Source organism: Ectopseudomonas khazarica, from assembly GCF_004521985.1.
GTDB classification, from domain to species: domain Bacteria; phylum Pseudomonadota; class Gammaproteobacteria; order Pseudomonadales; family Pseudomonadaceae; genus Aquipseudomonas; species Aquipseudomonas khazarica.
This window is the reverse complement of sequence record NZ_SBHZ01000009.1, coordinates 55261-218641: the sequence shown is the minus strand read 5'-3', so window position 1 is coordinate 218641 and position 163381 is coordinate 55261. Positions and strand designations below refer to the sequence as shown.

At 65.1% G+C, this 163381-nt stretch carries 145 protein-coding genes and 3 tRNA genes (1 of these 148 cut by a window edge); 74 read left to right on the top strand and 74 right to left on the bottom strand.

The window, feature by feature from the left end:
* The 5 genes from EPK82_RS14085 to EPK82_RS14065 form a co-directional block, all read right to left on the bottom strand.
* Positions 1–333 (bottom strand): DUF4136 domain-containing protein (locus tag EPK82_RS14085; protein ID WP_134676953.1); only part of this gene is annotated, 333 nt, incomplete at its 3' end.
* Positions 334–354: 21 nt separating this feature from the next.
* Entirely contained in the window at positions 355–936 is a 582-nt protein-coding gene (locus tag EPK82_RS14080) for a DUF4136 domain-containing protein (protein ID WP_134676952.1), read from the bottom strand.
* A gap of 76 nt (positions 937–1012) precedes the next feature.
* A complete protein-coding gene (locus EPK82_RS14075; RefSeq protein WP_134676951.1) occupies positions 1013–1762 on the bottom strand; it encodes a methyltransferase domain-containing protein in 750 nt (249 codons plus the stop codon).
* Positions 1759–2064: a nucleotide pyrophosphohydrolase gene (locus EPK82_RS14070; protein ID WP_037046147.1), complete on the bottom strand. Its 306-nt coding sequence runs from the start codon at positions 2062–2064 to the stop codon at positions 1759–1761. Before EPK82_RS14070 ends, EPK82_RS14075 begins: the two co-directional genes overlap by 4 nt.
* 210 nt (positions 2065–2274) lie before the next feature.
* Positions 2275–3132 carry a MaoC family dehydratase gene (locus EPK82_RS14065; protein ID WP_134676950.1) on the bottom strand — a complete coding sequence of 286 codons (858 nt, stop codon included), beginning with the start codon at positions 3130–3132 and terminating at the stop codon, positions 2275–2277.
* 190 nt (positions 3133–3322) lie between these two features.
* Between EPK82_RS14065 and EPK82_RS14060 the strand changes: the two genes are divergently transcribed.
* On the top strand, positions 3323–4315 hold the full coding sequence (locus EPK82_RS14060) for an AraC family transcriptional regulator (protein ID WP_134676949.1): 993 nt from the start codon (positions 3323–3325) through the stop codon (positions 4313–4315).
* 127 nt (positions 4316–4442) lie between these two features.
* Here the strand turns inward: EPK82_RS14060 and EPK82_RS14055 are convergent, their stop codons facing one another.
* Positions 4443–5798, bottom strand: a complete 1356-nt coding sequence (locus EPK82_RS14055) for a 3-oxoacyl-ACP reductase (RefSeq protein WP_134676948.1) — start codon at positions 5796–5798, stop codon at positions 4443–4445.
* 225 nt (positions 5799–6023) lie between these two features.
* Between EPK82_RS14055 and EPK82_RS14050 the strand changes: the two genes are divergently transcribed.
* On the top strand, positions 6024–7301 hold the full coding sequence (locus tag EPK82_RS14050) for an acetyl-CoA C-acetyltransferase (RefSeq protein ID WP_134676947.1): 1278 nt from the start codon (positions 6024–6026) through the stop codon (positions 7299–7301).
* A gap of 164 nt (positions 7302–7465) precedes the next feature.
* Here the strand turns inward: EPK82_RS14050 and ydiJ are convergent, their stop codons facing one another.
* Entirely contained in the window at positions 7466–10495 is a 3030-nt protein-coding gene (gene ydiJ, locus EPK82_RS14045) for a D-2-hydroxyglutarate dehydrogenase YdiJ (RefSeq protein WP_134676946.1), read from the bottom strand.
* A 142-nt stretch (positions 10496–10637) separates the two neighbouring features.
* Here ydiJ and EPK82_RS14040 point away from each other — a divergent pair, with 142 nt between their 5' ends.
* The 9 genes from EPK82_RS14040 to EPK82_RS14000 all read left to right on the top strand — a co-directional run bounded on the left by EPK82_RS14040 (position 10638) and on the right by EPK82_RS14000 (position 21476).
* Positions 10638–11528 carry a LysR substrate-binding domain-containing protein gene (locus EPK82_RS14040; protein ID WP_134676945.1) on the top strand — a complete coding sequence of 297 codons (891 nt, stop codon included), beginning with the start codon at positions 10638–10640 and terminating at the stop codon, positions 11526–11528.
* A 242-nt stretch (positions 11529–11770) separates the two neighbouring features.
* A complete protein-coding gene (locus tag EPK82_RS14035) occupies positions 11771–13210 on the top strand; it encodes a cytochrome ubiquinol oxidase subunit I (protein ID WP_037046163.1) in 1440 nt (479 codons plus the stop codon).
* 2 nt (positions 13211–13212) lie between these two features.
* Complete coding sequence (gene cydB, locus EPK82_RS14030) at positions 13213–14220, top strand: cytochrome d ubiquinol oxidase subunit II (protein WP_037046165.1); 1008 nt, start codon at positions 13213–13215, stop codon at positions 14218–14220.
* Positions 14221–14297: 77 nt separating this feature from the next.
* Positions 14298–14444, top strand: a complete 147-nt coding sequence (locus EPK82_RS14025) for a DUF2474 domain-containing protein (RefSeq protein WP_037046168.1) — start codon at positions 14298–14300, stop codon at positions 14442–14444.
* Positions 14445–14539: 95 nt separating this feature from the next.
* Complete coding sequence (locus tag EPK82_RS14020) at positions 14540–15043, top strand: RNA polymerase sigma factor (RefSeq protein WP_037046170.1); 504 nt, start codon at positions 14540–14542, stop codon at positions 15041–15043.
* Complete coding sequence (locus EPK82_RS14015) at positions 15040–15957, top strand: FecR family protein (RefSeq protein WP_134676944.1); 918 nt, start codon at positions 15040–15042, stop codon at positions 15955–15957. Before EPK82_RS14020 ends, EPK82_RS14015 begins: the two co-directional genes overlap by 4 nt.
* A 246-nt stretch (positions 15958–16203) precedes the next feature.
* Positions 16204–18615 (top strand): TonB-dependent receptor, encoded by a 2412-nt coding sequence (locus EPK82_RS14010; RefSeq protein ID WP_134676943.1) that lies wholly within the window; start codon positions 16204–16206, stop codon positions 18613–18615.
* Positions 18616–18714: 99 nt separating this feature from the next.
* Positions 18715–20157, top strand: a complete 1443-nt coding sequence (locus EPK82_RS14005; RefSeq protein ID WP_134676942.1) for a TldD/PmbA family protein — start codon at positions 18715–18717, stop codon at positions 20155–20157.
* Positions 20157–21476, top strand: a complete 1320-nt coding sequence (locus tag EPK82_RS14000) for a TldD/PmbA family protein (protein ID WP_134676941.1) — start codon at positions 20157–20159, stop codon at positions 21474–21476. Before EPK82_RS14005 ends, EPK82_RS14000 begins: the two co-directional genes overlap by 1 nt.
* 58 nt (positions 21477–21534) lie before the next feature.
* On the opposite strand, the gene EPK82_RS13995 is transcribed toward EPK82_RS14000, so the two are convergent.
* Entirely contained in the window at positions 21535–22659 is a 1125-nt protein-coding gene (locus tag EPK82_RS13995; RefSeq protein ID WP_134676940.1) for a methyltransferase, read from the bottom strand.
* Positions 22660–22727: 68 nt separating this feature from the next.
* Between EPK82_RS13995 and EPK82_RS13990 the strand changes: the two genes are divergently transcribed.
* A complete protein-coding gene (locus tag EPK82_RS13990) occupies positions 22728–23504 on the top strand; it encodes a ferredoxin--NADP reductase (protein ID WP_134676939.1) in 777 nt (258 codons plus the stop codon).
* On the opposite strand, the gene EPK82_RS13985 is transcribed toward EPK82_RS13990, so the two are convergent.
* Complete coding sequence (locus EPK82_RS13985) at positions 23505–24533, bottom strand: CNNM domain-containing protein (RefSeq protein ID WP_037046186.1); 1029 nt, start codon at positions 24531–24533, stop codon at positions 23505–23507.
* 171 nt (positions 24534–24704) lie between these two features.
* On the opposite strand from EPK82_RS13985, the gene EPK82_RS13980 reads away from it, so the two are divergent.
* Complete coding sequence (locus EPK82_RS13980) at positions 24705–24947, top strand: YdcH family protein (RefSeq protein WP_037046189.1); 243 nt, start codon at positions 24705–24707, stop codon at positions 24945–24947.
* Positions 24948–25026: 79 nt separating this feature from the next.
* The gene (locus EPK82_RS13975; protein WP_134676938.1) at positions 25027–25305 is read left to right on the top strand and encodes a YdcH family protein; all 279 of its coding nucleotides are present in this window, start codon (positions 25027–25029) and stop codon (positions 25303–25305) included.
* Positions 25306–25320: 15 nt separating this feature from the next.
* Here EPK82_RS13975 and EPK82_RS13970 read toward each other — a convergent pair whose 3' ends face one another.
* Positions 25321–25815 carry a GNAT family N-acetyltransferase gene (locus EPK82_RS13970; RefSeq protein WP_134676937.1) on the bottom strand — a complete coding sequence of 165 codons (495 nt, stop codon included), beginning with the start codon at positions 25813–25815 and terminating at the stop codon, positions 25321–25323.
* Positions 25816–25908: 93 nt separating this feature from the next.
* Here EPK82_RS13970 and radA point away from each other — a divergent pair, with 93 nt between their 5' ends.
* Both radA and EPK82_RS24775 read left to right on the top strand, forming a co-directional pair.
* Positions 25909–27267, top strand: coding sequence for a DNA repair protein RadA (radA, locus tag EPK82_RS13965; protein WP_037046196.1), 1359 nt, complete (start codon positions 25909–25911; stop codon positions 27265–27267).
* Between the two features lie 116 nt (positions 27268–27383).
* Complete coding sequence (locus EPK82_RS24775; RefSeq protein ID WP_167494354.1) at positions 27384–27530, top strand: hypothetical protein; 147 nt, start codon at positions 27384–27386, stop codon at positions 27528–27530.
* Between the two features lie 5 nt (positions 27531–27535).
* On the opposite strand, the gene EPK82_RS13960 is transcribed toward EPK82_RS24775, so the two are convergent.
* Positions 27536–27907 (bottom strand): PilZ domain-containing protein, encoded by a 372-nt coding sequence (locus tag EPK82_RS13960; protein WP_037046198.1) that lies wholly within the window; start codon positions 27905–27907, stop codon positions 27536–27538.
* 164 nt (positions 27908–28071) lie between these two features.
* Here EPK82_RS13960 and EPK82_RS13955 point away from each other — a divergent pair, with 164 nt between their 5' ends.
* Complete coding sequence (locus tag EPK82_RS13955) at positions 28072–28578, top strand: DUF3015 domain-containing protein (protein ID WP_037046200.1); 507 nt, start codon at positions 28072–28074, stop codon at positions 28576–28578.
* 69 nt (positions 28579–28647) lie between these two features.
* Here EPK82_RS13955 and glyA read toward each other — a convergent pair whose 3' ends face one another.
* Positions 28648–29901: a serine hydroxymethyltransferase gene (gene glyA, locus EPK82_RS13950; protein ID WP_134676936.1), complete on the bottom strand. Its 1254-nt coding sequence runs from the start codon at positions 29899–29901 to the stop codon at positions 28648–28650.
* Between the two features lie 120 nt (positions 29902–30021).
* Positions 30022–34173, bottom strand: coding sequence for an EAL domain-containing protein (locus tag EPK82_RS13945; protein WP_455708951.1), 4152 nt, complete (start codon positions 34171–34173; stop codon positions 30022–30024).
* A gap of 442 nt (positions 34174–34615) precedes the next feature.
* On the opposite strand from EPK82_RS13945, the gene ettA reads away from it, so the two are divergent.
* A complete protein-coding gene (ettA, locus tag EPK82_RS13940; protein ID WP_047589915.1) occupies positions 34616–36283 on the top strand; it encodes an energy-dependent translational throttle protein EttA in 1668 nt (555 codons plus the stop codon).
* A 90-nt stretch (positions 36284–36373) separates the two neighbouring features.
* On the opposite strand, the gene EPK82_RS13935 is transcribed toward ettA, so the two are convergent.
* Together EPK82_RS13935 and EPK82_RS13930 are read right to left on the bottom strand one after the other, a co-directional pair.
* Positions 36374–36706, bottom strand: a complete 333-nt coding sequence (locus EPK82_RS13935) for a PilZ domain-containing protein (protein WP_037046209.1) — start codon at positions 36704–36706, stop codon at positions 36374–36376.
* A 9-nt stretch (positions 36707–36715) separates the two neighbouring features.
* Positions 36716–39040 carry a DUF1631 domain-containing protein gene (locus EPK82_RS13930; RefSeq protein ID WP_134676934.1) on the bottom strand — a complete coding sequence of 775 codons (2325 nt, stop codon included), beginning with the start codon at positions 39038–39040 and terminating at the stop codon, positions 36716–36718.
* A 207-nt stretch (positions 39041–39247) separates the two neighbouring features.
* On the opposite strand from EPK82_RS13930, the gene EPK82_RS13925 reads away from it, so the two are divergent.
* The 3 genes from EPK82_RS13925 (at position 39248) to EPK82_RS13915 (ending at position 39490) form a co-directional block, all read left to right on the top strand.
* Positions 39248–39323 (top strand) — tRNA-Asn (locus tag EPK82_RS13925).
* A 9-nt stretch (positions 39324–39332) separates the two neighbouring features.
* Positions 39333–39409 (top strand) — tRNA-Pro (locus EPK82_RS13920).
* A 5-nt stretch (positions 39410–39414) separates the two neighbouring features.
* Positions 39415–39490: transfer RNA gene (locus EPK82_RS13915), tRNA-Lys, on the top strand.
* Positions 39491–39684: 194 nt separating this feature from the next.
* Here EPK82_RS13915 and EPK82_RS13910 read toward each other — a convergent pair.
* The 4 genes from EPK82_RS13910 to EPK82_RS13895 form a co-directional block, all read right to left on the bottom strand.
* A complete protein-coding gene (locus EPK82_RS13910) occupies positions 39685–40986 on the bottom strand; it encodes an NAD(P)/FAD-dependent oxidoreductase (RefSeq protein WP_037046213.1) in 1302 nt (433 codons plus the stop codon).
* Between the two features lie 63 nt (positions 40987–41049).
* Positions 41050–41223 carry a DUF3094 domain-containing protein gene (locus tag EPK82_RS13905; RefSeq protein WP_037046215.1) on the bottom strand — a complete coding sequence of 58 codons (174 nt, stop codon included), beginning with the start codon at positions 41221–41223 and terminating at the stop codon, positions 41050–41052.
* Positions 41224–41247: 24 nt separating this feature from the next.
* Positions 41248–41796 carry an MOSC domain-containing protein gene (locus EPK82_RS13900; protein WP_134676933.1) on the bottom strand — a complete coding sequence of 183 codons (549 nt, stop codon included), beginning with the start codon at positions 41794–41796 and terminating at the stop codon, positions 41248–41250.
* A complete protein-coding gene (locus tag EPK82_RS13895) occupies positions 41793–42422 on the bottom strand; it encodes a DUF1780 domain-containing protein (RefSeq protein ID WP_037046220.1) in 630 nt (209 codons plus the stop codon). The genes EPK82_RS13900 and EPK82_RS13895 overlap by 4 nt, the downstream gene beginning before the upstream one ends.
* 119 nt (positions 42423–42541) lie before the next feature.
* Between EPK82_RS13895 and EPK82_RS13890 the strand changes: the two genes are divergently transcribed.
* Both EPK82_RS13890 and EPK82_RS13885 read left to right on the top strand, forming a co-directional pair.
* Positions 42542–43231 (top strand): energy-coupling factor ABC transporter permease, encoded by a 690-nt coding sequence (locus tag EPK82_RS13890; protein WP_134676932.1) that lies wholly within the window; start codon positions 42542–42544, stop codon positions 43229–43231.
* Between the two features lie 104 nt (positions 43232–43335).
* Positions 43336–43551: a hypothetical protein gene (locus tag EPK82_RS13885; RefSeq protein ID WP_134676931.1), complete on the top strand. Its 216-nt coding sequence runs from the start codon at positions 43336–43338 to the stop codon at positions 43549–43551.
* Positions 43552–43605: 54 nt separating this feature from the next.
* On the opposite strand, the gene yacG is transcribed toward EPK82_RS13885, so the two are convergent.
* The 5 genes from yacG to pilB form a co-directional block, all read right to left on the bottom strand.
* Positions 43606–43800 (bottom strand): DNA gyrase inhibitor YacG, encoded by a 195-nt coding sequence (gene yacG, locus EPK82_RS13880; RefSeq protein WP_037046227.1) that lies wholly within the window; start codon positions 43798–43800, stop codon positions 43606–43608.
* Entirely contained in the window at positions 43797–44405 is a 609-nt protein-coding gene (gene coaE / locus EPK82_RS13875) for a dephospho-CoA kinase (RefSeq protein ID WP_134676930.1), read from the bottom strand. The genes yacG and coaE overlap by 4 nt, the downstream gene beginning before the upstream one ends.
* Before the next feature lie 179 nt (positions 44406–44584).
* Positions 44585–45454 (bottom strand): prepilin peptidase, encoded by an 870-nt coding sequence (locus EPK82_RS13870; RefSeq protein ID WP_134676929.1) that lies wholly within the window; start codon positions 45452–45454, stop codon positions 44585–44587.
* Complete coding sequence (locus tag EPK82_RS13865; protein WP_134676928.1) at positions 45455–46672, bottom strand: type II secretion system F family protein; 1218 nt, start codon at positions 46670–46672, stop codon at positions 45455–45457.
* A gap of 2 nt (positions 46673–46674) precedes the next feature.
* Complete coding sequence (gene pilB, locus EPK82_RS13860) at positions 46675–48378, bottom strand: type IV-A pilus assembly ATPase PilB (protein ID WP_134676927.1); 1704 nt, start codon at positions 48376–48378, stop codon at positions 46675–46677.
* A 345-nt stretch (positions 48379–48723) separates the two neighbouring features.
* On the opposite strand from pilB, the gene EPK82_RS13855 reads away from it, so the two are divergent.
* The 4 genes from EPK82_RS13855 (at position 48724) to EPK82_RS13840 (ending at position 53542) form a co-directional block, all read left to right on the top strand.
* Complete coding sequence (locus EPK82_RS13855) at positions 48724–49167, top strand: pilin (RefSeq protein ID WP_134676926.1); 444 nt, start codon at positions 48724–48726, stop codon at positions 49165–49167.
* Between the two features lie 60 nt (positions 49168–49227).
* Positions 49228–51165 (top strand): tetratricopeptide repeat protein, encoded by a 1938-nt coding sequence (locus EPK82_RS13850; RefSeq protein ID WP_208651143.1) that lies wholly within the window; start codon positions 49228–49230, stop codon positions 51163–51165.
* Positions 51162–52013 (top strand): glycosyltransferase family 2 protein, encoded by an 852-nt coding sequence (locus tag EPK82_RS13845; protein ID WP_134676925.1) that lies wholly within the window; start codon positions 51162–51164, stop codon positions 52011–52013. Before EPK82_RS13850 ends, EPK82_RS13845 begins: the two co-directional genes overlap by 4 nt.
* 263 nt (positions 52014–52276) lie before the next feature.
* Complete coding sequence (locus EPK82_RS13840; protein ID WP_134676924.1) at positions 52277–53542, top strand: lipopolysaccharide biosynthesis protein; 1266 nt, start codon at positions 52277–52279, stop codon at positions 53540–53542.
* Here EPK82_RS13840 and EPK82_RS13835 read toward each other — a convergent pair.
* The 7 genes from EPK82_RS13835 to nadC form a co-directional block, all read right to left on the bottom strand.
* Entirely contained in the window at positions 53528–54658 is a 1131-nt protein-coding gene (locus EPK82_RS13835) for a glycosyltransferase family 4 protein (RefSeq protein ID WP_134676923.1), read from the bottom strand. The genes EPK82_RS13840 and EPK82_RS13835 overlap by 15 nt on opposite strands.
* Before the next feature lie 4 nt (positions 54659–54662).
* Positions 54663–55799 (bottom strand): glycosyltransferase, encoded by a 1137-nt coding sequence (locus EPK82_RS13830; protein ID WP_134676922.1) that lies wholly within the window; start codon positions 55797–55799, stop codon positions 54663–54665.
* Positions 55796–56515 (bottom strand): FkbM family methyltransferase, encoded by a 720-nt coding sequence (locus EPK82_RS13825; RefSeq protein WP_167494353.1) that lies wholly within the window; start codon positions 56513–56515, stop codon positions 55796–55798. The genes EPK82_RS13830 and EPK82_RS13825 overlap by 4 nt, the downstream gene beginning before the upstream one ends.
* Positions 56516–56663: 148 nt before the next feature.
* A complete protein-coding gene (locus EPK82_RS13820; protein WP_134676920.1) occupies positions 56664–57464 on the bottom strand; it encodes a class I SAM-dependent methyltransferase in 801 nt (266 codons plus the stop codon).
* Positions 57465–57579: 115 nt separating this feature from the next.
* On the bottom strand, positions 57580–58689 hold the full coding sequence (locus EPK82_RS13815; protein ID WP_167494352.1) for a UDP-N-acetylglucosamine 2-epimerase: 1110 nt from the start codon (positions 58687–58689) through the stop codon (positions 57580–57582).
* A gap of 110 nt (positions 58690–58799) precedes the next feature.
* Positions 58800–60110: a nucleotide sugar dehydrogenase gene (locus EPK82_RS13810; RefSeq protein ID WP_134676918.1), complete on the bottom strand. Its 1311-nt coding sequence runs from the start codon at positions 60108–60110 to the stop codon at positions 58800–58802.
* 198 nt (positions 60111–60308) lie between these two features.
* Entirely contained in the window at positions 60309–61157 is an 849-nt protein-coding gene (gene nadC, locus EPK82_RS13805) for a carboxylating nicotinate-nucleotide diphosphorylase (RefSeq protein WP_134676917.1), read from the bottom strand.
* A gap of 375 nt (positions 61158–61532) precedes the next feature.
* On the opposite strand from nadC, the gene EPK82_RS13800 reads away from it, so the two are divergent.
* The 4 genes from EPK82_RS13800 to EPK82_RS13785 all read left to right on the top strand — a co-directional run bounded on the left by EPK82_RS13800 (position 61533) and on the right by EPK82_RS13785 (position 67759).
* A complete protein-coding gene (locus tag EPK82_RS13800) occupies positions 61533–63839 on the top strand; it encodes a DUF1631 domain-containing protein (protein ID WP_134676916.1) in 2307 nt (768 codons plus the stop codon).
* Between the two features lie 191 nt (positions 63840–64030).
* Positions 64031–64579: a 1,6-anhydro-N-acetylmuramyl-L-alanine amidase AmpD gene (ampD, locus tag EPK82_RS13795; protein WP_134676915.1), complete on the top strand. Its 549-nt coding sequence runs from the start codon at positions 64031–64033 to the stop codon at positions 64577–64579.
* 12 nt (positions 64580–64591) lie between these two features.
* On the top strand, positions 64592–65425 hold the full coding sequence (gene ampE / locus EPK82_RS13790; protein ID WP_047592421.1) for a regulatory signaling modulator protein AmpE: 834 nt from the start codon (positions 64592–64594) through the stop codon (positions 65423–65425).
* Between the two features lie 303 nt (positions 65426–65728).
* A complete protein-coding gene (locus EPK82_RS13785) occupies positions 65729–67759 on the top strand; it encodes a methyl-accepting chemotaxis protein (RefSeq protein WP_037046252.1) in 2031 nt (676 codons plus the stop codon).
* Between the two features lie 48 nt (positions 67760–67807).
* Here EPK82_RS13785 and EPK82_RS13780 read toward each other — a convergent pair whose 3' ends face one another.
* Both EPK82_RS13780 and cra read right to left on the bottom strand, forming a co-directional pair.
* Positions 67808–68587, bottom strand: coding sequence for a TatD family hydrolase (locus EPK82_RS13780; protein ID WP_134676914.1), 780 nt, complete (start codon positions 68585–68587; stop codon positions 67808–67810).
* 79 nt (positions 68588–68666) lie between these two features.
* A complete protein-coding gene (cra, locus tag EPK82_RS13775; protein WP_134676913.1) occupies positions 68667–69653 on the bottom strand; it encodes a catabolite repressor/activator in 987 nt (328 codons plus the stop codon).
* 179 nt (positions 69654–69832) lie between these two features.
* Here cra and ptsP point away from each other — a divergent pair, with 179 nt between their 5' ends.
* The 4 genes from ptsP (at position 69833) to EPK82_RS13755 (ending at position 77676) form a co-directional block, all read left to right on the top strand.
* The gene (ptsP, locus tag EPK82_RS13770; protein WP_134676912.1) at positions 69833–72694 is read left to right on the top strand and encodes a phosphoenolpyruvate--protein phosphotransferase; all 2862 of its coding nucleotides are present in this window, start codon (positions 69833–69835) and stop codon (positions 72692–72694) included.
* Entirely contained in the window at positions 72694–73614 is a 921-nt protein-coding gene (gene pfkB, locus EPK82_RS13765; protein ID WP_134676911.1) for a 1-phosphofructokinase, read from the top strand. Before ptsP ends, pfkB begins: the two co-directional genes overlap by 1 nt.
* A gap of 12 nt (positions 73615–73626) precedes the next feature.
* On the top strand, positions 73627–75354 hold the full coding sequence (locus tag EPK82_RS13760; RefSeq protein ID WP_134676910.1) for a fructose-specific PTS transporter subunit EIIC: 1728 nt from the start codon (positions 73627–73629) through the stop codon (positions 75352–75354).
* 147 nt (positions 75355–75501) lie between these two features.
* On the top strand, positions 75502–77676 hold the full coding sequence (locus EPK82_RS13755) for a hypothetical protein (RefSeq protein ID WP_134676909.1): 2175 nt from the start codon (positions 75502–75504) through the stop codon (positions 77674–77676).
* 144 nt (positions 77677–77820) lie between these two features.
* Here EPK82_RS13755 and cobB read toward each other — a convergent pair whose 3' ends face one another.
* The 3 genes from cobB to EPK82_RS13740 all read right to left on the bottom strand — a co-directional run bounded on the left by cobB (position 77821) and on the right by EPK82_RS13740 (position 82760).
* Entirely contained in the window at positions 77821–78528 is a 708-nt protein-coding gene (cobB, locus tag EPK82_RS13750; RefSeq protein WP_134676908.1) for a Sir2 family NAD+-dependent deacetylase, read from the bottom strand.
* A gap of 154 nt (positions 78529–78682) precedes the next feature.
* Positions 78683–79390: a response regulator gene (locus EPK82_RS13745; protein ID WP_051800504.1), complete on the bottom strand. Its 708-nt coding sequence runs from the start codon at positions 79388–79390 to the stop codon at positions 78683–78685.
* Entirely contained in the window at positions 79365–82760 is a 3396-nt protein-coding gene (locus EPK82_RS13740) for an ATP-binding protein (protein ID WP_134676907.1), read from the bottom strand. The genes EPK82_RS13745 and EPK82_RS13740 overlap by 26 nt, the downstream gene beginning before the upstream one ends.
* Before the next feature lie 354 nt (positions 82761–83114).
* Here EPK82_RS13740 and urtA point away from each other — a divergent pair, with 354 nt between their 5' ends.
* The 9 genes from urtA to EPK82_RS13695 all read left to right on the top strand — a co-directional run bounded on the left by urtA (position 83115) and on the right by EPK82_RS13695 (position 92332).
* Positions 83115–84347 carry an urea ABC transporter substrate-binding protein gene (gene urtA, locus EPK82_RS13735; protein WP_037046273.1) on the top strand — a complete coding sequence of 411 codons (1233 nt, stop codon included), beginning with the start codon at positions 83115–83117 and terminating at the stop codon, positions 84345–84347.
* A gap of 96 nt (positions 84348–84443) precedes the next feature.
* The gene (urtB, locus tag EPK82_RS13730; protein WP_037046275.1) at positions 84444–85361 is read left to right on the top strand and encodes an urea ABC transporter permease subunit UrtB; all 918 of its coding nucleotides are present in this window, start codon (positions 84444–84446) and stop codon (positions 85359–85361) included.
* Between the two features lie 93 nt (positions 85362–85454).
* Entirely contained in the window at positions 85455–86630 is a 1176-nt protein-coding gene (gene urtC / locus EPK82_RS13725; protein ID WP_134676906.1) for an urea ABC transporter permease subunit UrtC, read from the top strand.
* Positions 86627–87388 (top strand): urea ABC transporter ATP-binding protein UrtD, encoded by a 762-nt coding sequence (urtD, locus tag EPK82_RS13720; RefSeq protein WP_037046281.1) that lies wholly within the window; start codon positions 86627–86629, stop codon positions 87386–87388. The genes urtC and urtD overlap by 4 nt, the downstream gene beginning before the upstream one ends.
* Positions 87389–87449: 61 nt before the next feature.
* Positions 87450–88139 (top strand): urea ABC transporter ATP-binding subunit UrtE, encoded by a 690-nt coding sequence (urtE, locus tag EPK82_RS13715; RefSeq protein ID WP_037046284.1) that lies wholly within the window; start codon positions 87450–87452, stop codon positions 88137–88139.
* A gap of 328 nt (positions 88140–88467) precedes the next feature.
* Positions 88468–89697 carry a formamidase gene (gene fmdA, locus EPK82_RS13710; protein ID WP_047589798.1) on the top strand — a complete coding sequence of 410 codons (1230 nt, stop codon included), beginning with the start codon at positions 88468–88470 and terminating at the stop codon, positions 89695–89697.
* A gap of 59 nt (positions 89698–89756) precedes the next feature.
* On the top strand, positions 89757–90104 hold the full coding sequence (locus tag EPK82_RS13705) for an FmdB family zinc ribbon protein (protein ID WP_134676905.1): 348 nt from the start codon (positions 89757–89759) through the stop codon (positions 90102–90104).
* A 94-nt stretch (positions 90105–90198) separates the two neighbouring features.
* Positions 90199–91242, top strand: a complete 1044-nt coding sequence (locus EPK82_RS13700) for an aliphatic amidase (protein WP_037046292.1) — start codon at positions 90199–90201, stop codon at positions 91240–91242.
* 55 nt (positions 91243–91297) lie between these two features.
* On the top strand, positions 91298–92332 hold the full coding sequence (locus EPK82_RS13695) for an AAA family ATPase (RefSeq protein WP_167494351.1): 1035 nt from the start codon (positions 91298–91300) through the stop codon (positions 92330–92332).
* 69 nt (positions 92333–92401) lie between these two features.
* Here EPK82_RS13695 and EPK82_RS13690 read toward each other — a convergent pair whose 3' ends face one another.
* Together EPK82_RS13690 and EPK82_RS13685 are read right to left on the bottom strand one after the other, a co-directional pair.
* Complete coding sequence (locus EPK82_RS13690; RefSeq protein ID WP_134676904.1) at positions 92402–92869, bottom strand: REP-associated tyrosine transposase; 468 nt, start codon at positions 92867–92869, stop codon at positions 92402–92404.
* Positions 92870–93080: 211 nt separating this feature from the next.
* A complete protein-coding gene (locus EPK82_RS13685; RefSeq protein WP_134676903.1) occupies positions 93081–94664 on the bottom strand; it encodes a peptide chain release factor 3 in 1584 nt (527 codons plus the stop codon).
* 236 nt (positions 94665–94900) lie between these two features.
* Between EPK82_RS13685 and EPK82_RS13680 the strand changes: the two genes are divergently transcribed.
* The 6 genes from EPK82_RS13680 to EPK82_RS13655 all read left to right on the top strand — a co-directional run bounded on the left by EPK82_RS13680 (position 94901) and on the right by EPK82_RS13655 (position 104333).
* Entirely contained in the window at positions 94901–97432 is a 2532-nt protein-coding gene (locus EPK82_RS13680; protein WP_134676902.1) for a sulfite reductase flavoprotein subunit alpha, read from the top strand.
* Positions 97433–97890: 458 nt separating this feature from the next.
* A complete protein-coding gene (locus EPK82_RS13675; RefSeq protein WP_037046306.1) occupies positions 97891–99054 on the top strand; it encodes a type III PLP-dependent enzyme in 1164 nt (387 codons plus the stop codon).
* A gap of 127 nt (positions 99055–99181) precedes the next feature.
* Positions 99182–99850 carry a Fe2+-dependent dioxygenase gene (locus EPK82_RS13670; RefSeq protein WP_037046309.1) on the top strand — a complete coding sequence of 223 codons (669 nt, stop codon included), beginning with the start codon at positions 99182–99184 and terminating at the stop codon, positions 99848–99850.
* A 19-nt stretch (positions 99851–99869) separates the two neighbouring features.
* Positions 99870–100982 carry an alpha-hydroxy acid oxidase gene (locus EPK82_RS13665; protein ID WP_134676901.1) on the top strand — a complete coding sequence of 371 codons (1113 nt, stop codon included), beginning with the start codon at positions 99870–99872 and terminating at the stop codon, positions 100980–100982.
* A 249-nt stretch (positions 100983–101231) separates the two neighbouring features.
* Complete coding sequence (locus EPK82_RS13660) at positions 101232–103436, top strand: TonB-dependent receptor (protein ID WP_051800505.1); 2205 nt, start codon at positions 101232–101234, stop codon at positions 103434–103436.
* Positions 103437–103589: 153 nt separating this feature from the next.
* Positions 103590–104333 (top strand): 5-oxoprolinase subunit PxpA, encoded by a 744-nt coding sequence (locus EPK82_RS13655; protein WP_037046316.1) that lies wholly within the window; start codon positions 103590–103592, stop codon positions 104331–104333.
* Here the strand turns inward: EPK82_RS13655 and EPK82_RS13650 are convergent.
* Positions 104315–104617, bottom strand: coding sequence for a DUF2218 domain-containing protein (locus tag EPK82_RS13650; RefSeq protein WP_037046322.1), 303 nt, complete (start codon positions 104615–104617; stop codon positions 104315–104317). The two genes, EPK82_RS13655 and EPK82_RS13650, sit on opposite strands and share 19 nt — an antisense overlap.
* 49 nt (positions 104618–104666) lie before the next feature.
* A complete protein-coding gene (locus EPK82_RS13645) occupies positions 104667–105308 on the bottom strand; it encodes an NAD(P)-dependent oxidoreductase (RefSeq protein WP_037046326.1) in 642 nt (213 codons plus the stop codon).
* Positions 105309–105408: 100 nt separating this feature from the next.
* On the opposite strand from EPK82_RS13645, the gene EPK82_RS13640 reads away from it, so the two are divergent.
* Together EPK82_RS13640 and EPK82_RS13635 are read left to right on the top strand one after the other, a co-directional pair.
* Entirely contained in the window at positions 105409–106296 is an 888-nt protein-coding gene (locus EPK82_RS13640) for a LysR family transcriptional regulator (RefSeq protein ID WP_134676900.1), read from the top strand.
* 72 nt (positions 106297–106368) lie between these two features.
* Positions 106369–107256, top strand: a complete 888-nt coding sequence (locus EPK82_RS13635) for a PA4780 family RIO1-like protein kinase (protein WP_134676899.1) — start codon at positions 106369–106371, stop codon at positions 107254–107256.
* Between the two features lie 141 nt (positions 107257–107397).
* Here EPK82_RS13635 and cueR read toward each other — a convergent pair whose 3' ends face one another.
* The 3 genes from cueR to EPK82_RS13620 all read right to left on the bottom strand — a co-directional run bounded on the left by cueR (position 107398) and on the right by EPK82_RS13620 (position 110646).
* Positions 107398–107823, bottom strand: a complete 426-nt coding sequence (gene cueR, locus EPK82_RS13630; RefSeq protein ID WP_037046334.1) for a Cu(I)-responsive transcriptional regulator — start codon at positions 107821–107823, stop codon at positions 107398–107400.
* Positions 107820–110189, bottom strand: coding sequence for a heavy metal translocating P-type ATPase (locus tag EPK82_RS13625; protein ID WP_134676898.1), 2370 nt, complete (start codon positions 110187–110189; stop codon positions 107820–107822). Before EPK82_RS13625 ends, cueR begins: the two co-directional genes overlap by 4 nt.
* 64 nt (positions 110190–110253) lie before the next feature.
* Positions 110254–110646 carry a hypothetical protein gene (locus EPK82_RS13620; RefSeq protein WP_037047372.1) on the bottom strand — a complete coding sequence of 131 codons (393 nt, stop codon included), beginning with the start codon at positions 110644–110646 and terminating at the stop codon, positions 110254–110256.
* A gap of 114 nt (positions 110647–110760) precedes the next feature.
* On the opposite strand from EPK82_RS13620, the gene EPK82_RS13615 reads away from it, so the two are divergent.
* Positions 110761–110958 (top strand): heavy-metal-associated domain-containing protein, encoded by a 198-nt coding sequence (locus tag EPK82_RS13615; RefSeq protein ID WP_037046338.1) that lies wholly within the window; start codon positions 110761–110763, stop codon positions 110956–110958.
* Between the two features lie 16 nt (positions 110959–110974).
* Here the strand turns inward: EPK82_RS13615 and EPK82_RS13610 are convergent, their stop codons facing one another.
* Positions 110975–111595, bottom strand: coding sequence for a TetR family transcriptional regulator (locus EPK82_RS13610; protein WP_037046340.1), 621 nt, complete (start codon positions 111593–111595; stop codon positions 110975–110977).
* Positions 111596–111799: 204 nt separating this feature from the next.
* Between EPK82_RS13610 and EPK82_RS13605 the strand changes: the two genes are divergently transcribed.
* A complete protein-coding gene (locus EPK82_RS13605; RefSeq protein WP_134676897.1) occupies positions 111800–112969 on the top strand; it encodes a multidrug effflux MFS transporter in 1170 nt (389 codons plus the stop codon).
* 12 nt (positions 112970–112981) lie between these two features.
* Here EPK82_RS13605 and ypfJ read toward each other — a convergent pair whose 3' ends face one another.
* The 3 genes from ypfJ to EPK82_RS13590 all read right to left on the bottom strand — a co-directional run bounded on the left by ypfJ (position 112982) and on the right by EPK82_RS13590 (position 115754).
* On the bottom strand, positions 112982–113842 hold the full coding sequence (gene ypfJ / locus EPK82_RS13600; RefSeq protein WP_047589766.1) for a KPN_02809 family neutral zinc metallopeptidase: 861 nt from the start codon (positions 113840–113842) through the stop codon (positions 112982–112984).
* A 19-nt stretch (positions 113843–113861) separates the two neighbouring features.
* Complete coding sequence (locus EPK82_RS13595) at positions 113862–114302, bottom strand: DUF411 domain-containing protein (RefSeq protein ID WP_134676896.1); 441 nt, start codon at positions 114300–114302, stop codon at positions 113862–113864.
* Positions 114303–114404: 102 nt separating this feature from the next.
* Positions 114405–115754 carry a hypothetical protein gene (locus tag EPK82_RS13590; protein ID WP_134676895.1) on the bottom strand — a complete coding sequence of 450 codons (1350 nt, stop codon included), beginning with the start codon at positions 115752–115754 and terminating at the stop codon, positions 114405–114407.
* 330 nt (positions 115755–116084) lie between these two features.
* Here EPK82_RS13590 and EPK82_RS13585 point away from each other — a divergent pair, with 330 nt between their 5' ends.
* Complete coding sequence (locus EPK82_RS13585; RefSeq protein WP_037046350.1) at positions 116085–116474, top strand: DUF4345 domain-containing protein; 390 nt, start codon at positions 116085–116087, stop codon at positions 116472–116474.
* Between the two features lie 14 nt (positions 116475–116488).
* Here the strand turns inward: EPK82_RS13585 and trmA are convergent, their stop codons facing one another.
* Positions 116489–117577 (bottom strand): tRNA (uridine(54)-C5)-methyltransferase TrmA, encoded by a 1089-nt coding sequence (trmA, locus tag EPK82_RS13580; protein WP_134676894.1) that lies wholly within the window; start codon positions 117575–117577, stop codon positions 116489–116491.
* A gap of 246 nt (positions 117578–117823) precedes the next feature.
* Positions 117824–119116 carry an NCS2 family permease gene (locus tag EPK82_RS13575; protein ID WP_037046356.1) on the bottom strand — a complete coding sequence of 431 codons (1293 nt, stop codon included), beginning with the start codon at positions 119114–119116 and terminating at the stop codon, positions 117824–117826.
* A gap of 199 nt (positions 119117–119315) precedes the next feature.
* Here EPK82_RS13575 and EPK82_RS13570 point away from each other — a divergent pair, with 199 nt between their 5' ends.
* Positions 119316–119867 (top strand): DJ-1 family glyoxalase III, encoded by a 552-nt coding sequence (locus EPK82_RS13570; protein WP_134676893.1) that lies wholly within the window; start codon positions 119316–119318, stop codon positions 119865–119867.
* 49 nt (positions 119868–119916) lie between these two features.
* Here EPK82_RS13570 and ada read toward each other — a convergent pair whose 3' ends face one another.
* On the bottom strand, positions 119917–120945 hold the full coding sequence (gene ada / locus EPK82_RS13565; protein ID WP_134676892.1) for a bifunctional DNA-binding transcriptional regulator/O6-methylguanine-DNA methyltransferase Ada: 1029 nt from the start codon (positions 120943–120945) through the stop codon (positions 119917–119919).
* Between the two features lie 171 nt (positions 120946–121116).
* Between ada and EPK82_RS13560 the strand changes: the two genes are divergently transcribed.
* On the top strand, positions 121117–122289 hold the full coding sequence (locus EPK82_RS13560; RefSeq protein WP_134676891.1) for an HD domain-containing phosphohydrolase: 1173 nt from the start codon (positions 121117–121119) through the stop codon (positions 122287–122289).
* Positions 122290–122295: 6 nt separating this feature from the next.
* Here EPK82_RS13560 and EPK82_RS13555 read toward each other — a convergent pair whose 3' ends face one another.
* The 7 genes from EPK82_RS13555 to EPK82_RS13525 all read right to left on the bottom strand — a co-directional run bounded on the left by EPK82_RS13555 (position 122296) and on the right by EPK82_RS13525 (position 130771).
* The gene (locus EPK82_RS13555) at positions 122296–123267 is read right to left on the bottom strand and encodes a peptide ABC transporter ATP-binding protein (RefSeq protein WP_134676890.1); all 972 of its coding nucleotides are present in this window, start codon (positions 123265–123267) and stop codon (positions 122296–122298) included.
* The gene (locus EPK82_RS13550) at positions 123267–124229 is read right to left on the bottom strand and encodes an ABC transporter ATP-binding protein (RefSeq protein ID WP_037046387.1); all 963 of its coding nucleotides are present in this window, start codon (positions 124227–124229) and stop codon (positions 123267–123269) included. The genes EPK82_RS13555 and EPK82_RS13550 overlap by 1 nt, the downstream gene beginning before the upstream one ends.
* Before the next feature lie 213 nt (positions 124230–124442).
* A complete protein-coding gene (locus EPK82_RS13545) occupies positions 124443–125345 on the bottom strand; it encodes an ABC transporter permease subunit (RefSeq protein ID WP_037046390.1) in 903 nt (300 codons plus the stop codon).
* A 117-nt stretch (positions 125346–125462) separates the two neighbouring features.
* On the bottom strand, positions 125463–126473 hold the full coding sequence (locus EPK82_RS13540) for an ABC transporter permease subunit (protein WP_037046393.1): 1011 nt from the start codon (positions 126471–126473) through the stop codon (positions 125463–125465).
* Between the two features lie 124 nt (positions 126474–126597).
* Positions 126598–128196 (bottom strand): ABC transporter substrate-binding protein, encoded by a 1599-nt coding sequence (locus EPK82_RS13535; protein WP_134676889.1) that lies wholly within the window; start codon positions 128194–128196, stop codon positions 126598–126600.
* A gap of 41 nt (positions 128197–128237) precedes the next feature.
* A complete protein-coding gene (locus EPK82_RS13530) occupies positions 128238–129836 on the bottom strand; it encodes an ABC transporter substrate-binding protein (RefSeq protein WP_134676956.1) in 1599 nt (532 codons plus the stop codon).
* Positions 129837–130057: 221 nt separating this feature from the next.
* Positions 130058–130771, bottom strand: a complete 714-nt coding sequence (locus EPK82_RS13525; protein ID WP_134676888.1) for an SIMPL domain-containing protein — start codon at positions 130769–130771, stop codon at positions 130058–130060.
* Between the two features lie 193 nt (positions 130772–130964).
* Here EPK82_RS13525 and EPK82_RS13520 point away from each other — a divergent pair, with 193 nt between their 5' ends.
* From EPK82_RS13520 to EPK82_RS13510, 3 genes are all read left to right on the top strand, one after another.
* Positions 130965–132218, top strand: a complete 1254-nt coding sequence (locus EPK82_RS13520) for an ATP-binding protein (RefSeq protein ID WP_037046403.1) — start codon at positions 130965–130967, stop codon at positions 132216–132218.
* A 14-nt stretch (positions 132219–132232) separates the two neighbouring features.
* Entirely contained in the window at positions 132233–132793 is a 561-nt protein-coding gene (locus tag EPK82_RS13515) for a response regulator transcription factor (RefSeq protein WP_047587309.1), read from the top strand.
* Positions 132794–132920: 127 nt separating this feature from the next.
* Positions 132921–133862, top strand: coding sequence for an AEC family transporter (locus tag EPK82_RS13510; RefSeq protein ID WP_134676887.1), 942 nt, complete (start codon positions 132921–132923; stop codon positions 133860–133862).
* 43 nt (positions 133863–133905) lie between these two features.
* Here EPK82_RS13510 and EPK82_RS13505 read toward each other — a convergent pair whose 3' ends face one another.
* From EPK82_RS13505 to gatC, 6 genes are all read right to left on the bottom strand, one after another.
* Positions 133906–134289: a carboxymuconolactone decarboxylase family protein gene (locus EPK82_RS13505; RefSeq protein WP_037046408.1), complete on the bottom strand. Its 384-nt coding sequence runs from the start codon at positions 134287–134289 to the stop codon at positions 133906–133908.
* Positions 134290–134291: 2 nt separating this feature from the next.
* The gene (locus EPK82_RS13500) at positions 134292–135386 is read right to left on the bottom strand and encodes a calcium/sodium antiporter (RefSeq protein WP_134676886.1); all 1095 of its coding nucleotides are present in this window, start codon (positions 135384–135386) and stop codon (positions 134292–134294) included.
* 90 nt (positions 135387–135476) lie between these two features.
* The gene (locus EPK82_RS13495; RefSeq protein WP_037046415.1) at positions 135477–135896 is read right to left on the bottom strand and encodes a septal ring lytic transglycosylase RlpA family protein; all 420 of its coding nucleotides are present in this window, start codon (positions 135894–135896) and stop codon (positions 135477–135479) included.
* Positions 135897–135957: 61 nt separating this feature from the next.
* On the bottom strand, positions 135958–137406 hold the full coding sequence (gatB, locus tag EPK82_RS13490) for an Asp-tRNA(Asn)/Glu-tRNA(Gln) amidotransferase subunit GatB (protein WP_134676885.1): 1449 nt from the start codon (positions 137404–137406) through the stop codon (positions 135958–135960).
* 110 nt (positions 137407–137516) lie between these two features.
* Complete coding sequence (gatA, locus tag EPK82_RS13485; protein WP_134676884.1) at positions 137517–138968, bottom strand: Asp-tRNA(Asn)/Glu-tRNA(Gln) amidotransferase subunit GatA; 1452 nt, start codon at positions 138966–138968, stop codon at positions 137517–137519.
* Between the two features lie 13 nt (positions 138969–138981).
* On the bottom strand, positions 138982–139269 hold the full coding sequence (gene gatC / locus EPK82_RS13480; RefSeq protein ID WP_134676883.1) for an Asp-tRNA(Asn)/Glu-tRNA(Gln) amidotransferase subunit GatC: 288 nt from the start codon (positions 139267–139269) through the stop codon (positions 138982–138984).
* Positions 139270–139505: 236 nt separating this feature from the next.
* On the opposite strand from gatC, the gene mreB reads away from it, so the two are divergent.
* The 8 genes from mreB (at position 139506) to tldD (ending at position 150526) form a co-directional block, all read left to right on the top strand.
* Positions 139506–140543: a rod shape-determining protein MreB gene (gene mreB, locus EPK82_RS13475; RefSeq protein ID WP_013714086.1), complete on the top strand. Its 1038-nt coding sequence runs from the start codon at positions 139506–139508 to the stop codon at positions 140541–140543.
* Between the two features lie 188 nt (positions 140544–140731).
* Positions 140732–141658 (top strand): rod shape-determining protein MreC, encoded by a 927-nt coding sequence (gene mreC, locus EPK82_RS13470; protein WP_394346203.1) that lies wholly within the window; start codon positions 140732–140734, stop codon positions 141656–141658.
* Positions 141658–142146, top strand: a complete 489-nt coding sequence (gene mreD / locus EPK82_RS13465; protein WP_037046434.1) for a rod shape-determining protein MreD — start codon at positions 141658–141660, stop codon at positions 142144–142146. The genes mreC and mreD overlap by 1 nt, the downstream gene beginning before the upstream one ends.
* Positions 142147–142195: 49 nt before the next feature.
* Positions 142196–142798 (top strand): Maf family protein, encoded by a 603-nt coding sequence (locus EPK82_RS13460; protein WP_134676881.1) that lies wholly within the window; start codon positions 142196–142198, stop codon positions 142796–142798.
* A gap of 88 nt (positions 142799–142886) precedes the next feature.
* Complete coding sequence (rng, locus tag EPK82_RS13455) at positions 142887–144344, top strand: ribonuclease G (protein ID WP_037046445.1); 1458 nt, start codon at positions 142887–142889, stop codon at positions 144342–144344.
* 17 nt (positions 144345–144361) lie between these two features.
* Entirely contained in the window at positions 144362–148183 is a 3822-nt protein-coding gene (locus EPK82_RS13450) for a YhdP family protein (RefSeq protein WP_134676880.1), read from the top strand.
* A 49-nt stretch (positions 148184–148232) separates the two neighbouring features.
* A complete protein-coding gene (locus EPK82_RS13445) occupies positions 148233–149081 on the top strand; it encodes a carbon-nitrogen hydrolase family protein (protein ID WP_134676879.1) in 849 nt (282 codons plus the stop codon).
* A gap of 2 nt (positions 149082–149083) precedes the next feature.
* The gene (gene tldD / locus EPK82_RS13440) at positions 149084–150526 is read left to right on the top strand and encodes a metalloprotease TldD (protein ID WP_037046460.1); all 1443 of its coding nucleotides are present in this window, start codon (positions 149084–149086) and stop codon (positions 150524–150526) included.
* Between the two features lie 11 nt (positions 150527–150537).
* Here the strand turns inward: tldD and yjgA are convergent, their stop codons facing one another.
* Entirely contained in the window at positions 150538–151056 is a 519-nt protein-coding gene (gene yjgA / locus EPK82_RS13435; protein WP_037046464.1) for a ribosome biogenesis factor YjgA, read from the bottom strand.
* Positions 151057–151187: 131 nt separating this feature from the next.
* On the opposite strand from yjgA, the gene pmbA reads away from it, so the two are divergent.
* The 6 genes from pmbA to EPK82_RS13405 all read left to right on the top strand — a co-directional run bounded on the left by pmbA (position 151188) and on the right by EPK82_RS13405 (position 156449).
* A complete protein-coding gene (gene pmbA / locus EPK82_RS13430) occupies positions 151188–152534 on the top strand; it encodes a metalloprotease PmbA (RefSeq protein WP_134676878.1) in 1347 nt (448 codons plus the stop codon).
* 136 nt (positions 152535–152670) lie between these two features.
* Complete coding sequence (locus EPK82_RS13425) at positions 152671–153063, top strand: hypothetical protein (RefSeq protein WP_037046475.1); 393 nt, start codon at positions 152671–152673, stop codon at positions 153061–153063.
* A gap of 1 nt (position 153064) precedes the next feature.
* Positions 153065–154444, top strand: coding sequence for a class II fumarate hydratase FumC (gene fumC / locus EPK82_RS13420; protein ID WP_134676955.1), 1380 nt, complete (start codon positions 153065–153067; stop codon positions 154442–154444).
* Positions 154445–154473: 29 nt separating this feature from the next.
* A complete protein-coding gene (locus tag EPK82_RS13415; RefSeq protein ID WP_134676877.1) occupies positions 154474–154911 on the top strand; it encodes a tetratricopeptide repeat protein in 438 nt (145 codons plus the stop codon).
* Between the two features lie 12 nt (positions 154912–154923).
* Complete coding sequence (locus tag EPK82_RS13410) at positions 154924–155535, top strand: superoxide dismutase (protein WP_037046481.1); 612 nt, start codon at positions 154924–154926, stop codon at positions 155533–155535.
* A 14-nt stretch (positions 155536–155549) separates the two neighbouring features.
* On the top strand, positions 155550–156449 hold the full coding sequence (locus tag EPK82_RS13405; protein WP_037047383.1) for a ZIP family metal transporter: 900 nt from the start codon (positions 155550–155552) through the stop codon (positions 156447–156449).
* Between the two features lie 32 nt (positions 156450–156481).
* Here EPK82_RS13405 and EPK82_RS13400 read toward each other — a convergent pair whose 3' ends face one another.
* The 10 genes from EPK82_RS13400 to EPK82_RS13355 form a co-directional block, all read right to left on the bottom strand.
* Positions 156482–156754, bottom strand: coding sequence for an HPr family phosphocarrier protein (locus EPK82_RS13400; protein WP_037046487.1), 273 nt, complete (start codon positions 156752–156754; stop codon positions 156482–156484).
* 14 nt (positions 156755–156768) lie between these two features.
* Positions 156769–157626: an RNase adapter RapZ gene (gene rapZ / locus EPK82_RS13395; RefSeq protein ID WP_047586945.1), complete on the bottom strand. Its 858-nt coding sequence runs from the start codon at positions 157624–157626 to the stop codon at positions 156769–156771.
* A gap of 2 nt (positions 157627–157628) precedes the next feature.
* Positions 157629–158093: a PTS IIA-like nitrogen regulatory protein PtsN gene (ptsN, locus tag EPK82_RS13390; RefSeq protein WP_037046493.1), complete on the bottom strand. Its 465-nt coding sequence runs from the start codon at positions 158091–158093 to the stop codon at positions 157629–157631.
* Positions 158094–158105: 12 nt separating this feature from the next.
* Positions 158106–158414 (bottom strand): ribosome hibernation-promoting factor, HPF/YfiA family, encoded by a 309-nt coding sequence (gene hpf, locus EPK82_RS13385; RefSeq protein WP_037046497.1) that lies wholly within the window; start codon positions 158412–158414, stop codon positions 158106–158108.
* A 98-nt stretch (positions 158415–158512) separates the two neighbouring features.
* On the bottom strand, positions 158513–160006 hold the full coding sequence (locus EPK82_RS13380; protein ID WP_037046500.1) for an RNA polymerase factor sigma-54: 1494 nt from the start codon (positions 160004–160006) through the stop codon (positions 158513–158515).
* Positions 160007–160142: 136 nt separating this feature from the next.
* Positions 160143–160868, bottom strand: coding sequence for an LPS export ABC transporter ATP-binding protein (lptB, locus tag EPK82_RS13375; protein WP_037046502.1), 726 nt, complete (start codon positions 160866–160868; stop codon positions 160143–160145).
* Positions 160868–161410: a lipopolysaccharide transport periplasmic protein LptA gene (gene lptA / locus EPK82_RS13370; RefSeq protein ID WP_037046505.1), complete on the bottom strand. Its 543-nt coding sequence runs from the start codon at positions 161408–161410 to the stop codon at positions 160868–160870. Before lptA ends, lptB begins: the two co-directional genes overlap by 1 nt.
* Positions 161397–161963 (bottom strand): LPS export ABC transporter periplasmic protein LptC, encoded by a 567-nt coding sequence (gene lptC / locus EPK82_RS13365; protein ID WP_037046507.1) that lies wholly within the window; start codon positions 161961–161963, stop codon positions 161397–161399. Before lptC ends, lptA begins: the two co-directional genes overlap by 14 nt.
* Positions 161964–161970: 7 nt before the next feature.
* Positions 161971–162492, bottom strand: a complete 522-nt coding sequence (locus tag EPK82_RS13360; RefSeq protein ID WP_037046510.1) for a KdsC family phosphatase — start codon at positions 162490–162492, stop codon at positions 161971–161973.
* Positions 162492–163381, bottom strand: partial view of a KpsF/GutQ family sugar-phosphate isomerase gene (locus EPK82_RS13355; protein ID WP_134676875.1) — the 3' portion only. It continues 85 nt past the right edge of the window; only the last 890 of its 975 coding nucleotides appear in the window; the start codon falls outside the window, past its right edge; the stop codon is at positions 162492–162494. The genes EPK82_RS13360 and EPK82_RS13355 overlap by 1 nt, the downstream gene beginning before the upstream one ends.

Here is a 163381-nt window from a genome sequence, read left to right as displayed (position 1 = left end):
GTACCCGCCCCAGCCGCCCCCGTACTGGGTGGTGATCTGGTCCTGGCGTTCGTCGACGATCAGTACGCTCTGTACCTTCAGGTCGCCCTGGCCGGCGCTGGCCTGGCGCAGGCCTCGCTGCTCGAGCTGGTCGGCGACGGCCTGGCTGATGCGGGCCTCGGTGATGTCGCTCTTGAGGCGCGCGTCATCGGGTTGGTAGAGCAGTTTGGCGTCCTTCCAGCTCCAGCTGCGATAGGCGGAGAAGTCGCGGCCGGGGTCGAAGTCGTGCTCCAGGCTGACGCTGGCGCAGCCGCTCAGCAGCAGGGTGAGAAGCAGGTAGGGCAGGGCGCGCATGATGAGCTCCAGTGCGTTCGATCAATAGGGAGGGTAGCCGTCCAGCGCGGCCCGGATGGCTACGCGCATGGCCTCGGCCTGGGCGCTCTGGTCCTTGCCGGCGATGGCTTCGCCGCTGCCGGACCAGACCACCTGGCGGTCACGCGGGTCGATCAGTTCGATGCGTACCACGGCGACTTTCTGTTCGTAGGTGCGCACGATGGGCACGCTGCCCCAGGCGCCGTAGTGGCGATCCCAGCGGCTGCCGGCACCGTAGTAGCCACCGACATCGTCGTAGTACTGGCGCTGGCGGGTTTCCTGGCTGATGCGGGCGTGCACCAGCAGATCGCCGGGGCCCTGCAGGGCGGGGCGCAGACCGTACTGGTCGAGGCCGGCGCTGACGCTTTCGGCCAGTTGCTCGCCGCCCGGCGCGCGGCCGTCGAGCCAGCTCCAGCTGCGGTAGCGGCCGTAGTCGCGCTGGGCCGCCGGATAGGCGCTGTGGTCGAAGGTGCTGGCCGCACCTGGGGGCGCCGGCGGCATCGGCAGTGATTCGGCCTGGTACGGATTCGGGCTCTGGCAGGCCGCCAGCAGGGGCAGGACGAGTAAGGCTATGGCGGTGCGCATGGTCGTCTCCGTGGTCGCGCGCGGCATCTCCGATGAGGTTCAGGCTACGCCGCCCGGCCTGCTTCGTCCAACGTGCTCAGCGCGGTCGGCAGATCCAGTGCAGGTAGCGGCCCAGGCCGGCGAAGGTGGGGTGGTGACGGTGCGCCAGCTCCATTTCCAGCAGGTCGACCAACTCGGCCTTGGCCTGGAACTCCTGCGGCATGTAGTCGTGGAACACGCGCACGCCGCTACGGCTTTCGACCTGCCAGTGCTGCTCGAGTTGCGTGGCCAGTTCGCGCGGGTCGACAGGGCGTTGCGGGGTCAGGCTCTGGCCTTCACCGGCGAAGCGCTCCTTGCGCAGCTTGCGGAAGTGCCCCTTGAGCAGGTTGCGGTAGATCAGCGCATCCTTGTTGTAGAAGGCCAGCGACAGCCAGCCGTTCTTCTCGGTCAGCTGGTGCAGTACCGGCAGGATGGCGGCCGGTTCGGCCAGCCACTCCAGTACGGCATGGCACAGCACCAGGTCGTAGGGCTGCTGCAGCTGGCCGAGCAGTTCCTGCCAGGGGGCCTGGATGAAGGTGGCGCTCTGTCCTGCCTCGGCGAAGCGCTGGCGCGCGCCGATGAGCATCGGCTCGGCAGGTTCGGCGAGGGTGACGTCATGGCCGCGCTGGGCCAGCCACAGGCTCATGTGGCCGAGCCCGGCGCCAACGTCGAGCACGCGCAGCTTGCGCTCCGGCAAGGCTTCGGCCAGGTCGGCCTGGAGCACGGCCAGGCGGATCGCACCCTTGGCGCCGCCGTAGATCTTCTCGGCGAAGCGGGTGGCGAGTTCATCGAAGTGGCGGTCGCTCATTTGAGGAAGCGCCGTTCGTTGTCGGCGAGCTTGTCGAGCACCGCCTGATTCATGTCGAGGCCCAGCTCGCTGCACAGCTGCAGGAGATAGAGGACCACGTCGGCCACTTCCTGCCCCGCGTGGGCGAGCTGTTCAGGGGGCAGCTGGCGCGACTGTTCTTCGCTCAGCCATTGGAAGATCTCCACCAGTTCGGCCATTTCCACGCTGGCGGCCATGGCCAGGTTCTTCGGGCTCTGGTAGCGACGCCAGTCGTTGTGATCGCGAATGGCGTGCATGCGGGCGGTGAGTTCGGGCAGGTTCATCGGCTGGCTCCTTTCGAGCCGCATAGCTTCGGCGCGAACGCCATGCGCTGCAAGCGGTGCGTGTAGCCCGCATGCAACTCGGGGCCTCGCTTCGGCAGCCTTCCCGGAGCCTGTTCAGGCCAGGCGTCGATGCGCTGTTGCCGGCGATCACGCGTTGCCGCTGATCGTCGGCAAGCCGGCTCCTGTACCAAGCGTGTTTGCCGCCCTGGGTCAGCGTTCCAGCGGCTGCCAGCTCCCGGCCATGTGCGGCGTATCCTGCTCGCCGATCAGGTGGAACTGGCCAGCGGGTGCAGCTGCACTGGCTTGCAGGGCCACGTGGGTGGGCAGCAGGACCGGTTTCTGGAAGCGCACCTCGACTTCGTAGCCGGCCAGCGGCAGGTGCTCCTGCAGCGCTGCCAGGCTGCGCGCCTTGTTCCACAGTCCGTGGGCGATGGCGCGAGGGAAGCCGAACAGCCGCGCGGTGACGGCGAACAGGTGAATCGGGTTGTAGTCGCCGGCCACGCGCGCATAGCGGCGGCCGGTGTCGGCAGGGGCGGACCAGTCGGCCAGTGACGTCAGCTCCAATGGCGTTCGTTCGGCACGCGGTTGCATCTGGCCGTCGAGGCGCAGGGCGCGGCAGAGGATGCGGCTGTCGCCTTCCCAGAGCAGGCCGAGCTGGTCTTCCAGGCGGGTGATCAGGCTGAAGGTGGCGCCCTTGTCATGGGGTTGCAGATCGGCCACCTGCACGCTGACCTGGAACGGCCCCAGCCCACCCAGCGGGCGCAACACGCGGATACGATTCTCCAGGTGCACCAGGCCCAGCAGCGGGAAGGGGAAGCGCCGGTCGGTGAGCAATTGCATCTGCAGGCCGAAGGCGAGCACATGCGGGTACACCGGCGGCAGGTAGGGGCTGTCATCGATGGCGCAGACCTGGCGATAGCGCGCCAGGTGCTGCGTGTCTACTTCCACGCGGCAGCGCAGGCCGAGGTCGGGCAACTGGCGGCCGGTCACCTTGCGCCGCAGGGCTGCGCGCAGGAACAGGCCGGGCAGGGCCGGCGGGGTGTCGAGATCGAGCCAGTCGATGGCCATTGGGCGAACTCCTTGGCGAATGGATGGCAGCAGCTTAACCGCCGCTGACGCGCTGGCATTGGCTGTGCTGCCTGGCGTGCATGCCGGGCAGCCAATCCCTCTGCTGCGCGGTTTGCGCACGGCGGCCCGCTGCCCCTAAGATGGCGCCGTTCACGAATAACGCTCACTAATAAGAAGAACAGCAGGAATCATGCGTGATCTGACCGACGATGTGGCGCTGATGCGCCCGGTAATCGATGCCCTGCGCGCCAGCGGAACCGACCCCGACCGTGTGCTGGTACGGGTTGGCCTGCCCCCTGGCGGACTCCCGGCTGGCCGCTTCCCGCATGCCGCGCAGGCAGCGTTCTGGAAAGCCGCCAGCGAAGAGTGCGGCGAGGCGCATGTGGGATTGTTCCTGGCCGAGCATCTGCCGGCGTTCCATGGCCTGCTCCTGGAATACCTGTTCCTCTCCAGTGAAACCTTCGGCGCCGGTCTGCGCCATGCGCTGCGCTACGTGCGGCTGCTCTCCGATACCCTCAACGCCCATCTTGCCGTCGACGGCGAGATGGCGGTGCTGACCTTCGGTGTCGAAGCCGATACCCCACGACACTTTCCGGAGATGCTCGCAGGCGCGGTGATCCGCCTGTTCGCCGCCTTGACCGAAAACGACTTTCGTCCACGTGAGGTGCGCTTCATGCACGCCGAGGGCGCGCCGGCCGAACGCTACCAGGCGGTCTATGGTTGCCCGGTACGGCTGGGGGCCGAGGACTGCGCGCTGCTGTTCGACGCCGCGGTGCTGGACAAGGCCTCGCGCCACGCCGCCCCGGACCTGCTGCGCATGCACGAGTCCCTGGCGCGGCGGCAGCTGGCCGAGGTGGAGCGCCTGGACCTGGTGCGCCAGGTACGCGAGCTGATCGCCGAGTTGCTGGTCGACGGTGGCGCGACGCTGGAGCAGGTGGCCGGCCGCCTCAACATGCCGGCCCGACGCTTGCGCGAGCGCCTGGCGATGGCCGGCGTGCGCTTCAACGACCTGATCACCGATTACCGCTGCCGACTGGCCAAGGACCTGCTGCTCAAGACCGACGAGCGTATCGAGGTGATCGTCGAGCGCACCGGCTTTTCCGAGCCGAGCACCTTCTACCGTGCGTTCAAGCGCTGGGTGGGGGAGACCCCGGTGGAGTTCCGCAAGCGCGGCAAGGCGTGACGCGGGAAGTGGCCGGCGCTTGAGTGGCGACGGTCGTCCCCAATCCCTGCCTCGCTGCACGCTTCTGTCGTAGTGCACCGAACCCCGGCGCGCTCCTGATTGCAGGCTACGCGCCGGGTCGTTGTGGCTAGGCCCCGAGCAGGCTCTGTCCGCACACCCGCAGCACCTGCGCGGTGACTGCGCCGGAACCGGGCTGGGCGAACCAGGCCACGGCTTCGGCGACATCCTGCGGCAGGCCGCCCTGGCTCATCGAATTCATGCGGCGCCCGGCTTCGCGGATGCCCAGCGGAATGGCGGCGGTCATCTGGGTCTCGATGAAGCCCGGCGCCACTGCGTTGATACTGATGCCTTTCTTGCCCAGTGCCGGCGCCCAGGCCTGGGCGAGGCCGATGACCCCGGCCTTGCTCACGGCGTAGTTGGTCTGGCCCATGTTGCCGGCGATGCCGCTGATCGAGGCGATCAGCACCACGCGGCCGTTGTCATGCAGCTTGTCGGCGTCCAGCAGCGCCTGAGTCAGTACCTGCGGCGCCTTGAGGTTAACGTCGATCACCGAGTTCCAGAATGCATCGTTCATCTTCGCCAGGGTCTTGTCGCGGGTGATGCCGGCATTGTGCACGGCGATATCCAGCCCCTCGGGCAGGGCGTCGATCAGGCGTTGTGGCGCGTCCTCGGCACAGATGTCCAGGGTCACGGCCTGGCCGCCCAGGCGCGCGGCCAGGGCCTGCAGCGCATCGGCCGCCTGCGGGACATCGAGCAGCACGACCTCGGCCCCATCGCGGGCGAGGACCTCGGCGATGGCGGCACCGATGCCGCGTGAGGCGCCGGTGACCAGAGCCTTCTTGCCGGCCAACGGTCGTGTCCAGTCCTTCACCTGTTCAGCGCAGGCGCCCAGGCGCAGCACCTGGCCGGAGACGTAGGCGCTCTTCGGCGACAGGAAGAAGCGCAGCGCGCCTTCCAGTTGCTGGTCGCCGCCCTTGCCGACATAGAGCAGCTGCACGCTGCCGCCACGACGGATTTCCTTGCCCAGCGAGCGGGTGAAGCCTTCCAGCGAGCGTTGCACGCTGGCGGCGATGGGGTCTTTGATCGACTCGGGTGCGCGCCCCAGCACCACCACACGCGGGCTGTTGGCCAGGCCCTTGAAGGTCGGCTGGAAGAAATCACGCAGTTCGATCAGCTGTTCGAAGCGGGTCAGGTGGCTGGCGTCGAACACCAGGGCCTTGAGCCTGGGGCCGTGCTCGGCGGTCCAGCGCGGCAGCTCCAGCTGGCCCTCGCGCGCAGCGAACAACTGGTCGGTGAGCTTGTTGGCGAACGGCAGTACGCTCTTCAGCAGGTCACCCTCGCCCCCGAACAGCAGGGCGCCGTCCACCGGTCTGACTCGGCCGGCCATCCAGCGCTCCAGGCGTACCGGGGCCGGCAGGCCGAGTGCGCCGACCAGGCGACGGCCAGTGGAGGAGTTGGCGAAGGCGAGGTAACGGTCGGACATGAAAGACTCCTGCGGACGAATCGGAAGTGCTGCCACTGTACGCGGCAGTCGGCAAAGCGCAATTGACTCTGTTGCCTCATGTGCCGGCAAGGCGGCCAATGTTCGCAACGGCGCGAGGTTTAGCCTGTGCGGCCAGAAGGCTAAAGTGTAAACCTGACATTCTCCGGGGGCCGGCTGACGCGCAGTCGCTCGTCTCTTCGCTCTCTCGACCAGCAAGGAGTCCTCATGACCCAGTTGCGCCGGGTCGCCATCGTAGGCGGCAACCGTATTCCGTTCGCCCGTTCCAACACCCTCTACGCCCGGGCGAGCAACCAGGAGATGCTGACCAGCGCCCTCGAGGGCTTGGTCGAGCGTTTCAACCTGCACGGCGAGCGCCTCGGCGAAGTGGTCGCCGGCGCGGTGCTCAAGCATTCGCGTGACTTCAACCTGACCCGCGAGTGCGTGCTGGGCTCGCGCCTGGCGCCGGAAACCCCGGCCTACGACCTGCAGCAGGCCTGCGGAACCGGCCTCGAAGCGGCGATTCTGGTGGCCAACAAGATCGCCCTCGGGCAGATCGACTGCGGTATCGCCGGTGGCGTCGACACCACCTCCGATGCCCCCATCGGCGTCAACGAAGGGCTGCGCCAGATTCTGCTGGAGGCCAATCGTGGCAAGAGCACCGGCGACAAGATCAAGAGCCTGCTGAAGATTCGTCCGCGCCACCTCGCGCCGCATATCCCGCGCAATGGCGAGCCGCGTACCGGGCTGTCGATGGGCGAGCACTGCGAGCTGATGGCACAGCGCTGGGCCATCCCCCGTGACGAGCAGGACCAGCTGGCGCTGGCCAGTCACCAGAAGCTGGCGGCGGCCTACGCCGAGGGCTGGCAGGACGATCTGATGACGCCGTTCCTGGGCCTGACCCGCGACCAGAACCTGCGCCCGGACATCAGCGCGGAGAAGCTCGCGACGCTCAAGCCCTGCTTCGAACGCGGTCCGCGTGGCACCCTGACGCCGGCCAACTCCACACCGTTGACCGATGGCGCTTCGGTGGTACTGCTGGCCAGTGAAGAGTGGGCCAAGGCCCGTGGCCTGCCGGTACTCGCTTACCTGCGCGACGGCGAGGCGGCAGCGGTGGATTTCGTCCAGGGCAAGGAGGGGTTGCTGATGGCGCCGGTCTACGCCGTGCCGCGCCTGCTGGCACGCAACGGCTTGACCCTGCAGGACTTCGACTACTACGAGATTCACGAGGCGTTCGCCGCCCAGGTGCTGTGCACGCTCAAGGCCTGGGAGGATGCCGAGTACTGCAAGGAGCGCCTGGGGCTGGAGGCCGCGCTGGGCTCCATCGACCGCAGCAAGATGAACGTCAAGGGCAGTTCGCTCGCCGCCGGACACCCGTTCGCCGCGACGGGCGGGCGCATCGTCGCCAACCTGGCCAAGCTGCTGGCGGCGGCCGGCGAGGGGCGCGGGCTGATCTCCATCTGCGCCGCAGGTGGTCAAGGTGTGACCGCAATCCTCGAACGGTAATCCAATACGGGTGGCCACAAGTCATCGTGGTCACGCGATGTAAGCAACTCCGTGATTCGGGCGGCCCGCGTAGCGCGTGGCCGCCCTTTTTTTCGCCCTGCTACGGCGCTCAGCCCGGTGCGAAGCCTTACAGCCTCGCGGGTGTCTCGCCGCAGCGTGGCGCCCTAGCCGCGCGCGCGATGGTGCTCCAGCAGCGCTTCGATCGGGTGGCGCAGGCGCTGCTGACGCAGGCGCTGGGTCTGGCTGCGGCATGAGTAGCCGGTGGCCAGTGCTTCGCCGGCGTCCTCACGAGCCAGGGCCGGCTCCCAGGACTGGGCGAAGATCGCCCGTGACGTCTCCAGGTTGCGCGCCTCGTGCCCGTAGGTGCCGGACATGCCGCAGCAGCCGGTGGCCTGTGTCGCCAGTTGCAGGCCGGCCTGGCGGAACACCTGGCCCCACAGGGCCGTGGCCGCGGTGGCGTTGGTCTTCTCGGTGCAGTGTGCCAGCAGCCGGTAGCTGCCACTCGGCGCCTCGGCGTCGCTGCTCGGCAGCACCTCGGCCAGCCATTCCTGCGGCAGCAGCACCGGAGGGCAGTCGAGGCCGTCGAGCTTGGCGTATTCCTGGCGGTAGACCAGGGTCATGGCCGGGTCCAGGCCTACCAGCGGAATGCCGAAGTTCGCCAGTGCCTGCAGGCGCCGGGCATTGCGCCGGGCGGTGCGGGCGAAGGCGCCGAGGAAGCCTTGAACGTGCAGCGGCTTGCCGTTGGCCGAGTAGGGCGCCAGCAGCACCCGATAGCCGAGGCGGCTGGCCAGTTCGATAAAGGCGGCGAACACCGGTGTCTCGAAGTAGCGGGTGAAGGCGTCCTGCACCAGGATCAGGCTCCTGGCGCGCAGGCTCTCGTCCAGTTCGGCCAGGCGCTTTGGCGTCGCCGTCTGCACGGCGAAGCGCCGGCAGGTGGCGCGAAAGTCGAAGTCGCTGAGCGTCGGGCTGTCGACCATGCCCAGGCGTTCGGCCAGCAGCGTATTGACCAGGCGCGAGCCCATCGGCGCATTGTACAGCCAGGGCAGGTGGGCCAGCAGCGGCAGGCTGAACTCCAGCGAGCCGATCAGGTAGTCGCGCAGCGGGCGCAGGTAGCGGCGGTGGTAGAGCTCGAGGAAGCGCGAGCGGAACTCCGGCACGTTGACCTTGATCGGGCATTGCCCCGCGCAGGACTTGCACGCCAGGCAGCCGGCCATGGCGTCGTAGACCTCGTGGGAGAAGTCGTCGCCACCCTGGCGGCTGTTGCGCCAGCGCTCGGGCAGCGTGCGCAGGAACTGCAACGGGCCGCTGGCGACCGGGGCCAGCACGTCGACGCCGGCCAGGCCCTGCAGGCGCAGCCATTCGCGGATCAGCGAGGCGCGGCCCTTGGGCGATTGCACGCGCTCACGGGTGGCCTTCCAGGACGGGCACATGGCGTCGTTGGGGTCGAAGTTGTAGCAGGCGCCGTTGCCGTTGCAGTGCACGGCGCTGCCGTAGCTCTGCCACACGCGCTCGTCGATCTGCCGGTCCAGGTCGCCGCGCATCACCACTTCGTCGATCTTCAGCAGGGCTTCGTCACTGCCCAGGGGCGTGGCGATCTTGCCCGGGTTGAGCTGGTTGTGCGGGTCGCAGGCGTGCTTCAGCGCCTGCAGCGACGGGTACAGCTCGCCGAAGAAGGCCGGCGCGTATTCCGAGCGCACCCCCTTGCCGTGCTCGCCCCAGAGCAGCCCGCCATAGCGCTGGGTCAGCTCCGCCACGGCGTCGGAGATCGGTCGTACCATGGCCGCCTGGGCCGGGTCCTTCATGTCCAGTGCCGGGCGCACGTGCAGCACGCCGGCGTCGACGTGGCCGAACATGCCGTAGGCCAGGCCGTGGCCGTCGAGCAGGGCGCGGAACTCGGCGATGAACTCGGCGAGATGCTCCGGCGGCACGGCGGTGTCTTCGACGAACGGCTGCGGGCGCACCTCGCCCTCGACGTTGCCGAGCAGGCCCACCGCGCGCTTGCGCATGGCGTACACGCGGGTCACGGCGGCGCGGCCTGTCGCCAGGGTGTGGCCCAGGCGCTGCACGCTGCTGTCGTGCTGCAGGTGCTGGGCGAAGGCGGCGACGCGGGTGTCGACTTCCTCCGCCTCATCGCCGCTGAATTCCACCAGGTTGATGCCCAGGGTCGGGACGTCCGGATTCTGCGGGAAGTACTCGGCCACGCCATGCCAGACGATGTCCTGCATGGCCAGCAGGAGCACCTTGGAGTCCACCGTTTCGATCGACAGCGGCTGATGTTCGAGCAGCGCGCGGGCATCGCGCAGGGCGTCCATGAAGCTGGCGTAGCGCACGTTGACCAGCACCGAGTAGCGCGGGATCGGCAGTACGTTGAGCTTGGCCTCGACGATCAGCCCCAGCGAGCCTTCGGCGCCACACAGCACGCTGTTGAGGTTGAAGCGTCCGTCGGCCTCGCGCAGGTGCGCCAGGTCGTAGCCGGTCAGGCAGCGGTTGAGCTTGGGAAAGCGCGCCTCGATCAGCTCGGCCTTCTCGCGCTGGATGGCCTCGGCGCAGCGGTACAGCTCGCCGACCCGGTCCTGGCGCGCCAGCTGCTGGGCCAGTTGCTCGTCGTCCAGTGCGGCACTGCGCAGGCGCTCGCCGCCGAGCAGCACGCTGTCGAGTTCGAGCACATGGTCGCGGGTCTTGCCGTAGGTGCAGCTGCCCTGGCCGCTGGCGTCGGTGTTGATCATGCCGCCGATGGTGGCGCGGTTGGAGGTGGACAGCTCCGGGGCGAAGAACAGGCCGTGCGGCTCGAGGGCGGCGTTGAGCTGGTCCTTGACCACGCCGCTCTGCACTCGCACCCAGCGGCCTGCAGGGTCGATCTCGAGAATCCGGTTGAGGTGCCGCGACAGGTCCACCACCACGCCGTCGGTCAACGACTGGCCGTTGGTGCCGGTGCCGCCGCCGCGTGGAGTCAGGCGCACGCTGCGATGGGCCGGTTCGGCGGCGACACGGGCCAGAACCTGCACGTCTTCCGCATCCAGCGGGAACACCGCCGACTGCGGCAGGCGCTGGTAGATCGAGTTGTCGGTGGCCAGTACCGTGCGGCTGGCGTGATCGCGGGCGATCTCGCCGCGGAAGCCGGCGCCGCGCAGGGCGTCGAGAAAGGCCAGGTAGGGGGCCGCCGGTGCGGCGGGCGTGGGGATGCGGGCAATCATGGTCGGTTCTCGGCAGATGGCCGTTCAAACCTTCTGAATGCGAAGGGCTACGGCTCGGTATCGTTATGGATGATGTCGATTTTCCAAGGGCCATGACCGTGCTACAAGGGTATTTTTCGCGATCAATTCATGAGGAATATGAATGAATCATCGGCGCCTGACGCCTTCGATGTCGCTGCTGCTGGCCTTCGAGGCCGCTGCCCGGCACGAGAGCTACACCCGTGCAGCCAGGGAGCTGTCGCTGACGCAGAGTGCGGTCAGTCGTCAGGTGCAGGCGCTGGAGGCGCAGCTGGGCGTGCGCCTGTTTCGCCGCGAGGGGCGCAACATCGTACTGACCGACGTGGGCCGGTTGTACCTGCGTGAACTCGGCGATGCCCTGGCGCAGATCCGCAGCGCCACGCTGCAGGCGGTGGCCTATGGCTCCGGCATGGGCACCTTGCGCCTGGCGCTGTTGCCGACCTTCGGCTCGACCTGGCTGCTGCCCCGGCTGAATCGCTTCTACGCGGCCAACCCTGGTGTGCAGGTGCATGTACATTCGCGCATCCAGGCGGTGGATTTCGCCGACGGCGAGATCGACGCCGCGATCACCGTCGGCAGCGGCGACTGGCCGGAACTGGTGGTGCACCCGCTGCTGGAAGAAACCATGGTGGTGGTCGCCAGCCCCGCGCTGCTGGCGGCGGGCGAGGTGGTCGACGCCGAGACCATCGCCGCGCAGACGCTGCTGCAGGTGGCCAGCCATCCGCCGCTCTGGGCCAGCTGGTTCGCCCGCCATGGCCTGGCGCCGGAGCGCATGCGCAGCGGGCCCAACTTCGAGCTGACCTCGCACCTGTTGCAGGCAGTGCGCAGCGGTATCGGCGTGGGCCTGGTGCCGCAGTTGCTGGTGGAGGACGATGTGCGCCATGGCCATCTGCTGCGCGTCGGCGAAGCGATTCCCAGCCAGCGCACCTACTGCCTGACCTACCCGCCGCGCAACGCGGTGCTGCCCTCGCTCAAGGCGTTCCGCCAGTGGCTGCTCGCCGAACTCGGCCGTTGAGCGCGGCACCTGTGGCGGCCTGTCACGCGGCAAATCACCACAGCGCCAGGTGGCCCATTAGCGGCTAGTCTTTCAACGTGCATTGATCCAGATCAATGCCGCGTTTCGCGCGTCGTCTCCAGCGGCTTGCCGGCCGTTGCTCATTTCATAAGAACAATTCCAGCGCGTTCGACTCCAACACTCGGAGTCTATGGCTCGGCTTTGCGTGCCGGGGCCGAGATAACCCTGAATGAGGATGTAACATGTTCGGCCTAGAGGCGCTCGATCTCGCCCGAATCCAGTTTGCCTTCACCATTTCGTTCCACATCATCTTTCCCGCCATCACCATCGGTCTGGCCAGTTATCTGGCCGTGCTCGAAGGGCTGTGGCTGAAGAGCGGCAACACCGTGTACCGCGACCTCTACCACTTCTGGTCGAAGATCTTTGCGGTCAACTTCGGCATGGGGGTGGTCTCCGGCCTGGTCATGGCCTATCAGTTCGGTACCAACTGGAGCGCCTTCTCCGACTTCGCCGGGGCGGTCACCGGACCGTTGCTGACCTACGAGGTGCTTACCGCGTTCTTCCTCGAGGCGGGCTTCCTCGGCGTCATGCTGTTCGGCTGGAACCGCGTCGGCCCGGGCCTGCACTTCTTCTCCACGGTGATGGTGGCCATCGGCACGCTGATCTCGACCTTCTGGATTCTCGCCTCCAACAGCTGGATGCATACCCCGCAGGGCTTCGAGATCGTCGACGGGCGGGTGATTCCGGTGGACTGGTTCGCCGTGGTGTTCAACCCGTCGTTCCCCTATCGCCTGGCGCACATGGCCACGGCGGCCTTCCTCGCCACCGCCTTCTTCGTCGGTTCGTCGGCGGCCTGGCACCTGCTGCGCGGGCGCGACAACCCGGCGATCCGCAAGATGCTGTCGATGGCGGTATGGATGGCGCTGCTGGTAGCGCCGGTGCAGGCCTTCATCGGCGACCTGCATGGCCTCAACACGCTGAAGTACCAGCCGGCGAAGATCGCCGCCATCGAAGGCCACTGGGAGAACGTCGGTGACGAGCCGACGCCGCTGATTCTCTTCGGCTGGCCGGACATGCAGCGCGAGGAGACGCGCTTCAAGGTGGAGATTCCCGCGCTCGGCAGCCTGATCCTGACCCACAGCCTGGACAAGCAGGTACCGGCGCTCAAGGAGTTCGCCCCGGAGGATCGGGCCAACTCCACCATCGTCTTCTGGACCTTCCGCATCATGGTCGCCATGGGGCTGCTGATGATCCTGGTCGGCCTCTGGGGCACCTGGCTGCGGCGCGGCGGGCGCCTGTTCCAGTCGCGGCCGTTCCTGCACCTGGCGGTGTGGATGGGACCCTCGGGGATCATCGCCATTCTCGCCGGCTGGTACACCACCGAGATCGGCCGCCAGCCGTGGATCATCCATGGCCTGATGCGCACCGCCGATGCTTCGTCCGGGCACAGTGCGGCGCAGATGGGCATCACCCTGGCGCTGTTCGTGCTGGTGTATTTCGTGCTCTTCGGCGCCGGTATCGGCTACATGCTGCGCCTGGTGCGCAAGGGACCGAAGATCGACGAGGGCAAGGACAGCACCGAAGGCGGGCCTGGCCAGCCGCGGACCCCGGCACGGCCGATGTCCGCTGCGGAAGAAGGCCTGGAAGACGGTGAAACCGACAGCTTGCCGGAGAGGAACTGAACATGGGTATCGACCTTCCGCTGATCTGGGCGGTGATCATCGCCTTCGGTGTGATGATGTACGTGGTGATGGATGGCTTCGACCTCGGTATCGGCATCCTCTTCCCCTTCGTCCGTGACGACGGCGAGCGCGACGTGATGATGAACACCGTCGCGCCGGTCTGGGACGGCAACGAGACCTGGCTGGTGCTCGGTGGCGCGGCGCTGTTCGGCGCCTTCCCGCTGGCCTATGCGGTGGTGCTGGATGCGCTCTACCTGCCGCTGATCCTGATGCTGCTGGGGCTGATCTTCCGCGGTGTGGCCTTCGAGTTCCGCTTCAAGGCCAAGGCCGCCAAGCGGCATCTGTGGGACAAGGCCTTTATCGGCGGCTCGCTGACCGCGACCTTCTGCCAGGGCGTGGCGCTGGGCGCCTATATCGACGGTTTCGAAGTGGTCGATCGCACCTTCGCCGGTGGCGCCTTCGACTGGCTGACGCCGTTCTCGGTGTTCTGCGGGCTGGCCCTGATCGCGGCCTACGCGCTGCTCGGCTGCACCTGGCTGATCATGAAGACCGAAGGCCGCCTGCAGCAGCAGATGCACGACATGGCACGACCGCTGGTGCTGGTGTTGCTCGGCGTGACGGCCATCGTCAGCCTGTGGACGCCGTTCGCCCATGCGCCCATCGCCGAACGCTGGTTCAGCCTGCCCAACCTGTTCTGGTTCATGCCGGTACCGGTGCTGGTGCTGCTGTGCACCTGGGCGCTGCTCAAGGCGGTGGCCGACAACGCGCACTATTCGCCGTTCGTGCTCACCCTGGTGCTGATCTTCCTCGGCTACAGCGGCCTGGGCATCAGCCTGTGGCCGAACGTCATTCCACCGTCGATCAGCATCTGGCAGGCCGCTGCACCGCCGCAGAGCCAGGGCTTCATGCTGGTGGGGGCGCTGTTCATCATTCCCTTCATCCTCATGTACACCGCCTGGAGCTACTACGTGTTCCGCGGCAAGGTCACGGTGGATGATGGCTACCACTGAGAATCTGCGCGAAGCCCGCTGCGCTGGCAGCGGGCTCCGGCGGGTGGCACGTTGAATCGGGGGGCGAGAGAGGCGATATGACCGAAGTCGAAGAGAAGAAGCCGCTGTGGCAGCGCCTGGGCTGGCTGGTGCTGATCTGGGCCTGCAGCGTCACTGCCCTCGGCGTGGTGGCCTGGCTGCTGCGCCTGTTCATGAGCGCGGCAGGGCTGGGCACGCCGGGCTGAGAGACAGGCGCCTGCGGTCGGCTCAGCGTCGATACATTTGAAAATCATTTTCATGTGTAATACTTTCCGGTCTTTCCCGGTGCCGAGCCTTCTCCGTGTCCCCGCCTCGCGATCCATCCTCTTCGGAAGAGTTGTTCCGGCGTCACTCCGGGGAGCTGTTGCGCTTCTTCGTTCGCCAGACGCGCTGCAGCGAACTGGCCGCTGATCTGCGCCAGGAAACCTGGCTGCGCCTGCAGGGGCGGCGCGCCGAGGAGATCGGCAACGTGCGCGCCTTTCTCTATCGGGTCGCGCGTAATCTGCTGATCGATCACCATCGCCAGCAACTGGTCCGCCCGCAATGGGCGCCTATCGACGAGACGCTGGAAAGCGACGTGCCCGAGCCTGAGCGGGCGACCGAGGACAGCCGGCGCCTGGCCCGCCTGCAAGGCCTCATGCAGGAGCTACCCGAGCATCTGCGCCAGGCGCTGCTGTGGAATCGCCTCGACGGGCTGACCCAGCGCGAGATCGGTGAGCGTCTCGGCGTCTCGGAAAGCATGGCCGGGCGCTATATCCTCAAGGCTCTCGAGTACTGCCAGGAACGCATGGATGAATCGCCTTGACTGATCAGGATCTGCGGCGCCAGGCTCGTGAGTGGCTGGTGCTGCTCAACTCCGGCAACGCCAGCGAGGCCGAGTGCGCCGCTGCCGAAAGCTGGCGCCGGGCCAGCCCACGGCATGCCGCTGCCCTGGCCGAGGTGGAGCGGCTGTGGGCACTGCTGGGCCAGGTCGAGCGAGCGCCTGCTGTGTCACCGTCTGTGCCGCGCCGCACCCGACGCTGGTCCGTGCCGTTGGCCACGGCGGCCTGTCTGTTGCTGGCGTTCTGGCTGGCCCCGCCTGGCTGGCATGCGGATGTGCGCAGCGCCGCAGGAGAGATCCGCAGCGTGCAGCTCAGCGACGGCTCGCAGCTGCAACTCAACGGCGCCACGGCGCTGGACTGGGATGCCGATGCGGGTGGCCTGCGGCATGTGCGGATGTATCGTGGTCAGGCCGATTTTCACGTCGCCGCCGATGCCCGGCACCCCTTCGTGATCGATGCCGGCCAGGCGCACATCCGTGTGACCGGAACACGCTTCGACGTCAACATGCTCGATGATCAGGTGCTGCTGGCCGTCACCGAAGGCCAGGTGCAGGTTCGCGATGAGCAGGGTCACGAGAGGGCGATGCAGGCCGGTGAACAGATTGCCTGGCAGGCCGGGAGGTTGCAGGTGGTGCAGGCGCTGGATGCTGCCCGCTCGCTGGCCTGGCAACGCGGGCGTCTGGTGTTTCGTGATCGGCCACTGAGCGAGGTGTTCAGCGAGTTGTCGCGGCAGCAGGCGCAGCACGTGCTGTTTCTCGACGACAAGGCACGTGAGCTGAAGGTCACCGGGGTATTCGCCCTGCACGACCCACAGGCGGTGCTGCGTGCCATCGAAACGACCCTGCCGGTGAAGCTGACCCGTTTGCCTGGCGTGCTGCTGGTGTCGTCCGACGACTGATCGAGATCGCCCGCTCGTGATTCAAGCCCCGGCCACGGGGCTGGACCCGATCCCCGGATTTCATCCGGGCTACACACAGGGCGGACAGCGCTTTCTTGTCCACCGTGGTCTCGATGCTGGTGCCTTTGCCCCGGATCTTTTGCAAAAAAATCACGGCACCGGTTCAGGAATGCCTGACAGCTTCGTCTTCTGCTCTTGCAAATGCGACTTCTTCGCATAAAAGACAGCAGCACACAGGATATCCGCATGCGTTCGATTCCCTTCCTCCCGAGCTTGATCGCGCTTTCTCTCGGCTTCGCCACCATCCAGGCCCAGGCCGTGGAACTGGACATTCCAGCCCAGGCGCTGGATTCGGCGCTGACCGATTTTGCCGAGCAGGCCGGCGTGCGCCTGCTCTACGACGCCAGCCTGACCCGCGAGGTGGCGACGAGCGTGGCGCTCAAGGGCGATTACCCGGTCGACGAGGGGCTGCAGCGTCTGCTGCGCGGCAGCGGCCTGAGCTTCAAGGTGGGCGCCGATGGCACCGTCACCCTGGTGCCCGCGGCACACGGCGCGGATGTGCTGGAGCTGGATGCCGCCACGGTCAGTGCGCAGCTCGCTGCGCTTGCTGACTTGCCGAGTACCTACGCCGGTGGTCAGGTGGCGCGTGGCGGCAATCTCGGGCTGCTGGGCAACCAGGACATGCAGGACACGCCATTCGCCTTTGTCAGCTACACCTCCGAGCTGATCGAGGCGCGTCAGGCGCAGACCCTGGCCGACGTGCTGGCCAGCGACCCGGGCGTGCGCCAGTCCTACGGTTTCGGCAACTTCTCCCAGGTCTTCGTCGTGCGTGGCTTCCAGCTGTACAGCGACGACATCGCCTTCAACGGTCTGTACGGCATCCTGCCGCGGCAGATCATCTCCACCGAATCGGTCGAGCGCGTCGAGGTGTTCAAGGGCGCCAACGCCTTCATCAACGGTGTGGCGCCGGGTGGCAGTGGCGTGGGCGGGGCGATCAACGTGGTCTCCAAACGCGCCGAGGACACCCCGACCCGCCGCTTCACCCTGGATTACGCCAACGCCAGCCGCGTCGGCGGGCACCTCGATCTGGGCCGTCGTTTCGGTGAGGACAAGCGCTTCGGTGTGCGCCTGAACCTGGCCCAGCGCGAGGGCGAGAGTGGTATCGATCACGAGCAGTCGCGCTTCAGCCTGGCCACGCTGGGCCTGGATTATCGCGGCGAGCGCCTGCGCCTGGCGGCCGACCTCGGCTATCAGAAGCAGCGCGTCAATCAGGGGCGTTCGGTGGTGTACCTGACCACCACTTCCAACAGCAGCGTCACCAGTACCCTCAACGGCAAGGTGCCGTCCGCACCGGACTCCAGGCACAACTACGCGCAGCCCTGGAGCTGGTCGCAGCTGGAGGACAGCTACGCCATGTTCAGCGCCGAGTACGACCTGTCGCCGTCGTGGACCGCCTACCTGATCGGTGGCGGCAAGTACACGCGGGAGAACGGCGTGTACGCCTCCAACTATGTGTACGGCGCTGATGGCGCCGCGCGTATCGGCCGCCTCTATTCGCCGCTGGACCAGGAAACCCTGAGCCTGGCCACGGGGCTGCGTGGCGAGCTGCTGAGCGGGCCGGTCAGCCACAGGATCAACCTGGCGGCCAACGGCATCTGGCAGGAAAAGCGCAACGCCTTCGAGTCGACCAGTGCGAGCAATCGTGTCACGGGCAATCTGTACGACGGTTCGCCCGTGGCCGTGCCGCCGGCCAATGCGCCATCCGGCGACCTGCATGACCCGGGCACCACCGCCAAGGTGCAGAACAGGAGTCTGGCACTGTCCGATACCCTGGGTTTCCTCGACGATCGTGTGCTGCTGACCCTGGGTCTGCGCCGCCAGAGCATCGGTGCCGATGCCTGGAGCGCAGCCAGTGGTGTGCGCACCTCCAACTATCAGGACAGCATCACCACGCCGGCCTATGGCCTGGTGTTCAAGGCCACCGACTACCTCTCCCTCTATGCCAACCGCGTGGAGTCGCTGCAGCAGGGGCCGACTGCACCCAGTGCGGCGAACAATCGAGGCCAGATGTTCGCGCCTTACCGCTCCAGGCAGACCGAGGCAGGGGCGAAGCTCGACTGGGGCCGCTTCGGCGGCAACCTCAGTGTTTTCCGTATCGAGCAGCCGCAAGGCGTGATCGACGGCAATGGCAACTATGGGGTGGATGCCGAGCAGCGCAACCGTGGCGTCGAGCTGAGCCTGTTCGGTGAGCCCGTGCGTGGCCTGCGTCTGCTTGGCGGCGTGACCTGGACGGAGGCCGAGCTGCGCGGCACGGCAGGTGGCGACAACGATGGCAACCAGGCAGTCGGCGTACCCGAGTTCCAGTTCAATGTCGGTGCCGACTGGGATGTGCCGGGCGTGCCGGGGCTGAGTTTCAATGGCTTGTTGCTGCGCACCGGCGGCCAGTATGTCGACGCTGCCAACGACTACAGCATTCCGGCCTGGACGCGTGTCGACCTGGGCGCACGCTACAAGACCCGGCTGGACGACCGCGCGCTGACGCTCAACGCTGTGGTGGAGAACGTCGCCGACGAGAACTACTGGGCCTCGGCCAATGGCGGCTACCTGACGCAGGGAGCGCCACGGACCTTCAAGGTCTCGGCCACGGTCGATTTCTGAGGCTCGCTTCGCGCCCGCTGCCGGCATGCGCCAGCAGTTGCTCATGGCGGGCGCTTGTTCCCATACTGCCAGCCTCTACCGATTCTTCCGGGAGGCCCGATGTTCGCCCTCAGCGACACCCTGCAACGGCGCTTTGCCGCGCTGAAATCCACGGCTGACTTCTGGGCGCTGCGTCATGTCCAGGAAGGCCGGGAATCCTACTGGGTACGCCGGCGCGTGGCGCAGGCACCGTCATTCTCGCAGGACGGCGGCGCCATGCTCACGGTGCGTATCGCGGGCGTCGAGGCCTATGCGGCGACCAGCGACATCAGCCAGTGCGGCCTGCAGGACGCGCTGGAGCGGGCCGAGGCGATTGCCCGTGCCCTGGCCGGCCAGCACCTGCTGGACGTGCAGGCGCAGCCGGTGCCGCAGGCGTGCGCCGATGACGTCATGCCGGGCTACGCACAGTCGCCGGCGCAACCGGCGCACTGGTTCGACTGGCTGCTCAGCGAGGCAGCGGGCATCCCGCAGGACAGCCGGCTGGTGGACAGCCACCTGGGCCTGGTCTTCACCGATCACCAGCAGATCTACCTCAACAGTGCAGGGGCCTGTCTGCGCCGTGCTCAGCGCTACGTGTTCCCGCAGGTGGGCGTGACCGCCAGCGACGGCAACGACAGCCAGAGCCGCAGCTTCGGCGGCACCCATCTGGCGCGCCAGGGTGGAGCCGAGGTGCTCGGGCAACTGGGGGTGCCCGGCAGCGCGTCGCGTATCGCCGACGAGGCGCTGCAATTGCTGCTGGCACCGAACACGCCCAGCGGTGCGCGCGACCTGTTGCTGCTGCCGGACCAGATGATCCTGCAGATCCATGAATCCATCGGCCATCCGCTGGAACTGGACCGCATCCTCGGCGACGAGCGCAACTTCGCCGGCACCAGCTTCATCCGCCGGGAGGACTTCGGTCACTACCGCTACGGTTCGCCGCTGCTCAATGTCAGCTTCGCTCCGGACGTCCCCGGCGAGCTGGCCAGCTACGGCTTCGATGATGACGGCACGCCCGCCAGGCGCGAGCTGCTGATCCGCGACGGCATTCTCCAGCGCCCCCTCGGCGGCGCGCTGTCGCAGTGGCGCAGTGGTCTGCCGGGCGTCGCCAACAGCCGTGCCTGCAGCTGGAACCGTCCGCCGATCGATCGCATGGCCAATCTCAATCTGGAGCCGGGCGACAAGTGCCTGGACGCGCTGATCGGTGGCATCGAGCAGGGCATCCTGATGAGCAACAACCGCTCCTGGTCCATCGACGACGCGCGCAACAAGTTCCAGTTCGGCTGCGAGTGGGGCCAACTGATCGAGAACGGTGAGCTCAAGGGCGTGGTGAAGAACCCCAACTATCGCGGCATCAGCGCGCAGTTCTGGCGCAACCTGCGGGCGGTGGGCGATGCCAGCACCTTCGAGGTGCTGGGCACACCCTACTGTGGCAAGGGCGAGCCCAATCAGGTGATTCGCGTCGGCCATGCCTCGCCGGCCTGCGTATTCGCTGACATCGATGTGTTCGGAGGGGCGGCCTGATGCGCGCGCGTGAGCATTTCAACGGGCTGCTCGCCTTCCTGCAGGAGCAGCTGGCCGGTGAAGAAGGTTTCACCCTTGGCTACAACGCCGAGGACTCGGCCTTCATTCGTTTCAATCAGGGCCGTGTGCGCCAGGCCGGTACGGTACGCCAGGTGTACGTCACCCTGGCGCTGTACCGGGGCCTGCGCCATGCCGAGAGCAAGCTGGCGCTCAGTGGCGAGCGGGAGGCCGACCTGCCGTTGCTGCAGCAGGCTGTGCAGCAGTTGCGCGCCATCCTGCCGGGCCTGCCTGACGATCCCTATCTGCGCCTGAACCGCGAGGCCTGGCGCAGCGAATCGAGCGACGCGGTCGCGCCGCAGGATGCCGCCGCCATGGCCGTGCAGATCAGCGAGCTGGCGCAGGGTCTGGACCTGGTCGGCTTTCTTGCCGCCGGGCCGCAGTATCAGGGCTTCGCCAGTTCCTGGGGGGCCTTTGGCTGGCACGTGGCAAGCAGCTTCAATCTCGAGTTCAGCCTGTTCCACGGCAACGCGCAGGCGGTGAAAAGCACCTACGCCGGCGAACGCTGGGATGCTGAGGTCTTCGCCGGCAAGCTGCGTGGCGCGCGCCAGCAACTGGCCTACCTCGGGCGACCGCTGCGGGCGCTGGCGCCGGGGGACTATCGCGCCTACCTGAGCCCGGCGGCGCTGGAGGAGCTGTTCGGCCTGTTCTGCTGGGGCTTCGGTGCGCAGGCGCTGGCCTCAGGCGGCAGCCCGCTGCAGCGCCTGTTCAGCGGCAAGGCCGCGCTCAGCCCCTTGTTGAGCATGGATGAGCGTATCGAGGGCGGCCTGGCGCCGGCGTTCACCCGCGAAGGGCCGCGGCAGGCCGTGACGCTGATCCGTGCCGGGCAGCCTGGCGAGCGCCTGGTCAGCTCGCGCAGCGCCGCCGAATACGGCCTGACCGCCAACGGCGCGTGCAGCGGCGAATACCCCTTGTCGCTGCGCGTGCACGGCGGCGAACTGGAGGAAGGCGAGGTACTGGCGCGCCTGGGTAGCGGTCTGTACATCGGCAACCTGTGGTACTGCAACTTCTCCGACCTGCCGGCCGGGCGCCTGACCGGCATGACCCGCTTCGCCACCTTCTGGGTCGAGGACGGCGAGATCCAGGCCCCGGTCAGTACCATGCGCTTCGACGACTCGCTGTTCAGCTTCTTCGGCGAGCATCTGGAGGCGTTGAGCCGAACGCCCGAGCTGCTGCTGCCCGGAGGCACCTACGGCGCCCGCCAGACCGGCTCCATGGCGCTGCCCGGTGCCTTGCTGTCGCGCTTCACCCTGACCTTGTAGAGCTTGCGCGTGCCCCGGATGGTATTCGGGCTACGGAGAGCGTCGGGCTGCGCGGCGCTTACTTGCTGGCCTTGAGCACGACGAACTTCGGCGTGGCCGCGACTTGCTCGACGCCACGGAACAGGCGCTTGAGCTTGGCGTGATAGCCAAGATGACGGTTGCCGACGATCCACAGTTCGCCGCCCGTTACCAGCGCGGCGCGGGCCTGCTGGAACATGCGCCAGGCGAGGAAGTCGCCGACCACCTGCTGCTGATGGAAGGGCGGGTTGCACAGTACCAGGTCCAGCGAGTCGGCCGGCTGCTCGGCCAGGCCGTCGCCCGCACGGATGGTCGCCGGCCGTTCCCCCAGCGCCGCGCGCCAGTTTTCCTGCGCCGATTGCACGGCCATGTACGACTCGTCCACCAGCGTCAGCTCGGCCTGCGGATTGTTCAGGGCATAGGCGATGCCGAGCACGCCGTTGCCGCAACCGAGATCGGCCACCCGGCGCGCATCGACGTGCTGCGGCAGGTGCGGGAGGAACGCCCGGGTGCCGATATCCAGGCCTTCGCGGCAGAACAGGTTGGCGTGGTTGACCAGCTCCAGCGCGGGGGTGTCCAGGCGGTAGCGCGTCGGGTAGGGCGAGCTCGCTGCCCCTTTGTCTGCGACGCTCACCTGCAGCAGGCGCGCCTTCTTCACCGCCAGTGAGGCCTGCACCGGGCCCAGGTATTTCTCCAGCAGATCGCCAGCGGCACGTGGCAGGTGCTTGACCATGGCGCCGGCGACCACCCGCGCGCCGGGGGCCAGCTGACCATGCAGGCGAATCAGCTGTTCCTCGAGCAGGGCCAGGGTCTTGGGCACGCGGATCAGCACCCAGTCGAACGGGCCTTGCGCACTGGCGCTGGCCGGAACGAAGCTCACCGCGTCCGCACTGAGGCCATTGCTGGCGAGGTTCCTGGTCAGGGCGAGAAAGCCCAGGTGCGAGTCGCTGCTGCTGGTCACCTGGCAGTGGCTCGCCAGCGAGCAGGCCAGGGCGCCGAAGCTGTCGTTGAGCAGCAGCACCCGGGTGTCTGCCTGGATGCCCTGCTCATACAGATGATTGAGCAGGTACTCGTCGGCGGCGTCGAAGGCTTGCAGCGGCTCGTTCGGCTGGTGCGGCTGGCGCAGCAGGTCGAGGCTGGCGAAGGGGGTATCGAGAGTAGGCATGCAAACCTTCGGTGTTTGTCGTCGGCCGATTGCGCCAGACTGGGCGGGTATTCGATGAGGAGGCGATTATGACCGTCAGCGAAGACAAGTTCACCCGTCAGACACTGCTGGACGTGCAGGGCCTGACACCGAGTCTGTTTACCCTGCGCACCACGCGCGCTGCCGGCTTTCGCTTTCGCGCCGGGCAGTTCGTGCGTCTCGGCGTGGAGAAGGCCGATGGCACGCAGGTCTGGCGCGCCTACTCGCTGGTGTCCGCGCCGCACGACGAGTTCCTCGAGTTCTTCTCCATCGTGGTGCCGGGGGGCGAGTTCACCAGCGAGCTGAGCCGTCTGCGCGCTGGCGACAGCCTGCTGGTGGAACGACAAGCCACCGGCTACCTGACGCTGGACCGTTTCGTCGACGGCCGCGACCTGTGGCTGCTGGGCAGCGGTACCGGCATCGCGCCGTTCCTGTCGATCCTCCAGGACTTCGAGGTGTGGCAGCGTTTCGAACGCATCGTGCTGGTGTACAGCGCGCGCACCCGCGCCGAACTGGCCTACCAGTCGATGATCACGGGATTCGCCGGCCTGGAGCACCTGGCCGAGTTCGCACACAAGCTCACCTACCTGCCGGTGGTGACGCGCGAGCCGGCGGCGGGCTGCCTGGGGGCGCGCATCACCGAACTGCTCGACAACGGTGAACTGGAGCGTGCGGCGGGCCTGCAGCTGACGCCCGAGGACTCGCGGGTGATGATCTGCGGCAACCCGCAGATGATCGACGATATCCGCCAGCGCCTGAAGGCCCGTGGCCTGAACCTGAGCCTGACCCGGCGTCCGGGTCAGGTGGCGGTGGAGAACTACTGGTGATCAGTCCTCTGCGCGGATCGCCTTGATGCGATGCTCCCAGCGGCGCTTGGCGAAGCGGCGCATGTTGGGGATGTCGTCGGTCTCGTCGAGGATCGGCTTGCCGATGATGGTTTCCATGATGTCTTCCAGCGTCACCAGGCCGCGCCAGCTGCCGAACTCGTCGTACACCAGGCACATGTGCTGACGCTCCTGCATCAGCTGGGTCATCAGGTTCTCGGCGTTCATGCTTTCCGGCACCACCTTCAGCGGTTTCATGATGCTGGTCAGCGCGGCCGAATCATCTTCGGCGGTCAGGGCGTCGTAGCGGAATACCACGCCCAGCGGCGACTCGTCCTCGCCGATCACCGGGTAACGGGAGAACTGGCTCAACCGGGCGCGGGCCTTGAACGCGGCGATGGACTCGTCCGGCGCGGCCGATTCGCAGACGATGCGCGGGGTCATGATGTCGCGTAGGCGAATCTCGTGCAGGTCGAGAATATTGCCGATCACGCGCTGCTCGTCCTCGTCGAGCGAGCCGACTTCGCGGCCGAGCAGGGTCAGGGCCTTGATCTCCTGGCGCACGTCATGCTCCGGCTCCTTGCCGCCGAACAGGCGCATGATCAGGTCGGACATGAAGATGAACGGCTTGAGCAGCAGGATCATCGCCTGCAGCAGACCGGGCAGGAAGGGCGCGAAGGTACGCCAGTAGCGTGCACCGATGGTCTTCGGCAGGATTTCCGAGAGCACCAGGATCAGCAGGGTCATGATCGCCGAGGCGGCACCCAGGTAGCCGTCGCCGAAGACAATGGTCACCTGCGCGCCGACGCCTGTGGCGCCGACCGTGTGGGCAACGGTGTTCAGCGTGAGAATGGCCGCCAGCGGCTGGTCGATCTTGTCCTTGAGCGCCTTCAGGCGTTCATACAGGCGCGGTCGTTCGAGCTTCTGCTGAGCGATGTAGCTGGGTGTGAGGGAGAGCAGCGCGGCTTCGAGGATGGAACAGATGAACGAAACCAGGATGGAGAGGACAGCGAACGCTATCAGGAGTGTCATGTAGGGGTGTTGGTAACCAAGGGCCTGCCAATTTAACGGAAAACAGGCTGCGCAATGCGCGCAAGCTGCAACATTTCATTTCCTTTCGGTGCCTGCCGCGCTCGTGTGGCGGGGCTACGCCTGGCGCAGCTTCGACTAGGCTGAATAGGACGATCTCCGGGAGGTTCCTCCATGCCGCTTGAACATCACCCGCTCAACCGAGAATTTCCGCAGCAGCACGATGCGTTGCGCAAGCTGATGCAGAGCGACGCGCGCTTCGCCAGGCTGGCGGAGGAGTACGAGGCACTGGACAAGCGCATCTACGAGATAGAGGACGGCCGTTCGGTCGCCGATGATCTGATGCTGCAGGGGCTCAAGCTGCAGCGCGTCGGCCTCAAGGACGAGATCGCGGACCTGCTGCACGGGGCTACCTGATGGGGGCTTGACCAGGGTCAAGGGTGGGGCGACGGCGGCGGGCTAGGCTGCGATCAACACCTTAGCCAGGAGCTGCATCATGCACGTCGATCATCACCCTCTGATCCATGATTTCCCCGAGCACCGCGACGCCCTGCAGCGCCTGCGCCAGGGCGATGCGCTCTTCGCCAGGCAGGCCGAGGAGTACGAGGTGCTGGACAAGCGCATCTGCCGGATCGAAGACGGCATCGAGTTGCTCGACGACGTTTCCCCGCAGGCGCTCAAGCTCAACCGCGTCGCGCTCAAGGATGAACTGGCTCGGCAGCTCAAGCGTGCCAGCGGGCAGTGCTGCGGTTGCGGCAACGGCTGCAAGGGCTGAGCCCCGGCCCAGGTTTCAATGCACCGGCGGGTTGATCAGGTAGGTGAGCAGCCCGTCCGCTTCATCCTCCGTCCAGATCGCCCGTGCGGGTCTGGGCCACTCGCTCAGCAGCCGTTGCCAGAAGGCCCGGGCCAGTTCGTCCTGGCAGTAGTAGCGCAGCAGCCAGGGCTGGCCATCGCCCATCAGCTGATGCACCAGCGCACGGCCGATACCCTGACGGCGGTACTTCTTCAGAATGAACAGGTCGGCGAACTCCGGGGCGTCGATGCCGGGTAGCTCGCTGCGCTCGATCAGCACGAAGCCGGCGATGAAGCCGTCGGCGAGGACCAGCTGTGCGCTCCAGCCGGCGTCCTGCCAGTAGCGTTGCAGGTGCGGCTCGTGGATGTAGAAGCGTCCGTCGGTTTCCACGTCCTCCTGCTCCCAGTCGGAGCTTTCGTAGGCATAGAACTGGTACAGGTTGGCGAGCAGCGGAAGCTGTTCGGCGCTGGTGGGCAGCAGTTCGATCTGCATGAGCGTATCCGCGTGAAATAGACCTGGTCTGTAAATTTATCCAGTTGTTCGGTATCGTTCCAGCCTTCGTTGAACAGGCAGGACGACTACCCCATGGCCAAGGCAAAACGCATGTACGGCTGCACCGAGTGCGGCGCCACCTTCCCGAAGTGGGCGGGGCAGTGTGGCGAGTGCGGCGCCTGGAATACCCTGGTGGAAACCGTGGTCGAGGGCGCCACGCCCAGTGGGCGCAGCGGCTGGGCGGGTGACAAGGCCAACATCAAGACCCTGGCCGAGGTCAGCGTCGAGGAGATTCCGCGTTTCTCCACCGCCTCCAGTGAGCTGGACCGGGTGCTGGGCGGCGGCCTGGTGGATGGCTCGGTGGTGCTTATCGGCGGTGATCCGGGCATCGGCAAGTCGACCATCCTGCTGCAGACCCTGTGCAATGTCGCCCAGCGTTTCCCGGCCCTGTACGTCACCGGCGAGGAGTCGCAGCAGCAGGTGGCCATGCGCGCCCGGCGCCTGGACCTGCCGCAGGACAAGCTCAAGGTGATGACCGAGACCTGCATCGAGTCGATCATCGCCACCGCCCGTCAGGAAAAGCCCAAGGTCATGGTGATCGACTCGATCCAGACCATCTTCACCGAGCAGCTGCAGTCCGCGCCGGGAGGCGTCGCCCAGGTACGCGAGAGTGCTGCGCTGCTGGTGCGCTTCGCCAAGCAGAGCGGCACGGCGATCTTCCTGGTCGGCCACGTCACCAAGGAAGGCGCGCTGGCCGGCCCGCGGGTGCTGGAGCACATGGTCGATACCGTGCTGTATTTCGAGGGCGAGTCCGACGGGCGCCTGCGCCTGCTGCGCGCGGTGAAGAACCGCTTCGGCGCGGTGAATGAACTGGGCGTGTTCGGCATGACCGACAAGGGCCTCAAGGAGGTCTCCAACCCCTCGGCGATCTTCCTCACCCGTGCCCAGGAGGCGGTGCCCGGCAGCGTGGTGATGGCCACCTGGGAGGGCTCGCGGCCGATGCTGGTGGAGGTGCAGGCGCTGGTCGACACCAGCCACCTGGGCAACCCGCGCCGTGTCACCCTGGGCCTGGACCAGAATCGCCTGGCGATGCTCCTGGCCGTGCTGCATCGCCATGGCGGCATCCCCACCTACGACCAGGACGTGTTCCTCAACGTGGTCGGCGGGGTGAAGGTGCTGGAAACGGCGTCGGATCTGGCGCTGATGGCGGCGGTCATCTCCAGCCTGCGCAACCGCCCGCTGCAGCATGACCTGCTGGTGTTCGGCGAGATCGGCCTGTCCGGCGAGATCCGCCCGGTGCCCAGTGGCCAGGAGCGCCTCAAGGAAGCGGCCAAGCATGGCTTCAAGCGCGCCATCGTGCCCAAGGGCAATGCGCCGAAGGAAGCGCCGGCAGGATTGCAGATCATCGCGGTGACGCGCCTGGAGCAGGCGCTGGATGCGTTGTTCGAGTAGCTTCGGGGCTGCGGCGTTCTGCCGCGAGGGGGCTCCAGGCAGAATTGATCGGGATCAATAGGTAGCAGGCTATCTACGCGCAGCATGAAGGTGTATCCAACGAAGGAGACACCCTCATGTTCCTGTTCTTCGATTTCTTTTCCCGTGCTTTCAACTTCGACGCCAAGGCTGTCGAGTCGCGCGATGCTCGCCGCGAGGCGCAGCGTCTCCAGGCGCGTCGTCAGCGCCGCGAGCAGGCCGAGGCTGCCTGCCTGCGTCACTGATCGGCTCAGTCGTCTTCGCCCAGTGCCGCCAGTTCGCGCTCCAGCAGCTCTTCATCGCCAAGGTTGAGTTCGACCAGGCGGCGCAGGTGGCTGATGGATTCGAGGTCGATATGGCGGCAGACGAAGCCGAGGTAGTGGGGCTGCGTCCGGGTCAGCACCACCTCCATCTTCACCCGGGCTTCGCCGCCCAGTTCCACCAGCGCCTCGAACGGTTGATCCGGGTCACCGCTCCAATCGCGTGGCGTCCTGATCAGCAGGCCTTTGAGTGAGATGTCGTGCAGCGCTGCCTTCCATTGCCGCTCACCCTGGGCGATTACGGTGGGAGCGTCGAAGGCGATGCGCTGGAAGCGCCGACGCTCATTGGCTGGTTCACTCATGCCCATGCTCCTGAGGTGTTTACATCACTATAGTCAAGGCTGTTGGTCGTGTGATGTGCGCCACGTCGTGGCTCACGACAGATACACATCAGTTTGACAGGTGGGCAAGTGTCGCCAAAGCTCCTTATGCGGTTTTTACTACTCGATATTGCGGAGCGATAGATATGAGCAAGCGACTGCTGGGCAAGGGTTTGGTCTTTGGCCTGTTGAGTATGGCCAGTGTTGGCGCGTTCGCCGACGCAGCCGGTGGCAACGGCTGCGGCTGGGGCAACATGCTGTTCGAAGGGCAGCGTGGCATGGCGCCGCACTTCCTGGCTACCACCACCAACGGCACCTCGGGCAATGCCACCTTTGGCATGACCTCCGGCACCAACGGCTGCGACACCAGCGGTGCGCTGGGCTACAACGGTCGCTCCATGCTGGCGATGAACGGCATGCTCGACTCCATCGCCGAAGACATGGCGGTCGGCGAGGGCGAGGCGCTGGATGCCTACGCCACCCTGCTGGGTGTGGAGGCCAAGGACCGTGCACACTTCGCCAAGGTCACCCACGACAATTTCGGCAGCATCTTCAGCCAGGCCGACGCCACCAGCGAGCAGGTACTGGCCGCCACCCTCGATGTGATGAGTCGCGACGCCCAGCTGGCGCGCTATGTGAAACAACCGGCCTGACGTGCTGCGTCGGATCCCAGGCAAAAAGAAGCCCGCCGATCGGCGGGCTTCTTCATTTCAGGCTGAGCCTCAGTTGCCGTAGACCGGGAAGCGGGCGCACAGGGCCTTGACCTGCTCGCGCACGCGGCCTTCGACGTCATCGTTGCCGATGTTGGCCAGCACTTCACAGATCCAGCCTGCCAGCTGGCGGCACTCGTCTTCCTTGAAGCCGCGAGTGGTCACGGCCGGGGTGCCGATACGCAGGCCGGAGGTGACGAACGGCGAGCGCGGGTCGTTCGGTACGCTGTTCTTGTTCACGGTGATGTAGGCGCGGCCCAGGGCGGCGTCCGCGTCCTTGCCGGTGATGTCCTGCTTGATCAGCGACAGCAGGAACAGGTGGTTCTCGGTGCCGCCGGAAACCACGTCGTAGCCGTTTTCGATGAACACCTGAGCCATGCTCTGGGCGTTCTTGATCACCTGGGCCTGGTAGGCCTTGAACTCGGGCTGCAGTGCTTCCTTGAAGCACACGGCCTTGGCGGCGATAACGTGCTCCAGCGGGCCGCCCTGGCCGCCCGGGAAAACGGCGGAGTTGAACTTCTTCTCCAGCTCTTCGTTCTTGCGCGCCAGGATCAGGCCACCGCGCGGACCGCGCAGGGTCTTGTGGGTGGTGGTGGTGACCACGTCGGCGAACGGCACCGGGTTCGGGTACAGGCCGGCGGCGACCAGGCCGGCGACGTGGGCCATGTCGACGAACAGGTAGGCACCGACCTTGTCGGCGATGGCGCGGAAGCGCGGGAAGTCCAGTACCTGCGAGTAGGCGCTGAAGCCGGCGATGATCATCTTCGGCTTGTGCTCGACGGCCAGGCGCTCGACTTCGTCGTAGTCGATCAGGCCCTGGTCGTTGATGCCGTACTGCACGGCGTTGTAGATCTTGCCGGAGAAGCTGACGCTGGCGCCGTGGGTCAGGTGGCCGCCGTGGGCCAGGCTCATGCCCAGCACGGTGTCGCCGGCGTTGAGCAGGGCCATGTACACGGCGCTGTTGGCCTGGCTGCCGGAGTGCGGCTGGACGTTGGCGTAGTCGGCGCCGAACAGCTCCTTGGCGCGGTCGATGGCCAGCTGCTCGACCACGTCGACGTACTCGCAGCCACCGTAGTAACGCTTGCCCGGGTAGCCTTCGGCGTACTTGTTGGTCAGCACGCTGCCCTGGGCTTCCATCACTGCCGGGCTGGTGTAGTTTTCCGAGGCGATCAGCTCGATGTGCTCTTCCTGGCGCTGAGCTTCCTGCTCCATCGCGGCAAAGAGTTCGGCGTCAAAACGAGCGAGATTCAAATCACGGCTGAACATGGCAATCCCCTGAAAACCAGTTGGGCGGAAGAAATTAAGGGGCGGATTCTACCGCAAAGGTCGCATTCAGGCATATGAAGGTCGGTCATGAGGCAGACAAGTGGCCCTCATGCGCGTCGTTCAGATGAGCATGAACAGCTCGGCAGCGTTGAACCGGGCGCTGAACTGCTGGGCCTGCACCGGCCGCCCGAGCAGGTAGCCCTGCACCTCGTCGCAGCCGTGCTCGCGCAGGAAGTCCAGTTGCGCCTGGCTCTCCACGCCTTCGGCAATCACCATCATGTTCAGGCTGTGGGCCATGGCAATGATGGCGCGAGCGATCTGCGCGTCCTGCTCGCCCTCCGGCAGGCCGTCGACGAAGCTGCGGTCGATCTTCAGCACGTCGATGGGGAACTGCTTGAGGTAGTTGAGCGAGCTGTAGCCGGTGCCGAAGTCATCCACCGCGATGCACAGGCCCAGGCGCTTGAGCTCGTGCAGCGTCTGCATGGCGCTGGTCACGTCGTGCATCAGGATGCTCTCGGTCAGCTCGACCTCCAGGCAGGCTGGCGGCAGCCCGGTGCGTTCGATGATGGCGGCGATGCGCGCGCTCAGGTCGCCTTCGGCGAACTGACGGGCGGAGAGGTTGACCGAGACCTTGGGGATGCGGATCTTCTCGTCGTGCCAGGCCCTGAGCTGGCGGCAGGCTTCTTCCAGGACCCATTCGCCGACCTGTACCACCAGCCCGAGTTCTTCCAGCACCGGGATGAAATCGTCCGGCGGTACCAGGCCACGGCTCGGGTGGTTCCAGCGCAGCAGGGCCTCGACGCCGGTCAGGCGGCGGCCGTCGCCGGAGAACTGTGGCTGGTAGTGCAGGACGAACTGGCCCTGTTCCTGGGCATGGCGCAGGTCGCTCTCCAGCTCCAGGCGCTCCAGGGCGCTGGCGTTCATGTCGGCCTGGTAGAACTGGAAGTTGTTCTTGCCACGTTCCTTGGCGTGGTACATGGCGGTGTCGGCGTTCTTCATCAGCTGGCTCAGCTCGTCACCGTCCTGCGGGGCGAGGGCGATGCCGATGCTGGCCGTGACGAAGAACTCGCGTCCTTCGAGCACGAAGGGGCGTGCCAGGCTGGCGAGAATCTGTTCGGCGACATGGATGGCGCGGTTCAGTGCACCTTCACGGGTGGCGCGCGGTTGCAGCAGCAGGGTGAATTCGTCGCCGCCCATGCGCGCGACGGTGTCGTCGCCGTCGACGCAGGCCGACAGGCGCACGGCCACGTCCTTGAGCATACGGTCGCCGGCCGCGTGGCCCAGCGAATCGTTGATCGGCTTGAAGCGATCGAGGTCGAGGAACATCAGCACCACCCACTCGTCATGCCGTTCGGCATGTTGCAGGGCGCTGTGCAGCCGGTCCTGGAACAGCGTGCGGTTGGGCAGGTGGGTGAGGGCGTCGTAGTAGGCCAGGCGGTGGATACGCTGCTCGCTGGCCTTGCGCTCGCTGATGTCGCTGAAGAAGCACACGTAGCTGACGAGGTCGCCTTCCTCGTCGTGCACCGCGGTGATGCCGACCCAGGCCGGGAAGTTCTCGCCGCCCTTGCGCTTGAGCCAGACCTCGCCCTCCCAGCTGCCGCGCTGGTTGAGCTGGCCGAGGATGTACTGCATGTGCGTCGCCTGCTGGCGATCGGCGGTGAGCATGCCGGGCAACTGGTCGAGCACCTGGCCGGCGGAATAGCCGCTGACCCGGCTGAACGCCTTGTTGACCTGAACGATGTAGCCGGCCGGGTCGGTCACCAGGATCGCGGCAGTGGAGTGTTCGAAGACCGTCGCCGCCATGCGCAGGTCCTTTTCCGCGCGGCGCTGCTGGCTGATGTCGCGGCCCACGCCGAGGATGCCCTCGAAGCGACCGTTCTCGTCCCACATCAGCACCAGGCGCAGCTCCACCGGGATCTTGTGGCCGTCGGCGCGCAGGCAGTCGAACACGAACAGCTGGTCCGGCAGTTCGTCGCGCAGGCGGTTGAGGCGATCGCGTTCGCCGAGTGCATCGCGAATGCGTTCGAGCAGGTGGTTGAGGCCGACCAGTTGCTGCGGGTTGGCGGCCATGTTGGCGAAACCGTTGGCCATGACCCAGTTGACGGAGTAGCCCAGCACCGGCTCGACAGAGGGGCTGACGTAGTTCAGCGCCAGGCTGCTGTCGGTGGAGAAGATCACGTCGCTGATGCTTTCTGCCAGCAGGCGATAGCGCTGCTCGCTGTCGCGCAGCGACTGGTTGCGTTCGATCTGTTCGGTGATGTCCTTGGCGACGCCGATCAGGCGGCTTACCCGGCCCCGCTCATCGCGCGCCAGGGCCTGCTCGCGGATGCTGAACCAGCGCCACTGGCCGTCGCGGTGGCGCCAGCGCAGCACCGACTCGAGCAGCAGGCCGTCGCCGACCACTTTCTGCAGGTTGCGGATACGCCAGTAGTAGTCGCTGTCGTCCGGGTGCAGCACCTGCTCCCAGAAATCCTCGCGCATGCTGCGCAGCTCGGCCTTGCTGTAGCCGAGTTGCAGGCCGAGGCTGTGGTTGCTGAACAGCACCTGGCGGTTCTGCATGTCATGTACGTAGAGCAGGTCGGGTACCGAACGTACCACCTCGGACCAGAAGCGCTCGCGCTCGATCAGCGACAGCTCGATGCGCTTGCGGCTGGTGATGTCGCTGATACTCAGCGTCACGGCCTGGTAGTCCTGGATCATCTCCGGCAGGCGCAGGACCAGCCAGACATGGCGCTGCAGGCCCTGCGCGGTGACCAGCTGGGTCTCCAGCTCTACCAGGTTGGGACCTTCGAGCACGGCGACCGCCAGCCGGTAGCGCAGGTCGTCCGGCCTGATCGGGCCGCTGTCGATCAGCTGATGCCAGGCCTGATCGATGGATTTGACGCCGAGCAGGTTGAGCGCCACCTGATTGGCCTCGGTGATGCGCAGCTGATCCAGCAGTAGCGTGTGGTGCTGGGCATCGGCTTTCAGCCAGCGCTGGAGGCCGGCGGCATCGCGCAGCTTGTTCTGCAGCAGCAGGCTGCGCAGGCCGGAGAGGTCGAGCACGCAGAGGGCGACCCCGGTGCCGTCGAAGATGTCCTGATAGCGCCTGCGGGTCTCCTGCAGCACGCGCATCGCCTGCTGCTCGTCGGTCACGTCGCGCAGTACCCAGACGTAGCCACCCCTTGGCCCGGCGTTGCCGATGTCGCTGCGGGTCACGGCGAACAGGCGGGCGCTGCCCTGGCGCTCCACCCGGACCAGCTCGGGGCCGGGGTCGCCGGCCAGCTGCGGGCTGTTGAGCAGCAACGGATCGAGGTCGGGCAGCAGGTCGAGCAGGTGCAGGTCCCAGGCGGCCTCGCTGCTGAGGCCGAACAACGCCTCGGCCTGCGGGTTGAGGTAGCGCAGCTTGCCATCGGACTGGGTCACGAGAATGCGTTCTTCGACTGCCCCTAGCGCACTGGCGGCGCGATGCAGCGAGCGCCGCGATTCACTGTTCAGGCGCTGCAGGCGGCGCTGCTCGCGTTGCAGGCCGTAGAGGGCGAGGAGCGTCAGCAACGAGCACAGGACGAACAGCAGGAACTTGCCGGCCAGCGCTGGCATCAGCTCGTTGCTGGCGCGATCGGCATCGAAGAGCGGGCGCAGCTGCCAGTCGCTGCCGGGCAGGGGAATTTGCGCGAGGCTCTGCGCCTGCTCGGCGCCGGTGACCGGTGCGATGCTGCCGGCCGCCTGCTGCAGGTGGTCGGCCCGGGCGATGACGCGCAGGCTCTGTCGGTCCTCGAGCAGCCAGTCGTGTTCGCTCTGGTGTTGCTCGCGCAGCCAGTTCCTCAGCGCCTTGGTGCTCATGCGCAGGACGCGATGGCTACCGTCGGCCTGCCGCAGCAGCAGGTACAGGGCGCCGCCGTCCTGGGCGCTGAAGGCGAAATGGTAGGCGGCCGAAGCGCTGCGCTGCAGCTGGTTGCGAATGAAGCTGCGGTCGTTCGCACTGGCGAAGCTGTCGCTGAGCAACTGACCGTTGGCGTCGAACCAGGCCATGCTGCTGAGGGTCGGGAAAATGCTGCGCAGCGTGCCGAGCAGTTCGGCGTCGCTGTGCTTGGCATCCTCCGCGCTGTGCAGCATGGCCTGCCCGGCCTGGGCCTTCAGGCGCATGCTCAGGCTCAGGTGCTTGGCCAGCTGTTCACCGTAGCTGAGGCTGAGCTGCTTCTGGCTGCCGAGCAGTTGCCGATGCTCCTGCACCAGTTGCCAGGCCAGCAGGCCCAGAATCGCCAGCACCAGGACCACCAGCGCACGCCGCAGCGCTTCGCGACGCCTTGGCGCACGCGACTCGCCCGTGGGGGAGTTCGGCTGGGATGAGGGAGTCGACACGTTCTATGAGCCTGCAGCCAGTGCGGGGTTGTATCTGCTATGACAAGCGCGAGCGGGCCTCTGCTCACGTCAGCCGGCTAGAATGCCTGTAAATGTGGCCAAGTGCCAGTTCCGCTCGACGAGCGTAGTTTGCCCTGTCGCCTGCATTGCGGTAGCTTTGCGCCGCGTGCGCGAACTGTCCGCGCCATACTTGGCGTTCCTCTCCGTGGCGGCTAAGGTCTCTGCACGTTGTCAGGCTGCGGAGGTCGCGAAAAACGGCCGCAGACGGCAAGCGACGGTTGCGCATCGCACGTTCAGCGTCCCCACGACGTTTTCGCCACGCGTGCCGGGTGCGCCACTTTTTCAGCTCTCATTCTCACCAGTCAGGTTCTCCATGGCTCAGTACGTCTACAGCATGCATCGGGTCAGCAAGGTCGTCCCGCCGAAGCGTGAAATCCTCAAGGACATCTCTCTCTCGTTCTTCCCGGGCGCCAAGATCGGTGTGCTCGGCCTCAACGGCGCCGGCAAGTCGACGCTGCTGCGCATCATGGCGGGCGTCGACACCGAGATCGACGGCGAAGCCCGTCCCATGCCCGGCATCAAGGTCGGTTACCTGCCGCAGGAACCGCAGCTGGACCCGACCAAGAGCGTGCGCGACATCGTCGAAGAGGCAGTAGGCGAGATCAAGCAGGCCCAGGCACGTCTCGACGAGGTGTACGCCGCCTATGCCGAGCCGGATGCCGACTTCGATGCGCTGGCCGCCGAACAGGCCAAGCTGGAAGCCATTCTGCAGGCCGCCGATGGGCATAACCTGGAGCGCCAGCTGGAAGTCGCCGCCGACGCCCTGCGTCTGCCGGCCTGGGACGCCAAGATCGAGCACCTCTCCGGTGGCGAGAAGCGCCGTGTGGCGCTGTGCCGTCTGCTGCTGTCGGCGCCCGACATGCTGCTGCTGGACGAACCGACCAACCACCTGGACGCCGACTCGGTGGCCTGGCTGGAGCGCTTCCTGCACGATTTCCCCGGCACCGTGGTGGCGATCACCCACGACCGTTACTTCCTCGACAACGTCGCCGGCTGGATTCTCGAGCTCGACCGTGGCCACGGTATCCCCTACGAGGGCAACTATTCCGGCTGGCTGGAATCGAAGTCCAACCGTCTGGCCCAGGAAGCCAAGGCCGAGGCGTCGCACGCCAAGGCCATGAAGGCCGAACTGGAGTGGGTTCGCCAGGGCGCCAAGGCGCGTCAGTCGAAATCCAAGGCGCGCCTGCAACGCTTCGAGGAAATGCAGTCGCAGGAATTCCAGAAACGCAGCGAGACCAACGAGATCTACATCCCGGCCGGTCCGCGTCTGGGCGACAAGGTCATCGACTTCGTCAATGTGTCGAAGTCCTTCGGCGACCGCGTACTGATCGACGACCTGTCGTTCAGCATCCCGAAAGGCGCTATCGTCGGCGTGATCGGTGGCAACGGTGCCGGTAAGTCGACCCTGCTGCGCATGATCACCGGCAAGGAACAACCGGACTCCGGCCACATCGAGATCGGTGAAACCGTGCAGATCGCCAGCGTCGAGCAGAGCCGCGAGGCGCTCGAAGGCAACAAGACCGTGTGGGAGCAGGTCTCCGACGGCTTCGACATGATCAAGGTGGGCAACTACGAGGTGCCGTCGCGTGGTTACGTCGGCCGCTTCAACTTCAAGGGCGCCGACCAGCAGAAGTTCGTCAAGGACCTCTCCGGTGGTGAGCGTGGCCGTCTGCACATGGCCCTGACCCTGAAGCAGGGCGGCAACGTGCTGCTGCTCGACGAACCGTCCAACGACCTCGACGTGGAAACCCTGCGTGCGCTGGAAGACGCGCTGCTGGACTTCCCCGGCGCCGCCATCGTGATTTCCCACGATCGCTGGTTCCTCGACCGTATCGCCACCCACATCCTCTCCTACGAGGACGATGCCAAGGTCAACTTCTTCGAAGGCAACTACACCGAGTTCGAAGCCGATCGCAAGAAGCGCCTGGGCGACGCTGCCGCGCAACCGCACCGCGTGCGTTACAAGAAACTGGCGCAGTAAGCGTTCGGTGGATGAAAAACGGAGCCTGCGGGCTCCGTTTTTCGTTGTGGCGCAGAGGGCGCGGTGGCCATCTGCGCCAGGCGGGCGGGGCTACAGCTTGGCCAGTAGCGCTTCCAGCGCCTTGGCCTGGTCCTCGGCCAGGTCGATGATATGGAAGCCGGCCCAGCAATGCTGGCCGTCGGCACCCGGCCGGCTCCACAGGCAGTCCGCCCCGAGGTGCACTTCCTGCAGGCCATGGGTCTCCGAGGTGCAGACCAAGCGGCACTCCAGTACGGCATCGGCCGTATGCGGGGTGTCGCTGAACAGCATGAAACCGTCCGCGGACAGGTCGACGATACGGCCAAGGCGCTGCCCGCTGTTGAGGTCGAAGACCTCCAGCTGCATCTCGGTGCCATGGCGGCTATGTTGGCGACGCTCTTCCATGGAAATTCCTCAGCGGGGTTCGGCTGCGCGGCCAGTGAAACGCTGCAGCACGCGGTAGATGGCTGTCAGTGCGCGATCCACCAGTGGTGTTGCGCGTTCGGGGGTGACGATGCGGGCCAGGCCCTTCTCCATTTCGTTCGCCAGCACGGTGAGCGGTTTGATCGCGACACGCTGACCACTGTTGTCGACGAACATGTAGTTGTGCGTGGTCGGGCTGAACCAGGAGAGCTTGAGCACGCGGCTCTGGCCGTTGCTGACGAATTCGAACCAGGTGCCGAACTCGACGTCCGCCAGTTCCTTGGCCAGCGCCTGCGCACGTGTCGAGAGCGTGTTGCGTGACGGTGCCTGGCGCACCAGGTCGGCATCCTCGCCGAGCATGGCGCCCAGCGGGCTTTCCGGCAGGGTGGGGCTCAGTTGTGCGGCCAGTTGCGGCTGCTTGGCCTGCACGGCGTGCTGGCAGGCGACCAGGTCCTGCAGCAGGCGCCGAATGCCATCCTCGTGGTAGCCACCCAGCAACTCCAGGCCTTTGCGCAGGTCGCTGAGCATGGGCACGCGCAGTTCCTGCAGGCGCTGCGTGTCCGCCTCGTCCAGCGGGGTGCCGCTCCAGGCCAGCTGCTCGGCCACTTCGCTGGCCCGTCGCCATTCCTCGCTCTGTTCGCCATGGCGCAGCAGGACGAAGACCAGCACATCGGCCCAGGTCAGCTCGAGGAAGTTGCGGATGATCGCCGGCAGGTCACGTTGCTCCAGGCAGCGCTGCACCACGTCCAGAGCCTGTTCGCGCGCGCCGAGCAGACGATCCCTGCCCTTGGCGGCCTCCACCGCGCGGCGCTCACGCAGCTCGACCTTGTGGCGCAGGGTGTCGACATATTCGTTGAACTCTTCGATCAGGCCGTCGAACAGCGCCAGGTCGCCGCTGAAGCCGTGAATCACGCGCTCGACCACCCACTGCATCTTGGCCAGCAAGCCGCGCTCGTCACCCTCGCTGCCATACAGCACGCCGGCCTGGGCCATGGTGTTGAGCAGGCGCCGCGCGGGGTGGTGATGCTGGGTGAACAGCGCCTTGTCCATCAGGGCGATCTTCAGGTAGGGCGTATGCAGGTGCGACAGCGCGGTCTTGCAGGCGTCCGGCAGATTCTCGTCGTCGAGGATGAAGTCGAACAGCATGCCGACCAGGTCGATCACATCGGCTTCCTGCTCGGAAACCTTGCTGTCGCCGGGCAGGCTGCTGTGGGATTCCAGCTGCTGTTGCAGATCGGCCTTCAGGCCCTCGACCGCCTGCGGCTTCTGCAGGCGCTGGGCCAGTTCGTGCGCCGACTGCTGTTGCATGCGGTTGAGTGCGGCGAGCAGCTCGCTGGCGCTGTAGGTCCGGCTGGCCTCACGCGGCGAGAAGCTGACGATGCTGCGCGTGCCGCCGAGCAGGGGGGCATCCGGATGACTGTGGCGATGTTCGTCCAGCAGGCTGGACAGGCCGCTGAACAGCGCCGACGGATCGCTCGGGGGCGGCGCGCTCAGATCGAGGTCGAGCAACGCGGGCTCTGCGCTCGCCGGGGCTGCGCCGGGTTTGCCGGTGGCTGGCTGCGCCGGTGCGGGCGCCTCTGCCTTGGGTGCCTCCGGGCGGCTGACGCTCGGGTTGATCTGTGCGCTGTACTTGAGGTTGGGCAGCACGCCGGCGTCGATCAGGCGCTGGTTGAGGGCGCCGTACAGCGAGTCCAGGCTCTGCATCACATGGCGATCGAAGAGCATGTAGAGGATGGTCTTGATCTGCAGCGGGAACGGGCAGGGCGCCAGTGCCTCGCGAAAGGCCTGGGCGATGGCCTGCGGGCCGAAGGGGTTGTTGTCCTCGCCGAGCTTCTGCCCGTTGTTGAGCAGCGCCAGGCGCTGCTCCAGGGCGAACAGCTGCTGCGTGCAGCGGGCCTTGACCCGGCTGACCATGTTGGTGACTTGCAGGGTCTCTTCGTAATCTTCGTTCTGCACCAGCTCCAGGTGCTCGGAGTCCAGTTGCGCGGCGGTCTGACTCTGCAGCTTGCCGTCGAGGAAATCGGAGAAGTTGGTGGCGATCTGCTGGTGGTAGCTGCGCTCGATCTGCGGGCGTTGCCGGCGTATCTCGCGCATGCTGTCGAAGAACAGCGTCTGCACCTTGTTGTTCTCGGCCTTCTCGGCGCACTCGAACAGGGTGTCGTCGACCTGGCCGAAGACGCCGTTGAGGTGCTCCGCCAGGCGATTCATCACCAGTTTGCGGCACGCCTGCACCAGATCGCTGAAGCGCGGCTGTATGCCGCGGCTGGCGAGGCTGACCACCTTGGGGTGAATGGGGGGCTGGTCCTGGCTGCTCATGGACTGTCCTAACTGGCGTCGTCGTCTGGCGCGTCCTGCGTCGTGCCGCAGTTCGATGAAACATATAGTAGTCCATGCCCGTGCTGCAAAGCATTGTCGTAAAAGCAGTTTGCAGGGGTTGACAGGGAATTTTTGCTACGTAAAATGGCGCGCCTCAGCAGCGGCAACGCGAAAGCGAAACGCGGTTGAGGCTGGAATGTCAGTAGTTCCGCGATAGCTCAGTCGGTAGAGCAAATGACTGTTAATCATTGGGTCCCTGGTTCGAGTCCAGGTCGCGGAGCCAAATTCCAATCGGGGTATAGCGCAGTCCGGTAGCGCGCTTGCTTTGGGAGCAAGATGTCGGGAGTTCGAATCCCCCTACCCCGACCATATTTGGGTCGTTAGCTCAGTTGGTAGAGCAGTTGGCTTTTAACCAATTGGTCGTAGGTTCGAATCCTACACGACCCACCACCATTCGAAGAAGCCCGCCTAGCGCGGGCTTTTTCGTGTCTGGCGTTCGGGTTTTGCGGTGTGGTCACTTCTCTCACGCTTGCGGGTGAGGGGGTAAGCGGGGTATGGCGGCGCCGGTTTACCCTCTCCCGCCCTGCGGGCACCCTCTCCCATGAACGGGAGAGGGTCATCAGAAGGCCGCTCCGCGGCCGCTTTCAGTGCAGCTTCAGGCGCGGCTCGGTGCTGCGGCCGATGCGGTCGCTGAGCATCAGCAGCAGCGTGCGCGGCACGCCGTACAGCGCCATCTGGTGCATGCGATATAGCGACACGTAGAACACGCGCGCCAGCCAGCCTTCCAGCATCACGCTGCCGGTGAGGTTGCCCATCAGATTGCCCACGGCGGAGAAGCTCGACAGCGAAATCAGCGAGCCGTAGTCACGATAGCGATACTCCGGCAGGGCCTGGCCGCTGATCTTCAGGCGCAGCGACTTGGCCAGCAGTGACGCCTGCTGGTGCGCGGCCTGGGCGCGCGGAGGCACGTTGCGCCCTTCGCTGCCGGGTTGCGGGCAGGCGGCGCAGTCACCGAAGGCGAATACGTCGTCATCCCGCGTGGTTTGCAGCGTCGGGCGTACCTGCAGCTGGTTGATACGGTTGCTCTCCAGGCCATCCAGGTCCTTGAGAAAGCCCGGTGCGCGGATACCGGCGGCCCATACCTTCAGGCTGGCGGGGATGAAGTTGCCGTCGGCGGTCTTCAGGCCTTCGGCCGTCACTTCGCTGACGGCGGCGCCGGTCAGCACGGTAACGCCGAGTTTTTCCAGGGTCTTGTGTACCGGCCGGGCGATGCGCTCGGGCAGGGCCGGGAGAACGCGCGGGCCCGCTTCGATCAGGGTGATGCGCATGTCTTCGGGGCGAATCCGGTTCAGGCCGTAGGCTGCCAGCTGTTTTGCCGCATGGTGCAACTCGGCCGCCAGTTCCACCCCGGTGGCCCCGGCGCCGACGATGGCGATGTTGATCTGCGAGCCATCCTCGTGCTCGCTGGCGTGGGCGCGCAGGTAGTGGCTGAGCATGCGGCGGTGGAAGCGCTCGGCCTGCTCGCGGGTATCCAGCAGGATGCAGTGCTCGGCGGCGCCAGGCGTGCCGAAGTCGTTGGTGGTGCTGCCCACCGCGATCACCAGGCTGTCGTAGGCGATGCGCCGCTCGGGCATCAGCACCTGGCCGTCATCGTCCAGGGTCGGGGCTAGGGTGATGTGCTTGTCCGCGCGGTCGAGACCGGACATGCGGCCGAGCTGGAACTCGAAATGATTCCACTTGGCCTGCGCCACGTAGTTCAGTTCGTCTTCCGAGGAGTTCAGCGAGCCGGCCGCCACTTCGTGCAGCAGGGGCTTCCAGATATGGGTGAGGTTGGCGTCGACCAGGATGATCCGGGCTGCGCCGCTCTTGCCCAGTTTTCTACCAAGGCGGGTGGCCAGCTCCAAACCGCCGGCGCCGCCGCCGACAATCACGATGCGATGGGACATGGAAAGTGCTCACAAGGCTTTGAAAAAGACGGTGTGAGTGCGAGAGGGCGAGCGCGAGGCAGCTCATAGCACCAGTCGACTCAGAAAGCGGCTCAGCAGGCCCAGGCCGATGACGGCGATCAGCACGATGGTGAGCAGGCGCCAGACGCGAAAGGGCTGACGCTCGACCTGATGCTGCGGCGCACTCAGGTACTGATCGACTTTCTGCTGGTCTTCGGGGCTCAGGCGGCTGGTCATGGAAGGGCCTCTGCGTGAATGCGGCTATTCTAGGCGCGCCCGCCAGCCTTGGCGAGCGTCGTTGTCCTGCGGGTCAGAAAGGTTGTCGAGGATTTCGACTCGCACGCTGTCGTCGAGGCGAATGATGCCGCCCTCGATCACCCGTGCGGTGATGCCGCCATGGCCGCGCATGGCCTGGAAGGTGCCACGGTCAAGGCGCTCCTCGAGGCGCGCGCAGGGCTGGCACCAGCCGGTGGTCTGCAGGAGCGCCTGGCCGATGCGGAAATAGCGGCCCTTGAGGCTGAACAGGTTGATGCCGGCGACCGCGATATTGCGCCGTAGCTCGTCCGGCGGCAGTGGCGTGTCGCGGCCGAGCAGGGCGGCGACCACGGCCAGGTGCTCCCACTGGATCAGGGTGACCTGCCGTGCGTTGCGTGGTCCGGGGCGGCTGTGGTCGCCGGTCAGGCCGGCTTCACGGCGGGCCTCGACGGCTTCGACTTCGAGCATGGCTTCCCGTGGCTTGGGGCGCACGCCAATCCAGCGCACGCGTCCGCTTTGCGGCACATCGGCCAGCAGTTCCTGCAGCGGGCTCACAGGCCGATACCGATGTCGAACAGCACGCTGCGGCCCAGGTTGTGGCGCAGGAAATCCGGGGCGTCCGGGTGGGCGAACAGCACGCGGGCGAAGCGCGGACCGACCAGCGACAGCGAGCGCCAGCCCTGGCGCAGGTACTCGGTGGGCGGTGGGAAATGGCTGTTGCAGTCCAGCACGGCCCGCTTGAGGCTGACGAACGCGACCAGGTCCAGCTCGCCCAGGTCAATGCCGCGCTCGCGGTAGTTGTGTGCCTTCTTGCGCAAGGTCGGGGCCAGGCGCGCCTGCATTTCGCTGGCGGGAATGCGCTTGGGGCGGGCTTCGCGGCGCACCAGCTGGCTCAGGGAAAAGGCGCTGCGACGGCGCTCCAGCTCGGCTCGCCATTCGTCGTTGAGGCGCCGACCCTCGTCGAGGACGAAGAACACTTCGAAGTTGGCCTCGCGAAACAGCACGTCGGGCGGTTCCTGGCCGCTCGGGTTGAAGTCGTCGCTGTGGTGGCGCACGTTCAGTGCCTGCAGCAGGCGCTGGCAGACCCAGCGTTCACGCTCCCATTTCCTGGCGTTGGAGAGGAAGGCGTTGGCCTGTTCGGCCTGATGCGTGAGCAGACGCAGGTAGTCGGAATCGTCCATCACCGAAGCTTAGCCGTTGCACGGGGCGATGCGCCAGGTGTCTGAACAGGCGTTCTGAGGCGGTGTAGACTGCCTGGCAAACCCTGCGCGCGACGAACGGAAAGGAAGGTCGAGACCCCATGATCGCTTCTGAGCTGTTGGCGTTCAGCACATTGCTGGGCGGTTGGCTGATCTATGCGCTGGCGCTGCTCTGGGCACTGGTGCGCGCGCCCTGGCTGGAGCTGTTCAGCGATCTGCGCCGCCAGCACCTGCTGTTCGGCACGATGCTGGGGTTGGTCCTGCTCTGGCTGGTGCGTCGCGATTTCGACTCGGGGCTGTCCTACCACTTCATCGGCATGACGGCGGTCACCCTGTTGCTGGACTGGCCCCTGGCGATACTGGCAGGCCTGGCAGCGCAGATGGGGTTGCTGGTCATGGGGCGTCTGGATCTGGCCGCGCTTGGCGTCAATGGCGTGCTGCTGGTGCTGATCCCGGTGCTGGTGACCGAGCTGTGCGCGATACGGGTGGAGCGCGCGCAGCCCCGCAATCTGTTCGTCTACATCTTCTTCTGCGGCTTCTTTCCCGCGGCACTGGCCACCCTGATGACCTTGCTCGGTGGTCTGGCATTGCTGTGGATGGATGGCCTGTACCCGATGCCGCCGTGGCTCGATGACTTTGCCGGGTACCTGTGGCTGGTGGCGTTTCCCGAGGCCTTCATCAACGGCACGATCGTCACGGCACTGGTGGTGTTCTATCCCGACTGGCTGGAGACCTTCAATCGCAGTCGCTACCTGCAGGCGCCCTGGAAGGAAGGCGATCGCGGCGAGTGAATGGCGCTGCATCGAGCGCCTGAATGGCGGGCCAGGCGTTGACGCGAGTCAATGCCCGGGCAGGGGCGTGCGCCATGCTGTGAAAAACTACGGGAGGCTGCGGCATGAGCATTTACAAGTGGGCCAGAGACGCCCTTGGCGACGACCTGCGTGAGGCCGAGGCGCAGGGCTTCGATCGGCTGATGGTGCTGCGTGCGTTGCTGGCGGAGGTGGTGCAGCTGAACAAGGCGTCGCGCGACGCGCAGGAGCTGGCGCACGAGCTGCAGTTTCTTGCCGACAACCTCGACGAGGAGCGTGACTACGCTTTCATGCGTCCTTGAGCGGCAGCGGGGAACCGTTTCGAGCGACGGGCTGCTCGGCCAGGCGGTTGCTGCTCAGTGTGGTCGCGTCGGCAGGTCGCCGCTGAACAGCTCGTCTTCCAGATTGTCGCCGGGGATGGCGTGTTCTTCCGCAGCCCAGGCGCCCAGGTCGATCAGTTTGCAGCGTTCGCAGCAGAAGGGGCGGTAGGTGCTTTCCGCTTTCCATTCGACGGGCGCGCCGCAGGTAGGGCATTGAACGGTGGTGGTCATGATTGGCCTCCGCGCAGGGTCAGATAGAGGGTGTGCAGACGCTCGACTTCCGCATCGAGCCAGGCCAGGTCGCGATCGTTGTTCAGCACGTCGTCGGCATGCCGCAGCCGCTCCTCGCGGCTGGCCTGTGCCTGCATGATGGCGCGTACCTGCTCCTCGGAGCTCTGGTCGCGGGCGATGGTGCGTTGCACCTGCAGGTCAGCGGGCGTGTCGACGACCAGAATACGCTGCGTCATATGGCGCTGGCCGGACTCCACCAGCAGCGGCGACACCAGGATGGCGTAGGGTGACTCGGCGCGCGCCAGGACCTGCACGATTTCCTGGCCGATCAGTGGGTGCAGCAGGCTTTCCAGCCAGCGGCGTTGCTCCGGGTCGGTGAAGATCAGCTTGCGCAGCGCAGCGCGGTCCAGTTCTCCATTCGCCTGCAGCACACCGTTGCCGAAATGCTCGACGATCCTGGCCAGCGCCGGTCGTCCCGGCTCCACGACCCAGCGCGCCGCGTGATCGGCATCGACCACATGTATGCCGCGTTCGATGAAGCCTTGCGCCACGGCGCTCTTGCCGCTGCCGATGCCGCCGGTGAGGCCAAGTATCCAGGGTTTCATAACGCCGATGCGGTCCCGTGATTGCTCAAGGGCGCGATTGTAAGGGGGATTGCCGGGTGAGGCGAACAGTCAGTAGATGCATACCTGCTGGCGAGCGGATGAGCGTGCGTATCGCTGGCGAGCTGACTCCTGCAGGAGTCAGCGTCATGCAGTGTGGATCTTGGGGGCGGTATGGATTCCTAGAAGCCGGCGAACTTCAGGTAGCTGCCGGTAATCACATCGCCCCACAGCAGCGCGATCCAGCCGGCAATGGCCAGATAGGGGCCGAAGGGCATCGGCGTGCTGGAGTCGCTGCCGCGCATGCGCAGCAGGATCACGCCAAGCACCGCGCCAACCAGCGAAGACAGGAGGATGGTCAGCGGCAGAATCTGCCAGCCACCCCAGGCGCCAAGCATCGCCAGGAGCTTGAAGTCGCCGTAGCCCATGCCTTCCTTGCCGGTGACCAGCTTGAACAGCCAGTACACCGACCACAGGCTCAGGTAGCCGGCAATGGCGCCCCAGAGTGCGTCTTCCAGGCTGGTGAACAGGCCGAAGCAGTTGACGATCAGGCCCAGCCACAGCAGCGGCAGTACCAGAATGTCCGGCAGGATCTGGTGGTCGGCGTCGATCAGGCTCATCGCCAGCAGGCCCCAGGTCAGCGCCAGCATGGCGCCGGTCTGCCAGGTGAAACCGAAGTGCCAGGCGATATAGCCGGACAGCACGCCGCAGGCCAGCTCCACCAGAGGGTAGCGCTTGCTGATGGGCGTCTTGCAGTTCGAGCATTTGCCACGCAGGAACAGGTAGCTGATGACCGGCACGTTCTCCCAGGGCTTTATCTCATGGCCGCATTGCGGGCAGCAGGAATTGGGCAGCACCAGGTTGAATGTCTCTGCTTGAGGTACCGGTGGCATCTCCAGCACCTCGCGGGCCTGGGCTTGCCAGTCGCGTTGAAGCATCTTCGGCAGACGGTAGATCACGACGTTGAGGAAGCTGCCTACCAGCAAGCCAAGTAGGACAACACACAAAATAAAGGCCAGCGCATGGCTGGCCAGAAAGTCGACAATGAGCATTTAGACCACAGAGCCCAACTGGAAGATTGGCAGGTACATGGCGATGATCAGGCCGCCAACTAGCACACCCAGTACGGACATGATGATGGGTTCCATCAAGCTGGTGAGGCCGTCGACCATGTTGTCCACCTCTGCTTCATAGAAACTGGCGACCTTGTCCAACATTTCATCCAGCGAGCCAGACTCCTCACCAATCGCGGTCATTTGGATGGCCATGCTGGGGAACGTTCCAGTAGTGCGCATGGAGAAGTTCAATTGCATGCCGGTTGAAACATCCGCCTTGATTTTATTGGTGGCATTCTTGAATACGATATTGCCGGTTGCTCCGGCAACAGAGTCCAGCGCATCTACTAACGGTACGCCAGCCGCAAATGTAGTGGACAATGTGCGTGCGAAGCGTGCTACAGCAGATTTGTAAAGGATGTCGCCAACGATAGGCAGCTTTAGCACGCCTCGGTCTATCGAATCTCGAAGCTTTTGGGAGCGTTTTATCGCCTCTTTGAACGCAAAAGCTGTAGCGAAGATGCCGATTAGGAATATGAACCACCATTTTTGAAGAACTTGAGATATTCCAATGACCATAAGGGTAAAGGCAGGAAGCTCTGCGCCAAAGTTTGCGAAGACCTCTTCAAACTGAGGGACAACTTTGATTAGCAATATCGCAGATACGATGACAGCTACCACGACTACAGCTATGGGGTAGTTCATTGCCTTCTTGATCTTGGCTTTGAGTGCCTCTGTCTTTTCCTTGTAGGTGGCGATACGATCCAGCAGGTTTTCCAAGGCACCGGCCTGTTCGCCAGATTCCACCAAGTTGCAGTAAAGTTCGTCGAAGTACTCGGGCTTCTTGCGTAGCGAGGCCGCGAAGCTGTTGCCTGCAGCCACCTCCTGCTTCACCTCGTCCACCAGCTTGCGCATGTTTGGGTTGTCGAACCCTTCGGAGATGATGTCGAAAGACTGCAGTAGTGGTACGCCGGCCTTCATCATGGTCGCCATCTGTCGGGTAAACAGGGCGATATCCATCGGCTTGACCTTCTTGCCCTTGCCGAAGGACAGAGAAGATTCCTTGCGCACCTTGGTCGGGTTGATACCCTGCTTGCGCAGCTGTGCCTTGACCAACGCAGGATTCTGGCCATTCATGACGCCCTTGACGGCGGCGCCGCGTCGATCTTTGCCTTCCCACTTGAACGCGCTGGTTTTTAGAGCTTTTTCCGCCATGGTTAATCCTTGGTCACGCGGTTGACTTCCTCAAGGCTGGTAACCCCTTGCATGGCCTTGAGCAAAGCGGAGGTGCGTAGATCATTAAAGCCGTCTTTACGCATCTGTGTGGCGATATCGATGGAGTTGCCTTCCTCCATGATAATCCGCTGCAGGTTGGCCGTGTTTTTAACCACTTCATAAATACCGACACGACCCTTGTAGCCGCCCTTGCAATTATCGCAGCCAACCGGGCCGTAGATCTTGAAGGTGCCGATCTTGTCTTCGGGGAAACCTTCGGCCAGCAGGGTATCGCGTGGTACGTCGACTTCTTTTTTGCAGGTGCTGCACAGCTTGCGTGCCAGGCGCTGGGCGATGATCAGGTTGACCGAGGTGGCGATGTTGAACGAGGGCACGCCCATGTTGCGCAGGCGAGTCAGGGTTTCCGCTGCGCTGTTGGTGTGTAGGGTGGACATCACCATGTGTCCGGTCTGTGCGGCCTTGACGGCGATGGAGGCGGTGTCGAGGTCACGGATCTCGCCCACCATGATGATGTCCGGGTCCTGGCGCAGGAACGCACGCAAGGCTTGGGTGAAGTCCATGCCCTGTTTGGGATTGACGTTGACTTGGTTGATACCCTCGAGGTTGATCTCGACCGGGTCTTCCGCGGTCGAGATGTTCACGTCCGGAGTGTTGAGGATATTCAGCCCGGTATAGAGCGAGACGGTCTTGCCCGAACCGGTGGGGCCTGTAACCAGAATCATGCCTTGCGGTTGCTTGAGGGCGCTGAGGTATAGCTCCTTCTGCTCTTCCTCATAACCCAGGGCATCGATACCCATCTGTGCGCTGGTGGGGTCGAGAATCCGCATCACGATTTTCTCACCCCACAGAGTGGGCAGTGTGTTGACGCGGAAGTCGATGGCCTTGGTCTTGGATATCTTCATCTTGATGCGGCCGTCCTGCGGTTTGCGCCGCTCGGAGATATCCAGTGCGGCCATTACCTTGAGGCGTGCTGAGATTCGTGGTGCCAACTGGATGGGGGGGCGAGCGACCTCGTGGAGCATCCCATCGGTACGAAAGCGCACTCGATAGGCTTTTTCGTAAGGCTCGAAGTGCAGGTCCGAGGAGCCTCCTTTGATGGCATCAAGCAGCATCTTGTTGACGAAGCGCACAACGGGGGCGTCATCAGCATCTGCTCCAGCGTCACCAGACTGTTTGTCGTCGTCGACGACCTCGACATCTAGGCCATCGAGATCTACGTCGGCAAGGTCGTCCATTCCGCTATTGGCAGAATCGAAGAACTTGTCGATGGCGTCGCCGAGCTTGTCGTCCTCGACCAAAATTGCTTCGGTGGTCAGGCCTGTACTGAACTGTACGTCAGTGACCGCCTGGTGGCTGGTGGGGTCGGAGATGCCTATGAACAACTTGTTGCCGCGCCGCCACAGAGGCAGCACGCGATGTTGGCGTACTAGTTTCTCGGTAACAAGGTCACGCGGTTGCCCTTCTTTGTCGATAGCGTTCAGGTCAAAGAACGCCACCCCGAACTGCTCAGCAGCCAATTCAGCCAAGGCGCGACTTTTAACCAGCTTGTTCTGCACAAGATAGGTCACCAGCGGCAATTTGTTGCGCTGGGCCTGCTGCTGAGCCTGCTGGGCTGCTTTCTCGTCCATGAGGCCGGCCAGGGCAAGCTGTCTCGCCAGGCCGGAAAGGGAAATGCTTTCGTTCATCACGTGCTCCAAACACAATGCCTGACTTATAACCTAGTCGCTTAGCGCCTGCCAAACAGCTCAGTTTGATGTGACAAAAAACGGCACATAGTGCCGGGCGGGGTTGCGCTTGAGTTAAAGTTGGTGCGCGAGGGATGCGGAGTGGATGAGGAGTAAGGTGATCGGGCCAAGGATATGTAGAGGCGGAGGCGAGCGCTGCCATCTACGCTGTGATGGTGGTCTGTCACTGCCGAAGCGGTGTACGGCGAGTCGTAATGTACCGGGTTCGGCCGCCTGATGATGTTGGCATGCAACCTGCTTACTGTTGATCAGGTCTCGGTACCTATACCCTTCTAGGAGAGAAATATGAAAGCTCAACTGCAAAAAGGCTTCACCCTGATTGAACTGATGATCGTGGTCGCCATCATTGGTATCCTGGCTGCCATCGCCCTGCCTGCCTACCAGGACTACACCGCGCGTTCGCAAGTATCGGAAGCTCTGAGCCTGGCTGGTGGTGCTCGCACCGCTGTAACCGAGTACTGGACCAGCAAAGGGGCTATGCCGACCACTAATGCCCTGGCTGGTCTGGCTGCCGACACCTCTATCTCCGGTAACTACGTCAACAGTGTTGCGGTGGGCGCCAATGGTTTGATCACTGCGACTATGAAAGGCTCTGGTGTTGCCAGCGGTCTCGCTAGTAAGACTTTGGCGCTGAGCCCGACTACTAGCACTGGCGCCGTTACTTGGAAGTGCAAAGCGGGTGCTACCAACGGTATCGATGCCAAGTACCTGCCGAGCTCTTGCCGCTAATCTTTAGTCGTAGGTGCTTACTGCCCGCTTTTGCGGGCAGTTTTGTTTTGGAGAGGAAGTATGCGCTCTGCTAGTATTGCGACTCCATCGCTTTGCTATTTTTTAATTTTGATTGCTGCTTACTTTGTTTACTCTCCAGGAATGTCAGGGGGCTTTTTGTTTGATGATTACCCCAATCTCCAGCACTTAGGGGATCTGGGTGGTGTGGTTGATTGGGAAACCTTCAGGGCCTACGTATTCAGCGGCTTTGCTGGGCCTACTGGGCGTCCTTTGGCATTGGTCACTTTTCTATTGGACGATAATGCCTGGCCTAGTCAAGCTCCCTGGTTTAAACAAACCAATTTACTGATTCATGTTTTATGCGGTCTGCTGCTGTGCTGGGCCACCTTGCTGCTCCTACGCAACCTTAAGCGTGTTGGTGAAAAACAGGCTCAATATATCGCTGTTCTGGCTTGTGCCCTGTGGGTGCTGCACCCATATATGGTATCTACCATTCTTTATGTGGTGCAGCGTATGGCGCAACTGGCGACGCTGTTCTGCCTGGCTGGGGTCGTTATGTATTTATATGGCCGGTTGCAGTTGTCGATGCGCCCGCGACGTGCATATATTTTTATGAGCTTGGGCCTGGTGGCTGGAACTTTTCTGGCTACTTTCAGTAAGGAAAATGGTGCGCTGCTGCCTTTGCTGGTTCTGGTGATCGAGTTTTGCCTGCCGAGAGAGGGGAGGCCCGCGTGGCAGTGGCGTGCCCTGTTTCTCTGGCTGCCTTCGCTGGCTGTGGCCGCGCTCCTGGCCCGCTATATCGATTTTTCGGATAATCCCTGGCCCAATCGAAATTTTAATCAGATTGAGCGTTTACTGACCGAGGCCCGAATTGTCTGCGAGTATCTACTGCATTTGTTCGTGCCGAGAATTGAAGGCAACGGCCTTTATCAGGATGGCTATGTCATTTCCAAGGGCTTGTTCGAGCCGGTCAGCACTTTCTTTGCCATTGCTTTTCTTGTGGCTCTGCTGGCAGTCACTTTTGCTATTCGTAAAAAGGCACCATTGATTAGTCTGGGTTTACTGTTCTTCTTTGCCTCCCACTTGATGGAATCCACTGTCGTTGGGCTAGAGTTGTACTTCGAGCACCGCAACCATCTGGCGTCGCTGTTTCTGTTTCTGCCGTTGGCCTATTACTGCGTCATTTACAGTGCTCGTTTCAAGCTGTTGCCGGCGCTGGCCGTTGTCGTGCTTGGTATTCTCGCGTCCATGACTTGGTTGCGCGCATCGCTATGGAGTGATAACGACAAGTTAGAGTTTTATTGGGTTCAGTCGGCTACCAACTCGCCACGAGCTATCAACGCACTGGCGGCCCACTACTTGAATAATGGCGACTATGAAAAGGCCAATGAGTATCTCTTGGCAGCGAGCCGACGTTTGCCGCAAAGCTCTCTATTAACTGCTCGTCTGCTGTTGCAGAAAGTATGGGTAGGGCAAGCCAGTGAGCAGGACTTTATCCAGGCAGGTGAGCGCCTAAAATTGCAGGAATTCGATGCGCAGACGGTGAAGGGTATACGTACTCTGGTAGAGCGTGTGACGGGTGGAGATGCTGCAAGCAATTCTCTCGACTACGCGCACTATAGCCTAAATTTGCTGGATACGATGGAAAGCAGCCCCGCGTACGGTGAGTTTCCGTTGTTTATGCGTCTGGTGGCCTACCTACGTGCCCAGCTGTATCTGCATATTGGCGATGCTGCAGAGGCCTATAGGTATTACAGTCAGGCAATAAGCCGCTATCAGGAAGCCGATGCAGCGCTTGCCATGGTTGCGGAAATGGGGAGTGCCGGATATCCGGAAAAGGCGCTAGAGTTGCTGGAGCAGGCCACTCAAGTACTTGCACAGCAAGACTCACGCAAACTGAAGCGTTCTCGTATGTCCTATGAGCAGGATATAGCATATCTGGAAGGTGCCTTGAGAGAGGCTATGAAAACCAAGAACACTGCCACGGAAGCTCCATGATGATCAGTATTGTCCTTCCCGCCAAGAACGAAGCCTTGGCAATTGGTGCAACGGTGGTCGGCATTCGCCAGCACTGCCCACATGCGGAGGTGATAGTGGTCAATGATGGCTCCACTGATGGTACGGCAGCGGTTGCCGAAGCTGCTGGCGCCACGGTGGTCCATCATCCCTATAGCAAGGGTAATGGCGCGGCGATCAAGGCCGGGGCGCGGGCAGCGAGTGGCGAGATCATTGTATTTATGGATGCCGATGGTCAGCATGACCCTGCTGATGTTTCCCGCCTGCTGGAATTGATCGAGGAGGGGCACGACATGGTTGTGGGCGCGCGTCAGAAAGGGTCACAGGCCAGCTTAGGTCGTGGCTTGGCCAATGGCTTTTACAACAAGCTCGCCAGTTGGATGACCGGGCACCGTGTCGAAGATCTCACGTCCGGCTTTCGGGCTGTTCGGGCAGATAAGTTTCGCGAGTTTCTTTACCTGTTACCCAACGGCTTCTCTTACCCCACCACCAGCACCATGGCTTTTTTTCGGGCGGGTTATTCGGTGGCTTATGTACCGATTCACGCTGCCCAGCGTATCGGCAAAAGCCATATCCGCCTGTTACGTGATGGCACCCGTTTTTTGTTGATCATCTTCAAGATCGGTACTTTGTATTCGCCATTAAAGATATTTGCGCCAGTGGCCTTGACTATGTTGATGCTGGCCTCGGGTTGGTATGGCTATACGCTTTACAGTTTTGGCCGCTTCACCAATATGAGCGCCTTGCTCTATAGCGGGGCGGTGATGGTGTTTTTGATGGGGCTGATTTCGGAGCAGATCACGGCGCTGATGTACAAGGACAAGGGTTGAGTATTGCGGCATGCCGCAGTCGTAGCGGTGTAATGTGCTATCGCCGGTAGAAATGGACTGAGCGCGCTACTGTCGGTGTAACCGAGGTGCTGGACTTTATCCGGGCGAATCCGTCGGTCAATGCGAGTTTGATATCTGAACATTACCTACACGTTACTCAAAGAACCATCGATCGCTGGCTCAAAGCCTTGCGCGAGCAAGGGAAATAGAATTTCAGGGCGCGCACCCAGGATGGGTGGCGACTTAGTAAAAGACAACTGACCATGTTCAAAGGCCCCATCGCTTTAGGCACCCTGCGCACCAGTGCTGTGTTGGGGGTGCGCCTGGTTGTGCAGGCCGGTACCTTGCTGCTGGTGGCCCGGATGCTTGGTCCTGAGCAATTTGGGGCCTTTGCAGGAGTTGCTGCACTGGCAGTGATGTTGGGAGCGCTGTCTACCTTTGGTACACACTTGGTGTTATTGGGCGCCCTGTCCAAAGACCCGGCTAGGCGTGCGCAGGTGTTGCCGTATGCCTTGCCGACCACTTTGCTATGTGGCGGCGCGCTGCTAATTGTCTTTGTACTGATTTGCACCCAGCTGCTGCATGCCAGTGGCGTGGGGTGGGGCGTGCTGCTGGCACTTGGCGTGGCAGAGATGCTGCTGATACCGTTGTCGGCGCTGGTGGTGATGGAGGTGCTGGCGGCCGAACATACGGCGCGTTCTCAGTTGCTGCAGACGCTACCGCTGGCGTTGCGCCTGGTGGCTGCCGCCCTGGTTGCCTGGTTGGCACCGGCAGACCCACTGACGGTCTATGGCTATGGCTATTGTGTGGCGACCGCGATTGGATTTCTGCTGGTGCTGGGCTGCCTCCCGCGACGCTGGCCACAGCTGCGCCTGTGGCGCCGACCCAGCGGGCCGGAGCTGCGTGAGGCGGCCAGTTATGCTGCACTCAACATTACGGCAACTGTGCCTGCGGAGTTGGACAAGACTCTGTCTATCAGACTGCTACCCTTGCCTGCTGCGGGCTTGTACGCCGCAGGGGCGCGCGTGGTGGGGGCAGTCACGTTGCCGGTGGTTGCCTTGATGTTGTCGGCATTGCCCCGCTTGTTTCGCGAAGGGCAGGACCAGCCGCAGCGTACCGCGCGCTTGTTACGGTGGATCTTCGGCGCTACAGCTATTTACGGTGTGGGACTGGCGGTAGCGCTGTGGTGGTGTGCTCCGCTATTTGCCTGGTTGCTTGGCGAAAAATACCAAGGGGTGGAGGAGGTGATTCGTTGGTTGTGTCTTGCCGTGCCCGGTATGACGCTCCGTATCGCGGCGGGCAACGCGCTGATGGCACTGAGTAAGCCTTGGATGAGGGTGAGGTTTGAGGTGGCAGGCCTGGTGGTATTGAGCGTGGCGGCCATCCTGTTGACGACCTATTGGGGCATGCGTGGCATGGCTTTGGCACTGGCATGTTCCGAATGGGCAATGGCGTTATTGGGTGGTTGGGTGGTGCTGCGGGTTCAACGAGGCGTCTCCCATAAAGACAGTAGATCAGTGCTCCCTTGAGTACGATTGCTCCAATCGTTCAAGCGCAGGTTCGAGTGCCTTCACCAGATCATTCCAGTTCAGTGCGGGGGAGGGCGACAGGCAGGGCGCGTCCAGTTGGTTCAGTACGGTCATCGCCAGTGCGTGTGGATTGTCCGGGGTGAACAATGCCTGGGGTGAGGATGCAAGTAGATGGGCCATTTCCCCAACGTTTGAAGCCACTATCGGTAGTCGGCAGGCCAGCATTTCGCTGGCTTTTTGCGGGAAGCAGTAACGCCCGAAAGGGGAGTCCTGTACGGTGATGACGCCAACGTCCAGTGCGCGAAATAGTGTAGCTACCTGCGTTTCAGCTAACTCGCCAAGGTAGTGAACGCGCGACCCGATCGGCAGCGGCAGGTTTTTTTCGCGTGGCCCGGCAAGTACCAGCTGCAGCTCAGGGCGTACCTGCTGTAGTTGCTGCCAGGCAGCGTAGAGGGTATCTATCCCTTTCATGCGCGAGAGGCCGCCGGCGGTGCCAATAAGCGGCGCTGTCAATGGCAACCCCAGCAGCTGGCGTGCGGCGCTGCGAGAGCCGGGGGCAAAGGTGCTGGCATTGATGCCGTTGGGCATGACCTGTACAGGGGCATGTGGTTTGTGGTCGCGCTGGATCTTCTCGCGCAGCGCCTGACTGACGGTAACGATCAGGTCGGCGTTGCGAATGGCGTATCTCAGAAGGCGGTGAAAGCCTGGAATACGTGCCTGCCCAAAGCTTTCGAAGTTGTCATACAGATCAATCGCACAGGGCAGGCCACGCTGCCGGCTTAACCAGACGCTCAGTGCAACGTGTGGAATGTCGGAGGCACCGATCAGTAGGTCAGGCCTGAAGGTGTCTAGTTGCTTGAGCAGATGCAGTGGGTAGGTCGGGAGATGCGCTACTCGCATCCCGCGTGTGGCGCGGGAGTTCCAGCACATTGCCTGGTTTGTTGTCAGGTCATGTTGCTGCTCCTCATCCCGGTAGCCGCGATAGTCAAGGCACCATGCCTGTACATCGTGCCCGAGCCGGTTCAACTGGCCTGGTAGTTCGTAGAGTCTACCGTAACGGTCATGGATCACGTCTTTGCCCGTGTAGTGGCGTTTGCAGAGAAAGGCGATGCGCATGCGGTTATTGCCGATTGGAGGTTTCTTGGATCAGGCGCAGGTAGGCGCTTGACGCGCGCTGTAGCGTGAAAGCATTCGCGCGTTGTATGAGTTCGGCAGCAGGTACATGAAATGCTTTGGACAGGCTCCGCTGAATGGCATGGCTCAGGGCCTCGGCCTGGCCGGTGGGAACAAGCTGGCCGTACTGACCGTGGCCAAGGATTTCAGCCGGGCCGTGGGGGCAATCTGTGGCGATGACCTGAACGCCGCAGGCCATGGCCTCCACCAGAACATTGCCAAAGCCTTCATAGTCGGAGGGCAGTATCAGAATGTCGGAGGCCTGAATCCAGGGCAGAGGGTTGGGGTGGTGGCCGACCAGTCGGCATGCATGGTGCAAGTCATTCTTTTCAATAAGCGCCAGAATCTGTTCTCGCTCTGGCCCGTCACCGAGGATCAGCAGGCGGGCGGCAATGTTCCGGGTGACCAAGGAAAAGGCTTCAAGTAGTAGATCGAGCCGTTTCACTTTGGCAAGGCGACCGCTGAAAACAAGGGTTGGCACCGAGGTATCGGGCCATGGCCACTGGATAGGTTTCTGCATCTGTTGTGCAAAGTCAGGCAGCACTACTGGGTTGTGAATGACGTGAATGGGGGCGCGCAGCTCCAGTGCGCGGCGCATATCGTCGGCCAGCGCGTCGCAGACAGCGACGAGAGCATCGGCTTTCGGCCACAGGGCGCGCATCATTCCGATCAATAGGCGGTGTTTGAGTCGCTGAAGACCGCTGGCTTTTTTCCATGGGGCAGACACAGACAAGTGCTGCGTACAAATCACCTTCATGCTTGGAAACAGCAGCGAGCGAAATAATAACAGCAGGCAGGCGACATCATTGGATGTAGTCATCACTACGTCGGGTTTGTGCTTGCGTAGTTGACGCAACAGGCCGGGAATGAACATCCACTTGTCGTTTGCGGCAATCTCCAGCGTAGGGATGCCTTCAGGTAGTAATGTCTCTGACCCGGGGGCGAATGTGCCAGAAACAATGGATACATCAATACCGGAGTTTTTCAGCTCCGGGGCAAGGTTGGCTTGTACACGCTCCAACCCACCCTGCTCAAATCGACTGAGCAGGAGCCATAGTTGCATGCGCTTTTGTGATGCAGTCATGTCGGAGTGCAGAACACGTTCTGGAAGCTGGTCAGATTGCTTGTGGTTAGCGGTGTCAGTGATCCATTCTTACCGATGCTCTGGAAGCGGTAGCCAAGCTCAGACAGGAAATCGAGGATATCGGTAGATGGATGGCCGGCACGGCTTGCGGAGAAGTCCTGGATTTCGACAATGAGGCGCGGCCTGAAGCGTAGCAACGTATCCCTTGCGCCATGCAGGCAGGCCAACTCGGCACCTTCAATATCGATCTTGATGAGATCAATGCGCTGGATTGAGGGGTGATTGGTGATCCAGTTGTCAAGGGTTGTCATCCTGATGTACTGCACCGGGCTTTCACCATTATTGCCGCCATAGAGGCTGCCTAGCCCGTTGTGATTGTCATCAGTTATTTGTCCGCATGACGCGTAGATCGGGCAGGCACTATCAGTTGCATCGCCTAGCGCTAGACGCTCGATATAAGTTTGTTTGAACTGATTGATCTCTACATGACGTTCAAGCTGTTGTGCGATATTTTCAATGGGCTCGAAGGCGAATACTTGGCCCTGCATGCCGACTCTCTTGCTGGCCAGCAGCGTGATCTCGCCGATGTTGGCTCCGATATCAAGAACGGTCATGCCGGATTGCAGGGTTTCATTTAGCAGATGGGCAATATCTTCGCTGTAGTAGCCCATCCAGAAAATGCGGCGCTGCATATGCTCGGACAGTTCAAGATCCATGGACAAGTCTCCATCGAAGTCATTCACTTGGACGCTTCCATGGGCATGACGAAACAGGCGGCGCAAGAGAGTTTTTGGTAACTTTGGACTGCCATTCGGAGATAAGCAGAATCCGATCTTGCGGAGTGCTAGGAAAATGACTTTATTGCTAGGCATGGCTGCTCTCGTTTTTTGTCATGACATAGATCAGGCAGGACGATCCGAGCGTGCGGGATAAGGCCTTCCTGCAGTTGATCGAAAGTTTTGCCCCGGTTGCATTTGCCATAGTGTAGAAAAGCCCGTTGCCTGAGACTGTGTGAACGTTGAAATTATTCGATCGAAATTTTCCAAGCCAGTAGATTTTGGAAAAATAGTAGGTTTCGGTCAGTGTATTTCCGCGCTCACCGTGTCGGAGTGGAAATAGTGTTCCAAGCCACTCACGCCTAGATTGAGGGGTGCGTGGTACATCGCCGGCTTCTGCGGCGTTTTGGGTCAATGCCATGAGGCGTGATGTGACCCTGCGCATTAGCCATATGTAGTGCGCAAGAATGCTCCATAGGCGGCATGCAGGGGACGGGATCAGGTGGATAGCCATGCCGCCAGGCTTAAGTGTTCGATAGGTTTCACTCAAGAGTTTGTCGATGCTCACGACATGCTCAAGAACGTTTGAGCTGAAAATGACATCGTATGTTTCATCCGCAAAAGGTAGGTTTTCCCCGTCGTATTCATCGATGTGGAATTGGCGTGCGTCTTTGTAGCTGCTGCTTGGCAAATCAAGGGCTGATACTTTATAGCCAAGATCACTTATGTGTCGTGCCTGCTGGCCAGTGCCAGCCCCTAGCTCCAGCACACGGCACGGTTGCCCACTCGAGAGTTGTGGGAAGTATTCAAGTGCAGAATCAAGCTCATGCTTTCTGACATGTTTCAGTGACTGCATGTGTGTTTGATTTGGCAGGGTGCTCTTCTTCATTTGCTAATCCGGCCTCCCTGTGGCGCCTGGCTATTTCAGTCTTCTTGGTGGGGTGCTTTGTGTATTAAAAAGTGTTGAGGCTAAAGAGGCGAAGGCCAGTCAAGGATTTTGGTGTCTATGGCGTTCTTGTTAAATAATCAATTATATGACTGGAGGGGTGTTTGAAGTGTGTGTCGTCGTTTTCTAAGTCAAGTGCCCGATATTCTTTTCTTTTGATGTAATTGAACACGCCGGCGGAGAGCTCACCCTCCATGATCGCATTCTTGCCAAGCCCGTCACTGCGCTCCGTCGCTTGTCGCATCACGATAGTCGGAACGCCAAGCGCAGCTAATTCTTCCTGATTAGATCCGCCATCTGTAAGAACGCATGCCGATTCGGCCGCCAAACGGAGAAACTCGCTGTAACCTAGGCGTGGAAGTAATTTGATGCCTTTATGTTCTTCTAGGCGCTTGGAAAGCCCTGTTTTATCCAGGCGCTTGCGTGTTGCTGGGTGTAAGACAAAATAAATTGTATGTGTGTCTGCGATCTCTTCTAGTAGTTCTACTAGTTTCGATAGTCTCTTGGTGTCATAGATGTTTTGGAAACGATGCAGGGAAGCGACAATGTGATTTGACTCTTGGGGACGAGTGACACGACTAACGCCGGTTAATCTTATTGCATCTAATATTGTGTTTCCGTTCGTATTTATCGCCTGGCAATTTGGATATTTTAGCCTCATGTGCTGTTCTGTTTCTGAATTAGGGCACATGGCGATGTTGCTCAATCGGAAGACAATGCGTCGAGAGATTTCCTCTGGAAAGGGATCGAGTATATGTTTTGATGTTAGGCCGCTCTCCAGGTGTACGACTGACGCGCCTAGCTGACGTCCTGCCAGGGCCCCAAGTACTGTGGAAAGGGTGTCGCCATGTACCAGAATATTGATATGTTTAGGTTTGAGTTTTATGGACTTGAGCTGCTTAATAATTCCCATATAGGCGCGTGGCAGCCATGTGATCAGGGAAAGCACGGTGGCATGCTCTTTTGCGGTGGTCGCAGCGGTTTGTTCTGTTTCTATCCCGAACTCCGCCAGCAAGTCCTGCATGGTTTCTAGATGCTGCCCGGTCATCAGTAAGGTGCACGGCAAATTTTGTTGCTCGCATTCGACGATTACTGGTGCAACTTTAATAAGCTGCGCTCGGGTGCCGATAATAAATACGAAGTGCTTTTGATCTTTGTTTTGTGCCACAAGTGTCTCCGAGGGGCAGGAGGTTAGTGGGGCGAGGCAACGATTAATCAGAGTCAGGGCAAGTGGTGGTCTGTCTGCTGTTTTCAGTTTTCCGCAGAGCATCTCCAGGTTCACGCTGAAATGATATGGGGCGAGCGCGGTAATCGTCCCCGCGTATCCACGATCACGCGTGCCTGGTTTTGCAGGAGTTCGTAGTCGAATCCGTCATGGTCGGTGGTTAGGATCACACAGTCATAGCGTGCTAGGGTTTGTGCATTCAGTAGTACGGACTTCAGGTCGAAGTGATAATCCCTCTTCTTGGGGAAGCACGGGATATGCGGGTCGGCGTAGTCGACCAATGCGCCTTTGCCTTGCAGGAGTTCCATTATCTCCACGGCCGGCGATTCGCGGCTGTCGTCGATGTTCTTCTTGTAGGCCAGGCCCAGCACCAGAATGCGGCTGCCTTTGACTGCCTTGCCATGGTCGTTGAGGGCGTCTGCGGTTTTCTGTACGACCCAGTGCGGCATGTAATGGTTGATCTCACCGGCCAGTTCGATGAAGCGAGTGTTGATGCCGTATTCCTTGGCCTTCCAGGTCAGATAGAAAGGGTCGATGGGGATGCAGTGACCGCCGAGACCCGGACCCGGTTGGTAAGGCGTGAAGCCGAAGGGCTTGGTTGCCGCAGCGCGAATGACTTCGTGTATATCGATGCCCATCTTGTCGGCGACGATCTTCATCTCGTTGACCAGGCCAATGTTCACCGAGCGATGGATGTTCTCTAGCAGCTTGGTCATCTCTGCTGTACGCGTGCTGCTCACCGGAACCAGGGTGCGAATGGCACGGCGATAGATGGCCTGGCCAAGTTCCAGGCAGCTTGGTGTCATGCCGCCAATTACCTTGGGGATGTCATGGGTGCCGTAGCGGGTATTGCCGGGGTCTTCGCGTTCTGGGGAAAACACCAGAGCGCAATTTTCACCAGGAATGAAGCCGTGGTTGGCCAGGCGTGGGGCCAGCACTTCGTCCGTGGTACCTGGCCAGGTAGTGCTTTCCAGGCTCAGCAGTTGGCCAGGGCGAAAGTGGGGGAGTATCGACTCTACGGTGTTGATGACGAAACTGAGGTCTGGCTCGCGATGGCTGTTCAGCGGCGTTGGTACGCAGATGATCAGAGCATCCGCCTCGGCTGTGCGCGCAAAGTCTGTCGTGGCCTCAAGCCCCTGAGTCAGGGCTTTGTCGATGCACTGTGGCGTCAATCGCTCGATGTAGCTGTGCCCACTATTCAGGAGATCTACCTTGCGAGCATCTATGTCGAAGCCGATAACTTTCACGCCGACTTCGCAGAAGCGCAGCGCCAGGGGCAGACCGACATAGCCGAGGCCATATATGCCGACAACCGCAGTTCCTGAATTGATTCGTTCTTGCAGGGAAAATAGTGCTTCGTTCACTGTGCTGCTCGACTGCGTGAGGGCTTCATGGAGCCATCATGCCAGAAGGGATAAGGAGGAGGCAGTGTGCTCAATCACGCTTGCGAGTGTGGTCGCAAGGCGCAGAGCTTGTTGTCGATGATTCGGCGCGGAGTGTCCAGTGCATTGCCATGTTGAGTGGTGTTGTACGTTGCCGCGGGGGTAAGGCGCGCTGGATATCTACAGCGCCAACCGCATCGACAAATCCACCGCCTTCACATCCTTGGTCAGCGTCCCCAGCGAGATGTAATCCACACCGGTTTCCGCGATCACGCGCAGGGTGCTGTCGGTGATGCCGCCCGAGGCTTCGAGTTTCGCGCGGCCGGCGGTGAGTTTCACCGCTTCGCGCATGTCCTCCAGTGACAGCTCGTCGAGCATGACGATGTCGGCGCCCGCGTCGAGGGCTTCGCGCAGTTCTTCCAGGCTTTCCACTTCTATCTCCACCGGCTTGCCCGGGGCGATCTGGTGGGCGGCGTTCACCGCCTGGGCGATGCCGCCGCAGGCGGCGATGTGGTTTTCCTTGATCAGGAAGGCGTCATACAGGCCAATGCGGTGGTTGTGGCAGCCGCCGCAGGTCACCGCATACTTCTGGGCCAGGCGCAGGCCGGGAAGGGTCTTGCGGGTGTCCAGCAGTTTCACCCGGGTGCCTTCGACCAGGTCGGCGTAGTGGCTGCAGCGGGTCGCCACTGCCGACAGGGTCTGCAGGAAGTTGAGAGCGGCGCGCTCTCCGCTGAGCAGCGCGCGTGCCGGGCCCTCCAGGCTGAACAGGGTCTGCTCGGCTTGGGCGCACTCGCCGTCCTGCACGTGCCAGTGCACCGTGACCCGCGGATCGACCTGGCGAAAGACCGCATCGACCCACGCCGTGCCGCAGATGGTCGCTGCTTCGCGGGTGATCACGCGGGCGCTGGCCAGCCGCTCCGCCGGAATCAGCTGGGCCGTGATGTCCCCGCTGCCGATGTCTTCGGCCAGGGCGCGGCGGACATTGGCTTCGATTTCGCTGCTGAGGTCGGCGAGGGTCAGGTTGGGCATGATCGGCTCCGGAGTAGGCGAGGGGCGATTATAGAGGCAGGACGGCATCGGGCTACAGCGCTCGCGGGCATCGCTTCGATCCACGGGCGACGAGCAGAGCTCTGCCCGACCGCCGGTGCGGCGTCACGCGGCTGTCAGCGTTAGTCTGTAGGCTCCACGGTCGTCGGGTACTGGCTACCGTCTGGAGGTGGCGTGTGGCTATCTGTGACCTGCATCATGTCTGTAGGAAAAATTGGCTTGGTATGGCTCGCAGCCTCCCTATAATGCCTTTACATTTTTCATTATTGACGCCAGGCCTTTGACGTTAGGGATGACGCTCGGTTGACGCTGTGCAGACCAGGAAGCCCGGGTTCGGGCAGTCTGCGGGAGACTAGAATGAAGACCGACGCGAATGTGGTGCACCTGAACAAGGCCACCGCAGAGCAATCGCCAACTTCGCCGGTAGGAAGACTGCCCGTGGCGCTGATTCAGGTGCGTGACAAAGCCGCGCAACAGCTCAAGCAGAATCTGCAGAGTCTGTTCGACAACGCCGACGATACCCTCTTCGAGATGGCGGATCGGGCGACCAGCAATGCCGAGCAGAATGCCTTCTTCGAGGCCATGCGCGACCTGCGTCTCAAGCGCAAGACCATCGAGCGTGGTTTCCTGCAGAAGGTGTTCGAGTCTTTCGCCAATCTCAACCAGTACGAGATCGGCAAGCCGCAGCCTGCCCTGGATACGGTGTCCTTCGACAGCCTCAGCCTGGTGCAGAACGACGAACTGGAAGAAACCGTGGCACTGGACGCCATGGTGGCCAAGGTCATGAGTCGTGACGCCGCAGCGCTGGGGCATCTCACCACACGTCTCAACGCGGTGATCAGCAAGAAGCTGGATGACAAGAGCAACCCGCTCGGTCCGACCCTGCTCAGCGAATACTTCCTCGATGCCTGCAGCGGCCTGGGTGTCGAGATCAAGGTCAAGCTGATCATCCTCAAGCTGTTCGAGAAGTACGTCCTGGGCAGCTGCGACAATCTCTATGCCGAGGCCAACCAGGCGCTGGTCAGTGCCGGCGTATTGCCCGAGCTGAAATCCGCGCCACCGCGCCGCCAGTCGCGCCCGGCCGCCTCCACTTACGTGCAGTCCTCTGCCGAGGAAGGCATGCCGCTGCTCGAGGGGGCCGACCAGGGCGTGCAGGAAGTCTTCGGCGCGCTGCAGGACCTGTTGTCCCAGGTGCGTGGCAGCGCGATGCCGCGCCGCGCCCAGGTAGCCGATGCGCTGCCCATCACCAGCAACGATCTGATGCGCCTGCTCTCGCACATGCAGCAGCGCACGCCGGCGCAGATCAACCTCGACGATTTTGACCTGCGCAACCAGCTCGAGCACCTGCTCGAGCGTGCCAGTGCCAAGAGTGGCAAGGCGCGTGTGGTCGGTGAAGTCGACGAGGACGTGATCAACCTTGTGTCGATGCTGTTCGAGTTCATTCTTGACGACCGCACCCTGCCGGATTCGCTCAAGGCGCTGATCGGCCGCCTGCAGATCCCGATGCTCAAGGTCGCGGTGCTGGACAAGACCTTCTTCAGTCGTGGCAGCCACCCGGCTCGTCGCCTGCTCAACGAAATTGCCTCTGCGGCATTGGGCTGGGGCGAGCAGGACGATGCTCAGCGCGACAGCCTGTATCAGAAGATCGAACAGGTGGTGCAGCGTCTGCTGAACGACTTCGTCGATGATCCGGCGATTTTCTCCGAGCTGCTCGCTGACTTCATGGCCTTCACGGGCGATGAGCGTCGCCGCAGCGAGTTGCTCGAACAACGCACCCGTGATGCCGAGGAAGGCAGCGCCAAGGCCGAGCTCGCCCGCCGTCAGGTCGAACAGGCATTGAACGAGCGCCTGCTGGGCAAGACGCTGCCCGAGGTGGTGGTGCGTTTGCTGCAGGAAGCCTGGAGCAAGGTGCTGATGCTCACCTGCCTCAAGCATGGCGTGGAATCGCCGGAGTGGCAGGCTGCCCTGCAGACCATGGATGATCTGGTCTGGAGCGTTGCGCCGCACGAGGATCCGGAAGCCCGTCTGCAGCTGCTGGAGCTGGTCCCGGGCCTGCTCAAGGCTTTGCGCGAAGGCATGGCCAGCGCAGCCTTCGATCCGTTCTCCACCAGCGAGTTCTTCAGCCAGCTGGAAGTGCTGCATGTGCAGGCCTTCCAGCGCTTCAAGCGCGCCGCTGCCGAGGCCGAGGTCACGCCCGAGCAGGCCGAGGCCGTGCAGGCTGACGGCGGCGAGGGTGACCTCGAACTGCCGCTGCTGGAGTTGCCCGCCGAGGAAGCGGTGGTCGAGGACGCACCGGCGATGGTCGAGGTGGTCGAGGAAATCATCCTGCTGGCTCCAGGGCAGACCCGCCCGCAGGAGCCGGAAGTGATGTTGCCGGACGACGACGAGGCGCTGCTGCAGGTAGACAGCCTGCGTGTGGGCAGCTGGGTCGAGTTCCAGGAAGACGAGGAGCACAAGCTGCGTTGCAAGCTGGCGGCCATCATCAAACCGACCGGCAAGTATGTGTTCGTCAACCGCACCGGCATGAAGGTGCTGGAGAAGAGCCGCAACTCGCTGGCCGTGGAGTTCCGCCGCAACGCCATTCGCCTGCTCGACGATGCGCTGCTGTTCGATCGCGCGCTGGAGTCGGTGATCGGCAACCTGCGCAAGCTTAAGAACGCCTGATCGATCGCCTGGGCGTGCGCTGTCCTCAGGGCACGCGCGCGCCTCCGGCGTGAGGCACTGCATGCCTCGTCCTGTGCCTGAGGGCGCACGACCCATTCGACATTTCCTGTCCCGCGCACATCCTGTTGCCGTCTCGTGCTTGGCCGTCCGGGTTGGCTGCTCTAGAGTGATGGCTCGCTCAGGAGTGTCACATGCAGCTCGACCCCTCAACCGGCTGGTTTCAGGGCATTCGTCATTGCCCATCACCCAACTTCAACGCCCGTCCCGACGGCGAGATCTCGTTGCTCGTGGTGCACAACATCAGCCTGCCGCCTGGACAGTTCGGTACCGGCAGGGTGCAGGCGTTCTTCCAGAACCGCCTGGCGACGGATGAGCACCCCTTCTTCTCCGAAATTGCCGACCTGCAGGTCTCTGCGCATTTCTTCATCGAGCGTGATGGCTCGCTGACGCAATTCGTCTCCTGCCTGGATCGCGCCTGGCATGCCGGTGTTTCCCGCTTCGATGGACGGGACAACTGCAATGATTTTTCGCTAGGTGTGGAGATGGAGGGGACCGATGACCAGCCCTACACTGACAGTCAGTACGCAAGGCTGACCGAGCTGACGCGCCAGTTGCTGGACGCCTACCCGGCCATCTCGACCCAGCGCATTCGCGGGCACTGCGACATCGCGCCGGGACGCAAGACCGATCCGGGCCCCGCATTCGACTGGTCACGCCTGTACGCCACATTGAAGGATTGAGGAGAGGTAGCGATGAGTTTTCTGGTCATTCTGCTGGTGCTTTGGGTCGAGAAGTTCTCCGCCTGGCGCCTGCGCATCCAGCAGGACGGCCCCTGGCTCGCGCAGTTGCGCCGCGTGCAGCAGGGCAGTCTGCAGCAGGCGCCGTGGCTGTGCCTGGGCCTTCTGGTGCTTCTGCCAGTCGCGGCACTGGGGCTGGTCCTGCTCGTGCTCAAGCCGCTGGCCTATGGCTGGCTTGCCTTGCCGGTGCACCTGCTGGTGCTGATCTACAGCCTGGGCCGTGGCGATCTGCTCGCAGCCCTGGGCCCTTTCCGTGATGCCTGGCGTCGCGGTGACGGGCAGGCCGCCTACCATGTCGCCGAGCGTGACCTGGCGTTGCAGCCGGAAGAGGGCACTCAACTGCTGCAGCAGGTCCAGGGGCACTTGCTGTGGCAGGCCTACCAGAGCTTCTTCGCGGTGATTTTCTGGTATCTGCTGCTCGGTCCGCTGGCGGCGCTGGCCTACCGGCTGCTGGCGCTGACGTCCGAGCACGCCGAGCAGGCCGCGCTGCGCGAGCGGGCGGTTCAGCTGCGACACGCCTTCGACTGGTTGCCGGCGCGGGTGCTGGCTTCCAGCTTCGCCCTGGTGGGCAACTTCGTTGCGGTCACTCGTGCCCTGTTGCACGAGTTGCTCAGCTGGGACATCGCCGCCGCCCAACTGGTGATCAAGGCCGGGCGTGCAGCGGGGGAGATGCCGGCCCCGGTCATGGGTGAGGAGGGCGTGGATACGCTGGATCAGCTGTGGCAGCTGCTGATTCGCGCCGCAGTGGTCTGGTACGCCGCTTACGCGGTGTGGGTGCTGCTCATCTAGCGGTGATCGGAGCACCCTGGCGAACGTTGGCCGGGGTCGCTGCAACCTCGAAGGCTTCCTGCGAGGCGGTTCGGGGTGCCGCGCGGGTTTAACCTTAAGTTACAGAGAGGCGGGTCGATAAGGGGTATAAGGGGGCGGTAGCCTGTCCTGTTTAGTGATTCGCGTCACATTTATCTGCCTGTATTCGCCGCGTGGATTCGCGCGCCACAGGTCGGGCTGCACAGGACGCCGTCGTCAGCCCGTGAGAGGCTCAGCGGCCGTTCAAGCAACACCCATAACAATAATGGTAACTGGAGACGTCTAGTGAAGACCGTGTTGTATCCGGCCATCGCGCTGATGAACCGCCTCAGCTTCGGCATGAAGTTCAGTCTGATCAGTGTCCTGTTTTTCCTGCCCATGCTGGTCACCAATTTCTATCTGGTGCGTGACTCCTACCGACAGTTCGTCGGGACCGAGAATGCACTGGAGAGCCTCGAGCTGCTGGGCCAGAGTCTGCAGCTGCGGCGTGACCTGGAAAGCCTCAATGACCTGGTGCAGATCAACTCGATGATCGGCCAGTCCGGCCAGGCGGGCGATCTGGAAAGCCGCATCGGCCAACTGCAGCAGGCACTGAGCGCGGGGCTGCAGGGCCTGGAGCCGGTCACCCAGGATGCCGAGCAGGCGGCCGAGTTCGTCAGCAAGCGCGACGAGCTGCTGGCGGATCTCAAGAGCGCGGAAGGCGAGACGTCGCTGCAGAGCAAGGCGGTCATCGTCGAGAAGCTGCTCGGCTCCTCGCAGGTGTTCATCAAGCTGGTGGCCAGCCAGGCCGGTCTCAGCCAGGACCCGCAGCGCCAGGTTCGCCAGATCACCGAGCTGATCACCAACGTCACTCCGCAGATCACCGACGTGCTGAGCCAGGGCCGTGCCATCGGCGCCTACTCGCTGGGGCAGGGCTTTCTCAACTCGGCAGCCAGCACCAAGTTCGATGATCTGTTGCTGCAGCTGGAGAAGCTGCACGCCGAATATGGCCTGAACCTGCAGGAGGCGCTGGCGGGCAGCGTCGCCGTGCAGAATGGCCTGGGCGGTCTGGCCGAGGCCAGCCGCCAGAGCCTGAAGGACAGTGCTGTGCTGTTCGAGGACCAGGTGATCATCGCCGACAGTCTCGATACGCCCTGGGCCCAGTTCTACGAGCAGGTCAGCCAGCAGATGGCCAAGACCTACGCGTTCAACGATGGCCTGCTGGCCTTTCTCGATAGCCAGCTGAGCGAGCGCCTGACCGAGAACCGCGCGCAGATGGTGTTGCTGGTGGTCGCGCTGGTCGTGGTGTTCCTGCTGATCGTCTACCTCTACAGTGGTTTCTACGTGTCCACGCGCTCGACCCTGAAGACCCTTGGCCAGGTCATGGACAAGGTGGCGGCTGGCGACATGACGGTCACCTTCCAGGCGCAGAGTCGCGACGAACTGGGTGAGCTGGGGCAGGTGTTCAACCAGACCGTCATGCGTATCCATGACCTGATCGAGCGCGTCGGCCACACGGTCGGCGAAGTGGGCGGCCAGGCCGACCGCGTCGAGCTGGTGTCGGGCGAGAGCAACCAGGCCGTCGCCGGTCAGCGCGCGCAGATCGAGCAGGTCGCCACGGCGATGAACCAGATGTCGGCCACGGCCCAGGAAGTGGCGCGTAGCGCCGCCGCTGCGGTGAACAGTGCACAGAGCGTCAACCAGGAAACGGTCAGCGGCCGGGCACTGGTCGAGTCGCAGGTCGGGGCTATCCAGCGCCTGGCCGGGGAAATCGACCAGTCGGTGGCGGTCATCGATCAGCTGGCCAGCGACAGTGCCGCCATCAGCCAGGTGCTGGACGTGATCAAGGGCATCGCCGAGCAGACCAACCTGCTGGCGCTCAACGCGGCCATCGAGGCGGCGCGTGCCGGGGAGCAGGGGCGCGGGTTCGCGGTGGTCGCTGACGAGGTGCGCAACCTGGCCAAGCGCACCCAGCAGTCCACCGAGGAGATCGAGGCGATGATCGCCAAGCTCCAGGGCGGTGTCGGCGCCGCCGTCAAGGCGATGAATGCCAGCCACCAGATGGCCGATGGCACGGTCAGCGAGTCGGCCAAGGTGCAGCAGGCACTGGAGAACATTCTCGGCGCGGTGGGCATGATCGTCGATCAGAACCAGCAGATCGCGGCGGCCGCCGAGCAGCAGACCGCCGTGGCGCACGATATCGACCAGAACATCGTCGAGATCAACCATGCCGGTGAGCGCACCGCCGCTGGCGCGAGCCAGACCGAGCAGGCCAGCCGCGAGTTGAGCGAACTGGTCACCCGCCTCAAGCAGTTGATCGGCGCGTTCCGCGTCTGATCGGCCCGAGGGCTTGAGTCGCCCTGATCGCGGCTCAAGCCTGGCGGCCTAGCCCCAGCCGAACAGCGCCTCCGCATTGCGGCTGCTGGCCGCCGCCAGCGCCTCGGCCGACATGCCACGCAATGCCGCCAGCTCGCTGCAGATTTCCGCAAGGTGCTCCGGGCTGTTGCGCTGGTTGGCGTGCATGGAGGGCGCCATGTCCGGCGCGTCGGTCTCCAGCACGATGGCCTCCAGCGGCAGCCCGGCCACGACCTTGCGCAGGCGATTGGCCTGCGGCCAGGTCGCCGCGCCGCCCAGGCCCAGGCGAAAACCCAGCCTGATGTATTCGCGTGCTTCCTCGGCGCTGCCGGCAAAGGCGTGGATGATGCCGCCACGCGCCGGACGCAGGCGCTTGAGCGTGGCGATGGTCGCCGCGTGCGCACGGCGTACGTGCAACAGGACGGGTAACTCGAACTCGATTGCCAGGTGCAGCTGGGCTTCGAACAGGGCCTGCTGGCGCTGGCGATCGAGGTGGTCCAGGTAGTAGTCCAGGCCGAATTCGCCAACGGCGCACAGTCTGGGGTGGCCGATCAGCCTGTCCAGCCAGGCGCGCAACTCGCCCAGGTGCTCCGGGCGGTGCTCGTCCAGGTACACCGGGTGCAGGCCGAATGCGGCGTACAGACCTTCGCTCGACTCGACCAGCTGCCACAGGCGCTGCCAGTTGCTCTGGTACACCCCGAGGACGACCATGCGCTGTACGCCCAGGGCCTGGCTGCGTGCGAGCACCTCGGCGCGGTCGGCGTCGAAGTCCGGGAAGTCGAGGTGGGTGTGGGTATCGATCAGGCGCATCGTTCACTCAGGGTCGACCATTTTCGACCAGGTTGCCAGTACCGGGCGAGCCGCCGCCCCATCGGGATTGCCAGCGGGGTCAGATACGCGCCTTGAAGCTGCGTTCGATGGCCTCGATGCCGGGCTGATAGTCGTCCTGTTCCACGGCTCGTAGGGCCCAGCTCAGCACGCGCTCGGCGATGCGCTCGTGCTGCTGGCTCATCGCATTGACCCGCAGCGGCAGGAAGTCCAGCAACTGGGTGTCACCGAAGGTCGCCAGGCGTATCGCCGGCTGCTGCTCGCCGTGTCGCTCGCGCAGGGCGTCGAACACGCCTTCGAGCAGGACGTAGGCGGTGCTCAGCAGGGCGTCGGGCGGGCCGGCGTCGGCCAATAGCGCCTGCATCTGGCGGTAGCCGCAGGCCCGGCTGAACAGCTCGCCGTGGTACACGCTGACGCGCCCGTCGAACCCGGCCAGCGCGGCATGAAAGCCCCGTTCGCGCGCCTGGCTGATGACCAGTTCGGGACGAGCGCCGAGCAGGGCGATATGTCGGGGCCGGGGCGTCAGCAGGCTGGCGGTCAGGGTGTGTCCGGCCTGTTCGTCATCGCTGACCACCGAGCGGATATGCCGGGGTGACAGCGCGCGGTCCACCGCGATCACCGGCAGGCCGGAGGCGACGATCGACGGATACAGCGGGTCGTCCGGCGGCAGGCAACTGGCGACGATCAAGGCATCGCAGCGGCGCGAGCGAAACAGCTCGAGCAGCTGGCGCTCGCTGTCCGCAGCGTCGTCGGAGCTGGCGATCAGCAGCTGATAGCCGGCGGCGCGCGCCTTCTGCTCGAGCAGCTTGGCCAGGCGCGCATAACTGGGGTTCTCCAGGTCAGGCAGGATGAAGCCCAGGCAGCGGCTCTGCCCCCTGCGCAGGCTGGCGGCCTGCTGGTCGGGTCGATAGCCATGTTCCTCCACCACCGCCAGCACGCGCGCCACGGTCGCGGGGCTGATGCGCCGGCGTTCGGCCTGGCCGTTGATCACGTAGCTGGCGGTGGTGACCGAGACCTGGGCCAGGCGGGCGATGTCGCTGAGTTTCACGGGCGCACCCTGTAGAGATGAGGTTTCGGCTGTGCGAGCGCGGCGAGTCTACACCGTCCCGGCGACGACCGGGCTTCAAGGATGCCCCGTTATCGGCTAAGGTGCCGGAATGTGGTGAATCGTTTCAGCAGTCTAGTTCACCTGCTCGTCTTAGCCAGAACAATAAGTCGGAGACTCCCATGCTCGAACTCGATGCCAGTCAGATCCAGATGGGCCGGGCCGCGGCGAACAAGGATGAAGCCCTGGCCATGCTTGCCGACGCATTGGCCAGCGCTGGCCTGGCCACAGCGGCTTATCTCGACGGTTTGCAGGCACGCGAGCGCCAGGGCTCGACCTTTCTGGGGCAGGGCATCGCCATTCCCCACGGCACGCCGCAGACACGCGACCAGGTGCTGCGCACGGGGGTCAGCCTGATTCAGTTTCCGGCGGGTGTGGATTGGGGCGACGGGCAACGGGTGTACCTGGCCATCGCGATTGCCGCCCAGTCCGACGAGCACCTGCATCTGTTGCAACTGCTGACCCGCGCCCTGGGCGAAGGGGACCTGAGCCAGGCCTTGCGTGAGGCGGGTGAAGCCACGCAGATCCTCGAACTGTTGCAGGGCGCGCCGCAGGCGCTGGCCCTGGATGGCCAGCTGGTGGCGTTGGGGCAGGCGGCCGAAGACTTTGACGAGTTGCTCTGGCAGGGTGCCCGCCTGTTGCGCCAGGCCGGTTGCGCGCGCACGGGCTTTGCGCTCGGCCTGGCGCGTGGCGAGCCGTTGCCGCTGGGTGACGGCCTGTGGTGGCTGCACAGCGACGCCAGTGTCGAGCGGCCGGGCCTGGCGTTCGTCACCCCGGCGCAGGCGCTGACCTTTCGTGGCGAGGCGCTGCGCGGCCTGTTCTGCCTGGCCAGCCAGGGTGAAGCGCATCGGCAGGCGCTGGAGCGGCTCTGCGATGTGCTGATCGGCGGTCGCGCGGCGGCGTTCAGCGAGGCCAGCGACAGCCGCCAGGTGATCGAGGCGCTGGGTGGCGAGGTGGCGCCGGACTGGCCCAGCCTCAGCGTGCCGCTGCTCAATGCCCACGGCCTGCATGCACGACCGGCCAAGGCCTTGAGCGAGCTGGCGCAGGGTTTTGCCGGCGAGATCCGTGTGCGCCTGCTCGGTGACGGCGCTGCAGGCGTCTCGGCCAAGAGCCTCAGCCGGCTGCTGGCGCTGGGGGCGCGTCGCGGGCAGATGCTGGAGTTCAGCGCCGAGCCGGCGATTGCCGAAGCGGCGTTGCCGGCGCTACGTGCGGCATTGCAAAGCGGCCTCGGTGAAACGGTCGAACCGCTGAGCGAGGCGCTGCCGGAGGTGGCCGCGCAGCTGCAACCGGTCGCGCCGGTCGCGCCTGTCGCCGGCGCTCGCCTGCTGGCGGTTGGTGCCTCGCCCGGTATCGCCATCGGGCCGGCGTTGGTGCGCACGCCTCCGACCTTTCATTTCGCCGAACAGGGGCAGGGCATCGAGCCTGAGCGGGCGCGCCTCGAGCAGGCCCTGGCCGTCGTCTCGGCGCAGATTCAGCGCCTGGTCGACGGCGCGGGCGTGGCCAGCATCCGGGAGATATTCAGTGCGCACCTGGCCATGCTTGGTGACCCGGCACTGCGTGAGGATGTCGAGGCACGCCTGGGGCAGGGCGCCAGTGCCGAAGCCGCCTGGCAGGTCGAGGTCGAGGCGGCGGCCAGGCGTCAGGAAGCCTTGCATGATGCGCTGCTGGCCGAACGCGCGGCCGACCTGCGCGACATCGGCAATCGGGTGCTGGCGCAGCTGTGTGGCGTGGCGCTGCCCAGCGAGCCGGACGAACCCTACATCCTGGTGATGGCCGAGGTGGTGCCGTCCGATGTCGCCGGGCTCGATCGTCGACGCGTTGCCGGCATTCTCACCGCGCGCGGTGGGGCGACGGCGCACAGCGCGATCATCGCCCGTGCTCTGGGCATTCCTGCGCTGGTCGGCGCCGGCGACGGCGTGCTGCAGTTGGCGCAGGGCACGCCGCTGCTGCTCGATGGCGACAGCGGCGTGCTGCGGGTGGCGCCGGATGCGCGCGAGCGTGACCAGGCGCTGCAAGAGCGCGAGGCTGCGCAGCGCCGCCAGGAGCAGGCGCATGCCCGGCGCTTCGACACGGCGCAGACCCGTGACGGCGTGCGAGTCGAGGTGGCGGCCAACATCGGTGCCAGCGGGGAAACCGCCGACGCGGTGGAGCTGGGCGCGGAGGCCGTGGGCCTGCTGCGCACCGAGCTGGTGTTCATGGAACATGCCCAGGCGCCGGACCAGGCCGCGCAGCAAACCGAGTACCGCCGCGTGCTCGACGCCTTGGCTGGCCGCCCGCTGGTGGTGCGCACGCTGGACGTCGGCGGCGACAAACCCTTGCCGTACTGGCCGATGCCCGCCGAGGAAAACCCCTTCCTCGGCGTACGCGGCATTCGCCTCAGCCTGCAGCGCCCGGACATCCTCGAAACCCAGCTGCGCGCCTTGCTCGCCTCGGCCGACGGTCGTCCGCTGCGGATCATGTTCCCCATGGTCGGCGCGGTGGAGGAGTGGCGCGCGGCGCGTGACCTGGTGCAGCGCCTGCGCGAAGAGATCGAGGTGCGCGACCTGCAGCTCGGCATCATGATCGAAGTGCCCTCGGCTGCGCTGCTGGCGCCGGTGCTGGCGCGCGAGGTGGACTTCTTCAGTATCGGCACCAATGACCTGACCCAGTACTGCCTGGCCATCGACCGCGGTCATCCGCAGCTGTCGGCGCAGGCCGATGGTCTGCACCCGGCGGTGCTGCGCCTGATCGAGATGACTGTCACGGCAGCCCATGCCCAGGGCAAGTGGGTCGGCGTCTGTGGCGAGCTGGCCAGCGATCGCCTGGCCGTGCCCCTGCTGATCGGCCTGGGGGTGGACGAGCTGAGCGTGACGCCGCGCTCCATCGCCCTGGTCAAGGCGCGGGTGCGCGAGGTCGACAGCCGCCAGGCACGTACCCTGGTCGATCGCGCCCTGGCGCTGGACAGTGCCAGCGCCGTGCGCGCGCTGGTCGCGGAGATGCACTGATGGCACGAATCCTGACCCTGACCCTGAATCCGGCGCTGGACCTGACCCTGCGCCTGCCGAGCCTGCAGCCCGGCGCGATCAACCGTTGTGACGAGCTGCGCAGTCATGCCGCCGGCAAGGGCCTCAACGTCGCCCAGGTGCTCGCCGACCTGGGCCACAGCCTGAGCGTAAGTGGCTTTCTGGGCCGTGCCAATGCGGCGCCGTTCGAGCGCCTGATGCAGGCGCGCGGCTTTCATGACCTGTTCGTCCGCGTGCCGGGCGAGACGCGCAGCAACATCAAGCTGGCCGAGGCCGATGGCCGCATCACCGACCTCAATGGCCCCGGACCGCAGGTCGAGGCCGAGCACCTGCAGCGCCTGGAGGAGGAGCTGCAGCCGCTGCTTGTCGGGCACGACGCCGTGGTGGTCGCCGGTAGCCTGCCGCGTGGCGTCACCACGCAGTGGTTCGCCAGCCTGCTGCGACGGATCAAGGCCAGTGGCATACCGCTGGTGGTGGACAGCAGCGGCGCGGCCCTGCAGGCGGCCCTCGACGTCGTGCCGTGGTTGATCAAGCCCAACGAGGAAGAACTGCGCGAGGCCTGCGGCAACGACCTGCCAGCGGCCATCACGCGCCTGCGCGGGCAGGGCATCGAGCATGTGCTGCTCTCGCGTGGCGCCGACGGCGTCGAATGGCACGGACCGGGTATCGCCCTGCGTGCCGTGCCGCCGCGCGTCGAGGTGGCCAGCACCGTCGGTGCTGGCGACTCGCTGCTGGCGGCCAGCCTGCATGGCCTGCTGCAAGGCTGGCCCGCCGAGCGCACGCTGCGCCTGGCCACGGCGGTGGCGGCGCAGGCGGTCACCCAGATCGGCTTCGGTATCCATGATCGCGAGCAACTGGCCCGCTTCGAAGCGGCCGTGCAACTGCACCGTCCAGAACAATAAGAGGCACCCACCATGAATCTGCTGATCGTCACTGCCTGCCCCAATGGCCAGGTCACCAGCGTGCTGTGCTCGCGTCTGTTGCAAGCGGCTGCCGAACGCCTGGGCTGGCAAACCCGCGTCGAGGTGCACGACGCCCGCGCCATTGGCTCGCCGCTCAGTGCGGCGGACATCGCCGCCGCCGACTGGGTGCTGGTGGTTCGGACCGGCGATCTGCCGTTGCAGCGCTTCGCTGGCAAACGCCTGTTGCAGGCCTCGCCGGCAGAGGCGCTGGCCGACCCGCAGCGCTTCCTGCGTGAGGCGGCCGAGCGCGCCGAGCCCTATCAGGCTACGACCGAATCATCGACCGCTGGCACGCGCCGGCTGGTCGCCATCACCGCCTGCCCGACCGGGGTGGCGCACACCTTCATGGCCGCCGAGGCGCTGCAGCAGGCGGCGACGCGTGCGGGTATCGAGTTGCAGGTGGAGACCCGTGGCTCGGTCGGTGCGCGCAACCTGCTCGACGAGGCCGCCATCGCCGCTGCCGACGCGGTGTTGCTGGCTACCGATATCGAGGTGGACACCAGCCGCTTCGCCGGCAAGAAGGTCTATCGCTGTGGCACCGGCGTGGCGCTGAAGCAGCCGCAACAGACGCTGGAACGGGCGCTGAACGAGGCCCGGCCACTGAGCGAGGCGGCGTCCGGAGAAGGCCAGGCCGCGGCCAGCCAGGGCGAGAAGAGCGGGCCCTACAAGCACCTGCTCACCGGTGTCTCCTACATGCTGCCGATGGTGGTGGCGGGTGGTCTGCTGATCGCCCTGTCGTTCGTCTTCGGTATCGAGGCCTTCAAGGAGGAGGGCACGTTCGCGGCGGCGCTGATGCAGATCGGCGGCGACGCCGCCTTCAAGCTGATGGTGCCGGTGCTGGCCGGTTACATCGCCTATTCCATCGCCGATCGTCCGGGGCTGGCGCCGGGCATGATCGGCGGGCTGCTGGCCGGCTCGCTGGGCGCCGGTTTCATCGGCGGCATCGTCGCCGGGTTCATCGCCGGCTACAGCGCCAGGGCCATCGCCCGCTGGGTGCGCCTGCCGGAGAGCCTGGAAGCGCTCAAGCCGATCCTGATCATCCCGTTGCTGGCCAGCCTGGTGACCGGCCTGCTGATGATCTATGTCGTCGGCACGCCGGTGGCGGGTGTGCTGCAGTCGCTGACGCGTTTCCTCGACAGCATGGGCAGCACCAACGCCATTCTGCTCGGTGCGCTGCTCGGCGGGATGATGTGCGTGGACCTTGGCGGGCCGATCAACAAGGCGGCCTACGCCTTCTCCGTCGGCCTGCTGGCGTCGAGCAGCTACGCGCCGATGGCCGCGACCATGGCCGGTGGCATGGTGCCGCCGATCGCCATGGCCATCGCCACCGTGCTGGCGCGGCGCAAGTTCGCCCAGAGCGAGCGTCAGGCCGGCAAGGCGGCGGGCGTGCTGGGGCTGTGCTTCATCTCCGAGGGAGCGATTCCCTTCGCCGCCAGGGACCCGCTGCGGGTGATCCCCGCCAGCATCGCCGGCGGGGCGCTGACCGGCGCCCTGTCGATGTACTTCGGCTGCAAGCTGATGGCGCCGCACGGCGGCCTCTTCGTGCTGCTGATCCCCAACGCCATCAACCACGCCGCCTTGTACCTGTTGGCCATCGTCGCCGGCAGCCTGCTCACCGGCGTGCTCTATGCGCTGATCAAGCAGCCCGACGCGCAGCCGCTGGCGGTCGAGGCGCAATGAGCGCGCGCCGCTGAAGCTCGGGTACACTGGGCCGAACAGCGCCTGGGATGTAGGAGTCCAGGGCATGACCGTGCGCCCGTGCGTGGCGACGGGAGCATGCCGGACTGCTTGGCGCAGTCGCCCTCACCAAGAAAGGATCTTTTGTAGATGACTCAAGCTCTCGCGCATCGCTGGCGCTTCTTCCGGGCCGGCGGCTTCGATCAGGTGCAACTGGAAACCCCGGCGGATCTCGCCGCACTGCGTGGCCTGGACCAGAAACTCTGGGCCAGCCTGGCCTGCCCGGTGAACAACCTGGAGCTGGATCGGCGCATGCTGGACTACATCGACCTGAACAAGGACGGTCGTATCCGCGCCCCGGAAATCCTCGACGTGGTGGACTGGACGCTGGCGCGTCTGCGCGATCCGGCCGTGCTGTTCGAGAACGGCCCGCTGCAGCTCGCTTCGCTCACCGATGACGCCGTGGGGGCGCGCCTGCGCCTGGCGGCACAACGCCTGCTGACGGTGCTGGGGCGCGCCGATGGCGACAGCCTGGTGCCGGCTGACACAGCCAACCTGGCGCAACTGTTCCCGCCGCACGAACCCAACGGCGACGGCCTGGTGCCGGCGACGCTGACCGATGACGCCGAGCTGAAGGCGGCCATCGCCGACATCATCGCCAGCCTGGGGGCGCAGACCGACCGCAGTGGCGAGGCGGCGATCGGCGCCGAGCAGATCGGCGAGTTCTTCGCGCAGGCGCGCCAGCTGCACGCCTGGCATGCGCGTGCGGCGGAGCAGGGACTGGACGCCTTCGGCGAGGGCACGGTCGCGGCGGTCGAGGCGCTGAGTGCCGTGCGCGCCAAGATCGACGACTACTTCACCCGCGTTGCCATGGCCGAGTTCGACCCGCGTGCCGCGGCGCTGATGAATGCCCAGGAGGCCGAGCTGGTGCGTCTGTCGTCGCTGTCCCTGGCGGATGCCGGCGAAGTCGCCGGCCTACCCCTGGCGGCGGTGCAGCACGGTGACGAGTTGCCACTGGACAAGGGCCTCAACCCGGCATGGCAAGGCGCGATCGGCGAGTTCCGCCAGCGCGTGGTGGTGCCGGTCTACGGCGAGCTGGAGCGCCTGTCGCGCGAGCAGTGGCAGCACCTGGTCGCGCTCTGCGGCAACTACCTGGCCTGGCAGGCCGAGACGCCCAAGGTGGCGATTGTCGAGGTGCTCAAGCGCGGGCGCATCCTCGAGCTGGTGGAGCAGGACGCCGAAGCCCGCCTGCTGGCGCTGGTCGAGAAAGACAAGACCGTGGCCGAGGCGGCCGACGGGCTGGTCGAACTGGACAAGCTGATTCGCCTGCGCCATGGCCTGATCACGCTGCTGCGCAACTTCGTGTCGTTCCAGAGTTTCTATGCCCGTCAGGACAAGGCCGTGTTCCAGGCCGGCACGCTGTACATCGACGGCAAGAGCTGCGACCTGGCGGTGGAGGTCGACAACATCGAGGCGCATGCCAAGGTGGCGGCGGCCAGCGACTGCTTCCTGCTCTACTGCGCCTGTACCCGTCGTGGCGAGCCGGTGCGAGGCAAGGAGGCGATGAATATCGTGGTGGCGGTCACCGCCGGTAGCGAGGGCGACCTGCAGGCCGGGCGCCATGGCCTGTTCTATGACCGCGACGGCAATGACTGGGACGCCAAGGTGGTCAAGGTGGTGCAGAGCGCCATCAGCATCCGCGAGGCGTTCTGGTCGCCCTATCGGCGCATCTCCAAGCTGGTCTCCGACCAGGTGCAGAAACTGGCGGCCAGCCGTGACGCCGACATGGTCAGCAAGACCGCTGCCAAGGTCGGTGAAACGGGGGCGCCGGGTGCTGCAACGCCGGCGCCGGCGTTCGACATCGCCAAGTTCGCCGGGATCTTCGCTGCCATCGGCCTGGCGGTCGGTGCCCTGGGTACGGCCCTGGCCGCAGTGGTGACCGGCATCCTGTCGCTGGCCTGGTGGCAGGTGCCGTTGCTGCTGCTGGGCGTGCTGCTGGCCATTTCCGGCCCGGCCATGCTGCTGGCCTGGTTCAAGCTGCGTCGGCGCAGCCTGGGGCCGATTCTCGATGCCAATGGCTGGGCGGTGAACGCCAAGGCGCGCATCAGCATTCCCTTCGGTACCGCGCTGACGCAAATGGCCGAGTTGCCCAAGGGCAGCGACCGTGCCCTGCGTGACCCCTATGCCGACAAACCGGTGGTCTGGCCCTGGGTGGTCCTGCTGCTGGTGCTGTTGGCTGGCGGCTACCATGCCTGGAGCAGCGGCATGTTCAGCCCAACGGCCGCCGAAGCTCCGGCCGAAGTGGTCGCACCAGCGCAGCAGTAACGTAGGGCGGGTGCAACCCGCCGGTTTCGGCGTGGCGGGTTGCACCCGCCCTACGTCGCTGTCTGGTAATGCGCGTGCGTTTGTAGGAGCCGGTGATCCTGCGCGAGGCTGATCGCCAGCAAGCCGGCTCCTGCATGTCGACGTTCAGCCGGCCAGTTGCTCCGCGACCCAGCGGGGCAACTGCTCGGTCGCCAGGCCATAGCGCTTTTCGGCGAACAGCGAATGGCCCTGGCTGGGCTCCAGGTTGATCTCCAGCGTGTGGGCGCCTGCCCGCCGCGCCTGTTCGACGAAGCCGGCTGCCGGGTAGACATGACCGGAGGTGCCGATGCTGACGAACAGCTCGCAGCGTTCCAGCGCATCCTGGATGCGCTCCATCTGATAGGGCATCTCGCCGAACCAGACGATATCCGGGCGCAGCGTGCCCCTCAGGCCGCAGCAGGCGCAGGCCTGGCTGACCGGCATGTCGCCCTCCAGCGGGAAGCGTCGCTGGCTGTTGCTGCACAGCATCGACTGCAGTTCGCCGTGCATGTGCAGCAGGCGCCGGGAGCCCGCGCGTTCGTGCAGGTTGTCGACGTTCTGCGTGACCAGCAGAAAATCACCCTGCCAGGCTGCCTCCAGTTCGGCCAGCGCCAGGTGCCCGGCGTTCGGCGCGATGGCCGGGTCGCGCAACTGGGCGCGGCGCAGGTCGTAGAAGCGCTGCACCAGCGCCGGGTCGCGCGCGAAGCCTTCGGGAGTCGCCACCTCTTCGATGCGATGGTTTTCCCACAGGCCGTCGCTGGCGCGGAAGGTGCGGATGCCGCTTTCGGCGGAGATCCCGGCACCGGTGAGGATGACGAGGTTGGGGTGGGGCATGGCAGGCTCCGAAACAGGTGCGTTGCCATCACTCTAAGCCAATTCGGGATGCCGCAGCCTACGGACTTTCGCTCGTTCCGTAGGGCGGGTGAAACCCGGCTGTTCTGTAGTGGCGGGTTGCACCCGCCCTACTCAAGGCTCAGCCGAGCGTGCGTCATGCGCGTTCGCTCATCGCCGCCAGGGCCACGGAGGCAGCGGCGGTGCGGGTTTCCACGCCGAGTTTCACGTAGACGTGTTCCAGGTGCTTGTTCACCGTCCGCGGGCTGAGGCCGAGGATGTCGCCGATATCGCGGTTGGTCTTGCCGCACGCCACCCAGCGCAGCACTTCCACTTCGCGCTCGGTGAGCTGGAAGCGTGCCGACAGGTGAGCGTGCGCCGGCGCATTGTCCAGGCTGAGGTCGACCGGCCTGGACGCGGCCCTGGCAGCCTGCAGGATGCGCGCGGTGCGCAGGTGCGAGGCGACCCGGGCGAGCACCTCGTCGGGGTTGATCGGCTTGGTCACGTAGTCGATGCCGCCGGCCTCGAAGCCCTGCACCACGTGTTCGCTGTCGGTCAGAGCGGTCATGAACAGCACCGGGATGTCGGCGCTGGCAGGATCGGCCTTGATCCGCCGACAGGTCTCGAAGCCATCCAGCCCCGGCATCATCGCATCGAGCAGGATCAGGTCGGGGCGCCGCCGCTGGATGCGCCCCAGCGCACTGCTGCCATCCAGTGCCACCAGCACCATGTAGCCCGCGTCGTCGAGGGCGTCGGAGATCAGCGCCAGGTTGTCCGGCGTGTCGTCGACGATGAGGATGATGCCGCGTTCGGCCGACAGGCTGGCAGGCAGACGCGACTCAGGCTGGTGGAGCGGCGCATTCATGTTCGGCCTCCTTCAGTTGGCGGTTGAATTCGTCGAGCTGGAAGTGCTTCACCAGGCTGCGCAGCGAGGCGGTGAAGCTGGCGCAGGCCGGGTTGCGCTGGTCGATGTCGTCCAGGCGCTGCTGGATGCCACGGATGTAGCCCAGCGCCCCCAGCTCGCGCAGTGCCTGCAGGTCGTCGCTGTCGGGCAGGGTCACGCGCTGCACGCTGGCGGGCCGCTCCTGGGTGCGATGCAGCCAGGTCAGGCCCAGCTGCTGCTGAATGCGTTCGAGCAGTTGCGGGGTGTACACCGGCTTGGCCAGGTAGTCGTTGCAGGCGGCTGCCACGCTGCGTTCGCGATCGTCGGTGAAGGCATTCGCGGAGATCACGATGATCGGCGCCTGGCACTGGGTGTTGCGCCGGATCAGGCGGCTGGTTTCCCAGCCGTCCAGCTGCGGCATGGACAGGTCCATGAGGATCAGCGCCGGATGCTGCAGGGCGACCTGGCGAATGGCCTCCTGGCCGCTGGCCGCCTGGATCACCTCGAAGCCCAGTGGCTCGAGCATGCCGGCGAGCACGCGGCGGTGTTCGAGGTGATCGTCCACCACCAGGATCAGCCGGCGCTCGCCCTGGTAGCCGATGATGTCGTGCTCCACGTGCACCACCGCCTGCGGCACGCGCACCTCGGAGAGAAACAGGCGCACCTGGAAGCGGGTGCCCTGGCCCGGTTCGCTGTCCACCGACAGCTCGCCACCCATCAGCGCGGTGAGCATGCGGGTGATGGTCAGACCCAGGCCGACGCCATTGTCCTGGCGCATCAGGTCGCCGCGCTCGAAGGGCTGGAAGATGCGCTCGATCTGCTCCGGGGCGATGCCGACGCCGGTGTCGATGATCTCGAAGGTGGCGGTCTCGCGCATGTAGCCGACGCGCAGGCGCACCTCGCCGCGCTCGGTGAAGCGCACGGCGTTGCCCAGCAGGTTGATGAGGATCTGCCGCACACGTTTTTCGTCGCCGCGTACCACCGCCGGCATGCGGCCGATGCATTCGAGGCGAAAGCGCAGGCCTTTCTCGGCGGCTTGCGGGGTGAACATGCGTTCGAGCTGATCGATGAATTCGGGGAAGGGAATCTCCGCCAGCTCCAGGTGCAGTTTGCCGGCCTCGATCTTGGCCACGTCGAGCAGGCCGTCGATCAGCGACAGCAGGTGCGAGCCGCTGCGCAGGATGGTCGCCAGGGCGTCCTGGTGCTGGCTGGGCATGGCGGTGTCGCGCTGCAGGATCTGGGTGTAGCCGAGGATGCTGTTGAGCGGCGTGCGCAGCTCATGGGACAGGCCGGTGACGTAGCGGCTCTTCGCCGCGTTGGCGGATTCGGCGGCCTCCTTGGCCTGTTGCAGGGCTTCGTCGGTCTTGCGGTGCGCTTCGATCTCCTGCATCAGCAGCAGGGTCTGGCGGTCCGACTCCTCCTGCGCCACGCGGCGGCTTTCGCGGGTCAGCACCAGCCACCAGGCGAGCATGGCGGCGAACAGCGAGAGGGTGAGGAAGGCCTTGAGGAAGGCCTGGAACAGCGTCTGGCGTACCTCCGGTTCCTGCGTCAGCAGGCTCAGCGAGACCTGGCTGTAGATCAGCGCCAGGGCGCCGAACAGCATCAGCACCAGCAGACCGAGCAGGCCGAGGTACTGGGCCAGGCGGCTGTGCAGGCGCGGGATCGATGCACGCGGGAAGACCCAGCTGACGAAGTCGTCGAGCTGGTCGGCCAGGCGCGCACGGGGTTTGCAACGATCATCGCAGCGCGCATCGAGCGAGCAGCACAGCGAGCAGATCGGTGCGCCGTAGGCTGGGCACAGCGCGGTGTCCGGCTCTTCGAAGCGGTTGTTGCACAGGCAGCACTGCACCTGGCCGGACTCGGTGTAGGGGTAGAGCAACTGTGGCTGACGTTCGCGGGCGATGTAGTAGCGACCAGCGGTGAGCCAGGCCAGCAGCGGGGCGAGGAGGAAGGCCGAGCCCAGTGCCACGATTGGCGAGGCGGCCTGCGCCAGGGCGCCGAACAGGCCGCCGTGGGCCAGCACCGAGAGCAGCGAGGCGATCAGCATGGCGCCGACGCCCACCGGATTGATGTCGTAGAGGTGCGCGCGCTTGAACTCGATGTACTTCGGCGACAGGCCGAGCGGCTTGTTCACCACCAGGTCGGCGACCAGCGCGCCGATCCAGGCGATGGCGATGTTGGCGTAGAGGCCGAGCACTTCCTCGATCGCCTCGAACACGCCCAGCTCCATCAGCATCAGGGCGATGGCCACGTTGAACACCAGCCAGACCACGCGCCCCGGATGGCTGTGGGTGATCCGTGCGAAGAAGTTCGACCAGGCCAGCGAGCCGGCATAGGCATTGGTCAGGTTGATCTTGATCTGGCTGACGATGACGAACAGGACCATGGCGGCCAGCGCCCACTGCGGTGAGGCGAACACGTAGTTGAAGGCCACCAGGTACATCTGCGTGGGTTCGGCGGCGCGCTCCATGGGGATTTCATGCTGCAGGGCGAGAAACGCGAGGAAGGCCCCGGCGAGCATCTTCAGTGCACCGGGAATGATCCAGCCGGGGCCGGCGAGCAGCAGGGCGGTCCACCAGCGTGCACGATTGGCGCGGGTCTTCTCCGGGAGAAAACGCAGGTAGTCGACCTGTTCGCCGATCTGCGTCACCAGCGCCAGGGTCACGGTGCAGGCGGCGCCGAAGTGCAGCAGGTTGAAGCTGCCGGGTTCGCCTTCGCGCCCGGCGAAACTGGTCCAGTCCGACAGGGCATCGGGGTTCTTGGCGGCGACGAAGGCGTAGGGCAGCAGGAGCAGCAGCAGCCATACCGGCTGGCTCCACATTTGCAGGCGGCTGATCAGCGTCACGCCATAGGCCACCAGCGGGATGACGATGACCGAGCAGATGACGTAGGCCAGCGCCAGGGGAATGTTGAAGTACAGCTCCAGGGCCAGCGCCATGATCGCCGCTTCCAGGGCGAAGAACAGGAAGGTGAAGCTGGCGTAGATCAGCGAGGTGATGGTCGAGCCGATGTAGCCGAAGCCGGCACCACGGGTCAGCAGGTCCATGTCCAGGCCGTAGCGGGCCGCGTAGTAGCTGATCGGCAAGCCGGTGAGGAAGATCACCAGCGCGACCGCGAGCACGGCCCACAGGGTGTTGGTGAAGCCGTAGGACAGGGCCAGGGCGCCACCGATGGCCTCCAGCGCGAGGAACGACACGGCGCCCAGTGCGGTGTTGGCGATGCGCAGCTCCGACCACTTGCGGAACGACCTGGGCGTGAAGCGCAGGGCGTAGTCTTCCATGGTCTCGTCGGCGACCCAGGAGTTGTAGTCGCGGCGAATCTTGATGATGCGCTGGGTGCCGGTCTGCTGCACGGGCGTCGTCCTGCTGGCGTTGTCTGATAGATCGTCCCTGTCGAGCGTTCCTGCAGGAGCCGGCTTGCCGGCGATCTGCATGACCAGGAAGGACGCATCGCCCGCAAGCGGGCTCCTACAGGCAGATCCCAGCAACTTCCATGCCCCGGTTCGGCGAGCCCTCTGCCGCGCGCGCGAGCTTCTGTCTGCCTGGTTTTTCTGCGCCCAGCTTGCACCAGGCTGGCGCGCGAGGCTGTACGTCAGATGACGTATGCCGTTACGTCATGCTGCGTATACCCCGCGTGCCGGGGCAAACGCATCCTTGCTGCGAAGCCGGCGTGGTTCGGCACGAATAACCAGCACAGGAGCACGACCATGGATTCTCAACCGATTCGACTTCTTCCCCGCCGGCTGGCGCTAGGGGCTGCGGCGCTCTCGCTGCTGGCTGCCAGCCTGTTCAGCCATGTCGCCAGCGCCGAGGTCAACAGCACCGGCCTGGCCGTCACCGACAGCGAGGTCACGGTCGGCATCCTGCACTCGGCGACCGGCACCATGGCCATTTCTGAAACCGGTTCGATCCAGGCCGAACGCCTGGCCATCGAGCAGATCAACGCCAGCGGCGGGATTCTCGGCCGGCAGATCAAGGTCATCCAGGAAGATGGGGCTTCCGACTGGCCGACCTTCGCCGAGAAGGCGCGCAAGCTGCTGGTCGGCGACAAGGTCGCGACCGTGTTCGGCTGCTGGACCTCGGCATCGCGCAAGGCCGTGCTGCCGGTGTTCGAGAAGGAAAACGGCCTGCTCTACTACCCGACCTTCTACGAGGGCCTGGAGCAGTCGAAGAACGTCATCTACACCGGCCAGGAAGCGACCCAGCAGATCCTCGCCGGCCTCGACTGGGTGGCAAAGGAGAAGGGCGCCAAGACCTTCTACCTGATCGGTTCGGACTACATCTGGCCTCGCACCTCGATGAAGATCGCGCGCAAGCACATCGAGAACGTGCTCGGCGGCAAGGTGGTCGGCGAGGAGTACTACCCGCTGGGCAACACCCAGTTCGGTTCGCTGATCAACAAGGTCAAGCTGAAGAAGCCTGACGTGGTCTTCTCCGCCGTGGTCGGTGGTTCCAACGTGGCGTTCTACAAGCAGATGAAGGCCGCCGGCGTGACCTCCGCCAAGCAGACCCTGCTGACCCTGTCGGTCACCGAGGACGAGCTGCTGGGCATCGGCGGCGAGAACATGGAGGGCTTCTACGCCTCGATGAAGTACTTCCAGAGCCTGGACAACCCGAACAACGCCGCCTTCGTCGAAGCCTTCAAGGCCAAGTACGGCAAGGACGCGGTGATCGGCGACGTGACCCAGGCCGCCTACCTCGGCCCGTGGCTGTGGAAGGCCGCGGTGGAGAAGGCCGGCAGCTTCGACATCGACAAGGTGGTCGCCGCCTCCCCGGGCATCGAGCTGGGCACCGCGCCGGAAGGCTACGTCAAGGTGCACGACAACCATCACCTGTGGAGCAAGACGCGCATCGGTGAAGTGCAGAAGGACGGCCAGTTCAAGGTGGTCTACGAGTCCGACCTGATCGAGCCGAACCCCTTCCCGGAAGGCTACCAGTAACAGCAGCGACGAGCTGCAAGCCGCAAGCGGCAAGTGGAGCGTGCTCTGCTTGCCGTTTGAAGCTTGAGGCTTGCAACTTCTTTTGAGGGCGCTTCTATGGAATGGCTATCTGAATTCGGCGCCATCGCAGCCATGCAGGGTTTCAACGGCTTGTCCGTGTTCTGCGTGCTGCTGCTGATGGCGCTGGGGCTGGCGATCATCTTCGGCCAGATGGGCGTGATCAACATGGCGCATGGCGAGTTCCTCACCATCGGCGCCTACACCACGTTCGTGGTATCGACACTCACCGAGCAATACGCTCCGGCCTTCGGGCCTTACTACTTCTTCCTCGCGATCATCCTCTCGTTCTTCATCGCCGGGGCCATTGGCTGGCTGGTGGAGTGGGCGATGATCAGCAAGCTCTACCAACGCCCGCTGGACACCCTGCTGGCCACCTGGGGCCTGTCGCTGGTGATGCAGCAGGGCTTTCGCTCGATCTTCGGCGCCCGCGAGGTCGGCGCCACGCTGCCGGAATGGCTGATGGGCTCGTGGAACCCCACCGAAACCATCGACATCCCGCGTAACGGCCTGTTCGTCATGGGCCTGACCCTGCTGCTCACCGCGCTGCTGTTTGTGATGCTGTACCGCTCGCGCTGGGGCCTGCAGGTGCGCGCCACGGTGCAGAACCGGGTGATGGCGCGGGCCGTGGGCATCAACACCAAGCGCGTCGACCGCATGACCTTCGCCCTCGGCTGTGGCGTCGCCGGCGTGGCGGGCGCGGCGTTCACCACCATCGGCTCGACCGGTCCGACGGCCGGTTCGCTGTACATCGTCGACACCTTCCTGGTGGTGGTGTTCGGCGGCGCTTCCAGCCTGCTCGGCACCATCGCCTCGGCATTCAGCATTGCCCAGGCGCAGTCGCTGCTGGAGTTCTTCACCAGCGGATCGATGGCCAAGGTGCTGACCCTGTCCGCCGTGGTGCTGATCCTGATGCTGCGCCCGCAGGGCTTGTTCTCGAGCAAGGTGCGCAAATGAACCCTGGTGCTTTGGCAGGAGCCCGCTCGCGGGCGATCAGGGACCGCAGGATCGCCAGCAAGCTGGCTCCTACAGTGATTTGAGGACGCGGACATGAACAAGACACTCGACAAACTGCTCGGCGGCAAGCAGGGGGCCATCGGTCTGGCGCTGCTCGCGGCGCTGATCCTGGTGGTGTTCCCGCTGGCGCTCGATGCCTTCCGCCTGAACATGGTGGGCAAGTACCTGACCTACGCCTTCGTCGCCGTCGGCCTGGTGCTGTGCTGGGGCTATGGCGGCATCCTCAGCCTCGGCCAGGGCATCTTCTTCGGCCTCGGCGGCTACTGCATGGCGATGTTCCTCAAGCTCGAGGCGTCCGACCCGGAGAGCACCAAGATCCAGTCCACACCGGGCATCCCGGACTTCATGGACTGGAACCAGATCACCGAACTGCCGCTGCTCTGGGAGCCGTTCCACAGCCTGGGCTTCACCCTGGTCGCCGTGGTCGCGGTGCCGGTGCTGCTGGCGCTGGTGATCGGCCTGGCGATGTTCAAGCGGCGTGTCGGTGACGTGTATTTCTCCATCGTCACCCAGGCCATCGCGCTGATCCTCACCGTGCTGATCATCGGCCAGCAGGGCCTCACCGGCGGGGTCAACGGCATCACCGACCTGCGTACGCTCAAGGGCTGGGACATCCGCACCGACGAAGCCAGGCTGATCCTCTACTTCGTCAGCGCAGCGCTGCTGATCGGCTGCATCCTCATCGCCCGTTTCATCGTCGCTTCCAAGCTGGGGCGCCTGCTGCTGGCGATGCGCGACAAGGAAGAGCGGGTGCGCTTCTCCGGTTACGACGTGGCCAGCTTCAAGATCTTCGTGTTCTGCGTCGGCGCGGCCTTCGCCGGTATCGGCGGGGCGATGTTCACTTTGCAGGTGGGCTTCATGTCGCCCAGCTTCGTCGGCATCGTGCCGTCGATCGAGATGGTCATCTTCGCCGCGGTCGGCGGGCGCCTGTCGCTGCTCGGCGCAGTGTATGGCGCGCTGCTGGTCAACTTCGGCAAGACCTACTTCTCCGAGAGCTTTCCCGAACTGTGGCTGTACCTGATGGGCGGGTTGTTCATCGTCGTGGTCATGTACTTCCCCAACGGCCTCGCCGGCCTGTGGGACAGCCACGGCAAGCGCTGGCTGGCAGGCCTCAGGCGCAAACCCCAGGCCCGGGTCGCCGAGCAACCTGTGGCCAGGAGTGTCGCTGCAAGCAAACGTCCCGCCCCTGAACTGGAGACCACGCCATGAACAGCCCAGCAGGCTTCCAGGCCGCCAAGCCGGTACTGGCCATCGAGGGGCTGACCGTGTCCTTCGACGGCTTCAAGGCGGTCAACGACCTCAATCTGTATGTCGACCGCAACGAGGTGCATGTGGTGATCGGCCCCAACGGGGCCGGCAAGACCACGGTGCTCGACCTGATCTGCGGCAAGACCCGCGCCACCGCCGGCAGCATCGACTTCGACGGGCGCGAGCTGACCCGGATGCGCGAGTACGACATCGTGCGTGCCGGCGTCGGGCGCAAGTTCCAGAACCCGTCGATCTACGAGAACCTGACGGTGTTCGAGAACCTGGAGATGTCCTATCCGGCCGGGCGCAAGGTGTTCGGCGCGCTGTTCTTCAAGCGCTCGCGGGAGGTGATCGAACGGGTCGAGCAGGTGGCGCAGGAGATCATGCTCGGCGAACACCTGCACCGCCAGGCCGACCTGCTTTCCCACGGGCAGAAGCAGTGGCTGGAGATCGGCATGCTGCTGATGCAGGACCCGCAGCTGCTGATGCTCGACGAGCCGGTGGCCGGCATGAGCGTGAGCGAACGGGTGGCGACGGCCGAGTTGCTCAACCGTATCAGCCAGGGGCGCTCGGTGCTGGTCATCGAGCACGACATGGAGTTCGTCAAGAGCATCGCCCACCGCGTCACCGTGCTGCACCAGGGCAAGGTGCTGGCCGAGGGCAGCATGGAGGCGGTGCAGAGCAATCCCAAGGTCATCGAGGTGTACCTGGGGCATTGATCCCGGTCGCGTATCTGTAGCCCGGATGCAATCCGGGGGCATGTCCAGCAAGGAGTCATTTATGTTCCAGATCAGCAACCTCGCCTCGGGCTATGGCCAGAGCCAGATCCTCCATGAACTCAACCTCGATGTGGCGAAGAAGGAAATCGTCGCGGTGATGGGCCGCAACGGCATGGGCAAGACCACCCTGTTCAAGAGCCTGATGGGCATCCTGCCGCAATGGGGCGGGCAGATCCGCGTCGATGGCAAGGACGTGTCGCAGCTGGAAACCCACCAGCGGGTAGAGAGCGGCATCGCCTACGTGCCACAGGGGCGGATGATCTTCTCGCACATGACCGTGCTGGAGAACATCCAGACCGGCCTGCCGGCCTCCGCCGGCGGCAAGGTACCGGATGACCTCTATGCGCTGTTCCCGGTGCTGCATGACATGCGCCACCGCAAGGGCGGCAACCTGTCCGGTGGCCAGCAGCAACAGCTGGCCATCGCCCGGGCGCTGGCGACCAATCCCAAGGTGCTGCTGCTCGACGAGCCGACCGAGGGCATCCAGCCGTCGATCATCAAGGACATCGCCCGCAGCCTGAAGGAGATCCGCAACATGCGCGACCTGACCATCGTCGTCTCCGAGCAGGTGCTGTCGTTCACCATGGAAATCGCCGACCGCTTCCTGGTCATCGAGAAGGGCAAGTTCGTGGTCGAGGAGAGCCGCGACCAGGTCGACGAGGCGAGCATCAGTCGTTATCTGTCGGTGTGACTTTCTTGCCCTCTCCCTAACCCTCTCCCGCAAGCGGGAGAGGGGACTGTTGGGCGGTGTGCCATTTCGCACCGCGTGCTGCTCCCCCTCTCCCATTCATGGGAGAGGGGTTGGGGGAGAGGGTAGTGGCTCCCGCTTTACGGTCACTGTGTTCTCCATGCAGTGGCCGCTTTTTCGCGTCCGCGAAAAATGCCTGCAGGCCCCGTAAGGTCGGCGTTCCGGGCATACGTCATCCAACGTATTTGCCGATTTCCCCGCGCGCTTGAGACTGGCTGCGTACCCGGCACACAGCGGCCGGCATTCCTCACAGGTCCCATGGAGCTTTGTCATGACCGATACCCTGATCAAGGTCGACCTCAACCAGGCCGCCACCGAGAACGAGCAAGTCCACAACCGCTGGCACCCGGACATCCCGATGGCCTGCTGGGTCAATCCGGGCGATGACTTCATCCTCGAGACCTACGACTGGACCGGCGGCGCGATCAAGAACGATGACGATGCCTCGGACGTGCGCGACGTCGACCTCTCCACCGTGCACTACCTGTCCGGTCCGGTGGGCGTGAAAGGGGCCGAGCCGGGCGATCTGCTGATCGTCGAACTGCTCGACATCGGCGCCAAGCAGGACATGCTCTGGGGCTTCAACGGTTTCTTCTCGCAGAGCAATGGCGGCGGCTTCCTCACCGATCACTTCCCGGCGGCGCAGAAGTCGATCTGGGACTTCGAGGGCATGTTCACCAAGAGCCGGCACATCCCCGGCGTGCGCTTCGCCGGCCTGATCCACCCCGGCCTGATCGGCTGCCTGCCGGACCACAAGATGCTCGCCGACTGGAACAAGCGCGAGCAGGCGCTGATCGACACCAACCCGACCCGCGTACCGCCGCTGGCCAACCCGCCGTTCGCCTCCACAGCACACATGGGCAAGCTCAAGGGCGATGCCCGCGACATGGCCGCCGCCACCGGCGCGCGTACCGTGCCGCCACGCGAGCATGGCGGCAACTGCGACATCAAGGACCTGTCGCGCGGTTCGAAGATCTTCTTCCCGGTCTACGTCGACGGCGCCGGCCTGTCGGTCGGTGATCTGCACTTCAGCCAGGGCGATGGCGAGATCACCTTCTGCGGCGCCATCGAGATGGCCGGCTGGGTGCACATGAAGGTCGAGCTGATCAAGGGCGGCATGGCCAAGTACGGCATCAAGAACCCGATCTTCAAACCCAGCCCGATCGTGCCCACCTACAACAACTTCCTGATCTTCGAAGGCATCTCGGTGGACGACGACGGCAAGCAGCACTACCTCGACGTCAACCTGGCCTACAAGCAGGCCTGCCTGAACGCCATCAACTACCTGAAGAAGTTCGGCTACAGCGGCGCGCAGGGTTACTCGCTGCTGGGTTCGGCACCGGTGCAGGGGCATATCAGCGGGGTGGTCGACATCCCCAACGCCTGCGCCACGCTGTGGTTGCCGACCGATATCTTCGAGTTCGACATCAACCCCAGCGCCAGCGGCCCGACCCGGTTCCTCGACGGCAGCATCGACATGCCCATCGCCTACGACAAGTGATGCCACTCCCCCTCTCCTGCATGCGGGGGAGGGGCCCTGGTCTTTCGAGGAATGCCGTCATGCCCATCTACGAATACGACTGCCCGCACTGCGGCGACTTCACCGTGCTGCGGCCAATGGCCGAGCGCGACCAGGCCTGCGCCTGCCCGTACTGCGACACCGCCAGCGAGCGGGTGATCCTCAGCGCGCCGGGCCTGTCGACCCTGCCGGGCAGCCAGCGCCGCGCCCATGAAAGCAACGAGCGCAGCGCCAACGCGCCGATGAATCTCGACGAGTACAAGGCCAGCCGCAAGCATCCGGCCGGTTGCAGCTGCTGCGGCCCGAGCAAGCCGGTGCAGCGCACCAAGGCCAACCCGCACGGCCTCAAGGCCAGCCCATCGGCACGGCCGTGGATGATCAGTCACTAAACAGCAGCGACAAGCTGCAAGCCACAAGCGGCAAGCAGAGCGCGCTCTTGCTTGAGGCTTGCAGCTTGTCGCTTGCGGCTAAGGAGAGTTTTCCATGCGCCACGGCGACATTTCCAGCAGCCCCGATACCGTCGGCGTTGCTGTCGTCAACTACAAGATGCCGCGTCTGCACAGCAAGGCCGAGGTGCTCGACAACGCGCGCAAGATCGCCGAGATGATCAAGGGCATGAAGCTCGGCCTGCCCGGCATGGACCTGGTGGTGTTCCCCGAGTACAGCACCATGGGCATCATGTACGACAGGGACGAGATGATGGCCACCGCCGCCGCCATCCCCGGCGAGGAGACCGCGATCTTCTCCGCCGCCTGCCGCGAGGCGAAAACCTGGGGCATCTTCTCGCTCACTGGCGAGCGCCACGAAGAGCATCCGCACAAGGCGCCCTACAACACCCTCGTCCTGATCGATGACCAGGGCGAGATCGTGCAGAAGTACCGCAAGTGCATTCCCTGGTGCCCCATCGAGGGCTGGTATCCGGGTGACCGCACCTATGTCTCCACTGGCCCCAAGGGCATGAAGATCAGCCTGATCATCTGCGATGACGGCAACTACCCGGAAATCTGGCGCGACTGCGCGATGAAGGGCGCCGAGCTGATCGTGCGCTGCCAGGGCTATATGTACCCGGCCAAGGAGCAGCAGGTGCTGATGGCCAAGACCATGGCCTGGGCCAACAACTGCTATGTGGCGGTGGCCAACGCCAGCGGCTTCGACGGTGTGTACAGCTACTTCGGCCACTCCGCGTTGATCGGTTTCGACGGGCGCACCCTGGGCGAGTGCGGCGAGGAGGAAATGGGCATCCAGTACGCCCAGCTGTCGGTGTCGCAGATCCGCGATGCACGGGCCAATGACCAGTCGCAGAACCACCTGTTCAAGCTGCTGCACCGTGGCTACACCGGCGTCTACAACTCCGGGGATGGCGACAAGGGCGTGGCCGACTGCCCGTTCGAGTTCTACCGCACCTGGGTGTTGGACGCGCAGAAGGCCCAGGAGGATGTGGAGAAGATGACCCGCTCGACCATCGGCGTGGCCGACTGCCCGGTGGCAGAGCTGCCGCATCCGGGCAAGGAACGCACGGCTGGCTGATCGCCCGCAGGAGCCGGCTTGCCGGCGATGCCTTTGTCTCTGTGGAATAAACGAGATGCCCTTCGCCAACGACCTGATCGACAGCAACCGCGAACGTCTGGATGAACAGGGCGTTGCTCGCCTGCAGTCGCGTTTCCTCTTCGAGCCGGCAGTGGTCATGGCGTTGCTGCGCTCGCGCATCGTCGGCCAGGACGCCGTGCTGGCGCAGGTCGAGTCCATGCTCAAGGTGGTCAAGGTCGACATCGGTGAGCGCGAGCGGCCTTTGGCGGTCAACCTGTTCATGGGCCCGACCGGTGTCGGCAAGACCGAGATCGTGCGCCTGCTGGCCCAGGCCATTCACGGCCGCGCCGACGCGATGTGCCGCATCGACATGCACACCCTGGCCCAGGAGCATTACGCTGCGGCGTTGACCGGCGCGCCACCGGGTTACGTCGGCAGCAAGGAGGGCACCACGCTGTTCGATGGCGAAGCCATCGCCGGCAGTTTCGGGCGACCCGGTATCGTGCTGTTCGACGAGCTGGAGAAGGCCAGCCCGGAAGTGCTGCGCAGCCTGCTCGGCATTCTCGAACATGGCCGGCTGACCCTGACGGCCGGCAGCCGCACCCTGGATTTCCGCAACAGCCTGATCTTCATGACCAGCAATGTCGGGGCGCAGCAGGCGCAGCGCTACCGTGAGCGCTTCGGTCGTGGCTGGCGGCGCTGGCTGGGCCTGGCACCGAAGGGGGAGGCGGCGCTGCTGGAGCAGGTGCTGCACCAGCGTTTCGAGCCGGAATGGCTCAACCGTATCGACCGCATCCTGGTGTTCGAGCGGGTCGACGAACGCTGGCTGGACGCCTTGCTGGAGATCGAACTGGACAAGCTTGGCCAGCGCCTTGCGCGCCAGGGCCGTTCGCTGCACCTGGAGCCGAGCTCCCGCGCCTGGTTGTGCCGTGAGCACGATGTACGTTTCGGCGCCCGCGCCCTGGCGCGTCGAATACGTACCGAACTGGAACCGGCGATCGCCGAGTGCCTGCTGGCAGAGCCGAGCACGGCACGATTGCTCTGTACCTGCGACCACGATCGCTTGCAGGTAACGCCGCACTCCTGGTAGGAGCCCGCTTGCGGGCGATGCGCTTTCGTCGCCATGATCGCCGGCAAGCCGGCTCCTACAGCAGAGGCACTACAGCCAGATCGCATCCCAGTGGGGATAGTCACCGACACGTTTCACCAGACCGGCGCGTAGCGGGTTGGCAACGATGTAGCGTGCCGTGGCGGCCAGGTCTTCTTCCTGGCGCAGGGCGTGGTCGTGAAAGCCCTTCTGCCAGACACGGCCGCTGGTTTCACGCGCCTTGTTGATGGCAATGGCGCTACGGGACTTGAGCTGCAGTACCAGCTTGGCCAGTGATGTCTCCTGCAGCTGGACGAGCCAGTGCAGGTGGTCGGGCATGACGACCCAGGCGAGTGACTGGACGAGTTGCCGCTCATGCAGGCGGCGCATCTCTGCAATCAGCAGCCTGGCCAGCTGCCAGTCCTGAAAGATGGGATGTCGCTCATGGGTGACCGTGGTCAGCAGGTAGGCGCGGCCGGGGTCCGAGACGCGTCCATGGCGCAGGGCATGGCCACGGTGGTTGAAGCGGCTGGAGTCCATTCCAGATTTCTCAACGTCGGGCTGTAGGAGCCGGCTTGCCGGCGATCATCGGCAAGGGTGGTACACAACCTGATCGCCGGCAAGCCGGCCTCTGCAGTTGCGTAGGGTGGATGACGCTTCATCCATCCACCACCCTGCAACCGCATCGGTGGATGAGAAGAGCGTCATCCACCCTACAGGTCGACGTTTTTGGCCTTATGCAGTGCGACGATCAGTGATGCTCACGGGTGGCGCGGAATTTCACCTCCGGCCAGCGCTCTTCCATCAGGCTGAGGTTGACGCGGGTCGGGGCCAGGTAGGTGAGGTGGCCGCCGCCGTCGACGGCGAGGTTCTCGTAGGCCTTGTCCTTGAATTCCTTGAGCTTCTTCTCGTCGCTGCATTCGATCCAGCGGGCGGACCAGACGTTGATCGCCTCGTACGCGCATTCCACCTTGTATTCCTCTTTCAGACGGCTGGCGACCACGTCGAACTGCAGCACACCGACCGCACCGAGGATGATGTCGTTGTTGCGCTCGGGGAAGAACACCTGGGTCGCGCCTTCCTCAGCCAGTTCCTGCAGGCCCTGACGCAGCTGCTTGGATTTCAGCGGGTCCTTCAGGCGTACGCGGCGGAACAGTTCCGGGGCGAAGTGCGGGATACCGGTGAAGCCGAGGTTCTCGCCTTCGGTGAAGGTGTCGCCGATCTGGATGGTGCCGTGGTTGTGCAGGCCGATGATGTCGCCGGCGTAGGCCTCTTCCAGGTGCTCACGCTCGCTGGAGAAGAAGGTCAGCGCGTCGCCGACGCGCACGTCCTTGCCCAGGCGGGCGTGGCGCATCTTCATGCCCTGGGTGTACTTGCCCGAGCAGATGCGCATGAAGGCGATGCGGTCGCGGTGTTTCGGGTCCATGTTCGCCTGAATCTTGAACACGAAGCCGGAGAACTTCTCCTCGGTCGGCTCCACGCTGCGCTCGTTGGCCACGCGCGCCAGCGGGCGCGGGGCCCAGTCGACCACGGCGTCGAGCACATGGTCGACACCGAAGTTGCCCAGTGCGGTGCCGAAGAATACCGGGGTCATCGCGCCCTCGAGGAAGGCCTCGGGGTCGAACTCGTGGCAGGCCCCCTGGACCAGTTCCAGCTCTTCGACGAAGCGCTCGTACATGTCGCCGAGGTGCGCGCGCGCCTCGTCGGAGTCGAGGCTCTGGATGATCTTGGCTTCGGTGCGCTCGTGGCCGTGACCGGGGGTGTAGACGATGATGTAGTCGCCAGTCAGGTGGTAGACGCCCTTGAAGTCCTTGTAACAGCCGATCGGCCAGGTGATCGGCGCGGCCTTGATGTTGAGCACCGCCTCGATCTCGTCGAGCAGCTCGATGGGGTCGCGGATGTCGCGGTCGAGTTTGTTGATGAAGCTGACGATGGGCGTGTCGCGCAGGCGGCAGACATCCATCAGGGCGATGGTCCGCGGCTCGACGCCCTTGCCGCCGTCGAGCACCATCAGCGCCGAGTCCACCGCGGTCAGGGTGCGGTAGGTGTCTTCGGAGAAGTCTTCGTGGCCGGGGGTGTCGAGCAGGTTGATCATGTGCTCGCGGTAGGGGAACTGCATCACCGAGGTGGTGATGGAGATGCCGCGCTGCTTCTCCATCTCCATCCAGTCGGACGTGGCATGGCGGTCGGACTTGCGCGACTTCACGGTCCCTGCGACTTCGATGGCCTTGCCCATCAGCAGCAGTTTCTCGGTGATGGTGGTCTTACCGGCGTCCGGGTGGGAAATGATGGCGAACGTACGGCGCTTGGCGACTTCGGCGGCCTGGGTGGTCATGAATGCGTGCCTGGATGGAATCGTTGAGGGCGCCTTGGCGCCCGGAAACTGGCGATTATACCGATAACTGCAGGCTCTGGCCGAGGGGCGGCCATCGGGTTTCAGGTGCCCTGGCCGGGCAGGAGAGTCGCGCAGGCTGCGAATGCGTAAAAATCGCGTAAATAAATGGTTATGAAAATTATTCCCATATAGAGTAGCCGCCCGTCGCAAAGGGTCAGGGTAGGGGTGGCGCCGTCGTGTTCAAGAAAATCATCTTCCAGTTGCATTGGTTCTTCGGCATCAGCGCCGGCCTGGTGCTGGCCGTCATGGGCATCACCGGCGCGCTCTACAGTTTCGAGGGCGAGATAACCCGGGCGCTCAATGCCGAGCGCTGGCAGATCGAGCCGAGCGAGCAGGGCCACCTTGCGCCGCGCGAACTGGTGTCGCGGATCGAGGCCGCGACCGCTGATCGCGTCACCGGCTTGTGGGTCGATACCCGGCATGACGGGCCGGGCATGGCCTTTCTCGCGCCGCCGCCAGGCGAGCGACGCGGGCCGCGCATCGCGTTCGACCCCTACACCGGCGAGGTGCTGGCCGAGCCGATCGGCCAGGACTTCTTCCACCTTATGCTGATGCTGCACCGCTTCCTGTCGATGGGGGAGGTGGGCAAGCAGATCACCGCCGCCAGCACCCTGGCGCTGATTTTCTTCTGCCTGTCCGGTCTCTACCTGCGCTGGCCGCGCAAGGCTCTGAACTGGCGCACCTGGCTGACCCTGGACTGGAAGAAGAAAGGCCGTGGCTTCAACTGGGACCTGCACGCGGTGGCCGGCACCTGGGTGCTGCTGTTCTACCTCTGCGCGGGGCTCACCGGCCTGTACTGGTCCTATGAGTGGTACCGCGAAGGGCTGACGCGCATGCTCTCCGACACGGCGCCGGAGAAGCGCGGGGAAGGCCGTGGCCGGGGTGGCCGTGACGCGGGCAACGGCCCGGCCCCCGAAGTCGACTACGACGCCGTCTGGCAGAGCATCCAGCAGGCCGCCGGCCCGGGCCTGGTCGCCTGGAACCTGCGCTTGCCAGCCGTGGCCGGGCAGCCGGGGACCGTCTTCTACATGCTCGACGGCGCCGATCATGTGCGCGCCTTCAACCAGTTCCAGATCGATCCGAAAAGCGGCGCGGTCAGCCGCCATGAGCGCTACGCCGACAAGAGTTTCAAGGCGCAGCTGCTGGCCAGCGTCTATGCGCTGCATGTCGGCGAGTACTTCGGCATGCCGGGGCGCATCCTGATGATGCTGGCCACGGCGGCCATGCCGCTGTTCTTCATCACCGGCTGGCTGCTGTACCTGGATCGCCGGCGCAAGAAGCGGGCTGCGCTGGCGGCGCGCAGCTCGCTCAAGGACGAGGACTCGGCAGGTGGCTGGCTGGTGGGGTTCGCCAGCCAGAGCGGCTTTGCCGAACAGCTGGCCTGGCAGAGTGCCGGCCAGTTGCAGGCCGCCGGTATCCCGGTACGGGTCGAACCGCTGTCACGCCTGGATGCCGACAGCCTGCGCCAGACGCAGAAGGCGCTGTTCGTGGTCAGCACCTTCGGTGATGGCGAGGCGCCGGATGCGGCGCAGGGCTTCGAGCGCAAGGTGCTGGCGGGTTCGGTGCCTCTCGAGCAACTGAGCTATGCGGTGCTGGCGCTGGGTGACCGGCAGTATCAGCACTTCTGTGGCTTCGCCCGGCGCATCAACGCCTGGCTGGGGCTGCAGGGCGCTCGGTCGCTGTTCGACAGCATCGAGGTGGATGGCGCCGACCAGGCGGCACTGCAGCGCTGGCAGCAGCAGTTGAGCGACCTGACCGGTGCGGCGCCGATGCGCTTCGAAGAAACGCCCTGGCAGAACTGGACGCTCGCCGAGCGCCGCCTGCTCAACCACGGCAGTCAGGGCGCGCCGGTGTACTTCATCGGCCTGACGCCGCCTGCGCAGAGTGACTGGCAGGCCGGCGACATCCTGGAGATCCGTCCGCGCCACGGGGCCGCCGCCGTGCAGGCCTGGCTGCAACACTCCGGCTTCGACGGCAGCGAGCCGGTGACGCTGGATAGCCAGGCGACCAGCCTGCGTGAAGCCCTGGCCGAGCGCCAGTTGCCGGGCAGCTTCGCCCACCTGGTCGGGCTGCATGCCCAGGCGCTGGTCGATGCCCTGGTGCCGCTGGGGGCGCGCGACTACTCCATTGCCTCGGTGGCGGCCGACGGTGTGCTGCAGCTGATCGTGCGCCAGGCCGTACAGGCGGGTGGCCGCCTGGGTCTGGGGTCCGGCTGGCTGAGCGAGTACCTGCCCGTGGGCGGGCAGCTGCTGGCGCGGGTGCGGCGCAACACCGGTTTCCATCTGCCGGAGGATGATCGGCCGCTGATCCTGATCGGCAATGGCACCGGCCTGGCCGGGCTGCGTTCGTTGCTGCGGGCGCGTGCACTGGCAGGCCAGGGGCGCAACTGGCTGCTGTTCGGCGAGCGCAGCCGCGCCTGCGACTTCTTCTGCGGCGACGAGCTGCAGGCGGCGCTGGAGGCCGGCGACCTGCAGTATCTGGACCTGGCCTTCTCCCGCGATCAGGCCCGCAAGCACTATGTGCAGGACCTGCTGCGTGAGCACAGCGCACGTCTGCATGCCTGGCTGGACGAGGGCGCGGCGATCTACGTGTGCGGCAGCCTCGACGGCATGGCCGGCGGTGTCGATGTGGCACTGCGTGAGGTGCTCGGCGACGAGTGCGTGCAGCAACTGGTCGAGGACGGACGCTACCGGCGTGACGTGTACTGAATCGAGGTCGTTCCGGCGGGGCAATCGGGAGGTCGGCGTGCACCCGGTTGCCATGCCGCTGACATCTCTCTCGTCTAGACTTGGCAGAGGCTGAAAGCCGCGTCCGTTCAGCATTTCCGCCTGTTCTGTGTGATATCCGGAACGTTTGCCAGGGCCGCTCCAGATAGGGGGAATTTCCGGTTGATCTGACGGGCGCATGGTCTTAAAGTCCGCGCCCGAACGTCCATGCTGGAAACGATCCATCCGGCTCAAGTACTGACGACGAGAGATCGCTGGTGGCCCACCGCGATCAGTGATGCTCGGCGACATGCCTTGGGAAGTAGGCGAACCAAAGTGGGGAAACTGTCAGACGTTCAGGCTCGCGCGTTGCGCGGCCAGCCCCGACACGTAGCGGAACCTGTCAGGCGTTTCGCTGCCCGAATTCATGTGTTCCTGGTTTTGCCATTGGAGTCCCCAGCATGTCGATCAAGGTCGAAGACTACTACGCACCCGCCACTTTCCAGCGCATGAAGGCATTCGCCGATCAGCACGAGACCCCCTTCGTGGTGATCGACCGGCAGATCATCGCCGATGCCTATGACCAGCTGGGCAACTGCTTCCCGTTCGCCAAGATCTATTACGCGGTCAAGGCCAACCCGGCCATCGAGATCATCGAGCTGCTGCGCGACAAGGGCTCGAGCTTCGACATCGCCTCGATCTACGAGCTGGACAAGGTCATGAGCGCAGGTGTCGGCCCGGAGCGCATCAGCTACGGCAACACCATCAAGAAGTCCCGCGACATTCGCTACTTCTACGACAAGGGCGTGCGCCTGTTCGCCACCGACTCCGAAGCCGACCTGCGCAACATCGCCAAGGCGGCGCCGGGTTCGAAGATCTACGTGCGCATCCTCACCGAAGGTTCGACCAGCGCCGACTGGCCGCTGAGCCGCAAGTTCGGTTGCCAGCCGGACATGGCGCTGGATCTGCTGATCCTGGCCAAGCAGCTGGGCCTGGTGCCGTACGGCATTTCCTTCCATGTCGGTTCGCAGCAGCGCGACATCGACGTGTGGGATGCCGCCATCGCCAAGGTCAAGGTGATCTTCGAGCGTCTCAAGGAAGAAGACGGCATCACCCTGCAGATGATCAACATGGGCGGCGGCTTCCCGGCCAACTACATCCAGCGCACCAACGACCTGGAAACCTACGCCGAGGAGATCACCCGCTTCCTCAAGGAAGACTTCGGTGACGAACTGCCGGAGATCATCCTCGAGCCGGGCCGTTCGCTGATCGCCAACGCCGGCGTGCTGGTCTCCGAAGTGGTGCTGGTGGCGCGCAAGTCGCGTACCGCCGTGGAGCGCTGGGTGTATGCCGACGTCGGCAAGTTCAGCGGCCTGATCGAAACCATGGACGAGGCCATCAAGTTCCCCATCTGGACCGAGAAGAAGGGCGAGATGGAGGAAGTGGTGATCGCCGGCCCGACCTGCGACAGCGCCGACATCATGTACGAGAACTACAAGTACGGCCTGCCGCTGAACCTGGCCAGCGGTGATCGCCTGTACTGGCTCTCCACCGGCGCTTACACCACCAGCTACAGCGCCGTGGAGTTCAATGGCTTCCCGCCGCTGAAGTCTTACTACCTGTAAGGCCCGACGCTGTCTGCAAGCGCCCACCTCGTGTGGGCGTTTTCATTTCTGTCGCGCATGGCTGTTGTTTGGTGTGTCAGCTATTTAGAATCATTATCACTTTTGGCCTTTGCCCTGGAGCGGCACCATGATGCTGATCATCCCCGATGTGCTCGATGCCGAGCAGTTGCGCGATTGCCGTGCGGCGCTCGAGACGGCGAGCTGGCAGGACGGGCGCCTGAGCGCCGGGCACCAGGCGGTGCACGCCAAGACCAATCAGCAACTGGCGCAGAACGATCCGCTGACGCAGCAGCTCGGCGACTTCCTGCTCGAATGCCTGAGTCGCAACCCGCGCTTCATGGCCGCTGCCTTGCCGCTCAAGGTGGTGCCGCCGCGCTTCAACCGCTATGCCGGCGGAGGCCAGTACGGCGACCACATCGACAATGCGATCTTCAGCGTGCCGGGGACCTCGCAGCGTATCCGCGCCGACCTGTCGGCGACGCTGTTCTTCAACGAACCCGACGAGTACGACGGCGGCGAACTGGTGACGCGCGAGCGGCGGATCAAGCTGCCGGCCGGGCACCTGGTGCTGTATTCCAGTGGCAGCCTGCATCGCGTCGAGCCGGTGACTCGCGGTGCGCGTCTGGCCTCGTTCTTCTGGTTGCAGAGCCTGGTGCGTCAGGATGACCAGCGCGAGCTGCTGCTGGAACTCGACGACAGCATCCAGGCGCTGCGCCTGCAGGTGCCGGACAGCCCCGAGCTGCTGCGCCTGACCGGGCTGTATCACAACCTGCTGCGGCAGTGGTCGCAGACCTGAGTCGCCATCGAGAGTCGCCATGCCCCTTGCCCCGCTGCAACAGATTCCCGCTGACATCGCCGCCGTCGGCGACTACCAGGCCTATGCCCGCGAACGCATGAGCGAGCAGGCCTGGGCCTACCTGGCCGGAGGGGCGGCGGATGAGCTGACCCTGCAGGACAATCGCCAGGCGTTCGATCGGCTGCGTCTGCGCAGTCGCGTGCTGCAGGACCTGCGCGGTGGCAACACGCGCCTGCGCCTGTTCGGTCAGGACTACGAGCATCCGATCTTCGTTGCGCCGGTGGCCTATCAGAAGCTGGCCCATGCCGACGGCGAACTGGCCTGCGTGCTGGGCGCCAGCGCGCTGCGTGCCGGCATGGTGGTCAGCACCCAGGCCAGCATCGAGCTGGAGACCATCGCGGCGCAGGCGCAGACACCGCTGTGGTTCCAGCTGTACATCCAGCCCGACCGTGATTTCACCGCCGCCCTGGTGCGGCGCGCCGAAGCCGCCGGTTATCGTGCCCTGGTACTGACGGTGGACGCGCCGGTCAGCGGCATCCGCAACCGTGAGCAGCGCGCGGGCTTCGCCTTGCCCGCCGGTATCGAGGCGGTGAATCTGCGCGGCATGCGCCCGCTGGCGGTCAGCGCCGATCCGTCCGCCAGCAGCCTGTTGCTCGGCGGACCGCTGCTCAACGCCGCGCCGACCTGGGCCGACCTGGCCTGGCTGCGCGCGCAGACGCGCCTGCCGATCCTGCTCAAGGGCATCCTCAGCGCCGCCGATGCCGAGCAGGCACTGGCGGCTGGGGTCGATGGGCTGATCGTGTCCAACCACGGCGGCCGCACGCTCGATGGCCTGCCGGCGACCATCGAGGCGCTGCCGGAGGTGGCGGCCGCGGTGCAGGGACGTGTGCCGGTGCTGCTCGATGGCGGGATCCGCCGTGGCACCGACATCCTCAAGGCGCTGGCCCTGGGCGCCGACGCGGTGCTGGTGGGCCGGCCGTGCATCTTCGCCCTGGCCGCAGCCGGTGCGGTGGGGGTGGCGCATGTGCTGCAGCTGTTGCGCGCGGAACTGGAGGTGGCGATGGCACTGACCGGCTGCGCCGATCTGGCCAGTATCGGCCCGCAGACGATCTGGACGCCACACAGCTGCTGAGGTCCTTGCACGCGCTGCGCAAAGGAACTGCTCCGCCCTGTTGAGCCGTCCGTACGGCAGGCATCAAAAAAGAATGCATTTAATAGTGTTTCTTATTTGACATAAATTTATTTACAAATAATATACGTTCTCTTTTAGAGGGCAGGGCCGTTTCAGGCCCTGCGCCGGGGCGTTGTGCGGGGGATTTCTGCGGATTCCTCTGTACATGTTTGTAAATAATTATCATTACATATTGACAGGTTATCTCAAATGCGTGCCACGAACTACGATCAGGTTTTGCCCGTCAAACGCGTGCTGGCCACTGCCATCGGCCTGGCCATTGCCTCGCTGACGCTGCCGGCGCTGGCAGACGAGTCGCTGAAGCTGGACAGCGTCACGGTCAAGGGTGAGCAGGAAGGTGACTACAAGACCGAGTCGGTCTCGTCGCCCAAGTACACCGCGCCGCTGCTGGACACCCCGCAGACCGTCACCGTGGTACCGCAGAAGATAATCGCCGAGCAGCAGGCGCTGAGCCTGCGCCAGGTGCTGTCCAACGTTTCCGGCATCACCTTCACCGCCGGTGAGGGGGGTGGTGGTTCCGGTGACAGCATCAACATCCGTGGCTTCAGCGCCAACGCCAACATGCAGATCGACGGCCTGCGCGACAGCGCGCAGACCAACCGCACCGACACCTTCAACATCGAGTCGGTCGAGGTCATCAAGGGCCCCAACTCGGTATTCGGCGGCAGCGGTACCACCGGCGGCAGCATCAACCAGGTGACCAAGGCGCCTCGCCTGCGTGACTTCACCCAGATCGGCGCCAGCATCGGCACCGACAGCTACCGTCGCTTGACCCTGGACAGCAACCAGACCCTCGACGGCCTGGGTACCGACAGTGCCTTCCGGCTCAACCTGATGACGCACGAAAACGACGTGGCCGGCCGCGACGAGATCGACCGCAAGCGTTGGGGCATCGCGCCGTCGCTGGCCCTGGGCCTGAGCGAGGACACCCGCCTGACCCTCAGCTACTTTCACCAGACCGACGACATCCTGCCGGACTACGGTGTGCCGGCCATCGATGGCAAGAAGGTCGCCGGGGTGGACCGCGAGAGTTACTTCGGCTGGAAGAACCTGGACAAGGACGACATCAAGACCGACTCCTTCACCATCAAGCTCGAGCACGCCTTCAACGACAGCCTGAGCCTGCAGAACCTCACCCGCTACAGCCAGATCGACCGCAACACGGTGATCTCCGCCTCGCATGTCAACACCACCGGCGTACCGGCCGGCAACTACCTGCCGGCCGGCCCGCAGGCCTATGGGCGTGACGTGAACAGCAAGATGCTGATCAACCAGACCAACCTGCGTGCCGACTTCGACACCTTCGGTCTGCAGCACAGCCTGTCCACCGGGGTGGAAATCTCCCGCGAGGACTACGACCGCCTGACCTACAACCATGGCCTGGGCACCGCGCTCTACCCGACCGCTGGCTACTCGCTGGGCAACCCGCCGGGCTACTGGAACGGTGCGGTCAACAAGACCATGAGCGCGGATACGTCGACCCGCCTCGACAACCAGGCGGTGTACGTGTTCGACACCATCGCCCTGAACTCCGACTGGGACCTGAGCCTGGGGCTGCGCTACGACTGGATCGAGGGCGACTACAAGAACACCGCGCTGCCGGCCGGCACCCTGACCAAGCTCGACACCCGCGACGAAGAACTCAGCGGGCGCATCGGCCTGGTCTACAAGCCGGTCGACAATGGCCGCATCTACGTGGCCTACGGCACCTCCTTCAACCCGTCGGCCGAATACCTGGCGACCACCGGCAGCGGCGTTTCGGACGCGACCTCTGGCCTCGATCCGGAGAAGAACAAGACCTGGGAGCTGGGTACCAAGTGGGAACTGCTCGACCGTCGCCTGGAGCTGGATGCGGCGATCTTCCGGGTAGAAAAGACCAATGCCCGCGAAACCATGGCTGACGGCAGCACTCAGCTGGCAGGCAAGCAGCGCGTCGAAGGGATCGAGGTGGGGCTGACCGGCCATGTCACCGAGCGCTGGGACGTGTTCGCCAACTACACCGTACTCAGCAGCGAGACCCTCGAAGCGGCCGACACTGCCGCCGGCATCGCCCGCGAGGGTCAGGCCCTGGCCAACACGCCGCCGCGTTCGTTCAACCTGTGGACCTCGTACCAGCTGCCGGCCGGCTGGTCGCTGGGTTACGGCGCCCGCTATGTCAGCGAGCGCAACGTCAGCTCCAGCAGCAACGCCAAGCTGGACTCCTACTGGTTGCACAACGCGATGGTCGGCTACAAGGTCAACGACAACGTCGACCTGCAGCTGAACCTCAACAACCTGTTCGACGAAGACTACGTGGAGCGCGTTCGTCAGACGCCGGGCACGGGTGCCCGTTCCTCGGCCATCGAGTACGGCGACGGCCGTTCGGCGATCCTCTCGGCGACCTACAGCTTCTGAGTCCGCCTCCGGCGTGCCGACAGGCACGCCCGGTTGTCCAACGCCCCGGCTGGTCCGGGGCGTTGGCGTTCATGCAGGTTGGCGTGTCGGGTACCACCACGCGGAAGCGGGGCGCGGGCTGGACTTTGCCGCGGTCCGTCTTATGCTGCGTGGATGAAGCGAATACTGCTCAACTGTGACATGGGCGAGGGCTTTGGCGCCTGGCGCATGGGTGACGACGCGCTGGCCATGCCGCTGATCGATCAGGCCAACCTGGCCTGTGGCTTCCACGCGGGCGATCCACTGATCATGGCGCGTAGCGTCGCGCTGGCCATCGAGCATGGCGTGAGCGTCGGTGCACACCCTTCCTACCCCGACCTGCAGGGTTTCGGGAGGCGCCACCTGCAGTGTTCGCCGGAAGAAGTACGGGCCCTGATGCTGTATCAGATCGGCGCGCTGGATGCCTTCTGCCGTGCTGCGGGCGGCCAGCTGGCCTATGTCAAACCCCATGGCGCGCTGTACAACGACCTGGTGCTCGACGATGCGTTGCTGATGGCGGTGCTCGATGCCTGCGCCAGCTATCGCAGAGGCTTGCCCCTGATGGTGCTGGCCCTGGCCGACAACAGCCGCGAGCTGCGCCTGGCGGACGAGGCGGACGTTCCGCTGATGTTCGAGGCGTTCGCCGACCGCGCCTATCTCTCCGATGGTCGGCTGGCACCGCGACGTCTCGCGGACGCGGTGCACCAGGACCCTGAACGCATACTGGAGCAGGCCCTGACCATCGCCCGTGGCGAGGCCTTTGCCGACATCGATGGCAAGCCGCTACGCCTGCGTGCGGACAGCCTCTGCGTGCACGGCGACAACCCCGAGTCGCTGGCCGTGCTGCGGCGTCTGCGCGCTCAGCTGGATGCGCTCTGAGGTTGCCAGTCCAGGGTCAGCGCTTCCTGCCAGGCGAACCGCTCGAAGTGGCTGGCGACGACAGCTTGCAGGCGTTGCAGGTCATCCGCGTTGCCACTCTCGACCTGCAGGCGCAAACCCTGTTCTTCGGCCTGCAAGGTGGCCAGGCCCGAGTCGAACTCGATGCGGCCCTGCTGCTCGTCGAAACTGACTGGAATCTTGTGTGCGAAGTGTTTGCACAGACGGCTGATGTAACGTGCCGGTGTGTCGGTCGCGACGAAGGCACTGCTGCTCAATGGATTCATGGTGACTCCTGATCGGGTGCGCGCTGCGCACCCTGTCTGTGGGCTGAGGTCAGTACGCCAGGGTGAACCGCTGGCGGATGTGCTGTGGCTGTTCCGCTTCGTCGATCAGCGCGACGGCCAGGTCGGCCACGGAGACGCTGCCGGGCTCATCGCCGTTCATCAGCAGCTCGTCGTTGCCGAGGCGGAACTTGCCGGTACGCGGGCCGGGCACGAGCAGGGCGGCCGGCGAGAGGAACGTCCATTCCAGTGCCTGTTCGTCACGCAGCAGGTCGAGGACCTGGCGGGCACCTTCTGCACCTTCCTTGTATTCGGCGGGAAAGTCCGCTGTGTCGATCAGCTGGAGACCGGGGGCCACGTACAGGCTGCCCGCCCCGCCGACCACCAGCAGGCGCTGGGTGCCCGCCTGCTTGCTCGCCGCGATGATCGAGCGGCTGCCGCTGATGAACTGCTCGCGGATGTCCGCCACACCCCAGCCCGGGTTGAAGGCGCTGATCACCACGTCATGGCCTCGCAGCTGTTCGGCCAGTTTGGCGGTGTCCTGCACGTTCGCCTGTACGGCGCTCAGGCGAGGGTGGGCGGCGAGTTTTTCCGGGTGGCGCACCAGCGCGGTGACCTGATGTCCGCGCTGCAGCGCTTCCTGCAACAGGGGGGCGCCGACATAACCAGTGGCGCCGATCAGAGCGATCTTCATGGGGGGGACCTCGAGTAGTTGGGGTGAACACATGATCGCTGCTGGATAAACCCGGGAAAAAGTGGCTTCATGAACTGGAATAGTTAAGCGGAGCTTCATAATGGAGCAGCTCAAGCGCATGGCGCTGTTCGCCACCGTGGTGGAGAAGGGCTCGATGGTCGGTGCAGGGGAAGCCATGGGCATGTCCGCCTCTGCGGTCAGTCAGCAGGTGCGGCGACTGGAGGAGGCCACGGGGGTCACGCTGTTGCACCGCACCACCCGCAAGCTGACCCTGACCGAGGCCGGCGCAACCTTCTATGACAGCTGTCGACAGATCGTCGAGCTGGCGCAGCGCGCCGAGCAGCGCCTGGCCGAGCAGCGGGATGCACCGGTGGGGGAGCTGCGCGTCGCGGCCCCGGTCGGCTTTTCCGGGCCGCTGCTGTGCGAGGCGCTGGCCCCGCTGCTGAGCGCCCACCCCGGCCTCAGCCTGACGCTGTTCTTTCAGGACGAGCAGATCGATCTGGTCGAGTCGCGCATCGATCTGGCCATCCGCGTCGGGCGCCAGGAGGACTCCAGTCTGGTCGCCCGCTACATCGTCGACTGGCGCATGCTGTTGTGCGCCGCGCCGGCCTACCTGGCGCGTGCCGGTTTGCCGAGCGAGCCGCAGCACCTGCTCAAGCTGGACTGGATCGGCCTGCACCTCGAGCGCATCCAGCACCTGGTATTGCAGGGCCCCGCTGGCGTGCAGCAGCGGCTGCGCCTGGAGAGCCGCGTCACCTGCAACAACATCCTGGCGGCGCGCCAGTTCACCCTGGCCGGCATGGGTGTGTCGTTGCAGCCCGAGGCGGAAATCCGCGGGCTGCTGGCCAGTGGCGAGCTGCTGCCGCTGCTGCCTGACTGGCAGCTGGAACCGGTGGGCCTGTACATCGTCACGCCGCGCCGCGATGCTCAGCCCGCCAAGGTGCGCTATGCCATCGAGGCACTCAGACGGCACCTGATCAATGCGTGATGATCGACTCAGGCTGTGCGAGGATGGCCAATACTCAGATCCCCGGCTAGAAAGGACCCGTGACCCACACCGATGAAGACGCCCAAACGTATTGAACCCCTGGTCGAGGATGGCCTGGTGGACGAAGTGTTGCGACCGCTGATGAGCGGCAAGGAGGCAGCGGTCTATGTGGTGCGTTGCGGCGACGAGCTACGCTGCGCCAAGGTCTACAAGGAGGCCAACAAGCGCAGTTTCCGCCAGGCCTCCGAATATCAGGAGGGGCGCAAGGTGCGTGGCAGCCGTCAGGCGCGCGCCATGGCCAAGGGCAGCAAGTACGGGCGCAAGGAGCAGGAGCAGGCCTGGCAGAATGCCGAGGTCTCGGCACTGTTCCGCCTGGCCAGTGCCGGCGTGCGGGTGCCCAAGCCCTATGACTTTCTCGATGGCGTGCTGTTGATGGAGCTGGTGGACGATGGCGAAGGCGACGTCGCGCCGCGGCTCAATGACGTCGACCTGCACCCGGATGATGCGCGTGAGTTTCACGCCTTCATGATCCAGGAGATCGTCAAGATGCTCTGCGCCGGCCTGGTGCACGGTGATCTCTCGGAATTCAACGTGCTGCTTGGCCCCGAGGGGCCGGTGATCATCGACCTGCCGCAGGCGGTGGATGCGGCGGCCAACAACCATGCCTTCAGCATGCTCGAGCGCGATGTGCGCAACATGGCCGAGTACTTCGGCCAGTTCGCCCCGGAACTCAGGTACACCAAATACGCCAAGGAAATGTGGGCGCTCTACGAGGCCGGCAAGTTGCAGCCGCATACGCAACTGACCGGCGAGTTCGCCGAACCGCAGGACGCCGCCGACATCGATGCGGTCATGCGCGAGATCAAGGCCGCGCTGGCCGAAGAGGCGAAGAAACAGGCTCTGCGCAACGCCGAGGATGAACCCAAGGATACCGAGCCGACGCCACCCTGGATGCGCTGAGGCAATGCCCGGTGCTGATCCGCTGGCGCACGCGGGCTGGATAACATCCGGCTGTTGATCATGACGTTTGCGTGATCGCCCGCAAGCGGGCTCCTACGGCCTTTACCTCAGGCGGCGCCTGGGCCCCGGATTTCATCCGGGCTACGGCGTTTTCGCGTGTCCCTTGGCGCAGCAACTGACGCCCTGTTCGATACCCTGCAGGATCGGGCAGTCCGGCCGCTCGTTGCCCTGGCAACTGGCCGCCAGGTCCACCAGGGTGTCGCGCAGTGCGCTCATCTCGGCGATCTTGCGCGACAGTGTGGCGATGTGTTCCTCGGCCAGTGCCTTGACGTCGGCGCTGGCGCGCTGCTTGTCCTGCCACAGCGCCAGCAGCCTGCCCACTTCGTCCAGCGAGAATCCCAGGTCCCGTGAGCGCTTGATGAAAGTCAGGCGATGCAGGTCGTTGGCGTCGTACTGCCGGTAGCCGCTCTGCGAGCGCCCGGCATGGGGCAGCAGGTCGATGGATTCGTAGTAGCGAATCATCTTGGCGCTGAGGCCGGTGTGCTTGGCGGCTTGGCCGATGTTCATGCCTTGGGTCTCCAGCGGTTCAGCAGCAGGGCGTTGCTCACCACGCTGACACTGGACAGGGCCATTGCCGCGCCGGCGAACATCGGGTTGAGCAGGCCCGCCGCGGCGAGGGGGATGCCGACCAGGTTGTAGATGAAGGCCCAGAACAGGTTCTGGCGGATCTTCGCATAGGTGCGCCGGCTGATGTCCAGGGCCGCCGGCACCAGGCGTGGGTCACCGCGCATCAGGGTGATGCCGGCGGCGTGCATGGCGGCGTCGGTGCCACCGCCCATGGCGATGCCGACGTCGGCGGCGGCCAGCGCCGGGGCGTCATTGATGCCGTCGCCGACCATGGCCACCGTGCCCTGCTGGCGCAGCTCGTCGATCAGGCGCGCCTTGTCCGCCGGGAGCACCTGGGCATGCGGTTGGTCGATGCCCAGGGTGCCTGCCACCGCCGCGACGCTGCCCTGGTTATCGCCGCTGATCAGGTGGCTGGTGATGCCCTGTTCGCGCAGTTCGGCGATGGCTTCTGCGGCGCCGCGCTTGAGTTGGTCGCCAAACGCCAGCAAGCCGAGCAGGCGCGGGTTGTCGCCGCTTTCGATCAGCCAGGACAGGGTCCGACCTTCGGCTTCCCAGGCGCGGGCGGACTCGCTCAGGGCGCCGGCCTGCAGCTGCTGTTCGTCCAGCAGACGGCTGCTGCCCAGTTGCAGCTGGCGGCCCTCGACCGTGCCGGCGATGCCCCGGCCCGCCAGCGCGCGGCTGTCGCTCACGGCGGGCAGGGCAATGCGCTGCTCGCTGCAGCGTTCCAGCACGGCCTTGGCCAGCGGGTGCTCGCTGCCTTGCTGGAGGCCGCCAGCCAGGCGCAGCAGCGTCTCTTCGCTGGCCTCGGCCAGGCCGACATGGGCGATGCGTGGCTTGCCCTCGGTCAGCGTGCCGGTCTTGTCGAAGGCGATGTGGCGCACGTCATGGGCCACCTCCAGCGCTTCGGCATCCTTGATCAGGATGCCGTGGCGAGCGGCGACGCCGGTACCGGCCATGATCGCGGTCGGGGTCGCCAGGCCGAGGGCGCAGGGGCAGGCGATCACCAGCACGGCCACGGCGTTGAGCAGGGCCTGTTCGGCGGAGGCCCCCAAAAGCAGCCAGACCAGCAGCGTGGCCAGTGCCACCAGCAGCACGGCAGGGACGAACACCTGGCTGACCTTGTCCACCAGCTTCTGGATCGGCGCCTTGGCGGCCTGGGCGTCTTCGACCAGGCGGATGATGCGCGCCAGCACCGTCTCCGCGCCGAGGGCGGTGGTCTCCACCAGCAGGCGGCCTTCGCCGTTGATGGCACCGGCGGTGACCTTGTCGCCCGGCTGCTTGGCCACCGGCAGGCTCTCGCCGCTGATCAGCGCTTCGTCGGCGTGGCTGCGGCCTTCCACCACCTGGCCATCCACGGGAAAGCGTTCGCCAGGTCTGACCAGCACCTGGTCACCGAGGGCCAGCGCCTCGATGCTGACCTGCTCCTCGCGGCCATCGACCAGGCGCACGGCGTGATCCGGGCGCAGCGCCTGCAGGGCGCGGATGGCACTGGCGGTCTGGCGCTTGGCGCGGCTTTCCAGGTACTTGCCGAGCAGGATCAGGCTGATGATCACCGCCGAGGCTTCGAAGTACAGGTGTGGCATCTGCCCGGCGGGTGTCACCGCCCACTGGTAGAGGCTAAGGCCGTAGCCGGCGCTGGTGCCGATGGCCACCAGCTGGTCCATGTTGCCGGCGCGTGCCTTGAGCGCCTGCCAGGCCGCACGGTAGAAGCGGGCGCCGAAGATGAACTGCACGGGGGTGGCGATCAGGAACTGCAGCCAGGCTGGCAGCATCCAGTGCAGGCCGAAGGGTTCGACGAGCATCGGCACCAGCAATGGCAGGGTCAGGGCGATGGCCGCGAACAAGGTGAGGCGCTCGCGGCGCAGGCGCGAGCTGCCATCGTCCGCAGGGGCGTGCTCGTCCACGAGGCTGGCCTGGTAGCCAGCCGCCGCCACGGCTTGCAGTGCCTGCTGCGCGTCGAAACCGGCGACGACCTGCAGGCGTGCCTTCTCGTCCGCGAGGTTGACCGCGACCTGGGTCACGCCCGGCAGCTTGCCGAGTGCACGTTCGATACGGCCGACGCAGCTGGCGCAGGTCATGCCCTCGATGGTTAGTTCCAGTGCGTGGCCGGGAACGGCGTAGCCGGCCCCTTCGATCGCCTCGATCAGTTGCCCGAGGCTGTCGGCAGGCGCTTCGATGCGCGCCTGCTCGCTGGCCAGGTTGACGGTGGCGCTGGCGACCTCCGGCAGCTTGCGCAGTGCGCGTTCGACACGACCGGCGCAACTGGCGCAGGTCATGCCCTGGATCGGCAGGTCGAAGGTGGTCATGGACGGGCTCCCGGTAACGTCATGACCACAGGATCAACCTTGACCCCATGGCAAGGTCAAGCGTTCAGTTCAATGCGGGCGCGGCATGCAGTCGCAGGCCGGCGTTGTCCATGGCGATGCGGTAGCGGCGTACTTCGCCGGCATAGAGCTCCAGCGACTGCCCTTGCAGCTGGGCGATGCCATCCTGGCACGGCCCGGTGCCGGTCAGGCCGAGGCGCAGGGACACCTTGCCGGGCGGCAGGTTGAACGCCACCGACTGGCCCTGGTGCAGGCGGGCGGCCATCTGGTCATGCAGGTACAGCGCGACCTCGCAGGTGGTGGCCACCTCCAGCCGTTCGCGTGAAACGATGAGTACCGCGTAGCCCTCGCCCTGGGCGGCCGATGGCAGGGGTGCCAGCGGCTGGGCAAGGGCTGCTGGCGCAAGCAGGGCGGCAAGCAGCAGGTAGGGCAGGCGCATGACGATGATCCCCATGTCGAAAGCCGGCTGAATGACTGGCGGCAAGTGCTTGACCTTGCCACCGTGGCAAGGTCGAGACTACACCCATCGACCATCGATTCAAGGAGTCAGCAGATGCAGCAGTTCAAGGTTAGCGGAATGTCCTGTGGTCACTGCGTCAGGACCGTCACCCAGGCGATCAAGGCGCTCGACCCGGCGGCGCAGGTGGATGTCGATCTCGCCGCCGGCGTGGTGCAGGTCGACAGTGACGTGCCGGCCGCGCAGCTGGAGGCGGCGATACGCGGCGAGGGCTACGAGGTGAGCGCGCCTTAGCCGGCCGCGAGTGGTGCTACGGCCACTGCCGCAGCAGGCCGCGGAAGCAGCTGTCGATCATCGCCGGCGTGTCGGTCTGCGCGTCGAACAGGTTGGGGTCGCGCAGCCAGTCGCTGAACAGCCCGACCAGCATGGCATGCAGGGCCCGTGACGCCAGGCGGGAGGTGATCCCGGGTTGCAGCAGTGGTTGTACCGACGGCAGGGCGAACTGCTGTTCGCAGAGGGCGATGAACTGGTTGACGAAGGCTTCGTGGCGTTCCTCGGCTTCACGCAGCTCCTCGGTGAACTCGCAGCGCCGCAGCAGCACGGTGAGGATGCGCCGGCGCTGGTCGTCGAGAACCAGGTTGGCCATGGCCTCGATGCACAGGTCGCGCAGCAGCTGCAGGGATACCAGCCCGTCCACTTCGGCCAGCTGCTGGGCCAGTGGCTCCAGTGGCAGGCGCACCTGGTTGAGCATCTCGTGGAACAGGTGGGCCTTGTTCTGGAAGTGCCAGTAGACGGCACCTCGGGTCACACCCGCGTGTCTGGCGACCTGCTCCAGGCTGGTGTGGGCGACTCCGCGCTCGAGGAACAGGTGTTCGGCTGCGGCCAGGATGGTATGGCGGGTTTTCTCCGCGTCTTCTTTTGTTCTGCGCATGGTGATCCGGCAGGTTGGTGCTGGGCTATGAGGGGGCGGAGTTTACCGGCTTTGCCATGACCTCTGCTGAGGGGTGATCGACGGGTATCAGCGCCAGTGTTTTAGGTCCTGCGTCGTGCACGACGATGGCGGCGCAGGGGGGCTTTCACCGCGCCTGCGGTCGGTGAGATGATTAGCCGGCTAACAATAAAGCCCGGAATAGTCATGAACCTGAGAACACTCCTGATTCTCGGTGCCCTGTGTGCCTTCGGCCCTCTGGCCATCGATTTCTATCTGCCAAGTTTCCCGACCCTGGCTCAGCAGTTCGCCACCGATGTCGAACACATCCAGCTGTCGCTGGCGGCCTACTTCGTCGGTATCGCCATCGGCCAGCTGTTCTACGGGCCGCTGGCCGACCGCTTCGGGCGCCGGGTGCCGTTGCTGGTCGGTGTCGCGCTGTTCGCCTTGGGCTCGCTGGCCTGTGCGATCGCGCCGAGCCTGGAGTGGCTGATCGCCGCGCGTTTCGTGCAGGCCCTGGGCGGCTGCGCCGGCATGGTGATCACCCGCGCCGTGGTGCGTGACCTGTGCGACCCGCTGGCGTCGGCCAAGGTGTTTTCGCAACTGGTGCTGGTCATGGGGCTGGCGCCGATCCTGGCGCCGCTGGGCGGTGGCTTGCTGCTCAACACCCTGGGCTGGCCCTGGATCTTTCACAGCCTGGCGATCTTCGCGACCCTGTGCCTGCTGGCAGTACTGCGCTGGTTGCCGGAGACGCGTCCGCAGGAGCTGCCGCCAGCGCCCCTGAGTGGCGCTTTCGGGCAATACCGGGCGCTGCTGGGCAATGCGCCGTTCATGGGTTACAGCCTGGCTGGCGGTGTGGCGATGGCGGGGATGTTCGCCTATATCGCCGGCTCCCCCTTCGTTTTCATCGAGCTGTACGGCGTGCCGGCCGAGCACTACGGCTGGCTGTTCGGCAGCAATGCGGCCGGCTTCGTGATCATGGCCCAGGTCAATGCGCGGCTGGTGCGGGCGGGTGGTCCGGCGGTGTGGTTGCGGCGCGTGGTGCTGGTGTACCTGAGCAGCGGCCTGTGCCTGCTGGCGCTGGCGTGGTGGCGACCGGAGCAGCTCTGGCCGCTGCTGGTGCCGCTGTTCATCTGCGTCGCCAGCCTGGGCTGCCTGCTGCCCAACGCCACGGCCTGCGCCATGGCCGGGCAGGGGCGGCATGCCGGCAGTGCCTCGGGGTTGCTGGGGAGCATGCAGTTCACCGTGGCCGCCAGCGCCTCGGCGCTGGTGGCCTTCCTGCATGATGGCTCGGCGGTGCCGATGGCACTGGTGATCGCCCTGTGTGGCGGGGCGGCCAGTGCCTTCGCCTGGTGGAGTCGACGCTTCGCGATCTGAGCCGCTTGGCTGTTACAGGCGTGTCGCCTTGAAGGTGTCGCAGCGGCTCGGCTGGCCGGTCTCGAAACCGGTGCTGAACCAGCGCACACGCTGCTGCGAGGTGCCGTGGGTGAAGGCGTCAGGCACCACCTGGCCGCGCGCCTGCTTCTGCAGGCGGTCGTCGCCGATGGCGCTGGCGGCGTTCAGCGCCTCTTCCAGGTCACCCGCCTCCAGCCAGTCGTGACGCCGCTGGGCATGGTGTGCCCAGACGCCGGCCAGGCAGTCGGCCTGCAGCTCCTGGCGCACCAGCAGGCCGCCATCGCCTTCGACCCGCTCACCGCGCTGGCGGGCGGCATTGACCTTGGCCGATACGCCCAGCAGGGTCTGCACGTGGTGGCCGACCTCATGGGCGATCACGTAGGCCTGGGCGAAGTCGCCGGCGGCGGAGAAGCGCTGCTCCATCTCGCGGAAGAAGGCCATGTCCAGGTACACGCGCTTGTCGCCTGGGCAATAGAAGGGGCCGACCGCCGAGCTGGCGAAGCCGCAGGCCGAGTTCACCCCGCCCGAGAACAGCACCAGTTGCGGGTCGCGGTACTGCTGCCCGGCCTGCTGGAACAGCTCGCGCCAGGTGTCCTCGGTATCGCCGAGAATGGCGCGAACGAACTCGCTCTGTTCATCCCCGGCGGGTGGTGCTGTCTGGGACTGGGGTGCCTGTGGCTGCGTGGCCTGGCCGGCTATCTGGCCGAGGATCTGCAGCGGGTCCTGGCCCATCAGCAGGCCGACGATGACGATGACCGCCACGCCGCCCAGGCTCAAGCCGCCGCCGACGCGCCTGCCGGAGCGGCCGCGTGCATCCACCACGTTGTCACTGCGTCTGCCTTTCTGCCAGCGCATGTCGCTGCTCCCTCGTTGGTTATCGCTGCGGAGCGGGGTAGTCGCTCAGCACCTGGTCCTGACGGTCACGGTCCAGGCCGATGACCTGGTAGGCGTCGACGCGGTCGCCGTACTCCATGCCGGGCGAGCCCACGGGCATGCCCGGTACGGCGGCGCCGACAAGGTCGGAGCGTTCGCGCAGTTTGAGAATGTCGGCGGCCGGCACATGGCCTTCGACGAACTTGCCGTCGATCACGCCGGTATGACAGGAGGCCAGGCGCGCTGGCACGCCGAGGCGTCGCTTGACCGCGCTCATGTCCTGCTCGACGTGGTCGTTGACGGTGAAACCGTTGTCCTGCAAATGGCTGATCCAGGCGGTGCAGCAGCCGCAGCTGGCGTCGCGGTGGACATCGATGGTCAGCGGCTCGCTGGCGTGGGCCAGGTTGCCGATGAGGAAGAGGGCAAGCAGGGAAAGGCGCATGTTGGCAGCTCCTGTGGGCGTGGGGTAGAGGATACCGCCGCGCCCGAGGATGACCAAGATGCGTGACGCGGCGCCGCAGTTGCTCCGGCGCCGCTGCACGGGTCACTCCAGTTCCATCAGGCCGGGATCGCGCTGTACCGGCTGGATCTGCTCGGGCTTGACCTCCTTCTTGAGCATCAGCTTCAACTGGCTGGCCTTCTGGCAGGCGTTGTGCCCATCGACGAAGACACCGCCCTGGTTGCACTTCCAGTCATAGAAGTTGGCCAGGCCTCCCGCCAGTTGCAGGCTGTAGTCGCTGCTCTTGGTGCCGGGGCTGAACGGCTGGCCGGCGGGAATGTTCTGGAACCAGCGCATCCATTGCGGCGAACCGACCGCCGGAGGGTTGGCCTGGAAGGTGGGGTTCATGATGGCCAGTTGCGGGTACTCCCCGGTCATGTGGCAGCTCATGCAGGAACTGACCGGGTTATCCACCGGGCCGTTGAGGCGGCCATTCCAGCCCAGGTGCGTCGGCGGCAACTGCGCCGTGTTGGCGTTGATCGCGGTCTGCTTGAGGTTGGGGTTGATGCGCGTCTGGCTCGGTTGCGGGTTGCTGAAGTCGTTGCCCGTGTCCTGCGGGTCGTTGCCCCACATGATGCCCACCGGGACCAGGTTGTCCCAGCCGGCCTTGCCGGTGACTGCGCCGTTGTACTGGAAGGTACCGAAGATCCAGCCGGTTTCGTTGATGCGGGTGTCGCGCACGGCGATGTCCATCTGGATCAGGGCGACGTCCTTCACCTCGCGGTCGGCGGAGTCGAACCGCGTGGTGATATAGCCCTTCCACAGCACCGGGTTCTGCAGGAAGGGCACCTGGCTGCGGTCGACATCGGCGAACAGCGCCTTGCACACCACGGTGCCGTTGGCGAAGCTGTTGGGCTTGGAGGTGAAGTCCGGGTTGGGGTTCTGCGGGTCTTTCCACACCTGGCCGATGGTGTAGGCGCCGATGTCGTTGTAGATGCCCACCGCGTAGGTCTGCCCGGTGCTGGTCTGGCTCGCGGCGAGTTGCTTGGCCTGGATCTGCGCCTCCTTGGTCAGGCCGTGGATGCCCTCACGACCCAGCGGACCGTAGTGCTGCCAGGGCATGTGGTACCACTGGCGCAGCGTGTTCTTCTGCACGTTCCAGTCGTTCTCCACGTTGCCTTCCAGGCAGTAGTCCTTGACCGCGTCCATGTACTCGCGCCAGGTCTCGAAGTCGTTGCTCGGCTTGCCGGGTAGCAGCTTGAAGAAGGCCGGCAGGGCCGACGCGGGAGGTGCGGCGTCGGGATAGGACTGGCTGAGCTGGAACAGCGGCCCGCTGTATTCCTTGCTCGGTGGCTGGTAGCCGAAGTCGGGAAAGGTGCCGGCCTGGGCTACCGGGGCGAGCAGTGGGGTGGCCAGTGCCAGGGTGAAGATCAGGGTTCCTTGTGCGTTGCGCATGGATCATCTCCTTATGTGGCCACGCCTGCCTGGCGAGCGGTTCGCGCAGTGAGTGCAGGGTGGCCGTTATCTAGGCTGCGGCGCATCATCCGGTGCGTCGGTTCACGGTGTCGCGGGGCTCCTGAGCGGGGGCGTGGAGAGGTACTCAGGCACGAGTTCGGCATGGCGCCGACGGGCGGGACGACTAGGACGGCGGGCAGGCATGTCGACCTCCATGTCGAGTACGGTGAGGGCACTACTACAGGTGATAGTTGTAGATCATCCTGACGGAAGTGCCATGATCTGGTGCGGCGTCGCCCTGCGCGCCGGCACTTGAACGAGGAATTTCCGATGCTGTTCGCGCGAATCGTCCTGCTGATCCAGATTGCCGCCCTCGTCCTGCTGGGGCTGGCCTACTTCATCCGCCCCGAGGAAATGGCTAGCTTCAGCGGTGCGCTGCTGATGAGCGCCGCGGCGGTGACCGAGGTCCGGGCGTTCTACGGTGGCCTGCAGCTTGGCCTGGCGGCCTTTCTGGCGATGGCGCTGCTGCGCCTCGACCTGCTGCGTCCGGCGCTGACCCTGCTGGTGCTGCTCTACAGCGCCCTGGCCGTGGCGCGCATCGGCGGCCTTTGGCTCGACGGTGGCGCGCAGCAGACCTTCAATCTCTACGCGCTGCTGCTCGAACTGGTCTCGGCCGGGCTGGCCTGGTGGGCGCTGCGGGGGATTCAGCGCGGGAACTGAGCCGTTCAGGCGACTCAGCGGCGCTCCAGCAGCACGCCCGCTTCCATGTGATGGGTATAGGGGAACTGGTCGAACAGCGCGCAACGCGTGACCTTGTGCGTGTCGTGCAGCTGGGCGATGTTGGCGGCCAGGGTCTCCGGGTTGCAGGAGATGTAGAGGATGCGCTCGAAGCGTCGGGTCAGCTCGCAGGTGTCCGGGTCCATGCCGGCGCGTGGCGGGTCGACGAAGACGCTGCCGAAGTCGTAGCTCTTCAGGTCGATGCCCGACAGGCGGCGGAACGGGCGCACCTCGTTGAGGGCCTGGGTCAGTTCCTCGGCGGACAGACGCACCAGCTCGACGTTGTCCACGCCGTTGTCGGCCAGGTTGGCCAGGGCGGCATTCACCGAGGCCTTGCTGATCTCGGTGGCCAGTACCTTGCGCACGCGGGTGGCCAGCGGCAGGGTGAAGTTGCCGTTGCCGCAGTACAGCTCGAGCAGGTCATCCTGGCGCTCGCCGAGCGCATCGTAGGCCCAGCCGAGCATCTTCTCGCAGACCCGGCCATTGGGCTGGGTGAAGGCACCTTCCGGCTGGCGGTAGTGGAAGCTGCGCCCGGCCACGTCGAGCTCCTCGGCCACGTAGTCGCGGCCGATCACCAGGCGCTGGCCACGCGAGCGACCGACCAGGCTGACGTTGAGCGCGCTGGCCAGTTTTTCCGCCTCGGCCTGCCAGGCGTCGTCCAGCGGACGGTGATAGGCCAGGGTGATCAGGGCGTCGCCGGCCAGGGTGGTGAGGAACTCCACCTGGAACAGTTTGAACGACAGCACCTCGCTGGCCTGCCAGGCCGCGCGCAGGCGTGGCATCAGCTCGTTCACGCGCAGGCTGGCGATGGGGAAGTCGTCGAGCAGGATCGGCGTGTGCTTGTCGCCCGGGGCGAACATCGCATAGTGGCGCTGGCCGTCTTCACGCCACAGGCGGAATTCGGCGCGCAGGCGGTAATGCTCGCGTGGCGAGTCGAATACCTGCGGTTCGGGGGCGGCGAAGGGCGCCAGCAGTTCGACCAGGCGTGCCTTCTTCTCGGCGAGTTGGGCGTCGTAGGTGGCGGGGTCGAATGCGGGGCGGCTCATCGGTCACTCGTGCAGGCAGGAAAACGGGGCGCCATTGTAGCGGAGGCGGTGGCCGCGTGCCTTGGGTTACTCGTCGGCGCGGCGCTGTGGGTGGGCACAAGTGAGTGATTGGTGGACATGAAAAGCGATGTCCACCCTAGGTGGTGGCCGGCGGGGGGGCGTAGGGTGGATGACGCTCTTTTCATCCACCGTTGCTTCGGCTAGCGGGTATGGGGGGCTGCAATGGCATGCCCAGCCAAGGGCCGATCAGGCGAAGTAGGCCAGCTTGACGATGAACAGCGCCGAGAGCACCCACATCGCGGCGTTCAGCTCGCGGGCACGGCCGGACAGCAGCTTGATGCCGGTCCAGGCGATGAAACCGAAGGCGATGCCGTTGGCGATGGAGAAGGTCAGCGGCATGGCCAGGGCGGCGATCACCACCGGGGCGGCGACGGTCAGGTCGTCCCAGTCGATCTGCGCCAGGCTGCTCATCATCAGCACGGCGACGAACAGCAGCGCCGGTGCGGTGGCATAGGCCGGTACGGAGCCGGCCAGCGGGGCGAAGAACAGGCTGAGGAGGAACAGCGCAGCGACCACGCAGGCGGTCAGGCCGGTACGCCCACCGGCGCTGATGCCCGCGGCGGATTCGATGTAGCTGGTAGTGGTGCTGGTACCCAGTGCGGCACCGGCCATGGTCGCGGTGCTGTCGGCCAGCAGGGCACGGCCCAGGCGCGGCATCTTGCCGTCCTTGTCCAGCAGGTCGGCTTTCTGCGCCACGCCCACCAGGGTGCCGGAGGTGTCGAACAGGTCGACGAAGAGGAAGGCGAAGATCACGCTGACCAGGCCGATGTCCAGGGCGCCGGCGATATCCAGTTGCAGCAGGGTCGGCATCAGCGACGGCGGCATCGAGACCACCCCCGGCAGCTCGGACAGGCCGAGGATGATCGACAGTGCGGTGACCAGCAGAATGCCGATCATCACGGCGCCGGTGACCTTGCGGTAGGCCAGCGCGGCGATGACGAAGAAGCCCAGGCAGGCCAGCAGCGCGCCGCCGTTGCTCATGTCGCCCAGGCCGACCAGGGTGGCCGGGTGATCGACCACGATGCCGGCGTTCTTCAGGGCGATGATCGCCAGGAACAGGCCGATACCGGCGGCGATGCCGGCGCGCAGGGCCAGCGGGATGCTGTTGATGATCCATTCGCGAATCTTGAAGATCGACAGCAGGAAGAAGATCGCGCCGGAGAGGAACACCGCGCCCAGGGCGGTCTGCCAGCTGTAGCCCATGGTCATCACCACGGTGTAGGTGAAGAAGGCGTTGAGACCCATGCCCGGGGCCAGGGCGATCGGGTAGTTGGCCAGCAGGCCCATCACCAGCGAGCCGATGGCGGCGGCCAGGCAGGTGGCGACGAACACCGCGCCGTGGTCCATGCCGGTCGCGGCCAGCATGTTGGGGTTGACGAAGAGGATGTAGGCCATGGTCAGGAAGGTGGTGATCCCGGCCAGAACCTCGGTGCGCACCGTGGTGTTGTGGGCTTTGAGTTGGAACAGTCTTTCCAGCATGGTGGCTCCCCAAGGCGCGAGCGCGCCGAAATTGGTCTGCAGAAAGCAAAGCACATTCGTCCGAACCGGCCGGAAAATTGCCCGTTCCCGCAAAAGCCGCGCATCATACCAGCAAGGTTTTGCCTGGTGAATTTGTGCGCTGTGCGGCCATTTCATGACCAGGCGGACAGTTTCATTTCGCACCTGAAGGAGTGGATAGATGAGCAAGCGTGCACTGATCACCGTCGCCGATGGCGTCGAGGATCTCGAATGCGTGACCCTGATCGATGTGCTGCGCCGTGCCGACGTCGAGGTGCTGGTGGCAAGTGTCGAGGAGCGGCGGATGATCACCTGTTCCCGTGGCTCGCGCCTGACCGCCGACGCCATGCTGGTGGATGTGCTGGCGCAGGACTTCGACCTGATCGTGCTGCCCGGTGGCATGCCCGGTGCGCAGCGCCTGGCCGACTTCGAGCCGCTGGCCGAGCGCGTGCGCAAGCAGGCCAGGGCCGGTGAGCTGTTCGCCGCCATCTGTGCGGCGCCCGCCCTGGCGTTGCAGGGCTACGGGGTGCTCAGGCAGCGGCGGATGACCTGCTACCCGGCCTTCAGCGATCGCCTGAGCGGCTGCAGCTTCGTCGATGAAGCGGTGGTGGTCGACGGCAACTGCATCACCAGCCAGGGGCCGGGAACGGCACTGGCCTTCGCCCTGACCCTGGTCGAGCAACTGGTCGGGCGCGGCAAGCGTAACGAGGTGGCGGCGGCGATGCTGGTGTAACGCTCGCGATGCTGTTGCGGGGCGGGCGTCGCGGGTGGCAGCGGCGAACTCATGGTTCGCCACGCTCGTTCGCCAGCAACTGGCGCTTGCGCTGCAGGCCCCAGCGGTAGCCGCTGAGGCTGCCGTCGCTGGCCACCACACGGTGGCAGGGCAGCAGCAGGCCAATGGCGTTGCTGGCGCAGGCCCGGGCCACCGCGCGCGGATGGCTGCGCAACTGCCCGGCCAGCTCGGCGTAGCTGCGGGTTTCGCCGCTGGGAATCTGTTGCAGGGCCTGCCAGACGCGCTGCTGGAAGGCCGTGCCGCGAATGTCCAGCGGCAGGTGGGCGGCGCGTTCCGGCTCCTGCAGTTGCCCGAGTACCTGCTGCAGCCAGTCGTGCAGGGCGCCCTCATCCTGCTCCAGCCGGGCTGCGGCGAAGCGCTGCTGCAGTTCGGCGAGCAGCGTCGCCGGATCGTCGCCGAACAGCAGGGCGCAGACGCCCTTGTCGCTGCTCGCCAGCAGCACGTGGCCGAGGGCACAGGGGGCGATGCCGTAGCGCAGGTGTTCGCCGGCGCCCCCTGAACGCCGTCGGCCCGGACTCATGGCCTGCGGCTTCTCATACAGGGCACGGGTGCCGGAGTAGCCCGCCGCCAGCGCGGCATCGAGGACGCTGTGCGATTGCGCGAGGTGCGCGTCCAGGCGCTGTCGTCGTTCGGCATCGGCCCAGGCGTGGGGCGTCATGCCGGTACGCGCCTTGAACGCACGCGCCAGGTGCGAGGGCGACAAGCCGATGCGTGCGGCCAGCTGGGGCAGCGTCAGGCGTTGCTCGCCGCGCAGCAACTGGCAGGCGGCCGCGACCAGCGCGTCGAGCTGCTGTGCCGGGCTCTGGCCTTGCGGCGAGCAGCGCTTGCACGGGCGAAAGCCGGCGGCTTCGGCGCTGCCCGGGTCTGCATGGAAGCTGACGTTGTCGCGGCGTGGGCGCCTGGCCGGGCAGCTTGGCCGGCAATAGATGCCGGTGCTGCGCACGGCGAACACGAAGCGTCCGTCGAGCGTCGCGTCGCGCTCGCAGACGGCCTGCCAGCAACTCTCCGGATTCAACATGTGGCCTGCCCAGGTGATGACGGTCTGAATGACGATTGTCGGCCGGCTCCGCCGCGCTGCCAATCCGTATTGCACTTTCAAAGCCTAACGGCGGTCAGTTGTGGAACACCTGGGCGCAGATGCCGTTCTGCGCCTTTACTGTTCGGTAGACAGGTAGCCGTGGAGGTCGCCATGCGCGGGATGCTCGACAGGCCGGAACAGGAGCTGATTCTGGTCGCGGACGACTCACAGGAGGTGCGCGAGCGCATCGGCGCACTGCTGGTCGAGCGCTACCAGGTGCGCCTGGTCGCCGCTGACCAGGCACTGGCTGCCGCCTGCGAGGCGCCGCAGCCGGACCTGATACTGCTCGGCTGGCAGGATGACTATGCGCTCTGCCGCCAGTTCAAGCGTGAGGCGCAGACCCGGCATATCCCGTTGATTCTGTTGACCGCCAAGCGCGATGCCGTCGACGAGCAGATGGGCTTCGACCTCGGCGCCGCCGACTACATCACCAAGCCGGTCAGCCCGCCCATCGTCCTGGCTCGGGTCAAGGCGCAGTTGCAGCTCAAGGCGGCCACCGACTACCTGCGCGACAAGAGCGAGTACCTCGAACTCGAGGTCAAGCGGCGCACCCGCGATATCCAGAAACTGCAGGACGTGACCATCGAAGCGATGGCCAGCGTTGCCGTCATGCGTGACAACCCGTGCAGCCGTCACCTGGCGCGCATCGAGCGCTACATGACCTGCCTGGCTGCGGCGGTGGCACGGCAACAGCCCGCGCTTTCCGCTCAGCTGGACGAGGAACGCATCGCCCAGCTGGGCAAGTCCGCCATGCTCCACGTGATCGACCGGATGACCCTGCCGGACCGTATCCTGTTCCGCCATGGCGAACCGGACGAGGGCGACCTGCGCCTGCTCAGCGAAGGTGTGCTGGCCGGGCGGGACGCCTTGCTGCGTGCCGAGCGCAAGCTGGGTAGCAGCACCAGTTTTCTCTCCGATGCCAAGGACATCGTCCATGGCCAGCACGAGCGCTGGGATGGCAAGGGTTACCCGCAGGGCGTGCATGGTGAGCAGATTCCCCTGTCCGCACGCCTGATGGCGCTGGTCGGCCACTTCGAGGAGCTGACCTGCCAGCACCCGTACCGGCCGCGGCTCAGCCCCGCTCAGGCGGTGGCGCAGATCAGCGAGGCCAGCGGTACGCGCTTCGATCCCATGGTGGTACTGGCCCTCGTCGAGGCGACGCCGGCATTCATGCACATCGCCGAGTCGCTGGCCGACGACGCGGCGGCCGTGGAGGTCGAGTTGCAGCGCCTGGAGGACTCCCTGGCGGAGAGCATCGAGCTGACCCTGCCGCCAGTGAGCTGAAGACGCTCAGCCGGCTATTCGCTCGACGTGATGGCAGGCGACCTGGCGCGTGTCGATCAGGCGCAGCTCCGGGCGCTCGCCGCGGCAGCGCTCGTCGGCATGCGGGCAGCGCTTGTGGAAGGCGCAGCCGGACGGCGGATCGAGCGGATTGGGCAGCTCGCCGCTGATCTTCACCCGGGGCTTGTCCGGATCGGGATGGATCGCCGGCGTCGCCGACAGCAGCGCCCGTGTGTACGGATGCAGGGGGCGGTCGTAGAGGGCCGCCGCCGGGCCCATTTCCACCGGGCGCCCGAGGTACATCACCAGCACGTCGTCGGCCACATGGCGCACCACCGCGAGGTTGTGCGAGATGAACACGTAGCCGGTGGCGAACTGCTCCTGCAGGTCCATGAACAGATTGAGCACCTGGGCCTGGATCGACACGTCCAGCGCCGAGGTCGGCTCATCCGCCACCAGGACCTTGGGTTGCAGCATCATGGCGCGGGCCAGGGCGATGCGCTGGCGCTGGCCGCCGGAGAACATGTGCGGGTAGCGCTGGTAGTGCTCGGGGCGCAGGCCCACCTGCTGCATCATCGCCTGTACGCGCTCGCGGCGCTCGCCGCGATCCAGGCCGGTATTGATCAGCAGCGGCTCGGCCAGCTGGTCGCCGATCTTCTGCCGGGGGTTGAGCGAAGCGTAGGGGTTCTGGAACACCATCTGCACGTCGCGGCGCAGTTGCTTGCGCAGGTCGTTGCTGGCCCCGGCCACTTCGCGACCGGCGATCTGCAGGCTGCCCGAGCTGGGCTCCTCGATCAGGGTGAGGGCGCGGGCCAGGGTGGATTTGCCGCAGCCGGATTCACCGACCACCGCCAGCGTCTTGCCGGCCTGCAGGCTGAACGACACGCCGTTGAGTGCCCTGACCAGCGCGGTGGGTTTGAACAGGCCGCGCGAGACGTTGTAATGACGGGTCAGGTCCTGGGCTTCGAGTACGCAACTCATCAGGCCACCTCCAGGGGAAAGAAGCAGCGCGCGGCGCCACTGGCGTGTTCATCGAGTGCGGGCCGCTGCTGGCGGCAGCGCTCCTGCACGTAGGGGCAGCGCGGGGACAGCAGGCAGCCCTGCGGCCGGTCGTAGCGTCCGGGCACGATGCCGGGCAGGGTCGCCAGGCGCTCGGCGCCTGCGCTGTGCTCGGGAATGGCCTTGAGCAGTGCCTCGGTGTAGGGGTGGCTGGGGGCATCGAACAGTGCCGGCACCTGGCCCAGTTCAACCGCCTGCCCGGCGTACATCACGCAGACGCGCTGGGCCGTCTCGGCCACCACGGCAAGATCGTGGGTGATCAGCACCAGGGCCATGCCCTGATCGCGTTGCAGGTCCAGCAGCAGTTCCATGATCTGCGCCTGGATGGTGACGTCCAGCGCCGTGGTCGGCTCGTCGGCGATCAGCAACTTGGGCTCGGCGGCGATGGCCATGGCGATCGCCACGCGCTGGCTCATGCCACCGGAAAGCTGGTGCGGATAGGCGTCCAGGCGGCTGGCGGCAGCAGGGATCTCGACGCGTTCGAGCAGTTGCAGCGCACGTGCCCGCGCGGCCTTGCCCTTGAGCCCGAGATGCTGGCGCAGCACTTCCTCGATCTGGAAGCCCACGGTGTAGCTGGGGTTGAGGGCGGTCATCGGGTCCTGGAAGACCATGGCCAGATCCTTGCCGACGATGTGCCGGCGCTGACGTCCTTTCAGGCGCAGCATGTCGGTGCCATCGAACTGCATGCAGTCGGCGCCGACGATGCCGGGGGCGTCGATCAGCCCCATCAGCGCCATCATGGTCACCGACTTGCCGGAGCCGGACTCACCGACGATGGCCAGCACTTCACCCTTTTCCACGGACAGGTCGAGGCCGTCGACCACCGGCACGGCATCGGCGCTGCCGAAACGTACGGAAAGATTGCGAATATCCAGCAGGCTCATGGGCGTGCCTCCGTGCGCAGGGTGGACGATGCTGCACCCGTCCAGCGTCGTAGATTCGTGGTGGATGAACAGCGCGTCATCCCCCCTGCGTCGCTGACACACAGGGCGTGCTGCCTCGCCTGCTGGCGGGGGAGGGTTGGGCAGAGCCCTCGCCCGTGAACGGGAGAGGGGAGGAGGCCGATTCGGGCTGGGGTATGGCTCATGTCGGGCTCCTCACTGCGCATTCTTGAGTTTCGGGTCGAGCGCATCGCGCAGACCGTCGCCCATCAGGTTGATCGCCAGCACGCTGAGCAGGATGGCCAGACCCGGCAGGCTGACCACCCACCAGGCGCGCTCGATGTAGTCGCGCGCCGAGGCCAGCATGGTGCCCCACTCGGGAGTGGGCGGTTGCACGCCGAGGCCGAGAAAGCCCAGCGCGGCGGCGTCGAGAATCGCCGAGGAGAAGCTCAGGGTAGCCTGCACTATCAGCGGTGCCATGCAGTTGGGCAGCACGGTGACGAACATCAGGCGAGGCAGGCCGGCGCCGGCCAGCTGGGCGGCGGTGACGTAGTCACGGTTGAGTTCGCCCATCACCGCGGCGCGGGTCAGGCGCACGTAGGACGGCAGCGAAACGATGGCGATGGCGAAGATGGTGTTGATCAGCCCGGGGCCGAGGATGGCGACGATGGCCACCGCCAGCAGCAGCGACGGCAGGGCCAGCATGATGTCCATCAGGCGCATGATGCTCGGGCCGAGCAGGCGCGGGAAGAAGCCCGCGGCCAGGCCCAGGAGGATGCCGGGGATCAGCGACAGCACCACCGACGCCAGGCCGATCAGCAGCGACAGGCGTGCGCCATGGATCAGGCGGGACAGCAGGTCGCGGCCCAGTTCGTCGGTGCCGAGGAGGAACTGCCATTGCCCGCCTTCCAGCCACACCGGCGGGGTGAGCAGGAAGTCGCGGTACTGCTCGCTGGGGTCGTGTGGGGCGATCCAGGGGGCGAACAGGGCGCAGAACACCATCAGCAGCATGAACGCCAGGCCGCCCAGGGCGCCCTTGTTATGGCTGAAGGCCTGCCAGAATTCCTTCAGCGGCGAAGGGTAGAGCAGGCTCTGGTCGAGCGTGGTGGCGGTCGTCATGGGCGCACCTCGCGTGGGCTGGATGCTGCAGTGGCGGTCCGCCAATGGTTTTTCACGCTGGATGAAGCGGGGGTCATCCAGCCTGCGTAATCGTCATGTTCGTGCATGGCGCCTTCCTTACTGCTGATGGCGGATGCGTGGATTGGCCAGGCCATAGAGGACATCCACGATGAAGTTGACCAGGATCACCAGGCAGGCGATCAGCAGAATGCCGTTCTGCACCACCGGGTAGTCGCGGGCGCCGATGGCTTCGATCAGCCATTTGCCGATGCCCGGCCAGGAGAAGATGGTTTCGGTGAGCACGGCGCCGGCCAGCAGGGTGCCGATCTGCAGGCCGAACACGGTGAGCACCGGGATCAGCGCATTGCGCAGGCCGTGGACGAACACCACCCGTGCCGGGGAGAGGCCCTTGGCCCGCGCGGTACGGATGTAGTCCTCGCGCAGCACTTCGAGCATGGCCGAACGGGTCATGCGGGCGATCACCGCCAGCGGGATGGTGCCGAGCACGATGGCGGGCAGGATCAGGTGATGCAGGGCATCGAGGAAGGCACCTTGTTCATCGGAGAGCAGGGTGTCGATCAGCATGAAACCGGTGACCGGCGGAATGTCGTAGAGCAGGTCGATGCGTCCGGACACGGGGGTCCAGCCCAGGCCGACGGAGAAGAACATGATCAGCAGCAGGCCCCACCAGAAGATCGGCATGGAGTAGCCGGTCAGCGAGATGCCCATCACTCCGTGGTCGAACAGCGAGCCGCGTTTCAGCGCGGCGACCACCCCCGCGACGAGGCCCAGCGTACCGGCGAACAGCAGCGCCGCCAGTGCCAGTTCGACCGTGGCGGGGAACAGGGTGAGGAACTCGCGCCAGACGCTTTCGCGCGAGCGCAGCGATTCCCCCAGGTTGCCCTGGGCGAGCTGGCCGATGTAGTCGAGGTACTGGGCATACAGCGGCTTGTTCAGCCCCAGGCGCTCCATGGCCTGGGCGTGCATTTCCGGGTCGACGCGGCGTTCGCCCATCATCACTTCCACCGGGTCGCCGGGGATCAGGCGGATCAATGCGAAGGTCAGCAGGGTGACGCCGAAGAAGGTGGGGATCAGCAGCCCCAGGCGTCTGGCGATGAATGAAAACATCAGGCGGTTCTACTCCATGGCTGGAAGCGGGCAGCGGACTGCGTGGTCCGCCGCTGTTCTTGGGTATGCGTGGCCCGGAGGCCTTCCGGGGCCATCGCCGGTTGGCGGGCTGTGCGGCGAGGGTTCATGGCAGCTTCACCCGGGCAAAGTTGTTCGAACCCATGGGGCTGAGCACGAAACCTTCGACCCCCTTGCGCAGCGCGGCGAACTGCTTCGGGTGGGCCAGGGCGATCCATGGCGCCTGCTCGTGGAAGATTGCCAGGGCCTGGCGGTACAGCGCCGCACGTTTTTGCTGCTGCGGCTCGCGGCGGGCCTGGGTGATCAGCGCATCGAAGGCCTCGTTGCACCAGCCGGCCTGGTTCTCGCCGCTTTCGGCGGCTGCGCAGGACAGGTTGGGCGTGAGGAAGTTGTCCGGGTCGCCGTTGTCGCCGGCCCAGCCCATGAACACCAGATCGTGCTCGCCATTCTTGGCGCGCTTGATCAGCTCGCCCCACTCGAACACGCGAATGTCGCTGGCGATGCCCAGCCTGGCCAGATCGGCCTGCAGCATCTGCGCGCCGATACCGGGGTTGGGATTGGTCGGGCCGCCGCCGGGGCGCGTCCAGATCGACAGCTTGAAGCCGCTCTTGCGCCCGGTTTCGCCCAGCAGCTGGCGGGCGCGCTCGATGTCGTGCGGCCAGTCCTGCAACTGTTCGTCGTAGCCCCACAGTGTCGCCGGATAGGGGGCGACGGCAGGGCTCGCATTGCCTTCGCCATACTGCGCGCGAATGTAGGCGGCCTTGTCGAACGCCAGGTTCAGCGCCTGGCGCACGCGCACGTCATCCAGCGGCGGGTGGCGGGTGTTGATGCCGATATAGGCGGTGAGCAGCGAGTCCAGTTCCAGCACCTGCAGTCGTGCATCGGCCTTGAGCGCGGGGATGTCCACCGGACGCGGATACAGGGCGATCTGGCAGTCGCCGGCCTTGAGCCGTTGCTGGCGGACGTTGGGCTCGGTGGTGATGGCCAGCAGCAGGCGGTCGATGGCAGGGGCACCATCCCAGTAGTCGGGGTTGGCACGAAAGCGCACCTGGGCATCCTTGGCATAGCGTTCGAAGATGAACGGGCCGGTGCCGATGGGCTGGCTGTTGAGGCGCTCGGGCGCATGCTCGGCGAGCAGCTGGTCGGCGTACTCGGCCGAATAGATGGAGGCGAAGCCCATGGCCAGGTTGGCCAGGAATGGCGCTTCCGGGTGCCTGAGCACGAAGCGCACGCGATAGTCGTCGAGCTTTTCCACACGCTCGATCAGTTGCCGCAGGCCCATGGCTTCGGCGTAGGGAAAGCCGCGCAGCGACAGCTTGTGCCAGGGGTGATCCGGGTCGAGCTGACGCTGGAAGCTCCACAACACATCGTCGGCGTTGAAGGGGCGCGTCGGGGTGAACGCCGGGTTGCTGTGGAATTTCACCCCCTGGCGCAGGTTGAAGGTGTAGCTCAGACCGTCGTCGCTGATGCTCCAGCTCTGCGCCAGCGCGGGAATGATCTCGGTGCTGCCGGGAGCGAAGGCCACCAGGCGCTCGAACAGGGTCTCTGCGCTGGCGTCGGCGGTGGTCGCCGCGGTGTACTGGACGATATCGAAACCTTCCGGGCTCGCTTCGGTGCACACCACCAGGCTGTCAGCCGCCTGGACGTGTGCGCCCAGCAGGGCGGCCAACAGCAGGCCGCCACGTAGCAAGGACGTGGATGACATGAATAACTCCTTGAACGGCGCCCTTGCGGGCGCCGCATGCATCACTTGTCGATGCTTACACCATAGAAGGAGTTGAGCGCGAACGGACTGATGCGGAAGTCGTGCACTTCCTTGCGCATCGGCTGGTACACGGTGGAGTGTGCCAGCGGGGTGATCGGCACTTCGCGCTTGAGGATCACCTGGGCCTGCTTGTACAGCTCGGTGCGCTCGGCCACATCGGTGGTGCGCTTGGCAGCCTTGACCAGCTTGTCGTAGTCCTCGAAGCACCACTTGGAGAAGTTGTTGCCGTCGACCGCATCGCAGCCATAGAGGGTGCCCAGCCAGTTGTCCGGGTCGCCGTTGTCGCCGCTCCAGCCGATCAGCATGGCGTCATGTTCGCCGCCCTTGGCACGCTTGAGGTACTCGCCCCACTCGTAGCTGACGATGCGCGCCTTGATGCCGATCTTGGCCCAGTCGGCCTGCAGCATCTCGGCGATCTGCTTGGCATTGGGGTTGTACGGGCGCTGCACCGGCATGGCCCACAGGGTGATCTCGGTGCCTTCCTTGACGCCCGCCGCCTTGAGCAGCGCCTTGGCTTTCTCGGGGTCGAAGGCCGGGTCCTTGATGTCCTCGTTATACGACCACTGGGTCGGCGGCATGCCATTGACGGCCAGCTGTCCGGCCTTCTGGTAGACGGCGTCGAGGATCGCCTGCTTGTTCACCGCCATGTCCAGCGCCTGGCGTACTTCCAGCTTGTCGAACGGCGGGTGGGTGACGTTGTAGGCGATATAGCCGACATTGAAGCCCGCCTGCTCGGGCATCTGCAGGTTGGGGTCCTTCTGCAGCGACTCGATGTCCGCCGGACGCGGGAACAGGGTGACGTGGCATTCGCCGGCCTTGAGCTTCTGCATGCGCACCGAGGAGTCGGTGTTGATGGCGAAGATCAGGTTGTCGATCTTCACGTCGTCGGGCTTCCAGTAGTCCTTGTTGCCCTTGTAACGGATCACCGCGTCCTTCTGGTAGCGGCTGAACACGAAGGGGCCGGTGCCGATCGGCTTCTGGTTGATGTCGGAGGCCTTGCCGGCCTTGAGCAGCTGGTCGGCGTATTCGGCGGACTGGATCGAGGCGAAGCTCATCGCCAGGTTCTGCACGAACGCGGCGTCGACCTGGTTGAGGGTGAAGCGCACCGTCATGTCATCGAGCTTCTCCAGCTTGGCGATGTTGCTGTCCATGCCCATGTCGGTGAAGTAGGGAAACTCGGTGGGGTACGCCTTGCGGAAGGGGTGGTCCTTGTCGAGCATGCGTTCGAAGGTGAACAGCACGTCGTTGGCGTTGAACTCACGGCTGGGCTTGAAGTAGTCGGTGGTGTGGAACTTCACCCCGGGACGCAGCTTGAAGGTGTAGACCAGGCCGTCGTCGGAGACCGTCCAGCTCTCGGCCAAGCCGGGCTCGACCTTGGTGCCGCCACGCTCGAACTGGGTCAGACGGTTGAAGATGGTTTCCGCAGCGGCATCGAAGTCGGTACCGGTGGTGTACAGGCCCGGGTCGAATCCGGCGGGGCTGCCTTCGGAACAGAAAACCAGGTTGGCGGCGCTGGCGAGGGGGGCGCTGGCGATCAGCCCAGCGGTAAGCAAAGCCTGGATAACGGCGTTCTTGCGCATCATGACCTCATCGTTGTTTTGCTTGTTTTTGAGGAGCCCCTTGTGGGGGCCTCCTGGCAAGCTATGCAGGGCGTGTGCCTGAGGCAAGTGCGCAAGTGGCGTAAAAAGGGTTAGCGCTACACGGGTGTAACTCGCTGTCGCATTTATGAACTTTTGTCGGGAAGAGATAGCAAAACGCCGTTATCTTTCGACAACGGCGCTGCTTTGTCGCGGGGCGCGGGTCAGGGCATCTGCACTTCGATGACGCCATCGGCGCTCACGGTCACCTGGCTGGTGCCGGCTTCGATCTGCGGAGTGGGGGCGGAATCCATCATCGCCATGCTCTTCGCCTCGAAGCCGCGCATGGCCATCGGCGGCTGGAAACCACCGGTGTTCAGGCTCAGGCTGACCAGCTTGTAGCCCTTGCCGCCGAGCGCCTGGGTGGCCAGCTGGGCACGGGCCTTGAAGGCATCCACGGCGTCCTTGAGCATGGCGTCCTCGCGTGTCTTGCGGGTGTCGCTGGCGATGCTGAAGTCCATGCCGCCCATCTTCATCGACTGCAGCAGCTCACCAGTCAGCGAGGACAGGCGGGCGAAGTCGGCGCTCTCCATGCGCACTTCGGCGCGCTCGCGCCAGGCGGTGATCTTCTGGCCCTTGTCGTCATAGACCGGGTAGCTGTGGCGGCTGCCCAGCTTGACCGATACGCCTTTTACCTGGCGCACCTGCTCCAGGGTCTTGTTCAGGGTGCTGGTGATCTCCGCCGCCAGTTTGGCCGGGTCGGCATTCTGCGACTCGGTGTACAGGGTGACGTGCATCAGGTCATGAGCGACTTCCTGGTTCACCTCGGCACGCAGGGCAATCTGGTTGTAGCGCGCTTCGTCGGCCAGCAGGCCGCTGCTGGCCAGGCCGGCGATGGTCAGGGCGATGGCGGAGGCGATACGGGGCATGGTGAGCATGTGCAGTTCCTTTTTCAGTGGCCTTGATGGCCGTTTCCCGAGGTTAGACGAAGACAGATGACCATCCGGGTTAAACCCGGTTCAGGTTTTTTTCAGGCCGCACAGCCGCGCCGAACAGGCGTGCGTCCGGTTGCCGCAGCGGCGGAAGGCCGCGCCAGGCTTGGTTATACTCGCTCCATTGACTGGAGTCGCCATGCTCGAACCCGTGCAGTTGTTGTCCGCCAGCCGCCAGAATCTCTGGCGCCTGACCCTCATCCGTATTCTCGTGCTCGCCGCCCAGGCCGGCTCCGTCGGGCTCGCGTACAAGTCGGGCGTGCTGGCGCTGCCCTGGTGCGAGTTGTCGATCACCCTCGGCATTTCCCTGCTGCTCTGCGTGGGCACGGCGCTGCGTCTGCGCGGTCCCTGGCCGGTCACCGAGGTCGAGTACGCCGTGCAGCTCGGCTGCGACCTGATCATCCACAGCGTGCTGCTGTATTACTCGGGTGGCTCGACCAACCCCTTCGTTTCCTATTACCTGGTGCCGCTGACCATCGCTGCGGCCACCTTGCCCTGGCTGTTCACCATCGTGCTGGCGGGGATGGCGCTGGCGGGCTACACCCTGTTGCTGGTGTGGACGCACCCACTGGAACTGCCGGCGGCGCGCGAGAGCCTGCTGGTCTATGGCATGTGGCTGAGCTTCGCCCTGGCCGCTGCGCTGATCACCTTCTTCGTCGCCAAGATGGCCGAGGAACTGCGGCGCCAGGACGAGCTGCGTGCCGAGCGCCGTGAGGAGAGCTTGCGCGACCAGCAGTTGCTGGCCGTGGCCACCCAGGCTGCGGGCGCCGCCCATGAACTGGGTACGCCGCTGGCCACCATGAGCGTGCTGCTCAAGGAGCTGCGCCAGGAACACCGCGACAAGCCCGCCCTGCAGGACGACCTGGCCCTGCTGCAGGAGCAGGTCAAGCTGTGCAAGTACACCCTGCAGCAACTGGTGCGGGCGGCCGAGAACGACCGGCGCCAGGCGGTGGTGGAGCAGTCCTGCGTGGAGTGGCTGGAAACCACCCTCAATCGCTGGCACCTGATGCGCCCCGAGGCCAGCTACCGCTACCAGTGCCTGGGGCGTGGCACGGCGCCGCGCATCATGCCGCCGGCCGACCTTACCCAGGCGCTGCTCAACCTGCTGAACAACGCCGCCGACGCCTGCCCGGACAAGCTCGACATCCGTCTGGACTGGGATCACCAGTGGTTGCGCCTGAGCATCCGCGACCATGGCGCCGGCGTCCCGCTGGCCATTGCCGAACAGCTGGGGCGGCCGTTCTTCACCACCAAGGGCAAGGGTTTCGGGCTCGGTCTGTTCCTCAGCCAGGCCAGCGTGACCCGTGCCGGTGGTACGGTTAAGTTGTATAACCATGAGGATGGCGGCACCCTCACCGAATTGAAGTTGCCGCGAGCCTATGGCGTGGCCTGACAAGGAAAACCTGCATGAGCGAAGAATCCCTGTTCGAAGGTGAAGAGCAGCCCCATCTGCTGCTGGTCGACGACGACCCGACGTTCACCCGTGTGATGGCGCGCGCGATGAGCCGCCGAGGCCTGCGTGTGTCCACCGCGTCCAGCGCCGAGGAAGGCCTGGCGATGGCCAAGGAAGACCTGCCCGACTACGCGGTGGTCGACCTGAAGATGGAAGGCGATTCCGGCCTGGTCCTGCTGCCCAAGCTGCTGGAGCTGGATGCCGAGATGCGCGTGGTGCTGCTCACCGGTTACTCCAGCATCGCCACCGCCGTCGAGGCGATCAAGCGTGGCGCCGCCAACTACCTGTGCAAACCGGCCGACGCCGACGACGTGCTGACCGCCTTGCTCTCCGAGCATGCCGACCTGGACAGCCTGGTGCCGGAAAACCCGATGTCGGTCGACCGTCTGCAGTGGGAGCACATCCAGCGTGTGCTGGCCGAGCATGAGGGCAACATCTCCGCCACGGCCCGCGCGCTGGGCATGCACCGTCGTACCTTGCAGCGCAAGTTGCAGAAGCGCCCGGTACGCCGCTGAGGCCATTGGCCCGGAGCGGTTCCGGGCCTCGCTTCATGGCCGCCGCAGGTGGCCACCCGATTTACCGGTAGCAGCATAAACATTAGCCGGCTAACATGCGTTGTCGTACAACTGCATCGGTGCCTTCATGCTCGCCGTCGCTGCACAAACCCTCGCTGTCACCGCCCCGGTGTTCGCCATGCTGTTTCTCGGTGTGGCGCTCAAGCGCGTGCGCTGGATCGACGGCGCCTTCATCGATACCGCCTCGAGCCTGGTGTTTCGCGGCACCATGCCGACCCTGCTGTTTCTCGGGGTGATCAAGGCCGACCTGGATGCGGCGCTGCAGCCGGGGCTGCTGACCTACTACGTGCTGGCTACGGTGGCCAGCTTCTTCCTGGCCTGGGGCTGGGCCGTCTGGCGCGTGCCGTTCGTCGACCGTGGCGTCTACACTCAGGGTGCCTTTCGCGGTAACAACGGTATCGTCGGGCTGGCGCTGGCCACCAGCATGTATGGCGATTACGGGCTGTCCCTCGGTTCGGTGCTCGCCGCGCTGGTGATCCTCTGCTACAACGCGCTCTCGGCCGTCGTGCTGGCCATCTACAGCCCGGGGGCGAAAACCGGCATGCGGGCCATCGCCCGCAGCATCGTCAGCAACCCGATGATCATCGGCGTGCTGCTGGCCGTGCCTTTCGCCTACTGGAAGATCGCCCTGCCGCAGTGGCTGCTCACCTCGGCGGAGTATTTCGCACAGATGACGCTGCCGCTGGCGCTGATCTGCATCGGTGGCACGCTGAGCCTGGCCTCGCTGCAGCGCAGCAGCGGCACGGCCATCGGCTCGAGCCTGATGAAGATGGTCTGGCTGCCGCTGTTGAGCACCACCGGCGCCTGGCTGCTGGGTTTTCGCGATGCGGACCTGGCGATTCTCTTTCTCTACTTCGCCAGCCCGACGGCTGCGGCCAGTTTCGTCATGGCCCGGGCCGTCGGTGCCAACCATGAGCTGGCGGCGGCGATCATCGTCATCACCACCCTGGCGGCGGTGCTGACCACCAACTTCGGTCTGCTGCTGTTGCAGTGGGGGGGCTGGGTCTAGCCGGTCGTGGCCGGCGCTCGATGGAGCACCGGCAAGGCGGCTCCTACGAGGCGTTGCGCTGGTAGTCGTCGATCACTTCCTGGGCTGCGCGGAAGGCATCGATGCTCGCCGGCACACCGGCATAGACCGCACAGTGCAGCAGGGTTTCGCGGATTTCCTCGACGGTGCAGCCGTTGTTCAGCGCGCCGCGCACGTGCCCCTTGAGCTCCTGCGGGCACTTCAGTGCGGTCAGCGCGGCCAGGGTGATCAGGCTGCGGGTTGCGCGTGGCAGGCCACTGCGCGTCCACACGCCGCCCCAGGCGTGTTCGTTGACGAAGTCCTGCAGGGGTTGGCTGAACTCGGTGGCATTGCCCAGGGCGCGCTCGACGAACGCCTCGCCCATGACTTCGCGGCGTACCTGCAGGCCGCGCTCGTGGTTCTCGCTCATGTTCAGATCTCCTGGCCGCGTTGCTTGTGCCAGGCACGCCCGGCGATGATCACCAGGGTAATGGCGGTCAGTGGCAGCGCATAGCCGATCATTGCGTCACCGAAGCTCTGGGCGAATGGGCGGCCGGTGGCGAACAGCACCACATAGAGGGTGTAGGCCACGTAGTAGGCGACGAACAGCAAGCCTTCCCAGCGGTTGATGCGATAGCCGCTGAAGAAGATCGGCAGGCAGGCGAAGGCCACGGCGATCATCACCGGGAAGTCGAAGGCCAGCGCGTTGGCGGCCACCGGGATGGCGTTCGGCGAGACCAGCGAGGCGAGGCCCAGGACGCACAGCAGGTTGAAGATGTTGCTGCCGACGATGTTGCCGACGGCGATGTCGCGCTCACCCTTGAAGGCGGCGATGATCGAGGTGGCCAGTTCCGGCAGCGAGGTGCCGATGGCGATCACGGTCAGGCCGATCACCAGCTCCGACAGGCCCAGGGCGCGGGCCAGTTGCACGGCGCCGTCGACCAGCAGGTTGGAGCCGCCCACCAGCAGCGCCAGGCCGGCGAGCAGCAGGCCGAGGTTGACGGCCCAGGCGTAGGGCTTGGCCGGCTCGTCGAGGCCGAACTCCTTGGCGAACTCATCGTCTTCGCCGCCCTTGTCCTTGCGGCTGCTGTAGATCAGGAAGACGGTGTAGGTGATCACGCCCGCGAACAGCAGGGCGCCATCGAGACGGCTCAGCTGGCCGTCCCAGGCGAGTGCGTAGACCACCAGGCTGGCGCCGATCATGATCGGCACGTCCAGGCGGATCAGCTGGCGCGAAACGATCAGCGGGGCGATCAGTGCGGTCACGCCGAGGATCAGCAGGACGTTGGCGATGTTGCTGCCGATCACGTTGCCGATCGCCAGGTCGCCACTGCCGTTGAAGGCCGATTGCACGCTGACCGCCGTCTCCGGGGCGCTGGTGCCGAAGGCCACCACGGTCAGGCCGATCACCAGCGGGGGAATGCCGAACTGCGCGGCCAGTTTGGCGGCGCCGCGTACCAGTACTTCTGCGCCGGCGACCAGCAACACCAGGCCGGCGATCAGGTAGACGAAAGTCATCAGGGTCATTACAGGGAGGCTCCGAAAAAGTGCGGCTAGTGTAGCGATGGCGTCCGTGTCCGCCAGAGATTACGCAAGGTATTTGTTGCCAATTGTTCGTCAGTCCAGCGCTTGAAGCCGAACCGGCACCACGCCTGCACGCAGCATGTCCAGGCGCTCGGCGGCGGCACGGGAGAGATCGATGATGCGCCCGCGCACGAACGGGCCGCGGTCGTTGATGCGCACCACCACGCTGCGCTCGTTGTTCAGGTTGGTGACGCGTACCCGTGTGCCGAAGGGCAGGGTGCGATGCGCGGCGGTCAGGGCGTGCTGGTCGAAGCGCTCGCCACTGGCGGTGCGCTTGCCATGGTGCGCCTGGCCATAATAGGAGGCCTTGCCGGTTTCGCTGCCGCCGCTACCGCCGAAGGTGGAGCAGCCGCCGAGCAGGACCAGCGCGCCGAGCAAGGCGCAGGTCTGTAGCCCGGATGCAATCCTGGGCGTTGCGGGCTCCCGGATTGCATCCGGGCTACGGGTCATCATCGCGGTATCTCCAGATAGAAAGACGCCGGGCAAGCCCGGCGTCGTTTCGGTGGGTCGAGGCTCAACCTTCGAGCTTTTTCTTCAGCAGTTCGTTCACTTGGCCCGGGTTGGCCTTGCCCTTGGAGGCCTTCATGGCCTGGCCGACGAAGAAGCCGAACATCTTGCCGCGCTTGGCTTCGTCCGCTGCGCGGTACTGCTCGAGCTGCTCGGCGTTGGCCGCCAGCACTTCGTCTAGCATCGCCTCGATGGCGCCGGAGTCGGTGACCTGCTTGAGGCCCTTCTTCTCGATCACCTCGTCGGCGCTGGTGCCTTCACCGGCTGCCAGGGCTTCGAAGACCATCTTGGCGATCTTGCCGCTGATGGTGTTGTCCTTGATGCGCAGGATCATGCCGCCCAGTTGCTCGGCGGACACCGGCGACTGCTCGATTTCCAGGCCTTCCTTGTTCAGCAGGCTGGACAGCTCGCCCATCACCCAGTTGGCCGACAGCTTGGCATCGGAGCAGGTCTTCTCGACCGCTTCGAAGTAGTCGGCCAGCTCGCGGCTGGCGCTCAGCACGCTGGCGTCGTAGGCGGACAGCGCGAACTGGCTCTCGAAGCGCTCGCGCTTCTGCACCGGCAGTTCCGGCAGCTGGCCACGCAGGTCATCGAGGAAGCTGCGTTCGATGACCACCGGCAGCAGATCCGGGCAGGGGAAGTAACGGTAGTCGTTGGCTTCTTCCTTGCCGCGCATGGAGCGCGTCTCGTCCTTGTTCGGGTCGTACAGGCGGGTTTCCTGGACCACCTTGCCACCGTCCTCGATCAGCTCGATCTGCCGCTGAATCTCGTGGTTGATGGCCTTCTCGATGAAGCGGAAGGAGTTGACGTTCTTGATCTCGGCGCGGGTGCCGAAGGCTTCCTGGCCTTTCGGGCGCACGGAGACGTTGCAGTCGCAACGCAGCGAGCCTTCGGCCATGTTGCCGTCGCAGATACCGAGGTAGCGCACCAGGGCATGAATCGACTTCACATAGGCGACCGCTTCCTTGGCCGAACGGATGTCCGGCTCGGAGACGATTTCCAGCAGCGGCGTGCCAGCGCGGTTGAGGTCGATACCGCTCATGCCGTGGAAGTCTTCGTGCAGGCTCTTGCCGGCGTCTTCTTCCAGGTGCGCGCGGGTGATGCCGATGCGCTTGACGGTGCCGTCTTCGAGGGTGATGTCCAGGTGGCCCTTGCCGACGATGGGGTGATCCATCTGGCTGGTCTGGTAGCCCTTGGGCAGGTCCGGGTAGAAGTAGTTCTTGCGCGCGAAGACGTTGCGCTCGCCGATCTCGGCGTCGATCGCCAGGCCGAACATGCAGGCCATGCGCACCGCTTCGGCATTGAGCACCGGCAGGGTGCCGGGCATGCCGAGGTCAACCAGGCTGGCCTGGGTGTTGGGCTCGGCGCCGAAAGTGGTGGCGCTGGCCGAGAAGATCTTCGATTGGGTGCTGAGCTGAGCGTGAATCTCCAGCCCGATCACTGTTTCCCATTGCATCTTTAGTGTTCCTCAATCCTGTGTGGCGTCATCCAGCCCTCTCCCGGCGCTGCGCGCCATCCTCTCCCATGAATGGGAGAGGGGAAAAGGCTGCATGGCTGCGCCATGGCCTAGAAGCCGCTCGGTGCTTGGCTGTGCCAGTCAGTCACCTGCTGGTACTGATGCGCGATGTTGAGCAGGCAACCTTCCTGGAAGTAGTTGCCGAGCAGCTGCACGCCCACCGGCAGGCCATCGACGAAGCCGGCTGGCATCGACAGGCCGGGGATGCCGGCGAGGTTGGCGGTGATGGTGTAGATGTCCTCGAGGTAGGCCGACACCGGGTCGCCACCTTTTTCGCCGAGTTTCCATGCCAGGTTCGGCGTGGTCGGGCCGAGGATCATGTCGACGTCATTGAAGGCAGCGACGAAGTCGTTCTTGATCAGGCGGCGAATCTGCTGCGCCTTGATGTAGTAGGCGTCGTAGTAGCCGGCCGACAGCGCATAGGTGCCGACCATGATGCGGCGTTTCACTTCCGCACCGAAGCCTTCGCCGCGCGAACGCTTGTACAGGTCTTCGAGGTTGAGCGGATTCTCGCAGCGGTAGCCGAAGCGCACACCGTCGAAACGCGACAGGTTGGAACTGGCTTCCGCCGGGGCGATCACGTAGTAGGCCGGGATCGCATGCTGCAGGTTGGGCAGGCTGATGTCCTTGACGCTGGCGCCAAGCTTCTTCAGCTCCTCGACCACGGCCAGCACCTTCTCGCCGATGCGCGCGTCGAGGCCGGCGCCGAAGTATTCCTTCGGCAGGCCGATGCGCAGGCCGGCCAGCGGCTGGGCGAGGGCGGCCAGGTAGTCATCCACCGGCTGGTCGACGCTGGTGGAGTCCTTGGCGTCGAAACCGGCCATGGCGCCGAGCAGCAGCGCGCAGTCTTCGGCGGTGCGGGCCAGCGGGCCGCCCTGGTCGAGGCTGGAGGCGTAGGCGATCATGCCCCAGCGCGAGACGCGGCCGTAGGTCGGCTTGATCCCGGTGAGGTTGGTCAGCGCCGCCGGCTGGCGGATCGAGCCGCCGGTGTCGGTGCCGGTGGCGGCCGGCAGCAGGCGTGCGGCGACCGCAGCCGCCGAACCGCCCGAGGAACCGCCCGGTACACGGCTGGTGTCCCAGGGGTTCTTCACCGGGCCGTAGTGGCTGGATTCGTTGGCCGAGCCCATGGCGAATTCGTCCATGTTCAGCTTGCCGAGGGTGACAGCGCCGGCGGCGGCCAGTTTCTCGACCACGGTGGCGTTGTACGGCGCCTTGAAGCCGGTGAGGATCTTCGAGGCACAGGTGGTCAGCACGCCTTCGGTGCAGAACAGGTCCTTGTGCGCGATCGGCGCACCGAGCAGGGCGCCGTTCTCGCCAGCGGCACGGCGGGCGTCGGCGGCCTGGGCCTGGGCGACCGCCTGTTCGGGCGTGACGGTGATGAAGCTGTTGAGCTGCGGATCGAGCTGCTCGATGCGCGCCAGCAGGCTGCGGGTCAGTTCTTCGGCGGAGAATCGCTTGGCCTCGAGGCCCTTGGCGATCTCGGCCAGGGTCAGTTGATGCATGTCAGCCCTTTCCTTATTCGATGACTTTCGGCACGAGGTACAGGCCGCTTTCCACGGCCGGGGCGATGGCCTGGTAGGCGTCGCGCTGATTGCCCTCGGTGGCCACGTCGGCGCGCAGGCGCTGGGTGGCTTCCAGCGGGTGGGCCAGGGGGTCGATGCCCTGGGTGTCGACGGCCTGCATCTGGTCGATCAGGCCGAGGATGTTGTTCAGGGTCTCGGTGGTTTGCGGAATATCGCCGTCATTCAGGCCCAGGCGGGCCAGGTGGGCGATTTTTTCCACCTCGGAGCGTTCAAGCGCCATTGGGGGGTCTCCAGTGGAAGTGTGACGGGGCGGGTGTCTGCCAATTGCTGCGCTCGGGCATCCCGCGTCGCCTGTAGGGAACGGATGTCGCGAGCCGGCGGTCAAAGGCCGCGATGTGCAGCTACAAGGCCCGGAAAAACAGGCAATCTACCATATTGCCGCCTTGCTCAAAATCCCTGCCGTTGTTAGAGTTTGCCGCACTTTTTTACCCACGCGTTGCCTAGGGTCCCTTCCTAATGTTCAAGAAACTGCGTGGCATGTTTTCCAGTGATCTGTCTATCGACCTGGGAACTGCCAATACCCTTATTTATGTGCGCGAGCGCGGTATTGTCCTGAATGAACCGTCCGTGGTCGCCATCCGCACCCACGGCAACCAGAAGAGTGTCGTGGCCGTCGGCACCGAGGCCAAGCGCATGCTCGGCCGTACGCCTGGCAACATCTCCGCCATTCGGCCGATGAAGGATGGCGTGATCGCCGACTTCAGCGTCTGCGAGAAGATGCTGCAGTACTTCATCAACAAGGTGCACGAGAACAGCTTCCTGCAGCCGTCGCCGCGCGTGCTGATCTGCGTGCCGTGCAAGTCGACCCAGGTCGAGCGCCGTGCCATCCGTGAATCGGCCCTGGGCGCCGGTGCCCGTGAAGTGTTCCTGATCGAAGAGCCGATGGCCGCCGCCATCGGTGCCGGCCTGCCGGTAGAGGAAGCCCGTGGCTCGATGGTCGTCGATATCGGCGGCGGCACCACCGAGATCGCCCTGATCTCCCTCAACGGTGTGGTCTACGCCGAGTCCGTCCGCGTCGGCGGCGACCGCTTCGACGAGGCCATCATCACCTACGTGCGCCGCAACTACGGCTCGCTGATCGGTGAAGGTACCGCCGAGCGCATCAAGCAGGAAATCGGTACCGCCTACCCGGGCGGCGAGATCCGCGAAGTCGACGTTCGCGGTCGCAACCTGGCCGAGGGCGTACCGCGCAGCTTCACCCTGAACTCCAACGAAGTGCTCGAGGCGCTGCAGGAATCCCTGGCGACCATCGTCCAGGCGGTGAAGAGCGCGCTGGAGCAATCGCCGCCCGAGCTGGCCTCGGACATCGCCGAGCGCGGCCTGGTGCTGACCGGTGGTGGCGCACTGCTGCGCGACCTGGACAAGCTGCTGAGCCAGGAAACCGGCCTGCCGGTGATCGTCGCCGAAGACCCGCTGACCTGCGTCGCCCGTGGCGGCGGCAAGGCGCTGGAAATGATGGATCGCCACGCCATGGACCTGCTCTCCACCGAGTAAGCGCCTGTCGTGGGGCTCGCTGTCGTGCCGCCTCCGGGCGGCACGCGCATATTCGAGCATTGCAGTACACTCGCCTCAACCTTCGCCAGATCGGTTTGCCCTTCGCATGAATTCGCGCGCTTTCCGCCCTCGTGGCGCACAAGGAGCAGGTCATTAAGCCGCTCTTCGCCAAAGGTCCTTCGCTGGGCATCCGCCTGCTGGTGCTGGCGGTGCTGTCGGCTGCGCTGATGGTGGTGGATGCCCGCTTCGAGGCGCTCAAGCCGGTGCGCAGTCAGATGGGCCTGGTGCTGACACCGTTCTACTGGCTGGCGGACCTGCCGGTGCGGGCCTGGGATGGCGCGACCCAGCAGATTTCCTCGCGCAGCGAGCTGATGGCCGAGAACGAGAAGCTCAAGGCCGAGGCCCTGCTGCTGCAGCGCCGCCTGCAGAAGCTGGCGGCCCTCACCGAGCAGAACGTGCGCCTGCGCGAATTGCTCAACTCCGCCGCACTGGTGGATGACGAAGTACTGGTCAGCGAGCTGATCGGCGTCGACCCCAACCCCTATACCCACCGCATTCTCATCGACAAGGGCGAGAAGGACGGCGTGTTCCTCGGCCAGCCGGTGCTCGATGCCCGTGGCCTGATGGGCCAGGTGGTCGAGATCATGCCCTACACCTCGCGGGTGCTGCTGCTCACTGACAACACCCACAGCATTCCGGTGCAGGTCAATCGCAACGGCCTACGCGCCATTGCCGTCGGCACCGGCAACCCCGAGCGCCTGGAGCTGCGCCACGTGGCGGATACCGCGGACATCAAGGAAGGCGATCTGCTGGTCAGCTCCGGCATGGGCCAGCGCTTCCCGGCGGGCTATCCGGTGGCCACGGTCAAGGAAGTGATCCATGACTCCGGCCAGCCGTTCGCCATCGTTCGCGCGGTGCCCACTGCGGCGCTCAATCGCAGCCGCTATCTGCTGCTGGTGTTTTCCGACCGGCGTACCCCCGAACAGCGCGCCAACGACTCCGCCGTGGCGCAGGAAGCCGCCGACCGTGAGGCCGAGCAGGCGCGACAGGGCGAGCAGGCACCCGCGGACGGGCAGGTGCCGGCTGCGGACGCTGGCGCAGAGGAGACGAACTGATGGTTGGCGTGCAGCCTCGCAATGGCTGGGTGATCTGGCTCAGTCTCGCCCTGGGTTTGTTACTCAGTGTTTCGCCGTTGCCCGAGTTCATGCAGATCGGCCGCCCGCTGTGGGTCGCGCTGGTGCTGACCTACTGGGTGCTGGCCCTGCCGCACCGTGTCGGCATGACCACCGCCTGGGTTCTGGGCCTGGCGCAGGACGTGCTGTTCGGCACGTTGCTGGGGCAGAACGCGCTGATCCTGACGTTGATCACCTTCCTGGTGCTGAGCCTGCACCAGCGTCTGCGCATGTTTCCCATGTGGCAGCAGAGCATGGTGCTGATGGTGGTGTTCGGTCTGGCCCAGCTGGTTCAGCTGTGGCTCAATGCGCTGACCGGCAGTCGGCCGCCGACCCTGGCCTTCATCCTGCCGGCGCTGGTCAGTGCCCTGCTCTGGCCGTGGATCTGCGCCATCCTGCGTGGTCTGCACCTGCGCCTCAACGTCAACTGAGCGCGGCCCGCCGCACGGCTGGTCGCGGTTCGCCAACGGAGATACCCGCATGGCCGAGCTGTTCCTGGCCTCCGCTTCGCCCCGTCGGCGTGAACTGCTGGCCCAGATCGCTGTGCCATGTGTCACGCAAATCGCCTCGATAGATGAAACCCCGTTGCCAGCCGAGCCTGCTGCAGTCTATGTAGAGCGCCTGGCGCTGGAAAAGGCGCGTGCGGGGCTGCGTGCCCTGGGCGAGCGGGCCGATGCCGTGGTCCTGGGGGCCGATACGGCGGTGGTGCTGGATGGGCGCATTCTCGGCAAGCCGGCCGACTTCGCCGAGTCCCGCGAGATGCTCTTGAGTTTGTCCGGTCGCAGCCATCAGGTCATGACCGCAGTCGCCCTGGTGGGTGCCGGGCGGGAGTCGTCCCGGGTGGTGAGCAGCGAGGTGAGTTTCCGCACCCTCGGTGAGGCGGAGATCGCGGCCTACTGGGCCAGTGGCGAGCCCTGCGACAAGGCCGGCAGTTATGGTATCCAGGGCCTGGCGGCGGTGTTCGTCAACCGTGTGCAGGGCAGTTATTCGGCGGTGGTGGGGCTGCCGCTGTGCGAAACTGCCGAGATGCTTGGCCAGTTCGGTATTGCCTGCTGGCAGTTGCCGGCGCAAGGGGGCGTGTAGAAACGCGGGGCGTTTCCAGCGATTCCCGAAAGCTTGAGTCCGCGGGGCGGCGTTATGGTCCGGCCGGCATGATCACCAGGATGGATGCATGAGCGAAGAGATTCTGATCAACATCACGCCGATGGAATCGCGTGTGGCCGTAGTGGAAAACGGTGTGCTGCAGGAAGTGCACGTCGAGCGTACGCAGAAGCGTGGCATCGTCGGCAACATCTACAAGGGCAAGGTGGTGCGCGTGCTGCCCGGCATGCAGGCGGCCTTCGTCGACATCGGCCTGGAACGTGCCGCGTTCATCCATGCCTCGGAGATCTCCACCCGCGAGGGCGCCGCGATCGAGCCGATCAGCGCGCTGGTGCACGAAGGCCAGAGCCTGGTGGTGCAGGTGACCAAGGACCCGATCGGCAGCAAGGGCGCGCGCCTGACCACTCAGCTGTCGATTCCGTCGCGCTACCTGGTGTACATGCCGCGCACCAGCCACGTCGGTATTTCCCTGAAGATCGAGGACGAAGCCGAGCGCGACCGTCTCAAGCAGGTGGTGGCCGACTGCGTGGCCGCCGAGGGAATCGAGGAGGCCGGCGGCTTCATTCTGCGCACGGCCGCCGAGGGGGCTGGTGCCGACGAGATCCTCATCGACATCCGCTACCTGCGGCGCCTGTGGGATCAGATTTCCGCGCAGGTGCAGACCGCCAAGGCGCCCTCGGTGATCTACGAGGACCTGTCGCTGGCACTGCGCACGCTGCGTGACCTGGTCAGCCCGCGAACCGAGAAGATTCGCGTGGACTCGCGCGAGACCTTCCAGAAGATCACTCAGTTCGTCGCCGAGCTGATGCCGGAGATTGCCGACCGCCTGGAACATTACCCCGGCGAGCGGCCGATCTTCGACCTATATGGCGTCGAAGACGAGATCCAGCGCGCGCTCGAGCGCAAGGTGCCGCTGAAGTCCGGCGGCTATCTGGTGGTCGACCCCGCCGAGGCGATGAGCACCATCGACGTCAATACCGGCGCCTTCGTCGGCCATCGCACCCTCGAAGAGACCATCTTCAAGACCAACCTGGAAGCGGCCACGGCCATCGCCCGCCAGCTGCGCCTGCGCAACCTGGGCGGGATCATCATCATCGACTTCATCGACATGGAGGACGAGGAGCACCAGCGCCAGGTGCTGCGCACCCTGGAGAAACAGCTGGAGCGTGATCACGCCAAGACCAACATCATCGGCATCACCGAGCTGGGCCTGGTGCAGATGACCCGCAAGCGCACCCGCGAGAGCCTCGAGCAGATTCTCTGCGAGCCGTGCAGCGCCTGCCAGGGGCGCGGCAAGTTGAAGACTCCCGAGACCATCTGCTACGAGATCTTCCGCGAGATCCTGCGCGAGGCGCGGGCCTACCAGGCGGAAAGCTACCGGGTGCTGGCGAACCAGAAGGTCGTCGACCGCCTGCTCGATGAAGAGTCGGGCAACGTCGCCGATCTCGAAGCCTTCATCGGCCGCACCATCAAGTTCCAGGTGGAAACCATGTATTCCCAGGAACAGTACGATGTGGTGCTGCTCTGAGCGCCGCGAGCGCTGAGGTGAACGGCCTGGTGCGCCTGTTCACCACCTTGCTGCGCTGGGGGCTGGGTGTCCTTGCCGCGCTGCTGGTGCTGGCGGCGCTGTACGTCAGCCTGGGGCGCGAGCTGGTGCCGCTGGTGGCCGAGTACCGCCTCGAACTGGAGGACAAGGCCAGCGCGCAGCTGGGTGTGCCCGTGCGTATCGGCCGGCTCGAAGGGCGCTGGCAGGGGTTCTCCCCGGTGCTGCTGGCGCACGACGTGCGCCTGGGCGCAGAGGACGACGGGCTGAGCCTGGAGCGCGTACAACTGATGCCCGATGTGCTGGCCAGCCTGCTGGCACGCCAGCCCCGCATCGCCCACCTGCAATTCGACGGTTTGCAGCTGAACCTGCAGCAGGACAGCGAGGGTCGCTGGCATCTGCAGGGTTGGCCACAGCGCAGCGAGCGGCAGATGGATGTCGAGCAGCTGTTGCGGCAGTTGCAGGCGGTGCGGCGGGTCAGCCTGTTCGACAGTCGCGTGGTGCTGCAGCCGCTCGATCAGGAACCGTTGCTGCTCAGCTACGTCAATCTGAGCCTGAGCTACGGCAGCAACCGGCAGCGCCTCGACGGCCGCCTGCTGCTCCCCGACGGCCAGCCGGTCGCCCTGCGGCTGCGCACGCGCATGCAGCCCGAGACCTGGCGCGAGACGGAGTCCGAGCTCTACCTGAGCCTGCCGCAGAGTGACTGGGCAACGTGGTTGCCCAAGTCGCTGCTGGGCGACTGGCAGGTGCAGCGTCTGCAGGCCGGTGGCGAACTCTGGCTGCAAGGGCGTGGGCTGGCCCTTGATAAAGCTGCGCTGCGCCTGCATGCGCCCGAGCTGGTGGGCGGTCGGGCCAAGCGTGAAGCGGTGACCCTCAAGGACCTGGCCTTCAACGCCTTCTTCGAACACGACGAGCAGGGCATGCGCGGGCAGATCGACTCCCTGGCCATGACCCATGGCGAGCAGCGCATCGGCGAGTTGCACCTCAACCTGAAACAACTCGATGGCGGCGAGACCGACGAGCGCTGGGCGCTGACGGCTGACCGTCTCGACCTGGCGGCCTGGGCGCCGCTGGTGCAGGCGCTGGCGCCCATGCCCGACGCGGCCCACGATGCCCTGGTCGCGCTGGCGCCCGTCGGCGTGGTCAACAACCTGTTGCTCGACTACTACCCGCAGCACCAGGGTGCCGAGCGCCTGCGCTTCGCTGCCAATCTGCAGCAGGTGGGCGTCCAGGCCTACCACGGCGCGCCGGCTGCCGAAAATGTCAGCGGCAGCGTCTCTGGCAACCTGTTCAAAGGCGAGTTGCGCCTGAACAGCGAGAACTTTGCCCTGCACCTGAATGAGCTGTTTCCCAAACCCTGGCGCTATCGCCATGCCCAGGCCCGCCTGAGCTGGGACTGGAGCGAAGCCGGCCTGACCCTGTACAGCCCCTACATGCGTGTCGACGGCGAGGAAGGGCAGGTTGCGGGTGACATGCTGATCCGCCTGCTGCGCGATCCCGAGGCCGAGGACTACATGGACCTGCGTGTCGGTCTGCGCGACGGCGATGCGGCCTTCACCGAGAAGTACCTGCCGAGTCTCTCGCCCGGCATGAGCCCGGAACTCGATCATTGGCTGAAGACGGCGATCCGTGCCGGCCACGTCGAGGAGGGCTACTTCCAGTACCAGGGCTCGTTGCACAAGGGTGCACCGCTGGCGGCGCGCAGCCTCAGCCTGTTCTTCAAGGTCAGGGATGCCGAGCTGGCCTTCCAGCCTGGCTGGCCATCGCTGCGTGACGGCGCAGGCGAAGTGCTGATCGAGGATGATGCCGTGCGGGTGCGCCTGCAGCAGGGGCGCCTGCTCGACAGTCAGGTCACGGACGTGGCCGCCAATATCCCGCTGCTGCATGACGGCAAGGCGCCGCACCTGTACCTCGATGGCGACGTGCAGAGCAGCCTGAGCGATGCCATCAAGCTGCTGCAGGAGGCGCCTCTGGGCACCTCGCAGATCTTCGCCGGCTGGCAGGGCGAGGGGCCGCTGGCCGGACGCCTGCAGCTGGATATCCCGCTGCACAAGGGGGATGCCCCGGTCGTGGTGGTGGACTTCGCCACCGAAGGCGCGCGTCTCAAGTTGCCCAACCCGGACCTGCAACTGAGCAAGGTGAAGGGCGCGTTTCGTTTCGACAGTGCGGCGGGCCTCAGCTCGCCCGACGTGCGTGGCGAGGTGTTCGGGCGCCAGGTGCGCGGCAAGATCAGTGCCGAGGGCTCGCGCGGTCAGGCCAGAACCCTGTTCGATCTGCGCGGGCAGGTGCAGGTCGACACTCTCAACAACTGGTTGAATGGTCCGCAGGCGCTGCCTGTCAGCGGCCTGCTGCCCTATCGCCTGCGCCTGACGCTGGATGGCGACGACAGCCAACTGCGCGTCGATTCCAACCTGCTCGGGGTGAATGTGGCGCTGCCCGCGCCCTTCGGCAAGGGCGCCGAGCAGGAGGCCTATGCCGACTGGCGCATGACGCTGTCCGGCAAGGAGCGCCGCTACTGGGCCGACTATCGCGGGCTGGCCAGCCTGAACCTGGCGGCGCCGCCTACGGCACTGGCCGAGGGCCGTGGCGAGCTGATGCTGGGCGGGGCGCCCGCCCGGCTGCCCACCAGCCAGGGCCTGCGTGTGCGTGGTCGTCTGGCCGAGCTGGACCTGGATGCCTGGAAGCAGTTCATCGCGGATCACCCGCTGAAGGTGGACGCTGACAGCCAGCGCCTGTTCCGCAGTGCCCAGCTGGATATCGGCCGTTTCAAGGGCTTCGGCCAGGAAGTCGAGCAGCTCGCCGTCGGCCTCGAGCGAGAGTCTCAGGGCTGGGCGCTGCAGCTCGACAGCGCATTGGCGAGCGGGCGGGTGGTGCTGGCGGACGCCGAGGGCGTACCCATTCAGGTCGACTTGCAGCATGTCAGCCTGCCAGCTCCGGCCGTCGATACGCTGACAAGCGACGACGCCCCGGACCCTCTGGCGGGTGTCGACCCGCGGCAGATTCCGGCGCTGGATATCAGGATCGACCGCGTACAGCGGGGTGACAAGGTGCTGGGGGCCTGGTCGCTGAAGGTTCGACCCGAGGCGCAGGGGGTTCGCTTCGACGATCTCGACCTCGACCTGCGCGGACTGAAGATCGGTGGCAGCGCCGGCTGGCGCGGCACGCCAGGCAACCTCCAGAGCTGGTACAAGGGCCGCCTGCACGGCGAGGACCTTGGCCAGGTACTCAAGGCCTGGGATTTTGCGCCGAGCGTCACCAGCGAGCGCTTCCGGTTGGATGTCGATGGCAACTGGCCGGGCTCGCCGGCGTGGTTCTCCCTCAAGCGGTTCTCCGGCAACCTCGACCCGTCGCTGCGCAGCGGCCAGTTCGTCGAGGTGCAGGGTTCGGCACAGGCCTTGCGGGTGTTCGGCCTGCTCAACTTCAATTCGATCGGCCGCCGCCTGCGTCTGGATTTCTCCGACCTGCTGGGCAAAGGCCTCAGCTACGACCGGGTCAAGGGCAACCTGCAGGCGACCGATGGCCTGTTCGTCACGCACGAGCCGATCACCCTGACAGGGCCTTCGAGCAACCTGGAACTCAATGGCAACCTGGACATGCGCAACGAGCGCATCGACGCCAAATTGCTGGTGACCCTGCCGGTGACCAACAACCTGCCGCTGGCGGCGTTGATCGTCGGTGCGCCGGCCATCGGCGGTGCACTGTTCGTGGTGGACAAGCTGCTGGGCGACAAGGTGGCGCGTTTCGCCAGCGTGCAGTACGACGTCGACGGCCCGCTGCAGGATCCCAAGATCAGCTTCGACAAACCCTTCGAAAAACCGCAATGAAGCGCCGCCTTGGCGTACGCTGTCAGCACCGGAGGCAATGAGCGCAGCCATGAATCTTGCCGTGATACAGATGGTCAGTCAGGCAGAGGTGCGGGCCAACCTCGCGCAGGCTAGGCGTTGGCTGGAGCGTGCCGCACAGGGTGGGGCGCGCCTTGCCGTACTGCCGGAAAACTTCGCGGCCATGGGCCGGCGCGACCTGGCCGCCATCGGGCGTGCCGAGGCCATGGGCGAGGGGCCGATTCTGCCCTGGTTGAAACAGACCGCCCGTGACCTCAGCTTATGGATAGTGGCCGGTACGCTGCCGCTGCCACCGGATGACGACCGCGACGGCAAGCCACGGGCCTGTTCGTTGCTGATCGATGAACAGGGTGAGCGTGCCGCACGCTATGACAAGCTGCACCTGTTCGATGTCGACGTGGCGGACAATCGTGGCCGCTATCGCGAATCGGACGACTTCGCCCATGGCGAGCAGGTGGTGGTGGTCGACACGCCGGTCGGTCGGCTCGGGCTGACGGTATGCTATGACCTGCGTTTCCCCGAGCTGTATGGCGCGCTGCGTGAAGCCGGAGCCGAGCTGATCAGCGTGCCGGCGGCATTCACCGCGGTGACCGGCGCGGCCCACTGGCAGGTGCTGACCCGTGCCCGCGCCATCGAGACCCAGTGCTACCTGCTGGCGGCCGGTCAGGGCGGGGAACACCCCGGGCCACGCTGGACGTTCGGCCATTCGGCCATCATCGACCCCTGGGGGGGCGTGCTGGTCGAGCAGGATCAGGGCGAAGCCGCCTTGCTGGCTTCACGCGATGGTGCCGAGCAGGCGGCCATTCGCCAACGCATGCCGGTGCAGCAGCACCGCCGTCTTTTTTCATCGGGCGTCGCACGCCCGATCGTTGTGGAGTGACCATGAATACGATGTTGCAATCCGTCAGCGAGCACCTGCTCGCCCCAGGTGACCTGACTCTGGATAGCCTCGGCTCGGTGCTGGGTGAGGTCGCCGGGCCGGGTATCGACGCGGCTGATCTGTATTTCCAGAGCCAGGTATCCGAGTCCTGGGTGCTGGAGGACGGGATCGTCAAGGAGGGCAGCTTCAATCTCGATCAGGGCGTCGGCGTGCGTGCGCAGTCGGGCGAGAAGACCGGCTTCGCCTACAGCAACGCGATCAGCCTCGATGCGCTGCAGCAGGCGGCGCGTGCGGCGCGCTCGATCTCGCGCGCCGGCCAGCAGGGGCGCGTGCAGGCCTTTGTCAGCCCGCAGGTGACCCAGCTGTATGCCCAGGACAATCCGCTGGATGTCATCGGCCGGGCCGAGAAGGTCGAGTTGCTGCAGCGCATCGACCGCGCCACGCGTGCGCTGGACCCGCGCATCAAGCAGGTGACCGTGAGCCTGGCCGGGGTCTGGGACCGCATCCTGGTGGCGGCTCATGATGGCAGCCTGAGCGCCGACATCCGCCCGCTGGTGCGTTTCAACGTCAGCGTCATCGTCGAGCAGAACGGCCGTCGTGAGCGTGGCGGGCATGGCGGTGGCGGACGCACCGACTACCGCTATTTCCTCAGCGAGGATCGCGCCATGGGCTATGCGCGTGAAGCGCTGCGCCAGGCGCTGGTCAACCTGGAAGCCGTTGCCGCGCCTGCCGGGACCTTGCCGGTGGTGATGGGCGCGGGCTGGTCGGGCGTGCTGCTGCACGAAGCGGTAGGCCATGGCCTGGAAGGCGACTTCAACCGCAAGGGCAGCTCGGCGTACAGCGGCAAGGTGGGCGAGAAGGTCGCGTCCAGCCTGTGCACCATCGTCGATGACGGCACCCTGGCCGAACGTCGCGGCTCGCTCAGCGTCGATGACGAAGGCACGCCGACGCAGTGCACCACGCTGATCGAGAACGGCGTGCTCAAGGGCTACATGCAGGACAAGCTCAACGCCCGCCTGATGGGCGTCGCCGCCACTGGTAACGGCCGGCGCGAGTCCTACGCGCATCTGCCGATGCCGCGCATGACCAACACCTACATGCTGGCTGGCGAGAGCGATCCGGAAGAAATCATCCGTTCGGTGAAGAAGGGCATCTATTGCGCCAACCTGGGCGGTGGCCAGGTGGACATCACCAGTGGCAAGTTCGTGTTCTCCACCAGCGAGGCCTACCTGATCGAGGACGGCAAGATCACTGCGCCGGTCAAGGGCGCCACCTTGATCGGCAATGGGCCGGAAGCCATGAGCCGCGTGTCCATGGTCGGCAACGACCTGGCCCTGGACAGCGGCGTCGGCACCTGTGGCAAGGACGGGCAGTCGGTGCCGGTAGGCGTTGGTCAGCCGACGCTGAAGATCGATGCGATCACGGTCGGCGGTACCGGTGCCTAGAGGGTGCGAGGTCAGCGCAGGCCGCGCTGGATCTCGTCGAGTTCACGGATGTACTTGAACACCTTGCGTGCGGCCGCCGGCGGTTTGTTGCGCGCGGCCTCGTGCTGGGCATGACGTATCAGGCTGCGCAGGTGCTGGCGGTCCGCGTCGGGGTAGAGCTCGAAAAAGCTTTCCAGGGCGCTGTCGCCTTCGCCGATCAGGCGGTCGCGCCAGCGCTCGAGGGCGTGAAAGCGCTCGTTGTATTCACGGGTGGAAGTGTCCACCTGGTCGATCATGGCGAGGATCGCCTCGACATCCTGTTCACGCATCAGCTTGCCGAGGAACTGGATGTGGCGTTTGCGCGCCGCGTTGGCCGTATGCTTCGGCGCTTCGGCCAGTGCCCGGCGCAGGGCGTCGGTCAGCGGCATCTTGGCCAGCAGGTCGGGTTTGAGCGTGGTCAGTCGCTCGCCGAGTTCCTGCAGGGCATGCAGTTCGCGCTTGACCTGGGATTTGCTCTTCTCCAGAGAGAAGTCGTCGAAAGAATCAGACATGGGGCGGGTCCAGATGGAAACGCCGCCATGATAACAGCAGCTGCGAGCTTCAAGCTTCAAGCGAAAAACGGGTTCGGCGTTTTTCTTGTAGCGAGGAGCTTGTAGCTTGAAGCTGCTTTTTAGGAGTCGTTATGAGTGAGTTAGAACAGATCGGGCCGCAGGCCTTGCCAGAGCTGCAGCAGCAGGTCGAGAGCATTCTTGCCGAGGCGGCGCGCCAGGGTGCCAGTGCGTGCGAAGTGGCGGTCTCGATCGGCCAGGGACTGTCGACCACGGTGCGTCAGCGCGAAGTGGAAACCGTGGAGTTCAACCGCGACCAGGGCTTCGGCATCACCCTGTACGTCGGCCAGCGCAAGGGCTCGGCCAGTACCTCGGCGACCGGTCTCGACGCCGTTCGCGAGACGGTGGCGGCGGCGCTGGCGATCGCCAGGCACGCATCCGAAGACGAATGCGCCGGCCTGGCCGACGCGGCGCTGATGGCGCGCGAGTTGCCGGAACTGGACCTCTATCACCCCTGGGCGATCAGCCCGGAGCAGGCGGTGGAGCAGGCGCTGGCGTGCGAAGCGGCGGCCTTCGCTGCTGACCCGCGCATCCGCAACGCCGATGGCACCAGCCTCAACACCCATCAGGGTTGCCGCGTGTACGGCAACAGCCATGGCTTCATCGGCGGTTACGCCAGCACCCGGCACAGCCTGAGTTGCGTGATGATCGCCGAGGGCGAAGGGCAGATGCAGCGTGACTACTGGTACGACGTCAACCGCCAGGGCGAGTTGCTGGCCGACGCCGCCGGTATCGGTCAGCGCGCGGCGCAACGTGCCGTCAGCCGCCTGGGCGCACGCCCCGTGCCGACATGCGAAGTGCCGGTGCTGTTCGCTGCGGAGCTCGCCGGGGGGCTGTTCAGTCACCTGCTGGCAGCCATCTCCGGTGGCAACCTCTATCGTCACTCGTCCTTCCTGGAAGGGGCGCTCGGCCAGCGCCTGTTCCCCGAGTGGCTGAGCCTCGACGAGCGTCCGCACCTGCCGCGAGCGCTCGGCAGCGCCGCGTTCGATGGCGATGGCCTGGCCACCTATGCCAAGCCGTTCGTGGACAAGGGCGAGCTGGTGTCCTACGTGCTCGGCACCTACTCCGGCCGCAAGCTGGGCCTGCCCAGCACGGCCAACTCGGGGGGCGTGCACAACCTGTTCGTCACTCATGGCGACGAGGACCAGCAGGCGCTGATCCGGCGCATGGGGCGCGGGCTGCTCGTGACCGAGCTGATGGGGCAGGGGCTCAACCTGGTGACCGGCGATTATTCGCGTGGCGCCGCCGGTTTCTGGATCGAGAACGGCGAGATCCAGTTCCCGGTGCAGGAAGTCACCATCGCCGGCAATCTGCGCGACATGTTCGCCCAGATCGTCGCGGTCGGCAGCGATCTGGAGCGCCGTGGCAACATCTGCACCGGCTCGGTACTGATCGAGCGGATGACGGTCGCCGGCAGCTGATCCCCAGGCCGACCGCCGCGTCGGCCTCTCTCCTTGCGCGCCCGCTGCACGGTGCGCAGCGAAGCCCACACGGATTGCGTGTTGATTATCTCATGAGAATGGGAATAAATATCATTACGTAATCTGGTGGGCCTCTATGCACAATCCCTACTCCTCGCTCTGTCTCGACTGCTGGCACTGGCAAGGTCTGCGCATTCGCTGCGCGCTGCTGCCGGACGACCCGCGCCTGTTCGATTTCCACGAGGCGCAGGGGCGTCAGCTGGTCGCGCAGGGGCGCCTGGACGCCTGGCGGATGTGGTGGCACCTGGCGCAGTTGCTGCTCGACAGCGCTGCCGATCCGGCATTGCCCTGGCATTGGCGCAGCCAGTGCCTGGACCGTGCCTGGCGCCCCCTCTACGCCCTGCAGATGCTCGCCAGTGATCGCCGCCGCCTGCTGCGCCTGGATGCATTGCGCAGCCGCCTGGCTCACCTGCGCCTGGCGCCATCGCTTTCCTACGACGAATCAGCTGAGGGACCATCCCATGCTTGAAATGACTGCTAGCACCCGTATCGAACGCGACAGCATGGGGGAGTTGGCCGTACCCGCTGGCGCGCTCTATGGCGCACAGACGCAGCGCGCGGTGAACAACTTCCCGATCTCCGGGCAACGTATGCCGGCCGCTTTCGTGCGTGCGCTGATCCTGGCCAAGGCGGCTGCGGCGCGGGCCAACGTCGAGTTGCAGCAGCTCGATGCGCCGATGGGCGATGCCATTGTCAGCGCCTGTCAGCAACTGCTCGACGGCGATTTCATGGTGCATTTCCCGGTGGACGTGTTCCAGACCGGCTCTGGCACCAGCTCCAACATGAACGCCAACGAGGTGATCGCCACCCTGGCCAGCGACCTGCTGGGCGATGCGGTCAGTGCCAACGATCACGTCAATTGCGGGCAGAGCAGCAATGACATCATTCCCACGACCATTCACGTCAGCGCCGCTATCGAGCTGCATGAGCGCCTGCTACCGGCGCTTGGCCACCTGCTGCAGGCGCTGTGCGAGAAGTCGCTGGAAGTGCGCCCTTACGTGAAGACCGGGCGGACCCATCTGATGGACGCCATGCCGGTGCGCATGAGCCAGGTGCTCGACGGCTGGGCGCAGCAGATCCAGGCCAATATCGAGCACCTGCGTCATCTGCAACCCTCCCTGCAGGCGCTGGCCCAGGGCGGTACGGCGGTGGGCACCGGGGTCAACGCGCCCCCGCGCTTTGCCGAGCAGTTCTGCCAGGAGCTGAGCACCCTGAGTGGTCTGCCTTTCACCACCGGCACCAACTTCTTCGCCCTGATCGGTTCACAGGACACCGCCGTTGCCGTCTCCGGTCAGCTGAAGACGGTAGCGGTGTCGTTGATGAAGATCGCCAACGACCTGCGCTGGATGAATTCGGGGCCTCTGGCCGGCCTGGCCGAGATCGAGCTGGAGGCGTTGCAGCCTGGCTCATCGATCATGCCGGGCAAGGTCAATCCGGTGATCCCGGAAGCGACCGCGATGGTGGCGGCGCAGGTGATCGGCAACGACGCGGCCATCGCCATCGCCGGCCAGTCCGGCAACTTCGAGCTCAACGTGATGCTGCCGCTGGTGGCCGACAACCTGCTGTCGAGCATGCAGTTGCTGAGCAATGCCAGCCGCCTGCTGGCCGACCGGGCGATCAGCAGCTTCAAGGTCAACCAGCCGAAGCTCAGGGAAGCACTGGAGCGCAACCCGATTCTGGTTACCGCGCTCAACCCGCTGATCGGCTACCTCAAGGCCGCGGAGATCGCCAAGCAGGCCTACCGCGAACAGCGGCCGATCATCGATGTGGCGCTGGAGCACACCGAGCTGAGCCGTCAGCAACTCGAGCATCTGCTCGACCCGGAGAAACTCACCGCAGGCGGTCTGTAAATCCACTGGCGAGCAGCCGGGAGGTAACCATGGAGCACTGGAAACATATCATCGAAGCGGGCAACCGCTGCTTTCGGGACGGCGACTGGGTGCAGGCCCGTGAACTCTATCTGCAAGCCCTGGCCGAGGCTCAGGTGCTGTTCGGGCGCTGGCACGAGCACAACATGGCAGTGGCCGCGTTCGTGATCTCGCACCACAACCTGGCCGATCTGCATCTGACGTTGGGCCAGCCGGAGGAGGCGGCGGAGAACCTCTGCGCCAGCCATGAGCGCCTGTTGCAGACCCTGGGCGACGCGCAGCAGCCCCAGGCACTGCGGGATATCGCCATGCATCACAGCCGGCGTACCTACATCGAACTGCTGCGGTTCATCGCCGAGCACGGCGCATTCCCGCGTACCGACCGCCTGCTGGGGGCGCCGAGCAGGCGCCAGCAGCACCTGGCCTGCAATGGCCGTCACTGTCACTGAAGGATGACGTCAATGCCTTATCAGCTTCCGCCGCTCGCCTACGCCTACGATGCCCTAGAACCGCATATCGATGCGCAGACCATGGAGATTCACCACACCAAGCATCATCAGACCTATATCAACAACCTCAACGCGGCGCTGCAAGGTACGGCGTACGCCGAGCAGGACGTCGAGCACTTGCTGCGTCAGGTCAGCGAGCTGCCGCAGAGCCTGCAGGGCGCGGTGATCAACCAGGGGGGTGGCCACGCCAATCACAGCCTGTTCTGGCAGGTGATGTCACCCAGCGGAGGCGGCGTGCCCGAGGGGGAACTGGCGTTGGCGATCGATACCGAACTGGGTGGTTTCGCGGCATTCAAGGAGGCCTTCACGCAGGCGGCGCTGAGTCGTTTCGGCAGTGGCTGGGCCTGGCTCAGCGTGACGCCGCAGCGCAGGTTGCTGGTCGAGAGCAGCGCCAATCAGGACAGTCCGCTGATGCACGGCAACACGCCAATTCTCGGGCTGGACGTCTGGGAGCATGCCTACTACCTGCGTTACCAGAACCGCCGGCCGGAATACATTGGTGCCTTCTACAACGTCATCGACTGGGCGGAAGTGGCGAGTCGATTCCGACGGGCGTCGAGCTGAGGATGCGCCTGGTGATGCTGCGGCGAACCTTGCTGAGCCCCTCGGCAGCCGCCAACGGACGAGTACTGCGTTATCTGCTGGGTGGGGCCATCCTGTTCAGCGGTGCGTTGCTGCTGTTCATCCAGTCGACCGCACTGCTCGATCCGCACGCGCAGCCGCGCTTGATGGATGCCTTGCAGGGCGGGCTGTTGTGCGCTCTCGGCACGGCGTCAGGCGCGCTGCCGGTATTGTTCATGCGCGAGTTGTCCCAGCGCTGGCGTGACCGTCTGCTCGGCTTCGGTGCCGGTGTCATGCTTGCGGCGGCAGTGTTCTCTCTGTTGATACCGGCGCTGGACGTGGCGCGCACGCAAGGGTTCGGCCCCTGGTCGGCTGGCGCGCTGGGCAGTGCTGGCCTGTTGCTGGGCGCGGCTGGGTTGCTCGGTTTGGCGCGTTTGCTGGACACGCGACAGTGCCTGCCCGATACGCAGGCCGGTCTGACGCCGGGCGTGCTGCTGTTCGTCATCGCCATCATGCTGCACAACGTGCCGGAAGGCATGGCTGTCGGTGTGGCTGTCGGGGCCGGACTGAGCGGCGCCGAGGGCCTGGTGATCGGTATCGCCCTGCAGGACGTGCCGGAGGGACTGATCGTCGCCCTGGTGCTGGCCAGTGCCGGTATGGGGCGGGGTAGGGCGGTGCTGATCGGCGCGGCGTCCGGGCTGGTCGAGCCGCTGTTCGCGGTGCTCTGCGCCTGGGTGGTGAGCCTGTCGCAGTTACTGTTGCCTTGGGGGTTGGCGCTGGCTGCGGGGGCCATGCTGGTTGCCGTGACTCACGAAGTCATTCCCGAGTCGCACGGCAACGGTTATCGCGGCGATGCCAGTCTGGCACTGGCGATGGGCTTCTGCCTGATGATGGTGCTGGATACGGCCCTGGCCTAGAGCTGAAGAGCCAGGTGCAACTGGTCGCGGCCTTACTCGCCTTCCTCGAAGTAGTTCTCGATCAGGCCGACCAGGGCTTCCATCGCTTGCAGCTCCTGTTCGCCTTCGGTCGACAGGTGCACATCGGTGCCCTTGCCGGCCGCGAGCATCATCACAGCCATGATGCTCTTGCCATCGACCAGGCTCTCCGGGCTTCTGCCAATGCGCACCTGGCAGGGGTAGGTCGTGGCCACGCCAACGAACTTGGCCGCAGCACGTGCGTGCAGGCCGAGCTTGTTGATGATGGTGATATCGCGTGCTGGCATCGCGGCGGGGCTCCTTAGCTGAGGTCGCGGTGACGCACCTGGACGTTCTTCAGTTTCTCTTTCAGTGCCTGGCTCAGGCGGCTGGCCAGGTAGACCGAACGGTGGTGACCGCCGGTGCAGCCGATGGCGACAGTCACGTAGGCCCGGTTGCTGGCGGCGAAGCGGGGCAGCCACTTGTCCAGATAGACGAGAATGTCCTGATACATTTCTTCCACTTCCGGTTGCGCCGCCAGGTAGTCGATCACGGGCTGGTCGAGGCCGGAGTAGTCGCGTAATTCGGGTTTCCAGTAGGGATTGGGCAGGCAGCGGGCATCGAACACCAGGTCGGCGTCCACCGGCATGCCGCGCTTGAAGCCGAAGGACTCGACCAGAAATGCCGTGCCAGTCTGCTCCTGGCCCAGCAGGCGGAGCTTGAGGGCGTCGCGCAACTGGTACAGATTCAGGCGTGTGGTGTCGATCCTCAGGTCGGCGCGATCGGTGATCGGTGCCAGCAACTGGCTTTCGTAGGCGATCGCCTCGGCCAGCGAGCGGTTGTCATTGGTCAGCGGGTGGCGCCGGCGGGTTTCCGAGAAGCGCTTGAGCAGGGTGTCGTCTTCGGCATCGAGATAGAGCACGTCGCAGCGAATGTTGCGCTGGCGCACTTCGTCGAGCAGTTCGGGAAAACGCTTGAGCTGGCTCAGCAGGTTCCGTGCATCGATGGATACCGCGACCTGTGGCAGGAGCATGTCGCTGTGCGGCAGAAATCGTTCGGCGAGATCAGGCAGGAGGCCGGCTGGCAGGTTGTCGATGCAATAGAAGCCGTTGTCCTCAAGGACATCGAGGGCGGTGCTCTTGCCCGAGCCCGAGCGACCGCTGACGATGATCAGGCGCATGCTTATTGACCGTTCTGAGTGTCCACGACCACTTGGTAAAGGTCTTCGCCGCTTGAGGCATGGCGCAGACGTTCACGTACGTCGCCGCGGTCGAGCATGCTGGCGATCTGGCGTAGCAGCTCGAGGTGAGCGTCGGTTGCGGCTTCCGGCACCAGCAGTACGAACAGCAGGTCGACCGGGGCGCCGTCGATGGCGTCGAAGTCCACGGCGGTGTCCAGATGCAGCACGGCGCTGATCGGATCACTGCAGCCAGCCAGGCGGCAGTGAGGAATGGCGATGCCGTTGCCGAAACCGGTCGAGCCGAGTTTCTCGCGGGCAATCAGGCTTTCGAAAATGTCCTGGGCATCCAGGTCGGGAAGATCGCGGGCGACCAGGTTGGCGATCTGTTCGAGCACGCGTTTCTTGCTGCCGCCCGGCACGTTCACCAGGGAACGGCCGGGGGTCAGGATGTTTTCAAGTCGGATCATGGATGGGGAATGTCAGCGGGCCGTGGCGCCTTGCAGGCGGTCGAGCTGCTTTTCCTTGTGCTTGATAAGTTGACGGTCAAGTTTGTCGGCCAACAGGTCGATGGCTGCGTACATGTCCTGATGTTCGGCGTTGGCGACCACTTCGCCGCCTGCAACGTGCAGAGTCGCCTCGATCTTCTGCTTGAGTTTCTCGACCTCCATGGTCACCTGAACGTTGGTGATCTTGTCGAAGTGGCGTTCCAGTCGGCCCAGTTTCTCGCCGATATAGTCACGCAGGGCGTCGGTCACATCCAGCTGATGTCCACTGATGTTGACTTGCATACCGCTTTCTCCTTGTTGCCTTGTGTAAGAGACGGGTCTCGTGCGACCCGCCACCGGAACACGTTGGCTTGGAGGCCCAGGCCTCCAATCGATCTGGCCTACATCAGTCGCTTGCGCTCACTGGAGGGCGCTATGCCGAGGGACTCGCGATACTTGGCGACCGTCCGACGGGCGACTTGGATGCCTTGTGCCTCCAGTAAACCAGCGATCTTGCTGTCACTCAACGGCTTTTTCGCGTTTTCTGCAGCGACCAGTTTCTTGATGATTGCGCGGATCGCGGTGGACGAGCATTCGCCCCCTTCGGAGGTGCTGACGTGGCTGGAGAAGAAGTATTTCAGCTCGTAAATGCCACGCGGGGTGTGCATGAACTTCTGCGTGGTCACGCGCGAGATGGTCGACTCGTGCATGCCGACCGCTTCGGCGATGTCGTGCAGGACCAGCGGTTTCATCGCCTCGTCGCCGTAGTCGAGGAAGCCGCGCTGGTGCTCGACGATCTGCGTGGCCACCTTCATCAGCGTTTCGTTGCGGCTTTGCAGGCTCTTGATGAACCAGCGCGCTTCCTGCAGCTGGTTGCGCATGAAGGTGTTGTCGGCGCTGGAGTCGGCTCGCTTGACGAAGCCCGCGTACTGCGCGTTGACGCGCAGGCGTGGCATGGCTTCCTGGTTGAGCTCCACCAGCCAGCGATCGTTGTGCTTGCGCACGATCACGTCCGGTACCACGTATTCCGGCTCGCTGGATTCGATCTGCGAGCCGGGGCGCGGATTGAGGCGCTGGATCAGTTCGATGACCTGGCGCAGTTCGTCTTCCTTGAGCTTGGTGCGCCGCATCAGCTGGGCGTAGTCGCGGCTGCCGAGCACTTCGAGGAAGTCACTGACCACACGCTGCGTCTCGCTCAGCCATGGCGTGCCGGCAGGCAGCTGGCGCAATTGCAGCAGCAGGCACTCGCGCAGGTCGCGCGCGCCGATGCCGGCCGGCTCGAACTGCTGGATGCGATGCAGGACGACCTCGACTTCGTCCTGCTCGATGTCGAGTTCAGGGTCGAAGGACTCGGTGACTTCCTCGAGGGTCTCTTCGAGGTAGCCGTCGTTGTTGATGCAGTCGATCAGGGTGGCGGCGATCAGGCGGTCCTTGTCGGACATGGGCGCCAGGTTCAGCTGCCAGAGCAGGTGGCTCTGCAGGCTCTCGCCGCTGGAAGTACGGGTGGTGAAGTCCCACTCGTCATCGTCGTTGCTCGGCAGGCTGCTGGCGCTGGTCTGGTAGACGTCTTCCCAGGCCGTGTCGACCGGCAGTTCATTGGGAATGCGCTCTGCCCACTCGCCTTCTTCCAGGCTGTCCACCGTCGGGGTGGATTCCTGGTAGCTGTCTTCCTTGCTGGGGGTGGGGGCGGCGCTTTCCGCGCCGTCGGCCATGGGGTCGCTGTTGTCGAAGTCGTCGCCGTCTTCCTGGCGCTCGAGCATGGGGTTGGATTCCAGTGCCTCCTGGATTTCCTGTTGCAGGTCCAGGGTCGACAGTTGGAGGAGGCGGATAGCCTGTTGCAGCTGCGGTGTCATCGTCAGCTGCTGGCCCATCTTGAGGACTAGCGATGGTTTCATTGCAGACCTTAATTTACTGGCGAGTTACGCCTTCCACATCAGGGCGCCGAAGCGCCGCCAGGAAGCAAATTATATGCCTGAATTTCTCGTTCTTGCCTAGGGGGTGCAATATTTCTGTAGCGAAATAGCCTGCGCCCTACAGGCGGAACTCGTGGCCCAGATACACCTCTTTCACCGTCTGGTTGGCGAGGATGGTCTCGGCGTTGCCTTCGGCGATCAGCTGGCCGTCGTTGACGATGTAGGCGGTCTCGCAGATGTCCAGGGTCTCGCGCACGTTGTGATCGGTGATCAGGATGCCGATGCCCTTGGCTTTGAGGTGATGGATGATCTGCTTGATGTCACCCACCGAGATCGGGTCGACGCCGGCGAAGGGTTCGTCGAGGAGGATGAACTTCGGGTTGGTGGCCAGGGCGCGAGCGATCTCCACGCGACGTCGTTCACCACCGGACAGGCTCATGCCCAGGCTGTCGGCGATGTGGTGGATATGGAATTCCTGCAGCAGGCTTTCCAGTTCGGCCTGACGTCCGGCGCGGTCGAGATCCTTGCGGGTCTCGAGGATGGCCATGATGTTGTCGGCTACCGACAGCTTGCGGAAGATCGAGGCTTCCTGCGGCAGGTAGCCGATGCCAGCGCGAGCGCGGCCATGCATGGGCTGATGGCTGACGTCGATGTCGTCGATCAGCACGCGGCCCTGATCGGCGCGTACCAGGCCGACGATCATGTAGAAGCAGGTGGTCTTGCCGGCGCCGTTGGGGCCCAGCAGGCCGACGATCTGCCCGCTTTCGATGCTCACGCTGACGTCGCGCACGACCTGGCGGCTCTTGTAGCTTTTCGCCAGATGTTGGGCTTTGAGAATGGCCATTACTGCTGTGCCTGATCCGCGGGTTTGTTCTTCGGTTGGATGACCATGTCGATGCGCGGGCGCGGCGTGCTGACATTGCTGCCAGTGGCGCGGCCTGCGTTGACGATCTGGCGGCGGGTGTCGTAGACGATCTTCTCGCCTTCGAAGGTATTGCCTTCCTGAATCACCTTGGCCTGATCGATCAGCACGATGCGTTCGTTGCTGGCGAAGTACTGGATCGTCTTGCCGTAGGCCTTGACGATGTCCTTGTCCACGTCCGGCTTCTGCTCGTAGTAGGCGAGGTTGCCCACCGAGGTGAACACGTCGATGTCACCGCTGGCGGTCTGGGTGATGGTGACGGTGTCGCCGGTGATCTTCAGGGTGCCCTGAGTGATGATCACATCGCCGCGATAGACTGCGACGCCCTGCTTGTCATCCAGCTCGGCCGTGTCGGCCTGGATGCGGATCGGCTGGTCGCGATCCGATGGCAGTGCCCAGGCGGCCGCGCTTCCCAATGCGGCGCCGAGGCTGAGAATCAGGGGGAGGGTGTTAACGAACCTCATGCTGGCCTCTTACGTTGGACTGCAGGATCATCCTGCCGTCATTCAAGTACGCTTTCATTCCTTGTGCCGTGGTCACCCCATTGGCCGCGACGATTCTAACGGCTTGCTTGGTCTGCGCATATTCCTTGTCGGGAATTACGGTCATGCGGCTGCTGGTGATGATGGTCGGGCGGTTCTTGGCATCGGTGCGCGCGATGCGCACATCGTCGATCAGCTCCACCTCGGTGCCGCCGGGGGAGACCTCGGCGCGCTGGCTGGTGACTTTCCAGGGCAGTTCGCTGCCGCGGTAGAGGTCCAGCTTGGGGGTGTCGACCAGGGTGATGTCAGTGCTCTTGACGTGCTCGAGCTTCTCCGCGGTCATGCGGTAGTGCAGCTTGCCGTCATCCTGGTACTGCACGGTGCGCGCACCCAGGACGTAGAAGTCGATGGCGTCGTCGTTGCTGGCCTGTTGCGGCTTGTGGGCGTTTTCCGGGGCGATGTTCCAGTACCCGAGGGCGGCCACGACGGCTGCGATCAGGGCGAAAATCAGGGTGTTGATGGCTTTGCGCAGCATGCTTGGCTCACAGGTAGGCGGCTTGAGCCGCATCCAGCGTGCCCTGGGCACGCATGATCAGTTCGCAGAATTCCCGGGCGGCGCCTTCCCCGCCGCGCGCCTGGGTCACGCCATGGGCGTGCTGGCGCACGAAGCTGTCCGCGCTGGCCACGGCCATGCCCAGACCGACGCGACGGATGACCGGCAGGTCCGGCAGGTCATCGCCCAGGTAGGCGACCTGCTCGTAGTCTAGGCCGAGTTCGGCGAGCAGGCCGTCGAGAACGACGAGCTTGTCTTCACGGCCCTGGAACAGGTGCTGGATGCCGAGGTTGTTGGCGCGGCGCTCGACCACCGGGGTCTTGCGCCCGCTGATGATGGCGGTGCGCACGCCCGAGCCGATGAGCATCTTGATGCCGTGGCCGTCGAGGGTGTTGAAGGTCTTGAACTCGCTGCCGTCTTCGAGGAAGTACAGGCGGCCGTCGGTGAGTACGCCATCGACGTCGAAGATCGCCAGCTTGACGGCGCGTGCTCGCTGCAGCAGGTCGTTCATCACATCACCCCCGCGCGCAGCAGGTCGTGCATGTTCAATGCGCCGACCGGGTTGTCCTGGTCGTCGACGACGACCAGAGCATTGATCTTGTGGTCTTCCATGATCTTCAGGGCCTCTGCCGCGAGCATCTCTGCGCGGGCGGTCTTTCCATGCGGGGTCATCACCTCATCGATCAGCGCCTGGCGCACGTCGATGCCCTTGTCCAGCGTGCGACGCAGGTCGCCATCGGTGAAGATGCCAGCCAGGCGGCCGTCGTTCTCCAGTACCACGGTCATGCCCAGGCCTTTCTGGGTCATTTCCAGCAGTGCGTCACGCAGGCTGGTGCCGCGTTGCACGCAGGGCAGTGCGTCGCCCTTGTGCATGACGTTCTCCACTTTCAGCAGCAGGCGGCGGCCAAGCGCGCCGCCCGGGTGGGAGAAGGCGAAGTCTTCGGCGGTGAAGCCGCGAGCTTCCAGCAGGGCGATGGCCAGTGCGTCGCCCAGTACCAGGCTGGCGGTGGTCGAGGAGGTCGGTGCCAGGTTCAGCGGGCAGGCTTCCTGCGAGACGCTGGCATCGAGATTGACCTCGGCGGCCTGGGCCAGCGGCGAGTTCGGGTTGCCGGTCATGCTGATCAGGCGGATGCCGAGACGCTTGATCAGCGGCAGCAGCGTGACGATCTCCGCCGTGGAACCGGAGTTGGACAGGGCCAGGACGATGTCGTCGCGGGTGATCATGCCCATGTCGCCGTGGCTGGCTTCGGCCGGATGGACGAAGAACGCGGTGGTGCCGGTGCTGGCCAGGGTAGCGGCGATCTTGTTACCGATGTGCCCGGACTTGCCCATGCCGACCACGACCACGCGGCCCTTGCAGTCCAGGATCAGCTCGCAGGCCTTGACGAAATCTGCGTCGA

What these genes read in the sequence shown, in the direction of transcription:
- EPK82_RS14080 (WP_134676952.1), bottom strand. Translation starts at nt 936, where the DNA reads ATGCGCACCGCCATAGCCTTACTCGTCCTGCCCCTGCTGGCGGCCTGC.
- EPK82_RS14075 (WP_134676951.1), bottom strand. Translation starts at nt 1,762, where the DNA reads ATGAGCGACCGCCACTTCGATGAACTCGCCACCCGCTTCGCCGAGAAG.
- EPK82_RS14070 (WP_037046147.1), bottom strand. Translation starts at nt 2,064, where the DNA reads ATGAACCTGCCCGAACTCACCGCCCGCATGCACGCCATTCGCGATCAC.
- EPK82_RS14065 (WP_134676950.1), bottom strand. Translation starts at nt 3,132, where the DNA reads ATGGCCATCGACTGGCTCGATCTCGACACCCCGCCGGCCCTGCCCGGC.
- EPK82_RS14060 (WP_134676949.1), top strand. Translation starts at nt 3,323, where the DNA reads ATGCGTGATCTGACCGACGATGTGGCGCTGATGCGCCCGGTAATCGAT.
- EPK82_RS14055 (WP_134676948.1), bottom strand. Translation starts at nt 5,798, where the DNA reads ATGTCCGACCGTTACCTCGCCTTCGCCAACTCCTCCACTGGCCGTCGC.
- EPK82_RS14050 (WP_134676947.1), top strand. Translation starts at nt 6,024, where the DNA reads ATGACCCAGTTGCGCCGGGTCGCCATCGTAGGCGGCAACCGTATTCCG.
- ydiJ (WP_134676946.1), bottom strand. Translation starts at nt 10,495, where the DNA reads ATGATTGCCCGCATCCCCACGCCCGCCGCACCGGCGGCCCCCTACCTG.
- EPK82_RS14040 (WP_134676945.1), top strand. Translation starts at nt 10,638, where the DNA reads ATGAATCATCGGCGCCTGACGCCTTCGATGTCGCTGCTGCTGGCCTTC.
- EPK82_RS14035 (WP_037046163.1), top strand. Translation starts at nt 11,771, where the DNA reads ATGTTCGGCCTAGAGGCGCTCGATCTCGCCCGAATCCAGTTTGCCTTC.
- cydB (WP_037046165.1), top strand. Translation starts at nt 13,213, where the DNA reads ATGGGTATCGACCTTCCGCTGATCTGGGCGGTGATCATCGCCTTCGGT.
- EPK82_RS14025 (WP_037046168.1), top strand. Translation starts at nt 14,298, where the DNA reads ATGACCGAAGTCGAAGAGAAGAAGCCGCTGTGGCAGCGCCTGGGCTGG.
- EPK82_RS14010 (WP_134676943.1), top strand. Translation starts at nt 16,204, where the DNA reads ATGCGTTCGATTCCCTTCCTCCCGAGCTTGATCGCGCTTTCTCTCGGC.
- EPK82_RS14005 (WP_134676942.1), top strand. Translation starts at nt 18,715, where the DNA reads ATGTTCGCCCTCAGCGACACCCTGCAACGGCGCTTTGCCGCGCTGAAA.
- EPK82_RS14000 (WP_134676941.1), top strand. Translation starts at nt 20,157, where the DNA reads ATGCGCGCGCGTGAGCATTTCAACGGGCTGCTCGCCTTCCTGCAGGAG.
- EPK82_RS13995 (WP_134676940.1), bottom strand. Translation starts at nt 22,659, where the DNA reads ATGCCTACTCTCGATACCCCCTTCGCCAGCCTCGACCTGCTGCGCCAG.
- EPK82_RS13990 (WP_134676939.1), top strand. Translation starts at nt 22,728, where the DNA reads ATGACCGTCAGCGAAGACAAGTTCACCCGTCAGACACTGCTGGACGTG.
- EPK82_RS13985 (WP_037046186.1), bottom strand. Translation starts at nt 24,533, where the DNA reads ATGACACTCCTGATAGCGTTCGCTGTCCTCTCCATCCTGGTTTCGTTC.
- EPK82_RS13980 (WP_037046189.1), top strand. Translation starts at nt 24,705, where the DNA reads ATGCCGCTTGAACATCACCCGCTCAACCGAGAATTTCCGCAGCAGCAC.
- EPK82_RS13975 (WP_134676938.1), top strand. Translation starts at nt 25,027, where the DNA reads ATGCACGTCGATCATCACCCTCTGATCCATGATTTCCCCGAGCACCGC.
- EPK82_RS13970 (WP_134676937.1), bottom strand. Translation starts at nt 25,815, where the DNA reads ATGCAGATCGAACTGCTGCCCACCAGCGCCGAACAGCTTCCGCTGCTC.
- radA (WP_037046196.1), top strand. Translation starts at nt 25,909, where the DNA reads ATGGCCAAGGCAAAACGCATGTACGGCTGCACCGAGTGCGGCGCCACC.
- EPK82_RS24775 (WP_167494354.1), top strand. Translation starts at nt 27,384, where the DNA reads ATGTTCCTGTTCTTCGATTTCTTTTCCCGTGCTTTCAACTTCGACGCC.
- EPK82_RS13960 (WP_037046198.1), bottom strand. Translation starts at nt 27,907, where the DNA reads ATGAGTGAACCAGCCAATGAGCGTCGGCGCTTCCAGCGCATCGCCTTC.
- EPK82_RS13955 (WP_037046200.1), top strand. Translation starts at nt 28,072, where the DNA reads ATGAGCAAGCGACTGCTGGGCAAGGGTTTGGTCTTTGGCCTGTTGAGT.
- glyA (WP_134676936.1), bottom strand. Translation starts at nt 29,901, where the DNA reads ATGTTCAGCCGTGATTTGAATCTCGCTCGTTTTGACGCCGAACTCTTT.
- ettA (WP_047589915.1), top strand. Translation starts at nt 34,616, where the DNA reads ATGGCTCAGTACGTCTACAGCATGCATCGGGTCAGCAAGGTCGTCCCG.
- EPK82_RS13935 (WP_037046209.1), bottom strand. Translation starts at nt 36,706, where the DNA reads ATGGAAGAGCGTCGCCAACATAGCCGCCATGGCACCGAGATGCAGCTG.
- EPK82_RS13930 (WP_134676934.1), bottom strand. Translation starts at nt 39,040, where the DNA reads ATGAGCAGCCAGGACCAGCCCCCCATTCACCCCAAGGTGGTCAGCCTC.
- EPK82_RS13910 (WP_037046213.1), bottom strand. Translation starts at nt 40,986, where the DNA reads ATGTCCCATCGCATCGTGATTGTCGGCGGCGGCGCCGGCGGTTTGGAG.
- EPK82_RS13905 (WP_037046215.1), bottom strand. Translation starts at nt 41,223, where the DNA reads ATGACCAGCCGCCTGAGCCCCGAAGACCAGCAGAAAGTCGATCAGTAC.
- EPK82_RS13895 (WP_037046220.1), bottom strand. Translation starts at nt 42,422, where the DNA reads ATGGACGATTCCGACTACCTGCGTCTGCTCACGCATCAGGCCGAACAG.
- EPK82_RS13890 (WP_134676932.1), top strand. Translation starts at nt 42,542, where the DNA reads ATGATCGCTTCTGAGCTGTTGGCGTTCAGCACATTGCTGGGCGGTTGG.
- EPK82_RS13885 (WP_134676931.1), top strand. Translation starts at nt 43,336, where the DNA reads ATGAGCATTTACAAGTGGGCCAGAGACGCCCTTGGCGACGACCTGCGT.
- yacG (WP_037046227.1), bottom strand. Translation starts at nt 43,800, where the DNA reads ATGACCACCACCGTTCAATGCCCTACCTGCGGCGCGCCCGTCGAATGG.
- coaE (WP_134676930.1), bottom strand. Translation starts at nt 44,405, where the DNA reads ATGAAACCCTGGATACTTGGCCTCACCGGCGGCATCGGCAGCGGCAAG.
- EPK82_RS13870 (WP_134676929.1), bottom strand. Translation starts at nt 45,454, where the DNA reads ATGCTCATTGTCGACTTTCTGGCCAGCCATGCGCTGGCCTTTATTTTG.
- EPK82_RS13865 (WP_134676928.1), bottom strand. Translation starts at nt 46,672, where the DNA reads ATGGCGGAAAAAGCTCTAAAAACCAGCGCGTTCAAGTGGGAAGGCAAA.
- pilB (WP_134676927.1), bottom strand. Translation starts at nt 48,378, where the DNA reads ATGAACGAAAGCATTTCCCTTTCCGGCCTGGCGAGACAGCTTGCCCTG.
- EPK82_RS13855 (WP_134676926.1), top strand. Translation starts at nt 48,724, where the DNA reads ATGAAAGCTCAACTGCAAAAAGGCTTCACCCTGATTGAACTGATGATC.
- EPK82_RS13850 (WP_208651143.1), top strand. Translation starts at nt 49,228, where the DNA reads ATGCGCTCTGCTAGTATTGCGACTCCATCGCTTTGCTATTTTTTAATT.
- EPK82_RS13845 (WP_134676925.1), top strand. Translation starts at nt 51,162, where the DNA reads ATGATGATCAGTATTGTCCTTCCCGCCAAGAACGAAGCCTTGGCAATT.
- EPK82_RS13840 (WP_134676924.1), top strand. Translation starts at nt 52,277, where the DNA reads ATGTTCAAAGGCCCCATCGCTTTAGGCACCCTGCGCACCAGTGCTGTG.
- EPK82_RS13835 (WP_134676923.1), bottom strand. Translation starts at nt 54,658, where the DNA reads ATGCGCATCGCCTTTCTCTGCAAACGCCACTACACGGGCAAAGACGTG.
- EPK82_RS13830 (WP_134676922.1), bottom strand. Translation starts at nt 55,799, where the DNA reads ATGACTGCATCACAAAAGCGCATGCAACTATGGCTCCTGCTCAGTCGA.
- EPK82_RS13825 (WP_167494353.1), bottom strand. Translation starts at nt 56,515, where the DNA reads ATGGATCTTGAACTGTCCGAGCATATGCAGCGCCGCATTTTCTGGATG.
- EPK82_RS13820 (WP_134676920.1), bottom strand. Translation starts at nt 57,464, where the DNA reads ATGAAGAAGAGCACCCTGCCAAATCAAACACACATGCAGTCACTGAAA.
- nadC (WP_134676917.1), bottom strand. Translation starts at nt 61,157, where the DNA reads ATGCCCAACCTGACCCTCGCCGACCTCAGCAGCGAAATCGAAGCCAAT.
- EPK82_RS13800 (WP_134676916.1), top strand. Translation starts at nt 61,533, where the DNA reads ATGAAGACCGACGCGAATGTGGTGCACCTGAACAAGGCCACCGCAGAG.
- ampD (WP_134676915.1), top strand. Translation starts at nt 64,031, where the DNA reads ATGCAGCTCGACCCCTCAACCGGCTGGTTTCAGGGCATTCGTCATTGC.
- ampE (WP_047592421.1), top strand. Translation starts at nt 64,592, where the DNA reads ATGAGTTTTCTGGTCATTCTGCTGGTGCTTTGGGTCGAGAAGTTCTCC.
- EPK82_RS13780 (WP_134676914.1), bottom strand. Translation starts at nt 68,587, where the DNA reads ATGCGCCTGATCGATACCCACACCCACCTCGACTTCCCGGACTTCGAC.
- ptsP (WP_134676912.1), top strand. Translation starts at nt 69,833, where the DNA reads ATGCTCGAACTCGATGCCAGTCAGATCCAGATGGGCCGGGCCGCGGCG.
- pfkB (WP_134676911.1), top strand. Translation starts at nt 72,694, where the DNA reads ATGGCACGAATCCTGACCCTGACCCTGAATCCGGCGCTGGACCTGACC.
- EPK82_RS13760 (WP_134676910.1), top strand. Translation starts at nt 73,627, where the DNA reads ATGAATCTGCTGATCGTCACTGCCTGCCCCAATGGCCAGGTCACCAGC.
- EPK82_RS13755 (WP_134676909.1), top strand. Translation starts at nt 75,502, where the DNA reads ATGACTCAAGCTCTCGCGCATCGCTGGCGCTTCTTCCGGGCCGGCGGC.
- cobB (WP_134676908.1), bottom strand. Translation starts at nt 78,528, where the DNA reads ATGCCCCACCCCAACCTCGTCATCCTCACCGGTGCCGGGATCTCCGCC.
- EPK82_RS13745 (WP_051800504.1), bottom strand. Translation starts at nt 79,390, where the DNA reads ATGAATGCGCCGCTCCACCAGCCTGAGTCGCGTCTGCCTGCCAGCCTG.
- urtA (WP_037046273.1), top strand. Translation starts at nt 83,115, where the DNA reads ATGGATTCTCAACCGATTCGACTTCTTCCCCGCCGGCTGGCGCTAGGG.
- urtB (WP_037046275.1), top strand. Translation starts at nt 84,444, where the DNA reads ATGGAATGGCTATCTGAATTCGGCGCCATCGCAGCCATGCAGGGTTTC.
- urtC (WP_134676906.1), top strand. Translation starts at nt 85,455, where the DNA reads ATGAACAAGACACTCGACAAACTGCTCGGCGGCAAGCAGGGGGCCATC.
- urtD (WP_037046281.1), top strand. Translation starts at nt 86,627, where the DNA reads ATGAACAGCCCAGCAGGCTTCCAGGCCGCCAAGCCGGTACTGGCCATC.
- urtE (WP_037046284.1), top strand. Translation starts at nt 87,450, where the DNA reads ATGTTCCAGATCAGCAACCTCGCCTCGGGCTATGGCCAGAGCCAGATC.
- fmdA (WP_047589798.1), top strand. Translation starts at nt 88,468, where the DNA reads ATGACCGATACCCTGATCAAGGTCGACCTCAACCAGGCCGCCACCGAG.
- EPK82_RS13705 (WP_134676905.1), top strand. Translation starts at nt 89,757, where the DNA reads ATGCCCATCTACGAATACGACTGCCCGCACTGCGGCGACTTCACCGTG.
- EPK82_RS13700 (WP_037046292.1), top strand. Translation starts at nt 90,199, where the DNA reads ATGCGCCACGGCGACATTTCCAGCAGCCCCGATACCGTCGGCGTTGCT.
- EPK82_RS13695 (WP_167494351.1), top strand. Translation starts at nt 91,298, where the DNA reads ATGCCCTTCGCCAACGACCTGATCGACAGCAACCGCGAACGTCTGGAT.
- EPK82_RS13690 (WP_134676904.1), bottom strand. Translation starts at nt 92,869, where the DNA reads ATGGACTCCAGCCGCTTCAACCACCGTGGCCATGCCCTGCGCCATGGA.
- EPK82_RS13685 (WP_134676903.1), bottom strand. Translation starts at nt 94,664, where the DNA reads ATGACCACCCAGGCCGCCGAAGTCGCCAAGCGCCGTACGTTCGCCATC.
- EPK82_RS13675 (WP_037046306.1), top strand. Translation starts at nt 97,891, where the DNA reads ATGTCGATCAAGGTCGAAGACTACTACGCACCCGCCACTTTCCAGCGC.
- EPK82_RS13670 (WP_037046309.1), top strand. Translation starts at nt 99,182, where the DNA reads ATGATGCTGATCATCCCCGATGTGCTCGATGCCGAGCAGTTGCGCGAT.
- EPK82_RS13665 (WP_134676901.1), top strand. Translation starts at nt 99,870, where the DNA reads ATGCCCCTTGCCCCGCTGCAACAGATTCCCGCTGACATCGCCGCCGTC.
- EPK82_RS13660 (WP_051800505.1), top strand. Translation starts at nt 101,232, where the DNA reads ATGCGTGCCACGAACTACGATCAGGTTTTGCCCGTCAAACGCGTGCTG.
- EPK82_RS13655 (WP_037046316.1), top strand. Translation starts at nt 103,590, where the DNA reads ATGAAGCGAATACTGCTCAACTGTGACATGGGCGAGGGCTTTGGCGCC.
- EPK82_RS13650 (WP_037046322.1), bottom strand. Translation starts at nt 104,617, where the DNA reads ATGAATCCATTGAGCAGCAGTGCCTTCGTCGCGACCGACACACCGGCA.
- EPK82_RS13645 (WP_037046326.1), bottom strand. Translation starts at nt 105,308, where the DNA reads ATGAAGATCGCTCTGATCGGCGCCACTGGTTATGTCGGCGCCCCCCTG.
- EPK82_RS13640 (WP_134676900.1), top strand. Translation starts at nt 105,409, where the DNA reads ATGGAGCAGCTCAAGCGCATGGCGCTGTTCGCCACCGTGGTGGAGAAG.
- EPK82_RS13635 (WP_134676899.1), top strand. Translation starts at nt 106,369, where the DNA reads ATGAAGACGCCCAAACGTATTGAACCCCTGGTCGAGGATGGCCTGGTG.
- cueR (WP_037046334.1), bottom strand. Translation starts at nt 107,823, where the DNA reads ATGAACATCGGCCAAGCCGCCAAGCACACCGGCCTCAGCGCCAAGATG.
- EPK82_RS13625 (WP_134676898.1), bottom strand. Translation starts at nt 110,189, where the DNA reads ATGACCACCTTCGACCTGCCGATCCAGGGCATGACCTGCGCCAGTTGC.
- EPK82_RS13620 (WP_037047372.1), bottom strand. Translation starts at nt 110,646, where the DNA reads ATGCGCCTGCCCTACCTGCTGCTTGCCGCCCTGCTTGCGCCAGCAGCC.
- EPK82_RS13615 (WP_037046338.1), top strand. Translation starts at nt 110,761, where the DNA reads ATGCAGCAGTTCAAGGTTAGCGGAATGTCCTGTGGTCACTGCGTCAGG.
- EPK82_RS13610 (WP_037046340.1), bottom strand. Translation starts at nt 111,595, where the DNA reads ATGCGCAGAACAAAAGAAGACGCGGAGAAAACCCGCCATACCATCCTG.
- EPK82_RS13605 (WP_134676897.1), top strand. Translation starts at nt 111,800, where the DNA reads ATGAACCTGAGAACACTCCTGATTCTCGGTGCCCTGTGTGCCTTCGGC.
- ypfJ (WP_047589766.1), bottom strand. Translation starts at nt 113,842, where the DNA reads ATGCGCTGGCAGAAAGGCAGACGCAGTGACAACGTGGTGGATGCACGC.
- EPK82_RS13595 (WP_134676896.1), bottom strand. Translation starts at nt 114,302, where the DNA reads ATGCGCCTTTCCCTGCTTGCCCTCTTCCTCATCGGCAACCTGGCCCAC.
- EPK82_RS13590 (WP_134676895.1), bottom strand. Translation starts at nt 115,754, where the DNA reads ATGCGCAACGCACAAGGAACCCTGATCTTCACCCTGGCACTGGCCACC.
- EPK82_RS13585 (WP_037046350.1), top strand. Translation starts at nt 116,085, where the DNA reads ATGCTGTTCGCGCGAATCGTCCTGCTGATCCAGATTGCCGCCCTCGTC.
- trmA (WP_134676894.1), bottom strand. Translation starts at nt 117,577, where the DNA reads ATGAGCCGCCCCGCATTCGACCCCGCCACCTACGACGCCCAACTCGCC.
- EPK82_RS13575 (WP_037046356.1), bottom strand. Translation starts at nt 119,116, where the DNA reads ATGCTGGAAAGACTGTTCCAACTCAAAGCCCACAACACCACGGTGCGC.
- EPK82_RS13570 (WP_134676893.1), top strand. Translation starts at nt 119,316, where the DNA reads ATGAGCAAGCGTGCACTGATCACCGTCGCCGATGGCGTCGAGGATCTC.
- ada (WP_134676892.1), bottom strand. Translation starts at nt 120,945, where the DNA reads ATGTTGAATCCGGAGAGTTGCTGGCAGGCCGTCTGCGAGCGCGACGCG.
- EPK82_RS13560 (WP_134676891.1), top strand. Translation starts at nt 121,117, where the DNA reads ATGCGCGGGATGCTCGACAGGCCGGAACAGGAGCTGATTCTGGTCGCG.
- EPK82_RS13555 (WP_134676890.1), bottom strand. Translation starts at nt 123,267, where the DNA reads ATGAGTTGCGTACTCGAAGCCCAGGACCTGACCCGTCATTACAACGTC.
- EPK82_RS13550 (WP_037046387.1), bottom strand. Translation starts at nt 124,229, where the DNA reads ATGAGCCTGCTGGATATTCGCAATCTTTCCGTACGTTTCGGCAGCGCC.
- EPK82_RS13545 (WP_037046390.1), bottom strand. Translation starts at nt 125,345, where the DNA reads ATGACGACCGCCACCACGCTCGACCAGAGCCTGCTCTACCCTTCGCCG.
- EPK82_RS13540 (WP_037046393.1), bottom strand. Translation starts at nt 126,473, where the DNA reads ATGTTTTCATTCATCGCCAGACGCCTGGGGCTGCTGATCCCCACCTTC.
- EPK82_RS13535 (WP_134676889.1), bottom strand. Translation starts at nt 128,196, where the DNA reads ATGTCATCCACGTCCTTGCTACGTGGCGGCCTGCTGTTGGCCGCCCTG.
- EPK82_RS13530 (WP_134676956.1), bottom strand. Translation starts at nt 129,836, where the DNA reads ATGCGCAAGAACGCCGTTATCCAGGCTTTGCTTACCGCTGGGCTGATC.
- EPK82_RS13525 (WP_134676888.1), bottom strand. Translation starts at nt 130,771, where the DNA reads ATGCTCACCATGCCCCGTATCGCCTCCGCCATCGCCCTGACCATCGCC.
- EPK82_RS13520 (WP_037046403.1), top strand. Translation starts at nt 130,965, where the DNA reads ATGCTCGAACCCGTGCAGTTGTTGTCCGCCAGCCGCCAGAATCTCTGG.
- EPK82_RS13515 (WP_047587309.1), top strand. Translation starts at nt 132,233, where the DNA reads ATGAGCGAAGAATCCCTGTTCGAAGGTGAAGAGCAGCCCCATCTGCTG.
- EPK82_RS13510 (WP_134676887.1), top strand. Translation starts at nt 132,921, where the DNA reads ATGCTCGCCGTCGCTGCACAAACCCTCGCTGTCACCGCCCCGGTGTTC.
- EPK82_RS13505 (WP_037046408.1), bottom strand. Translation starts at nt 134,289, where the DNA reads ATGAGCGAGAACCACGAGCGCGGCCTGCAGGTACGCCGCGAAGTCATG.
- EPK82_RS13500 (WP_134676886.1), bottom strand. Translation starts at nt 135,386, where the DNA reads ATGACCCTGATGACTTTCGTCTACCTGATCGCCGGCCTGGTGTTGCTG.
- EPK82_RS13495 (WP_037046415.1), bottom strand. Translation starts at nt 135,896, where the DNA reads ATGATGACCCGTAGCCCGGATGCAATCCGGGAGCCCGCAACGCCCAGG.
- gatB (WP_134676885.1), bottom strand. Translation starts at nt 137,406, where the DNA reads ATGCAATGGGAAACAGTGATCGGGCTGGAGATTCACGCTCAGCTCAGC.
- gatA (WP_134676884.1), bottom strand. Translation starts at nt 138,968, where the DNA reads ATGCATCAACTGACCCTGGCCGAGATCGCCAAGGGCCTCGAGGCCAAG.
- gatC (WP_134676883.1), bottom strand. Translation starts at nt 139,269, where the DNA reads ATGGCGCTTGAACGCTCCGAGGTGGAAAAAATCGCCCACCTGGCCCGC.
- mreB (WP_013714086.1), top strand. Translation starts at nt 139,506, where the DNA reads ATGTTCAAGAAACTGCGTGGCATGTTTTCCAGTGATCTGTCTATCGAC.
- mreD (WP_037046434.1), top strand. Translation starts at nt 141,658, where the DNA reads ATGGTTGGCGTGCAGCCTCGCAATGGCTGGGTGATCTGGCTCAGTCTC.
- EPK82_RS13460 (WP_134676881.1), top strand. Translation starts at nt 142,196, where the DNA reads ATGGCCGAGCTGTTCCTGGCCTCCGCTTCGCCCCGTCGGCGTGAACTG.
- rng (WP_037046445.1), top strand. Translation starts at nt 142,887, where the DNA reads ATGAGCGAAGAGATTCTGATCAACATCACGCCGATGGAATCGCGTGTG.
- EPK82_RS13445 (WP_134676879.1), top strand. Translation starts at nt 148,233, where the DNA reads ATGAATCTTGCCGTGATACAGATGGTCAGTCAGGCAGAGGTGCGGGCC.
- tldD (WP_037046460.1), top strand. Translation starts at nt 149,084, where the DNA reads ATGAATACGATGTTGCAATCCGTCAGCGAGCACCTGCTCGCCCCAGGT.
- yjgA (WP_037046464.1), bottom strand. Translation starts at nt 151,056, where the DNA reads ATGTCTGATTCTTTCGACGACTTCTCTCTGGAGAAGAGCAAATCCCAG.
- pmbA (WP_134676878.1), top strand. Translation starts at nt 151,188, where the DNA reads ATGAGTGAGTTAGAACAGATCGGGCCGCAGGCCTTGCCAGAGCTGCAG.
- EPK82_RS13425 (WP_037046475.1), top strand. Translation starts at nt 152,671, where the DNA reads ATGCACAATCCCTACTCCTCGCTCTGTCTCGACTGCTGGCACTGGCAA.
- fumC (WP_134676955.1), top strand. Translation starts at nt 153,065, where the DNA reads ATGACTGCTAGCACCCGTATCGAACGCGACAGCATGGGGGAGTTGGCC.
- EPK82_RS13415 (WP_134676877.1), top strand. Translation starts at nt 154,474, where the DNA reads ATGGAGCACTGGAAACATATCATCGAAGCGGGCAACCGCTGCTTTCGG.
- EPK82_RS13410 (WP_037046481.1), top strand. Translation starts at nt 154,924, where the DNA reads ATGCCTTATCAGCTTCCGCCGCTCGCCTACGCCTACGATGCCCTAGAA.
- EPK82_RS13405 (WP_037047383.1), top strand. Translation starts at nt 155,550, where the DNA reads ATGCTGCGGCGAACCTTGCTGAGCCCCTCGGCAGCCGCCAACGGACGA.
- EPK82_RS13400 (WP_037046487.1), bottom strand. Translation starts at nt 156,754, where the DNA reads ATGCCAGCACGCGATATCACCATCATCAACAAGCTCGGCCTGCACGCA.
- rapZ (WP_047586945.1), bottom strand. Translation starts at nt 157,626, where the DNA reads ATGCGCCTGATCATCGTCAGCGGTCGCTCGGGCTCGGGCAAGAGCACC.
- ptsN (WP_037046493.1), bottom strand. Translation starts at nt 158,093, where the DNA reads ATGATCCGACTTGAAAACATCCTGACCCCCGGCCGTTCCCTGGTGAAC.
- hpf (WP_037046497.1), bottom strand. Translation starts at nt 158,414, where the DNA reads ATGCAAGTCAACATCAGTGGACATCAGCTGGATGTGACCGACGCCCTG.
- EPK82_RS13380 (WP_037046500.1), bottom strand. Translation starts at nt 160,006, where the DNA reads ATGAAACCATCGCTAGTCCTCAAGATGGGCCAGCAGCTGACGATGACA.
- lptB (WP_037046502.1), bottom strand. Translation starts at nt 160,868, where the DNA reads ATGGCCATTCTCAAAGCCCAACATCTGGCGAAAAGCTACAAGAGCCGC.
- lptA (WP_037046505.1), bottom strand. Translation starts at nt 161,410, where the DNA reads ATGAGGTTCGTTAACACCCTCCCCCTGATTCTCAGCCTCGGCGCCGCA.
- lptC (WP_037046507.1), bottom strand. Translation starts at nt 161,963, where the DNA reads ATGCTGCGCAAAGCCATCAACACCCTGATTTTCGCCCTGATCGCAGCC.
- EPK82_RS13360 (WP_037046510.1), bottom strand. Translation starts at nt 162,492, where the DNA reads ATGAACGACCTGCTGCAGCGAGCACGCGCCGTCAAGCTGGCGATCTTC.